We start from the raw sequence: 222,897 nt of genomic DNA, 5'->3' as shown, positions 1-222,897 counted from the left end.
CACATCCGCCTCGCGGTGGACATCGTCCCCGGCGAGTGATCCCTCTATCACGTCCCGCCGGGTTTTGGGCGGCGCTCTATCACGTCCCGTTGCGCTAGGCTCCAAGCATGCCCGAACAGGAGACAACGCCGCGCCTCGCCGGCTATCTGGACAAGCAACAGCCGGACCTCTACGCCACGTTGACGCACTACTCGCAGCAGTTAGTGGATGAAGCCGACCGGGTGGGGATTCCGCGGAAGACCTTGGAACTCATCAACTACCTGTGTTCGCAAATCAACGGATGCGCGTTTTGCCTGGACCTTCATCAACGGCGGGCCTTGAAGTACGGAGAGACGGAGCAGCGGTTGTCCCTGGTTGCCGTCTACAGGGAAGTGGGGCTGTTCGAGGCCGCAGAGGTCCTGGCCATGAAGATTGCCGAGCAGATCACCCGAATGAGCACCTCCAGGCCCAGCGCCGAGCTCTTCGCTGAAGCCCGGGAGCACTATTCGGACGAGCAGATCAGCGTGATTTGCATGGCAGCAATCGGCATCAATGCCTTCAACAGGCTGTCCATACTGAGCGAGCATCCGGTCCGGGTGGCCAAGAAGTAGCTGTCCAGGCGTACCTCCACGACCCTCTTTGGGCTCACTAGGCGCCGCTAGGCCGGGTTTTCCCGGCGTGTTGGGCCTCCGCCGTCTCAAAGTGGGTGGTGGCGGCACACCCTGCCGAGGCTTCGAGGGCTTTTAGATAGAGATTTGCAGACGAAAGCAGCCCCCGTGCAACCAATGAAGGTTGCTCGGGGGCTGCCCTGGTTCCAAATGAGGTCAGGAGCCTACAGAGGCCTTGCCCTCGACCGCTCGGGGGAGCCGCCGGCGTCGTCCGTACTTGAAGTAGAAGACGGCGTAGCAAGCACCAACGAACGGGATGCCGAACAGCAGCGCTGCAACCTGGTTGGGATCGAAGGCGATGCCCACCAGGGACACAACGCACAGCGCAAACGCGAGGATTGGTACCAGCGGGAACAGCGGAGCGCGGTAGGGGAGCGAGGAGAGGTCGCCGCCGTTCCGTACGAAGGTCCGCCGGTAAACGAAGTGCGAGGCCACGATGGACATCCAAACGCCCACGGTTGCGAAGCCCGCAACAGAGACCAACACAAGGTAAACAGTGGCGGGTGCCACGACGCTGCTGATCAACGATGCCAGCCCGCCCAGCATGCTGACGCAGAGTGCGACCATGGGGATACCGCGCTTGGTGAGTTTTCGGAACGCCTTGGGCGCATGGCCCTCGTCGGCGAGGGAGAACAGCATCCGCGCACAGGAGAAGAGGCCGCAGTTGCCGGCGGACAACAACGCTGTGATGATCACGAAGTTCATGATGTCCGCAGCGAACGGGATGCCGAGCATGGAGAACACCGTCACGAACGGGCTTTCGTCAACGCTGACCTTCTCGTAAGGGATGGTTGCTGCGATGACCAGAATCGCCCCGACAAAGAAGATCATGAGCCGGATGACCGTGGTGCGCATGGCCTTGGGGATGTTCTTGCCCGGATCCTCGGTTTCACCCGCAGCCACACCGATCAGTTCCGAACCGGAGAAGGCATAGAACACGGCCAGGCACGTTACAAAAACGCCGGTGAAGCCGTTGGGGAACAAGCCTTGGGAGGTGGTGAAGTTCTCCGTCAATGACGGGTAATCGCCCTGCGCCAGCGGGTGGAAGCCCAGCAAAGCGGCGCCGCCCAGGATGATCAGGCCGACGACGGCGGCAACCTTGATCAGCGCGAACCAGAACTCCGATTCGCCAAAGACACGCGATGAAATCGCATTGAGGGTGAAGAGGACGGCGGCGAAGATGAAGCACCAGATCCAGACGTCGACGTCCGGGAACCAGCGCTGCATGAGCAACCCGGCTGCTGTGAACTCCGATCCCAGGGCCACCGCCCAGCAGAGCCAATACAACCAGGCAGTGGCGAAACCGGTGGCGGGCCCAATGGTCCGCGCTGCATAAATGTGGAACGCGCCTGAGACGGGGAACGCAACGGCGAGCTCCCCGAGGCAGGCCATGACCAGGTAGACCACCACGGCGCCGACGAGGAAAGCGATGACGGCTCCCAGTGGTCCTGCGGTGGCGATGGTGTAACCCGAGCTGACAAACAGGCCCGAACCGATGACGCCGCCCATGGCGATCATCACCAGGTGGCGGGCACCCATGGAACGGCGAAGGCCTTCGGCGGAAGACCCTCGATCCGATGCATCAACGTCTGAAGGCCTTCTGTCCGACGACGCGTCGGTGGCCGATCCCTCGGCATGTGTTGGGGAGCTGAGTCCCATATTCCCTCCGGAAAGTTAGCCGGCAAACTCTAAAAGGTGGTGCAAGGAGGAGGTGATCCAACTAACACGAGAACAAGGTTCATCACAGGACGAAGCCCCATTTCAAGGAGGCTAAGGAAGCCGATTGGACGCGAAGGAGCGCAAAGCCTGAGCTTAAGAGTTTCTAATCAGAGCGTCATCAGAGCGATTACTTCACTTGCTGTCTGTTAGGTTCCTTGCGGGCAGCTTCCGTGCAGGCGCCTGGACCCAGGGTGCACCCCCGCTGCACCCAAGGCGCACGTCCAGGACGTGTTCCTATTCGATGCCCGCGAAAAGCTGGTTCAACTCAGCGGTCAGCTGCTTGCGGACTGCGGGCGAGCCGATTTCCTGGCCATTGATGTGGTTGACGGGCGCGATCAAGCGAATGCTCGAAATCAACCAGACAGCATCAGCATCAAAGAGGTCCTGAGGCACCAGCGGACCGTAGCCGAGCTCCCAGCCCGCTGCCTTGGCCGCCGCAAAAAGGGCGCCTTGGGACGTGCCGGGCAGGATGCCGCTGTCCAGTTGGGGCGTGATCAGGCGCCGGACCGTCTTGACGGAACCTTCGCCGTCGTCCACCGTCTCCAGGTGGGCCAGCAGCACCGTGGAGGTAGGCCCTTCAAGGACGCGGCCGTCGGTGGACGTGAAGATGGCGTCGTCCGCCCCCTGCTTGTGCGCGTAACGCAGCGCGGCCATGTTCACGGCGTAGGACAGCGTCTTGGCGCCCAGCAGCAGCCAAGGCGCCCGTTCGCCGGCCTCGGTGTCGAAACCGCGGTCAAGAAGTACGACGTCGATGCCCGTCTCGCGCTGCCGGCGACTGCCCGCGGGTGAGGGCGAAGCCTGGACCCAGCACGTGGGCGTTGCGGCGCCTTCGACGCCGCGGGTCACCAGGAGCTTGACGACGACTTCGTCTTCCTCGGGCGTTGGAGCAGGGTAGTTCGTGCGGAATTGAGCGAGGGCGGTATCGATGGCGCTGCGCCAGGCATCCTGCCCCGGAATGGCCAGATCGAGTGCCGCTGCGGAACTGCCCAAGCGGTTCAGGTGCGCCTGTACCTTGCGAGGCCTGCCTTGGACGGCGAGCAGGGATTCAAAGACTCCGTCACCGCGTGTGGCACCCAGATCCGTGGCCATGAGCTGCGGCTGGCTGGAATCGGCCACCCTGCCGTTCGGGTAGGCAGGATCAAGGAAAACGAGGACCGTTGGCGCGGGAGAAGTCATGATCCCAGCTTAGTGGCGCCCGGCAACGCGCACGGCGGATAGGCTGTGGTCACCGTTAGTTCATGAACCGTGGGGGTTTGTCGAATGCTTTTCCCTTTTCCGCTGGGCCCTGAATGGACGTGGCTTTTGGGCGTTTGGGTCATTGCGGAAGTCATCATGCGCATTGTCCTCCTGGGCATCATTCCCGGTAATCGCCGCCCCACCACGGCCATGGCCTGGCTGCTGGCCGTCTTCCTGATTCCTTCCGTGGGCTTCGTCCTGTTCCTGCTGTTCGGCAACTTCAAGCTCTCCAAACGCCGGAGGGAACAGCAGGAAGCGGTCAACCACAGGGTCCGGTCCGTCACGTCCGATCTGTCCGACCCCACGAGCGAGTACTCCGGCCCGGAATGGGTCCGTTCGGCCGGCGAGCTTAACCACCGGCTGGGTTCCTTGCCCATGGTTGACGGAAACAAAGTGGAACTCATCCCGGGCTACGAAGAGTCCATCAAGGCCATGACAGAGGCCATCCGCGGGGCCAAGAGCTACATCAACGCCGAGTTCTACATCATGAGCAGCGACTACGTGACTGATGAACTGCTGACCGAACTGGAGAACGCCACGGAACGCGGCGTCACTGTCCGGTTGCTCTTTGACCACATTGGCACGCTCCGCATCAAGGGTTACCGGCGGTTGAAGCGCAGGCTCAAAGCGAGCAAGATCCAGTGGCGGCCCATGCTTCCCCTGCTACCCATCCACGGGCAGTGGCGTCGCCCCGATCTCCGTAACCACCGCAAGATCCTGGTGATCGACGGCTTGCTGGCTTTCACCGGTTCGCAGAACCTGATTGAGCCGTCCTACAACAACCCCAAGCATCGCAAGGTGGGTCGGAAATGGGTGGAGCTCATGGCCCGCCTCGAAGGTCCGATCGTTCCGACCCTCAACGTCGTCTTCGCCACCGACTGGCTCAGCGAGACCGACGAATCCCTTGAAGACCAGTTGCGCCTTCCGGAGCAGTCGAATCCAGGACGCGTCACGGCCCAGGTGGTGCCGAGCGGTCCGGGGTTCTCAACGGAGAACAACCTTCGCCTGTTCAACACGCTGATCTATTCGGCACAGCACCGGATCTCCATTTGCAGCCCGTACTTCGTCCCTGACGATTCACTGCTCTACGCCATCACCACTGCTGCCCAACGGGGAGTTGACGTGGAGTTGTTTGTCTCGGAAAAGGGCGATCAGTTCCTGGTCCACCACGCCCAACGGTCCTACTACGAAGCACTCCTGGGCGCGGGGGTCCGCATCTACCTGTACCGGGCTCCGTACGTCCTCCACGCCAAGCACTTCACGATCGACGACGAAGTGGCGGTGCTCGGTTCCAGCAACATGGACATGCGCTCCTTCTCCTTGAACATGGAGGTCTCGGTGATGCTCCTGGGCGCCGACACCGTGAACCTCATGCGGGCCGTGGAGTCCACGTATCGCGAGGTTTCCCGTGAGCTTACCCTCGAGGATTGGGTGCACAGACCCCCTCTTGCCAAGTATGTGGACAACGTGGCCCGGCTGACGGCCACCCTCCAGTAAAAGGGCCCCGAAACGGCTCAAACGAAGCAGCCAACGGAACGCCCACGGAGGCTCAGGACGGGAATGTCGCTCCAAGGGTCGACAGAACACCGAAGGCCTTCGTGCGGATCTCGTCGTACTCGTCATCCGGCGTCGAGTCCGCAGTAACCGCCCCGCCGACCCCCAGGCTGAGCGTTCGTCCGCCGCCGCCGTCGGGGTTTATCACCAACGTGCGGATGACGACCGCCAGGTCCGTAGCGGCGTTCATCGAAAAGTAGCCGATGGCGCCGGAGTAGACGCCGCGCGGGCCTGCTTCCAAGCGGTCCAGGATGTCCATGGTGCTGATCTTCGGCGCCCCGGTCATGGAACCGGCCGGGAAGGCGGCAGCCACGGCCTCTGCCCGCGGTGCCCCGGGCCGCAGGTGGGCGTCCACGGTGCTGACCATTTGGTGGACGGTGGCGTAACTTTCGATCGCGCACAGCCTGCTCACCGTTACCGAGCCCGGCACCGCGAAGTGGTTGAGGTCGTTGCGGAGCAGGTCCACGATCATGATGTTCTCGGCGCGGTCTTTCAACGAGGTCTCAAGATCGTGCCGCAGCCGGATGTCCTCGGCGTCATCTGCCGAACGACGGCGCGTGCCCTTGATGGGTTCGGCCCGCATCCCGCCGTCGGAGGTGATCCGCAGGAAGCGTTCCGGAGACGTACTGGCAATCGCCAAGCCGCCGAACCGCAGGTAGCTCGCGAACGGGGCGGGGTTCCGGCGACGCAGGGCTTGGTAGCTTTGCCACGGGTCGAGTTCCCCCGCGGGGGCCTCGAGCGTGGTGGTGAGGCAGACCTCGTAGGAGTTTCCCTCGCTGATTTCGTGCTGCGCCTCGGTGATTTTGCGCTTGTAGTCGGTGGCCGAATCCCTGCAGGCGAACTCCGGGGAAGCGGCCGCAACGGCTTGCCCGGTGGTATCGATGGGGACACCCACGGCGCGGCGGCCGGAAACCGGGAGGCCGGAAACCGGGCGGACCGTTGCCGGGTGCACGGCAGGGTGTGCGTCAGCTGCCCCCACGGCGGCGCGGGCAACGCTGAACCATTCGTCGGCGTCGGGCGCTTCCAAAACGAGCAGCCAGACGGCGTGCTCGCGGTGGTCCAGAACCAGCGCCCGCCCGGCGAAGACCAGCGCCGCGTCCGGGGTAGCGGAGCTGACGTCGTTGCCGCCGGTTTCCCGCTTGAGCTCGTAACCGAGGTACCCCAGCCAGCCCAGCGTGAACTGGCCGTCGTATCCCTCGGGAGAGCGCACTGCCCGGCGGCCCCACACCGAGTCCAGCCAGCGGAAGAAGGGGCCGGAGCTGCGCACGGTGGCCGAGCCGGTCGTCACCCACGTAGTCCCTGAGGAGTGGCGGACAGACTGGCCGAAGGTCCCGCCGTCGTCGGCCATGATGCTGAACCGGCTGCGGGCGGCGGCCTGGGTTCCGCCGGTGATGGCGGTGTCGGCGTTGGAAGAATCGAGCCACACGGCATTCGTTGACGATCCGTAAACGTCCTGGAAGAGGGCTTCGGCGTCGGGCGCCGCGTCGATCCGTTCCGCCCGAAGCTGCAGGCCGCGTCGCGCGCTCAGCTCGGGCGAGAGCACGGCGGCCAGCGGTGCAAGGTACGTCATGGCCTGCAGCACGTGCGCGGGGGCGCTGCCGTCGGCGGGATTCTGCACGCGGATGTCCGCCGCTTCCGTCACAGGGTCAACGGCCAGCCACTCTTCTTCCTGCTGCGCCCAGGCGTCCCAGTACGGCTCGTAGCTCCCGCCGTCGCGCGCAAGGGCCCGACGACGGCGGTCCTCACCTGATGCTTCCACCCAGACGACGGCGTCGAGCATGCCGCGGGCGGCTTGGGCTGCCGCGCCGACGCCTTCAACAATAACGATTTCCGCGGGGAGCGTGACCTGGGTACGACCGTCGTAGTGCTTTTCCCAGTCCCAGCTGATCCATTCCGCGGGTTTGCCGTCGCGCAGCGGAGCAAGCACCGTTGCCACATAGCGCTCAATGCCGCTTGCCAGCCCGTTCCAGCCGGGGTAGATGTCTTCCAGATGGAACAGGGAAACTTTGTGGTGCTCCCGAAGGCGGGCGGCCAGTTCAACGGCGAGGGTGGTCTTGCCTGCGCCTGACCTCCCGTCGACAGCAATAATCACGGGGGCAGGGGTCATGACATAGAGGTTACCTGCTGGTGGTCCTCTGACCCGTCCAGCCGACCTGCTCCTTCGCGTTCGGCGATAGCCGCCTTGACGTGCTGCACGATTCCCGGGACCGCTGCCCTGATGAGGATCCACGTGTTGTCGAAGTCCGTATGGCCGCCGTACCAAGGGTCCTCGATGCCTTGGTCGAGGGAGCTGCGGCCGGCCATTGCGGGGTCGAAGCTGCGGAGCATGCGGACCCTGCCCAGTGCTTCCTTGTCCGGAGCGCCTTCCTGGAGCCAGCCGAAGTGGTCGACGTCCAGTGCCAGGATAAGGTCCCTCTCAATGAACCATTCGCGCCGCCATTCCCGTGCGATGTGGTCCTCCGACGCGATGTGCTGGGCCATCAGGACACGGGCCGCGCGGGGATCGATGGGGTGTCCCACCTCGTATCCCGTCGTCCCTGCGGAGTCCACCTCAACGAGGTGGCCGAGCCCTTCCGCTTTGAAGGCTTCGGTGAGCATGAGGGCTGCCATGGGCGAGCGGCAGATGTTCCCGGTGCAGACCGTAATGATGCGGTATGGGCTCGACGTTGAGTACATGGTGCAAGCATGATTCATGTCGCCCCGACTTGGCTAGTGGATTACTCGAATCACGTGTCACTTTCTGTGTCGAATTTGTCATATTCGGTGACTGGAGCTCGAAAATGCTCGGCCCGGCCTAACCCATGTAGGTCGCATTTGTGCGCGTTTTGAGGGCTCTAAACGCGCACAAATGCGACCTAGTTGGGAAATGGCTGGGCGGCTTGTACCTGCTCGAGGGTGGGGTACGCAGCTTGCGTGCCCTTCTTTGTCGCAGCCAGCGCAGCTGCCACCGAGGCAAACGACGCAGCCGCCACCAACGAATCGCCGGCGGCCAGACGCGCAGCCACGGCACCCGTGAAGGCGTCCCCGGCGCCGGTCGTATCCACGGCCGAGACCTGCGTTGGAGCAATGCGGGTCAGCTGCCCGCCCAGGGCCAGCGAATCCAGCACCACAGAACCCTGCGCGCCCAGGGTCACGAGCACCCGCTGCAGGCCCCGGTCCGCAAAGCGGCTCCGCACGGGCTCCCAGGCTTCCACTGCAGCGTCCGGATCCGGGATGCCGGCCTCCGAGCCCAGGAACAGTGCGGCCTCGTGGGCGTTCACCAGCAGGACGTCCGCCAATCCGGCCAACAACTCAGGCACCTCAGCGTAAGGCGACAGGTTCAGCAGTACCGCTGCTCCGGCGTCGTGCCCGGCTTGTGCGGCGGCTACCACGGTGTCGATGCCCACCTCCAGGCAGAGGCAGACGACGGCGGCGTCGCGGAACGCGTCGAAGTCCACGTCCGCGGGGGCGAGGGTGCCGTTGGCGCCAGCGGAGATGATGATGCTGTTCTCGCCGCGCGCGTCCACGGAGATCACCGCCACGCCGGTGGCCGTGTCGCAGCGCCGGACGCGGGAGACATCCACGCCGGCACCCGCGGTGGACTCGAGGAGCATCGTCCCGTTGGCGTCGTCGCCGACGGCACCGATCAGCGTCACATTCCCGCCGAGCTTGCTGGCCGCGACGGCCTGGTTGGCGCTCTTGCCGCCGGGATTCACCGCGAAGCCGTTGCCATGCACGGTCTCTCCCGGCTGGGGGAGGCGCTCGGTGTAGATGGTGAGGTCCGCATTGAGCGAACCCACGACGACGATCCCGGACCTGCTCATGCTGCTACCTCTTCGTGTTCGGCTACTTCGGCGTCGACGGGCTTGGGGATCAGCAGCGATGCGGCGAACGCGGCGAAGGTGATGGCAAAACCAACGACGACGACGGTCAGGTAGGACCCCTTCGCGTCACCCAGCGCTGAGGTAGCCACCAGGACTGCGGGAAGGACCAGGAAGCTGAGTCCGGCGCCGAGGTTGAAGGCCCCGGCGTTCATGCCCGGAAGGAAGCCCGGGTTGCCTTGCGGGGAGAGCACCACGCCCAGTCCGTTCAGCATGATGTTGACCGTACCGGCGTACATGATGCCCAGCAAGGCCGTGCCGACGATCATCATCGGCAGGTTGTTGAGGCCGAACAAGGCGATGATGGCCAAGGCCACGAGGCTGCCGACGAGGCCGATGCGAAGCACCTTTGTGTAGCCCAGGACCGGAGCCAGCCGGCCGCTGATCGGCCCGAAAAGCCAACCGAGCAGGGCGTACGGGGTAAGGATGATGAGCGACATCTCGGTGGGTCCCACGCCGAAACCCGGGTCTGCGGCCTGGACGTACGCCGGGACGATTCCGTTGATCACCGCGAAGATACCGGTCATGGTGAGCGTCGTGGTCAGCAGGGGAGCCCACGTGGAGCGCTGCCGCAGGTGCACGGTTTCCACCATCGGCTGCTTGGCGCGCTTCTCCACGGTCCAGAAGGCGAAGAACGCGACGGCGGCGACCACGGTCAGCACGACGGCGAAGGTAAGGGTTCCGGCGTCGAAGGCGGTGGCGAGTTTGGCGCCCTCGTTCAGCGCGGTCAGCAGGGCACCGACGGCGATGACGATGAAGAACACGCCGAGCCAGTCCATGGTGGTGCCGGCGGCGGGCTTGCTCTCATTGGCCAGGAAGGCAATCAGGAAAGTCGCCACGATGGCCAGGGCTACCATGAGCCAGAAGATGCTGCGGAATCCGAAGTTCTCCGCGAAGTAGCCGCCTACGAACGAGTCAACGCCCGCAACGCCACCGTTGACCGCGGTGATGAGGCCCATGAGTGCGCCGTACTTGCGGTTGTTGCTCACGGCCGAGCGAAGCATGATGAGGCACAGCGGAACGGTCGGGCCGCTGACGCCTTGGATGATGCGGCCAACGAACAGCCAGGTGACATCCGGGGCCAAGGCCGCAATGACCGAGCCCACGGCCATGAGGAGCATCATGCCGAGGAGGATCTTCTTGCGGCCCACGATGTCGCTGAGGCGGGGCAGGAACAAGGAGAAGAGGGCTGCAGCCGTGAAGAACCAGGTCTGCGACAGGCCGATGGTTGCCTGGTCGGTCTGAAGTTCGTTGCCCATGGTCACCAGCGCCGGGCTGAGCATGGACGCGTTGAGCTGGAAGGCCACGCAGGCTGCGAGCAGGGCAACCATGAGGGCTGTGACGTTGTTGCGGGTGGCGGTTGGGGTGGTCATCACTTTGCCTCTCCAGCCAGCACGGCCTCGGCAGTTTCGGCGACCAGCGCATCTGCGGAAGCGCCGCCGTCGTGCGTTGGTTCGCCAATCCGTTCAATCGCATCGATGACCAAATCCCAGAACTTGCCGTGGTCCAGGTCAACGGCAACGGATGTGTGGCAGTCCTCCGGAGCGGGCGCGCGGAAGTCGGCCACCGTCATGCCGAGCGTGAGCTTGCCCTGCAGTTCGATGTCTACGGGAACCTTGCGGGTGGTCATGACGGTGGGGTCGATGACGTAGGCAACGGCGCAGGGATCGTGCACCGGCGGGAAGTCGAAGCCTTGGGCATCCTTGTAGGTCTTCTTGAAGAATTCCATGAGCTCCAGGACGAACGTGGCAGGCTTGGTGCCGATCCTGGCGATCCGCTGGACGACCTCATCGGTAGCCAACGCCTGGTGCGTCAGGTCGAGGCCCACCATGACCACCGGCCATTTCTCGTTGAACACGATGTGTGCCGCTTCGGGGTCGATGATGATGTTGAATTCCGCCACCGCGCTCCAGTTGCCCACGTGGTAGCCGCCGCCCATCAGGACCACTTCCTTGACGCGCTCCACAATGCGCGGTTCCTTGCGGGCGGCCATGGCGATGTTGGTCAAACCAGCGGTGGGGACCAGCGTTACCGTTCCGGGCTCGTGCGCCATGACGGTTTCGATGATGAGGTCGACGGCGTGGCGCGGGTCCAGCTCGATCGCGGACTCGGGCTGTTCCGGGCCGTCCATGCCGGTTTCGCCGTGGATGCTCGGTGCGGTTTCGATGGTGCGGACCAAGGGGCGGTCGCATCCTGCGGCGAACGGGACGCCGGTGATGCCTGCGATCGTGGCAACCGAAAGTGCGTTCCGCGTGACTTTCTCGAGTGTCTGGTTGCCTACCACCGTGGTGACGGCCAGCAGCTCGATGTCCGGGTTGCCGTGAGCCAGCAGCAATGCCACTGCATCGTCATGGCCGGGGTCGCAGTCAAGAATGATCTTTTTGCGGGCTGTTATTTCCACGTCTCTCTCCACGTCATTGGGGCCTGTCCGTTGACCATGCCCCGTGACGGGGCGGCGCAGTGCCGGACAGGGTGCTCGGCATTCACGGGGAATCATGGCACTCATTGAGGGTTTACGTCAAACGCTTAACGTTTCGAGCGTCAAGCGCTTGATGCCATACGGGACAAGAATTGCCCGGATCACGGCTAGGATCGATGCATGGACAGCCACCAACAGACCCGCACGCGCGCGCCCCGCGTGACGGCTGCGATGGTGGCGGCCAAGGCAGGGGTTTCGACGGCGACCGTCTCCCTGGTTGCCAACGGCAAGACCCAAGGGCGGGTCTCCGAGGAGAACATTTCCAGGGTCCGGACTGCGATAGCTGAGCTCGGTTACGTGGTGGACAGCATCGGCAGCTCCTTGGCACGCGGTGTCAGTTCGATCGTCATCCTCGTGACGCCGGACGTGTCCAACCCCTTCTTCGCCAACGTGATTGCCGGCGTCCGCGAATCGTTGGGTGCCCAATACCAGCTGCTGCTCTCCGTGACCGACGCCGGGGAGTCACCCCAGGCTGACGACGTCCGTAAGCTGCTGGCCCTCCGACCCGCCGGACTGCTGGTCGGCGCTCCCAGCGCCGAGTTCCTGGAAGACCTTTCCGCCGGCGGTCCGCTGGTCCTGCTCGACGCCCCCGGGCTGGATTCCTGGGCGCCGTCAGTCAACCTGGATGTTGCCCAAGGCGCCCGTGAACTGGCGCGCCACCTCGCGTCATCCGGGCACACCCGGGCCGCCTATGTAGACGGCATCACGGGGACAGAGACATTCAAACTGCGCCGTGAAGCGTTTCTTGAGGAAGCTTCCCGCTGCGGGCTCACTGTCTCAGCGGACCACATCATCAGTACGTCCATCGACGTCGGTGAGGCCGCCGCTGCTTTCGCCGAAGCCTGGCCCTCCTGGCAGCGCGAGGGAGTTACCGCCGTCGTATGCGGCACCGACACCCACGCCTATGGCGTGCTGCAGGAGGCCCGTGTGGAAGGTATCCGGATCCCGGAGGAAGTGGCCGTGGCCGGCTTCGATGACCTCCCGTATTCCGCCACAAGCAACCCGTCGCTCACCAGCGTGCACCTGCCCGCGACGGACCTGGGGCGGAAAGCGGGCGAGCAGTTGCGGGCGCTGATGGAGGGGCTGGCCCTGACGGAAGCGCACGTGACGTTGGAGAGTTCGCTGGTGGTCAGGGGATCCACTGTTCCCGCGTAGCCGGAGTTAGTGGATCACTGCCAGCAGGACGCCAACCAGGACGAAGAGGCAGCCGAAGACGCGGTTCAGGATCTTCTGCCCGTGGGCGTTATGGGTAAAGCGCTGGAATGACCTCGCGGCGAGGGCAAAGAAGAACCACATGACCATGATGTCGATGACGATCACCGTGGCCGTCAGCACGACGTATTGCTGGAGCAGGGGCTCATTCGGCCGGATGAACTGCGGCATGAAAGCCAGGAAGAACACGATCGCCTTGGGGTTGAGCAGGTTCACCCAGATGCCGCGCTGGAACATGGACAGCGCGGGTTCGTTCTTCTTCTCCTCGACGGATTCCTTGTCCAGGTCCGGCTTGTGAAGGAACTGCCGGATTCCCAAATAGACGAGGTAGGCCGCCCCCGCGTAACGGATGATGTTGAAGATCAGCGGCGAATTGGACACCAGGACGCCAACGCCCAGCGCCACGATCACAATGTGGATGACCAGTGCCACTTGCTGGCCGAGGATGCCCCAAATGGAGCGGCGGAAGCCCGAGTTGAGCGAGTTGCTCATGGTGAAGATCGCCCCGGCGCCGGGAGTGAAACTGATCAGGGTGCCGGCACCAACCAAGGCCAGCCAAAGGGAAAATTGCACCAGATCAGCTTATGGTGCTTTGGCCGGGCGAGTGAGGCAGACTAATGCCGTGACCGGAATCCCGTGGGTCCTGCACGTCGATCTCGACCAGTTCATTGCAGCGGTCGAGGTACTTCGACGGCCCGAACTCGCCGGGAAGCCCCTTATCGTGGGAGGTCGAGGGGATCCGGGCGAGCGGGCTGTGGTGTCCACGGCGTCCTACGAGGCCAGGAAGTTTGGAGTAGGTTCGGGCATGCCGTTGCGCATTGCCGCCCGGAAAGTGCCCGACGCGATCATCCTCCCTGTTGACCAGGAGGCATACCTCGCCGCCTCCGAGGTCGTGATGGCCACCCTCCGGAATCAGCCCGGCGCCACGGTGCAGGTGCTGGGCTGGGATGAGGCCTTCGTCGGGGTGACCACCGATGACCCTGACGGCTACGCCAGGCAGATCCAGCAGGAGGTCCTCAAGAACACCCAATTGCACTGCAGCGTGGGCATCGGCGATACCTTGGTCCGCGCGAAGAATGCCACGGACTTCGGTAAACCGGCTGGCATCTTTCGCTTGACGGAGCAGAATTGGCTCGAGGTCATGGGGGATCGGCCCACGCGGGATTTGTGGGGAATTGGACCCAAGATTTCCAAGAGGCTCGCGGATCATGGCATTAACACAGTTAATGAACTGGCCGCTGTGGACCCGTCCAGCCTCGTGGAAGAATTCGGTCCGAAAATGGGCCCTTGGTACGCACAACTCGGCAGGGGTGAAGGTTCCAGCGAAGTTGACGATACCCCTTGGGTTGCCCGGGCGCACGGCCGGGAAACCACGTTCCAGCAGGACCTGACCGAGCCCGCTCAAATCAGCGAAGCCATCAAGGAACTTGCCGCCAGGGTTTTGGAAGACGTCGCAGCTGAGGGCCGGCCTGTGGTCGGGCTGACGCTCAAGGTCCGCTACAAACCGTTCTTCACCAAGACCTATGCACGGAAAATCCCCGAAACCTTCGACCGCGCCGAGGTCCTCGCCCAGGCCCTGGACCTGACCTCCAAGATGGAACCCGACCGGCCTATCCGCCTGCTGGGGTTGCGCGCCGAAATGGCCATGCCGGACGACGCCCGGAAGGGCCACCCGCCAACCCGCAGCGGCTGGTGAAGCCGGCGACGCTAAAGCACGACGCCGGCCTGCCGCCTACCAGCGCGGGTGTCATTCTCCAATAGCCTGAAGTCTGCCTCCAGAGCCATTAGCCATCAGCTCGGGATTAAACTCGACATATTTCGCGTCATGAACCGAAGGTTTGTGTTTCGAGGTCGTTCTCGCTTTGCCCGCGCGTGGTCGAAAGAATTAATCGTGGAAATTCAGCGAGATCGTTGATAACTTCCTTCATCAGTACTAGTCTCAGAACGGGGTTCCCACCATAACGATGGAGGGAAAATGAAAACTTCAACGTCAAAGCTGAAACCTTTCGCACTGCCTATAGTGGCGTGCTGCCTGAGTGTTTTACTAATGTTTCTGGCGCCAGCAGCGGACGCCTCATGGAATTATCGTTACTTCGATGGCGAAAGCTTTGCGAACAGTCTCTGGCGAAGTGCAACCGGCACTGACTCGGGTGGTCGTGTCTACACGGGCATGGGCGTGGCGGGGTACGGCTTTAGTAACTATCAGTACACGGCAAGCTACGACGGCGCTACGGGTTATTGGATCTCTTCTGCATCTGGCGATACGGGTAGTTGGACAAATAATTGGTCAACATTGCACTACAGCGCCTTTCAAGAGTGCTGGTGCAATTCAAACTACTCTAATCCAGGACAGCCTGCGATGACATGTGAGCAATTCCGTGATTGATGGCAAAGAAGACTTCTAAGGAGAAAACCATGAAAAGATTTTCCAAGGTGCTTTCACTAGCTTGCGTCCCGGTGGCAGGCCTGGCCATAGGCGCGTCACCCGCTATGGCTCAACAGATCACCTCTCTGGATACACCGGTGCTGGTCCCCGCGCTGGCTTTCCCTCAGGGTTTGCAGGACAAGGAAATCGCAAGGTCTATACCGGGGCAGGCTGCCGTCGACCCCGCCAGTCTTCGTCTTCTCGGAGAGGACACAAATGGCAAATATTCCGTTGCACAAGCAGAGGGCGGAACGCAGATATGCATCATCGTTCAACTGCGCGGTGTTGGCTCTGTAGGGGGATCTTCGTGCACAACGAAAGAGCAGTTCGCCCTTTCAGGCGTAAGAGTGGGCGTTCAGGAGAACGGAGGGCGGGCTGTCGTCACGCATCTCCTGCCCGCGGATGTGGATGCAACTCCCATTAAAGCCAACTCGAATTTGACCGGGAAGTTTGTAAGCAATCTCGTGGTTCAACCGAATGCTTCCCCCGGGTCAGGACAAGTTGAACTTGACCGTCTAAAAAGCAGCGCCAAGTTCAATTATTCCGCTTTGCCGTTGGCTTTTAAGTAGCAATTGGATGCAGCATTCGAAGACTTCACTAGCTGTGGTTCCAATTTTGTCATTCGCCGTTGTGCTGGCAGCCGGATATCTCGCCCTGCAATCAGAGGGCATGCTCAACGGGTATCTCTTTGACTTCACCGGCACACCTGCAGTATCTATTGCCAAGCGGTTTCCTTGGGAACTTCACGTAGCTACTATCTTAGTGTGCTTCTCGGCTACCGTCGGCTATCGAAGGCTTGCGGTCAGTGTTCGCCTAAAGGCACTCGTGTTCGTCACCTTGGTGTTGGCCTCGGTTCTCTCGATTCTGCTCTATGAAACAATCCACACAACGAGGACCAATTTATTCGCCATGGCTTTTGTTGATGGAGGCGTTTCGCCCATGACGCTGGGACTGATTGCGGCCGTCGCCTCGGACTCAATCCATAGTCGACGAGGACGAGCCCGCGGCTCGCCATAGGACATCTGTGGCGGCGACCGACTGGTGGCGCCGCCACAGCTGACGCCTACCAGCGCGGGTGGATCGCTTCGCGGAAGTAGCGGTCATAGATGTCCCGGACGCCATCAAAAAGGCTGCCTTCCAGCGAGACGGAGCCCGCCTCAGCGTTCGCGCGGGCCTGCGACGCCGACCGGGCACCCGGAATGACTGAACTGACGCCGTCTTGGGCAATCACCCAGGCGAGGGCCGCCTGTGCGGTGGTGACGCCGTCGGGAACCAACTGGCTGAACTCCTGCGCTGCCCTGACGCCGGTGGCGAAGTCGACGCCGGAGAAGGTTTCACCGACGTCGAATGCTGCGCCGGTGCGGTTGTAGTTCCGGTGGTCGTTCTCCGGGAATGTTGTTTCCGCGGTGTATTTCCCGGACAGGAGGCCGGACGCCAGCGGAACCCGTGCAATGATGCCGACCCCTGCCTCCTTGGCGGCGGGCAATACTTCGTCCAGGGGCTTGAGCCGGAAGGCGTTGAGGACGATCTGCACGGTGGCGGTGTTGCCGCGCTTGATGGCTTCGAGGGCTTCATCGGTACGTTCAACGCTGACGCCGTAATTGCGGATGACGCCTTCGCTGACCAAGGTATCCAGGGCGTCGTACACTTCGGAGTTGCTGTACACGGCTGTCGGTGGGCAGTGCAGTTGGACCAGGTCCAGGGTGTCCTGCTGGAGGTTGCGGCGGGACCGGTCGGTCCATTCGCGGAAGTTGGCCAACGTGTAGTTCTCCGGCACTTGGTCGACGCGTCGGCCCATCTTGGTAGCCACGGTGATACTAAGGTCCGGGTTGCTGCGCAGGAACCGGCCGATGAGTTGCTCGCTGCGGCCATCGCCGTACACGTCCGCGGTGTCGAAGAAGGTGACGCCGGCGTCGACGGATGCCTCAAGCACCGCCAAGGCGTCCTCTTCTGTAACGGATCCCCAGTCGGCCCCAAGTTGCCAGGTGCCCAGCCCCACGGTTGAGACGTTCCGGCCGGTCTTGCCAAGTATGCGCTGTTCCATGGTTTCGACTATATGGTGTTTGTGAGCGCTATCACCAAGTGCCCCGCGAATCCAGATCCGCCACTTTGCCCATGAGGTACCGCCTTTCCTGGAGGCTTCCCGTCTTACCGGCGGCGGCCACGTACGCGGAACGGGCTTCCCGGAACGAACCGGAAAGTTCCAGTAGATGCCCCCGTACCGAGTCCAGCCGGTGCGACTTCCCCAGTGAGGAGCCCAGTCCGTCCAGCACGGCCAGCCCCGCGGCAGGTCCGCTGACGCGTGCAACGGCAACGGCCCGGTTGAGGGTCACCACGGGACTCGGGGCCAACCCCTCAAGCACCGTGTAGAGGGCAAGGATCTGCGGCCAATCGGTTTCCGCGTCGGACGCTGCTTCGGCGTGGACGGCGGCGATTGCGGCCTGGAGTTGGTACGGCCCCGGTGCCCCGCGCCCCGGCCCACCGCGACCGAGGACCGAGGACAGCAAGGCGATGCCCTCCCCGATCTGCCCGCAGTTCCACAAGCTGCGGTCCTGATCCGCCAACGGCACGGGCATTCCGTCCGGCAAAGTCCGCGCCGCGCGCCGGGAATCCGTGAGCAGCATCAGTGAGAGCAGCCCACTTGCCTCCGGCTCGTCCGGAAGGGATTCCAGCAGCAGCCGCGTCAAGCGGATGGCTTCCGTCGTGAGGTCCTCGCGTTGCAGCGAGTCACCCGAGCTTGCCGCGTAGCCTTCGTTGAAGATCAAGTAGAGGACGTGAAGTACGACGCCGAGCCTGGCGTTCCGCTCCGCCGTCGCCGGTTGCTCGAACCTGGCGCCCGCCTTCCGGATCGCCTGCTTCGCGCGGCTGATGCGCTGTCCCATGGTGGCTTCCGGGACGAGGAACGCGGAGGCGATTTCCGCCGTCGTGAGTCCTCCTACTGCCCGGAGCGTCAAGGCGAGTTGCGACGGTGCGGAGAGAGCCGGGTGGCAGCAGAGAAACATGAGCGTGAGGGTGTCATCGGCTTCGGAAACGGGGTCCGGCAGGGAGGTGTTGGGCGGCTCCATGGCCGCTGCCTGCTCTTCCCTGCCCCGGCGGGCGCTCTCGCTGCGCCAAGCATCGATCAACCGGCGGTTGGCCACGGAGAGCAACCAGGCTTTCGGGTTGTCCGGAAGTCCGGAGGGCCACCGCAGGGCAGCCTCGATGAGTGCCTCCTGGGTGGCATCCTCGCAGGCGTCGAACTGGCCGTGCCTGCGGACAAGCGCGCCAAGGACCTGCGGCGCGAGGGTGCGCAGCAGGTCCTCAAGGTGGCTCTTCTCCGGTGGCCCGGCCATAGGCTAGACCTCCGGCGGGCCGTCCGGGATGGCGCGGAGTTCAACCACTTGCGCGTACTTGACGATGCTGGAGCAGATCTCCACGGCCCGCTCCTCGCTGGCGACGTCCACCACCCAGTACCCGATCAGGGACTCCTTTGCCTCGGCGTAGGGGCCGTCCGTGGTGATGACGCCGTCCGGGGTCTGCTTGACCAGCTTGGCGGTGCTTCCGTCTGCCAGTCCGGCGTTGAACACAAGTTCACCGGAATCACGAAGATCCTTGTCGATCTGGATCATGAAACCGATCATTTCCTTGACCCACTCCGGATCAGCGGTCTCCATCATGCCCTCGGCGGAACCGAACATCATGATCATGTACTTCATCTCTGAACTCCTTGGTGAGGGGCTCCCTGTGTGGGGGCCTTCACTCATAGGTCGGAACTGATACCGGATTTTCTACGTGGTTCGGCAAACTTTTTTACGCCCGGGCTATGACTTCGCCGTTGGGGATGAGGAAGTAGCCGTCCTCGGTGGCTCCCCAACGATGCCAGCCCGCTGCAATGCGGGCAAGGTCGGCCTCGTTGGCGAAGCCGTATTCAAGAGCCTGCTCGGCGAAGGCCGAATGCAACACGCGTTCGCTCCAGACCCTGGATTGCCACGCGCGTTGCTGGGCCGTGGCGTAGAGCCAGTTGCTGCTGCTTGGCGAAACCTGTCCGAACCCGGCCTGCTGCGCCCACGAGACCAAGCGGCGTCCGGCGTCGGGCTCGGCGCCGTTGCGGCGGGCGATCTTCTGGTAGAGCTCCATCCATTCGTCCAATTCGGGGACTTCCGGGTACCAGCTCATGCCGTGGAAGTCGGCGTCGCGAACCGCGACGATGGCCCCCGCCTTTGCGACCCGCCGCATTTCGCGCAGCGCTGCCACGGGGTCGGTCAGGTGCTGGAGGACCTGGTGGGCGTGGACGAGGTCGAACGACTCATCCTCGAATTCGAGGTCGTAGATATTGCCGGTGCGGAACTCGACGTTGTCCACGCCGCGGTCCTTCGCCAGCTCGGCGGCCTGGTTGATGACATCGGGTGAGCGGTCCAGCCCGATCACGTGCCCGGGGGCGACCAGCCGCGCGAAGTCGCACGTGATGCTGCCCGGTCCGCAACCGACGTCGAGCACGGCCGTTCCGGGCGTCAGGTGAGGTATGACGAACGCGGCCGAATTCTCGGCGGTCCGTGAGGCGTGGGCCCGGACAACCGACTCGTGGTGTCCGTGGGTGTAGACATCTTCTGGCTGCTGCTCGTTCATAGGGAAACGCTACAGCTTGCCCACTGAACTAGGTCGCAATTGTGCGCGTTTTCAGCGGTCAAAACGCGCACAATTGCGACCTAGTTGGGTTCGGGGTGGGGCGGTTTGGTGGGTTCGGGGTGGGGTGGGTGGGTTGCTTCGTGGCGCGCTGCGATGGTGGCCTCCACCATGTCCGTCATGAAGCGCTGCACCAACTCCAACTCTTCAGGAGTGTAGGCTCCCATCGCTTTGCCCATCCGCAGGGCGAGGGGAAGGAACATGGCGCTGCCATCCTGGTAGGCCTTGGGGGTCATGTGGAGCTGGACCTGCCGGCGGTCGGAGCCCAGGCGCTCGCGGGTCAGGTGGCCGGACGCATGGAGCCGGTCCACCAGCGCCGTGGTGGCAGGCGAGCTCAGCCGCAACTCGCTGCGGAGGACCCCGGGGGTTACTACGCGGCCTGCTGCCGAGTGGCGCATGATCACGGCCAGGGCGTTGAGGTCGGTGCGGTGCATCTCCTTTCGCCCTCCGGCAGCGTCCACGTAGTGGTTGGCCTCGAGGGTGAAATCCTGCAGCACGCGCACGAGGTCCTGCGTCAGCCCGCCCTGAGGCGGCCCGCCGGACGGGGGCGGGTCCGGTTGCGTCCCGGGCCCGGGCGGCCCGCCGGGCATGGCCCCGGGTTGCGGGCGCTCCGTGGCCTCGTCAGCACTCTGGGGGTGTTCGGCCCAAGTCTCAGCCATGCTCACCCTCCTGCTTTCATGATTGCCGCCCTCCGGATACTACTCCCGCTCCGGACCCACGAGGTATTTCCGAATCAGAGGATTGGAATAGTTCCACCATGGAGATACTCTATTGTCTAATAAATAGTAGACCCCGCCCACCCCTCCCTGGAAGAAGGACTCATGACATCGAAGGTGCCTTTCTGGCTCAGATGGTTAGTGCCCGTGGTGCTTGTCATCACGTGGCTCGGCATCGCGGGCATTGGTGGACCGACGTTCGGCCGGATCAGCGAAGTCTCCTCGAACGATCAAGCATCGTTCCTGCCTGCAAGCGCTGAAGCGACAGCTGCAGCGGAGTGGCAAGCCAAGTTCCGCGACTCCGAGGAAATTCCCGGCGTCGTCATCATCGAAAACGATTCAGCCTTCACACCCGCACAGCTCGGCGAAGCAGCCAAGCTGAAGGCCGACATTGAGGCACTCAAGCTGGGCAGCGCCGTCGTGGGCCCTATCCCGTCGGAAGACGGCAAGGCTGTCCAGTTCATCGTCCCCATTGCGTCCTCGGATGAGCTGCGCGAGAAGGTCAAGGAGCTCCGCGACGTGGTCCAGCCCGGCGCGCCCGATGGCATGCAGGCCTTCGTGACCGGACCCGCCGGACTCACGGCGGACCTCGTGAACGCCTTCGGCGGCATCGACGGCATCCTTCTCCTGGTGGCCCTCGGTGCGGTGTTCATCATCCTGCTTCTGGTGTACCGCTCAGTGGTCCTGCCGATCGCCGTGCTGCTGACCTCGGTCTTTGCGCTGTCAGCAGCCATCCTGTTGGTCTTCGGCATGGCAAAGGCCGGCTGGATCCAGCTCAACGGCCAGAGCCAAGGCATCCTCTCCATCCTGGTGATCGGCGCGGCAACCGACTACGCGCTCCTCTACGTTGCCCGGTTCCGTGAGGCGCTGACCCACACCACCAACCGAACGCAAGCAGTTCTCACCGCGTGGAAGGCGTCGTTCGAACCGATCCTGGCCTCCGGCGCAACCGTCATCATCGCTCTGCTCTGCCTCCTCTTCTCCGACCTGAACTCGAACAAGGGCCTTGGGCCTGTGGCGGCGGCCGGTATCGTATGCGCCCTCCTGGCGGCACTGACCCTCCTTCCTGCTTTCATGGCTTTGCTGGGCCGCGCGGCCTTCTGGCCTTTCCGGCCCAAGCTACTGCCCGACGACGAACGCGAACCTGAGCTGGTCACCGGACTTGAGGGGCAAAAGGGTCTGTGGCGCCGTGTGGGTTCGCTGGTTTCCAAACGGCCGCGCATCGTATGGGTCGCCTCCGTCCTGCTCCTTGCGGTCGCTTCGATCGGCATTACGCAGTTGAAAGCCAACGGTGTTCCGCAGACCGACGTCATCCTGGCCAAGTCCGACGCCGTTGACGGCCAGGCAGCACTGGCGAGGCACTTCGACGCCGGCAGCGGCAGCCCCGCCGTCGTGGTGGTTTCCGAAGGCAGCGCCCGGCAGGTGCTGGACAAGGTCAAGGCAACCAGCGGCGTCAGCGACGCCTACCTCCTGGCCGAAGGCAACATTCCCGTTACCGGCGCTCCGGGAGCGCCGGCTGACCCGGCCGTCCGCGACGGGCGGGTACTCATCAACGCGACCCTCAGCTCCGCGGCGGACTCGCTCGAGGCGGAAGAGACCGTCAAGGAACTGCGGACGTCACTGAAGGAAGTGGATTCCGAAGCGCTGGTGGGCGGCATCACGGCTACCGCCCTGGACACCAACACCACCGCCCAGCGGGACCTGGTGGTGATCATTCCGATCGTGCTGGTGGTCATCCTCTTCATCCTGATGCTCCTGCTCAGGTCCGTGGTGGCCCCCGTGCTGCTGGTGTTGTCCGTAGTGCTGTCCTACGGCGCGGCGATGGGCGTCTCCGCATGGGTCTTCAACGGGATCTTCGGATTCGCGGGTGCCGACGCCACGGTGCCGCTGTTCGGCTTCGTGTTCCTGGTGGCGCTCGGCGTGGACTACAACATCTTCCTGATGAGCCGCGTGCGCGAGGAATCGCTCAAGCACGGCACCCGTCCGGGCATCCTCCGCGGCCTCGGCGTCACCGGTGGTGTCATCACTTCGGCAGGCGTGGTCCTGGCAGCCACGTTCGCGGCCCTCGGTGTCATCCCCATCATGTTCCTGGTTCAGCTAGCGTTCATTGTTGCCTTCGGCGTGCTGCTGGATACCGTCCTGGTGCGCTCGCTGCTGGTCCCCGCCCTCGCCTATGACATCGGAGACAAGGTCTGGTGGCCGAGCAAGCTAAGCCGTGGCAGCTCCCGGTCGCGCGTCCAGGCAAGCGAGCAGGACAAAGCGCCTGTGAGCGGATAACCCTTGATTGCTTGGCGGGTACTTGTTGCACTTGATGGGTACCCGCCGAGCCAAGGAGATTTTGTGAGCACGCAACAGCTGATCATCATAGGGTCCGGCCCCGCCGGCTACACCGCAGCAATCTACGCCGCCCGCGCGGGCCTCAAGCCCTTGGTCCTGGCCGGTTCCGTGACGGCAGGCGGGGCCCTCATGAACACCACCGAAGTGGAGAATTTCCCGGGGTTCCCCGAGGGCATCCAAGGCCCGGAGCTGATGGATGGCCTCCAAGCGCAGGCGGAAAAGTTCGGCGCTGAAATAGTGTTCGACGACGTCACCTCCGTGTCACTGCAGGGTCACCTTAAGTCGGTGGTCACCGGGGCAGGGGAGACCCACGAAGCTCCGGCCGTCATCCTTGCCACCGGGTCGGCCTATAAGGAACTCGGTCTCCCGGAAGAGAAGAAACTCAGCGGCCATGGAGTGTCCTGGTGTGCCACGTGCGACGGCTTCTTCTTCCGCGAGCAGGACATCATTGTGGTGGGCGGCGGCGACTCCGCCATGGAGGAAGCAACCTTCCTGACGCGGTTCGGGAAGTCCGTGACCGTGGTGGTGCGAAAAGGCGAGCTGCGTGCCTCCCGCATCATGGCCCAGCGGGCGAAAGACAATCCAAAGATCCGCTTCGCGTGGAATTCGGCAGTGACGGCCATCCATGGCGATTCCAAGGTCACGGGCGTAACCCTCACGGATACGCGGACCGGTGAAACCCGCGAGCAAGCGGCAACCGGGATCTTCGTTGCGATCGGGCACTTGCCCCGCACGGAGCTCGTGGCCGGCCAGGTTGAGCTCGACGCCGAGGGCTACATCAAGGTGGATTCGCCTACCACATGCACCAACCTGTCCGGGGTCTTTGCATGCGGCGACGCCGTGGACCACCGGTACCGCCAAGCGATCACCGCCGCGGGCACCGGCTGCGCGGCCGCGTTGGATGCTGAACGGTACCTCGCAGCGCTGGACGACGTGGACAGCATTGCCACGGCATTGGTGGAGGAACCGACGCACTTCTAGGTGCTGACGAATCAGCGAGGTTTGTAGACATCTGCGCGGTGCTGAATTCGATGGACATAGAGCACGTGGTCCTCGATGTCGAGGGTGAACAACACGCGGTAATCACCTCGGCGGGCGGTGCGCATGCCAAGAAGTTCATTGGTCAGGGGTTTGCTGAGGCGGTGTGGGTTGCCTGCCAGGGCCCCGGTTATGAACTCCACTATGGCGGAGGCGGCCTTTTCGGGAAGCCGATGAAATGTTTTCAGTGCCGGACTTGTGACCTGAATGTTCCACGGCTCGCCCTCCAAGCTGGAATTGCTCACCGGGGAGGCAGTCCGAATTCACGGCGCAGGTCATCGCCGCTTACTGTGTTGCCCTCTGCGATATCGCGGCGAGCCTGTGCAAGATCCTCACGTAGGCCCGGTTGGGACAGCCAGTGGATGGTTTCCTGAAGTGATTCCAGGTCATCCGCAGACATGAGGACGGCCGACGGGTGTCCGTGGCGAGTGATCTGAATGATTTCGTGTGTGGTGTCTGCTTCTTCGACCAAGGCCGAGAGTTTGTCCTTGGCCTCGCTGAGGGGAACCGTCTTCATGACCCAATTCTAGCCAATTATCAGGCTAATAACTAGCCTAATATTTGGCTTGCACCCGCGGTCTCTGTGCTCTTTGCGCGGTACGCGTCTGCCGGGTAGACGCCAAGGACCCGGACCTCGGTGGTGAAGAACTCGAGTTCCTCCAGGGCCCGCCGCAACCTCGCGTCTTCCGGATGGCCTTCGACGTCGGAGATGAACATGGTGGCCGTGAACTCGTTACCCACCATGTAGCTCTCGAGCCGTGTCATGTTGAGGCCGTTGGTCGCAAATCCACCCAGTGCTTTGTACAGCGCGGACGGAACGTTGCGGACGCGGAACACGAATGTGGTGATAGCCGGGCCGGGAAGCTCCGCCTTTGTGGGAAGGGCAGTCTCCCGCGCCAGCACTACGAAGCGGGTGGTGTTGGTGGGATCATCTTCGACTCCCGAGGCCAGCACCTCCAGTCCGTACAGCCCGGCAGCAAGCGGCGGGGCCAGGGATAACTTGCGGGGATCGTTCCAGTCCCGCACCTCGCGGGCCGAACCGGCGGTGTCACCGGCGATAACAGGCTTCAGTCCGGCTTCCCTGATGATCTTCCGGCACTGGCCCAAGGCGTGGATGTGGCTGTGGACTTCCGTTGCCCCTTCGATGGTGGCGCCGGGGATTCCCAACAGGTCAAAACGGATAGGCAGGAAGTACTCGCCCACAATCTGCAGGCTGGATTGTGGAAGGAGGATATGGATGTCCGCCACGCGCCCGGCAATGGAGTTCTCGATCGGGATCATGGCCAGGTCCACGTCGCCGTTGGATACCAACTCAAAAACATCCTCGAAGCTGGCGCAGGGCACGCTCTCGTATCCGGGGTACATTTCCTTGCAAGCGAGATCGGAATTGGCTCCCGGTTCGCCTTGGTACGCAATCTTCTGGGCCATGGTGCTCATGGTTTCACGCGAGGCATAGGGCTGCGCAAAAGCGTCCACCTTATGGCCGGTCCGTAGCGAGAGCTGGTGCTCAGTATGCCAAGTCGAGGCCGAAGTGCTTCTGCAGCTCTTCCAGGCCGAAATCAGTCACCTTAAGCGCCCGGACGAGCCAGCTTCCGCTACCTGCGGGTATGCCCCACAATCAGTCTTGTGACTCTCGCATCCCTCGCTGCTTTCGCCGGGCTTTGCCTGGTGCTGTCCGTAACTCCGGGCCCTGACACCTTCCTGGTGCTGCGCATCGCTTTGAACAGGCCGAGCGCTGGGATCGCTGCCGCTGCCGGCTCGGCGGGCGCGGCGATCGTCTGGGCAGCGCTGGTAGGCGTCGGTCTCGCCGCGATCCTTGAGCAGTCAGCCGAGCTGTTCCGGTGGATCAAGATCGCCGGTGGCCTCTACCTGCTGTACCTCGGCATTTCCTCCTTCATCAAGTCCCGTAAAGCCGCCAAAGCCGGCATATCGGGGGACGGCCAGGACGCACCCCTTCCGTACAGCAGGCTCTCCGCTGTGGGTGCCGGGGCGTTGTCGACGTTGCTCAACCCCAAAGTGGGCCTGTTCTACCTGGCCGTGGTCCCGCAGTTCATCCCCCACGGCGGAGACACCATGGGAACGTCCCTCATCCTGGGCGTCACGGTGGCCGTCATTGCCTTCGCCTACCTTTCCATGGTGGCCGTGGTGGCGTTCAAGGCCATGCGGTGGCTCAAACGCCCCAAGGTGAACACTGTGGTTGAACGGGCCAGCAGTGGAATCATCGCGGGATTGGGCGTGGGCGTAGTGGCATCGGGGGCTAGCAGCTAGCCCTGCATCCCCTTGTAACTGGAACGCGCGGTGCCACAATTGACCCATGACCGCAGCGTGGTCGATTCGTGGAGGATTCCGCAGTGGGCCGGATCCCGGTGCGCTGCGCCGTCCGTTCTTCATCGCCGCCGTCGTCGTATTTGCGTTGGTGATCCTCACCGAAGTGGGCATGTCGCTGGTACTGGGCCAAACCGCCGTCGAACCTGTTTCTGCCGATGAGGCAGGGAGGCTGGGCGTCCCGCTGGATGTCTTCCTGAAAACGCAAAGGGCCGACGCCGATCCGCCCGGTACCGGCATAGGTTTCCTCGCGTTTTTGGACGGCTTGCTGCTGTTCACGGTGGTGATGCTCGGACTGAGCCTGATCATGGACCTGCGCGCCTACGGGCGGATCCAAGGCATCGTGACCCTGGTGGTGACGTTCCTCTGGGTGATCGCAGCTTTCCTCACCGCGATGCTGGCCCTGGCCAAGCTGTTCCTGATGATCGGGCTGTTTGTGGCCACACCGTTCGGAACACTGGCCTACCTGGCGCTCTGGGGAAGCTTCCCCAAGGGGCAGGCCGCAGCCATCCTGGGCCTTCTGTTGCTCCTGAAGATCGTTTTCGCCGTCCTGCTGATCCTGAGCCAGCCGAAGTTCTTCAAGATCACGGGGCTGGTGTTGCTGCTGGCACTCTCCGTGCTGCTGCAGGTGATCCTTGGGGTGATCCACGGCTTCCTGCCAGGGCCGCTGGTGTCCATAGGGGACCAGTTTTGGGCACTCATCACCGTGGTTGTTGCCCTGGTGTGGGCCGTGGTGATGCTGATTGCCTCCATCCCGGCGATCATCAATGCTCTCCGGGTGAGTGGCTCGGTGGGGGACTAGGCCCCGGAAGTCGAGCTCGCCGGGTTCGCGGGAAGCCTGCGCTTTCGCAGGGAGGCTTGGCCCTCGCCCGCACGTTTCCCGCGAAGCCGCGAGCCAGCGTTAGAGACAAGCCCTTGTAGAGTCGAGAGCGTGCGAGCAGTGATTTTTGACGACGTCCGAAGCCAACCCCACGTAAGGGAAGTTGCCGTCCCCGAAGCGCCTGACGGCGGTGTTGTGGTCAAGGTCGTGGCCACGGGAATGTGCCGCAGCGACTGGCACGCCTGGGCGGGACACGACGACATCGCCCTTCCGCACGTTCCGGGCCACGAACTCGCAGGGGTGATCGCCGCCGTCGGGCATGGCGTGACGCGCTGGAAGGCCGGCGACCGCGTCACCGTCCCGTTCGTCTGCGGTTGCGGCACCTGCGAATGGTGCCTCGCCGGGGACGCACAGGTTTGCCCGGACCAGCAGCAACCCGGGTTCACTCATTGGGGATCGTTCGCCGAGTATGTGGCCCTGCACGCTGCGGACAGCAACCTGGTTGCCATTCCTGACGGTGTTGAATTTACGACGGCGGCAAGCCTCGGCTGCCGCTTCGCCACCGCATACCGGGCCCTCGCTGCCCGGGCAAAGGTGAAGAGCGGAGAATGGGTAACGGTCGTTGGTGCCGGGGGTGTAGGCCTGAGCGCTGTGATGATTGCCAAGGCGCTGGGGGCACGGGTGGTGGCGGTGGACCGTAACCCGGAAGCGCTCGCCGTGGCGGCCCGCGTGGGTGCCGACCATACCGTGCTGGCTGACGGGACGGACATTCCCGAAGCCGTCAACCGGCTGACCGGTGGTGGCAGCCACGTGGCAATTGACGCCGTCGGAAGTGAACAGACGTGCGCCGACGCGATCCTTAGCCTTCGCCGGCGGGGACGGCACGTGCAGATCGGCTTGTTGCCTTCCATCAACGGGCACCCGCGCGTCCCGATGGATCGGGTGATCGGCTGGGAGCTTGACCTGTTGGGCAGCCACGGCATGGCAGCGGTGGACTACCCGGGCATGATGGCGCTCATCGAGCAGGGCGCGTTGCAGCCGCAGATGCTCATTGAACGGACAATCGGCCTGGAGGAAGCGGCGGCCCTTTTGCCGACCTTCGACACAGCGACCGTGGCCGGGATGACCATGATCGACCCGGCGCGCTAATTGCCCCCATCTGGCCCAACTGGGTCGCAGCACCGCGCGTTTTGAGCCGTCAAAACGCGCACAAATGCGACCTACTTGGGCTAGTCGGCGGGGCGGTTGCGGTACGCGGCGAGGAAGTGCGAGATCCGGCGGACGGCTTCCTCGATGTCCTCGACTGCAGGAAGGATCACGAACCGGAAGTGGTCCGGGGTGGGCCAGTTGAAGGCCGTGCCGTGGGAGATCAGGATCTTCTGTTCCTGCAGGAGCTGGAGGACGAACTTCTCGTCGGAGTCGATCGGGTAGATCTCCGGGTCCAGCCGGGGAAAGAGATACATGGCGCCGGCGGCGGGAACGCAGGAGACCCCGGGAATGGCCGTCAACAGCTTCCATGCAAGATCGCGTTGTTCCCGCAAGCGGCCACCGGGACGGATCAGGGCCTCAATGCTCTGGTAACCGCCGAGGCAGGTCTGGATGGCATGCTGCGCGGGAACGTTGGAACACAAGCGCAGGGAAGCCAGCAGTTCCAAGGACTCCCGGTAGGCGGCGGTCGCGGCGAGGGGCCCGGTCACCGCTACCCAGCCGGCACGGTAGCCGGGCATCCGGTAGGCCTTGGACAGTCCGCTGAACGTCAGCACGCAAATGTCGTCCGCAATGGAAGCCGTGTGGATGTGCGGGGCGTCGACGTACCGGATCTTCTCGTAGATCTCGTCGGAAAACAGCACAAGATCGTGCTTCCGGGCGAGCGCCGCGAACTGGTCCAGGATGTGCCGGGGGTAGACGGCGCCGGTGGGGTTGTTCGGGTTGATGATCACGATTCCGCGGGTGCGCGGGGTGATTTTGGCTTCGACGTCGGCCATGTTCGGCCACCACTGTTCGTCCTCGTCGCAGAGGTAGTGGACGGCTTTGCCGCCCGTGAGCGTGACGGCGGCGGTCCAGAGCGGGTAGTCAGGCGCCGGTACCAGGATCTCGTCGCCGTTCTCCATGAAGGCCTGGAGGGTCATGGAGATGAGCTCGCTAACCCCGTTGCCGATGAAGATGTCTTCCACGCCGATGTTCATCAATCCGCGCGTTTGGTAGTACTGCGAGATGGCTGTGCGGGCGGAGAAAATGCCCTTGGACTCGCTGTAGCCCTGGGCTCCGCGGATGTGGTGGATCATGTCCACCACCACGGACTCCGGCGCTTCGAGTCCGAACGGGGCGGTGTCTCCGAGGTTCATCTTGAGGATGCGGTGCCCTTCGGCTTCCATGACCTTGGCGGCCTGGAGGATAGGACCACGGAGTTCGTACCGGACGTTCTGGAGTTTGCTGGAGTGCTGCATCGGGCGCATGGTTGATCTTTTCATGTCGCAAGGCCAAGCGAGTAAAAACGCCTCAAGGTTGCAGCCTCTGGACGCAGAACTGCGGATTGGTCTTGCAGATGTTGGGCAGGGGGTCCAGGACGATGATTGACCGTGGCTCGGTCCGCACCAGGACCAGGGCGTTGACGTTGACCTTGGTACCGACGTCGGGATTCACGCCCACCACCACGCAGGGCCGGAAGAGCGGCTCAAACGCGGAACCGAAGCATTGCGAGCCCTGGGTGAAGTCCAGCTGGATTTTCGCAGCCTGGAACGCAGTCTTGGCGTCCTCGATCCGCTTGCCCAGGACGTCCGGCACTGTGGGGCGCGCAGGAATGGCGACCTCGATGTTGACGGTGCTGCCGCGGCCTGCGGTTTCGCCGCCATTCGGGGTCTGCTTGACCACGGTGCCTTCGGTCTCGGCGCTTTCCACCTGGCTGCTGCCGACCTTGAACCCGGCATCCGTGAGGATCTTCACCGCTTCGGCCTCCGGTTTGGCCTTCACGTCCGGGACGTTGGCGTCCTTGAAGATGAAGAACAGGATTGCGCCGACGATCGCCAGGAGCACCACCCCGCCGATGATCACCCACAACCACGGGAACGGTTGCGGCGGCTTGGGTGCCTCGGCCGCCGGCACCTTGAGGGTGACCACATGCGCCTGGTCGGCGTAGTCCTCGGGAGCGTCATCCGCGGAATAGGCGATCAACTTCACGGGGTAGTTCCCTGCCGTTGCACCTGTGGTGTCGAAGTTGACCACGTACTGTTCGGTGGCGCCGGCGGCTATGGTCCGGAGCGGGTTGGGGATGGTGGTGTACGTCTTCGACGGCGGATTGGTCACCTGCCCGGGGAAGGCGCCCAGGACCACGCGCTCGGCTTCGGGCGAGCCGTTGGTGACTGACGCCGTGAGTGATCCTTTGCCGTCCTTGAGAACAACATCGGGGGAGCTCAGCGTCATGGTGATAGTGGTCATGGCATAACTCCTCTGTGGACGGTTGCGAGGGTAGTCAGGGTCATTTCAGCCTCCGGGTTCCAGCAACTGGAGCGCACAGGCGCCGATCAGCCGGCAGGTGATGCCCAGCTCTCCGCCCGAGGTCCCAAAAGTCAGGTCCACGGTCTTCCCGGGCCCGGACTCCTGCTGGGCGCGGGTCCCTTGCAGGAAGAGGGTCACCGTGACGGGCTGTTGGGGAGCCAGCCTGGCCCGCTTGGTGGGTGGCCCGAAGTAGAACAGCCCGCCGCCGAAATCTTTCACCGCCAGCACGCATCCTCCGTTGACCACCAGCTGGGCGTCCGACACCGTGCAGGAACCAGCCGTGACGGTGAAGTCCGCTGCGGTAAGCCGTGCGCCGCCGCCCGCTCCCGAGATGCCTGCCTGCCAGTCCGGGGCGGCATTGTTGTTACCGCCGCCGCAGCTGACACCGAACACCAGCACCAAGACGGCGATCACCCCGCAGGCGATCACCACCAGGATCGGCGTCCGGTTCTCCTCGTTCATCGCGGGCAACCGTTCATCCAACGTCACCCGGTTCCGGCAGCAGTACCAGCTGGTCCGTAACGTGCGCCGGCTTCATGCCTTTGACGATCCGGCCCACCAGATCAAGGTGCCCGGCGGCGTCCGCAGGCACCAGCACCTTGATGTGGAACTCACCTGGGACGGATTCGACGGCGAACCCGGGGACGCCCGTCGCAAGGTGCAGGAACCGGGTGAGCCCATCCACTGTGCCGCGCCGGGACGAGAGGTCCGCCGCGGCGGCGATGAGGTCCCGCTGCCTCGCGACGGGAATGGTGCCGGGACGTGTACTGTCCGCTGTGGCCGTGCCGGGATCGGGCAGCGTCAACCAGTCCAGGTCCACCCAGTGCGAGAGGAATGGAATCAACGACGCCGGTGCGCGCCTTGGGTCCGGAACGGTGTGGATGCGGTCCAGGACTTCCCGGACGGGCCCCTGCATATCCTCGGCCACGGCCATGAGTGCCCGCATGGCAGGGCTCGTGTCCGCGGCTACCTGGAACACCTCCGGGAGGACCTTGAGGAGCCTGGACCCCGACGGTTTCACGGGATCATCCATGGCCATGGACCACCTCAATCCGGTGGTCTCCGGAACAGAACAACCACGTGTCCGGCAACGTCACCACATCCGCCACCACACGGCGTGTGCAGCTCGCCCAGGACACGGCGTTGTCCGTGCTGCGGTATACGCCCTTGGGCCCGGCTGCAAGCACCATGGCCGCTCCGCCGGGGCCAACAGCGCCCGAAACAGACCGCACGGGCTCAAAGCGGGTCCGGTCACGCAGGGGCAGGTTGCAGTTCACATCGGGGACGCTCCACTGCGCCGAGGCCTGTCCCAGCTGCAACCGGAGAACCCCGCCGCTTTGGGTGGCAGCGTAGGCGGCGTTGCCCATGACATGCACGCCCCAGCAGCTGCCGCCGGTCCAACCTGCACTGAACTGCTCCCAGGACTCCATGAACTGCTGGTCGAAGTCAGTCCTGCCCAGTTCATCAATCTTCAGCCGGAGGCAACCCGTCCCTGTGCCCTCAGGAACCGCGCGCCCCACCCACACGTAGCTTGCGCCGCCGTCGTACTGGACCGTCAGGCAGCGGATGTCCTCCCCGGCTGCCTTGACCTGTTTGAAGCTTCCGGCGGTTCCGGCGTCCGGGGAGAGCCACACGCCCGCCGACGCCTCGGCCGCCACCACCACGCCCGTCCTGCCGCGGATATCCACCAGGGCGTCCACGGCGTAGAAGCCGCGGTCCGGCTGGCTGGTGTCCACCACGTTCTGGACCGGGATGGCTCCTTCCGTAACGGGCAGTTCGTACAGGCCGCGCTCGCCGGCCAGGAGCAGCAGGGGCTCGCCTTGGCGGTCCACCCAGCACAGGTCTGCCACCACAAAGCCGAGCTCCGCGGCCTTCCGCCATGACTCGCCAAGGTCCTCGCTGATGTAGATCCGGGAGCCCGTGCCCGTGACGGTGCTGACCGCCACCATGCCGGGGTGGCGTTCGGGTCCGGCCCGGCCGGGTGCGGGGGAGCGGAAAGGTGCAATGGAACGGACGGTTTCGTCGTCCCCGTCGGCGAAGTCGGCGCACGCCTCCCAGCCGTCAGCGGCGTTCGTGGTCCGGAACAACGTCCCGTCCTGGCCCACGAACCACGTATTGTCCTGGCCCTCGGCCTGCACCAGTCCCACCGCATCGGTGTCCGGTACCTTGTCCACTTCCAGCCGGACGCGGTCAACGTACTGGACCCCGGGCTCGGCTTCCTCCATGGCCCGGTAGAGGTTGGAAACGCGCAACGGCTTGCCGAAGCCCGAACCGTAGGATGACGCATCGGAGCCCAAAGGACTGATGCTTTCTGACAAGCGGCCCACGATCCGGTTCTTCACAGCCTGGGCGTCCTCGTCGGGACGGACCACGATCCGTGCATCAACCAGCACCTGCTTGTAGAGCCCCCACCGCACCACCGGTTCGGCGCCAACGGTGGATCGCCTGCGAAGATACGCTTCCACTTCGGAGCGCACCTCTTCCCGCGACTGGGCTTCGAGATCCGCGGCGCGCACCGGACTGTGCCCGGGGCCGCGACCGGCGGGGACAAACGGCACCAGCACAATCTCCACTTCCCCCGGACGCGCGAACGCCCACAGGTCCCTCCGCGTGAAGGCCCGCGCCCGCGCCACCCCGCCGTGGCGGCGTGCCAAAACCTCATAGTCGCGAACGGTCACCGCACGGTCACGCGCTTGGAAATCCTGCGGCGCGCGGCGAAGGGCGTTCTCCAACGACTCCCCGTCGCGGCCTCCCGTGGCAGGCTCCGGATTGGTCACCTTGGCCCCCGGCACCGGCGTCCGAAGCACCGTCAACTGCCCGGCCCCGACGTTGCCCGACGCGCCGCCGCCGCTGCGGTACCAGGCCCGGACCTCTGCTCCCGGACCGGGGACCAGCGACGGGTCCGACCTCCCGGCCGACTCCTCGTCCCACCACGCGAACATCACGACGCCGGCACTGCGGTCGATCCGCACCGGCACCTCCCCGGGGCCCGCGTCGGCGAACGCCTCCACCTCCTGGCAATAACGGAAGGGTTTGCCGTCCACCAGCACCGCCTCGCCGCTGGCAAGCCGCGTCCCCGGTGGAACCTCGACGGCGATTGCCAGGCCGGCGCCGGAAACGATCGGTGCATTGGGGATCACCATGCTCTGGCCCGGCCTGCCTGTTCCCGTACCGATCGGGATGGCGTCGTACATGGTGACGTCGGCTGCGGCGACCAGGACGCTCGCCTGGCCGGACGCCAGAGTGGCTGCCGCCGTCGTCGTGAATAACGGCTGTGATGTCCCCGGCACGCCGGGCGGGCAGCTGACCTGGGTGCCGCGCGGGATCCGGATCTCCTCGTCGGCATTCGCCGCGGACGCGCGGCTGAACTCCAACACCGTCTCAGCGCAGGACGGCGGATAAAGGGCCGTGCCGAGGAGGTTCAGGTAGACGGCGTAGAGCTTGTCCGGGACCCGGTTCACCCGGTACATGAGGGTATCGGTGAGGTACGCGAAGGCCTCCACGATGGTGATCCCGGGGTCGTGCACGGAAAGGTCAGTCCACTCGGGCGCTACCTGCCTGATGCGCTCGCGGGCCCCTGCCACAAGGTCGGAAAAATCGCGGTCGTCGAGGTTGGGGACGGGGATGCTCACGCCACACCTCCGGATTCGACGGGAAGGGCTATGACAATCTGGTCCTCCATGTGCGAGGTGCGGACCCGGTACTTGAGCCGCACCTCAAGGACCTCGGGAGCCTCCGGAGACCGCGAGGCATCCAGGGAAAGGACCGTGATCCTGCGCTCCCACTGCTCAACCGCCCTGGCCACATAGTGGATCGCCAGCCCGGCCGTGGTGTCGTCAGCCGGCGCGAAAGCCAAGCGGAACAGATGGCAGCCGTAGGTGGGACGGTTCACGCGTTCGCCGGGCCGGGTGCTCAAGAGGAGCAGGAGGGCCTGGCGGATGGAGGCGGCGTCGGTCACCGTGGCGAGCCGTCCCGCCGGAGTGATCCTCAAGCCTGGAGGCCCCGCCGCGGCGTCAAAGTCGGGGTGGATGAAAGCCGCTGATTTGTAGCGCGGGGTGCTCATCGTCCGCGGCTTCCCATGATCCGGCTCATGATCCGGCCCCCACCAGCGTCTGGCCCGGCCGGCGGACCGTGTACTTGACCGCGCCCGGAGGGGTCCCGTCCGTGAAACCCTCCACAGTGTCCAGGCACACGGCCTTGCCGCCGATCCTGATGAAAGCCGAATAGCCCCTGATCACCGGCAAGGTCTTCCGGCAGGGCTTGATGTTGATGCTGATATGCGGGCACATGGAGATGTCCCGGCCCTGCGGATCCGTTGCCACCAGGACGGGAGAACCCGTGACCCGCACCCACTCCTGCGACGGCACGTTCTCCACCTTGCCGTCGTGTCCGCACCGGAGGATGGCTTCTTTGACCAGGACCTTCATGCCGCCTCCATGCTCAGGCTTCCTCGAAATCCACAGACTTGGCCCTGATCTTCATGGCCCTGCCCGGAGCTTCCAGAACAAGGTCCGTCGCGGCGGAAATCCGGAGCTCGTCCGGTCCCAAATGCACCGATGAGCCGTGCCCGTCCGTGAAGCTGACCGTGCGCGCACCGCCGTCGAGCATGATCTGTTGGCCGTCCGCGCTGCGGAACGTATAGCGGCTCTCGCGGGGCGTATTCACGTGATGGTCCGGCGGCTGTTGGGCGCCGTAGAGCCCGCCCAGGACGATTGCCTGGGCGGGGTCGCTCGCCGGGAGCAGAACCAGGACGTGGTCGCCGGGGGCAGGGGGCGCCACCATTCCCTTGCCGGGGCCCGCGGCCGCCATGAGGACAGGTGCCCACGGGGTTTCCAGGTCCGGATAGGCAGGCAGCCGGACCCGGACCCTGGCGCGGGCCTCGGGATCGTTGGTGTCCGCGATGGCTCCAAGGGTGAAAACATCCGGCCTGCGTTCGGGGACGGGAGAGGACGGCCTGGTGGTCAGCGTGGTTTCGTAGCCGGTGCCGTCCAGCCTGTGTGCTGCGCTCGCGATCAAGTATGTACCCTCAACGGACGCCGATACCCCGGTGATCCGGACCCGGCCACCCGCCCTGAGCTTCGGGTTGCCCTCCGCGATGAAAACACCCGACACCTGGCCTGCGATCCTGGCATCCAGCTCAGCCTGCGCAAGTCCGGCCGCGAGCGCCGGCGAGTCGAAGAGCTCGTTGTCCCGGATGACGTCGCCACCTGCGCCTACGCTGGCCAGGCCCGGGTCTGCGGTGACGTGGGCTTTGGAGTCGCTGGTGCTGGTTTCTGCTTGGTGGAGGGAAGCATCCTCCGCACGCCAGCCGTGAGTTGTTGCGCCGGCATAGGCGGGCTCCTGGCTGACCTCGATCTCGGCCGAGTGGAGCGTGGAGCCAAGCGTCAGTTCCAAGGGTTCGCCTTCGCCGTCGAGCCCCACGAGCTTCAGGTTGCCGTCATGGGCGACGGGGTAGGCGCCGACCCTGGCGCTTTGTTCAACCAGCAGGCTCAGGTCCGTGCGGGCGCACTGGTAGACGTGGCCCAGCCGCTGATTACCGCCCACCACGCTCAGGCCGGTGCCTTCGCAGAGGGTTTTGGCCAGTGTTGCGAGGTCGGTGTCCTCGTGGAGCCGCGTGTATTGGCGTTTCCTCAGCCGGTGCAAGGCATCATAGGCGCGGATGCGGATTTCCTGGCCAAGGTCGGCCCCGTAGCCGTACTCCACCACGGTCACTTCGCCGGCGAACAGCGCCGTCCGTTGGCCGCCCAGCTCCACCCGGAGCGCGTCCCCGGGTGCGGGGTCAACCCCGCCGCGCGCCGCAGCAGTGCGTCCCGGGCCGGGGCGCCAGGAAATGAGGCATTGGGCCGGCCTCGCCAGGGAACTGAGGACATTGACGGAGACGATCGCTGCCGTTTCCGCCGTGGTGAGGCGTCGCCGGCCCAGGGTGACGATCAGCTCGGGAAGTCCTTGGAGTTGCCTCATGACGCCTCGCCCATGGGTGGGACGGCCAGGGGGCCGTTGAAGTGCGCGGGATCATCCACGTTGTTGTATTCAAGGAGCAGTTTCCAGAGCAGGGGCGTCCCGAATGCTTCAATGGACAAGCGTCCCAACTCGGCCGGCGGCACCTCGGGAAGGAGCCCGCCGTCGGGAGTCAGTGCGTCCCGGTCTGTGCTGCCGTCGCCGGTGACCGGCAAGGTATCCACCGGCGGTGCGGTCAGGTCCACGGGAGGAAGCCTCCGGGCGAGTTCGTAGTTCTCCCCGCCTTCCTCGTCCGCGGCTTGGCCGACGCGGACGAACACCATCCGCATCCAGGAACGGAGGGGCGAACCGTCCGGGGCGAAGCGGTCAAAGCGCTCCGCCACTTCCGTCACGATGCCCGGCACGTTCCACGCGCGGCCCCACACGAACCGGACCGACGGCGGCCGGCGCTGGCGTTCCACTTCGGCGCTGTTTTCCGCGAGCGCCCAGATGGGGCGGGTCATTTGGCGGACGTCCTGGACGTGGAGCGACGCCGGCGCGAGGTCGACGTCGAAGAGGAGATCCAGCCGCAACTCGGTGTGGCCGCCGCCTGTGAAGAGGAGGGGATCGTCGGCCAGGCCGGTGCCGCTCAGCTTGCCGCCCGCGCTTCTTCGGGGCTCAACACCGGCGGAGCGTTGCATCACCACCGTTTCCGGGTTGAGGAGGCAGCCCAAGTGTTCCCCGGTGTCCTCGATCAGGAAAGCGACCCGTTCCATGTCAGAGCGCTCCGTGTTCCTGGTCAATCCGGGTCTGCCGGGCCATGGCACTGGTCAGGGTTGCCCCGTCCACAGGTGCTGACCGGGAAGGACGGCGAACGAGTTCCGGCCACACCCCGGGAAGTGCCGGAGCCGGGGTGTGCGCGTTGGCATGGGCGCGGGTCTGCCGGGGTTGGCTGCGTTGTGGGACCCGCTGTGCGCGCTTTGTTGGTTCGTTGGGACGCAGAGCGGGCCCCGCACCGGGTGTGCTTGTGGGTGCTTGGAGTGTTTCAGGGTGGGAGGGCGCGCGAAGCCTAAGGGTTGGGGTTCGTTGTGGGGCCTGCTGTGCGCGCTTTGTTGGTTCGTTGGGGCGGAGAGTGGGCCCCGCAGGGGGTGTGGGTTCCTGTTGTGGGGCCTGCCGTGCGCTCCTAGTTGGTCTGTTGGGGCGCAGAGTGGGCTCCGCGCCGGGTGTGCTTCTTGGCGCTTGGGGTCTTTCAGGTTGGAAGGGTGTACGAAGCCGCAGGACGGGGGTTCGTTGTGGTGCCTGCTGTGCGCTTTCCGGGTGCTCGTCAGTACGCGGAGCGGGCCCGGCAACGGGTGTGGGTTCCTGTTGTGCGCTTTCCGGGTGCTCGTAAGCACGCAGACTGGGCTCCGCAACGGGTGTGCTTGTTGGTGCTTGGGGTCTTTCAGGTTGGGAGGGCGTACGAAGCTTTAGGGTTGGGGTTCGCCGTGGGGCCTGCTGTGCGCGCCACAGTCGCGGGATAGCACGCTGAGCGGGACCGGCAACGGGTTGTTCGGCGGTGGGCTCAACGTGTGGTGCCCGCAGTGCGCGCCAAAGTCGCGGGGTAGCACGCAGAACGGGCCCCACAACGGGGTTGGGAGCTGCGGGGTTGGGAGCTGCGGAGTTGAGACCCATCCGCTTGGGCGCGGCGGAAGGTGCCAACCCGGCGTTCCGCAGCAACGCAACCCAATGCTCGGGTGCGTCCGCCAGGTCAAAGGCGCGTTCCGCCGTCGTCGTCTCAAGAGTCGTACTTTCAAAACCCGCGACGCCGGAGCCGCCGCCTGGTTCCACCCACGCCGCTGCCCGGCGCAGGCGCCCGGCCAAGGCCCGCCGCCAGGAAGCCCGGGCGCCCGAGGGGACGTCAGGCGACGGGAGCGCGGGCATCGTCGAGCTCCAGGCGGTCGTAGGCGATGCTCAGGGTCTCGATGGCGAGGTCCTTGCCGAGGGCGTCCAGCGGTGCGCCGAACCAGTCGCAGGGCCAGGCTCCCAGCAGGTTCCAGCGCCGCACTTCCGTGGAACCCGCGTCGTTCAGCATGGCGATGGAGACGTTGCGCCGCTCGACCGTCCCGTTCACGGCCTTGAACAGCCACTGGAGCATCTCGGTGGAATCGGTGAGCCCGTATTTCAACGTCACCGGGGTGTATTCCACTTGGCCCGGGATGACGCGCACGGTGCTGTTTTCGCCGCCGGAACGGTACAGGATGCGGCCGATCTTGAGGCCCAGGCCCTCCACTTTGGTGAAGTGGCCCTGCACCACTCCTTGGATGACCAGCTTGAAATTGTAGGCCCGGTACGGGTCCACCACGTTGCCCGGTTGCGCTGCAGGTGTTGGGGTGCTCATGTCAGGCTCCTCCGCTCTCTGTTTCGCTGGTGTTGTCCGCGGATTGCATGAGCTTGAAGATCACGAATTCCGCCGGCTTCACGGGTGCGATGCCGATCAGCGTGACCACTTGCCCGGCGTCGCGGACTTCGGGAGGGTTGGTTTCCTCGTCGCACTTCACAAAGAACGCCTGTTGAGGGGTAGTGCCCAGCAGCGCTCCATCCCGCCAAACGTTCGTGAGGAACGCCCCGATGTCGCGTCGGATGGACTTCCACAGGGTGTGGTCGTTGGGTTCGAACACCACCCAGCGGGTCCCGTCCGCCACGGATTCCTTGATCATGTTGGTCAGGCGCCGGACGTTGATGTACCGGTACTCGCTGGCCTCGGGAGCCTTGGTCCGCGCGCCCCAGACCCGGATTCCTTCGCCGGGGAAGTATCGGATGCAGTTCACGCCGGCAGGGTTCAGGACCTCCTGCTCACCGCGGCTGACGCGCCGCACCAGGTCGATTGCGCCTTGGATCGGCTCGTTGGCGGGCGCCTTATGGACGCCGCGGGTCGCGTCCACGCGCGCCCACACCCCCGCGATATGGCCCGACGGCGGTTGGGTTACCTTCTTGCCGGAGACCGGATCGATCATCACGATCCATGGGTAGTACAACGCCGTATAGCCGCCGGGGGACTGGGGTGCGCCGAGGTCCTGTTGTTCTCCGGCTTCCGTGCTAGCCACACCCGGTCCGTCCCGGCCGTCCGGCTTGTTAGAACCATCCGGCTTCTCAGCACCATCCGGCTCGTCGCCATCCTCCGGTTCATCGGGCCCGGTGTCCGCCGAATCTTCGGCCCGGGCATCCGGGGTCCCGGGAACCCCGGAGGTCGCCGCCCGGGTGAGCGCACCGACGTCGTCCACTTTCTCCACGGTGTCCAGGATCGCCATCCGGTCCTGGCGGAGCGGATGTTCCACGTGGGCCTGCAGCGCTGCGTACGCCTCGGCGGTGGCGTAGCCCGGGGCGGCGACTATGGAGAGGTCGTCCACGGCTTCGAAGAGGGTCAGCCCGGTGGGCGCCGAGGCGGTTCCGGTCAGGCTGCCGCCCGGGCCGATGTTCACTACGTAGCAACGGCTTCCTCCGTTGGAGAAGAAGCCGTACACAGCGTTGGAGAGCGGGGTACCCGCCGTCGCGGTCCCGACGTATTGGTCCACGAATTGCGTCCAGTTATCCAGGACGCGGAGCTCATCGACCAAGGCGTCGTTGTCCGGAGCCAGGCCGACGAATCCGGCGATGCTGGTGTTCACCTGTCCTATTGCGCGTGCCCCGCTGGGGACTTCCTGTACGTAAACGCCTGGCGCCTGGTAATTCGCCATGGTGCGCTCCCTTCCCTACCCGCACATGGGCGGGTTCAGGTCCACCGGATGATGACCGGCAGGCTGCTGGTGCTGGCCGAGACTTCCCGTTCGGTGCCGTGGACCGCAACGGCGAAGTGCTGGAGTTCGTCCGCCGAGGCCAGGACCTCAAAGTGGCCGGTCGCATCACTGACGACCGCCGTGGCGGAGGAATGGGCGTGGATGTAGGCGTCGGGGATGCCTTTGTTGTGGACGTCCACCAGGCGTCCTTGGATTCTGCGGGCGACTCCGGTCTTGGCCACGAGCGGTTCCAGGACCGGCGGGCCGGACGGTTCTTCGAAGCGAAGGGGTACCGGGATGCGCACCAGGAAGCCGAGCCCGTCGCGGATGCTTTCCTGGTACTCGCCGGGCCGGTATTCGTTGCTGGAAACAATCGAGTACTGGCTGTGGCGTTCCACGGACAAAAGCAGTTGCTCCATGTTGTCCAGTTGTTCCGGGCCGTGGCATTCCACCGCGACCCGCAGCTCCAGGTCCAACACGGGACCGTCGCGGCGCGAACGGCCAACCCTGTCGAGGGCGACGGCGTGGACAGTCACGGGAGCTTCGGGAGGGGAATCGGCGCCGTGGGGGGAGTCGTCGTCGAACCTTACGCGTTGGGGAGCGACGGCGTCGGAAAGGACTCCGAGAAGGTCGGACAGCGACGAACGCACATAGCCCACGGCAGAACCCCAGCTGGAAGGTGATCCACAAACGTAACTGGGAATAGGGTACTCCCGCAGTTGCCCGTAGTCACTGGGGAAACAGGGGTAACTCCATTCGTTTGAAGAGTCGCATGGGAGGGGTCCGGGCCGGTGCCGGCAACTGCCAACCGGGACAGGTGCCGGCACCGCGCCGGGAATCAGGCCAGGCCGGGCACGCGGTCGTTGATGGTGAAGGATTTTCTGGTACTCACAGGGGCTCCGGGCTTGGTGACGTAGTCCAGGACGCGGAAGTCTGCCGTCATGGAGTCCTTGGTAATTCGGGTGTTCACGTATCCGCGGTTGTCGTTGTAGAACTTCAAGTGCGGGTTCCATGCCATGGTTGCGTCCGTGGTGGATCCCGAACCGTCTCCCGTGGAGGTGATGGAGCTGCACACGAGTTCGGAACCGACAACCGGCGACTCCGGATCCTTATAGTCCACTTTCAGGTCCGTGGCCCAGTGCCGGTGCACGTCGCCGGTAAGTACGACGGCGTTACGGACCTTCGCGTCAACCCAGCCTTGGGTGATACGCCGGCGGGAGGCGGCGTAACCGTCCCAGCCGTCCATGGAAACGTCGTCGATGTCGGGAGCCTTGTTGCGGTCGCGCTCGGCGAAGAAGACCTGCTGGCCAAGGATGTCCCACCGCTGGGTGGAGTTCCTGAAACCGTCCAGCAGCCATTTTTCCTGTTCGGCTCCCGTGATGGTCCGGTTCTCGTCTAGGCCGTGTTGATCAAGTCGCTTTTGATCCAGATCAGGGTGGTGGCGAGGCTGATGGCGGCTCGGTAGCTGCGGGCGGTCTTGTCTGATCGCATGGCGATGCCGCGCCACTGTTTGAGCTTGTTGAAGGAGCGTTCGACGACGTTGCGGCCGCGGTAGCGGAGCTTCTGCTCGTCGCCGAAGTCGATCGGGCGTCCCGGCTTCTTGCGGCGGTGAGCGATCTGGTCGTCACGCTCCGGGATGGTCGCGGCGATCCCTCGCTGACGCAGCCAGGCACGGTTCGTCTTCGACGGGTAGCCCTTGTCGGCGAGGACTCGATCTGGTCGCGTTCGTGGTCTTCCGACGCCTGGGCGGGGGACACGGATGTGTTCGAGGGTGGTCGCCAGCATCGTGGTGTCGTTGATGTTGCCGCCGGTGAGCACCCATCCCAGCGGCCGCCCCTTGCCATCGGCGACCAGGTGAATCTTGCAGGTCAACCCGCCACGGGACCGGCCAATCGCGTGGTCAGGCGGCTCGAACCACGGATTCTTGTGATTCGGTGGAGCCCCCTGTGTCCCGGGCGAGGGTCGCACCGTGCTGATGCACGCGGGTGATCGTGGAGTCGATCGACACCACCCAATCGAGCCGGCCCGCCGCGTCGGACTGCCGCTGCACCTCGGCGAGCAGCCTGTCCCAGGTGCCGTCGTGCGCCCACCGGGTGAACCGCTTATAGACCGAGTTCCACTTCCCGAACCGCTCCGGCAGATCACGCCACGGCGCACCCGTCCGGTACTTCCACGCCATCCCCTCAACCGCGAGACGATGATCCGTCCACGGCCGCGACCTCCCCGTCACCGTCGGCATCAACGGCTCCAGAACGGTCCACACCTCGTCAGAGACCTCGCGACGCGTCATCCCTCAAGACTCGCCCATCGACCACCGAAACCACTTGATCAACACGGCCTAGGCGTTCGGCCACATTCTTGCGCCAGCCGTCGCCGGCGAGCTGGTCGTCGCGGTACTGCCGTGTGTCCATCATGTGGAAGTTGGCCAGTTGGCCCCATTGGATGGTGCGGTAGATCTTCATGTCGAAGCCGGCCGGGAGCGAGGAAGGGCGCAGCGGCATGTTCTCGTAGTACGCCTGGAAGGCAGCTGCACGGCGTTGCCGGAAGTGTTCAGTGGTGTCGTTGAGCTGGGCAGGGTCGCTGTTTTCCGGGATCTCGTCCGCCCAGTTGTTGTCCACTTCATGGTCGTCCCAGACCACCAGCCACGGTGCGATGGCGTGGGCTGCCTGGAGGTCGGCGTCGGCTTTGTACTGCGCGTGGCGCTGGCGGTAGCCTGCCAGGCTGACAGTTTCCGGGCCTTCATGGTCGCGCGGGTTGCCGCCGCCGATCACATAGCTGTCCTTCTTGTATTCGTACAGGTAGTCGCCCAAGTGGAGTACCAGGTCCGGGTGGTCCTCAGCCAGGCGCTTGTAGGCCGTGAAGTAGCCGTGCTCGTACTGGGCGCAGCTTGCGAAGGCCATGGCCAGGGCTGCGGGAATCTCCCCGGGCGCGGGGCTGGTCATCGTGCGGCCGGTGTCGCTCAGGTGGCGGCCGGTGCGGAACCGGTAGAAGTATTCGCGGCCGGGTTTGAGGCCTTTGAGTTCCACGTGCACCGAGTGGGCGGACTCGATCCGGGCCTGTTCGACGCCGCGGGCTACTACCCGGCGCATGTGCGGGTCCTCTGCCACTTCCCAGGCCACCGCAACGTTGCGGGACGGCATGCCGCCCAGGCCGTCTTCGGCCACGGGGTTGGCGGCCAGCCGGGTCCAGATGACGAAGCCGTCCGGCCACGGCTCCCCGGAAGCTACGCCGAGCGTGAAGGGATCGGTGCGGAGTCCGGCGTCGTCTGCTGTTGAAACGGCGACGGCGGTGTGCGGCAAGGCGGCAATCAAACCGGCCCCGAGGCCGGCGGATATGAGGGATCTGCGGGTGATGTTCTCCATGCCCTCGACGCTAGGAAGCCTTAGTTGACAGGCGCCGAGAGTGGTGTGAACTGCCGGTTAATTGTGTGACAAAAAGCGTTAACTCGCTGCTCTGTCCTAGGCGGGGTGCTGGTCGCACGAACTGCTGCACCGAATCAGGACGTAAGCCCCTATGCGGCAGATGGGCATGGTCGGGAAGCTGGGTGTATGCACGTTGACAGTGTCAGATCAGGACGCCGCACCATCACCGCGCGGGTGCTGGCGGTGGCCGCGACAGTCCTGGTCGGAATTCCCTTGGCGGCGCCCATCTTTCTTGCGGCGATCTTCTTCGTGAGGTCCGGCGGCTTTCATCTTGACTTCCTCATGCCCGGGGAACTCTTCGTGGTGGTCCTTGGCGGAGGTGTGGTCCTGTTTGCCTCCAGCCTGGTTTCGCGGCAACGACGCAACCTCACCGGATGGCTGGTGTTGGCGGTGGGGGTCCTGTTCGTCGTCAGTATGATCCTGGCGATATCCACGGGCCTGGCCTCGGGAGAGACGCCGGCAGAGGGCTGGCCGCTTGCCATTGTGCTTGGATCCTACGGTCTCTACCTAGTGGCGGTGGTCGCCCTCTTCGTGGAGGGTGTGGGGCTTTGCCGCCGCCTGTTCGCTGCGGCTCCCGCCTTCAACTTTCCACATGCGGGAATTGGGGGCGGCTTGGCCGGACCAAAGAGCGACCGCTCATAGGCCCCTCCAAGGTTCCTTGTTTGGGGACGCGATGGGTTCTCATGCCATTGAACGGTTGCGGGTGCGCTGACAGTGCCACTTCATTCGCAGCCCACAACTTCAGGTGCAACACTGGCCCGTCGCGCCGCGAACGGCCATCCTGTCAGTCCGCCAGGGAACAGCATGCAGGCTGTCCCCTGGCGGTGCGGCAGCTTCCTCGAGAGCCGGTAGACCGTGTCAGACCTCCAGCGCGTCGTCGTGGAAGCGACGCAGGGGCTTGCCGGCCGTTTCGCGGATGAAGATTGAGGCGACCCCCAGGGCGATGACAGCAACAACCGTGACGTAGATGGCCGGGGCCAGCGAATTTCCGGTGGTCGCCACCAACCAAGTAGCCAGGTAGGGTGCGGTTCCACCGAAAATCGCGTACGTGACGTTGTAGCTCAGTCCGGAGGCCGTGTAACGCACGTCCGTGGAAAACATCTCGGACAGCAGCACCGAGGTCACCACGTTGGCGGACACCGCGCCCAGGGCGATCAGCGCCTGGCTGGCCACGGCACTGCCCAAGGTCCCAAGCTCGGCCAGCATGTACGCGGGGATGGTCATCACTGTCAGCAGGACCGCGGCCATCTGCATCATGCGACGTCGGCCGATCCGGTCCGATAACCGCCCCATGACAGGAGCGAGTGCCGTGGCGAACAGGAGTGCGACAAGGCTGGAGAGCAGGGCCAGGCTCTGATCCAGTCCCACCACCCGGGTGAGGAACGTGGACATATAGGTGGAGAAGATGTAGAAGGACAGAGCCGTCAGCATGACAAACCCGCCAAGCCTGAGCATCTGGGGCCACTGACTGCCAACAACTGCACCCAGGCTCAATTTCGGGCGGTCGGCTGAGTCTTTGACCATGGCCTCGAACTCGGGTGACTCGTGAAGCTTGGAGCGGATGTAGAACGCGACCAAGCCCATGGGGATGGACAACAGGAACAATGCACGCCATCCCCAGTCGCCCATGGCCTCGGCCGGCAACATGAAGCTGAACAGTGCCCCGAGGCCGGCGGCCAACGCAAAGGAAGCGAAGGTGGCCATGGACATCGCGCTGGAGTAGCGGTTGCGCCGGTGGTCCGGGCTGTGTTCCACGGTGTAAATGGTGGCGCCGGCGTACTCACCGCCGGCAGATAGGCCTTGGATGCAACGCGCGATAGCCAGAAGGACCGCGGCCCAGATCCCGATCGTTTCATAGCTGGGGATGAGGCCGATGGCCGCCGTCGATCCGGACATCAGCAACACCGTAAGGATCAAAGTCTGTTTCCGCCCGAGCCGGTCGCCCAGCCTCCCGAAGATGATCCCGCCTAGCGGACGCATAGCGAAGGCGACGGCGAAGATGGCAAAAGTCTCCAGCAGTCCGGTCAGCGGGTCGCCGGATGCGAAGAAGGTGGCAGCGATGTGGGTGGCCATGTAGCCGTAGATCGCGAAGTCGAACCATTCGACAACGGTGCCGGCGAAGGAGGCCCCCACAACCTTTCGGAGGTGCCCGGCACTCACTTTGTGGAGTTCGGGTACGTGGTCTCGATCAATGCTTGGACGGTCGGCCATGGATTTATTGTCCGCGGTAGAGGGCATGGGTTTTCTCGTTTCAGTTGACCTCAGTGGCGGTGCGCCACTTCAGGTGAGAGTGATCCGTTTCACAACATGTTGCTCGTATAGCAATTTAGACCCGCATAGAGCAACAAACAACCCCCTAGGTGGACATTTTTAGATCCAAGTCTTTTGTGGAATTTCCGGGCTCCAGGTGACCGCGGTCAGAGCGTGATTCTTGCGCAAGGCATTTCGGCCGGCCTCTAGCGCTCTGCAGTTTCGTGCGTTACTGTAGCCAACACAGCAACTTAGTTGCTAGGAAAGAAACATCTATACGAGTGAGGAAAGAGAACCATGACAGTAGAGACACAGACGGCAAGCGACATCGAAGCCCGCCTCGCAGCAGTGCTCCAGGAGGCATTCGAGGCAGGCACCGATATCTACAACGAGCGGGGATTCAAGCGTCGGATCGGCTACGGCAACCGCCCGGCTGTTATCCACATCGATCTGGCGAACGCCTGGACCCGCCCGGGCCACCCGTTCAGCTGCCCGGGCATGGAGGAGATCATCCCGAACGTTCAGCGGATCAACGAAGCTGCACGGGCCAAGGGTGTTCCTGTCTTCTACACCACAAACGTCTACCGCAACCGGGATGCCACCTCGGGGACTAACGACATGGGTCTGTGGTACTCGAAGATCCCTGTGGAGACCCTTCCGGCGGACTCCTACTGGGCCCAGATCGACGACCGCATTGCGCCGGCGGAAGGCGAGGTTGTGATCGAGAAGAATCGCGCGTCTGCATTCCCGGGTACCAACCTCGAGCTGTTCCTGACGTCCAACCGCATCGACACCCTGATCGTCACCGGCGCGACAGCGGCCGGGTGCGTACGCCACACCGTTGAAGACGCGATCGCGAAGGGGTTCCGCCCCATCATTGCCAGGGAAACCATCGGCGACCGCGTTCCGGGCGTCGTGCAATGGAACCTTTACGACATCGACAACAAGTTCGGTGACGTTGAATCGACGGACTCTGTGGTGGATTATCTGAACGGTCTCCCGCAGTTCGAGGACACGGTTCCGAAGACCCTTTCGGACCCCCAGCCCGAAGTGGCTGCCCCCGCGGACCCCGCCTAAGCCGTTTCACCTTTGCTGATACACCTGCGGGCGGAATCCCCGTATTGACCTGAAAGCCGGCACCCCTGCTGGGTGTCGGCTTTCCAGGTTAGTTAAGTGCTGAGGAAACGTGGCGTCCCTTGTGGGCGAGGTCGCTCAAGGAACTTTTGCTGCATCAGCCCGGAAGAGAAGCAGACCAGCCCAGGCGGATGGAAATTTCCGATGCCGCCTGTTGCGCGGCCTGAACAAGAGAGTCCTTGACCCCTTCTTTCTGCACCCTCGAACGAGGGGCAGAGACAGTAATGCAGCCCACCGCCTTGCCGCGGTAGTCCCGAACCGGAGCGGAGACCCCAAACTCCTCTTCGGCGGACAGGCCATCGTTGACGGCATACGCTTGATGGGCAACTTCCTTCAGATGGGTGGCGATGTCCTCCGGCAGGCCGTCATCTTTGGCGCGCAGTATCCTTCCGGAATCAACGAGGTCAGCGGCCAGTGCCGGCGGCAGTTCCGCCAGAAAAACCCTTACCGATGAACTTTCGAATTTGTTGTACCGAGTCCCGATCCAGGCGGTGTGTTTAACCTGGTGCGGACTGGCCACCTGCTCCACCACGATGGCCTCGGCGCCGTTCCACACGGAGATGGCGCTTGTCTCGTTGGTGTTTGCGGTGAGTTGTTCCAAATAGGGGACTGCGGCACGCCTCACGTCCAAGTCCGCCAGAAGCGGTCCGGACAACGCAAGTAGCCCCAGCCCCAGCCGATACCGGCCCGTCTCCTCATCCCGCTGGACGTAGCCTGCATCTGTAAGGCCGCTCAGAATGCGCGAAACCGTGCTCTTGTGGAGGCCTACGCGTTGGGCCACCTCTGTCACACCCAGAACCGGATTCTGAACCGAAAAGGCTTCCAGTACAGCAAGACCATTTAGCAGCGACGCCGCAGCGCCCTGGACTTGGCTGTTGTCCTGTTTCGGCCTGCCTGCCATGCGTATCCCTTCGCCGTGTCAATGCCCCGCGCTTTTGGCCCATCATATGCCGCGTGCGCATCAGACCGCGGCCACGGTGTGCTTCCACCATTGCACGGTCGCTGCCGCCGCCTCAGGGAGCGGCGTCGGTTCCAGGCCAAGAAGGCGTTGGCTCTCCGCCGAGTCCATCACGAACGGCCGCTCGAACTGATAGAGCATCTCCGCCACCTCCCGCATGTCTTTGGACACCAGGCCAGCGCCCCGAACAACCCAACCAGGAATGGCCGTTACTTTCGGCGCCGGCAGTCCCGCTGCCGTGGCGTAGGCGGTTGCGAGCCCGCGCTGGGTCAGTGCCGGATTGGTGGGGGCGTGCAGCACGCTGTTCCACAGATCGGGACGCCGGGCTGCCGCAATCATGGCCGCCGCCAGGTCCGGCACATAAGTGAAGGAGTGCAGCTGGTCGGCACTGCCCACCACTTGGACAGTCTTTCCTTTGAGAACCAGGGGCACCATGCGTTCACCCGCGTGTGCCATCCTGACCCGGGGCCCAAAAAAGTCCCCCGCCACCACGCTCACAGTTTTTGCGGCGTGAGCCTCCCGAGCCTTGAGCAGTTGCGTACGGATGCCGCGTTTGCCTCCGCTCGCCTCGCGGGCCCCGGCCTCTGTCATGTCGCGGTCCGGCTCGCTGTAGGAGTACAGGCTTTCGGGAAAGACGACGACGACGCCCGCGGCTGCCGCTGCATCCATCACCACCTGCTCGGCGTGGGGGAGCTCGGCCTCCCAGGCGGATGCGGAGTACTTGGACCCGTGAATGCAGTGGAAGATCGCCTCTGCGCCCCGGACCGCCTCGGTGAGCCGCGAGGGGTCTGAAACGTCAACTCTCATCCGCTGGATCAACGCATGATCGGGTCCGCTGCCGGAACGCGTCAGGACGCGGACTTCATGGCCTTGGTCTGCCAGTTGCTCTGCGATGGCCGAGCCGACGGGTCCTGCTCCTGTAACGACGTACACGGTGCCTCTTTCCTTGTAATGGTGATTGAGAGAGCACTGCTCTCTCAATCAAAGTTCGGGCAGTGGTCCGCAATTGTCAAGAGCAGTGCTCTCTTTTGCTATCTCCGCTCTTGTTTATGGCAAGCTATCCCCATGCCCGAGAAACCGAAGCAGCCCACCCCGCGGGAGCGAGCCCGTGCCCGGACCATTGCGGACATCGTTCAACTGGGCCGGCAGCACCTCGCGACCCACGGGGCCGCCGCACTGTCCCTCAGGGCGGTTGCCCGGGATTTGGGCGTCGTTTCTTCGGCTGTGTACAGGTACGTCGAAGGCCGGGATGAGCTTTTGACCTTGCTGCTGATCGATGCCTACAACGAACTCGGTGACGAGGTGGATGCGGCAGTCCTTGCCGTCCCGGGTGATGACTTCGCCGCGCAATTCCGGGCGTTGGGCACTGCCGTCCGAGCATGGGCGCTCCGGGAACCTGCCAGCTATGCGCTGCTGTTCGGCAGCCCCGTGCCCGGCTACCAGGCTCCGGGCGAGCGCACCACCGGCCCCGGCACCCGCGTCATCGTCACCCTGGTGGGAATATTCGACGCCGCCTACCGCGCGGGTGCGCTGGACGCGGAGGTGGCTCCCGCCGTCGTCATGCCTCCCAAGCTGGCCGCAGACCTGGCCGGTATCCGCACGGACATGGGGCTGGCTGCGCCCGATGCGTCGCTGGCGAGGGGCGTGCTGGTGTGGACCTCGCTGTTTGGGGCGGTGAGCTTTGAGGTGTTCGGTCAGTACGGGGCAGATACCTTTAGCGCGCGGGACGAACTGTTCGATCATCAGCTTGCAGTACTCCAGGCAGTCGCCGGGCTGTAGGGAGCGGAAGTAGAGTATTCGGATGGCTCGTGGTTTGGCTGACATTGGAGCCGAGGGTGTACTCCTCGCGGGGGCCGGCCGTGCCATCCTGCTTCAGGTTGCGGACCCGCGCATTGGCCACGGCGTGGCGGCGCACAGCAATTTTGTTGACCGGCCGCAGGACCGGCTCGTGGCAACGCTGACCTATGTTTACGCGATTGTCTATGGCACCGACAGCCAGGTTGTGGCAGTGCGCCGCGCTGTCAACCGCGCGCACGCGCCGGTGCGCAAGCCTGCTGATGGTAGTTCCGCCGGTTACAACGCCTTCGACGCGTCGTCCCAATTGTGGGTGGTGGCTACGCTCTACAACACCGCAGTCACTGTCTACCAACATGTACTGGGGTCGATCGATGACCACACGGCTGACCGCATGTACCGGGACTATGCCCGGATCGGGACTGCTCTGCAGTTGCCGCGGGAGATGTGGCCGGCGGATCGTGCCGCTTTCGCCGAATACTGGAACCGGCAGGTTGCCTCCTTGCAGCCCGATGAAGCGGCACGGAAGATAGCCCGCGACTTGCTGTACCCCTCGCGCGGTCCCGTGCTCATGCGTCCCCTGATGCCGTTGGCCCGGCTGTTGACTGTGGGGATGTTGCCGGAACACGTCCGCGAAGGGTTCGGCCTTGAATGGGGTCCGGCCCACGCCCGCCGGTTCCAGCGGACCATGCGGTTGCTGGGGCAGGTCTATCCCAGGCTGCCCCGCCGGATCCGGCACTGGCCAAAGAACTACTGCCTGGGCAAGCTGCAGCCCCCGCCCGCCCGGTTCCGGGGCACGACCCGGAATGCGTAGTTCGACGTCGGTGGAAGCGTCCATCGACCGCCTCGCCCACCGCTACCTGGACAGGGTGGTTTCGCGCGGCGGGGCGGGAGGCGTTTGGCAAGCGCGGCTAACGGAGTTCGTGGTGTTCGGGCTCAAGCAGGCGTGGGCGTGCGTCTTTGGTGCCCTGCTGCTCGCCGTCATCATTGCGGTCCGCCTCTGGTACCCCTCCGGTGCCGCGTTGGCGAGCAACGACTTCCTCACCCTTTCGGCAGTCGCAATCCAAGTGCTGATGGTCGTTTTTCGTCTGGAAACGCTCCGCGAGCTTCGGGTGATCGTGCTTTTCCACGTGGTGGGCACGGTCATGGAACTGTTCAAGACGGATGTGGGCTCCTGGGCTTATGAAGCTGACGGGGTGCTCAGGATCGGCGCCGTGCCGTTGTTCAGCGGCTTCATGTACGCAGCAGTCGGGTCCTACATGGTGCGGGTGTTCTGGTTGTTCGATCTGCGCTTCGACCGCTACCCGCGCCGTTGGATCACTGCGCTCGTGGCCGCGGGCATCTACGTCAATTTCTTCTCGCACCACTTCATCCTGGACTTCCGCTGGGTGCTGCTGGCCGCCGTCGTACTTGTCTACGGCCGGTGCGTGATGCACTTCCGGGTCTTCCGGAAGCGGTTCCGGATGCCCATCCTGCTCGCGTTCCTGCTGGTGGCCCTGTTTATTTGGTTCGCCGAGAACATCGGCACCTGGTCCCGGGCCTGGCTGTACCCGAATCAGCTGGAGGGGTGGCAGGCGGTGTCCATTGACAAGCTGCTCGCGTGGTTCCTGCTCATGATCATCTCCGTGGTGCTGGTGGCGTGGGTGTACAAGCCGGAGCCTCCGGAAGGTTCCCACGGCAGCCCATCGGCAGTTCACGCTGGGCGAAATGAGGCCTGAAGCCCGCGTAATTTCGCGGTTTTTCGCAAGTCGTGGGTCAAAGTTGAGCGTAGTTGGCTCAACTTTGGATTGACATCGTTCCGAGGCTGAGTACAGTTGAGTGCAGAACGCTCAACTAGCCGATTGTTGAGTGGTTCCCCGAACAACACAACCGCTGCCGCGGAGGATGCTGCCGGGCGCGATCATCAACATCGGCCATTGAAAGGAAACAAGATATGTCACGTGCAGTAGGTATCGACCTCGGAACCACCAACTCCGTGGTTTCTGTCCTTGAAGGCGGCGAGCCCACGGTCATCGCCAACGCTGAAGGCGGCCGCACCACGCCGTCCGTCGTCGCGTTCTCCAAGTCCGGCGAGGTCCTGGTCGGCGAGATCGCCAAGCGCCAGGCCGTCAACAACATCGACCGCACCATCGCTTCGGTCAAGCGCCACATGGGCACCGACTGGACCAAGGCGATCGATGACAAGAAGTACACGCCGCAGGAAATCTCCGCGCGTATCCTCATGAAGCTCAAGAACGACGCCGAAAGCTACTTGGGCGAAAAGGTCACCGACGCTGTGATCACCGTTCCGGCATACTTCAACGACGCCGAGCGCCAGTCCACCAAGGAAGCCGGCGAAATCGCAGGCCTCAACGTCCTCCGCATCGTCAACGAGCCCACCGCGGCTGCTTTGGCTTACGGCCTGGACAAGGGCAAGGAAGACGAACTCATCCTGGTCTTCGACCTCGGTGGCGGTACGTTCGACGTTTCCCTTCTCGAGGTTGGCAAGGACGAAGACAACTTCTCCACCATCCAGGTCCGCGCAACCGCAGGTGACAACCGCCTCGGCGGCGACGACTGGGACAACCGCGTTGTCGAGTGGCTCCTGGGCCAGCTCAAGGTCAAGGGCATCGACCTCTCCAAGGACAAGATTGCCCTCCAGCGTCTCCGCGAAGCTGCAGAGCAGGCCAAGAAGGAACTGTCCTCCTCCACCAGCACCAACATCTCGCTCCAGTACCTGTCCGTCACCCCCGACGGTCCGGTCCACCTGGACGAGCAGCTGACCCGTGCCAAGTTCCAGGACCTCACCAAGGACCTGCTGGACCGCACCAAGAAGCCGTTCCACGACGTCATCGCTGAAGCCGGTATCAAGGTTTCCGACATCGACCACATCGTCCTCGTCGGTGGTTCCACCCGTATGCCTGCCGTCTCCGAGCTCGTCAAGGAACTCGCCGGTGGCAAGGAACCCAACAAGGGCGTCAACCCGGACGAGGTCGTGGCCGTAGGTGCCGCACTCCAAGCCGGTGTCCTGAAGGGCGAGCGTAAGGACGTCCTCCTCATCGACGTCACCCCGCTGTCCCTCGGCATCGAAACCAAGGGTGGCGTGATGACCCACCTGATCGAGCGCAACACCGCAATCCCCACCAAGCGTTCGGAGACCTTCACCACCGCGGACGACAACCAGCCGTCCGTAGCCATCCAGGTCTTCCAGGGCGAGCGTGAATTCACCCGCGACAACAAGCCGCTGGGCACGTTCGAGCTGACGGGCATCGCTCCGGCGCCCCGTGGCGTTCCCCAGGTTGAGGTCACCTTCGACATCGACGCCAACGGCATCGTCCACGTCTCCGCGAAGGACAAGGGCACCGGCAAGGAACAGTCCATGACCATCACCGGTGGCACGGCCCTTTCCAAGGAAGACATCGACCGCATGGTCCGTGAAGCCGAGGAGCACGCAGCCGAGGACAAGGCACGCCGCGAAGCCACGGATACCCGTAACTCCGCTGAACAGCTCGCCTACTCGGTGGAGAAGCTGCTCTCCGAAAACGAGGACAAGCTGCCTGAGGAGGTCAAGACCGAGGTGAAGGCCGACGTCGACTCCCTCAAGTCCGCGCTGGAAGGCACCGACGACGCCGCAGTCAAGACGGCGTTCGAGAAGCTCCAGGCATCCCAGACCAAGCTCGGCGAAGCCATCTACTCGCAGGCAGCTGCAGCTGATGCTCCGGGTGCAGGCGCAGAGGGTGCCCCGGCAGGTTCCGGTTCGGCCGATGAAGACATCGTTGATGCCGAAATCATCGACGAAGACGAAGCGAAGAAGTAGCCATGCCCCATCACGGCAACGAAGCAGAGCACTCTGAAGGCAACGAGCAGCGTAAACCTGTCATCCGGGACAACCGCAAGGTTGACCCGGAGACAGGGGCGGCCCGCCACCCTGAAGGCGAAGCGAAGGCAGCGCCCACTGACGGCGACGCCCTCTCCCAGGCCGAGGAAATCCTCAACGGGGTTGAGGTTCCAGCCGAAGAGTCGGTAGCCCCCGGTGCTGCAGCCGAGGCCCAGGCAGCGGAACTCCGCAACGACCTCCTCCGCCTGCAGGCTGAGTACGTCAACTACCGCAAGCGCGTTGAACGCGACCGCGCCGTAGCAGGAGAGATGGCCGTCATCGGCGTCCTCAACTCGCTCCTTCCGGTGCTGGACGACGTCGACGCCGCCCGCCAGCACGGTGACCTCGAAGACGGCCCCTTCGCCGCCATCGCCACCAAGCTGGAGAATGCGCTGAAGACGTACGGACTGGAACGCATCGCGGAAACGGGCGTCGAATTCGACCCCACCATCCACGAAGCCCTCATCCAGCAGCCCGGCGAGGACATCGAAGTGGACACGGTCAGCCAGGTGCTGCGCACCGGATACCGCTCCGGCGAGCGTGTTTTGCGTGCAGCCCAAGTGATTGTGGCTGTACCCGCGTAACAACTCATCGAGATGGCAGTTCGTGACAGTGTTTGAGATGAACATTGGCATGAACTGCCATCTCGTTACCAACGAAAGGAAACGCTCTTGGCCAGCCAGGACTGGGTTGAAAAGGATTTTTACGCGATCCTTGGTATCGCCAAGGACGCCTCCGACGCCGATATCAAAAAGGCTTACCGCAAGCTTGCCCGGCAGTACCATCCGGATACCAACGCCGGGGATGCTGCCGCGGAGAAGCGGTTCAAGGACATCTCCGAGGCTTACTCGGTGCTGTCGAGTCCTGAAGACCGGCAGCAGTATGACGCCATTCGCGCCATGGGTGGCGGGGCACGCTTTGCCCCGGGTGCCGGGCGCGGGGGTGCCGGTGCCAACGGCGGGTTCGAAGACCTCTTCGGTGGCCTGTTCGGCGGCGGCGCACGGCAGTCTCCCGGAGCAGGCGGTATTCCGCCGGAGTTCGCCGACCTGTTCGGTGGCGGTTTCGGTGGGGGTCCTGCCGGATTCCAGCGCGCACCGCAAAAGGGATCGGACCGCACTGCAACGACCTCCATCTCCTTTGCCGGTTCCATCAAGGGCACCACGGTCAGCCTGCGTGAGAGCAACGGCAACGTCATTGACGTCAAGATTCCGGCCGGCATCAAGGACGGCCAGAAGGTCCGACAGCGCGGCAAGGGCAACGCAGGCCCGGCCGGCAACGGTGACCTCATCATCACCGTCAACGTGAAGCCCCACGACTTTTTCCAGCGCGACGGCGACAACATCCGCATCCATGTGCCTGTCACCTTCGCGGAAGCGGCGCTGGGCGCCACCATTGAGGTTCCAACGCTCGACGGCGACACCGTCAAGTTGCGCGTCCCGGCGGGCACACCCTCCGGCCGGACCCTTCGGGTGAAGGGCCGCGGTGTGAAGACGTCCAAGGTGACCGGCGATTTGCTGGTGACCATCGACGTCGCCGTTCCGCAGAACCTGAGCAAGGAAGCGGAAGAGGCTGTGAAGGCGTTTGCTGCAGCCACCACTGATGCGAACCCGCGGCGGGACCTGGCCTCGAAGGCCCGGTTGTAAGGAGGCGGTCATGGCAATGGACGTCAACCAGCCGATCTTTGTCATCTCCGTCGCCGCGGAGCTTGCCGACATGCATCCGCAGACGTTGCGCCAGTACGACCGCCTGGGCATCGTTTCCCCCAGCCGTGCTCCGGGCAAGTCCCGGCGTTACTCCCAAAAGGACGTTGACAAGCTCCGGGAGGTCCAGCGCCTCTCGCAGTCGGGTGTCTCCTTGGAAGGCATCAAGCGCATCATGGAGCTCGAGAACCAGGTGGCTGCGTTGCAGTTCAAGGTTGCCGAACTGACGGAAGAGCTGTCACGCCGGCGCAGCCCCTTGGAAGCCCGGATCTTCGCGGCGGGCGCCGGAGGCGACGTCGTCAGCCTTGCCCGCGGGCAGCGACCCCGCCCGCGTTCGCAGGCTGTTGTGGTGTGGCGGCCGCGTCCGGGGGATAAGCAGCGGTGAGCGCTGATTAGCCAGCTTCGGTGTCAGCACACTCAGCCGCCCACGGTATCCGCGTGCCGGTGCACCACCTTCCACTGTCCGTCTTCGCGCCGATACACCTGGGTAGCCCGCAGCACGTAGCTGCGGGCCTCGCCGTTAACGGACGTTGAGGTGTGTTCCAGGCCGACGGTGTAGGCCATGTCGCCCACGACGTCGTAGCTCTGGAGCTCGAACTCGTAGGACACACAGTCTGAGAAGCTCTCGCCCAAATGCGTGAAAAGGTCGTGCAGGGCGAGCTGTCCCAAGGCATTCCGCCAAGCACCCATCACGCTCACTGGTTCTTTGCGCGACCAGACGGCCCTGCGGGGTTCTGGATCGCCGTTATGCAGGGCCTGTTCGGCGTGCCGAAGATCGGACGTTACCCAGGCCAGGAAATCTTCACGATCGGTCATACCGACAGTATGCGCCTGGGTGGCGCTGATGTGACGGGCTGTGGTGGACCGACTGTGTGCGCCCAGCCGGTTGCCTCAGAGGCCCGTTCGGTTCCAGCTGACAACTACCCGGGCCGCGCCTTCCTCCGTCCGCTCGACGTTCGTCACGATTTCCGCGTCTGTGGCGCCCATGTTCCGGATCTGCCGGCGGTAATCCTCGATGTGGGCCTGCAAGGATTCCTCGGTCCACTCGCCAGGACGCATCCGGGTCGAGATCTCTACCGGTTCAGTCCGTGGGAGCAGCACGTCCGGCGTGTTGGTGCCCACAGGTTCCGTCGCCGCCCGTTTACCCGGTTGGCTGTTGCCGGCAGGGACAGCCGCCCGCCGTGCAAAGATGCCCCCTGCCACACCGGCAACGAGGGCCGTGAGGATCAGCCATGCAGCCCGCCCACGCTTGGGTCGTGTTGCTTGTGCAGTGTTGTTCCGGATTCTTGCAGTTCGTCGTGCCATGGGAAGAAGTGCCTTCCAGTTGGTTGTCCGTACGCGTGCTGGGAACTACCCCTTCAGGGTGCCACAGTCAGCTCCGGTCATGCACTGCGGGAGCTTCAGCCTGGACCTGCCCAGTGGCTAGTACCCCGGATTCGGCAGATAATGAAGGCAAGGTACGGCAAGCAGTGCCCGCGCCCGGCAAGAGGGCTCCAGCGTCAGAAACGGGAGCCGTAGGTGAGGTAGATTCCGATGTCGTTGTCGGATGAAGAACGCAGGAGTTTGGAAGAACTCGAACGGGGCCTGGCCGCGTCGGACCCCGACTTGGACCTGCAGTTGAAGTCAGGCCGCCTGCGGGGGACGGCGGCCAGGACGGTCATGGGCGTGCTGGGTGTCCTTGCCGGATTCGCCTTGATCATCACCGGGATCGCCACGCAGATCCTGATTGTGGGTGTCGCGGGATTCCTCGTAGCGGGTGCGGGGGCTTATGTGCTGTTGAGCAGGCTGGTATTTCGTCGGCGCCTCCGCCGGGACGACGGTGGGGACCGGAACGACCAGACCGGTCCCAAGCGGCTCTGGCCGGACTAGTTCGTGCCCTCTTGTGACGAAGCCGCGTGGTTGGCCGCCGTCTCCGAAGCGGAAACGGGCGTGGGTTCTCCTTGAGGGAGCAGCGTCCGCCAGAGGAAAACGGCACCAGCGGAAAGACCTGCTGCGGCAATGAACGTCAACCACAAACCTCGGCGCGAAGGAGTCCTTCCCGCTGACCCCCTGCGACGATCAGCAAGGGCCTGAGTGGCCCGTTTGACCGCCTTGTCCGCTGCACGGCGGGCTTTCCGCGCCGTCCTGCGGTTGCCGGTGAGCGTCATCATCACTCCCTGCACAACGGACGGCACGTCGGCGTGGTTGATGCGGGAGAGGGCCCAGCCCACCACTGCATCGGACTGCGAGGCCTTCCCGTCAGCAGCGTGCCTGACCCACTCGCCTGCGAGCTCCTGGGCTGCGGAAATGACGGTCTGCGGCTTGTGCATGAGGACTCCTGGGAGAGGGATGTGCTTCGACGGCCAGCCTACGCCGCCAACTCCTTCAGGAACAGGTGACTCTGCGCGCGCAGCTTAGTCGCGGATTACCGAAGCCAACTCGACCGGGTTTTCAAGCCCTTCCCAGGTTCCCGTGAGGGCCAGCTCGGTGTGAAGTTCCGGTGCCGCGGCAGTGTTGACAGCGGCATCGACGGCGACTTCCACTACGCGGTTTACTTTCAGGCGGAGGCTTCCCGCGTCAATGATGGTCACACCGCTTCCCGATACCGGCGCCGAAGCGCTCAAGGCGGGCAGGCCGCCGTCGAGCATTCCCGTTCCTTGCACCGAAACTGTGCTCGGGCGGGGCTGGGACTCGCCGTCCACGAACTGTTCGGCCTCTTTCTGCCCGGTGAGGATGGCAGTGGCCAGCGCTTTGATGTAGACGGGGTCGGCGCAGGCGTCGTAGACCCAGCGCTTCCCAAGGACGGAGTGGTCCATGGTGCCGATCAGCCAGTCGTTCGCACCGGCCAGCTCGTAGCCGCGGTAGCTGAGGGGAACCTGGTAGATGCGGTCGCCGGCTGAGACGACGTGGGTTTCGATTCCGACTTCACCGGCGGGATCGTCAAAGCGGTAGGCGCCCACCAGCTCCGGTTCGCCCTCCTGGATGAACCACGGCTGCTTCGGCAGGTAGTCAGCGATGAGCTCGAGCTTGCTGGGGGACAGGGTTGCCTTGTGAATGATCGCCATGCCACCCAGCCTAGGGCAGCACCGGTCAGGTCTCTAAGTTGTCCCGATGCGCAGGCATTGCGGGGCTCTGATTACAATCGAAGGGACGTCGACCATTGAGGGAATCATGAAGAAACTCACCACTGTCCTGATCGCTGCCGGGCTGCTTGCCTCGGCCTCCGCCTGCTCAGCACCGCAGCTGACCACCGCGCAGACCTGCGACAGGATGGCCGCCGCCGCTTCCGGGCTCACCCAGGAATCGAACAAGACGGCAACCAACCGCGTGGCCAACGCCATCCGTCCCATCCAGGCCGTGGCTTCCGAGGAGATGAAGCCCGTGGTGACCTCCATCCTGGATTTCCTCGACGAGCAGGCCAAGTCCGATCCCGATGAAGCCAAGCTCGGCGAGCTGACCACCGCCTACCAGGAAGCCGGCACCAAGTACGGCGAACTCTGCCGCGGCGCCCAGTAGCCGGCACCCCTTCCGGACGCTCTCTCACATAACGGCCCCTTTTCGCGTTTCCTCTCTCACTCGATGACAGAGGAAACGCCGAATCGGGGCCATAAGTGAGAGAGCGTTTCTTGTGGGTAGGCTTTCCCGATGAACCAGGCAGCAGCACGTTTCCTCGAAGCCTACGACGCCCAGCTCCGCACGGATGCGGAGATACCGGGGGCGCTCACTGTCCATGGACACGGCCCCCTTCTACTCGCTACTTTCGTGGGTGGCCGCGGCTTCATTACGTACCGTGATCTGGGCGGGGCGGATCACCAAGGCATCCAGGCCTTAGTGGCCGAGGCACTCAACTTTTTCAGGAGCCAGCCTCACATCACCAACGTTGAGTGGAAATCCAGGGGACACGATCATGCCCCGGGACTGCATGATGCCCTGCTCGCCAGCGGTTTTGCGGCTGACGAGCCCGAATCGATCATGATCGGGGAGGCACGGACGCTCAGTGCGGAGGTGCCAGTGCCCGACGGCGTGAGGTTGCGTCGCGTAATTGACGAACCTGACGTTCGGGCCATGAGCGCCATGCAGGATGGAGTTTTCGGGGGACCGGTGTCGAAGGAACGAGCCGACGAACTGCTGCACCGCCTTTCCTTGGACGACAGCATCGAGCTGTGGGTCGCTGAAGCCGAGGGCCGGATGGTCAGCGCCGGACGGTTGGAACCCGTTCCCGGTACGGACTTTGCCGGAATGTGGGGCGGAGCCACCCTCCCGGAGTGGCGAGGCCGCGGGATCTACCGGGCCCTCACTGCGCGACGTGCACAGTCGGCCCATGCCCGTGGAAAGACGCTCATCAACAGCGACTCGACGGAGTTTTCACGTCCGATTCTGGAGCGTTCGGGCTTGATCAAAGTCTCGACCACCACTCCGTACCGGTGGGTGCGGGGCTGAGGTGCTCAATAATCGCGATTTGCCAGACGACGGTTGAGCCGGTCGACCTCGTCCAAGACTTCCGTTGCCGCCCAAGCGCGATTTCGCTGCGACTGGGTGATCAGGGAGAGTACTCCGGCGTCTGTCAGCCGGTCAAGGACCCTATAAACAGAGCGCTCGTCGATCCCCGCGGCATACGCGGCACTGTGCGCCTCAAAGACAGGGCGTTCCAAGAGCCAAGTCAGAATCCTTTCGTCGGCCGAACCCTTGCGGGGACGAACGACCTCTGTCCATGCTGCAGGCAGCGCGTCCAGTGCGGTAACGGATTCGCGCGCAGCATCCGCAGCACGAACTGACGACTTGGCTAGATAGAGCACGAAAGGATCGACATCCCCGTCGCGGTAGTTGTTCAATAACGCGAAGTAGGTTTCGACGTCAGCCACCATTGCGGAGGCAACTGGGGTCACAGTGTTCCTGGTTAGTCCCCGTCGACGCGAGACGGCCCCAATCAGGGCCCTGCCGATGCGGCCGTTGCCGTCAGTAAACGGGTGGATGGATTCAAAATGTGCATGCGCAATGGCTGCCTGTGCCATGATCGGGATGTCTTTGCGCTGACAGAAGGCCATGAGGTCGTCCATGAGTTCCCGGACCATCCCGGGTGGGGGAGGAACGTGGACTGCTCCTCGCGGGGAATAATCGCTGCCCCCGATCCAGTTCTGCACCTCGCGGAATGAGCCGGCGTTGTGTCCGTCCAGCGGGTCATCCTTCATCAATGTCCTGTGTGCTTTGAGAAGCGACTCCATCCGGACTTCACCTTCTACCCCGGCGTCGTTGATCATGCTCTGCACAGCCTCGGCGGCGGCTACCATCGACTTGGCCTGATCGGATGCTTTCAGACCGGCTAGTGCCCGCGCGTAGTCGTTGCGATTCGCGTCGACGTGTTCGATCTTCGACGAGGACACTGCCTCACTCCGCAGGAGGAAGTCGCTGATTGCCGCCATGCGGGACCCTGCCGTGACATCCAGCGATGCAATGGCAGCGGCTGCCTCTTCGAGAGCTAGAACGGTCTCCCGGCTCGGCTCGAACCCCAGATTCGCAATGTGCGGAGGAAGCGATACCTCAACTTCGGTAAACATCCTGTCTTCGCGGGGCGGACGCCCGGAAGATTTCCACGGCATGACGCGCCTCCCGTGCGCTGGCCAACCTCCCATCACCCCTCCTAACAGTGATTTAGATGCCTGTTATTCGCATTTTACAGTTTAAATGCGAATAAGCGCTCATTTAGGCACTCTTTTTGATCCACGGCAGAAGCTATGTATAGATGTATACAAGTACACTTCACTCCTACTTTGGCGGCAGCATGGCAGAATCACGGCTTCGGAACACCGGGGCGAACCTCGTCTACACCGAGCTCAAGCGGCAGATCCTCGATCTGGAGTTGAAGCCCGGGACCCGTATCTTCGAGCCCGCGATGGCTGCAGCACTGCAGGTCAGCCGGACCCCACTGAGAGAAGCGATCAGGAGACTCATTTCGGAGAGCCTTCTTGAGCAACAGCCAACTGGCGGCGTCCTGGTTCCGTTGCTTGATGAGAAGGCGGTCTCCGAGCTGTATGACGTCAGGGCTGCCCTTGAGTCATTGATGGCCCGCGAAGCCTGCGCCAAGGCCACCACCGAACACATCGAAAAACTACGGGGAATCCTGGACCGAAACGCAGCCATGGTCGGATTCGCGGATGAGGCCATGAGGCATGGAGTGACCCTCCACGCCACCATTGCAGACATCGCCGGCAACTCCTGGGCACTTCGATTCCACGAGCAGATTGCCAGCCACGTTGAGCGGTACCGGTACTTCACCAACAACTCACCGGAACGTCGGGAGGAGGCCTTGGCGGACCACCGGGCACTGGTGGAAGCCTTGGCGGCCAAGGACCCGGAGCGTGCGGCGAAGATCGCCTTCGATCACGTCATTGGAGCCCGTGACGAGACTCTGCGTGTCATCGCAGACAAGGGACTCGACGCCGAATGATCGGCGAACTGGGGCGGCGCTCGTCAACTGCTCTCCTCCTTCACTCGGCACTGATTCAGGCCATCACTTTCCTGGTGAGGCCGGCTGCAACGTACCGGGCCCTGGAACTCGACGTTCCCGCCTTCGCGCTCGGTGTGCTGGCCGCCAGCTACGCGGTCTTTCCGTTGTTGCTGGCCCTTCCCATCGGAAATCTGGTGGACCGCCTTGGCGAGCGTCGGCTGATGGCCGCGGGCTCCGCCGTCGTGCTTTCCTGCTCGGTGTTCCTGCTGCTGTGGGGGTCGTCCGTGGCCGCGCTGATCGCGGGAACAGCGCTCCTGGGCGCGGGCCAGCTTGCGTGCGTGGTGGGGCAGCAAGCCGTGGTGGCGAACAACGCTGCCTCGTCCCGTCTCGACTCTGCTTTCGGTTACCTGACCTTCGCGGCGTCCTTGGGCCAGGCCTTGGGGCCACTGGCTATCTCGTTGGTCGGTGGTCAATCAGTGCGGCCCGACACCCACTCGATCTTCCTCTTGGCCGCCGGCATGGGACTCGTGCTGTTCGGGACGACGTTCCTGGTCTCATCACGGGTCAGCGGTGGAAAACGGTCCACCCGCAGCGGCGGAGCTCCCCGCGGAAGCGCCTTCTCCCTGTTACGCGTGCCAGGTGTGGCGCGGGCGCTGGCCACCAGTGCAACAGTGCTGGCCGTCGTCGACCTCACCGTGGTCTACCTCCCCGCGCTCGGTGCCGAGCGCGGACTCACCGCCGCCACAGTCGGCCTGATGCTGACGGTCCGGGCAGTCTTTTCCATGGTTTCCAGGCTCGGCTTGGGACGGGTGTCCCGCAGGCTCGGGCGACTGAAACTCCTTGTTCTGAGTCTCGCGGTTTCGACTCTCGCCTTGGCTGTGGCGGCGATCCCCATGCCGGAGTGGTTGCTCTTTGTGGTCATGGCGTTCCTAGGTTTGGGACTGGGAATCGGCCAGCCGCTCACCATGTCCTGGCTCTCCGCGCAAGCTCCGGAAGGGCAACGCGGGAGGGCCCTGGCCCTGCGATTGGCGGGTAACAGGGTGGGTCAGGTTGTCCTGCCAAGTGCCATCGGAGTGGTGGCTGTGGGCTTGGGCGCCTCCGGAGTGTTCCTGGCATCGGCCGTCGCTGTGGGAGGGACGATGCTCCTGCTGCGCGGAGTGCGCCTGGACGACTGACCCGCCCGGACATCTGACTGGCAGTAGTGGTTGCCAAAAGGGCTGGGAACAACCGCTAATGCCAGTCAGTTGGGAGTTATTCCGCAAACAGCGCAGCGAGGTCCTCTGCCGTCAACGAGCCGCCGGCCAAGGCGTCACCTTCCATCACGTCCGCGAAAAGTTGCGACTTCCTGGCCTTCAACGCCATAACCTTTTCCTCGATGGTGTCCTTTGCAACCAGCCGGTAGACCATGACGTTCCTGGCTTGGCCGATCCGGTGCGTGCGGTCCACGGCCTGGGCTTCGGATGCCGGATTCCACCACGGATCCAGAAGGAAGACGTAGTCCGCCTCGGTCAGGTTGAGGCCGAATCCACCGGCCTTCAGCGAAATCAGGAAGACGGGAGCGGTCCCGTTCTTGAACTCGCTCACCACGTCCCCGCGGTTGCGGGTGCTGCCGTCGAGGTAGCAGTATTCAATGCCTTCGGCGTCCATGCGTTCCCGAACCTTGCCCAGGAACCCGGTGAACTGGCTGAAGATCAGCGTCCTGTGGCCCTCGGAGATGATGTCTTCGAGCTGTTCGAACAGGACATCCAGCTTGGACGACCGCACAGCGGACATGGAGGAGTCCACCAGTGAGGCGTCCAGGCTGAGCTGCCGAAGCAACGTCAGCGACTGGAAGATCGTGAAGCGGTTCTTGTTCACATCGTCGATCAAACCGAGGATCTTCTGCCGCTCCCGCTGCAAATGGGTTTGGTAGACCTTTTGGTGGCGCGGGTTGAGCACCACCTCCAGCACCTGCTCCTGCTTTGGCGGAAGGTCCTGGATAACCTGCTCTTTGGTGCGCCGCATCATGAGCGGACGGACCCGACGCCGGAGCTTGCCCAGCTGCGCCGAGTCGCCGTTCTTCTCCACCGGCTTCTGGTAGTTCTCGGCGAACCTCTTGGGACTGGGGAACAACCCCGGCGCAACGATCGACGTCAGGGCCCAAAACTCCATCAGGTTGTTCTCCAACGGGGTGCCCGTGATGGCCAGCTTGAAGCGCGCAGGCAGCTTGCGTGCGCACTGGTAGGCCTTGGACTGGTGGTTCTTCACGAATTGGGCCTCGTCCAGCATGAGCCCGGCCCATTGGAAGTATGCGTAGGCCTCGTAATCGATGCGGAACAGCGCATAGGAGGTAATAACGACGTCGGCACCCGCCAAAGCTTCCGACGGCAACAGGCCACTCTTGGCAAAGGTTTCCGAAACCGTCCGAACCGTCAGGCCGGGCGCGAACCTCTGTGCTTCCAAGGCCCAGTTGCTGACGACGCTCGTCGGCGCGACCACCAGGAACGGGGCCCTGTCCCTGCCTTCGGAAGTAGCCAGCTCCTGCGCCGCGCAGATCAGCGCCAGCGCCTGGACGGTTTTGCCGAGGCCCATGTCATCGGCGAGGACGCCGCCCAGGCTGTGCTTGTAAAGGAAGCTCAGCCAGTTGAACCCTTCCAGCTGATACGGACGCAGCTCAGCGTTAAGGCCGGCCGGCAGCGGCAGTCCGGTGACGCCGTCGTCGAGCAGTCCACCAACGGACTCCCGCCACGCCGCCGCTTGTTCGTCCACGATCCCAAGCTGTGCGAGTTCGTCCCACAGCCCTACCTGGAACCGGCTGATCTGCAGGGTTCCGTCTTTGTTGTCCGGGTTGTCCTGCAACGAACGGGCCTCGTCGATGAGCTCGCGGAGCTGGTGGAGCTCGGGCAGATCGAGGGAAAAGTGTGCGCCGCTGGGCAGCAGCATGCGGGTCTGCCCGGCAGCGAGCGCCGAGAAAACGGCGGCGAAGGATACCGGTTCACCCTCGAGCGTGATGACGATCCCGAGGTCGAACCAGTCTCCGCTCGCGGTCTCCTTGGTGGAGATCGACACGACAGGCGCTTCTTCGGCCTCCCGGTAATCGGCAATGTCACCGGAGGTTTCCACCACGACGTCGGGCAGTTGCCTGAGTGCCGGCAGCACCTCTTCGGTGAACGCCAGGGTGTCCAGGCCACTCAGTTCAGCGGTAGCAGTGAGCCGGGGCGCACCCCAACCCCCTGTTGAGGATTCCGCGAGGGCAGGGACGATCTCCCACGGGTGCCCCAGCGATTCGAGGATGCGTGCCTCCGCGGCGTCGTCCCGGTAGCCGCGATCGTCCGGGTGCCGCCAGAGGGGTTGGGCCGTCACCAAGGTTCCCGACGTGTAGTGCCACTCCCAGTGGAGCCGGACCTTGTGGTCGTTGCCGTAGTTGGCCAGCAGGGACAACGTCGGCACGGCAAGCGTCGGCAGCTCCACTGATTCGTCGGCTGCTTGGACAGGCGTGGACTGACGGAGCTTGGGGTAGAAGGACGTGAGGAAGCGGCCCTCGTCCTCGGCCGGAATCTCCAACGTGGAACCCTCGGTCACGAACTCCAGCAATTCATCGCTGAGGCTCCCCCCAAGCGGTGCAAGGGTGATCAGGTTCTTCTGCTGCGGCGCTCCGGGCAAAGTGTCGGCGCCGGATTGCGTATAGAAGATCCCGTTGGCTGGCTTTCCCACAAAGCCAACAGTGGCCGGATCAACGGCTTCCCCGTCCACGGTGACTGACGGGGAGAGCCGCAGGCCGCCGTCGGGCTTTCCGTCAACGGAACCTTCCGATCCTGTCCTGGCCAGGCTCAAACCCACGACGGCGGCCTCGGACTCGACGCGGACAGGCTCAGTCCCAGCGGTGTGGATCAGCGGGATTCCGGCTTTCCTGGCTTCCTCAAGGAGTGACCAGAGGTTCTTGCCGGCGAAGTCGTTCAAACTGAGCCACATTGCGCCGGAGGGCTGGTGCCGTCCGCTGGGGGAACCGTGGGCTGCCATGAACGTTTGGAGCCACTCCACCTGGGCCTCGTTGAATTCGCGGCGGAAACTGATGTAGCTGAGGTTGTTCCACGATACGTCGCCGCGGATCCATTTGCCCTTCGCACCCATCATCATGGGGCGGGCCTTGAGTTGCCTTACGCTCCTTGCAGGGTCGCGGCGGCCTGTGTAGGAGAAGTGCGCGGCAGGTTCTTCCACTTCGAACTGCAAAGCGAGCTGGATACCGGCGGGATTGGCGGGTACTCCAGGCTTGGTGATCAGCCTGTTGAGGGCAAGTTCCCATGCCGGGCGCTTGGTGGTCTGGATGGGGTTCGCCGTTTGCATTCCGGGGGCCTGGGCAAGGAGCTGGGCTCGAATGGTGGGGTGGTCCTCCGCCGTGAAGAGCAGGGCTGCGACGTGCTTGCAATCCTTCCGGACCGGGCAGCTGCAGATGCCCACGGTGCAGCTCCAGCCGCTCGGTTTTCGCACCAGCTTTGCCGACGTGGAGTAGGGCTGCACTCCGTTGCCCCGGACTTTGCCGAGGAGGAGCCCGGTGGCTGAGTCGAAGGTGATCCCGTTGACCCGGCTTCCCATGGCATAGGCCAGCCCCGCCGCGAGGGAGCGGTCGTTAATGGCAGGTGTTTGTATGGCCAGTTCCCAATTGTCATCGGGGTGGGATGGCATGCAGGCGACTACTTTCGGAAGGAGGTTATCTGCCCAATCTTAGTCAGCCTGCTGCGGCTCCCAAACTTGAGCCGCCGGGTTCGCGGGAACGTCCCCTCGCAGCCGCCGGGTTCGCGGGAACGCTATGGGTTCGCATGGAAGCTTGGGGCGCGGCGGCAGGCTTCCGGCGATCTCGGGAGCCGCGGGTGGGCGATAGGTAAAGCGTGCCGCGGAGCTCGGCGTCGTTCCCGCAGCTTTGGTGCATCCCGCCGGGTTCGCGGGTACGATGCCCAGACGCTGTAAGTTTGCGGGGCATTCGCACCGTTGGCGTCTACTTTCCACATAGCGACGACCAGGCCTACTGCCGACTTGGAGGCCCGGCGATGCTGAAGCGATGCAACCAACATCAAGTGTGACCACTCAGTCGACCCTCCGCACCGCACCTCAACGAGGCTACTTGTGGCGCACGGACGAGCTGCTTCGCCTGGGCTACAACAGCCGAAGCATCAAGTACCTCTTGGATTCAGGCGAGCTGCGTCGAATGCGGTACGGATGCTACATGAGCGCCGGCAAGTGGGACTCCATGGGACCACGAAGTCAGGCCCTTGCGCGGATCATGGCCCATGCTCACGGAACCCTGACGACTTCGACGGGCGGTTTGGTCTACAGCCATCTATCGGCGGCACGACTCCATGGCCTGTTCTTGTGGGGTGTGGACCAAAAAGTCCACGTCCTGCACCCGGTTCGACCGTCCTCGGGTCGATGGGGCAAGGACGTCCGGGGTCATACTGAAGCGCTGGCCGAGACTGAGATCGTGACGGTGAGAGGCCTGCGGGTCACGTCGCTTGAGCGCACAATGTTCGACTGTGCCAGGATGCTCAGCTATCCGAAGGCGTTGGTCATCATGGACCATGGTCTGCGGCTTGGGGCAGATCGGAATGTGCTCGCCTCAATGGGCGCAGCGTCCGCGGGAAAGCGCGGGATCCGTATTTTTCGCAAGGCCCTTGAGAATGCCGATCCTAGGTCCGAATCCGCAGGCGAGACGCTGAGCCGGGAGTTGATGCAGCGGTTACGCGTCAAACCACCGGAACCCCAATTCCGCGTGAAGACCCGGGTAGGAAACCACCGCTTGGACTTCGCATGGGAGGAAGAAAAACTGGCCTTGGAATTCGACGGGAAAACCAAGTACTTCGACTACAAACCAACCGACGAGGTCATCTTTGAAGAAAGGCGACGCGAGAAGGCGCTCATGGAGGACGGCTGGAGGTTCATCCGGATCGAGTGGAAGGACCTGTTCCAAGAGCGGACCTTCAAAGAACGAATCCTTCGAACGCTCAGGTCGCGCAGGTAAGGGGGTGGTCGCGCGGGTTCGTGGGAAACGTGCATGGGCGCAGGGAAGCTTGCAGCGGTTCGGCACGCTTCCCGCGAACAGCAGGGGTGGTCGCTCGGGTTCGTGGGAAACGTGCATAACAGCAGGGGTGGTCGCTCGGGTTCGTGGGAAACGTGCATGGGCGCAGGGAACGTTGCAGCGGTTCGGCACGCTTCCGGCGAACTCGGCGATCGGCGATCGGTGAGGGGATGCGGCAGGGCACTCAGTAGCCTGAACCAGCAGCGCCCTTGATCATCTCTCCGCCGGGGCTCACCAGGTACCAGACGTTGTTCACACCCTGGCCCGCAACATCACCGGGGGCCTTGTCCTGGGCGTAGTAGTACAGGGGCATGCCGTTCAGCGTGACCTGCTTCTTCCCGTCGGGCGTGGCGATGGTTCCCACAGTGCCGGTGACGCCATCAACCTTGGGCGCGTCCGCCGTCGTCGTAAATACGGGCCAGGCGGCAAGGCATGCATCCACGCAGGCGCTCTTGCCGGAGTCCTTGACGTCCTTCGTGAAGAAGTAGAGGCTCATTCCTTTGCCATCCACCACGATCGGGCCGGCGCTGGAGGACGCCACTTTCATCTCCGCGTCTGCCTCTGCTGTGCTGGGAGCGGACACGGATGACGACGCCGGCGGTGCAGAGGACGTGGACGTGCCCGGACTGCCGGCGCATCCTCCCAAGGCCACCGCGAGGACCACAGCACCAAGTCCAAAGCTGAATCTATTCTTCATCACTGGCTCCCTTGACGGGCCGGCCGGAGTGGGCCGGCGCTAACCCTAAGACGCCGCCGGGGGAAGAATGGTTCATGGTGAACCGTGTGCCGGGAAAAGGCGTCGTATGGGGTGGGATCGAAGGAGGTGGCTATGCCGTTGGACGAGGACGTGGTGGCAGCGATCTACCGCGACCACGGCACAGCCCTGAAGCGTTTTGTGCTCAGTTGCACCCCGGATGCGCACCTGGCTGACGACGTTGTGCAGGAAACCATCCTGAAAGTGTGGCAGCACGCCCCGCACATCACGGGAAGCCTGCGAAGCTACCTTTTCAGGACCGCGCGGAACGTGATCATCGACAACTACCGGAAGGCCCAGCGCAGGCCCGCGGAGGCAGAGGAGCACGAACTTCCGGACCACGTCGCCACCGAGCGCGTGGACGAGCTCTTGAACCGTGTGCTCATGGAGGAAGCGCTTTTGCGGCTCAGCCACGAACACCGTGAAGTCTTGGTGGCCCTGCACTACCAGCGGTACACGGTCACCGAGGCGGCGCTGCACCTGAACATCCCCGTGGGCACTGTTAAGTCCCGGGCTTTTTATGCAGTGAAAGCCCTCCGAACGATTCTTGACGAAATGGGGGTGGAAAAATGAACGCCGATTCCGTCCACCAGTTGCTGGGCGCCTACCTGCTGGGTGGCCTTGAGCCGGATGAGGCACGCGCGTTCGAGGACCACCTCGCCGCTTGCGCGGACTGCCGCGGCGAGCTGGAGGAGCTCGAAAGCCTTCCCGCGTTGCTCGACGCCGTCCCCGCCGCTGATGCAGTCGCCCTCACCGTTGCGGGCGGAAGCCAGCCGTTGGCGCCGTTGGAGACTGTCCCGCCGTCGCTCCTGGTTGATCTCTCCACCCGCAGGCGGAAATCACGACGGCGGTGGGCAGCCGTTGTTGGGGCTGTCGCCGCCGCGTGCCTGGCCTTGGGATTCCTGTCGGGTCCTTTGCTGAACCAGCCACCGAAACCTGACGCCACGTATTCCGTTCAGTCGGGCGATGGCCTGCAGCTGACGGTTGGCATGGTCAAGAAGACCTGGGGCACGGAGTTGGCTGTTGAGGGGCGGAGCATGCCGCTGGAAGGGACGCTCTATCTGTGGGTCAAGGGGCGCGACGGCGCTGAGGAACGCACGTGCGGGTGGACGGCGACGCCCAGCGGACGCATCAAGATCACCGGCGCCACTCCTGTCCAGCTGACCGGCATCGCGGGTGTTGAGCTCAGGGACGATTCGGACAAGACGGTGGCGTCAATCTCCGTGCCGTGATGCTGCTTGCAGTTCGGCCACGAGGGCGGGGTCCTCGCATGCCCTCGCGAAGGCCTCGATCCGACGCTCAATTTCGCGGCCCAACACCCATGTCCCGATTTTTTCGGCGATACGCGCCAGCCAGCCGGGCCTGCAGGAGAACGTGTATTTCCACACCGCGCGGGTGCCCCCGGGCTCCGGAGTGAACCGCCACCCGCCTCCGAAGGTGCCGAAGAACCAGGGGCCGGCCACCATGGTCATTCCTACGTTTCGTGGGGGATTGTAGGAAACGTACTCGGTCACCATGGTCAGCTTCATCCGGGAGACGGTGCGCGTGCGGACCCCTTTGCCCGGCTTCGTGGCGCCGTCAACGAACGATTGTGCCGAGATGAACGGGTCCCATGTGAGCCTGAATGCGCCTGTGGTCTGGGAGAGGGCGAAGGTGGTCTCCGGATCCAGGCGGATGAACCGTTCTGCGCGTACCTGCGGCATATCAGCCCGCTTGTCCGGATCCGAGTACCAAGATCACCATGAAGGCCACCCCGAAGACGTTGACCGCCATGATGGAGAGCCCAACGATGCCCGTGATTCTCCCGGCGTTCATGCGGCCTGCCCGGAACACGGCAATCAGTCCGCAGACCACGGCCACAATCGCCAAGGCAACAGCCAACGCGGCGAAGGCCAAAGCTCCGATCCACCACGCATCGTTGCCCTCGTTGAAGCGGCTCATGGCAGAAGCCACCGCAGCGATGCCCAGCGGAACACTGACCACGGCCGCCACCGGCGAGAGCACGGCAGCCACGATGCTGGTAATGCCGGCCCCCAACCCCCGCGTCCCCGGTCGGGGTGGCTGCTGGTGGTATTCGAGTGGTGGTTGGTAGCTCATGGTTCCCCCGGAGTCCGTGGACTAGATCTTGCGGTAGGTGAGGTCGAAGATCATGCGCCCGGCCTCGTGGGCTTTGTTCTCGAAGCTGGTGCGGATCCGGCCGTCGAACCGGGGAGCCCAGCCGCCGACCTCGTCCACGCCCTGGTTGGGGCCGGTGTGCTCGGTGCTGACGGGTGCGCGGCCCTCTTTGACGGGGGCGCCGCCAACAACGGATTCGACGCCGGATTGCCAGACTTGCGTCAACGGGCTCTCCTCGCCGCTGCGCTCGCCTTCGTGCATGTTCTCGAACTCCGTGGAACCTGCAAGGACTTCCCGAACGTGGATGGCGTAGTTGGACCAGTCGGTGGCAATCCGCCAGTAGCCACCCTTCTTGAGGGCCTTGGCCGCGACGGATGCGAAAGCCGGCTGGATGAGCCGGCGCTTGTGGTGCCGGGCCTTGTGCCAGGGATCCGGGAAGAATACCCAGAGTTCGCTGACTGAGCCCGCGGGCAGCATGGACTCCAGGACCTCGGGTGCGTTGGCTTCCACCACGCGCACGTTGGTCAGCCCGCGGCTGTTGATCTTGATGATGGTGTTGGCCAGGCCGGGGGTGTAGACCTCAACGGCAAGGAAGTCCTTTTCCGGGTTCTGCTCGGCAGCATGGACCACTGCATCGCCCAAACCGGAGCCGATCTCCACGATCAGGGGGGCCTTGCGTCCAAACACGGCCTCGGCGTCAAAAACGTAGTCCGGGTGCACGGACGTGTTGGCCACATGACGGGGGACCTGCACAGCCCAGCGTTCGGCATGTTCTTCCCAGGCTGCCTGGCGGCGGCCCTGGAGGCGCGTACCTCGACGCACAAAGCTGACCGGACGGCCGCCGTATGTGCCAAAGGAAGCTTGGCTGCCGGGGGTGATGGGGCGCGGGGTATCTGGGGTCTCACTCATGTCCCTTCCAGAATACTTGGCCGTCCAAAACCGGGTCACAGTCGGTCCCACAGGGGCAGCAGTAAACAGCCCTGACAGAATAGGACGTGTGACCTCCTCCCAGAAGCCTGCCTCCGCAGAGAGCCGAACCAAGAAGCGCACAGAGAAGTCCGAAGAGAAACGCCCCTTGCCCGAGATCGCCGTCGACGCTGAGATCGACGAAGACCCGGCCCCGGCTCCCACCCAGCTCAAAGGCAAGCGGGCGCTGGCTTATCTTGCGGTCTGCCTGATCCTCATCGGCCTCAACTTGAGGACCGTCTTCTCCAGCTTCTCCGCGGTGCTGCCGGAAGTAACGTCCGACGCCGGTCTGCCGGGTTGGTCTGTTGTGGTGCTGACTACTGTGCCGGTGACGTTGCTGGGTGTCTTCGCACCTACGGCACCCGTCCTGGCGAGAAGGTTCGGAGCAGAGAGGGTGTTGCTGGGTGCGATGGCCGTCCTTACTGCAGGGCTCCTGCTGAGGCCGGCCGAGCTCCCCGGCGCAGGCCACCTGCCCGTCTTGCTGGTGGGAACAGCGGCGTGCGGTGCAGCCATCGCGCTTTGCAACGTGCTGCTTCCGGGCGTGGTGAAGAGGGATTTCCCGCACCGTCTCGGCTTGATGGGCGGCCTGTACACCACGGCGATCTGTGCCTCCGCAGCACTTGGAGCGGGGTTCACGTATCCGGTCTTTACGGCAACCGGCCACTGGACATCGGCGCTGTGGTTCTGGGCGGTGCCGGCCGCCGTCGTACTTTTGCTCTTCCTGCCGCCGGCCATCAGGCAGCACCCCGTACGGCACCAGCACCTCAAGGGCGGGGTGAATGTGTGGAGATCCGCGGTGGCGTGGCAGGTGACGGCGTTCATGGTGCTGCAGGCGATGATGTCGTTCAGCGTGTTCGCGTGGCTGGCGCCGATCCTGCGTGACCGCGGTGTGGACGGCGGCACGGCGGGCCTGATCGTCTCGGTGTCGATTGTGCTGCAGATGCTGGGGTCGTTGTTCGCCCCGGCGCTCGCTGCCCGGCTCAAGGACCAGCGGGTCATCAACATGGTGGTGGCGCTCATGACGGGCGGCGGCTTCGCCCTGAGCATCTTTGGGCCCACTGAGTTGATCTGGGTGTGGACGGGGTTGCTCGGGCTCGGCCAAGGGTCACTGACTGCCGTGGCGCTGACCATGATCATGCTCCGTACCCGGGACGCCCACACGGCAGCGCACCTTTCCGGAATGATGCAGGGGGTGGGCTACGGGGTGGGTTCCACAGGGACGCTGATGGTTGGCCAGCTCCACCAGGCAACGGGTGGCTTCGCCGCGGCGGGGGTCCTGTTCCTGGTGGTCGGCTTGCTGGCGGCGTTCTTCGGATTCAGGGCGGGCCGGAACCGCTTCGTCTAACCCAACTGAGTCGCAGCAGTGCGCGTTTTGAACGTTCAAAACGTGCTCTGCTGCGACCCAGTTGGGAGGGGTCAGGCGGTCAGGTCCTTGCCCTTGGTTTCGGGGATCAGGAAGGCGAACAGGATACCCACCAGCAGCAGGATCACGGCGTAAACGTTGAACAGGTACGCCTGGCCGATCGTTCCCAGCCACGTCTGCAGGTAAGGGGCGGTGCCGCCGAACACGGCCACGCAGATCGAGTAGGGAACGCCCACGCCGACGGTCCGGATGTGGGTCGGGAAGAGCTCCGCGTAGACGGCGGGGACGATCGCGGCGCTGCCGGCGATGAAGAACAGCATCACGGACATGGACACGGTCAGCTGCCACGGAGAATCCTTCAGCAGCCAGGTCATGGGGAAGTGGAACAGCGCGGCGCCGGCGGAGGACATGATGAGGACGGGCTTCCGGCCGATCCGGTCAGACAGGCGACCCCAGAACGGCAAGGCTGCAATGAACACCACATTGGCGATCACGCCTGCCCACAACGCAGCACCGCGGTCCATCTTGAGGGCCGTCGCTGCGTAGCTCGGTGCCACGACACCCCAGATGTAGTACACCACCGTGAGGCCCACGGTGAGCCCGATGACCTGCAGGGCCTGCTTGCGGTACTTCACGATCTGCGGCCACATCGGGGCGCGCTTTTCCTTGGGGGACTCGGCCTCGAAAGCCTCGGTTTCCTTCATCTTGGCCCGCATGAACAAGGCATAAACGCCCAGGGCGCCACCGATGAGGAACGGGATACGCCAACCCCACGCGCTCATGTCTTCCTTGCTGAGCACAGCGGTCAGGACGGCGCCGAGCAACGTGCCTGCAAGGATCCCGGCCGTGCCGGAGGTGTAAATGAGGGTGGCCCAGAAGCCGCGCTTTTCCTTGGGCGCCATCTCCGAAAGGTACGTTTGCGACGACGGCAGCTCGCCACCGTGGGCCAGGCCCTGGATGAGGCGGGCCACCAGGAGCATCACGGATGCGAAGGCGCCGACGGACTCGAACGTGGGGGCCACGCCGATCAACATGCTGCCGATGGCGCCGAGGGCCACGGCAACAGTCATTGACGTTTTGCGTCCAATCCGGTCGCCTATCCAGCCGAACACGAACCCGCCGAACGGCCGGGCTACGAATCCGACGGCGAAGATCGCCAGCGTGGACAGCACGGCAGAGGTGGGGTCGGCCGCGCTGAACAACGCGCTCGCGATGAAGGGCGAGAACGTGGCGTAAATAGCCCAGTCGTACCATTCAACGGCGTTGCCGATGCCGGTACCCACAAGGGTGCGGACGTGCGACTTGTGGACCTTGATGTCGGCAGGGGTTCCAACAGTGGTTGTCATCTGGTTCTCCAGGAGTCAGTTGGCGGCGAGCGCGGCGATGCGGGACACGGCCAGTTCGGCGTAAAGCGCGGCACCGTCGGTGAGGACGCCGTCGTCGAACGTTGCGTAAGGGGAGTGGTTGAAGGGCGACGTCGAGGGATCGGCGCCGGGGGCAACGGCACTGAGTCCCACGAAGGTTCCGGGGACCTCGGCCAGCACGCGGGAGAAGTCCTCGGAGCCGCTGAGCGGGGTGGCCATCCGGGTGAGGCGGGAGTCTCCGAACATGCCGGCAATGACTTTCTCGGCGGTGTTCGTTTCGTCCTCGTCGTTGATGGTGAGCGGGTACTCCTCCTGGTAGTCCACGTCCACCTCCAATCCGTGTGCTGCGGCGATGCCTTTGAGCAACCGGGGAACTGCTTCCATCATCTTCTGCCTGGACGCTTCGGAGAAGGTCCGGATGGTGGCTTCGATGCGTGCGGTTTCCGGGATGACGTTCCGTTTGGTCCCTGCGTGCAACACCCCGACGGTGAGGACCACGGGATCGAACATGTTGAACTGGCGGGTGACCATGACCTGCAGGGCCGTGACCATTTCCGCCGCGGCAGTGACGGGGTCCTTGGCGGAATGCGGGGCCGACCCGTGGCCGCCCGCGCCGAGGACCGTGACCACCAGCCCGTCGGAGGAACTGAGCATCACGCCGTCCTTCGTGACGAACTGCCCGTGCGGCTCCAGCGAGGAGAACACGTGCATTCCGTAGGCGGTGTCCGCCCGGCGCCCGGCAGCGTCGAGGACGCCTTCGTTGATCATGTAGCTGGCACCGTCGAATCCTTCTTCGCCCGGCTGGAACATGAGGACCACGTCTCCAGCGATTTGGTGGCGGCGTTCGGCCAGGAGGGTTGCGGCTCCGGCGAGCATGGAGGTGTGGAGGTCGTGGCCGCAGGCGTGCATGGCTCCGTCCACCCGGGAGGTATAGTCCACGCCGGTTGTTTCCTGGACTGGCAATCCATCCATGTCGGCGCGCAGGAGCACCACCGGCTTCCGGGCCGAAGCGTGGGCCGCACCGCCCCGCAGGACTGCGGTGACCGACGTCGTGTCCTTGCCCAGCGTGATCTCGTACGGAAGTCCGTCCAGCGCTTGGAGTACTTTTTCCTGGGTGCGGGGGAGATGCAGTCCGATCTCCGGTTCGCGGTGCAGTTGGTGCCGGAGTCGGACGATGTCTTCGCGGAGTTCCTGGGCGTCGGCGGCGATGGTCATGCGGGGTCTCCTGTGGTTTGTTCGGCTTGCGCTTCTCTTAGATCATTCTGCGGTGATGCACCTCACAAGGCCCGAAAGATCAGGAAATATGCATGGCATGTGTGAAAGGTGCAGGATTCATGCAAGCGGGAGAGAATTGGGGACATGGAACTCAGTGAGGAAGACCTGCGCCTCATCAACGCCCTGCAGATTTCACCCAGGATCAGCTGGTCCGACGCCGGCGACGTCCTGGGCGTCCATGCCACCACCCTGGCCGCCCGTTGGGACCGGCTCAAAGCCCAAGGTGCTGCGTGGACGACCGCCCACTTGATGGGTGACCCCAAGAACATGTGCCTGGCGATGGTGGACGTCGATTGCGACATGGATCTTCGGCCCGACGTCACCGCGGCCCTCGCCCGGTTGCCCGAGGTGATCACCGTGGAGGAGGCGGCCAGCAACCGGGACCTCACCCTGACCGTCATCACGCAGGACCTGGATCACTTCAGTACCGGTTTGCTGCCCCGGCTCAAGGAAGTCCGGGGCCTCACCAAGTACCACACGTCCCTGTGCACCAGGATCCATACAAGTGGCTACGCCTGGCGGCTTAACGTCCTCACCAAGGCTGAACAGCAGGCATTGCGCGCAATGGCCGGTCCCGAGTCGGCTAACCCGCCCGCACCGGACGCCATTGTTGTGCCGCTGCCCGAAAGCCACCTGGCACTCATCCCCTTCCTGGCCCGCGACGGCCGTGCCACAGCCGCGGAAATTGCCCGGGCCCTGGGCCGCCACCCGGCCACTGTCCAGCGCCAACTCACCCGCGTGCTCGGCAGCCGCATGCTCTCCTTCCGCTGCGAGATCGCACAGAAATTCTCCGGCTACCCCGTGACCGTGCAGTGGTTCGCCAACGTCCCGGCCGGCCAGCACGAAGCCGCGGCCACGGAATTGCGGGCCATCCGGAACGTGCGGTTCCTGGCCTCAACCACGGGGCGGACCAACTTCACCATGATCATGTGGCTGCGCACCCTGGCCGAAGTGATGGAGATGGAACTTGCCATCCAGCAGCGGATCCCGGGGATCGAACTGGAGGAGAGCGTCGTCATGCTGAACACCGCCAAGCGGGTGGGCTGGATGCTCAACCCGGACTCCACGTGCACCGGAACCGTGGTGCCACCCTTCGGCGAGCTGCTCCCGGCGAGCGCTTAGGGCTTCCTCGTAGCCCGAAGGACGGTATCCATGATGGTGGCAGGGTTGCCATCCGGGTCTTCGAGGGTCCGCTGGCTCTGTTGCAAAGATTGGCGGCAGTCAGAGGTAGGCTGTCGCTCTGCGCCGATCAGGCGGCTGCTGCGAAATGGTGGTTGAGCATGCCCATGGCCTCCGTCAGCGCCGAGGGCCCAATGCCAAAAGCTCTCTCCACAAGGCGCACCTCGCCCCTGATGCCGGGCTGCAGGCACCAGGGGCGAGCCTGTCCTTTGCGCAGGGCTCGCATGACTTCGAATCCCTTGATCGTGGCATAGGCCGTGGGGATCGATTTGAAACCGCGCACCGGCTTGATCAGTATCTTGAGCTTTCCGTGATCGGCCTCGATCACGTTATTGAGATACTTCACCTGCCGGTGGGCCGTCTCCCGGTCCAGCTTTCCTTCGCGCTTCAATTCGGTGATCGCTGCACCATAGCTCGGCGCTTTGTCGGTATTGAGCGTGGCAGGCTTTTCCCAGTGCTTCAGGCCTCGCAGGGCCTTGCCCAGGAACCGCTTCGCTGCCTTGGCGCTGCGGGTCGGCGACAGGTAGAAATCGATCGTGTCGCCCCGCTTGTCGACTGCCCGGTACAGGTAGGTCCACTTGCCCCGCACCTTGACGTAGGTTTCATCCAGGCGCCAGCTCGGATCAAAGCCACGCCGCCAGAACCAGCGCAGCCGCTTCTCCATCTCCGGGGCGTAGCACTGGACCCAGCGATAGATCGTCGTATGGTCGACCGAAATGCCGCGTTCCGCCAGCATTTCCTCAAGGTCGCGATAGCTGATCGGATAGCGACAATACCAGCGCACCGCCCACAGGATCACATCACCCTGGAAATGGCGCCACTTGAAATCCGTCATCGTTCCGTCCGTCCAATCTCCGCCAAGCATGCTCAAGCTTCACGATTTTTGCAACAGAGCCCTCGCCGCCGCACGGCGCGTCGGCGAACCCGACACCGAGGAGGTGATCGAACCCGACCTCCGAGCCCTCACCGCATAACCCCGAACACGAGGGATCACACGATCACCGATACACCCCGTCCGCGGCCTTGACCATCTGGCACGGATACGGATCTTGCGCCCAGCTCGGTTTAGCGACTGTGACATGAGTCGAGACGACGTGGCACCGCGAAGGCGAGAGTCCCACCTGGTTTGGTGGTTGGCTTCCCTCGTTAGCAGGCGTTCTGCGGCTGCTGCCCCAGCACGTTCAGCTCGCCTAACTAAATCTCGCGTTGAACACGAGATCGCCAGTAGACACTGACCGATCTGTTCATCTATCATAAACGTGATCAGTGTAGATTCATGCTGGCCGAAGATGATGGACGCGACATACTGCAGTTTCAAAGGAGAGAATGAAGATGGGATCGCCAGCCTGGACAACCGTGCCCGTAGATGTATCCGGTCCTGATTCAAGGATCTCGCAGCCGGATGCCGATCTAATGAAAAAAGCGCGGTCGCTATACCCTCTCGTTCGAGAACACGCGCTGGACAGCGATCGGGATCGCCGCGTGTCACAGGTTGTGATCGACAAGATGGAGGAGCTCGACCTATTCCAGGTTTGCACCCCGCGTCGGTACGGCGGATTCCAGGCGAACTTCCGGACCCTCTTCGACCTGACGGCGGAAATCGCGCGGGGAGACGGCGGGACTGCCTGGGCGTTCGGGTTGCTCAACTCCAATGCGTGGGACGTCGGCACCTACTCGCGACAGGCCCAGGATGAGATTTGGGGTGCCAACCCTCGCGCACGGATTACAACAGCGACCCGCCCGGCTGCCGGTCCTACTGCGTCGGCACGTCGGGTCGATGGGGGCTATCTAATCAGTGGCCGCTGGCCATATGCCTCGGGCTCGCTTCACGCGCAGTGGGCGGAGCTAGGGTTCGACGTCGAGATCGACGGTGAAACAGTGTGGATGATGACACTCCTGCCAATCAACGAAGTTACTGTCGAAGACACTTGGTACGTCGCCGGCATGCGCGGCTCGGGAAGCAACACGATCGTTGGCAGAGATCTCTTCGCGCCAGACTATCGAACTCAGACGTTCGTAGACCTGATGGAGGGTAACTACGCATCGGAGTTCGTCGACGAGGTTGAGTATCTCACGCCTCTCGCCCCCAACCACACCCTGATCCTCGTTGCGGCACAGATCGGCCTTGCGCAGGCAGCCCTCGACTTCGCCCTCGAAATCCTCCCCCAACGAGGTGTCACCAAAACGAAGTATCGAAAGGGAAGCGAAGCACCCTCCAACCAGATCGCAGTTGCCGAGGCTGCGAACGCGATCGACGTAGCACGCATGCTGGCTAAACGCGCGTGCTACGACATCGACGCGGCGGCAGTATTCAATGGCGGCGCCATCGATCTACCTACTCGCGCGCGAATTCGGATGGACACCGCATCTATCGCGGTGCAGTGTCGTGAGGCGATCGAGAGATTGTTGACCGCTGTGGGTTCGGCAGCATTCGCCTCAACAAGCCCGCTCCAGCAGATCTGGCGCGACGCAGGAACAGCGAGCCGTCATGCAATGGTCAACGTGGGTGTCTCAAAGGAGTGCTATGGAAGAACTCTCTTGGGCGACGAAGAATTCGTGATCGCAATCTGACATTCGCGTGTCTCTGAGAGGAAATAAGATGCAGAATACAGTTGGCGATCTACCCGGTTTTCGCCCGGGAGAGTGGGTTCTTGATCCCGATCACAGCGAAGTCGGATTCACTGTTCGGCACATGATGGTGTCGAAGGTGCGTGGCTCGTTCGGTGTGAAATCCGCTAGCCTGATAGCAACCGAAGACCCGCTTGTCTTCTCCCTCACGGCAACAGTCGACGCGGCGTCTGTCAACACGAATCTCGAAGCTCGCGACCTTCATCTTCGATCCGCGGAATTCCTCGATGTGGAAAACTTCCCAACCATCCAGTTTGAATCAAAGAGCGCAAGCCTTAGTAGCGACTGCTATATAGTCAATGGTGATCTGACCATCCGTGGCGTCACACGGTCTGTCGCCTTCAAGGTCGAATTCGGTGGATTCGGGCCTGACACGGACGGGCGGTATCGGGCTGGAGCATCCGCGGTGGCGACGATCAATCGAGAGGATTTCGGCCTCACCTGGAACGCAACTATCGAGACGGGTGGGCTGGTTGTAGGCAAGGAAGTGACCATCCTCCTTGAGCTCGAGGGATTCCTTTTGGAAGATTGATGACTACCACGGCTTAGCCTCGATCCACCGATGAACCTCGGTGGCGCGGTTCGTCGCGGGGGGCGCGCGGTGATGTGTTGAGGGCAGGGCTGAGTTCCGGGCATCGCATCCCGGTCGTCCACTGGGTTGTCGATCGTGCCGTGCGCGGCGATGGTCAGGTGGCTACCGATGGCGGTGGCGCGTGGGTGACGGCGAACAGTCGCGCGAACGCTGCTTCCCAGGGCCAGGTGCTCGGGAGGTGCAGTGTGATGCGGCGCGCGGAGCGCGCCAGCCGCGCCGGCACCGTGACGAGGGTGCGGCGGATGGTCGCGGTTGTCGCTTTCGCGAGCCGTCCGGCCCGGTCGGCGATGATCCCGGCGGCGCGGGTGAGGTTGAATGCGATCACGGCGAGCACGAGCCAGGCGCTGTTCGCGGTGAACACTCCGGACGGGAGGTGCGCGAGCGGGCCGGCTTTGAGGTCGGCGTGGACTTGCTCGATGATCGCGTGACCGCGGTGGGTCTTGTCTGCGACCACCGTGCCGATCGCGTTCTTCGCTGTGGTGGTGAAGAACGCGTGATGCCGGAAGACGTCGAACAGCGTCGGCTGCTCCACCCGCGTCGGGCCCAGGTCGGGGATGCGCCGGACCACGAGCCGGCCCTCGATGCGTTCGGCCTTCTTCCTCGACCGGAACGCGGTGAACGGGACCTCGGCGACCTCGGCTTTGGAGATCCACCGCCCGGTGGATTCGTCGCGGATCGCGTTCGGGTACTCGATCATCTCCCACGCATCCTCGGCGATGGTGGCGATCGCGGCTTTCACGGCCGGGTCCATCCGGACGGTGACCGACACGTCCGCGCCGGCGGTGATGGCGGTGCCGATGGTGGCGTGGCCGTAGAACGCGGAGTCCGCCCGCAGCAGCGGCCGCGCCCCGTTCCCGAGGCTCATCCGGCGCAGAGTCGCCAGGGCGTCGCCGACGATCCTCGCGGCACCCTTCGGAGACCCGGTCTTGCCCTGTCGGAGCCGCTGACCGAGGATCACCGGCGCCGACGATGACGTCGACGCTGTCGCGATCAGGGCGTTCAAGCCGCGCACGCCGGAGTACCCGAACCCCGCGCCCTGCTTCTGATACCCGTGCACCTCGATGATCGTGTCATCCAGATCCACCATCACCCGCTCCCCGTCTCGGAGCCGCAGAAGCGGCGTCTGACCGGCGAGGTTCTGAACGACGCGAGAGGAGACGGCGTCGAGCTGGCGGACGTGCCCGAAGGTGAACTCGCGCAGGAACGATCCCAGCGTCGACGGCGCATACGCCCGGTGAAACAGGCGGCCCATCCCGCCGTGGCGCAGCACGTTCATGTCGTCGATCGAGTCCGCCCCGGCGACCATCCCCGCCACCAGCGCCATCACCTTCGAACCGGCGTTGGAGCCCTTGTCCGTCGGCACGGTCAACCGCGCCTGCGCGAGCCGATCCACCCCCGCGTGCTGCGCGAGCCGGAGCATCGGGACCAGACCCGCGGCCGACACCAGATTCGGATCGTCGAAGACCGCGGACACCGCGGCCGGGGCGTGCTTGAATTGCATCTACGAGATGCCTCTCGGATCGGGCGAATAGGACCTTAGACAAGCTCTATTCTTCCTGATCAGAGGGGCATTTCCGTGTCACGGCACCCGCTCAGAACCCCGCCGCACCGGTGGATCGAGGCTTAACCACGTCGGGGCAGACGGACGGCTGATCGCCTTCGGCGTCGAGGGCACCGGCTCCTATGGTGTTGGGCTTGCCCGCTTCCTTCGCCGCCACGGCACCACGGTTCGTGAGGTTCACCGCCCACCGCGCCGCGGGGAGCGTCGCATGTCTGGCAAGAGCGACACTGTCGATGCCGAGCACACCGCCCGCCAAGTGCTTTCGGGCATGACGATGGCGCAGCCGAAGACCGCGGACGGCGAGATCGAAGCGCTGCGGTTGATCAAGATCGCCCGCGATACTGCGGTGAAATCGCGGACCACGGCGATGATCACGCTCAAAGCGACCCTCGTCACCGCGAGCGACGAACTCCGCGCCGAACTCGAGCACCTGACCGATTTCAAGCTCGTCGCCGCATGCGCGCAACTCCCGTCAAACACCTCGCTGACCGACCCGGAAGCAGCGATGCGGCACGTTCTCGGATCGCTGGCACGACGCTGGTTCGACCTCCACGAGGAAGTGAAGATCCACAGCCGGCACCTCAAGAAGCAGACCAGAGCTATCGCGCCACGCCTGGTCGAAGCCGTCGGGATCGGCCTCGACATCGCCGCCGAGATGCTCATCACCGCGGGCGACAACAGCACGCGCATCCACTCCGAGGCCGCGTTCGCGAAGATGTGTGGTGCGTGTCCCATCCCCGCCGGATCGGGCAAGACGAACGGTCGCCATCGCTTGAATCGTGGCGGTAACAGGCAGGCCAACGCCGCGCTTTATCGTGTCGTGATCGTGCGGATGCGATGGCACCAGCCAACGATCGATTACGTCACTCGACGCACTGCGGAGGGACTCTCGAAGCGGGAGATCATTCGATGCCTCAAGCGCTACCTCGCCCGCGAGATCTACCACCTGCTGCCGCCTCCGGACAGCGCGGCCACACGAGGAGAAATCGCGCTCACGTCTGCCGCCTGACAGACTTGCGAAATATAGGAGCATCAACGCGATGGCCGAGGCCGTCAACGGGCTTTATAAGACCGAACTGATCCGCCGCTGCGGCCCGTGGCGCACGGTCGAGCAGGTCGAACTCGCGACGCTCGAGTACGTGTGGTGGTGGAACAACCAGCGCCTCCACGGAGAGCTCGACATGCGCGCCCCTGCCGACGTTGAGGCCGACTACTACGCTGGCCTCGACACACCCTTGGGAACACCCGCCTCCCAAGCCGCCCGATGACGTCTAATGAGTTTCGTTCCGCTCTGTTGTGCGAATCTGGCCCCGTAGAGAGAGCCTTACGTCCATGCCTCGTCAGTACTCACCCCAGTTCCGTGAGCGCGTGCTCGCGCTTGTTCACGACGGCCGCGACGCAGGAGAGCTGGCCGCAGAGTTGCGGATCTCGGCAGCGACGATCTATCGATGGCGCCAGGAGCGCATCGATGCTGGCGATATCCCTGGCGTCGACAGCACGCTGACCGCGGAGCTGACTGATGCGCGCCGTCGAATCCGGGAGCTTGAAGAAGAGCTCTCCGCCACTCGTCTTGCCGCGTCAATATTGAAGGACGAGAGGATCCGCCCAAAAGGCGGTTCCCGGTCGTCGCGGCCCTGACCGGGCAGGGCATCAGCATCGCAACCGCTTGCCGCGTGCTCCGCGTCACCGACCGCGGCCACCGGGCAGGCGCGACAGACCGATGAGCCAGCGCACGATCTGCCACGAGATGCTCGCCGAGACGATCGCGAACATCCACCGCGCCTCCCGCGGCTGCTACGGCGCCCGCCGTGTGCACGCCGAACTCGGGCACGGGCGGAAATCCGCGTCGGCCGGGACCAGGTGGCGCGGGTGATGGCACGCACGGGCTTGCGCGGGCTGGCCGGCACCCGCAAACGGTATGTAAATCGCGAACATCTCGTAACGACCGAGGATCTGGTCAACCGCAACTTCACCGCGACCGCTCCTAACCAGCTGTGGTGCACGGACATCACCGAGCACCCCACCCGCGAAGGGAAGATCTACTGCTGCTGTGTCATCGACGTCTACTCGCGCAAGGTCGTCGGCTGGGCGATCGACATGCGCCAGACGGCTCTGTTGCAAAGATTGGCGGCAGTCAGAGGTAGGCTGTCGCTCTGCGCCGATCAGGCGGCTGCTGCGAAATGGTGGTTGAGCATGCCCATGGCCTCCGTCAGCGCCGAGGGCCCAATGCCAAAAGCTCTCTCCACAAGGCGCACCTCGCCCCTGATGCCGGGCTGCAGGCACCAGGGGCGAGCCTGTCCTTTGCGCAGGGCTCGCATGACTTCGAATCCCTTGATCGTGGCATAGGCCGTGGGGATCGATTTGAAACCGCGCACCGGCTTGATCAGTATCTTGAGCTTTCCGTGATCGGCCTCGATCACGTTATTGAGATACTTCACCTGCCGGTGGGCCGTCTCCCGGTCCAGCTTTCCTTCGCGCTTCAATTCGGTGATCGCTGCACCATAGCTCGGCGCTTTGTCGGTATTGAGCGTGGCAGGCTTTTCCCAGTGCTTCAGGCCTCGCAGGGCCTTGCCCAGGAACCGCTTCGCTGCCTTGGCGCTGCGGGTCGGCGACAGGTAGAAATCGATCGTGTCGCCCCGCTTGTCGACTGCCCGGTACAGGTAGGTCCACTTGCCCCGCACCTTGACGTAGGTTTCATCCAGGCGCCAGCTCGGATCAAAGCCACGCCGCCAGAACCAGCGCAGCCGCTTCTCCATCTCCGGGGCGTAGCACTGGACCCAGCGATAGATCGTCGTATGGTCGACCGAAATGCCGCGTTCCGCCAGCATTTCCTCAAGGTCGCGATAGCTGATCGGATAGCGACAATACCAGCGCACCGCCCACAGGATCACATCACCCTGGAAATGGCGCCACTTGAAATCCGTCATCGTTCCGTCCGTCCAATCTCCGCCAAGCATGCTCAAGCTTCACGATTTTTGCAACAGAGCCCGACTGCGAGCTGCGCGACGAGCACCTCGCCGGCGACCACTACATCGTGGTCGGCGAGGTGAAAGAGCTCAGCCCGGTCGACTGGCATCGTGGCGAGCCGCTCCTCTTCTTCAAGGGCGGGTACCGCAACCTGCAGCGCCGCGACTGGTGGCTCCACCGCAAGCTCGTCATCGACGAGTAGGCTGACGACGCCAAGAAGGCCTCGTGGAAGAGCGCGAACCAGAGCGGATCCGATTCACGGATGCCGCGAGCTACCGCACCGTGCGATCGGGACGAACCGATATCGACCCGCGCGAGATGCGCGACAGCATGGGCCACTACGCCTCCGGCATCACCATCATCACCGGCTACGACGACAGCGGGCCGATCGGCTTCACCTGCCAGTCGTTCTACAGCGTCTCCCTCGAGCCGCCGCTCGTCTCGTTCAGCGTCATGACCACCTCGGGCAGCTATCCACGCCTCCGCGCGACCGGCAGATTCTGCGTCAACGTGCTGGCGCACAACCAGTCCGACCTCTCGAACCAGTTCGCGCGGCGCGCCTCCGACAAGTGGGCAGGGGTCGGGTGGGGGCCCAGCGCCGCCGGCAACCCCGTGCTCGACGACACCCTGCTGTGGGTGGACTGCGAGACCGTCGCGGAGTACGAGGCGGGCGACCACTACATCGTCGTCGGCGCCGTCAACGAGATCAGTCCGCTGGGCTGGCACAGCGGTGACCCGCTCGTCTTCTTCAAGGGCAACTACCGACACCTGCGCTCTCACGAACGACCGGTGCGTGCCTGGTTCGTCGACGAAGAAGGCTACTGACCCGGCAGACGACGAGCGAGGGGTGACGGATGCCGCGGCATCCGTCACCCCTCGTCTCACGGTCTATGCGGCCGCGCGCCGGTGAGACGCGACCGCCCTGCCTCAGGGGCGCTCGTCCACCGCGGACGCGACGCTCTCCTGTGCCACCGGGTCTGAGCCGGCCGCAGCGATCGGCGAGGCCTCCGCGTCCTTCGGCAGCCGGATGAGGGCGATGGCGCCCGCACCCAGGAGGAGCAGGACGGCGAAGAACAGGTACAGCCCCGACGCAGTCCACCCGCCGTCCAGAAGGACGCCCGCCATGATCGGAGCGAGGATGGCTCCCACGCGGCCGATCGCAACGACCCACCCCACTGCGGTCGTGCGCACCGCGGCGGGGTAAGAGGCGGATGCGAGCGCGTACAGGCCCGACGCAATTGCGTTGAGCAGTGCTCCGACGATCGTGGCCACCACGAGCGCGCCGGCGGACCCCCCGAGCGTCACGCTCATGGCGACCAGGGAGAGAGCCGCACAGGCGACGGTAACGGCGGCGAGCCAGCGGAGCCGGAACTTCAGCGCGAGCAGGCCGAACAGCAGCGCGCCCGCCGCGCCGCCGAGGTTCAGCAGCGTCCCGCCCGTGATTCCCTGCTGCGCGGACTGACTGGTCTGCTCGAGAAGCCGCGGGGTCCAGCTCGTGGCGAAGTAGAACCCTGCGTTGAAGACGAAGAAGACGAATCCGAGGAGAGCGGAGCGGATCCCGTTGCGCCCCGTGAAGATCGCTCCCTTGACCGTGTCGTCCTTACGGTGCTCCACCGCGGGCAGCTCGGCGATCGGCGCGATACGCATCCATTGCAGAGTCTTGTTGACGCGGGCGAGCGCGTTCTTCGGGCGTCGCACGAGCAGGTAATCGATCGACTCGGGCATCGCAAAGAGCACGACGAGGAAGAGGACGAACGTGATGCCGGCGCCGACGGTGAAGCTCGCGCGCCAGCCGTAGGCGGCGAGGGCGCCGGCGATGAGCCCGCCGATCACGCCGCCCAGCGGGAGCCCGATCGTGTAGATCGCGAGCATCGTGGTGCGACGTCGTTGCGGCGAGAACTCCGCGACGACCACGGGCAGGCTCGCCGCGAGCCCGCCGATGCCGAGACCGGTGAGCACACGCCAGATGCCGAGTTGCACGAAGCTCGTGGAGAACGACGCGAGCAGCATCGCGATCGCCACGAGAAGGAGGCACCCCAGGGTCTGCATACGGCGCCCGATTCGGTCGGCGAGCGGTGCGAGGAACGCCGATCCGAATGCCATACCGAACAGGGCGGCGCTCAGCAAAATCCCGACCTCGGAGCCGCTGAGCGACCACTCCTGAGCGACGCCGGAGGCGCTGAACGCCATGATGAGAAGGTCGAAGCCCTCGGCCAGCACGATGGCCAGGCAGATGACGACGACCAGGACTTGATACGCGCTCATCGGAGCGCGGTCGATCGATTCCCGTACGGATGTCACGGATTCCTCCTAGGGGTGTGCAAGTCGTGCCTCGACGTCGAGACGACTCCCGTCCGCATCGTCGCGGAACAAGGATTCATCATACGGCTCTGTTGGGCTCTGTTGCAAAGATTGGCGGCAGTCAGAGGTAGGCTGTCGCTCTGCGCCGATCAGGCGGCTGCTGCGAAATGGTGGTTGAGCATGCCCATGGCCTCCGTCAGCGCCGAGGGCCCAATGCCAAAAGCTCTCTCCACAAGGCGCACCTCGCCCCTGATGCCGGGCTGCAGGCACCAGGGGCGAGCCTGTCCTTTGCGCAGGGCTCGCATGACTTCGAATCCCTTGATCGTGGCATAGGCCGTGGGGATCGATTTGAAACCGCGCACCGGCTTGATCAGTATCTTGAGCTTTCCGTGATCGGCCTCGATCACGTTATTGAGATACTTCACCTGCCGGTGGGCCGTCTCCCGGTCCAGCTTTCCTTCGCGCTTCAATTCGGTGATCGCTGCACCATAGCTCGGCGCTTTGTCGGTATTGAGCGTGGCAGGCTTTTCCCAGTGCTTCAGGCCTCGCAGGGCCTTGCCCAGGAACCGCTTCGCTGCCTTGGCGCTGCGGGTCGGCGACAGGTAGAAATCGATCGTGTCGCCCCGCTTGTCGACTGCCCGGTACAGGTAGGTCCACTTGCCCCGCACCTTGACGTAGGTTTCATCCAGGCGCCAGCTCGGATCAAAGCCACGCCGCCAGAACCAGCGCAGCCGCTTCTCCATCTCCGGGGCGTAGCACTGGACCCAGCGATAGATCGTCGTATGGTCGACCGAAATGCCGCGTTCCGCCAGCATTTCCTCAAGGTCGCGATAGCTGATCGGATAGCGACAATACCAGCGCACCGCCCACAGGATCACATCACCCTGGAAATGGCGCCACTTGAAATCCGTCATCGTTCCGTCCGTCCAATCTCCGCCAAGCATGCTCAAGCTTCACGATTTTTGCAACAGAGCCGTCGCGACTGCGAAATTTCGCGAGGGTTTCCGAGAAGGTGATTGCGCTTCGCAGATCTCCAGGCGCGTGGGTGCGGACGTAGTCAGCGCCATTGCCGATCGCGTGAAGTTCCGCCGCAAGGCTCGCTGGACCCAGATCCTTTACAGGAAGGCCAACGGTGGCGCCCAAGAAGGATTTCCGCGACACCGAGACCAATAGCGGAAGCCCCAACGCCGACTTCAGCTTTTGAAGGTTCGACAGCACGTGCAGCGATGTTTCCGGTGCGGGGCTCAAGAAAAATCCCATCCCCGGATCGAGGATGAGCCGGTCGGCAGCGACCCCGCTCCGTCGCAAGGCGGAAACCCGCGCCTCGAAGAACCGCACAATCTCGTCGAGCGCGTCTTCGGGTCGAAGGTGACCGGTGCGGGTGGCGATGCCATCCCGCTGCGCTGAGTGCATAACCACCAGCCTGCAGTCCGCCTCAGCAATATCGGGATAGAGCGCAGGGTCAGGAAATCCTTGGATATCGTTCAGGTAGCCCACGCCGCGCTTGAGCGCATAGCGCTGGGTTTCCGGTTGGAAGCTGTCGATTGAAACACGGTGCATCTGATCGGACAGGGCGTCTAAGAGCGGCGCAATACGTCTGATCTCATCGGCCGGCGATACAGGCCTCGCGTCCGGATGGCTGGCGGCCGGTCCGACATCCACGACGTCTGATCCGACTCGCAGCATTTCGATCGCCGCGGTGACAGCGCCGGCGGGGTCTAGCCGCCGGCTCTCATCGAAGAAGGAGTCCTCGGTGAGATTCAGAATGCCGAACACCGTCACCCTGCTGCGTAACATCGTTGCTGCTCCATAACATCAAACATCGACCCACGGCGTAACGCGCTTGCTGCTTGGATGCCCGAGGCATAGACTGTACAAAAAAACAGTCATAACAAGCCATGAAAACCGCCACTGCGCCGTTACCACCGCTGCGTTCGGTCAAGGTTCTGGACCAGTTGCGTGAGCGCATACGCTACTTGCATTACAGCTTACGAACCGAACAGGCTTATGTCCACTGGGCGGTCCCTGTAGGTGCGGACGTGTTCTAAGCCGGGTGCTTCGTCGACGAGGGCGGCGATCTCCGCGTGTCGCCACCTGGCGGCGGCGGCGCCGATGAGGATGCGCCAGAGCACCGCTGAGGCGTCCCCGGCTGCAGCGTCTTCGCGTAGCGCGGCCGCGCTACGCGCGGTGAGTTCGCGGCGTGGGCCGGGCAGGTAGAGCCGTCCGTGCTCGTCGAGAGGAATCGGCCGCTTGGGGTCGATCCTGCCCGTAGGCTCGGCGTCGTCGACGAGCTGGGCCAGGGCCTCGACGACGGCGCGGACCTGAGCCGCGGTGGTCGTGGGCGTGGTGAGCGCGTGCAGCTCGCCGCGGAGCACGGTCGAGCGGCCGCCGTCGCGGTGCGGCGCGCCTGGTGGGCGCACACAACCTGTATCGGGGTTGCTGAGCGGCGATGTGTCGAGCGTGGGGCACAGGTGGCGCGTGAGACGGGCCAGAGTGGCGATCGTCTCCTGGTCGACGCTCTCGGCCAGGGCGACCCACACGTGCCGACCTTGGGAGGGGCCGGACTCGCAGATCACGTGCGCGATGCCAGCATCTGTGAGGAGGCCCGCGATCACGTCGGCGTCACGCGCCGCCGCTGCAGCCGAGCCGTCCGTCTTGGCGTCGAGGTCGAAGCCGAGCAGCCGGAACCGGCGATCAGTGCCAGCCAGGTAGACCGCCCACGGGCGAGTCGGCTCGTCACCGTCGACGAGCTGGTGGCCGGTGTAGCGATTCACGACCTCGCCGTAGGCGTCGACGGCCGCCACACGCACGCTCGGTCGAGGGCTGAGGGCGCGCGTCAGCGACCACGACGCGCCAGGGGCGTCGCTATATGCATCGTGGGTCGGGCGCGCTATGATGGCACCAATCTCCTAGACCTAGGACATGACACGGCCCCGGCCTTGTCGGCCGGTTTCGGATATTCGCCTCGATCTACCGCGTCGCCAAACTCAGAAGATCAGGCACTCAGCTTCGGCCCCCGTCTCGTAAGAGGCGGGGGCTCGCTCGTTCTATGCGGCTGGAATAGGCAGCTCCTCATTCCGTTGGAAGCGGCCGCGGTCTACGAACGCGGGAACGCCGTCGCGATCAAGAGGCATAGCCAGGAGGATCACTTCAAGTGCGGCCGCCTGGGAGATGCCGAGGGCGTCGGCGGTGTCGACAACGATTTGCTTCGCGGGCTCGACAACCGGCGCGAAGATCACGGGGTTGCCGACAGCCGACCCGCGGCGCCGGCGTGCTCTCTCTGCCATGCGACTAACGCTAGAGCTAGCGTCAACGCTCGGTGGGAAGGTCCACCGCGTGTCGTGCCCGATCGCTGACGGATTGCCTCGATCGCGCAGGCGACCAAGCTCATGGACAGCACTCTTGCGGGGCATGCCGCTGGGCGCTGCTGCTTCAGAGTTCACCGATCGCGTCGCCGAGGCGCATCCACATTTCAGACACGACGTCTTGATTGACCGTGTACCAGACGGTCTGCCCCTGACGAGGCTGCGCTGGGTTGGTCTGCAATGCACCGGAGTCCACAAGCACTCTGAGCGCTTTGGCGACAGCGGGGTAGCCGACGCCGAGGGCTGCGGCGATCTCACCGCGACGAGAGGGGCCGTGCCGACGCACGTAGCCGATGATGTTCGCGCGCAACATGTTTCCGAGGGCAGCGATGGGGTCCTCCACGTAGTCGCTCTCGCTGGTGCGCAGGTAGCGGGGCATGGGTTCATCATGCCTGACGGGTGAGTAACCAAACCAGCTCCGAATATGTTTGCTATTCACATCTCAGGTGAATAGTTATAGGGTAAAGCCATGTTCAGTCATGCGCTAGTCCCCCCGGGAATCCCGGCCTGGGGGAGCGCGCGCGGTGCTGGAATCCGCGTGTCCACCGTTCGGGGGACACGCACGGGTGGAAGTGTCCACGCGTTGAAATGGGATTCCGAGAGCGTCCTAGTCCGCAGGTATTCTGCACCGGACGAAGTGAACCCGGTACAGAAAGTGCCGCAGGCACAGGACGGAGTCACCTGATGACTGAACGGTCTTCCCGCACACTGGTGTTCGGCAGCATCGTGGGTGGTGTCGTGCTCCTGATCGCGGTGATCGCGATCATCGTCTCGTCGGTGTCGCGGGGCGCTGACCCGGGCCCGTCGGGCGCGGGCAGCCCTTCTGGGGGCTCTGTTGCAAAAATCGTGAAGCTTGAGCATGCTTGGCGGAGATTGGACGGACGGAACGATGACGGATTTCAAGTGGCGCCATTTCCAGGGTGATGTGATCCTGTGGGCGGTGCGCTGGTATTGTCGCTATCCGATCAGCTATCGCGACCTTGAGGAAATGCTGGCGGAACGCGGCATTTCGGTCGACCATACGACGATCTATCGCTGGGTCCAGTGCTACGCCCCGGAGATGGAGAAGCGGCTGCGCTGGTTCTGGCGGCGTGGCTTTGATCCGAGCTGGCGCCTGGATGAAACCTACGTCAAGGTGCGGGGCAAGTGGACCTACCTGTACCGGGCAGTCGACAAGCGGGGCGACACGATCGATTTCTACCTGTCGCCGACCCGCAGCGCCAAGGCAGCGAAGCGGTTCCTGGGCAAGGCCCTGCGAGGCCTGAAGCACTGGGAAAAGCCTGCCACGCTCAATACCGACAAAGCGCCGAGCTATGGTGCAGCGATCACCGAATTGAAGCGCGAAGGAAAGCTGGACCGGGAGACGGCCCACCGGCAGGTGAAGTATCTCAATAACGTGATCGAGGCCGATCACGGAAAGCTCAAGATACTGATCAAGCCGGTGCGCGGTTTCAAATCGATCCCCACGGCCTATGCCACGATCAAGGGATTCGAAGTCATGCGAGCCCTGCGCAAAGGACAGGCTCGCCCCTGGTGCCTGCAGCCCGGCATCAGGGGCGAGGTGCGCCTTGTGGAGAGAGCTTTTGGCATTGGGCCCTCGGCGCTGACGGAGGCCATGGGCATGCTCAACCACCATTTCGCAGCAGCCGCCTGATCGGCGCAGAGCGACAGCCTACCTCTGACTGCCGCCAATCTTTGCAACAGAGCCGGTCCGCTCGCGGCTGGTGAGAACCCCAACCGACCACGGCCCGTGTTCCAAGCCCAGTTCCTCCGCGAGTTCTTCGGGTGTGTAGAACATGTCCGTCTCGTGGTGCCGGCTCCATGGCGCCAGCCCGTGCGGGTGGTGCCCGACCACCAGCAGCGTTCCTCCCGGAGCTACTGCGGCGGCAGCCTTCGACGCCGAGTCCCGCCAGGGCAGTAGGGGAGAGTGCAGGAACTGGGCTGAGACAAGGTCGAAGACAGGCTCGGGTGTCCACTCCGCGAGGTCCTGTTGCTGCCAGTTGACGCTCTCTTGAAGTCCGGCTTCCCTGGCATGCCCGGCTGCACGTTCAAGCGCGACAGCCGATACATCCATCGCGGTGACCTTCCATCCGTGCTTCGCGAGCCAGATGGCATCCGCACCCTCGCCGCAGCCGAGGTCCAGCGCAGTTCCCGGCTCCATGCCCGTGATCTCTGCGACCAGTTGGGGATTCGGGTTCCCGCTCCAAATCTTCGGGCGTTCCCGGTACATCCCGTCCCACATGTCCACGGCGTTGTCCGCATCCTCGTGGAGGTCCAGGCGGCCCTGTTGGTCGCCGCCTTGGCGAGCCCCGCCGTCGTGATGATGCGCGTGCTGGCGGGTTCCGCCGTCGTGAGTGTGTTCAGTCATGATTCAAGCGTGCCGTCCGCCGCAGACCCGACGCAACACCTGTTGCTGTTCCAGCAAACCCCGCCCAACTAACTGGCAGCAGCGGTTGTTTTGAGGGCTAAGAACAACCCCTAATGCCAGTCAGATGGGTGCATTCCACCGCTGGGCGCCCGCCCCGGATGCGCCGAGTTCGTCCGACGGGTTCTGCAACGTGCACGATTTCAGGCTCAGGCAACCACAACCGATGCATCCGTCCAGATCGTTCCTGAGGTGCTGCAGGGCGGCGATGCGCTCGTCGAGTTCCTGCCGCCAGCGCAACGAGAGCCTGGTCCAGTCGCGCTTGGTGGGTGTACGGCTGTTGGGCAGGGATTCCAATGCCTCGCGGATGTCCCTCAACGGCAGCCCCACCCGCTGGGACGTCTTGATGAACGCCACGCGGCGCAGCGTCTCGCGGGCGTAACGCCGCTGGTTGCCTGGCGTGCGTTCGGCGCTGATGAGGCCGTTGCGTTCATAGAAATGAAGGGCCGACGGCGACACTCCACTCCGCTCGGAAAGCTCGCCGATGGTCAGGGGCCTGTGTCCGGATACCTTCGACATGACTGAACCTCCACGTGCCCGGCGGGGCGTTGACCTCAACAATAGTTGAAGTTCTAGGGTAGCGTGCATGACCCCTGACACCTCAACGGCCGGTATCCTGCGCCGTCCATACCTCCTGGCCACCGTGGGCACCTGCGCGTTGGTGTTCCTGAGCGCCTTTGAGTCCCTCGCCGTCACCACCGTGATGCCGGTGGTCAGCCGGGACCTGAACGGAGCCGGCCTGTATGCACTGGCCTTCGCCGGTCCGCTGGCTACAGGCGTGATGGGCATGGTGGGTGCCGGGAACTGGTCCGACCGCAAGGGCCCGAAGGCTCCTCTCTACGCATCGGTGGCGATGTTCGTGGTGGGACTCCTGATCGCAGGAACTGCCGGCACCATGGAAATGCTGGTGCTCGGCCGTCTGGTCCAGGGCCTTGGTGGCGGGGCAGTGACTGTGGCGCTGTACGTCCTGGTCGCGCGGATCTACCCACCCGTCCTGCACCCCAAGATCTTCGCGGCCTTCGCCGCTTCCTGGGTGATTCCGTCCCTGATCGGTCCTTTCGCGGCGGGGGTGGTGGCGGAGCTGAGCAGTTGGCACTGGGTCTTCCTGGGAGTTGTTGGGCTGGTCATTCCGGCCTTGGCCATGGTGGTTCCGGCGATGCGCGGGCTGGCTTCTCCGGAACGCGGTACCGAGGCCCCATCCGGCGCGGATGCACCCACCGTCCCATGGGCTTTCGGGCGCATGGCGTGGGCTGCGCTCGCGGCCGTGGCCGTTCTTGGACTGAACCTGTCCGGCGGGGTGCCGGGCGTCGGCGCGGTGATTGCCGCCGTCGCACTTGTCACGGCGCTCGTGGCTGTCCGTCCGCTGGTCCCGCGGGGAACCCTCACAGCGCACCGGGGGTTGCCGAGCGTCATCCTGTCCCGTGGGCTGGCGTCGGCTGCCTTCTTCGGTGCCGAGGTGTACCTGCCCTACATGCTGACGGAGCGCTATGACTTCAGCCCGACCTTTGCGGGCCTGACCCTGACCGGATCAGCGCTGGCGTGGGCCGGGGCGTCCGCTGTGCAAGGACGGCTCGGGTCCCGGCTGGCTGATGCCTTGGCTGTACAGATTGGCGCCATCCTGGTGTTGGGGGCCATCGTTTTGGCGCTTGTCACGTCCGCGCTGGCGCTGCCGGCGGCCATAGCAATTGTTGGCTGGCTCTTCGCGGGCTTCGGCATGGGCCTGATGTACCCGCGGCTCAGCGTCATGACCCTGGCGCTGTCCTCGCCGGATAACCAAGGCTTCAACAGTGCCGCCATGTCCATCTCCGACTCCCTGGGCGGTGCGCTGGCCCTCGCCGCAACGGGCCTCGTCTTTGCCGCCTTCACGAACGTCGGGCCCTTTGCGGCGGTCTTTGCACTGACGGCGGTCATCGGCGTCGTCGGTGTTGTGGTGGCACCGCGCGTCGCGGCCCGGCCGGGTGGTTCCGCCGCACCCAACGCCCGCGGAGCCCGCGACGGCCAAGCCGACTTCTCGCTCACCCAGCCCAAGTAGGTCGCATTTGTGCGCGTTTTCAGGGCTCAGAACGCGCGGTGCTGCGACCCAGTTGGGGGCCCGATGCAAGGAGAAACGTCCACCGCTGCTAGAATGGGATCACTTGATGTGCGGTGACGCCCTGAAGCAGGTGGCCTGACAGGCTGCGCGGCGGGGCATTTTTCATGTGAGAGGCACATCCTGCGTCGATGAACGCGTTCCATTTGGTCCCGGCCAGCGCTCCTGCAGCGAACCGGTAGACCACCTGACTTTTCCTCGGCGAACCCCTGGCCCAACCGGCGTCGGGGGCCGATGTCCGCCACAGGACACCGCCCGAAAGACATGAAGTACATGACTACTTTTGCTGCCCTTGGCACGCCCAAGGCAATTGTCGAATCCCTCGCTGCAACCGGCATCGAAGAGGCATTCCCCATCCAGGTCAAGACCCTGCCGGACACGCTGGCCGGTCGCGACGTCCTGGGCCGCGGCCGCACCGGCTCCGGCAAGACCATCGCATTCGCCATCCCGCTCGTTGCCCGACTGGCCGAGCGCGAGGCAGGCTACTTCCGCAAGCCGGGCCGTCCCATGGGCCTGGTCCTTGCGCCGACCCGCGAGCTCGCAACCCAGATCAACGCCACCGTCGAGCCGATGGCCAAGGCCATGGGCCTGAACACCACCGTGATCTACGGCGGCATCTCCCAGGCGCGCCAGGAGAAGGCGCTGCGTGCCGGCGTCGATATTGTCATCGCCTGCCCGGGCCGCCTCGAGGACCTGATCCGCCAGCGGATCCTCACGCTTGAAGCGGTTGAGGTCACCGTCCTGGACGAGGCAGACCACATGGCCGACCTCGGATTCCTCCCCGTGGTCAAGAAGCTCATGGACATGACCCCCAAGCAGGGTCAGCGCCTCCTCTTCTCGGCGACGCTGGACAACGGTGTTGACAAGCTGGTCAACCGTTACCTGTCCAACCCGCTGACGCACTCCGTAGACGATCCCCAGGCCGCGGTCACCACCATGGAACACCACGTCCTGGTGGTCAACGACCAGACCGTCAAGAAGCAGCTCATTGTGGAACTGGCGTCCGGCGCAGGCCGCCGCGTCCTCTTCATGCGGACCAAGCACCATGCCCGCAAGCTGGCCAAGACCCTCACGGACGCCGGCATTCCCGCGGTGGACCTGCACGGAAACCTGTCGCAGAACGCCCGTGACCGGAACCTCGCCGAGTTCTCCAGCGGTGAGGTGCGCGTCCTCGTGGCCACCGACGTCGCCGCCCGCGGTGTGCACGTGGACGACGTCGAACTGGTCATCCACGTGGATCCGCCCACAGAGCACAAGGCCTACCTGCACCGTTCCGGCCGTACGGCCCGCGCGGGTTCGGACGGTACCGTCGTTACGCTGACGCTCCCCGAGCAGCAGCAGGACGTCAAGAAGCTCATGCGGGCTGCCGGCGTCGACGTCTCGTTTGAGCGCGTCACCGCCAACTCTCCGCTGGTGGCTGAGCTCGTGGGGGATGTAGCGGACAAGGTTGACCCCCGCACCCGCGCTGCACTCCTGGCAGCCAAGCTCCCGCAGCAGGGCGGCGGGACGTCCAACGGCGCCAATGCCCAGCGCAAGCGCGCACGGCGTTCCGGCCAGGCTACGCCCACTGCAGGCGGTCGCGGCGGGCGCGGCGGACGCGGCAAGGTTTCGGCCGAGCCGGTTCGCACGGACCTCAGCCGTGCGGAGCGTCGGGCAGCAATGAACGACGACGTCGCCCGCGGCTCACGCGGTCGCGGCAAGGCAGGTGCCTCGCACCGTAACGACGTTCCCGGCTCGCAGGGTCAAAGCGGCCGCAGTGGTCGCCCCGCAACCGGCCAGCGTGCATCCGGCGGACAGCGGTCGGCCTCGGCTCCGCGAACCGCTTCTGCCACCACGACGCGCAGCAGCGGAAACAAGGCCGTGTGGTCCTCGAACACCGGCGGCACCTCGGGTGGATCCTTCGGCGCGGGTAATTCCGGCCGTGGGGGTTCCGGCTCAGGTCGACCGGCGCGCAGCGGTCCCCGCCGTGCGTCTGCCCCGGCGTCTAACGAGCGCCGCGGCCGCTAAGATCCCTCACGCTGTGAGGCCCGCTCTGCGCTCTATTCCGTGGGTTTAGGGCGCAAAGCAGGCCCCGCAAGTCTGGCCCGCGAGGTTACCAGCCCTGCGAGGTTACCAGCCCCGGGCGCGCCACTCCTCCAAGTGGGGGCGCTCGGCGCCGAGCGTGGTAGGCAAGCCATGTCCGGGATGCACTACGGTGTCATCCGGGTACGCGTCGAAGAGCCGTTCCGTGACGTCATTCAACAGTGACGTGAAGCGTGCGGGATCGTTCTGGGTGTTGCCCACGCCGCCCGGAAACAGCGAGTCTCCACTGAAAATGTGGGCCGGTCCGTCCGGGTCCTGGTACACGAAAGCGATCGAGCCAGGGGTGTGTCCCCGAAGGTGGATTGCACGGACCTCGAAGTCGTCAAACTGCTCAACGTCGCCGTGGCTAAGCCGCACATCCACGGGAACAGGCAACGCGTCGGCGTCGTCCGTTCCTGCGGAAGTGGTAGCACCGTTGGCTGCCACCAGCTCCGCCAAGGCACGCACGTGGTCCCAGTGTTGGTGGGTGGTTGCGATCCTCAGCAGCTTGGTGGGCTTAGGCGTATCCGCGGCGGAGTCGGCCAGGAGTTGCTGGATGGCCGGGAAGTCGTCGGCAGCATCGATCAACAACTGCGCACCTGTTGCCTTGGACGTCAGCAGGTACACGTTGTTGTTCATCTCGCTCACGGAGATGCTGCGAATAGTGACGTCGCGGGTTGAGTGAATTAGCGAATCCATCTGCTCAGCCTACGTCGTTGGGTTTGCGGCCTTGGTGACACGGCTGCCTGTTCCCCTGGTCTTGCCCTTGGGTTTGCCCTTGGTTTAGCCCTCCCGACAGCTCCGCCATGACCTCCACGGTTTCCACAATCGGAACGCGGAGGTCATGGCGGTGCTTGCGGGGTTTCGGCTTGCGGGGCGCTACCTGTCGGCTTCAACTTCCCCGATTCGACGACTCGCTGCGTATTAGACGGTAGGACACGTCTAACGTGCAGCGGGTCGTCGAATTCGGCGAAGAGTGCTGCGGGTCGGACTACTCGGCGCTGGTGGCGGCCTTGTCAGCCGGCTGGTCTGCGGGGAGGGCCTTCAAGCCCGCAGCACAGCCCACGATTCCCGCGATGAAGAGCAGCTTCAACGGACTCGCCGGCTCGACACCCGTGACCATGGCCCAGCCAACGGTCAGTGCTGCACCGATCCCCACCCACACGGCATAGGCCGTGCCCAAGGGGATGCGCTTCACGGCGATGCCCAGGCCGAGCATGCTCAAGGTTGCGGTGACCGCGAATACCAGCGTTGGAATGAGTTCCGTGAAGCCATTGGAGAGCCCCAGGGCTGTTGCCCACACGGCTTCCAGGACGGCGGAGGCGAGGAGGACCAGCCAGGACACTCCGAGCCTTGCCTTGCGTTTGGCGGTGGTGGGGGTACCCATGGCTACGCCACCACCTTCAAGCCGACCACGCACAAACCGATGCCGGCGAGCAGCAGGAGACGGGCCGGCGTCGGGCGTTCGACTTTGGTGACCATGGCGTAAGCCGAGGTCAGCACGACGCCCACGCCAACCCACACAGCGTAGGCCGTGCCCGTGGGAATTGACTGCATGGCAATGGCCAGGCCGCCGGTACTCGCGATCACGGAGACCAGGAAAACGATGCTGGGGACAGGCTTTCGGAAGCCCTTGGAACGGTGGAGTGCGGCGGCCCAAACGGCCTCGAGCGCACCGGACAGAATAAGAATCAGCCACGACATGACATTTCCTTTGGCCAGTCTTGTCGCGCACCGGGTACTGAACCGTCGTCCGGAGGTTCCAGAGCGGAACCTTGATTGAAGGCTAGCAAGTCCCGCGGAGGGTGGCCACTTCCGGTGGCCAAGCTCACCAGTTCGACGCTGGCAGCCTGGCGGGGCTGCTCCCCGGGCCGGCTGCTCCCGGGCGGGGATCAGGCCCGGTCGATGGAAACGACCGCCACGAATCCGCGGCCCGAGATCTCGGGGCTCGCGACGTCGGAACCCACCACGGCGTCGTACCTGGCCAGTTCAACGGGTTCGCCGGGGCTGGCCGGCGGGGCGTCGGCGTCGGGGGTTTCCGCAACGCCCTGCGTCACGGTCGCCTTGCCTTCAAGAAGGATGGCGAGCTGGCCCTCGAACACCGGGTGCGGGCGCTTCTTGGAAATCTCGACGATTGACGTGTACCCCTTGAACGCCCCCGTCCGGGCTATGACGTTGAGGTCGCGGATGTCGCCGGTAGGCAAGGTTGCCGATGACGCCGCGTCCCCTGAGAACCGGAACGGGCGGTACTTCTCCAGCGGATGTTCGGCGCCGTCCACTGTCAGGAGGAGGAGTTCGCCGTCGATCAGGGTAATGACGCGTTCCATGCCGGGGAAAGCGGAAAAGTCCCCGGCTTTGGAAACGTCCGCGATGCTGACCCGCCAGTCCCACGAACCGTCCTGGGCTGAGGCCGCTTTGGGGTGGCTGGCGAGTTCGCGGGTGATCCCGCCGCCGTTGCGCCACGGCTCGGGATGGGTGTCGGCAAAGCGGATGATTTCCATCAGTCCAGCCTAGTAGTTCGGCGTTGCACTGCAGCGCTTGCTAACGTCATAAGAGTTGGTTTTGCACGCAACGTCTGGAGGCACGGCATGTTCGTCAAAGTGTGTGGTTTAAGCACGCCCGAATCCGTGCAAGAGGCCGTCGACTCCGGTGCGGACGCCGTTGGCTTCGTGCTGACCGCCAGTCCCCGCGAGGTCACGCCCGAGCAGGTCCACGTGCTGCTTCCGCTGGTTCCGGAGGGCGTGCATGCGGTCGGCGTCTTCCGCCACGAAACCGCAGCCGACGCCGTGGCCATCGCCCGTAAAGCCGGTCTCACCTGGGTTCAGCTGCACGGTCACCGGACTGCCGACGACGTCAAAACAGTGCACGACGCCGGCATGCGGCTCATCAGGGCAGCCACCATGGGTGCCTCTGTGGAAGAGTTCGGTGATCTGGGCGAGGACCTGTTCTTGATCGATGCCGCCGTTCCGGGCTCGGGCGAGGCTTGGGATTACGAGTCCGTACAGGAGAAAGGCCTCGACGACCGGAAATGGTTGCTCGCCGGAGGGCTCGAACCGGGCAACGTGGCGTTCGCCGCAACGGCTGCCGGTGCTTGGGGCGTTGATGTTTCCTCGGGCGTAGAGGCGTCCCGTGGGGTGAAGGACCTGGCGAAGATCCGCGCGTTCGTGGAAGCCGCCAAAGCCTAAAGGTTCCCCTCCCCGGCGTTCCTCTGTCACGTCCCGTGGGGTTTTTGGTGTTCCTCTGTCACGTCCCGTCGGGTTTCCGCGGATGTTTTCCCAACGCACGTCCGCTGGCTAGGCGAGCACCGCATCCAGCTTGTCGAATGACGTGCCCCAGCCGTCCTTCGTCATCTCCACCCACTCCTCCGACGCGAACGGTCCCTGCGTCAGGTGCATCCGGGTGCGGCTGCCGCCCAGGTCTTCGAACTCAAGATGCATTTCTTCATACTCGTGGTCCGAGTCCGGGGCGGCTTTAGCCTTCGCAACCAGAAGGCCCGGAGCATCCAACTCGGTGATGACGGCCTCGATGGGCGCTTCCTGCCGGCCGTTCTCATCCGTCCAGACCATGACAACCTGCCATATTCCACCAACCTTGGGCTCCACGACGATTTTTTCGCGAGGGGCATCTACGTCCACTGGGCCGAACCACTTAGTGAGTTGGTCCGGCTCCATCCAAGCCCCGAATACTTGCTCGCGAGGGGCGTCAAAGTCTCGGGTCAGGGTCAAAGTGTGCTGTGCCGTGCTCATGGGGCTCCCTTGGTAAGTAAATCGACTGATGGCCAAAGATGCTGTTGTCTGACCGAGTCTAGGCTTACGACCGGCAAAAACCGACGGCGTGCTGATGAACTGCCCCGGAAGAGTGGCAGAGGGATGGCGAAAAGGGGGTGGGATGTGGCAGAGGGATCGCGGAAGTGGGGTGGGATGTGAGAGAAGAACGCCGGAAAGGGGGTGGGATGTGAGAGAGGGTTGCAGGGCGGAAGTCAGGGACGATTCAGGGCATACCCCGGGTTATTTTGTCGGCCGTTCAATGGAGAATGGACCCTATGAAAACGCTGCTCAACATCATTTGGCTGGTCTTCGGTGGCTTTTGGTTGGCTTTGGGCTACTTCGCGGCAGGACTCATCTGCTGCGTGCTCATTGTGACTATCCCTTGGGGCATCGCGTCGTTCCGCATTGGCTTCTACTGCCTGTGGCCCTTCGGCCAGATGGTGGTGGAGAAGCCAGGTGGAAGCGGCGTCTTCGCCCTCCTTGGCAATGTGATCTGGCTGCTGGTGGCCGGCATCTGGATCGCGATCGGTCACGTCGTGACTGCCGTTGCCATGGCCATCACCATCGTCGGCATCCCGTTGGCCATCGCCAACCTCAAGCTGATCCCGGTATCGCTCATGCCACTGGGTAAGCAGATCGTTCCGACCGACAGGCCGTTCGTCAGCACCTACCGCTGAGGGTTACCCAGCGCAATGGGTTAGGAGCCGGAGACCTCTCCGGTCCGCACATCGAACCGGAACTGCCGCTCCACACGGAACTTCCCGCCGTCGGCCTCCGCTACGAAGGTGAGTTCCACCGTGCCCGAGCACAGGTCGGATTCCGTCACTGTGTAGCTCGGGGTGAAGTACAGCGAATGCTCACCGGGCAGCAGGTCGACGGCGGGAAACTCCTGCCAGTGCGGCCCATGAAGCACGACGCCGGAAAGCGGTTGGGTGCCGGCGTTCCGGATGCGCCCGGTGAAAGCCAGGATGTCACCTGCCTTGTAGCCGGGAATGATGGGGCCGTAGTTCAGGTCCTGTGCTTCGCGGGTGCCCAGGATTTGATCCCCGTCCGCGTAGCCTTGGCCGATTTCCTTCCACGTCTGGACGTCCCACTCGCCGTCGCTGTTGGAGGGGATCACGTGGAATTCCCCGGCGTTCTGCCATACTTCGGGCCGTCCCGGGGTGATCGAGCGCAGTTCCATGTCGAAGGACAATGGGCCGGCTTCCCCACGGTGCACGGGTGCCTCCGGAAGGCGGGGGGAGGCCAACTGGCGGGTGAGTTGTTCCGCCGGCACCGAGGCAAAGACGATCTCGCGATACCCTTGCCGTTCATACAGCACGCCGATATTCCCGTCCGGCAACCGCGTCGCCGTGGAGTAGGCAGAACTGCCCGCGCACAGCATGAGCTTCGCAGGCCACGTGGCACCGTTGTCCGGGGAGAGGCTCAACACTGTGTTGCGGCGCAGGTGCGGATCCTGGTTATTGGTGGCAATCAGCCAGCTGCCCGAAGCCGAACCGGACGCCGAGCCCGAAGCCGAACTGGACGCCGAACCGTCGCCAGAGCCCGTCTTCGGGTCCGCGAGTGCGTCAACAATCGGCGCCCCGTCGAAACGTGCCAGGGAGCCGTTGTCACTGGGGTCCGGCAGTTCGGGAACGGGCAGCAGTGAACTCCAGGTCTGGCCGCCGTCGTTGGAGATGGCAGCCAGCCGCGACGGAGTGGCCCTTGAGTGCAGCAGCAGCCGGCCATCGGACAGGCACACTACCTTGTTTTCATTGGGCCCAACTCCGGCCGGGCCGGGCCCGATCAGCCCGCCCAGCGTCCACGTCCCGCCGTGATCGTCGCTGTAGGCGGAGGCGGCCCTGATTTCGCCGTTTATCAGCAGTACGTATTGCTGGACCAGACGTCCCGCATACGGGCCTGTGTGGACTTGAATTCCTTGGCCGGCTGAGGCGAAGAGCCCGGTGGTTCCAGCGTGAACGGGCTTGAGCATCGCGGTGAGCCGCCTGTGCTGCCAGGTGCCGCCGTCGTCGTCGGAGAAGCTGACATCCGCGTGCTGGATGTCGTCCTCGGGTTCCAAGCCGGACGACGCTTCGAAGAAGCCGGCGTGCGTTCCTGCCGCGTGGAACATGAAGATCCGGCCGGTTTCTGCGTCCACCAACAGGCTCGGGTCACCGTAACCGTCCAAGCCCGAACCGGTGCGGACCACGTGTTGCCCGGTCCACGAAGCGCCGTTGTCGAAGCTGCGGCGGAGCAGGAGGTCGATGGTGTTGGGGAGGTCGTCGAGGTTTGGCCTGCCGTCGTAGGCGGCGAGGATGGTGCCCCGCGTGCTGACGGCGAGGGCAGGAATCCGGTATTGACGGTACCCGCCTACGCCTCGAACGGCGAGCACATGCTCCACAGTGGGCCGTGCTTGCGGGATTGACGGAGGGAGGTAGGAGGTCACACCTCCTAGTTTAGGCCCAAACCAGCGCCGACAACTCGGCCGCGAGGTTGCGGCGGGCTGCCTCCAGCCATAACGCCTTCGCGCGGTCTCCGTGGAACAGCGGGTCCAAGGCCAGCAGGTGGCGCACGACGGCGGCCCGCCCCGTCGCGAAGTCGTCGTCACTGATGTGGGCGTAGTCTTCGCGGACGGCCGCGACGTACTTGGCATAGGACTGTTCGTCGCCACCGAGGACGGAGAGGTCCGCATCGCACAACAGTGCTCCGGCATGATCGCCGGGTTCCGGATTGTGCTTGTCCGTGAGCCGCACAAGACGGGCTACTTCCGCGACGTCCTCCGGGGAAAGTCCGGCCTCGGTCAAGCGGTCCTCAGCCAGTTGCGCGGAGGCCTCCTCATCCTGTCCGGCGACTCCTTCGTAAACAGCATCGTGAAACCACGCCGCCAAGGACACTGTCCTGGCAGGGAGCGCCGGCTCGGTGAGGACGTCCAGGGCCTCAAGGACAGCCAGCAGGTGGGTGCGGCCGTGGTATTTCCGGGTGTCCTCGCCCCAGCGTTCCAGCAACTCGAGGCCCAGCTCCTCGTGGCCGGGGTAGATGGTGTTCCAGTGCTTCATCAAGGGAACTGTGAGGGCCTTGTTCCGGTCCCGGGCGGGAATCCTGAGTCCGCTGGCAAGGAGTTTCCGGACCAGGACACGTGCCTCCACCGGAATGGCTCCCGCTTTGACGAGGTCGTCGTAGAGGCGCTCGGGTACGTCGTAGTGGTCGCCGTCGAAAGCCCGTTCGGGAACCCCCGCTGCCGAAGCGAACGCATGCAGCTCATCCAGGGACTTATCGGAGATCAAGTGGGAGAAGACGGTCCCGTGCGCGGGCCACAGGGGCGGATCGACGTATACGGCCATGGGCACAGTGTAGTCCCGGTTCAGCCTTGGCAAAGGCGGCGCGATCCTTCCCAGTTGCCGGTCGTCAGGGCGTGTCTACCGCCGAACCACCGCCCCGGAATCGCGGGCTTCGCTGCCCGTGGTATTCACGGCAACTGGGAAGGAGCCTGGGGTCAGCGCTCGGCCGGCAGGATGTTCTGGTTGCCCCTGAAGACGTTGTCGGGATCGAATTGGGCTTTGACCTTGGAGAGCCGCCTGTAGTTCTGCTCCCCGTAGGCCGCCATGATCCGGTCCTGCCCTTCGTCGCCGATGAAGTTGAGCCACACGCCGCCGGTGGTATGCGGGGCAATGTCTTGCCGGAACTGCTTCACCCAATCCTTCGCTTCCTGCCATCCTTCCCGCGTCTCGGCCAAGCCAAAGGGGTGGCTCACCCACGCTGCGCTGCGATGCTGCAAGGGCGTGTTGGCCGCAGCAGGACCGCCCACCGCGCCACCCCAACGCCCCACCAGCTGCTGCGAATTGGGCCCGGGGAGCCGTTGTGCCGAGTCCACCAGGATGTCCAGGGCTTCGTCGCTGAGGTGATCGTGATAGTCGGCGCTCCAGTAGTTGTAGTGGTCCGGCGGATCATCGATCATGCACTGGAAATCCGCGTAGTTCATGGCGTCAATAAGGTCCACGGAAGGGCCCAGCTCCTTGAATGGCCTTGCGTGCTCTTCGCCCTCCTCGGCGTTCCCCGCGTACAGGTAAGCCATGCCAACGGCCAGCTTGCCCACCATGTCCGGGGGTACAAAATCCTCGGACGGGGCTGTCAGGTAGACCAGGGCTGTGCCCACCTCATCGGGTGCGCTGAGTGCCAGGTCCCGGTAGGCGCGGGAGATCTCCGGTGCGGCTTCCCCGGGGAAGAGGGCCAGCCCGGCCGTCACCGTGGGACCAAGGTCGTGGAGTTGGAACGTGAAGGAAGTTGCCACGCCGAAGTTTCCGCCGCCGCCGTGCAACGCCCAGAACAGCTCGGGGTTTTCCGTGGCGCTCGCGGTCACCAGGTCCCCGGAGGCGGTTACCAAATCCACGGAGAGCAGATTGTCGCAGGAGAACCCGTAGGACCGTTCCAGCCAACCCGAACCTCCGCCCAACGTGAAGCCGGAGACGCCCGTGGTGGACGCCCTGCCACCGGTTACCGCCAGCCCGTGTTGCTGGGTGGCGCGATCGAATTCGCCCCATGTGACACCGCCGCCGACCTTGGCCGTCTTCGCTTCCGGGTCCACGTGGATGGATTTCATGGGCCGGACGTCAACTACCAGGCCGTCGTCGTTCGTGGACATGCCGGCCACTGAATGCCCGCCCGACCTGACGGCGACATCCAGATTGTGTGTCCTGGCGTGGTGGAGGGCTTCGGCCACCTCGCCGGGAGAGGAGCAACGGGCAATGACAGCCGGCCGTCGGTCGATCATTGCGTTGAAGAGTTTTCGGGTTTCGTCATAGTCCGGATCTTCCGGACGAATCCATTCCATGTGGACGCTCCTTCGCGCCTAAGACTCTCTCCCTAGAACAGGGTACGGCGGCGCATCGTGGCGGGCCATGGGTAATGCTTACGGAAGTACGACGGCGGTGCGCACCTCCTGCCACCGGGCGCACCCGGTGTTGTGGGTGCGTCGTGCGGGAAAGGACGCGGCGTGAGCCCAAAAGGGTGCGTGCAGCGGAAACGGGTGCGCCCAGGCAGCCCGGCACCAACGCCGGGTCACATGACGTAGTGCGGCACTCCGAGCCGCAGAGAACCGCAAATGCGACTATATACTTCCCATATGCCGCAAATACGGATCTCCGAAGCAGCCCGTTTCCTGGGAGTCAGCGATGACACCGTCCGGCGTTGGACGGAAAACGGGACCCTCACGGCGCAGAAGGATCCCTCGGGCAGGCTCGCTGTTGACGGGTTGGAGCTCGCCAAACTGGCAAGGGACCAATCACACCTTCAAGACGATCCTTCACGTGCAGGGAGCTCGGCCCGCAACCGCTTTGTGGGCCTGGTCACCGGAATCACCACGGACAAGGTCATGGCCCAAGTGGAGCTGCAGTGCGGCCCGTTCCGCGTGGTGTCCCTCATGAGCAGTGAAGCCGTCCGGGAGCTGGGACTCGAGCTCGGCTCCGTCGCCACCGCAGTGGTGAAAGCGACCACCGTGATCATCGAAGCACCTCAGGGAAAGAGCATCATATGAACCCCCGCAGTCTCCTCAGCGCGTTGCTCGGTGCGGGGGTCCTTGCCGTGGCAGTGACAGGCTGTGCTCCGGCAAATCCAGCCGCCTCGGGGGAGGGGCCTTCCGGAACAGTCACCGTCTTTGCTGCGGCGTCCCTCAAATCAACCTTCACCCAGCTGGCCCGCGACTTCGAGGCCAAGAACCCCGGAATCAAGGTCACCCTGAACTTCGCCGGTTCCTCCGACCTCGCCACGCAGATATCCCAAGGAGCGCCTGCGGACGTTTTCGCATCGGCGGACACCCGGAACATGACCAGGCTTGCCGATGCCAACCTCCTGGACGAAGCACCCAGGAACTTCGCAACCAACGTCCTGGAGATCGTGGTTCCGCCGTCCAATCCGGCAAACATCAGTTCGTTCCCGGACTTGGGTAAACCGGGCGTCAAAGTTGTGGTCTGTGCACCACAGGTCCCTTGCGGCGCCGCCACGCAGGTGGTGGAGAAGGCTGCAGACACCGCTCTGACCCCGGTCAGCGAGGAGTCCTCGGTCACCGATGTCCTGGGCAAAGTCATCAGCCAGGAAGCGGATGCCGGACTGGTCTATGTCACGGACGTCAAAACAGCCGGGAGCAAGGTCAAGGGGATCCCGTTCCCGGAGTCGGCACAGGCCGTAACCACGTATCCCATTGCCACAGTAGGTTCGGCCAGGAACAAGGAACTCGCTGAGGCATTCATGGACCTGGTGACCGGTAGCGAAGGCCGGAAGGTACTGAACGATGCCGGCTTCGGCACCCCGTAAGAACGCACCATGGCGCTGAAGACACCCATGAAACGACGCGGCGGACACGGCTACACCGGCGTCCCTGCCTGGGTCTATGCCCTCGCAGTGGTTGGAGCGGCCTTCATTTTGCTGCCGCTCCTGGCGATTGTGGCCAAGGTGAATTGGGCGCAGTTCTTCCCGCTCATCACGTCGGAATCGTCGTTGACGGCGCTGGGGCTGAGCCTGCGGACGTCGGCGGCAAGCACTGTTCTTTGCGTGCTGCTCGGGGTGCCGTTGGCCCTGGTCCTGGCGCGGAGTCCGTTTCCCGGTCAGCGTCTCCTGCGCGCGTTCGTCCTGTTGCCGCTGGTGCTGCCGCCCGTCGTCGGGGGTATCGCCTTGCTTTACACCTTCGGCAGGCAGGGGTTGCTCGGGAAGTCGTTGGAGCTGGCTGGTGTCCAGGTCGCTTTCTCCACCACCGCCGTCGTGCTTGCCCAGACGTTTGTTGCGCTTCCGTTCCTGGTGGTGAGCCTGGAAGGCGCCCTTCGCACGGCCGGGAGTAAGTACGAGGCGGTCGCGGCAACCCTTGGAGCCGGTCCGGGTACCGTCCTTCGGCGGGTGACCGTGCCGCTGGTGCTGCCGGGCCTGGCCTCGGGAGCGGTCCTGTCCTTCGCGCGCAGCCTCGGTGAATTCGGCGCCACCCTCACGTTCGCCGGAAGCCTGCAAGGAGTCACCCGTACCCTGCCCCTTGAGATCTACCTCCAGCGCGAAACCGACGCCGACGCCGCCGTCGCCCTGTCCCTGGTGTTGGTTGCCGTGGCCATCGCCGTGGTCGGGCTGAGCTACGGAGGCCGCAGGGCCGGAATCCGCACCGGAAACCGCGCAGAATCAGGGGCCACGAAATGACCTTTGAGCTGTCCGCACGCCTCGCCGCCCGCAACTTCGACATGTCCCTCACCCTTGCCGAGGGCCAAACCGTCGCCGTCCTGGGCCCCAACGGCGCAGGCAAATCCACGTTGCTCAACATCACGGCAGGCTTGGTTCGCCCGGACTCCGGCACGGCACGGATAGGCGGCAGGCCGCTTTTCACGCTCGACGGCGGCACCCACCAGTGGAGCGCCCCCCACCACCGCGGCATAGCCCTTCTGGCACAGGAAGCGTTGCTCTTTCCCCACCTGAGCGTCCTGGACAACGTAGCCTTCGGCCCGCGAAGCACGGGGAGTTCCCAACGCAAGGCACGCGAAGCGGCCCGCCACTGGCTCTCCGAAGTGGACGCGCTCGAGCTCCCGGACCGGAAGCCGGCGCAGCTCTCAGGAGGCCAGGCCCAAAGGGTGGCGGTTGCCAGGGCGCTTGCCGCCGAGCCCGAGCTGCTGCTCCTGGATGAACCGATGGCCGCCCTGGATATCCACGCAGCTCCCATGCTGCGGCGGGTACTGAAACGCGTCCTGGAGGGCCGCAAAGCCATCATCGTCACCCACGATGTCCTTGACGCCTACATGCTCGCCGACAGGGTGATCGTCGTCGAGGGCGGCCGCATTGCCGAGGAAGGCCCCACGCGCCAGGTCCTTGAACGCCCCCGCAGCCATTTCGCCGCAGGACTCGCCGGGCTCAATATCGTCACCGGGTCCATCACCGAGGAAGGAATCACGACGCCGGATGGTCGGCTTTTCGCAGGACAACACGATCCCGAGTGGTCACCCGGGCCCGGCCAGGCAGGCGTGGCGGCCTTTCCGCCGTCGGCCGTTTCCGTCTTCCTGGGCGATGTGCATGGAAGCCCCCGCAACTCTTTCCCGGTGACCATCACCGACTTGGAGCGGCACGGCGGCCAGGTCCGTGTGCATGCACGGGGCGGGGAAGCGGGCACCCTCTCCGCAGACGTCACCCCGGCGGCATCGGCCGATCTGGGGTTGGCTCCGGGGATGGAGGTCCGGTTCGTGGTGAAGTCGGCCCTGGTGTCCATCTACCCGGCCTGACACCTAGTCCTTGTACATGCGCTCCGCGTAGGAGGGGCCGTAGTAGGACTCCAAGTCTTCGAGGGGCGTATCGGGCTGGACGTAGGCCTTGGAGAGCATGGCCATACTCGGCAGGCCCCCGGAATCCCAGGAGTCCGGCTCCCACAGCCCGCTCCGCATGAACGCTTTGCCGCAATGGGTGAAAACCTCGTCTACGGCGACCACAATGGCGACGCGGGGCCGGTGTCCCTTGACCACCATCCGGTCGAAGAAGTCGCCATCGCTGACCAGCTGCGCCTGACCGTTGATGCGGAGGGTGTCCGTCCGGCCCGGGACGATGGAAAGGACTCCCACGTGCGGGTTCTCCAGGATGTTGCGGAATCCGAAGGCGAGCTTGTTGCCCGGCCGCTCAGGGATGGCGATGGTGCGCTTGTCCAAGACCTCGATGAAGCCCGCGGGATCGCCCTTCGGTGAGGCATCGACGCGACCCCGGGCGTCCGCCGTCGAGATGAGGCAGAAGGGGCTGGCCGCGAGCCATTGCCGGTCGAATTCGCTGAGCTCGCTGCGGACTTTCCGTCGGACCCGATCCAGGGGTTGACCGATCAGTTGTTCCAGTTCGTCTGCGCCGCCGATGGGTTTCATGGACTCAGCCTAGTTTCCCCGGTGCCCGCGTGGGGCTGGCGCACCCTGCTGCGGTCGATTGGGGGACGCACCCTTTTCCTCCATTCGCGCCCGTTGGTACGTGTGCGCCGTGCGCGAACGGGTGCGGGGCTTCGCCGGAACGGATGCGCCGGGCGGGTACGGGCGCGGGAGTGGACCGACTTGGTCCACGTCCAACCGGGACGGCTCTGGACAGCAGTTTCGCCGTGGGCAAACATGGAACACAGTGGACCAAATCGAAAGTTGAGCGTAGTACACTCAACTTTGAAAGCACTGGTACTACTCCAGAAAGGGAGCTCTCTTTGGACGCCAAATTCACCACCAAGAGCCAGGAGGCCCTTTCTGCGGCCGCCATGAATGCCTCGACTGCCGGCAATCCGCAGTTGGAACCGGCTCATCTCCTCAAGGCGCTCATGGATCAGCGGGAGGGCGTTGCCGTGGCACTGCTGCGCGCCACCGGCGCTGACCCGGATGCCGTGAGTGTTCAGGCAAGTTCAGCCATCAAGGCATTGCCGTCCACGTCGGGAAGTTCGGTCCAGCAGGCCCAGCTGTCGCGTCAGGCCATGCAGGCGATCCAGGCTGCCCAGGCTGAGGCGGACAAGCTGGGAGATTCCTTCGTCTCCACAGAGCACCTGCTCCTGGGGCTCTCGGCCGGCAGTGACGCCGTCGGGAAGTTAATGCGCGACGCCGGTGCCTCCCATGAAGCGCTGCTCGCCGCCCTGCCGGGTGTCCGGGGCGATCGCAAGGTCGATTCGCCGGATCCTGAGAACACCTTCCAGGCCTTGGAGAAGTTCGGTACCGACCTCACTGCCGTGGCACGCTCGGGCAAGCTTGACCCCGTGATCGGCCGTGACAGCGAGATCCGGCGCGTGGTTCAGGTCCTGAGCCGCCGTACCAAGAACAACCCTGTTCTGATCGGTGAGCCCGGCGTAGGCAAGACCGCCGTCGTCGAAGGCCTTGCCCAGCGCATGGTGGCAGGCGACGTGCCGGAAAGCCTCCGCGGGAAGACCCTCATTGCACTGGACCTTGCCTCCATGGTGGCCGGCGCCAAGTACCGCGGTGAGTTCGAAGAGCGGTTGAAGGCCGTGCTGGAGGAGATCAAGAACTCCAACGGGCAGATCGTCACGTTCATCGATGAGATCCACACCGTTGTTGGCGCCGGTGCCACAGGCGAGAGCGCCATGGACGCAGGCAACATGCTCAAGCCGATGCTGGCGCGCGGTGAGCTGCGCCTGATTGGTGCAACCACCCTGGACGAGTTCCGCGAGAACATCGAAAAGGACCCCGCACTGGAACGCCGTTTCCAGCAGGTGTATGTGGGTGAGCCCAGCGTGGAGGACACCATCGGCATCCTCCGTGGACTGAAGGAACGCTACGAGGCCCACCACAAGGTAGCCATCGCGGACTCCGCCCTGGTGGCAGCTGCCACGCTGTCGAACCGGTATATCTCGGGCCGGCAGTTGCCGGACAAGGCAATCGACCTCGTGGATGAAGCCGCCTCGCGCCTTCGCATGGAGATCGACTCCGCTCCGGAAGAAATCGACCAGCTGCGTCGTGCCGTGGACCGCCTGACCATGGAAGAGCTGGCCCTGCAGGGTGAAACGGATCCCGCATCGGTTGAGCGTTTGGCTGCCCTTCGGGCTGACATGGCGGACAAGAAGGAGGCACTCAGTGCGCTGAATGCGCGGTGGGAAGCCGAGAAGGCCGGCCTGAACCGGGTTGGTGACCTGAAGGCCAAGATCGACGAGCTGCGTTCGGCTGCCGAGAAGCACCAGCGCGAAGGCGACCTCGAGTCGGCGTCGAGGATTCTCTACGGTGAGCTGCCTGCCTTGGAACGCGAGCTCAACGCTGCTGCCGAAGAAGAATCGGCGAGGGGCGCCAAGCCCGAGCTGATGGTGGCGGAGGAAGTCGGTGCCGACGACATCGCCGAGGTCATCTCCGCATGGACGGGCATCCCCGCGGGACGCATGCTCCAAGGCGAATCACAAAAGCTGCTCCACATGGAGGAGGAGCTCGGCAAGCGCCTGATCGGTCAGTCGAAGGCCGTGCAGGCGGTTTCGGACGCCGTGCGCCGTGCCCGGGCCGGGATCAGCGATCCCAACCGTCCCACGGGTTCGTTCATGTTCCTCGGTCCCACCGGCGTCGGCAAGACCGAACTGGCCAAGGCCTTGGCGGATTTCCTCTTCGATGACGAACGGGCCATGATCCGGATCGACATGTCCGAGTACAGCGAGAAGCACTCCGTCGCCCGTTTGGTCGGTGCCCCTCCGGGATACGTCGGCTACGAGGAAGGCGGCCAGCTTACTGAAGCCGTGCGGCGCCGCCCGTACTCGGTGGTCCTGCTGGACGAGGTTGAGAAGGCCCACCCTGAGGTCTTCGACATCCTCCTGCAGGTGCTCGACGACGGTCGCCTCACCGACGGCCAAGGCCGCACCGTTGGCTTCCGGAACACCATCCTGGTGCTGACCTCCAACGCGGGCAGCCAGTTCATGGTGGACTCGTCCATGGATGCGAAAGCGAAGCGGGACGCCGTCATGGCCGTGGTGCAGGCATCCTTCAAGCCGGAGTTCCTGAACCGCCTGGACGAGATCGTCCTCTTCGACCCGCTGTCGGTCGAAGAGCTCGCCCGGATTGTGGAACTGCACGTCGCCGAACTCACCAAGCGCCTCTACGAGCGGCGGCTCACGCTCGAGGTCACGGACGGCGCCCGCGCCTGGCTCGCAATGTCCGGCTACGATCCCGCCTACGGTGCCCGGCCGCTCCGCCGCCTGGTGCAGCGCGAGATCGGTGACCGCCTCGCCAAGGAAATCCTTGCCGGGGAGATCAGCGACGGCGACACCGTCCTGGTGGACACCGCCGCCGACGTCGACGCCCTCACCATCGAGGGCCTTGAGGAGATGGGAAACTCCGACGGCGGCTGGTCGGCAGGGACGGGGCTTTCGGTCCGTCGGAAGCAGCCGTCGCTGGAAAAGTAGGCCGGCCAGAGACTGGCAGGGCTAAAGAGCTGACGGTGCTGGAAAGCTGACAGGTCTGGAGGTGGAGGGGTGACGCTGTTGGAGGGGTAGCCGTGAGGCTACTTCTCCAACAGGTCCTCCTTAATGGTGCTGCCCGGGCTCACCACAATGAAGCAGTCCACCCGCCGGTCCCCGCGGTCCCAACTGCTGGGACTCGGGTACACATTCTGCTGCAACAGATTGGTGTACTCGTTGGCAGCGTCATTGAGCTTGATGCCCTTGCAGACTTCCCGGCCCTTGTCGCGCAGTGCATTGGTTCCCGGGAAGGAATCATCCGTAGGGTAAGTGAAAGCCGCGCCCAGTTGGGCTGTGTGTTCAGTGTCGCAAGCCACCGCGCGGGCCTTGGATGCGTTGGGGTCGAAGTCCGCAAAGCAGTCCCCGATCTGGAAATCCTTGGCGTCCGTGTCGCGGGGGAGGGGTCCCAGGGTGGCCGACGGCGTGGGCGAAGCGACCGTAGGTTCGGGGCGGGTTCCCAGCAGGTTCAGCAGCACCCAGATGACGACGCCGATGAGGACCAAGGCCCCCGCCACGATTCCCCCGATGACCAGGCGCTGGCGCTTGACCGGATCACCTTGTGGCGGCGGCTGCTCCGCGTAGCCGGGCTGCTGCGGATCGATTGGCTGTGCGGGGTAGCCGGGCTGCGGGTTGTCCGGCTGCGCATCGATTGGCTCTGCCGGGTGGCCGGGCTGCTGCGGATCGTTTGGCCCACCCATTGGCGCCGGCTGTCCCATTGGCGCCGACTGTGGCGGCGGGGGTGGAAGGTCAGGCTTCGGCGGCACATTCGGGGCAGGCGGCACCTGCTCCTTGCCTGGTTCCGCTGCCGACTCGTCACGGGGTGGAGTGTTGTCCTGAGTCATTCGGGTGGTGTGCCTTCCTGATCTGACGCCGCATTGAGGCAGACTCTACCCAATTTTCGTTCCCTTGTGAGGTGCTGCGGCCGGCCTGGGGGTCAGGCACGGCTCTGAGGTGGCACACAGGCACCCCTGAAACCATGTAATCTAGACATACGACAAATTGACCAAACATTCCGGGGCCTCACCGATAGCCAAAGGTGACCACCTCCGGTCCAAGTACAAAAGGGGGTCACGCCATGGGGCGCGGCCGTCAAAAGGCAAAAGCTACCAAGCAGGCTCGGGACATCAAGTACTACTCCCCGAACACCGACTACTCGGCACTTGAGCGTGAGCTCACGCGCCCATCTAGTCGTGCCAAGAGCCACTTCCAGGAGGATCCTCCGGAGCCGGATTACTCGGCTTACGAGGACAAGTACGCGGAAGATGATGACGACGAGGTAGACACCCGCCGTCTCGGCTAGCTGTCGCAACACAACAGGTGCCTTCAGGCACTGAGTTGCGTACCGCCGTCGTACATCAAGGTTGTCGTGCATCCACGGATGCCGAAGATCTCCCAAGAAGGCCCGCAGGGCATGCCGAACATGGGCAGACCCTGCGGGTCCTTCTTGCGTTCACCCAAAACCTTGCGTTCACCCACAACCTTGCGATCACCCACAACGTCGAGCGTCCTTGAACGCATCAAGGCCCGCCCTGCGTCCCCCCGTGGGAGGCGCGCAAGGGCGGGCCCTGAACGTTGCGAGGCTACCGGCCCACAACGTCGCCGGTGCGGTTGTCCGTGGTGCGGCGGCTGAGTCCGAAGCCGAGGCCCAGCATGCCAATGCCCAGGATCAGGTGCAGCCAGTTGTCGGCGTTGTTGAGCGGCACAAAGTTGGCCGTCGAATCCTGGCCGATGAGCAGACCGTAGATCCAGAGCACCAGGTAGATGATGCCGCCACCGACGAGGTAGTTGCGGGCTTGGCCGGGTGTTTTGGCCATCAGCAAGCCGGCTGCGCCGAAGAGCAAGTGGACGATGTTGTGCAGGATTGAGACCTGGAAGATTCCCAGTAGGAGCGCTTCGGAGGTGTGTCCGGCGAACTGCATGGTGTCGTAATTGGAGGTGATTCCGGGGATGAAGCCCAGAATGCCGACCAGAAGGAAAACTGCTCCAACAATTTGTGCTGCTCGCTGGATGGTTGTTCGGGTCCGGGCGGGGTGGTTCGTGGCTGTCATGGTTTCTCCTCAGTGAGTGTGGGTGCGTAGTCCTGAGTTCTTTCCCTGCACCCCAGACGCTACCATAAGGTTCCTTAGTATTAGGGGTCCGTAATGGAGACGTTATCCTCACACGCGGACAGCGGAAGCGGCGCGGCTCCTGCGTTGTGGGGAGCACAACCGGGGATACTGGGTTGAGGGGGGCCACGTTCTCGGAAAGGACAGCCATGCCGGAAGTTGATCGGTACAAGCAGGGGACTCCGTGTTGGGTGGACCTGTCTTCCACCGACATCGAAGTCTCCAAGAAGTTTTACCGGGAACTTTTTGGGTGGGAACTTGAAGCCATGGACGTGGGCCGGGGCCTGACCTACTACATGGCCAGGCTGAAGGGCCGGTACGTCGCCGGAATGATGCAGCAGCTGCCCGATGCGCCTCCGGGCATGCCCTCCTATTGGGCGAACTACCTTGCTGTGGACTCGGTAGACGCGGCAGCCGAGCGTGCGGTGGCCGCGGGAGGAACCGTCGTCGTCGCCCCGGATTCTGTCCCGAACGGCAGCGGAAGGATGTTCTTTGCCGCCGACCCCACGGGCGCGCAAATCGGCTTCTGGGAGGCCGGAACGCACTTGGGCTCAGGCATTATCAATGAGCCCGGAACCATGATCTGGAATGAACTCCAAACCAATGACGTCCCCAAGGCCGTGGCGTTCTACGAAGCGGTCACCGGTTGCACAAGCAGCACAGGCCCGGCAGGAGACCAACGGGAATACACCAGTCTCCTGGTCGAAGGCCGGCCGGTTGCCGGGGCCCTCAAGGTGCCCATCGAAGGACTCCTCCCGTTCTGGATGACCTATTTCAACGTGGAGGACGTGGACCAGGCACTGCAACAGGCCGTCGACCTTGGCGGGCACGTCATCGCTCCGGCGTTCGATGTTCCCGCAATCGGGCGCATGGCTGTGCTCATGGATCCCGCCGGAGCGGCGTTCAGCATCATGTCAGGACTCCCGGCATGACGTCCCGGACCCACTACGCCCACGGGGAGCCGTGCTGGGCGGATCTTCAGACGAGGGATGTTGGGGCGGCCAAGGACTTCTACGGTGCGTTGTTTGGCTGGACCTTCCAGGACCTGCCCACGCCCGATGGCCGCCGCTACGCTCAGGCGTTCCTGGGCCGGGACCTTGTGGCGGTCATAGCTCCGCAGAATCCACGGCAGGAAGCTGCGGGAACATCCGGGCAGTGGAATATCTACTTCGCTGCCACGGACGCGGAGGAGATCGGTGAGGACGCCGTCCATGCCGGCGGCAAGCTCGAATTCGGGCCGGAGCAGGTCGCCGACACCGGTGTCCTTGCGTTCGTGGCTCCGCCCGGAGGCGGCACCACGGGCATCTGGCAGCCGGGCACGCACCGCGGGAGCCACCGCTTCAACGAACACGGCGCCTTCGCGTGGGCGGAACTCCTGACTCCCCGGCCGCAAGCCGCCGTCGCATTCTTCCAAGAGCTTTTCGGTCATGACGTTACGGAATACCCGCAGGACGACGGCGGCAGCTACTCGACGCTGATCGTCAACGGTAACGAGGTGGCAGGGATTGTCCCTGCCGAAGATGGCGATGAGGCCGGCTGGCAGGTCTACTTCGGGGTCTCGGACGTGACAAAGGCCGTGGACACCGTGATCGCCGCCGGAGCGACCGTGCTGGTGGAGCCCGAGGACCAACCCGAAGAGGGCTGCCTAGCCACCATCATGGATCCCCAAGGCGGCGTACTGGGCTTGATCCAGGTCCTCCCTAGTTGGGGGAACGCGGAGCGGCCCGGCAGTTCGAAAACTGCCGGGCCGCCCTGTGTGTGAGGCGATAAGCCGCTTAGGCGTAGGCGTTCACCAAACGGACAGCGCCGCCGTCGACGCCCTTTGCGCCCTGTACGTAATCCGGGCCGGTCTTGTCGATCGAATCCGAGTTCTCTGCAACCGTGCCCATGACCCAGGAGGGGAGTCCGCGCTCGTTGAGGCGGGCGACTGCGGCGTCGGCAGCTTCCGGAGAAACGATCGCAACCATTCCGACGCCGAGGTTCAGCGTGCGCTCGAGGTCGGCCAGCGGGACGTTGCCCAGCTCGGAAACGAGCTTGAAGATCGCGGGAAGTTCCCACATGGCGCGGTCAACCGTGGCAACAAGGCCCTGCGGAAGAACGCGGGCCAGGTTGGCGGCGAGGCCGCCACCGGTGACGTGGCTGAAGCCGTGGACAGCCGCCCCTGCCGTCACCGGAAAGGTGCGGGCCAGGTCCAGGCAGTCGGCTGCGTAGACGCGGGTCGGCTCCAGGAGCTCCTCGCCCAAGGTGCGGCCGAGCTCGGAAACCTGGCGGTCCAGTGCCCAGCCTGCGTGGTTGATGACGCGGCGGACCAGCGAGTAGCCGTTGGAGTGGAGGCCGGAGGAGGCCATGCCGATCACTACGTCCCCGGCGCGGACGCGGTCCGGGCCGAGCAGGGCGTCGGCTTCGACGACGCCGGTTGCGGCGCCTGCGACGTCGTATTCGTGCTCGCCCAGCAGGCCCGGGTGCTCGGCGGTTTCGCCGCCCACCAGTGCCGTGCCGGCAACGGAGCAGGCGGAAGCGATGCCGCGGACGATGTCAGCGATACGCTCGGGGACAACCTTGCCGCATGCGATGTAGTCGGTCATGTAGAGGGGTTCTGCACCCACCACCACGATGTCGTCCACAACCATGCCCACGAGGTCGTAACCGATGGTGTCGTGGATGTCCATGGCCTGCGCGATGGCGACCTTGGTGCCTACGCCGTCGGTGGACGTGGCCAGCAGCGGCTTCTTGTAGGTCAGCAGCTTGGAGACGTCATACAGGCCGGCAAAACCGCCGACGCCGCCAATCACCGAGGCGTTGTGGGTCGCCTTGACGGCGTCCTTCATGAGCTCGACTGCGCGGTCTCCCGCTTCGACGTCGACACCCGCCGAAGCGTAGGTGATGCCGGAGGCGTTCTCAGGGGTTCCGGCAGGGGATGCGGAGGTCATACGGACTCTTTCTTGTCGGCGTCGGTCAAACGATCAGCGTCGGTCAGGAGGTTCTCGAATTCGGCATCCGGTCCCGGGTCGCAGCCGGTGGCACCCGATTTCTCGGCGGGATCCTCGGTGGAGGCCGGATCGGTGGCAGCTTCGGCAGTGGGCTCAGCAGGCGCAAGCCCGCCAAGATCGGTGCGTTCCAGCAGGTTCTTGCCCAGCTTGTCCGCGTGCGGCAGCTCGATGGGGTACCTGCCGGTGAAGCAGGCCGTGCAGAGGCGTTCGCGGGGCTGTTGTGTTGCCCCGATCATGCCGTCCTCGGAAATGTATGCCAATGAGTCCGCGCCGATAGCCTGCGAGATCTCATCGATGGTGGCTCCGTTGGCGATCAATTCTGCGCGGGAGGCGAAGTCGATGCCGTAGAAGCAAGGCCACTGGACGGGCGGGGAGGAAATCTTGACGTGGACTTCCTTGGCGCCGGCCTCGCGCAGCATCCGGACGATGGCACGCTGCGTGTTGCCACGGACGATCGAGTCGTCGACCACCACGACGCGCTTGCCGCGAATCACCGATTCCAAGGCGTTGAGCTTGAGGCGGATGCCCAGTTGGCGCAGGGTCTGCGAAGGCTGGATGAACGTGCGGCCCACGTAGGCGTTCTTCACGAAGCCGTGCGCGAACGGGATGCCGGACTGTTCGGCGTAGCCAACCGCTGCCGGGGTGCCGGACTCGGGGACGGGAATGACGATGTCCGCCTCGTGCGTGTTCTCGCGGGCCAGCTGGCGGCCCATTTCAACACGGGACTCGTACACCGAGCGGCCTGCGATGGCGGCGTCGGGGCGGGCCAGATAGACGTACTCGAAGACACAGCCGGCCGGGGTGGCCTCCGCGAAGCGCTGGGAACGAACGCCGTCCTCGTCGATCGCGATGAACTCACCGGGCTCGATCTCACGGATGAAGCTCGCACCAACAGTGGCCAGGCCGGACTGTTCCGAGGCCACAACCCAGCCCCGGTCCAAACGGCCAAGGCAGAGGGGACGGATTCCGTACGTGTCACGCGCAGCGTAGAGGGTGCCTTCATCCATGAAGACGAAGCAGAAGCCGCCCTTGATCTTGGGGAGCAGCTCCAAAGCGGTCTGCTCCAGGGTCTTGCCCTCTTCGCCTTCCAGCAAAGCCGTCACCAAGGCGGTGTCCGAGGTGTTGCCCTGCTTCATTTCACCGGTCAGTTGGCCGTCGTTGCGCTGCAGGATCATTTCCCGGAGCTCAGCGGTGTTGGTCAGGTTGCCGTTGTGAGCCAAGGCCACCGTGCCCGTTGCGGTTGCGCCCAGGGTGGGCTGCGCGTTGGCCCAGTGACTGGCACCCGTGGTGGAGTACCGGCAGTGTCCCACTGCGAGGTGCCCGGTGAGGGTATTGAGGGTTGTCTCGTCGAAGACCTGGGACACAAGGCCCATGTCCTTGTAGACATTGATGCGCTTGCCGTCACTGGTAGCAATACCAGCCGACTCTTGTCCGCGGTGCTGCAGCGCATACAGCCCGTAATAGGTAAGTTTTGCTACCTCTTCGCCAGGAGCCCACACCCCGAAGACGCCGCAAGCGTCCTGGGGGCCCTTTTCGCCGGGAAGAAGATCATGAGAAAGTTTTCCGTCGCCACGTGCCACTGGTCGATTGTCTCATGTTGCGGCCGTGGTAAGTTCCCGCTCCGGTTTTGTGACCACGCGGCCGGGCCTGTTTCCTTGCGCGATCAGGCGATTTGTCCGCCAAATGCGGCGCGTGTCACAGTGGCTCCCCATGAAAAGGTGCCCTGGCTGCGTCCCTTAGCGGTCGCCGTCGTGCTCTGGTCCTTCGTCCGGAACCGAGTCCGGAACGGCTTCCACCACAGCCCGCTCTGAGCGCTTGACGCTGAGGCGGTCGAGGATGAGCGCGAGGATGGAGAAGAGGATCACGCCGCCGCCGGCGCAGGCCACGAGGAAGAATCCGAAGACCGTGGGGGCGTCGAATTCGGGATCGGCGGGGCGGCTGAAAGCGATGATGGCGGCGACGATTGCACCGAGGATTGCTCCGAGGACCATGAAGGGGACGAACTTTGGTGCCCGGCGGACCGTGACGTCGCGGCGGGCGGGTGATTCGTTGCTGGGGGTGGGGTTGGTGTCCTCGGAAGCCATGCCTTCCAGCCTACCGTTCCTCGCCGAAGTGACAGTTAATGCCCATGTTTGCGGGAAACATGGGCATTAACTGTCAACTCGGCGCCGGGTCAGCTGCCGCGATACGTGGAGAATGCGAACGGGCTCAGGAGCAGCGGCACGTGGTAGTGCTCGCCGGCGTCGGAGACCGTGAAGTTCAGGTCCACTTCCGGGAAGAACGTCTCAATGCCCAGGCCGTCGTAGTAGGCGCCCGTGGCGAAATTGAGGCGGTACGCCCCGCCCGGAATGCGTTCCGGTCCGAGGTCCTTGATGCGGCCATCAGCATCGGTTTGGCCCTTGCCGACCAGCGTCCAGTTCTCACCTTCGCGGACGTAGAGTACGACGGCGACACCCGCCGCCGGGCGGCCGGAACCGGTGTCGAGGATGTGCGTTGTTACCTGTGAAACGCTCATGCGTTGGCTCCTTCGCTGACGAGTCCGGAGAGGCGCAGCAGTGCGATCTCGCGGAGTTGCTCAGCCACAATTGTGTCTTCTTGTTCAGGGGTGTGGGTGAGGCGCTCCTGCAGTGAGGACAGGATTTCCTTGGCGCTGCGTCCCGCCGCGCGGATCAGGAAGACCCTGCCGAACTTTTCCTCGTAGGCGCGGTTCCCTTCCGCCAGCGCGGCTGCTGTGCCGTCGTCGTTGGGGTCCACGCCGGCTTGCTCGGACCGGGACATGGCCGCTTCGGTTGTTTGCGCCTTGGGCCGCTCGCCGATCCTGGGGTGGTGGGCAAGGGCGGATTCGACCTCTTGGGGGCTGAACGGATCCGCGGCCTGGTTCGCCGTGCGGAGCAGTTCGTCGACCCTCGCGAAGGGGCGGGCGTCGACGATTGTTTCCACCCAGCGGCTGATATCCAGGCAGGGGGTCAGGGCCTTGATGGCCTCGTCGCGTCCAACACTGTTGAATACTGCAAGCTCCATGCTTGTGTCATCCTCGTGTTAATGCTGGCATCCATGGTGTGGGCTATGCGGAACTCCGGCTTGTTGGGCAGGAGGAAGCTGTGCTGCTTCAAGCTTCCGCATCATGGAACTGTTATTTCAGCATACGTAATAAGTGAAGCTGAGTTCTTGGCCCGGTGTCAAGACGCTGCCTCTTGGTGGTGCCGCGTCCTCACCGTGAGATAGAGGCGGTGAGCCATGATGACCAGCGACAGCCACGCGATGCCCAGCGCCCACGCGGCCAGCACGTCGGTAAGCCAATGATGGCCCAAATAGACGCGGCTCAATCCCATGGTCAGCGAGAAGACGGATGCGATCACGATCGTCAGTATGCGTGCCCTCTTGCTCTTCAAGCGCAGGATGACCAGGTATGCCACGATTCCGGCGATCACGATCGAGTTCAATGAGTGCCCGCTGGGGAATGACGGCGAGTGTTCAAACGGAGGAATGGCGTCGCTGAGGTCCGGGCGGGTCCTGCCGAAGAGGGGCTTCCCGGCGACTGTCAGGAGCAAGGAGCCAAGTCCGGCGGCCAACATCAGGATGACCGGCGTCCACGACTTCCGCTTGGTGGCCAAGAAGATCATGATGCCAACGGCGATCAACGGCATTCCCACCGTTCCGCCGACGTTTGTGTAGGCCGTGGTGGCTGCATCCAAGGCGGGGGACCGGAAGGACTTCGCCGCGTCGAGGACAGGATGGTCCAGGCCGGCCACGCCGTCCGCTTCGGTCACTGATTCGTAGACCTCGCCGAAAGTGACAACCAGGGCAACGGAGATGAGGAGTCCGATGACCAGGGTGATGACCAGTGCGGCATACGGGCCGAGGAACGTCGTGATGCGCTGGGCCGTGGCAGCCATGAGTTGACCGACCGGGCTTTTCCACCGCGTCAGGTCCTGCCCGGCCACATAACGGTCTTGCCGGACTTCTCCGCGCACGCCGTGGTCCTGCGACTCTCGTCCCTCAGTGGTCATCTTCGTCCTCTTCGGCTCGGCGGGGGTGGACTTGATAATAGTGAGTAACCTTATCATTTGTGGCCGGTGCGGGACCGCGCGCCGCGCTTCAGGGCGCCTGCTGCTCGCTCCACGCAACCGGCTGCGGCAGAATGGCCATCAACTGCGTTGAAGGAGTTGCTCCATGCCCCAGATCCTGACTTCCAGATTCCTGTTCGGCCCCGGTCCGAGCAACTGCTACCCGGAAGCGATGGCCGCTCTTTCCTGGCCCGTGCTGGGGCATCTGGACCCTGTCTTCATCGAGCGCCTCGACCGGGTCTGCGAGGGTCTCCGTACGGTCTGGGGAACCTCGAACGCCCGGACCCTGCCGTTGAGCGCCACGGGTTCGGGCGGCATGGAGGCGGCGTTCGTGAATACCGTGTCCGACGGCGACGTGGCAGTGATTGCGGTGAACGGACTCTTCGGTGCCCGCATGTGCGAGGTGGCCCGGCGTTGCGGTGCCACCGTGGTCAGGGTGGACCATGAGTGGGGCCAGCCTGTGGATGCTGACCGGGTGTTGTCCGCCCACCCCCACCCGAAAGTCATCGCGGCTGTGCATGCGGAGACTTCCGTGGGGGTTCAGTCCGACATCGCCGCCCTCGGGGCAGGCAAAGGAGACGCGCTCCTGATTACCGACGCTGTCACGTCCATCGGCGGCCTTGAGCTTTTGGCAGACGACTGGGGCATCGACGTCGGATATGCCGGGACCCAGAAATGCCTCGGCGTGCCGCCGGGCCTCTCCCCGTTCACGGTCTCGGACCGCGCCTTCGAACGTCGCGTCAAGGACCCGCGCTCCTGGTACCTGGAAATCGGGTTGCTCGGCGGTTACGTAGGAGCCGCATCCGGATCGAGGACATACCATCACACGGCGCCGGTGACCATGATCGCCGGTCTCGAAGCGGCGCTGGACCGCATCCTCGCCGAGGGGCTCGACGTCGTGCAGGCCCGCCACCGCGCTGCCGGGACCGCGCTCCAGGAAGGTTTGCAGGAGATGGGCCTCGAGCTCTTCGCCGCCGAAGGAGCCCGGCTGCCGAGCCTCACCACTGTCAAAGTGCCCGACGGCGTCAACTCGGCTGCCGTCCGCGCTTACCTTTTGGAGCACTTCAGCATGGAAATCGGCGCGGGTGTTGGTGAATACACGGACACCGTCTGGCGGATCGGCATGATGGGCCCCAACGCCAACAGCGCATCAGTAACGTTGGTGCTCGGCGCACTGAAAGAGGCGATGGCGAAGGCGTCAGTGTAGGGATCTGATAGAGCATCCCCCAACTACCGTTGCTCTATCACATCCCGACGGGTTTTTCCGGTTCCTCTATCACCTCACGGGGTGAGCTGACCGGCGTCGTACGCCAAAACCGCGGAGGCGGGTGTTCCGCCGTCGGCCGGCTGAATCGACACGATCCTCAAGGTTCCGGCACCCGGCAATGCGGTCGACTGGCCCTCCCGGAACGCCTGCTTGCGCTCCTGTTCGCCGGTCCGGATCCAAAACTGGATGGCGGGTTTCCCATCCGCGACACCGATCTTCACGACGCCCACCTTCACGCCATCGAATGTGGGTTGCGTCCCTTGCTTGACTGTTACGAGCTGTTCCACGGCCATCCCTACTTGGTGTCCACGGAGTACACGGAATCAAAGTTTTCCTTGTACTCGTCCTCGGTCAGTTCCAGTGTCCCGGCTTTCTTGTCGTCGTCCCCGCTCATGTACCCTCCGGAAGGTCCCCAAGGGTTGGCCAGGACGATCACTTTCTCGCCGTCGTCGTTCGTTTTTACGTCCACCACAACGTATGCGTGGTTGGGAACGACGTCGGTGCGGTTGACTTCCTCGGACTCCCAGAACCAGTCGAAGTCGTCATCCTTGACGTCCTCGGTTCCCACCGAGACCGCCTGACCGGAAGCGAGCTTTTCCTCGATGGAGCCAAGGTCGAGTTCCCCGTCCTTGTCCGCGGAACGGCCGGTCATGAGCTCCATGGCGTCGTTACTGAAACCGCCGTCGATGTCATCGTAGGAGCCGCCCAGGTGCTCGGCGGCCGCGCGTTCGTAAATGGACAACCAGTTGGGTTGGCCGTCAGCGCCGCGGACGCCGCCCTCGGTGGACTTGGCCTCCACCGTGACTTCCACCGGTTCGCCATCCTCGTACAGTGTGACCACCCAGTGGGTTGGCGGGTCGCCGACCGGCCGCATGTGCGATTCGAGGAACTCGTCCAGTTTGCCTTGCTGTTCCAAGGTTTGCGCCACGGACCCGATGCCGGCCAGCAGCCAGCAGTCGCCGATTTGTCCTTGGTTGATGTCGCCGGGATCCCCGGCGTCCGGGTCCTTGCGCACGTCGCCGGGGACATCGACGTCGGGCCTGTCCGGATCGAGGGGACCGGGGTCGCCGGGCGGGTTGGAGTCGCCCCTGCTGGAGTCGCCGGATCCGGTGGAAGCGGCGCTGGACTTGTCCTGCTGGTCCGCGTTCCGTTCCAGTTCCTTGGACTGTGCTTGGAGGGTGGTGGCCGTCCGGTGGAGCATCGGCCGGTGTTCGGTATCCCACGCCTGACGGAACTGGATCGCATCACGGCCGTCCCACGGAGCTGAGGCGATGAGTTGCCCGAGTTCCTTGGACAGCGCGTTCATTGTGTCCGAGTGCCGGGCCATGGTCTTGGCCAGTGCCCTTAACTGCTGGATATCGGCACCGTAGAATCCCGGCATCGCGTCCCCCTCGTGAATGTCTTCAAAGATGTGTGGCCGACGTCAAGCAGCGGTTGGCCACGGTCACGGTATCCCGGCCCCGTGGGGTGGGTCGATGGCTAGAAGTTCCCTTGGCCCGCCGGTTTAGTCGATCAGGATTTCAGTGGGGCTGCAGCTGGCTGAGTTCACAGGAACCGTGATGCGCAGGTAGGCCGGCCCCTTGGCCTCGATGCTTACGGTGGCACCTGCTGCGTCCGTGCTGCGCGCGACCAGCCAGCCTCCAGGGACGTCGTCCGTGCCCCCGAACGCCGGGAACCCGTACTTCCCCAGGACGGGGTCGCCCGCTGCGAAGACATCCTCGAAGTTTCGCGACGCCTCCACAATGTCCGCGCTGCTCTTCATGCTCGCCGGTTGGAGGATGCACCGGCCGTCGTTTGATTTAGCCAGGGTGGCGGCTTTGTCCGTACTCCACGTGATGCCGGGCAGCTTCTGTTCCAAGGCAGCGGCCAGATCGGTGCGAAGGGAATCGTATTTGGCGTAGCTCTCTGCCACGGAGGCGGGCTTTTGGGTGGGGGTCGCTGTTGGTGTTGCCGTTGGCGTGCCGCTTGTTGGGCCGTTCGGGGTTTGGGTGCACGCGGACAGCGCGAGGACACAGGCCACGGTCCACGTGCTCAGCCTGGCGGTGGTCTTTGGCATTCTTCCCCCAGTTTCGGTTTTGCTTACGCGCGCGTGGAAGCACGACGGCGGCAGTCACCGCATGGTTTCACACTTGCCGTGCGTCCGGCCATGGGGAGAAGGCCCCCTGCGCGGGAAGTGATAGAGCGTCGGGGGAAAGGGGGTGGGAGGTGATAGAGGGGCGGGGGAAAAGGGTGGGAGGTGATAGAGGGGCGGGGGAAAAGGGTGGGAGGTGATAGAGGGGCGGGGGAAAGGGGGTGGGATGTGATAGAGGGTCAGGTGTCGCGGGTGAGGATCCAGGTGTTGGTGCCGTCCTGGCGTTCGAATGTCACGGTTGTCACCAGGGCTTCGATCAAGGCAAGGCCACGCCCGGACTCGGCATCGGAACCGGGCATGGAGGCCTGCATGTCCCCGGCAAACGGCTCGCGGGCGTTCCGTGCACTGACCCGGGCAACCAATCGTGCCGGCCATACGCTGATCTCGACGTCGATCTCCACCGGTTTCTCTGCCACCGGAACCGCATGCTGGACCACGTTGGCGGCGGCCTCGATCACGGCGGTGGCAAAAGTCATCCGGTCCATGTCCGGGACGAAGTTCGCGTCCTCCCACAAGGAATCCAGTTCGCCGTGGATGGCCTCGATGGCTTCCTCGTTGGACGGGCCGTGAAAGCCGCGGCGGGCGATGACGTCAGTCATTGCCGAACGCTGCCTCGGCGGTGGGATAGGCAGTGAGGACACGGTCCATGTTGGTCAGTTCCAGGACCATCTTCACCTGCGGCTGGACGCCTGCGATCCGGAGGTCTCCACCGGCCTGCCGGGTGGCCTTGAGGCAGCCGATCAGTGCGCCAAGCCCGGACGAGTCCATGAAGTCAGTGCCGGCCAGGTTGACCACCACGCGGCTGGAACCGCCGGCAACAACCGCGTTCACCATCTCGCGGAGCTTCGGGGCGGCCACCATGTTCAGACGGCCAACGCTTTTGACCTCCGCGTAGGTGTCCTTGACTTCGTAGCTAAACTGCATCTGCCTTCCTTTCTTCGGAACTTTCAGGCACAAAACCCTTGTACAAAACTGCTTTGACCAGAACGCTCAGGACCACCAGGTCGAACGCCACCCAGGCGACATTCACCAACGTTCCAAGCGGCTCGGCCAGACCGGTCAACAACCGTGCAACGCCCACCACCAAGGCAATGGCCAGCAGCACGGCCACAATGATCTGCGGACGGATGAGGCTCCAACTTGGCCCGCCACTCTGGCGTGCCTTGGGGGTGACCGCGAACCCGAGAGGACGGCCGAACCAAACGTTCCGCGCCGCCGTCGTACATGCCTTGATCCACGTGGGGAACAACGCGAGGCTGTACTGCTGGCCGCGCCACGTGGGGATCCCGTGCCCTGCCACCACGAAAAGCAGCTGGTTGACCACCATGAACGGGATGAAGCGGATGAAGAAGTCGAAGCTGAGGCTGGTGACCGGGAGGACGCCGAGCGTGAGGTAAATGATGGGCGCTGCGAAGTACACGACGGCGGCGAATCCGCTGAGGTAGCTCCACATCGTTGAGAAGTACATCAAGCGCTGGCCCCACGTGAGTTTCCGCTGCACCAACGGATTCTCGCGGAGGAGGACCTGGATGGTTCCCTGGGCCCAGCGGAGGCGTTGGGTGAGCATGGTCTTGATGTCCTCGGGAGCCAGTCCGTTGGCGAGGATCTCATGGTGGTAGACGCTCTTCCACCCGAGTCCGTGCAGGCGCATCGCCGTGGCCATGTCCTCGGTGACGGAGATCGTGGCCAGCGGCATGACCGGCTGGGCTTCGTCGCTGCGTTCCACGGAGATGGCGTCCAGGACCGCATGGACGGACTCCAGGGCACCGAGCGGCGACCAGTCGCGGCCGGACATACGGTCGACGGCGTCACTCGCCACGGTGGTCACGCCGCCTTCGCCGACGTGGGCCAGTTCCATGGCCGCGATTTCCTCAAGGTCGGCCTGCAACGCAGAGAAATCGGCTGCGACGAGGGTCCGCACGGCGTCGTCAACCTTGCGGCGGACCCGGTACGTGATCTCGCTGAGGGACACCCGGGCCTCGAGATCCTGCTGGGCGGCGGTGGTTGCGGCCTCCACCTCGTTGAGCATCTGTTCCACCAAGGGGTTCGCGGCCTCCGGGGAGCGGCGGGCCTTTTTGATCGCTTGCCTGGAAGCCGCCAAAGCGCGCTTGATGCTTTGTTCCGTGGCCTTGACGTAGCCCACCAGGCCCAGCTGCATGAGGGCTTCCCGGCGGAGGATGGCGTTGGAACCGCAGAAGAACGCTGCGTTCCAGCCATCCTTGCCCTGCTGGATGGGTCCGTAGAAGAGGGGTGCCTGGCTGCCCAGAGGATCGTCGGCGGGGACATTGACGAAGTACTGCGGAGTCTGGACCAGGGCAACGCGATCGTCGTTGAAGTAGCCCAGCGTCTTGTCCAGGATGTCCGGCTCGGGGATCTGGTCGGCGTCGAGGATCAACAGGTACTCGCCCGAGGTGAGCATCAGCGCGTTGTTCAGGTTCCCCGCCTTGGCGTGCCGCGGCATGTCGGGCGTCCAGTCCGCGGTCCGCGTTACGTAACCGATGCCGTTGGCTTCGGCGAGTTCACGCATCTCAGGCCGGTTGCCGTCGTCGAGGATCCAGGTGCTGTGCGGCCAGCGGATCTCCTTGGCCGCCAGGGCGGTGGTCATCACCAGGTCCAGAGGCTCGTTGTACGTGGTGATGAAAACGTCCACCGTGGCATCCGCGGGCGGCGCCTTGCGGATCTTCAGGTTCCACACCGTCAAGCCGAACAGCATCACATCAATGAGGCTGTACGTCTCCGCAACCACCAGCGGAACGGCAATCCACCACGCCTCCCAGTTCAGCGAAGCCAGCCACCGCCAGGCAACGTAGTTCACGCCAAGAATGACGGTGAGGACAACGATCAAACGGGTCCAGAAACGAGTCACAATCCCCCCTGTGTGGCTTTACAGTCCGGCCGGCAGCGGTGCAGGTTTTCGTCGAACAACGACGGCGGTCACGTCATCTTCCGCTGTGGCGGCCGGGGCCAGGTTCAGCAGCGCAGCGCACACGTCCTCCGACGTCGACTCGGCCCGTACCGCCTTCTCCACGTTGCGGACGAAGTCTTCGAGCGAATCATGGGCGTCCAGCACGCCGTCGCTGACGATCACCAGCGAGTCACCCGGCTCGAGCGTGAGCTCGGCCGCAGGCCAGGTTTGACCCTCAAGGATTCCAACGGGCGGCCCTGCCGAGACGAGCCGGTGTGCGGATCCCTCAGCCGGAACGTACAGGCCAAGCCCGTGTCCGGCGTCGATATAACTGAGCCTGCCCGAGGCGCTGTCCAGGCGTGCGTGGAACATGGTCACGAACGAACCCGACTGGTCCAGATCCGACGCGATGGTGGCGCTCGCGGAGGAGAATGCGGCGTCGATGGCTGGCGTTTCCGCAACGGAACGCATCACGGCACGCACCGTCGCGGCGATGAGGGCGGCTCCCATTCCCTTGCCCATGGCGTCCGCGAACGTGAGGTGGACGCCGTCGGGGGTTTGGTACCAGTCGTAGAAGTCCCCGCCAACGCTGCGCGACGGCCGGAAGGCACCGGCGACGTCGAAGTCCTCCAGACGGACCTTCTCTTGCGGCAGCAGGCTCTGCTGCACGACGGCGGCGCGCGCCAGTTCGTCGGTTTGGCGCGGGTCTTCCGCGGGCTGGGCGGGGGTGCGGGCCCGGCGGAAGAGGGCACGGATGCGGGCCTGGAGTTCCTTGGGGCTAAAAGGCTTGATGAGGTAGTCGTCCGCGCCGGTGTCCAGGCCCGTGAGCCGGTCCAATTCATCAGCGCGTGCCGTGAGCATCAGGATGTAGGCGTCGGAGAATTCCCGGAGGCGGCGGCAGACTTCCATGCCGTCGAAGTCGGGGAGGTTGATGTCCAGGGTGACCAGTTCGGCGTTGGTGTTCTTGACTGCTTCGACGCCGGTGGACCCATCTGCGGCTTCCGTGACGATGAAATCCAGCTGCTCAAGGACAACAACGAGGAGGCCGCGGATATCCTCATCATCTTCAATGACGACGGCATGACGCTGGGGCGCAGGTGAGACCATGGCTCCATTAACTAATGCTGCTGACTTTTTGTCACGTTTGGTCAAGCAACATGAACGCCCGCTCACTTTCGTGTGAGCGGGCGTTACAAGAATTGTGTAGTTAGGTGAAAGAGCGTCCGCCGAAAACCGGCGGGATGTGGGAGAGGAACCGCCGAAAACCGGTGGGATGTGAGAGAGGGTTAGACGCCCAGCTCTTCGCGGAGGGCCTGGACGTGGCCCTGTGCGCTCACCTGGTACTGGGCCAGCTTCACCTTGGCGTCGCCGTCGAGGACAACGGTGGAGCGGACGATTCCTTCAACGATCTCGCCGTTGACCAGCTTCTCGCCCCAGGCGCCGTAGGCCAGGGCAACGGAGTGGTCTTCGTCTGAGAGCAGCGGGAAGGTCAGCTCGAAGTCGCCGGAGAAAGACGACAGTGCTTCCTGGGCGTCGGGGGAGATGCCGATGACGTCGTAGCCCTTGCCCTGAAGGCTGGCCAGGTTGTCGCGGAAGTCGCAGGCCTCGGTGGTGCAGCCGGGGGTGGCGGCTTTCGGGTAGAAGTAAACGATGACGTTGCGTCCGCGGTAGTCGGACAGCGAGACCTTGTTGCCGTCGGCGTCGAGAAGCGCAAAATCCGGTGCCTGCGTTCCGACGAGGAGTTTCTGGGCCATAGCGATCCTTTACATTCAACCGGCGGTTGCCGGCAATTTCACACTGACGCGTAGCCAGCAATGGTCATTCAGGGCGGACTGTCAGGACAGTTGTGCCTCTGGACAGAACAGCGTCGCTAGATGCTGTATTCCGCAGGTCCGCGCACGGTGGCATATGGGCCAGGCACGAACTGGTAGCCGCCACCACGGACGGTGGCAACCGTATAACGGGCGGAGCCGAGCTTCCGCCGCACCCTTCCAACATAAACGTCGATCGAGCGAAAAGCCGCGCCGGGGAGGTCAAATGACTCCAGGAAGCGTTGCAATTCTTCACGTCCGATTGCCCGCGAGCAGTTCACCACCAGGTAGCGCAGCAGCTTGTATTCCATGCCAGTAAAGGCAACGGGCTTGCCGTCAAGGAGCACTACTTCAGCAGCGAGGTCGATTGCAAGCTGGCTGCGCCGGGCTGCCAACGTTACGGGCTCGACGGCGGTGCTGCCGCCCTCGGAGGGGTGGTCGCCGCCGTCGGATTCTGCCGTGGCGCGGGCGGCGGCGAGAGCCTCGGCCAGCGCCATCGAACCCGACTGTGGAGGGTGGTTACCGGCGTCGGCGGCTTCCTGCGGAGTGCCGCCCCAGGAAGTGTCGCCGACGCCGGAGTGTTCTGCCCCGATGGCGGGCCAGATGCGGACTTCCGCCTCCGGAGCAAGTTTCATGGCCCGGGCCAGCACAAGGCGCGCTGCCCGGTCCCAAATTTCAGGGTCTACGGGATCGCCCTCGGCCGGGTTGACCCAAAGGGCAAGGCCCCGTGCACTCAGACCCGTAGCGTTCTGGCCTTGCTGCCGCGCAGTTCCCGGACGGGCGGAGGCTGGACGTCCCGTGATGGGTCGTCCGGCTCCCTGGCGTCCGGGGTACCGTGCCGGCGGCGGGCCGTAGGCCTGTACTGCCATGGCGATATGTCCTAAACGTTGCCGCGGCGGATCAGCTTTCCGCCCGGGTTCTGGAAGTCGATCTCCGAGCCGCGCAGGAAGGTCTTGCGGACCACGCCGGAGAGCGGGCGGCCGTCGTACGGAGTGATCGGGTTCTTGTGCTTGAGCTTCTTCACGTCCACCACGAACGCGTCATCGTGGGCGAAGATGCTGAAGTCGGCGTCGTAGCCGAGGGCGAGCTGGCCCTTGTTGTGCAGGCGGGCCAGGGCAGCAGGCTTCTCGGACATCCAGGCCACAACCTGTTCCAGGGAGATGCCACGGTGCCGTGCTTCGGTCCAGATCAGGGACAGGCCCAGCTGGAGGGAGGAGACGCCGCCCCAGGCAACGGCGAAGTCGCCGTTTTCCAGGTCCTTGAGGTCAAGGGTGGAGGGGGAGTGGTCCGAGACGATGCAGTCGATGGTGCCGTCCTGCAGGCCCTTCCAGAGGAGCTCGCGGTTGGAGGCTTCACGGATGGGCGGGCAGCACTTGTACGCGGTGGCGCCGTCCGGGATTTCCTCGGCCATGAGGGTCAGGTAGTGCGGGCACGTCTCAACGGTGAGGTTGACGCCGTCGCGCTTTGCCGACGCGATCATGGGCAGCGCGTCGGACGAGGAGAGGTGCAGGATGTGGGCGCGTGCGCCGGTCCAGCGTGCGCGCTCGATGACCTCGGCGATGGCCTTGTTCTCGGCACCGCGGGGGCGGGAGGCGAGGAAGGTTTCGTAGTGGTCGCCGCCGGGGTGCGGGGCGCGGTCGATCGCGTGGGAGTCCTCGGCATGGACGATCATGAGGGAGTCGAAGGACTTAAGTTCCTTCATGTCCTCTTCCATCTCATCCGCGTCCAGGTGCGGGAATTCGTCCACGCCGGAGTGGAGGAGGAAGCACTTGAAGCCGAAAACGCCTTCGTCGTGGAGCGGGCGGAGGTCCGACTTGTTGCCGGGGATGGCGCCGCCCCAGAATCCGACGTCAACGAACGCCTGGTCCTTGGCCACCACGCGCTTCTGCTCCAGGCCGTCCACGCTGGTGGTGGGCGGGATGCTGTTGAGCGGCATGTCGATGATGGTGGTGACGCCGCCGGCTGCGGCTGCACGGGTGGCGGAGGCGAAGCCTTCCCACTCGGTGCGGCCGGGCTCGTTGACGTGGACGTGGGTGTCCACCAGGCCGGGGATGAGGGTCTCGTCGTCTGCGAGGTGGATGACCTCGGCGCCCGTCAGGCCGTTGCCCAGCGGTTCGATGGCGACGATCACGCCGTCACGGATGCCCACTTCGCGGGGTGCAATGCCGGCGGTGGTGAGGATGCGCCGGCCCCGGATGACGAGGTCGTAAGCGCCGATTGCTTCAGACATTGAGGTACTCCTTATTGTCGGGGTTGCCGGTCCGTTCCGCCACGTACACGCCTATGTGCTTCCCTAATTGTTCAAGCAACGGACCTGCTTCAGCGATACATTTTTGGACGTTGTTTTCCATGTGTGTCAGGGCGTGGACCGTGTGGAATCCGGCATTGGTGAGTTGCTCCGCACTCAGGGTAGTCCGGCCGCAGACTGCGATCACCGGTATTCCGGCTTTCGCGGCCGCGCGGGAGACGCCCATGGGGGTCTTGCCCAGGAGGCTTTGTTCGTCCAGGCTGCCTTCGCCGGTGATCACCAGGTCGGCGCCCTTCAGTTTGTTTTCCAGCTCAGTGAACTCAAGTACGACGTCGATGCCCGGCCGGCGCTCAGCCTTCAGTGCCGCGATGGCAATGTAGCCAACGCCGCCTGCTGCTCCGGCGCCTTCTGCTTTGGCTGCGTACTTGGCGTGTTGCCCGGTTGTGGCTGCGAGGACGTCGACGAAGTGGCTGAGTGCCGCGTCGAGCGAGGTGACGTCGTCCGGCGTCGCGCCCTTCTGCGGACCGAAGATGGCTGGTGCTCCGCTGGCCCCCAAAAGGGGATTGTCGACGTCGGACGCCAACACGAACTCCGTTGCCTCAACGCGGACGTCGAAGTTGGAGAAGTCGATGCTGTTCAGCTGTGCCAAGGCGGCACCGCCGCCGGGAAGCTCGTTGCCGTTCTCATCCAGGAACACTGCGCCGAGGCCCTGCAGGACTCCAGCGCCGGCGTCGGTGTTGGCGCTGCCGCCCACACCCAGGATGATCTTGCGGCAGCCGAGGTCCAGCGCGGCGCGGATGAGTTCGCCCGTGCCGATGCTGGTTGCGGTTTTCGCTGTCTCAGATGTTGGGCCGTCCGGGAGGAGGGCGAGACCGGAAGCTGCCGCCATTTCGATGACAGCTTCCTGGTCCCGCACCGCGAAGTCGGCCTTCACTGGTTCGCCGAGCGGGCCGGTGACCGTGGTGGTCCGGCGGGTGAAGCCGGAGCCGATGGCGGCGTCGATGGTTCCTTCGCCACCGTCGGCCACCGGAATGCGTGTTGCTTCAAAGCCGTTGTGCCCGTATCCCGCCAGCAGTCCTGTTGCCAGGTGCTCGGCGACGTCAGGCGCGGACAGCGAGCCCTTGAATTTGTCCGGGGCGATGACAACACGCATTCCGGTGCCTCCCTTCTTTTACTGTTACTTACGCTTTGGTCAGGATCGCGGTGGGTGCGTCCGCCGCGGTCTCTGCCAGCTCTTCGAACTCGTTCACGCCGTTGATCTCAACGCCCATGGAGATGTTGGTGATCTTTTCCAGGATCACTTCAACAACCACGGGAACCTTGAACTCGCCCATCAGAGCCTTGGCCTTGTCGAAAGCGGCAGGCAGGTCGTTCGGGTCCTCAACGCGGATGGCCTTGACGCCCAAGCCCTCGGCAACCTTGATGTGGTCCACGCCGTAGCCGTTGGTCTCCGGGGAGTTGATGTTCTCGAAGGCCAGGGAAACGTTCTGTTCCATGTTGAAGCCGCGCTGGCTCTGACGGATCAGGCCCAGGTAGCTGTTGTTCACCACAACGTGGATGTACGGCAGGTTGAACTGCGCGCCTACGGCCAGTTCCTCGATCATGAACTGGAAGTCGTAGTCACCGGACAGGGCAACAACTGTGGCGTCCGGGGTTCCACGAACAACGCCCAGGGCTGCCGGAGCGGTCCAACCCAGCGGGCCGGCCTGGCCTGCGTTGATCCACTTGCGGGCACCGAACACGTGCAGCATCTGTGCGCCGGCGATCTGCGACAGGCCAATGGTGGACACGTAGGTGGTGTCGCGGCCGAAGGCCTTGTTCATCTCCTGGTACACGCGCTGCGGCTTGATGGGCACGTTGTCGAAGTTGGTCTTGCGGTGCAGGGAGCCCTTGCGCTCCTGGCACTCGGCAACCCAACCCGAGTAGTCCGGCAGGGTCTTGGCTGCCTGGCGTTCGCGTGCCAGCTCGATCAAGCCATCCAGCGCCGCACCGGCGTCGGACGCGATGCCCAAGTCCGGGGAGAAAACGCGACCGATCTGCGTCGGCTCGATGTCGATGTGCACGAACTTGCGGCCAGCCGTGTAGGTGTCCAGGCCGCCAGTGTGGCGGTTGGCCCAACGGTTGCCGATGCCGATCACGAAGTCGCTCTGCAGGAAGGTCTCGTTGCCGTAGCGGTGCGAGGTCTGCAGGCCAACCATGCCGGCCATCAGCTGGTGGTCGTCCGGGATGGCGCCCCAGCCCATCAGCGTGGGGATAACCGGAACGTTCAGGATCTCGGCCAGCTCAACCAGCTGGGCGGAAGCGCCGGCGTTGATGATGCCGCCACCGGCAACGATCAGCGGGTGCTGGGATGCGGTCAGCAGGTCCAGTGCCTTTTCCAGCTGCTTGCGGGAAGCCTTGGGCTTCTCGATGGGCAGGGGCTCGTAGGCGTCGATGTCGAACTCGATCTCGGCCATCTGAACGTCGATGGGCAGGTCCAACAGAACCGGGCCCGGACGACCCGAACGCATCAGCTGGAAGGCCTTCTGGAAGGCGCCCGGAACCTGGCCCGGCTCCAGGATGGTCATGGCGAACTTGGTCAACGGCTTGGCGATGGACTCGATGTCCACAGCCTGGAAGTCTTCCTTGTGCAGCTTGGCAACCGGAGCCTGGCCGGTGATGCAGAGCATGGGGATGGAATCAGCCTGGGCTGCGTACAGGCCGGTGATCATGTCCGTGCCAGCGGGGCCCGACGTGCCGATGCAGATGCCGATGTTGCCATCAGCTGCGCGGCTGTAGCCGTCAGCCATGTGGCTGGCGCCTTCAACGTGGCGGGCCAGCGTATGGCGGATGCCGCCGTGAGCGCGCATTGCTGAGTAGAAGGGGTTGATCGCTGCGCCGGGCAGACCGAAAGCTTCGGTTGCGCCTTCCTTTTCCAGGATGGCTACGGCCGCGTCAACGGTGCGCATCTTTGCCATGGTGTACTCCTTGTTTTTTGCCCTGACGGGCGAAGTCTGTGGTGTTTTTGGGTGTGGTGAGGGAGCCGCCGTCGTTTAAGTACGACGGCGGGTTCCCTGCTGTGTTGCTTATTGGCGCCTTAGCGCCGGGCTGCTACTTGCGGCCGCTGAGCTGGAGGACCTGCTTGAAGAGGCCCGAGTGGTCGAGGCCGCCGTCGCCCTGGTTGACGGTTGCGGCGACGAGCTGGGCGACGACTGCGCCGAGCGGGACAGCGACGTTGGCTTCGCGGGCTGCGGAGGTGACGATGCCGAGGTCCTTGTGGTGGAGGGCCAGGCGGAAGCCGGGGTCGAAGTTGCGGTCGAGCATCTTCTGACCCTTCTGGTCGAGGACCTTGGAGCCGGCCAAGCCGCCGCCCAGGACCTTCAGTGCTGCGTCGGTGTCTACCCCGTAGGCCTCGAGGAAGGCGATGGCCTCGCCGAGGACCTGGATGTTGACGGCTACGATCAGCTGGTTTGCTGCCTTGACGGTCTGACCGGAGCCGGACGGGCCGACGTGGACGATGGTCTTGCCCACTGCGTTGAGGACATCCTGTGCTGCCTCGAAGTCAGCTGCCTCGCCGCCGACCATGATGGAGAGGACGGCGTCGATGGCGCCCTGTTCGCCACCTGATACGGGAGCGTCGAGCGGGCGGATGCCGGCTGCTACTGCGTCGTCCGAGAGGCGCTTGGCGACGTCCGGGCGGATGCTGGATGCGTCGATCCAGAGGGTGCCCTTCTTCGCGTTGGCGAAGACGCCGTCCTTGCCGCTGACTACGCCCTCAACATCGGGGGAGTCCGGGACCATGGTGATGACGACGTCGGCGTCCTTGACTGCGTCCGCGATGCTGGTGGCACCCTGCCCGCCCTCGGAGACGAGCTTGTCGATCTTGTCCTGGCTGCGGTTGAAACCGGTGACCGTGTGGCCGGCCTTGACGAGGTTGATGGCCATGGGAAGGCCCATGATTCCGAGTCCGATGACTGCAACGTTGCTCATTGTGGTTCTCTTTCTGAAAGTCTTTTTAGCTCAGGTGTGCTGGATGCTTAGTTGGCGTTGGCGCGCTGGCGGATGGCCCAGCTGAAGGCCGTTTCCTGCGGTTCCTTGTACTCGAGGCCGATGTAGCCGTCGTAGCCGAGTTCGCGGCTGCGGGCGATCCATTCGCCGAGGGGGAGTGTGCCGGTTCCGGGAGCGCCGCGGCCGGGGTTGTCGGCGATTTGGATGTGGCCGAAGTCCTTGGCGTGGTTCTCGATGACGGATTCGACGTCGTCGCCGTTGACTGCCAGATGGTAGAAGTCGGCGAGGAGCTTGATGTTCTGTGCGCCGGATTCTGCCTTGACGCGGGCGATGACCTTGAGTGCGTCTTCGGCGGTAAGGAGCGGGTACTTGGGTGCGCCGCTGACCGGTTCGAGGAGGACGGTGCCGCCGATGCGGGCGACGCCTTCGGCTGCTGCGGCGAGGTTCTTTGCTGCGAGTTCGTCCTGCTCTTCAGGGGTGAACTCGTCCTGGCGGTTGCCGTAGAGGGCGTTGAAGGCCTTGCAGCCGAGGCGCTCACCGATGCCGACTACGACGTCGATGTTGTCCTTGAAGTCGGAGCAACGTCCCTTCCAGGAAACCAGGCCGCGGTCTCCGCCGGGCATGTTGCCGGCGTTGAAGTTCAGGCCCGTGAGCTGAACGCCGGCATCCTTGATGGCTGTTTCAAACTCTGTTGTCTCTTTGTCGGTGGGAACCGAAGTGGCGAAGGGCCACCAGAACTCGACGGCGTCAAAACCGGCTGCCTTCGCGGCGGCGGGGCGCTCGAGCAAGGGCAGCTCCGTCAGGAGGATGGAGCAGTTCACTGTGTACGTCATCGTAGGTCCTTCCGAGGAGGGGCTTTGATCCATCTTCCGGGGTTGCTTGGCTTGGCCTGCTGGTTCTTGGCTTCGTTTCCGCTTTGTGGAATTTAGATTCTGCTTTATGAAAAGTTTAGGTAAGGTGGGGGTGGGAGTCAAGGGGGTGGGTTGGGGAGGTGGGGTTTGGGATACTAAAGTGCCTGCGGGTATGCCTTAGCTGCGCATAAAGTGGCGCGCGGAACGTCCCTTTCCCCGGCCAAGAACCGTCGCGTTTCAATGGGACAGCGGCCTCCACTACGGATAACGACGTTGAAGACCCGCGGTCAAGCCACTCCAGTTGGTCGAATCCGATGCGCAGAGTCGGAATCGATTAGTTCTTTCGGGACATATACATGCTGAAGTGGTTAGCAGCCAGTCCACCTGCCACGGCTGGACCGGGATGCCATTGGCGCGTTGAAATGGACGAGGGCATCGACGTCGCGGAACCGCTCGCGCAACGTGCTCCGCGACGCCGACGGAGTGCCAACTGGCTTGAAATGACTAGGTCCATCCCCGGGCACCTGGAATACCCGCGCCGGGTGCAGAAGCTGAAAAGGTGGAACGGTAAACCATTCATGCTGCCGAGATATCCCTGAAGCGGCAACCCAACTAAGACGTCTCGACGAAGACTGCGGCGGGAGGGCCCAGCTTCGAACCACAGACGAGTCGAGAGCCTCTGCATGGGGCTAAACGTTATGGAGGAAGAACAGGGTGTAAGTCCTACCACTGCTGCATGCCCCTGGAAACCCTATCGCGGGCTCTTCCCACCTAAACACAAGCTTTGGGCGGAGCATAGTCTGTTCGAAGCTTCGATCAATCGCTGGCTTCGCCAACTTCGGTGGACTCAGCGGGACTTTGTTTTCCTGTCCTTAACGGGAACGGCGTATCCGATTGTGGATCGCGCTGAATCGGGCAGGTAGGTTCGAGAAGACCATAGACTTGGGACGACGGCAACGGCCGCCCCACGTATTGATGAGCGAGCCATATGCTTGTCACCGACTTCGGCGCAGACCTCACCAGAGTAGGTTCAGGTCGCTACGGAAGTCACCTTCATAACTGTTAGAACAGACGCTGACTCTATGCTAACGAACAGTCTCTCGACATCGAGGAAACCTAGACTGCCGCCGTTGGTGTTAGCAGTTTACTTTTTGGGAGACGCTTCCCGAGGTGTGGTGCGGGACGGAACAGAGCTTACTTGTACCTGACTGGCTCTCTTGGAAGACGTGAACCTACCCGTCAAAGCGCTGCGATTGCCAGCCGCGGTGAGCCGGTACACACCTTTGCTTAGTTCCTGCACTGCAGTCTTGTCCGTGGACTTCATCGTGGTTCCTCCAATCAATAACACTGTACATCCAGTGGCTGACATTTACCTGACAACCTTCGGCGACGGAACCCTAAGGGGGATGGGTATCAAAGAGCGCTAAGTCTGTCTGACCAGTCTCCTGCAATTATGCCTAGCGCTGAGAGCCAGGCATCAAGCAGAGAAGCCTCCGGTGGTTCAGACAGAGCCGCAGTGATTGCAGCGTAGGTGAATGCAGGACCGCCGTCTCGCTCTACTGTGATTGGAAGCGCAATCACGTGTTTCCAACGGCGAACGCTGTCAGATAGCTCGTTCAAATCCTCCGCCATGACCTCGTTGCTTCCCAGGCACTTGCCGACAATCCAAGGACTATCGTGGCCTGTTGGAACCTTGCGCAGCGAACCCGGATCCTTGTAGATCCGATCTGGAGCGGACCAACGAACCGCTGAACTGTCCCCGTCGCAAAGCCAAAGCACAAGATTCGCGGGAGCCCCGACGGCGTTTATGAGATCCTCAAGATGACTCTCAAGGATAGCTGAGTGTTGGATCTGAAGTGCTTCGAAATCGGCAAGGCAACTCTCCCATAGGTTCCGCGAACGCTGGCGGGGCGGCAGATAGTCGGTTGCTTCGAGATGCGGGAGTTCCTTCAGCGCTTGGGCTGCATCGGCGTAGTCTTGGGTAATAACTGGCTGCACTCCGATTGCGACCCACTGCTGCTCCAAGGCTTCTTGGACCTTCTCAAACTGGGTCTTATTAAGTCCAAGGCCTTGCCGTGCCAGGAAAACGACCACCCGGTCCTTTGTGGCAGTACTTAGACCGTGAAGCCACGAGCGAATGTCTGCGTCCCGGTATGACGTTCCCGCGAGAATCAAGGGCCCTCGTTGAAGTGCGTTGTCCAAAGCAGTCGCCTGCCACGGATGCTGTTCCACGACCAGCGCACTGAACTCGGATAACGTTAGGACAATATCCTTCGCTTCCCGGGTGATGGGATCCAAGGCACCGTGAAGATGATGGACCTCAAAGTCGGAAGGTTTACCCCGCGGCATCCCCTTCGTGCGCGTAAATAGCGATACCGTTTTGCCGACTTCGTCAGCAACCTCTTCGATTGCCCGCTCAATCAGTAAGTCAAAGTTCAGCGTGAAAAGTTCAACGGCACCCGGGGGGTGCTGAAGTGCAAGCGCCGCGGCGGCGAGATGCAATGCCCCTGGCTCTGGCTCATCCACCGAGCCGCCGTAAAGCGCATCGATGAGTGTGTCATCCCACTTTGCAGATGAGGACTTCGCTGCCTCGGCAGCGAGGGCAGGATCCTGAGCCGCCAAAAACGCCGTGGCTGTTTGGTCATCATCGATGGCGCCGCTAAGGATGAGAAGACGTTTCGAGAGTGAATTCCAGTCTGGCAGTCCGACTCCAGCAGAAGCGCCAGCGCCTAGCAGGATCGAAAAATGATCCTTAGTATCGAGGTCCCTAAGGACGCTCATCACTTGATTGTCGATGTCCGCTCCGCTCACTGGCCCAGTATTCCAGAACGTAGAGAGCTGGTAGGCACACCGCGACCGTGGACTACAGGCGGAGAAGCGAACCGAAACCGTGATTGCATAACTTTTTATGCGCATGAGAACAAAAAATATTCGTTGAAGTCAATATTTACTCGTGATAGTGTGCATCATATTGATGAATCCTCCCTCGTATGTTAGAGAGTGAACGTGGAGAACTTTCCTACCGTCCTAGCGATTTGCCGTACGGCCATGCGGTCGCCGAGTCAGACATTGACACGAAACATTGGCAAGCTCCGAGATGCCCTGACGGAACAGGGGAACGCGGATCAGGCGGATGCACTTTCGCGCGTGCTCACAGCTAAGAAAGCAACAGATTCGCTGGCGCCCACGCGGGTTGTACTAGCGTCCGCTGACACTGAACGCATGTCACGGTCCGTTCAACCCCCAGTCGACAAGGAGTCAGGCGCGCCGCTGGCGACGACGCTGTTTCCAGGAGAATTCGAGCGGGGAATGGAACCGATTCTCGACGCCCCGCTTAGCAAGGCGATTGAGGCGCTGGTCGCTGAATGGCAGAGCGCATCTATGCTCATCGACGCGGGTATCCGCCCTCCCTTGAACCTGCTACTCTACGGGGCCCCAGGCACCGGAAAAACGGCGCTCGCCAAGGTCATAGCTGACCGCATGGGCGTCCCGCTGGTGACGGCACGCTTGGATGGCTTGATTTCGTCATTTTTGGGAACGACCGCCAGAAATATTGCAAACCTATTCGAGTTCGCAAATCGATATGAGTGCATCCTGCTTTTGGATGAGTTTGATGCGGTAGCGAAGATCCGCGATGACCCACATGAACTGGGTGAAATAAAGCGAGTTGTTAACACCTTGCTTCAATGCCTGGATGATCGTCGGGATCGAGGCTTCACAATCGCCATCACCAACCACGAACATCTACTTGATGCGGCAATATGGCGGCGCTTCGATGCACGTGTAGCAATCCCTCGACCCGGAATAGATTCCAGACGCCAGATGATATCCCGATTCCTTAACGGTGTGGCTGCGGAGGAAGTTGATATCGACTTTCTGGCTTGGCTCACTGAAAACAAGACTGGCGCAGAGATCGAAACTCTCTGTAACTCCGTCAAGAGACATCTCGTTATGAATGCGGTTGGTAGAGACTCACTTCTCGAAGCTTTGAAAGTCAACTCTCTACTTAGTGCCGACCCTGCGGATTCTCCCCGACAGGCATTGTTCGTTGATGGCGCGGAGGGACTTGCTCGACAGTTGAGCACTGACTTGGAGATAAAGTTCACTCAGGAGTCCCTCGCTCGGCTCTTTAACACTACTCAATCGACGATCAGTCGTTGGACACGGAAGTAGGTGAATTGTGGCTCATAACCCAATTCAGATAGTCCTGAACAGTGGCAACTTTGTGGACGACCAGCAGATAAATCCCGGTGGTTCTAAGACTGATTTCTACGCCGAACGTGATGAGCAGTTTGCCGTCCACAAAGCTGATCTAATCAGCCAGTTCGCTGCGACGAAGGCATCCATTGCCTCGTCAGGGCGTTCTGCCGGCTTCGCACGGGTTGAACTCAGGACTGCAGCCCTTGCCAAATCTCACAGGCCAACGCAAATACTTCTCAAGGCGGATGCCACGCCCATTCAAGGGGTGTCCGATTTTGGTGAGCTTTTGGTCGAGCTCACGCCGGCCGCCGTAGATACCGTGATCAACAACGTTTCTAAGGCTGAACCGGAAACACGTCGAAAACTAGACCGGAATGGAAAGTTAAAACCCAATCCGAGCCGTCTCCGGAGTGAAGTCGGCGCCGTGGCGAAGGTAACCCCCTATGGTCCCAGCGATCGACGAGACTTTTCGCTAGACGCAGCTGCCAGTTGGTTGAGCGACCCTCGTTCAGGCGGATACCTTCTGATCCAGATGTTCATCCCTGTGACGCAAAAGGACCATGCCAGCGACGATCGACAGGCCCGGGAGATGGTCGTATTCCAGCGCCGCCTGCTCGAAGTCCACCCTTCCTTGTTGCTAACTGAAGCTAGCGATTGGTGGAGTGAAAGAGGTTTCCTCCGTTTAGGCATGGATTCCCAGGGAGCATCACGTTCCTCGGAGGTCTTAAGGGATGTTATAGCGGTTCTCGACAGCGAACCCTACGTACGTAAGGTCTGGCTCCCTCCGATCATTGAACAAACGCGTGTTGTTACGTCGCCAAGTGAGTCGAATGGCGCGCCCTACTTCGTACCACCGCGTACCGACGCAAATTATCCGATTATTGGCATTGTGGATACTGGCGTGTCGGATATAGATGCTTTGGCGCCCTGGGTAGTTGGACGTGTAGTTGCCGGTGATCCAGAGTCGAGGGACACGAGTCACGGGACATTTATTGGAGGTTTGGTTGCAGACGCTGGATTTTTAAACACCCAACCAGAGGTGGCTGAGAGCGCATGCAGAATTTTCGATTTGGGCCTACACATCACGGATGAACAATCATGGGCTGAAGCCTATCCTAATGGGTTTATGGATTTTCTGGAGCAGCTCGACTTTGAGGTAGAGGAGGCGAGTAAGTCAGGCGTTCGGGTCTTCAACATGTCTTTGGTTTTAAATGAACTTGTTCGGAATGATACATACAGTCCATTTGCTGCTCGACTCGACGATATTGCGGATAAACATGATGTCGTGTTCGTCGTGTCAGCTGGAAACCTCTCTGAACCTTTGTTTCGATCGCCGTGGCCGCTTAAGGCGGACCAAGCCCTGGAAATGTTGGCCAACTACCCTTACCCAGGTGCCGATCGTCTTCATCAGCCAGCGGACAGCATTAGATCAATTGTTGTTGGAGCATTAGATCCTCGCCGGGATACCTCCGTCCAGCTCGTCCCGAGTATTTACACTCGACGTGGCCCGGGTCTAGCGATGGGGAGCAAACCCGATCTCTGTCATCTGGGTGGCGCTGCAGACAGCACTAACCAATTGCAATCTTTTGATGCCACAGGACTCGTGGTTTCTGGCTGCGGCACCAGCTACGCAGCACCTTTCGTCGCGAAAACGCTCGGACATATAGAACACAAAATTTCTGGCGCAGTTAAGCGTGAGACGTTGACGGCATTGGCCGTGCATGGTGCCGTTGCCCCCTTGCATATGGAGCATGCAAAGCTTGCGCACGTGGCTAGGGATTTTGTGGGGTTTGGCATACCGCAGACTTCCGATCAGATCCTCCTGACTGATGACCATTCAATAACTCTTGTATTCGAATCGCAGCTCAAGACCAAGAAGGCTCTAACCTTCGATTTCCAATGGCCGCAAGCGCTTGTCCGGCAGGGCGGGAAGTGCGCCGGAGCAGCCACGCTTACGTTGGTCTACAGGCCGCCTCTCGACATGAAATACGGAAGTGAGACCGTGCGCGTAAATCTAGAGGCCTATCTGAGGCAAGAGAAGCTCGATATCGATACTGGGGAGCTCTCATATGAAGGCTTCTTCAAATCGAGGGGATCATCCGGTCTTGAACGCGAGAGGGTAAGGGAAGGCCAGAAATGGGGATCCGTGAAAAAATGGTCACGGAAAACCCAAAAGGCCGGTGTTGGAACCTCGTCGCAATTCCGGCTGGTCATTGAGCCGCTGTCTAGGAGTGGGTTTGCCATACCGGAAGAAGGGATTCCTTTCGCTGCCATTCTCTCGATTACCGACCCATGGGGCGAAGCCCCCGTATTCAATCAGATGCGAAGGTCTCTCCAAGCCAGAGACGTAACTATTGCTGACATCAGAACCGCGGCACAGATTAGGCCGAGAGTGGGGGAGTAGACGATAGATTGGCACACCTCGGAGACTATTCATTCCTGATTTCACTTCCTGCACCCGAGATCCGGCAGAAGTGTTCCTTGGTGCGCACTGCGTTTTGATGAATCCAAATGTGCAGCGGCTTTGCACATGGAAAGCGCTGGGCAAGTCTGGCCTTCAGCGAGTTGTGCCCGCCCAGTTGAACGTGGGCGTGGTTCGCTCTGAATTACGTGGAAACAGCGATGTTCTTACAACTACTGCCTATGAAGCTGGACAGCTGCTGGGCCTTGCATGCAGCAGATACTCAAATCGCGACCCAGAGCGATGAATCGTGGGATGGCCGTGTGCCGACAGATGTCGTGTGTCATCTTCCTCCATGGGTTCAGGGCCCCGGTCGCCAGTCGGAGTGTTTAGTTAGTTTTTAGGAGCATTCGGGAGTGTCTTCCGCCGGAGACCGGTGTACCTCCAGGTTGGCAACGGCTTCGTCGGCAGCTGGGTGTTCTAAATCAGGATTTGCTGAGGTCCGCCGCAGCCTGATCAACCGTTAGGGGCACATTGTCACGGACCCTGACTAGCCGAGCAATAGTGGTTTAGGGATGGTTGTAGGACGCACGTATGATCCCTGAATGGATTTGATTGTCTGTGGTGAAGCGCTCTGGATATCTTGCGGCACATGGGTCGCAATGTGGAATGGTTCGATTGAGGCGTTGGTAGGTGCCGCGGTTGCTGCCTTCGCCATCGTCAAGACGATCAGAACTCAACGAAATCTGTTTCAGATACAGCTGTCGCAGAACTATACGGCGACTCAGCTTGCAGATCATCGGCGGAAAGTTGAGCTGAACAAGCAACTGGAGGCACAACGCGAGGACGTCGCTTTGCAGCTTGCGGTCCAAGCGGCTGAGGCTTCCCGGCAGCGAGAACGTGAGGCCATAACAGCTCTCGTTTCCGTCGGTAACGCATTCGTGAAGCAATTCGAACATGGACGTGAGGCCATCGAAGAGCTAGTCCTGCAGGCTGACGCCGCAGTTGTACGGTGGCGCATGGAATTGAACCACCGCGACCTGGCTGAAGAAATCTGGTCTTGGCCTCATTTTCTTGGAACCCTTGCTCTGCGTTTAGCCGATATGTTGAAACCCGATGCTTGTGAAGATCCTGAAGGTTTCCTTGCAGCCTTCGATCGCCTGAACGATGCAGCGGCCGAGTTGTTGCACGTAGCGTTGTCGTGGCCTTCAGCGGCACCTGAATATCGCAATGAACTGGTGGCAGCACTGGTCGCGGCGCGCCAGGGTTACGAAACCGCTTCACCAGAACCGGCAATAGCCTAGGCGGGAGGAAAAAGCTCATCGAGTAGGGAAGTTGTTGACAGGGCACCAAGGGCAGGCAGAGTTCAACAAACCCGAAAGGATGAGAGCAAGCCGGCCCAACGCTTCCAGCTATGCTGAGGAATGCCGCGGGCACGGCAGTGGCGTGGCGGCAAGGACCATCGTCACTGCCCGCGAAAGGACAATCGAATGGCTCGGCCGACAGTTCAAGACGTCGCCAGGACTGCGGGTGTATCCGTGGGGACGGTGTCGCGCGTCTTGAACGGGAGCCCGGCTGTTAGCGAGGCGGCCAAGGAAAAGGTCAACGCCGCCATTAAGGAGCTCAGCTACCGCCCTCTAGCCTCGGCGCGAGACCTAAGAAGAGACCGAACCATGCGCGTCCTCGCCCTAGCCAAGAACCTCGACTCCCTCGTGATCAGCGAAGTCTTCCGCGGAGTAGGCGATGCCGCCGCGGACTCCGGCTACGTCAGCCTCATCGCAGCAACCGATGGAGACCTCGATCGCGAGCAGCAGCTAGTGGACATGCTGAGGAATGGCTCCGTGGACGGCTTGGTGATCTTCTCGCCAACAATGCCGGACGACGACGTGAACACTGTCGCGGAGCAAATGAGCGTTGTCCAGGTGTGTGAAATCGTCGACGCCGAGGCGGCATTCGGGGTGTCCATCGATGACCGCCAGGCAGCCTACGACATCACCAAACACCTGATCGACACCGGCGCCAAGAAGCTGGCCATGCTCGCCCATAGGGGAGCCCGCTCTGGCCGGCTGCGCGAGGAAGGCTTCCGCCAAGCACTCCAGGAAGCAGGCTTGGAAGAAGGTCAGATCCTGCTCGGCGAAGGAAACTTCGGGTTCCATGCCGGCCGAAATCTCACGAAGAAGCTCCTGGAAGCAAAAGAGCTTCCGGACGCAGTCTTCTGCGGAACCGACGTAGTCGCCGCCGGCTGCGTCCGTGAGCTCACCGACGCTGGCCTAAAGGTTCCGGACGACATTGCCGTAGCCGGTTTCGACGACTCGGCCCAAGCAGAAATGTGCGTCCCAGAGCTAACCACGGTCCGCCAACCCGCCTACGAAATGGGCCGAGTCGCCTTCGCTGAACTCCTGGAGCGGATGACCGTCGAGGGCTCACATCGCAAGGGAAGAACCTTCCTTCCACACGAACTCGTCATCCGGGACTCCACGAAATAAAAGGGTTGACAGCCCCGAGCAACCACTGTCACACTACTTTGGAATCGATTCCACGGCCGCAAGGCCGATTCTTTTGGAAATATTTGGAATCGATTCCACGGATCAATAAGAACCACCGGCAAAGAAGCCACCCTCAGCACGCGGGACAGTCAAAACGCGCACTGAACGCCACCCACCCACAGCCACCAAAGGAGCCACTTGTGGACTTGAACCGACCTGCTTTCCCGCTCCAGAGCCAGAACAACGCCGCAACACCTCGAAACCGAAAAGCAATGGCAGCGACCGCAATAGCCGCAGCCCTCCTCCTCAGCGCGTGCGGCGGGGGAGCAGCACCCCAAGGTGCGGAACAAGCGGCAGCTGCCGATCCGGCGTCGGGCGCTAATGCCAGCGGCGCCGTCAACATCTGCGGCGTCAAGGATGCGAGCGGTATCTACAAGGGCACAGCGGAGGCGTTCACCAAGGCGAACGGCAAGGTCACGGCCAAGTACACCGAGATCGGCGCCACCACGGATGAGGCCCGCACGCAGATTGTGCAGCGGCTCGAAGGTAAATCCACCGAGTGCGACCTCTTCCTCACTGACGTCATCTGGACTTCAGAGTTCGCCTCCCAGGGCTGGCTGCTGGACCAGACCAAGCTGGTAGAGGCCAACAAGGACCGTCTCATTCCCTCCACTGTCGAAACCACCAAGTACCAGGACAAGTACTGGGCCTCGCCGTTCTTCACCAACGCCGGGTTGATCTACTACCAGAAGGACAAGGTTGCCAAGCCCGAGTCCTGGCAGCAGCTCTACGCGGAAGCCGCCAAGGCCCCGGGCAACGGCTACGTCTACCAGGGCAAGCAGTACGAAGGCCTCACGGTGAACTTCCTCGAAATGCTTTACAGCGCGGGCGGCGAAGTCCTCAACGACCAGGGCGACGTCAAGATCGACTCCCAGGAAACCCGCGACGTCCTCAACTTCATGAGCGACGGCCTTAAGAACGGCTCAGCCGACCGTGCCGTCCTCACCTACAACGAAGACCCGGCCCGCCTCGCCTACGAGTCCGGCGACTTCGGATACCAGCGCAACTGGCCGCACGTGTACCGGTTGCTGAACGCGACACCGCTGGCGTCCAGCTTCGGCGTCGCGCCGCTGCCGGCATGGGAAGGCGGCAAGGCCTCCGGTGTGCTCGGCGGCTGGAACCTGGCGATCTCGGCCCACTCCACCAACCAGTCCGGGGCTGTCGCGTTCATCGACTTCGCCACCACCCCGGACTGGCAGAAGCACGTGGCCATGGACTACTCGCAGGCCCCGGTCAACGAGGCTGCCTACTCTGACCCGGCGGTCCTGCAGAAGATGCCGTTTGCCACGGAACTCCTCGCCTCGGTGAAGGGTGCCAAGCCGCGCCCGATCTCTCCGGTCTACCCGCAGATCTCGCAGGCCATCTACAAGAACGTCTACGCCGTACTCTCCGGCACCGCCTCCACCGAGGACGCCGTGAAGAAGATGGCCGACGAAATCACCACCGCCAAGGCGAGCTTCTAGTCATGGCCACCAAGACCCTCCAACCGGAAAGCCCGCCAAGCGCCCCAAGCGCACCAAGAACAAACGCCCGCGACCGTGCCGAACGCCGCCTCGCCTTCCGGATGACCGCACCGTCGCTTATCCTGATGGCCCTCGTGGCGGCGGTCCCGATCGGCTACGCAATCTGGCTCTCGCTGAACCAGTACAGCGTTCGCACCGCGGGCCTCTCACGGTTCGTCGGCCTGGATAACTACGTCGCCGCCCTGACCAGCCAAGAGTGGTGGGCCGCGTTTGGGCAGACCTTCACCTTCGCAGCCTTCTCGGTCACCTTGGAGCTGATCCTCGGGACGGCCGTGGCGCTACTGCTCAACCTGGCGTTCAAGGGCCGCGCCCTTCTGCGCACGGTGGTCCTCCTGCCGTACGCGATCGTCACCGTAGTCAGCGCCATCACGTGGCAGACGATGTTCCAGCCCGACCTCGGCCTGGTCACCAACGTCCTCTCCTCCTTGGGACTGCCGGGCGGCGACGTCGTCTGGCTGGGCGAGCACGGCTACGCAATGGCCGTGATCGTCATGGCCGACGTATGGAAGACCACACCGTTCGCGGCGCTCATCATCCTGGCCGGCCTGCAGGTCATCTCCGCCGAAACGTACGAGGCCGCGGAACTCGACGGTGCCAGCAAGTGGCAGACCTTCGTCCACATCACCTTGCCGCTGTTGCGTCCGGCAATCGTCCTCGCCGCGATCTTCCGCACCATGGACGCCCTCCGCGTCTTCGACCTGCCGTTCGTCCTCACCCGCGGCGCCAACGGCACCGAGTCCATGTCCATGCTCGCCTACGGCGAACTCCGCGAAAACCGGCTGGTGGGCGAAGGCTCGGCGCTGTCCATCCTGACCTTCCTCACCGTCATGGTGGTCTCGGTCATCTACATCCGCTTCGGCGGCGGCAACATTCGCGACGTCGCTAAGGAGGAGCAATGAGCACGCTGACAGCCGAACGCACGACGGCGGCACCCGCCACCGGGCGCAAGGCACCGAAGCGTCGGCTCAGGGGTGAAGCGAAACTCCATCCTTTGGTGTGGGTGTTCGTGGTGGCGGTCATGGGCTTCTCGCTCATCCCGTTCTACTGGCTGGTCAACACGTCCCTAAAGAAGGGTGCGAGCCTGTCCCAAGGCGAGCTCTTCCCGAGCCAGCCGACCCTGGAGAACTACCTGGTGGTCTTCCAGAACCCCGAGTTCCTCCTGGCCTTGCGCAACTCGGTGATCATCGCCGTCGTCACTACAACGGTGGCGCTGGTGTTCGCGTCCTTCGCCGCGTATGCGCTGGCGCGGCTCAAGATGCGCCGTAAGGGAATGATCCTGACGCTCATCCTCTCGGTGACCACGTTCCCGGCCATCGCGATCGCGGCTCCCATGTTCTCCATCTGGCGCGAAGTCGGCTTGTACGACACTCTCCTGGGCCTCATCATCCCGAAGCTGACGTTCGCGTTGCCGCTGGCGATCTACACGCTGACATCGTTCTTCAAGGAGATCCCGCGCGAGCTGGAGGAATCCGCGTACATGGATGGTGCCACGCCGTTTGTCGCGTTCCGCAAGGTCATCCTGCCGCTCGCTGTCCCCGGCCTGGCAACCACCGCGATCCTGGTCTTCATCTCGGTCTGGAACGAATTTCTCCTCGCCGTCACGCTGACAACGTCGCCGGAATCCCGCCCGGTCCCTGTGGCGATCGCGTTCTTCAGCGGCACCAGCGAGTTCGACCAGCCGCTCGGCACCATCAGCGCCGCGTCGGTGATCATCACCGTCCCGCTCGTGATCCTCGTACTGCTGTGCCAGAAGCGCATCGTCTCAGGCATGACGGCCGGCGCCGTCAAAGGCTAACCCCAAACCGCACAAAGAACCCCAGAAAGAACAGGAACAACGTGAGCATTCAGCAGCAGGCCCCATCCGCAACCCTCAAAGTGGGAGTTGTGGGCATCGGTTGGGCCGGCCAGCAGCACCTCAAGGCGTACAACAACATTGAGGGCGTCGAAATCGTGGCCGTCGCCGGGATGGAAGCCGACCTCCTCGCCCAGCTGAAGGACGAATACAACATCCCCCATGCCCTCACCCGGTGGGAGGACATGATCGAGCTCGAAGACCTCGACGCCGTCAGCATCGCCGTGCCCACCTTCCTGCACGCGCCGATCGCCATCGCTTCGCTCGAGCGGGGACTGCATGTGCTGAGCGAGAAGCCAATCGCGCGCAACGCCGTCGAAGGTCAAGCGATGGTGGACGCCGCCCGCAAGGCGGGACGTGTCCTGGACGTTGCGTTCAACCACCGCCGCCGCGGCGACATCCAGGCGCTCAAGCAAGTGATCGACGACGGGACGCTGGGCCGCCCGTACTACGCCAAAGCGTCGTGGCTTCGCCGCCAAGGCATTCCCATGCTCGGCAGTTGGTTCACCAACCCGGCGCTCGCCGGAGGCGGACCGCTGGCTGACATCGGCGTGCACGTGCTGGACTACGCGCTGCACCTGTTGGGCGAGCCGAAGGTCCTGGCGGTTTCCGCCTCGACGCATTCGGAGCTAGGTCCACGTGGCCTCGGCGGCAACGCGCGGTATACGGCGTCGAACTCCAGCCACAAGTTCGAGGTGGAGGACTTCGCCTCCGCGTTCATCCGCCTCGAAGGCGGCGGCACGCTGATTCTTGAAGCGGGTTGGGCCGCGTACCGCGACGAACGGGACCTGATGGACTTCACGGTTTACGGGACCGACGGCGGAGCGGACTTGCGCTCGGTGGGCGCCTCCGAGAACCCCGTCGCAGATGTGCACATCTTCACCGAGAAGGATGGCGAGAACGCCGACTTCGAAGTGGTGGCCGAACCCGGGCGAGCCCACCAGGCCGTCGTCGAAGATTTTGTTGCTGCCGTGCGTGGCGGCGAGACGGTGTGGGGAAGCCACGACGGCTCCCTCGCCCTCAGCCGTGCGCTGGTGCTCGATGCCTGCTACAAGTCCGCCCTGGAACAACGCGAAGTGAGCCTCTGATATGTACGACAAGAAACTGAAGGTAGTTGTCTGGAATGAAGGCGTCCACGAGGCGCGCAACGAGCCCGCCACCATCGGCGAAATGTATCCGGAAGGAATCCACGGCGCCATCGCGGCGGGACTCCGCGGCTTCTACCCCGACTCGGAAATCTCAACGGCAACCCTCGCCGATCCCGAACACGGACTCTCCGAAGAGGTGCTGGAGCAGACCGACGTGCTGCTGTGGTGGGGGCACATTGCCCACGACCAGGTTGCTGACGAGGTAGTTGAACGAGTGCAACGCCATGTGCTCGGTGGCATGGGCCTGATCGTGCTTCACTCCGGGCACTTCTCGAAGATCTTCACGCGTTTGTTGGGAACCACATGCTCTTTGAAGTGGCGCAACGAGGGCGAACGGGAGCTGGTGTGGACAGTCAAGCCTTCGCACCCGATCGCGGCCGGCATTGAAAGCCCTCTCCTGATTCCGCAGCAGGAAATGTACGGGGAGCTCTTCGATATTCCGGAACCCGACGACCTGATTTTCATCAGTTCCTTTGAAGGGGGAGAAGTGTTTCGCTCCGGAGTGACATTCTCGCGGGGCAAGGGACGCATCTTCTACTTCAGCCCGGGCGATCAGGAATACCCGGTGTACCACCAGCCGCAGATCCAGAAAGTGATCGCCAACGGTGTTTCCTGGGCGGCTCAGCCTGGTGTCTTCCGCGAGGCACCCGACGTTTCCAACCCGGCCCGGGGCTGGTTCGAGGCCTAGGCCTTTCCGTACTCACTTCAAAGGAGCAGCAACATGAGCACCTCCCTTCCCGCCGGGCGTCCCTTGGTGACTGGCCGTCCCTTGGGCGTGGCCGCCATCGGGTACGCCTTCATGGGCAAGGCCCACTCCAATGCGTGGCGGAACGTGGCCAGTTTCTTTGAGGTCCCGGCCTTCGAACAGAAAGTGCTGGTTGGCCGGGACGCGGTCCAGGTTGCTTTTGCGGCGGGTAAGTACGGGTGGTCGGAGTCGGCCACCGACTGGCGTTCGGTGATTGAGCGCGACGACATCGACATCGTGGACATCTGCGCACCGGGTTGGATGCACGCCGAGATCGCTATCGCCGCGCTGGAAGCGGGTAAGCACGTGCTCGTGGAGAAGCCGCTGGCCAACACTGTGGATGAGGCCGAGCTGATGGCTTCCGCAGCAGCTTCAGCCCAGGCCCGGGGTGTCCAGTCGATGGTCGGGTTCAACTATCGGCGGGTTCCGGCGCTGGCGTTGGCCCGGGAGTTGATTGCCGAAGGGCGTCTTGGAACTGTGCGGCACGTCCGTGCCGCTTACCTGCAGGACTGGCTGTCCGACGTCGAGTCCCCCATGAGTTGGCGGCTCCGGAAAGAGACGGCCGGCTCCGGCGCCTTGGGGGATATCGCCTCCCACGCGATCGACCAGGTCCAGTTCCTGACCGGTCAGGCCGTGACCGAGGTGACCGGGCGGCTGAGGACTTTCGTTCCCGAGCGCCCGGGCCCCGACGGCATGGAGAAGGTGACAGTAGACGACGCCGCATGGGTCACTTTGGGCCTTGCCGGCGGCCTCAGCGCGTCGGTGGAAGCGTCACGGGTGGCTACCGGACAGAAGAACTCGCTCAAGATTGAAATCTATGGGTCTTTGGGTTCTTTGACCTTCGATCTGGAGAACCTGAACGAGCTCGGCTTCCTGGACGCCACGCTTCCGGTTCGCGAGCAAGGTTTCCGCCGGATCCTGGTGAACGAACTGGAGCATCCGTACTTGGAAGCGTGGTGGCCACAAGGGCACATCATTGGCTGGGAGCACACCTTCACCCACCAGATCCGGGACTTCCTTTGCGCGATCCGGGATGGTGAGGCGCCGTCGCCGTCGTTCGACGACGGGCTGCAGGTTCAGCGGGTGCTGGCTGCGGTGGAGGAATCGGCTGCGAGGAGGAGCATGGTGACGGGAGTTCCGTCTGGCTGCGCATCACCATCACTCTCGATCTGACTGAGCCGAAAGGGTCATTCAGTGTCCCTTCTGGGATGCCGTGCTGGTCAGGGGGCCCGGCCGGGTCCGTTGTCGGGGTGGTTTGGGTTCTGCATCCACGGTGTGGGTGGAATGGCTGCTGGTGGGCCGGCCGGTGCCTGGGCGTAGGCTGCGGGTTGGCGTTGCTTGCGCATGTTCATGATCAGCAGTACGGCCATGCCGACTACGGCCAGAACGAGCACTGCGACGATGGCGATCAGCCACAGGGGGATCCCGGGCGCATCTTGTGTGGTGCTGGTGGGCGCATCGGCGGCCGCTGCCGGCGTCGCGGACGCGGTTGTGGCCTCGGCTAGTTTGACGCCGTTGGAGGTCAGGAAGTCGCGGAGGGTTTGGGTGTCGGTGATGTAGTTCGCTTGCCCTGATCCGCGGGCAACGTAGGCGGAGTTGATGCCGATGACTTCCCCGTCCTCGTTCACCGAGGGGCCGCCTGACATGCCGGGTGTAATGTCGGTGTCGATTTCCGTGCGCGGAACACCCTGGGTTGAGTAGCTGCGTGAGCTGACAGCCCCGGATCGGTAGGACGGCTTTTGCCGTTCAACGTCCGAGGTTGAACCGACGAGGTCGGGGAATCCGACGGACGTGACTTTTTCACGAACTTTCGGTGCCTCAGCACCCAGCGCCAGCGCGGGGGTATCTTTCATGTCGGCAATCCGCAACAGCGCATTGTCGCCTTTCTCGAAGCCTTGCTTGGCGATGAGCTGGGCCGTGATGGCCGTTTTCCCGCTGAGCAGACCACCGTCGATGCCCGAGGGCTGGTCGACCTTGATGAGAGGGTCCGCCAGTGACAAGGGCCAGTCGACGTTTTCGGGTTTCACCCCGGTGAGGCCTTGCTCGTCAATGACTTTGGCGTAAATGCTGGTGTAGAGGGCGTCATCGGCGTCGACGCAATGCCCGGCCGTGGCCACGTGCCCGGTCGTGCTGACAAACCAGCCGGTGCAGAGAGTGACCAGCGTGGTCTTGTAAGTCTCCGTGGTTCCGTCTTTGAAGGGAACCTGCACTGTTGCCGACCACGCTGTATCGACCCACACAATGGATTTGTCGATCGTGTCGGAGTTGACCTCCGCCGTGGCCGGTGCGGCTGCCAGCAGCGGGATCGACAGTGCGGCGGCGAGGGCCAGCGGAGCGGTGTGCTTTTTCTGTGCTTTCCAGGAGGTGCGGGGTGTTTTCATTGAGGGCTTCCTGATGTTCGAATGCTCTGAAATTGTGTGCACCCCAGCCCGTATGTGGAGTGTAGATGAGACTTCCCGGAGGAACCATGCCTCGGAGGTACTCGATTTTGCCCGGGTCCACTACTTGCCCGGGAGGGCCGCTTACCTGCTGGATCGGAGTTGCTACCACGTCTTCTATATGCGGGCGTTCGCCGCGGCCTGCGCCTGCGCGTTAGCGATATGGACGATGGCGGAATGGGCAGCCTTCTATTCGAAAGCGCAAAGCCAGACCGGAGTTACGGACGTACTCTTTCAGAAGGTTGGTACAACGATGAGGATGGTTTTCCTGTCCTGGTTGCGATCAACCTCGACACGGAAAACGAGATATTCGAACTCGACAGCTGGAAAGTCGACTTCTCCCCTCGCGGCCGGATGCCAGAGTCCGCAGCTGAGATCGTTTTCGATCCCACTGAGCTGCAGCAGAGCGGGTATCCCGGGCCGGAGCACATAAACGTCCGTCAGCATGACTCCTAAATCCTGGAGCTCGTGATGCATGGCATCTGAGGGGGTTCTTGGTGGTAGGTTCGCCTCATGATTTCCGAGGACGCCGCATGGGTCACTTTGGGCCGTACCGGCGGCCTCAGCGCGTCGGTGGAAGCGTCACGGGTTGCTGCCGGACAGAAGAAGTCGTTCAAGATTGAAATCTATGGGTCTTTGGGTTCTTTGACCTTCGATCTGGAGAACCTGAACGAGCTCGGCTTCCTGGACGCCACGCTTCCGGTGCGCGAGCAAGGTTTCCGCCGGATCCTAGTGAACGAACCTGAACATCCGTACCTCGAAGGGTGGTGGCCCCAAGGGCACATCATTCGTTGGGAGCACACCTTCACCCACCAGATCCGGGACTTCCTTTGCGACCATTCTGACGTTTTCGCCGCCTCACCGGGCGGTGTTTCCGGGCTGGCAACCGAGCGGCTCCAGATAAGACATCACCAATGACCAGTCAGGCCCATGAGGGCTCCGCAACACCTCAAGACCCCACTACCCGAGACGAGAGCTGCGTCACGTTTCGGGGCGTGCAAACACTAAGACACTGTTAGGGGCAGCAACAAAGCAGTCCCAACTGTTTAAGTGGGGGGTCCAAATGAACAAGAAATCCAGCATTCGCAGTGCCGTTGCGACGACGGCGACACTGCTGTTGGCTACCTCGGGTGTTGCTATCGGCAGCGCCCCTGCACAGGCGGCCTACGACTGCCAGTACACAATGTGTTTGTGGCATGACACGAATTACTGGGGTTACAAGGTTAGCTACAGCGGGTCCGTTAGTTACGTCGGCGCTGCCATGAACGATCAAGCGAGTTCCGTGGACAGCCGGTCCTCCAGGGTCTCCACCCTGTACGCCGACGCGACTGGTCTGGAACATGGCTGCAGCTAGCCCCCGGCGAAGACGTCGGGTATCTCACCAATTATGGTGTGCCGAACAACTGGCCCTACACCTACTCGGATATCATCTCGAGCCTGTCGATGTAGATAAGGCACTGCCGTCCATTGGTGCCCGAACTCTCGGATACACGCAGTCCGAGAATCCGGGCACCAAGTCTTCTTCAATCTGGAAGAGAAAACATGCAGCGACGTCAACTCCTGGCCCTGACCATCGTTTTTACAGCTTCTCTGCAGGGATGTGGTATTAGCTCATCGGAATCGGATATAAACCTCAAGCCGACAAAAGCCACGGCCCTATTGCGTTCAGATATCGAATCTATTGTGTATCCACTTGACAAATATTCAGTTTCTACGGACGAGTTGAACATCATCGAACGAGCTGGAAGCATCAAGATTCAAGAGTGCATGTCTGAAAATGGTTATCCGATTGACCTCATTGGCACTTTCAAAGACAGAATCTCCTCTGCGGAACGTCCCTACGGCATCTGGCTGATGGACACTGCCCAGCAGTTTGCTTATGGGCGCCCGGAACAGGATCTCGGCGCCCCGCAGTTGGAAAGCAAGACACCTGAGTTCAACCACCAGTGGGATTCGTGCCTGAGGGAAGCCATCCCCTCAAGCGACTATGGCGCCGATCGGAACGCCCTGACCATCCAACTGGCTGGAAAAGCGAATTCCGCCGCAAGGAAGGATCCGCAGACTGTGAAACTTATTGAAAAATGGAAATCCTGCCTTCAGTCGCACGGCGGATCGTTCGACGGCACTGATCCTTGGAGCCCAGTCGAGGCAATGGGTGATAAGGAAACAGCTATTCGCATCGCAGTCTCGGACGTGCAGTGCAAGGAGGATATGAACTTCGTTCAGCAGATGGCTGACATCGAATCCTCCTACCAAGCGACCCTGATTAAGGAAAACGAAGCTGGATTGCTGGCCCAGCGTCAAACAATCGAAGAAACACTCAAAGGGGCCACTGAGGTTGTCACTACTTTCTCCGGACGATAGGACCATCGTGTCGGACCGCCCCGGAGTCACCAAGCACGACGCTGCTCCGCCGGTCGACTCGCTGCGACGAATCTTGCACCCCGCAAGGGTCTGGACGTTCTTGGTGATTGTGGTCATGCTGCTCGCTGGCGCGTTTTGGGCTGGCACGTTGGTCAAAGCCCCGAGTGAAGCCGCCCTGAACAATGCCCAGCAATCTGTTCCTGTCACATTCCCCGTATCTATGAAAGTGGTGGACAAGCAACTGGCGCTAAAGGGTGTAGTTGTCCAAGGTCAGGCCACGGCAGTGAACCCGCTGGCGTCTCCAGCCGCTGGGTCTCCAGCCGCTGGCCGGCCAGTCGTCACCAAGCCAGGACCAGGAGCAGGCACGGAAGTGACGCCCGGTTCCTTCCTCGGCGCCATCGGTGGACGGCCGATTTTCCTACTACCGGACTATGTACCATTTTATCGTGACCTCGAAATCGGCGATGCCGGAGATGATGTCGCACAACTGCAGAAAGCTCTTCGGGAAATGGGCTTCAACGCCGTCACCGCAACAGGGAAGTTCGACTCAGTTTCGCGTGATGCCGTAAAGCAGATCTACAAGGGTGATGGCCTTGAGCCCCCTGACAAGCCCGGATTTCGCTGGCAGGACTTTTGGCAGATTCCCGGTAATAAAGGCGTGGTGACGAGTTCCGCTGTTCAGGCATCGTTGATCAACGACACCACGCCGCTCGTAGTGATTCAAACGGCACCGAATGTGATCGTGGCGCGGGCCTCAGTTGTTGACGCGGATGCCCTTATTGTCGGTGACAAAGTTCGCATTTCAATTGGTGGCCAGTCCATAGAGAGCGACGTCCTGTCCGTTGGGGCTTTCACCGAAAAGGTGGGACCCGCCGGGGAAGGTCCTGGAAAGGATGTCACCATATCAGTGCCACGAGAAGGATCGGTCTGGCTGACTCCGGAGAAAGTCGTCAGTGTTCAACGCACAGCAGTTCCCGAACCGAAGCTCGCCGTTCCGCTGGTCGCAATCCAACACGACGCAGTCGGTTCCTTCATCGAGATCGAATTACTTGGAACTGCGACTCAAGAAGCCCCAAGATTCCAAAGGATTGAGGTGTACTACTGATGTGAGACACAGTTTGAAAGGATTGTGCTCATGTCTGCTCGACCTACCTATTCCGATGAGTTCAAGGCCGATGCCGTCGCTTTGGCGGCGTCTTCGGGGCGTCCGTTGCCTGCCGTTGCTGCTGATCTCGGGATCTCGTTGACTGCTCTGAAGCGGTGGATTCGGTTGGCCCGTGAGGCTGATCAGGAAAGCGGTGGCAAGCCCGATGACCCGGTAGATCCGGTGAAATTCAAAGCCATGGAGGCCCGGCTGCGGGAGCTCGAGCGGGAGAATGATTTCCTGAAAAAAGTTTCGGCGTTCTTCGCCAAAGAACAGCGGTAGAAGATCTCTACCGCGTTGTTCAGGAGGAGAACGCCGACTTTCCAGTGGCATGGATGTGCCGGCAGTTGGGGCTTCCACGGGCCTCGTACTACCGGTGGCGGGACGCTGAGGAGACACCGACCGCGGCCCGTCACCGGGACCTGACGGACCAGGTGAGGACCGTCTTCGATTCCTCTGACGGGATCTTCGGTCACCGCATGGTGCATACCAAACTTGTTGCCGCCGGCATCGAGGTGTCGGTGGGCACCGTGGCGGGGATCATGGCTGAGAACGGATGGGCGGCAAAGCGGATGCGCGCCTTCAAGCGCACCACCATAGCCTCGGATCCGGACAAGGTCTTCGCGGACCTCATCGGCCGGGACTTCACGGCAGATGCCCCGGGCACCCGTTTGGTGGGCGATATTACCTACTTGCGGACCGGTGAGGGCTGGCTGTATCTGGCCACCGTCATTGACCTGTGCACCAGGATGGTCGTCGGTTGGGCCATGGCGGACCACATGCGCGCCTCGTTGGTTACCGGGGCCCTGAGGATGGCCAGAGACCGCGGCCACCTGACCCCGAACGCCATCTTTCACAGCGATCGCGGCACGCAGTACACGTCCCGCGAAATGGGCGCCTGGTGCGCCGGAAACAAGATACGCCAATCGATGGGCGCTACCGGGGTGTGTTGGGACAATGCCGTAGCCGAATCGCTGTTCTCATCGCTGAAAAACGAGTTCTACCATCACCACAGCTTCGAGACCCGCCAAGACGCCAGACGGGCCACGATGCGCTATATCGAAGTGTTCTACAACCGCTGGAGGCCTCACACCAACAACAAGGGTCTCCCGCCAGCGACGGCAATGGCCAACTTCACAACCAACAGCCAGCCCCTGCCCGCTGCTGCCTGACCGAAAAGAAACTACCCGGCTGTCTCACATCCTTGACACACCTCAGATCGACATCAGAGTATCGACCCAAGCGGCAGGTTGGGCTGCTGTTGATTCAAGTAGCCCGCTGACCGTTGGTCAACGGGTCCGAGTACCATGACACACATCGGCCCCATGATTGTCATGAAAGCAGCGGGTCTACAGCGCGTCTTCGAGGGAGAAGTTCTGACTGTAGCGCTGCAAGAAGCCAGCTTCACAGTCCGCGCCGGTGAGTTTGTTGCGATCGTAGGGCCTTCCGGATCAGGAAAAAGCACGCTTCTCAACGTTCTGGGGCTTTTGGACAGGCCCACCAAGGGCAGTTATGAGGTTGCCGGACATACGGCTGAGTTGTTGACCGAACATCAACGAAATGACTTGCGGTCAAAAACGATCGGATTCGTCTTCCAAAATTCCTATGTCCTGCCCCATGAGCCTGCAGGGCTGAACGCCGCGCTCGCGTTGCGAATCCAAGGCGTACCTATGTCTCAGCGTACCGCTATGATCTCAAAGGTGATGCTGCAGTTCGGGCTGTCCGACAGGGTGCACGTTCAAGGTCGTTTTCTATCGGGTGGCGAACGCCAGCGGCTGGCAATCGCCCGCGCAATGGCGACCGACCCTCGAATCTTGCTAGCGGATGAACCGACCGGCAACTTGGACTCGGCAAACACCTCGATCGTAATCAGCGACCTCCGCGACATGGCTCGTCGCGGTGTAGCTGTAGTAGTTATTACCCACGACGAGAAGGTTGCCGCCGCTGCTGATCGCCGTCTTTCTCTAATAGACGGCGTGCTCAGTGACGCAACCGTAGACGACGATGTGCTCGCAGATGATGCCTTGGTCCATCACCTCGAAGCAGAAAGCGATTCAACAAGGTCCGGCTCCTGCTTGCTACGCCTGTTCGAGTCCCTTAGCGACGGTCTCAATTCCCTCTCCGCCAAGCCCTTCAGAACGGCCTTGTTACTCATGGCCTTCCTCCTTGGTGCCGGGGGCCTAGTTACGGCTACTGGGCTTACACAAACTACGTCTGCCCAAGTAGCGGAAAGGCTCGATCTCGCTGCGTTGGACGAAATACGGTTCTCTGACAGTCGGCTCCCGGCTGGCATGCTGCCAACTATCGCTGACCGCGAAGCCACTTATGATGCCGTTGACGCTCTAGAGGGAGTTGAGCGCGTGGGACTAACATCTCTAATCGCTCCCGCGGACGCTCCAATTTCACGCTCAAGTTCCTCAACCACCTTCTTCAACGGCCCTATAGAGGTCGCCGACGCCAACAGGCTGGAGATCCTTGACGCAAGGCTGACCCCTATTACGGCGGTGGCTAATTTGTCGGCCTACCCGGATATGCCAGCAGCCGTGATTGGGGCGAAGGCTGCTGCAGTAATAGGGATTGAGAGGGCTGCGCCAGGTGTCGTTATTTGGGTTAGAGGAAGCCCGGTCCCCGTTTTGGCAGTCATTGAGAGCAGTGAACGGGACCCCGCAGCCGAAGACAAAGTCTTTTTGAATCCGACAGCCGCCTCAAGTATCAAGAACTTGCAACCTACATACGTTGCCAGAACCAAACCGGGCTATCCAGCGCCCTTGAGCGACGCTCTTCCCTTGGTCTTGAGTCCGGATAACCCTGGCTCAATCAACGTCCAGACAATAGCCGATCTGAGAAATTTGAAGACGGGCGTTAGCAGTGAACTCGGGCTGATGGTGGGCCTCATATCAGTGGTTCTCCTGGTCTTGGCTTCACTGACCGCGGCGACGGCCATGTACTTGTCCGTTCAAGCCCGCTCCGGAGAAGTAGCTCTTCGGCGTGCTCTCGGCGCCAGCAAATGGTCGATTGCACGCATGTTTATTTTCGAAGGAATCGCTGTGGGCTTTGCAGGAGGGCTGGCCGGGAGTGTGCTAGGCATTGGCGCAGTTATTGCCATATCAGCCGTCAGTGGGTGGTCGCCCGTTATAACTCCCTTCATGCCCGTCATCGGTATGGGCGTTGGGGCGCTGACCGGAGCTGTTTCAGCGACGTACCCTGCCCTTGTGGCGGCTCACTCTGATCCAGCAATAGCTTTGCGAAGCTAGCGCTTTCCTACGATCATCTAAGCAACCCGCCACTTCCGGCCACCACCGCGAACACGTCCGTCTTTTCTGGTCTTCTACTCCCAGTGGAGACATCGAAAAGTTGCGCTCCAAGGCGAACGAGACCCATCCACATTAAGACAATTCATTGGATGAAAACCTCACAACCACGTAAAGTCCCCTGGATGGGGAAGACAAAACCGGGCCGCACCGCTCTGGCGATTGCCGCCGTCGTACTTGCTGCTCTGGCGGGTTGCGCCGAAGCGCCGGCCACAACCACGCCAAGCAGCGGCAGTCCTACGCCAACGGCAGCCTGCCCGACCACCGGGACGGAGCCCCAGCAAGCCAATTGCATCGCCTACGACGGCGACACCGCCATGGCCCAGAACGAGATGTATCGGCAGCGGCGGAAGCTCACCCCTGAGATGCTGACGCAGCTTAACCAGCACGTCGAGCCCGCAAGAAAGGCGCTCGCGGCAGTACCCCGGCCGGTCACCGGCGACGACGTCGAAGCGGCGCTGACCAGTATCGACCTGACGGACATACGAACCGACGACGGCGGAAAGGGCGTCAGGTTTGGTGCGGCGGTCCGCAGCGGCGGCTGCATCTACGGTTTCATGCCGAACGACGGAGAACCGGAGTTGGCGACCGGTGGCCCCATCATGGACGGTGGTTGCCTGGAGATGATCGGCCACTAGACCGGGCCAAAACCCACCACCTAGACCACCCGCTTCCACCACCTAGATCGGCCCGTCCACCACCTAATTTGCTCCGGATCACCACCTAATTTGGTTCCGCCCGATCGTGGAGCCCGTCCACGCCCATAGTGTCCTTTTCAGGAACGAGCCCGTCCGGGTCGCTCCAGCGGAACATGGACAACTATTGGGGGTTGGAATTGGCGCTGAGTCAGCAACAAGCCATCGCGGCGGCTGTAGATCAATGGGTTACAGGAATTCCGGGACGGATCCCGGGCCACACCGTATTCGTGGAAAACGCGGGGCATTCTTCCTATGCGAAGGAGATCGCAGAGGACGGCTCGGTGGTCCTGGTGATTGATGGCGACGCCGACGATCCGGACCTGGTCACCGTCAAGGGCCGTTATGACGAGTCAGGCGAAGAACTCCTGGTGGACGGATCCCTGAGCATCGAAATTCAGGACTACCTGGCCGTCCCGTTCATCAGCCTTGTGGGTCCTACAGTCATTCGCTTCGCAGGCCAGGATGACTGGCAGTCGTTCTTCGACGACGCCGATGAAGCCCGCAGCTCCGGCCACTTTGTCCGCCAACTCACCGAAGTCAACGCGGTACTGTCTGAGCGTGCCCTGCTTGCCGGGCACGGAAACGCAGACTCGACGCTGGCCAGGATCCACATCACCGCCAACGGGACCATCCTCAACGGGCCCAGTGGAACCGTGATCGGCTGGGTCGGCGATGAACTGCAGGACATCCGGGCCAGAGCGATGCCGCTCAAGCCCGAGTCCTCGATAGCCTCCCTGACCCACGCCCCTGAGGTCGTGGCGGCCCTCAACAACAGACCATGGGTTCCGCGCTACTTGGCCGCGCTGGATGCGTGGAAGTTCATCGGTCCAGAGCAACGCGCTGGCACCCGCCTGGTGGGCTTCGGGTTGAGTCTGTACGGTGCCCCCGACAGCCACGGCCTTCCGCTGCCCAATGCTCCTTTCATCCTGGAACGGGAGGGGGAATACAAGCTTCTTGATACCACCGCCGGGAGGGTCTTCACCATCGGCCGGGACGCTGCCGTCCTCATTGAAGCCATCTCCAACCTGAGGGGCGTGGAGGCTGCCGCAGGCGTCGCCGCAGTCTCCATGGGCATACCCCCGGAGCTCGCGAAATCATCGGCGGAAGCCGTCGTGGAGCAGCTGGGCCACCTCGGAATCGATCTCCTGGGCGGCCACTGATGACCCGAACAAGCCTTCCCCTCTGGGTGCCCTTGGTGGAGCAGCGGGACTTCAATCCTGACACCCATACGGCAGTAGCCGCCGACGGCGTTCACGTCACCTTTAGGGACGGCCAACGCCGGCTTTGCGCGAAAAGCGGGCTCTGGAACGCCAACCTGGGATTTGGAAACCGGGCGATCGCCAAAGCAGTGGCCGCAGCACTGGAGAGTGCGTCCTACCTGCCGCTGTTCCGCAGCGCACACACCCACGCCATTGAGGCCGCCGAAGCACTGCTGCAGCTTCCGGCACACCCCTTTGGGAAAGTCATTTTCTCAACCTCCGGAAGTGCCGCCAACGATGCCGTCATGAAGCTGGCCAGGCAGTACTGCATATTGATCGGTGAACCCGAGCGGAAACTGATTGTCGGCTTGAGAGGCAGCTACCACGGTCTGACGTATGGCAGCCAGGGCCTCAGCGGGGACGATCTTGGGCAGCCCCTCTATGGCGTGGACACCCGCAACATCCGCCACATCAGGTTTGATGACGGCGGAGCCGAGCTGGAGAACCTGATGCGTCGGGAGGGCCACCGTGTGGCAGCCGTTGTAGTAGAACCTGTGCTTGGCTCCGGAGCCGAGGCCGTACCCGCAGACTTCATCACGGCCCTCCTTGCACACAGGGAGGAACGGGGCTTCCTGCTGGTGGCCGACGAGGTAGCGACGGGTTTCGGCCGGATACACTCCTGGTTCGTTACGGACGAATGGCCGGAAGCGCCGGATGTCATCGTCACATCAAAAGGCCTCACCAACGGGACCAGTGCCTGTGCTGCACTCCTGGTGGGCACCAAAGTCACGGAGACGTTTGACCACACCGGAACGGTCTTCGTCCACGGTGAAACCCAAGCCGGCACACCTGCCGCCTGCGCAGCGATTCTTGCCACGATTGGGGAAATGGCATGGGTGGGCCATGAAAGGCTCACCCGCAACGTCAGCGTGGGGCTCTATGAACTGATTCGAGACCTCCAGGGCATCGACGGAGTTGGCGAATCAACCGGCCGTGGATGCATGCGGGGCCTCAAGCTGTACTCGGACACCGGGGTGCCGCTCCACACACGTGCGACGCTCGCCGTCGTAAATCGCATCCATGGCGCTGGCGCCATTGTGCAGCCTGGCCCCGGACGCATCCAGCTCCTTCCGGCCCTGACCTATACGGAGGAGGACTTCCAGGAGCTCCACGCTGCTATCGCGCAAGGAATCCTTGAAGCTCGCAGGGACGGGGTCTTCGCATGATCGCAGATAGAACGTGGAAGACACGTTGCGTCATCCTGGGGTCCGGAATGAGCCCTAAATACGTGGGTTCATTGACCCGCGGACGTGTCGGATTGGTGGTCGACGCAGCGCTCGCCGCGCATCAAAGCACGTTGTTGGAAGGTGACCTCCGGGGAGTGGCTGTCCTGGCACTGGATGCAGTTCCCGTCAATGTAGTGACGCTGCGTGAGGTGGTGGGGTTCATCCAGGAACACCGGCTGGACACAGTGGTGGCGCTGGGCGGCGGATCAATTATGGACGCGGCCAAGCTCGCAGCCATGTTCTCCGCCGACCCAAGCCTGGCCATTTTCGTGGAACGCCACGTCAAGCGCTCCGGACTCTTGGTGCTGCCGCCCGTTCCCTACACAAGCAAACGACCTAAAACCGTTCTCCTCCCGTCCACAGTGGGAACCGGCGCGGAAGCCAGCGCGGTTGCGTGCCTGGACACCGTCGTCGGGCGCCGCCTGCTGGCGTCACCCCAGCTGGCCGGAGACGTAGCAGTGCTCGACGCCGGCCACCTCGCCACCCTGCCGCGGAGCCTGGTACTGGAAGGACTATTGGAAGCCTTCCTGCGTGTGGCCGGAACCATGGCGGGGAGCACGGCCAGCATGTTCGACGACGACGGTCACCACCTCCTGGCGCGGATCGTTCGCTTAGGGGAACAACTGAGGAAAGAGGACTCGCCCGAGGATCGCCTGCTTGCTGCCCGGCTGAGTATGGAAACCCACACCGGCTGGTCGTTGACGGGACGCAACCCATACGGCGCCAAGCATTGGTACGTGGCCAACGAACTGGCCTACCTGACCGGCGCCCGGAAGATGGCTGCAACCGCGCCACTGATTGCGCCCATCTGGGAGGAAATCGAGCGGGGCAATTTCCCGTGGGGTGACGCCGACCGGCTTCGCAGGCTTTGGTCGGCGGCAAACAGCGAAGAAGCCTTCGACGTGCGTCCCTCCAAAGGTATTGCCGAACTCATTCACCAGTGGGACATCCCGAGGTTGAGCGGCTGCAGCGAAGGAACCATCAAGGATGCCTCCACTGCCGCCGTCCGTAACTGGGGCGGAGTGCTCCCCATGCTTCGCGGCATTGGCGCGGTCCAAATCCAACACGTCCTGCGCGCAGCTCTCACCTGAGCCGCGCCCCACTGCTTACCGCTCGGCACCTGCGGTAAGGCACTACCCACCGGCAAGGGAAAGGAGGTGACTACATGATCAGCACTGCACACAGGCCCTTGGATCTTGGGATTCAGGAGCTGGAAACCATCGCTGTACCGGATGACTGGAGCGAAAGGATCCACGGCATCACCGTTGGCCTGGCCATCATCACCATCACCGTCGGCATCACCTGAGATCCCGTCAACTCAGCTGGCACCCCGTCCAACAAGCACAGAAGGAGGTGAACATGCAGAAGCAACTCAATCTTTCCATCCAAGAGCTTGAGGCCTTGGACACCCCTGACTTCAACAACTGGTTTATCGGCGTATCCCAGGGAGTGGCCCTGGGACTCATCGCCGTCGGCATCACCTAGCCAATGGCGACTTCATTAGCCGCAAGCAACAGAAAGGAGGCAGGCATGACACTTCAACTCCAGGTCGAAGAACTCGAGAACCTCGACACCCCGGATGAAACCCCCTGGTACATGCGCGTTGGTGACGTGATCATCATCGCCGGCGTCGTCGTCGCAATCGCGACGACCTAGCCACCCCCAAGCCGCGCACGCGGGTGGTTTCCTTCCTCGACTGCCCGCGTGCGCTCCCACCACCTGCCCAAGGACACTCTGATGAACCCCGCTCCTGACAAAACCGCAGACGCCATCCTTCGCATCCTTGGACATATGGACCCGCCTGAGGACCTTTACAGCGTCTCCGGCTCGCGCCTCTATGACCAGATCACCGAGAACGACCTCACGGAACTGCCTGAAATCCAAGCCGCCGCACGCAGGACCACGGGCCCCATTCTGGAACTGGCGGCCGGATCAGGGCGCATCACGCGTGCCCTGTTGCCGCTGGGACGTCCGGTCACCGCCGTCGACTCCTCTCCGGAGATGCTGGAGATGCTCCGCGCGAAAATCCGTACCATGGCCTTCAACCCGCGGCAGGCGGAGGTGGAACTGCTGAACGGTGACATGTCCCGGTTGGAGTTCGACGGCGGTTACGGTTGCGTCGTGCTCGGTGCCAGTTCCGTGACTCTCCTGGACAGGGAAGAACGCAGACAATTATTCCGGGCGGTCCGCACCGCGATGAGTCCCGGTGGCCGTTTCCTGCTCACAGTCCTCAACGCGGACAGTCACCAAGGCGCGGCACACTACGACGGCGAACCAACAGTTTCGGCCCTGGGGGAGGACGCCTTCCTGATCACCGCAGAAAGCAGGGACGCCGTCAACGGCTCCCGCCGCGTGACCATGATTCATGTTCGCTTCAACGAAGGCGGGACCTATCGGTCATCCGCGTACGCAAGCGACGTCGCCTTTGTCAGCAACGCGTTGATCGAGGAAGAAATCCTGGGTGAGGGCCTGAAGGTCCTTGAACGCAGGCCCGTCCGCATCGCCAACCCGAATCCCGCGTTGAAAGACATCGAGCTTTGGGTGTGTGGACTGTGAACCTGGACCCCATACTGACCCTCGACCCCGCGCTGGGGCTGGTCTCCGAGTCCACGGTGTACCCGCCCAACGACGTCGGACTCTGGCGGACCGTGGCGATGCTCGCCAACGGCGAGATCACCGAACAAGGGTTCGCCTCCGCCGTCGGGGCTTTCGATGTCAGCCGACGGCGGTCGCTGATGAGGGGCGCCGGCGAGGCCGTGGAGCGTTACGCGTTGGTGCCTGCGTCAGCCGATGCCGATCATCTGCACGTGCAGAACGACGTTGGGCGGCGGATCGACTTTATTACCGGAGGGCTGGGCCGCGCTTCAGCGCTTGCCTGTGATCTTCCTTGGTACCGCGCTACGAATCTGCTCACCGGGGGAGAGTCCCGGGTTCCGGGTCCGGTTGTTGATTATTGCCCCGGCGCTTCCACGGTCTCCGAATGGGACCGGTTGTTTGACCCCTCGCCCAACGGTGCTGCTTCGGGGCCTTCCCAGTCCTTCGCCCAGGCATCCGGCCTGGCGGAGGTCATTGAGCGGGATGCGTTCCTGACTTCCTGGTACTCCGGGGCGCCCCTCCAGAAGATAGATATTCGCAGCCTGCCGGAATCACCCATGGCCAGGAACTTCGCGGAGCTGACGGAAGCAGCGTTGGCCCAGGGCGTGGTGTTCACCCTGGCCCTTGTCCCGACCGCGGCACCCCTGGTGGTTGCTGCCTGCTTCGTCATCGGCGTCAACGAATCAGCTCCCTTCGGGGCAGTCGGACTCAAAGCGGCCGCCGGTCCAGGTTCAGCGCTGCTGGGAGCCATGCAGGAGGGATTGCAGATACGGGAGCTGTTCCTGTCGAGACGCCCTTCATCTGACGCCGGCGGTTCGGTCACCGATGACGCCTCGCGTGCGGACTTTTGGAATGCCGCTTCAGCAGTTGCACGGCTGGAGGAATGGGTCGGTTCCTTTCCGCTGACTCCGATTCCTGAAGGGTTCGACGTGTCCGAGGTTAGCGACCTGGCGACGTACTTTGCCGGCCGGAACATCAGCCCTCAATGGGTGGACTTGTCCCATAGGCTGCCTGCCGCCATCAGGAACCACGGTTGGCATACGGGCAAAGTGGTGTGTCCCGGTGCCGTGCAACTGTCCATGGACGAAACCAAAAGTTTGGCCCCACAGCGGCCAGGTTTCGTCCGCTCGCAAACCATGCCTCATCCGCTGATATGAGGGACGCAAGGAATCGCACCACGGCCGCGCCACAGTGGCCGGTCCGGCTGGTGTCCCATGCTTCCATTGAGCCACCCGTAGACAACGCCGGCCCATGGATTGTGGCCCTCGACGGAGTGCCGAGGGCACGGATCTCGCAGGACGTGGCGTCTGTGCTCAAGGAACTGGACGGTGAAAAGGACGCCGGTCAGATAGCACTGACGTTGGGTGCTCCCTGGACTGCGTCTGATGTGGGAAGCGTGGTGGAGCGAGTTGCGCCGACCGGAATTTTCGACGCCGGATCACGGAGAAACGCACCGCGAAGAGTCCAGTTCCGTGCCCCTCTGACAGTTCAACTGACGCTGTTCGATCCAAGCAGCGTGCTCCTTGCCCTCCATCCCGTTGTGACGTTCCTGCTCCGCAGGGGGTCGTTGGCGCTGCTGGCCATCTCCCTTCTGGGCGGACTCCTCGTGGTGAGCTCTACCGGGACGGACATTGTGAGGCTTTTTTCGTCACCGCTTCCCCTGGCAACGTACCTTGGCGTGGCGGCAGCAATGTTTGCCTCGACCCTGCTCCATGAGCTCGGCCACGGCTTGGCGCTGTCCTACTTTGGGGGCAAACCCCGACGCATCGGCATCATGCTCTTCTACCTGTCTCCGGCGTTCTTCTGCGATGTCACCGATGGCTGGCGGCTCGCCTCCAGGAAACAACGCGTGATGGTGGCCCTGGCCGGTCCTTTGGTTCACGTTGGATTGGGTAGCTTGGCGCTGTGTGGCCAGGCCTTCATGGCAACTTCTCCGCTCAAGGATGGCCTGCTCCTCTACGGAGTGCTTTGTTATACGGTCGCCGTTCTAAACCTCTTCCCGTTCATCAAACTGGACGGATACGTGGCCCTGATGTCGGCACTGGACATACCCCATCTGCGTCGTATGTCTCTGGCTGCTGCCGAGGAAATCGTGGGCCGCTTCGCTCTTGGCACCACCGTGAAAGTGCCGCGCCCCGGCTTCCTCGCGCTCTTCGGACTAGCCAGTTTCGCCGCTGGAATCTTCTTTGTGGTGGTCGGTTTCCAACGCCTTGTTCCGGTCTTCCTGCAGTTCGGAATGGCGGGTCATGCAGCGGTGGCCTTGCTCATCGGACTCCTGGCAATACTGGCGGTCAAGGGCATCGTCCGGTTCTTCCGAACTGCCGCCGCGAATGGCAGCACCCTTTGGCGTCGGACCTTGGCCTTGCTCCTTGGCGTTGGTTTGACGTCGGCCGTGCTCGCCACCGTCCCCGTTTCATCTGTTCAAGCAGCGGGGTATTCGTTGGAAGCAGGGCAGTTGAGCATCGTTTTTCCCAAGGACTCAAAGTTACCGTCGATCGAAGCCGGGGACAGGGTCAGCCTGCAGGCGCAAGGAACAGTAGTCCACACAGAACTGGGCCTGGCCACTGTAGGTTCGCTGCCGCCGTCGGAAGCCAACGCCCCACTGGAGAGCATTGCGCCGGTGACCCTGCCGGGCATAACCGTTCCAGTCATTGCCTACGACGCCGAGATCCGGGCTGCGCATGCTGACCTGCCCGCCCATGGTCGCGCCGAGGTGACCAGCAACGTCAGAACCACCTTGGGGGAGTACCTCTGGAATGCAGTGACGTCATCTCCCCTGTGGCCGGGGAACGCGGGGAAGGAAAACAGATGACAATTCATGCGAGTTTTCACGGATTCACCAAATGGCGTGGAACGCAGCTTGCTGTCGAGGACCTCACCTTCGATGTTCCCGCCGGCTGTGTCGTGGGGCTGATCGGCCCCAATGGCGCCGGAAAGAGCACTGCGCTCGCAGGACTCACGGGCCTTCTGGATCCGACATCCGGCAATGCCAAGGTGTTCGGTACCGACTATCGCTCGCTGGACAGGCCGGCCCGCAGAATCGGCGTCAATTTGGACGGAATGGACGTGGAAGACGGACTGACCGGCCGGCGCCACCTCCGTATCTGCCAGATGGCCGCCGGGGTTGGCAAGGAGGACGTGGAACGCGTCCTTGCCCAAGTGGACCTGACGGCGCAGGCCAACAGGAAGGTCAAGGACTACTCACTGGGCATGAAGCAGCGGCTGGGGATCGCTTCGGCATTGATTGGCAACCCGGAACTCTTGGTATTGGACGAACCGGCAAACGGATTGGACCCCGAAGGTATCCACTGGCTGCGAGGGTTCCTCAGGGACTTTGCTTCCACTGGTGGGAGCGTCCTTGTCTCAAGCCATCAGCTGCTGGAACTGGAGCAAGTTGCCGACGAGGTAGTGGTCCTGAAACGGCGGATGTTGTTTCAGGGATCCCTCGACGAGGCAAAACGTGTGGGGAACGGAAGCCTTGAGGCTGCCTACTTCAGGATCCTGGAGGGTGCGCCGTGATGGGCATGCTGCGTTCGGAGCTGTTGAGGTTTTTCAGTGGCTATTCTTTTGTGGGCGTACTAGGTTTCAGCATCCTTATTCCGTGGTTCGTCAGCAACTTCCTCGGCTGGCCGAGCACCGCTGGTGGCCTGACCGTCGTTGAGAACGCCCGGATCTTCTGGGCTTTGGCGGCAACCATGGCGATAGTGAGTGTCTTCGCGGGTAGCTACGTAGTGTCACGGGAGGCCTATTACGGAACACTCAAGCGCAGTGTGGTGATGTGCGGCCTGACCCGGCTGGTGCTGATCAAGTACGCTGCTGCCGTTGCTGTGGCACTGATCGTTGCGTTGGCGGGGACTGGACTGTGGGCAGCGAGCCTGATGCTGTGGTCCATACCCGAAGCCCGGGCAGGAGTGCTGGTTCCCGATGCCTGGCGGTTTCTTCCGGGCGTCCTGCTTGCCTCGGTACTCGGTGGGGTATGGGGTTGTTCGCTTGGCTGGATCATCCGTCACTACTACGCCACCACGGTAGCGGCGATGTTGGTCCCGTTAGCCGTGGAATTACCCCTGCTGGCAAATTCCACCGAGGTGGCCCGCTGGCTTCCTTCCGGTGCCTTGGCCGGGATCAGCTCGGTGCCGTTCGAGGGCTTATTGCCGCCCATTCAAGCGTCCTTGGTCTTCCTGGCGTGGATTGCCCTTTCGGGCGTTGGCGCGGTGTTGGTACTCGGCCGGAAGGAGCTCTGAGTGTTTCCTCTGGGATCCGTCTTGTCCGCTGAGCTCAGCAGACCCTGGCTGTGGCGGGGCGCGGGTATCGCTGCCCTCATTGCGGTGGGCCTGATTGCCATACCCATCGTTTCCAGCCTGGCACATGAGGTACGTGTCGGTCAGCTGGGTGCTGCCCTTCTGGGACCGGCGCTGTCGGTGATGCTCACGGTCGGGGCGGTGCTGGGATCCTTCGCCTTTACGGCTGATTTCCGTCACGGTTCCTTGCACCGGAGGGTCCTCCTGTTCAGCCGAGCACCGATTTTTGCATCCCGGGCAGCTTCCACATTTCTTGCATCGATGCTCGCGGGCGGCACAGTAGGAACAGTGCTGGTGCTCATCATGCTCCTGCTCGGCGGACACCCAACCAGCTTCTTTGCGGCCGGGGCGTTTGCGGGCGTCGCTGCTGTGGGTTCCATGTGGGGCTTTGCCGTCGGATCCCTTGTCCGTGATCATCTGGTGGCATTCTTCGTGGTCCCGTTGACTCTTGCCCTCCCCGAGTTCCTTGCTGGTGCGGGAATAACCACCGGATTCTTCTTCCCGGTGCTGACATCGGAGTGGTCCACCAGCGTTGCAGAAGGACGCATCAACTCCATGCCGCTCCTGGGGTCGCTGTGCTGGCTGGTGCTGTTGCTCGGCTCCGCCGGGGCCGTTTTCTCCCACCGCGACCTTCGCTAGACCCCATCTGCCGCTGGACCTAAGCCGCGAAAGGAACGAACCATGAATCACACATCACTCGTATGGCTCATGCTGGCCCTACTCTTGGGCGCTTATGCCGTGTACGCCCTTTTCTCCAATCAAAGCGGCTCGGTGTGGCCGTTACTGACGGGGGTCATCTGCTCTCTGGGCGCTCTTGGAGCACTATGGCGTTCACGGGAGGAAGCCAGAGCGGACCGTGAATAGGCCTGCCCTGGCTTCCCGGGTTTCAACCTGTAGGACTACTTGGACTTCGGGCCCTTCCCGTGGCCATTCGACGGCTGGTCACCGGACGAAACCACCATGGCCGATCCACCACCCCGCCGCTCCGGCTCCGCCACGGCAACGAGCTTGCCGTCTTCACGGAACTCGATGGCCGTGGCAGCACCAATCTCGGCTGCGGATGTGAAGGCGTCTCCGGCCGGGACCAGTTCGTGGCCAAGGGCGGTGAGCTGGGATCCGTAACTCTGTATGAATGCCGGTTCGGCTGTCACCGTTGCCGTGTTTCGTTGGGCTGCCCGGGGAGCTGCCAGGGCTTCCGAAATGTCCATGCCCAAATCGACCCGGTTCAATATCGTCTGAAGCACGGTGGTGATGATCGTTGAACCACCCGGCGAACCGAGGGCCAGGAACGGCTTGCCCTCAGCCAGGATGATGGTGGGCGACATCGATGACCGTGGCCGCTTGCCTGGTTCAATGCGGTTCGGGTCCTCGGGGTCGTAGACCGTGCTGAAGTCCGTCAACTCGTTGTTCAGCAGGAATCCCCGGCCCGGAACAACAATGCCCGATCCTCCTGTTTGCTCGATTGTCAGCGTGTACTCCACCACGTTGCCCCACTTGTCAGCGACCGTCAGGTTGGTGGTGGAGATGTTCTCGGTGTCCGTCTCATCAGCGAGCGGCGCAGCGGAAGCCGGGCACGCGCCGTCGTAATTCTCTACGTCCCCGGGTTTTACAGGCTTTGTTGCCGCCGCCGTCGGGTTGATCAGGCAAGAGCGTTCCTTGCCGAAGGCCGGGTCCAGCAGGGCGTCCGTTGGAACATCAACGAACGCTGGATCACCCACGTAGGCACCACGGTCGGCGAACGCCAAGGCGCTCGCCTCAAAGTAATGGTGCAGCGCATCCGTGGGCTGCATCTCGCTGAGATTGAACGGCTCAAGAATGTTCAGCGCCTCGCCGACTGTGGTGCCACCGCTGCTTGACGGTGCCATGCCGTAGACGTCGTAACCCCGGTACTTCATGTGCGTCGGGTCCTGGTTCAGGACTTTGTAGTCGGCCAGGTCCTGGGTAGTCATGAAACCAACAGGCACAGGCAGGGTGGGTTCCCCTACCTTGGGCGGCGCCTGGACCGTGGCAGCGATTTCCTCAGCCAGCGGGCCGTTATAGAACGCGCTTGTCCCCTCCTTGGCAAGCAGGCGGTATGTTGCCGCCAGCTCGGGGTTCTTGAAGATACTTCCGACGGCGGGAGACTCACCGCCGGGGAGGAAGAGTTGCTGTGTGGAGGTGAAGTTGCTGAACCGTGCCTTGTTGTCCTCGGTCTGCTGACGGAAAGTCTCATCCACCACGAAGCCACGGTTGGCGACCTTGATGGCCGGTTTCAGGGCCTCGTCCAGGCCCAAGGTTCCCCACCGTTCCAAAGCGCGTTCCCATGTAGCCGCAGTACCTGGGACGCCAACAGAGACGCCGCTGGTGACCAGATCCGGCGTGAATTTGTAGGGCTCGCCGGTAGCAGGATTGATGAACGCATCATGGGGCATTGCCGCAGGTGCCGTTTCGCGGCCGTCTATGGTTCCGACTTCACCGGTCTTGGCGTCGTAGTAGACGAAGTAGCCGCCACCGCCGATGCCGGCGCTGTAGGGCTCAGTTACGCCGAGGGTGGCAGCAGCAGCGACCGCTGCGTCGGCCGCGTTGCCGCCCCGCTTCAATACTTCGATGGCCGCTGCGGATGCCTCCGGATCCACCGTGCTGACGGCGCCGCCGTAGCCCGTGGCCGTGGGGTTCTTTTCGGTCTGCCGGGGGTCCGCGAAAGCCGGACTGGCCACTGCTGCGCTGCTTACACTAAGTGCCAACGCGGCAATGGCCGCGGCAAACTGACGTCTCTTAAGTCTCATGGTGTCTCCCAGAAATTACCCAGAGTTTGTTGAGGGTTGGCGGTCCGGCCACCCTACTCCGGGGCTTCGGGAGGGACAACGGTTGACTCCCGGCTGGTCAGGGGCTAAGTGAGGGGCCCTTTCCAGAACCCGGAAAGCCCGCTGGCCAAGCTTTTTCCTTGTTCAAAGCCTGCCACCGCTGCGGCCGGACGGAGGGAGAAATCCATGGCGTTGGCACCGAACAGATGTTCCGACTCAACGGCGGGGAGAATCGTCTCCACTTGGTTGCCGCCGGCTCGCAGAACCTCGATGTGGGAGGCGAGGTCCTGCTTCCACGCTTCAGGAGTCCGGGTTCGACCACCGAAAGGCGACAGGACCAGCACTCTCCTGAAACCAGCCGCAAGGTCCGCATTTTCAGCGTTGGAGCGGTAGCCGCCGTCGATATAGTCTGCGCTGCCGATCCTGTATGCGAAGCCGCTGGCGCAACTGGCTGCGACGGCGTCAACCAGGTCCACCCCGCTGTTGTTGCCGAAGCCGACAGGTTCGCCGGTGCCTGCATCAACGGCTGTGATGAGGATTTGCTGTTGCGGCCATTCCTGCCGGGGAAGTCTGGCCGCTACCGTTGCGCGCCATCGTTCCTGTGTGGAAGGGGCCAACGCGGCTTGCAGTTCGAGCGCCGCAGCGCCCATCCGGCGTCGCATGTCTGCAGGATCCGCGGAAGAGGCGATGATCCGGGCAGTCCGTTCCATGTGGTCAGATACGTCCCTGCCCTTGGCGGGCGCGGGACGGAGATTGGCGGGCGCGGGACGGGGATCGGCAGGCGCCGACGTCCGGCTGGTGGGAGCTTGAACGGTTGCGGCATACAACTCAGCGATAGGAGCGCCACTGATTTGGGCGGCAGCGGTTGAGCCGGCCGATGTGCCGATGGTGAGGTCGGCGTTGGTGACATCGAGGCCCGCGTCCGCCAGACCGGCGATGACGCCGATCAACCAGGCATTGCCGGTGGAACCTCCGCCACCGAGCACCAAGGCCCGGGCACGCGTGATGTCTTGGGAAAGCGTTGTGTTCATGGGAGAGTCCTTCACGAAAGAGGATTGGCGCTCCCGGTGGCGACTACTTGCGTCGCGGAATCGTGGGCTGCGGGGGAGCGCCCATTGCGGATACTGCGTACATGGGTCTCACCTCCTGCTTGGTTCTCACGATCATGGGAATGCTAGCACTGCCGGGCTGGGAGCGGGGAGTGGGCGTGGGACGCGAACATCACATCGAGCCGACAGTGCACAAATATATTCCGCGCGGGGAAGTATTTTGTATACACAAAAGACTTCCCCTCGCGGTAGTCTTCTGTCTATGGTGTCGACCTATCTCACAACCGCAGAAGTCGCTGAACGTCTTCACGTGAGCCAGCGGCAGGTGCGCAATATGGTGAGCCAAGGTCATCTGAAGACGCTGCGGGGTGGTGGATTACTACTCATCAGCAGTGATTCGTTGAACCGGGCTCTTCATAGACCGCGGGGGACCGGTCGAGCATGGAGCTCCAAGACAGCCTGGGCGGCAATAGCGCTCCTGAGCGGTGAGGCGGCGCCATGGTTGAATCCCCACGAGCGCTACCGCTTGCGAACATCGTTGCAGGGCCGCAGCGTCGAGGATGTCATGGTTGCGGCCCGGAAACGGGCAACGGTCAGAACGTTTCGGGCGACGACGGAAGCTGTTGGGAAGTTGCAGGAACACGTGCTGCCTACAGGCGGAGCGGCAATGCGGGCAGCCGGTATGGGGGCTGTGTTCGGTCTCGCCGGTGGCGACGGTTTTTTGGACGGTTACGTTCCGGTGGGTACGGCAGACGAAATGACCGCGGCGTTCCACATGGAGGAATCAGAGGACGGCAATGTCACGCTACGGGAGATCGACTTTGAAGAGGGACTCCGCAACGGAGTTCCTGTAGCTGCCATTGCCCTGGATTTGGCTGAGTCAATGGCAACACGGGAGCAGTCAGCCGGTAGGAGAGTCCTGCGGAAACTCTTGGAAGACTACGCAATCCGTGGCTGGCCGCCTTCACGCAGATGTACCTCAACAGGGTTTCCTGCGGACAGTACCAAACTAACCGCTGCCAACCTCGCCCGCTAAACCACCAGCCGCAGCGGCCGCTGCCCTGCCTGCACTGTGATTTCCTGCCCCCATGAGGCGATCAGGCGGTCATCTTCCATGCCGTCGCCGAACACCACCAGTTGGTCCGATGCGACGGTGATGCGGAGGACTTCGCCGGCTTGCAGGAGGCCTTCAGTGAGGGAAGCTCCCGTAACGGGCGACGGCCAGGCTTCGCGGACAAACCACGCAAGCGTCGGGTCAGTCGGTGCGGGCAGGGCCCTGCCGCCGCGTTCCAGTGCGATTGAGGCGCACCAGCCGGTGGCTCCGGTGCCGGTGGAGACGATCAATCCCGATGAGGACTGCCGCTCGGTTTGACCACCGGAACTTGTAAAACTTGGCGCCGTCAACTGGTACCTGGCGGACTGGTGGGAGGTGTGCCCCACGAAAATCTCGTTGAGCGCCGAAAGCTGCTGCCCGTCGTCGAGCGTTGCCGTCACGGTGGTGAGGTCCAGGCAGCGCAGGCGGTTCGGGTCGCCGGCGCGGATCATGGCCGCTGCCGCCGCGGGCGTGTGCCGCACCAGGACGCCGGGATTGGCTCCAGGCTCCGGATCCACGCCGATGACCGGTTGCCCGGAAAGGTACTTGGCGGCATTGGCCACCAGACCGTCCTGGCCCACGGCCACGATGATGTCCTCTGCTGTCAGGAGGAAACGGCTGAGGTCGGCCCGCTCCACTTCGGCTTGCCGCCATTCGGCCGGGACCGCTCCCCGCACGGTGGCGAGGGCTGCGGTGAGGTGGTCGTGGCGCTGCTGAACTTCTTCGAGGCTTCGGCCACGGGTCCGGAGGAAGAACTCAGCCTGTCCGCGGGTCGAGTGGCGGTCCAGGAGTTCCTGGAGTTCGGTACGCCTGTGGACGATGACGATGCGTGGAGTTGCCATGGTCTGATCCTTACTTGGCGGCCGGTGCCGGCGCTTGTCCGTTCTGATCCTTGAACAGTCCGGCCAGGGCTCCGCTGAGGAGGTCCGGGGTGATGGTCAAGTTGCCGATGTTTGGCAGCGAACCGGCTGCGTCCCGCAGGGCGAGGGCAAGCAGCGTGGACTGTTCCATGCCCCGGTAGACCTCCATGGTGGCAGCTTCACGTGCGGCAGCTGCTTCACCCACCAGCCGGATCTGGTTGGCTTCGGCCGCAGCGCCGATGCCCTTGCGCTCGGCCGAACCCTGGGCCTCGATGAGGCCGGCTGCGGCCTTTTCCTCCGCTGCCCGACGGGCGTTAACGCCCTCCTGCGCCACGAGGTTCTCGCGCCGAACGGCCAGTTCGATTTGGCTGGCCATCTCGTTTTCGGAGATGGTGCGTTCACGTTCGACGGCGACCGCGCGCCTTTCGTAGACAGCCCGGTCCGCTTCGGCTTGCAGCTGCTCGCGGACCGGCGTCTGCAAGGCACGTTCGACGTCGGACTCGGGCCGGACTGCCAGGACCTGCACCCCGAGGATTTCGATGCCGGTGGATTGCAGCCGGGCGTCTGCGCGGAGGGCTTCGGTGAGCACTATCCGCAGCTGGCTGACGCCGCGTTCCAAGGCTTCGGCCAAGGTGGTGGCGGCAATCTGGTCGATCGCGTGGCTCTGGCAGAGCTGCCCGATGATGGTGGAGACCTGCTCGCGTCCCGTTGCCGGCGCGGACCCCGGTGTTTGCAGGCCAAAGTCGAGCCGAGTCGACACCGCCACAGGATCCACGAACCGGTAGGTGACGTTGGCCTGCACTGTGACGTCCTGGTGGTCCCGGGTGATGGCGTGGAAGAGGGTGGGGAGTTCCTGGTCGTCCACCGGCACTTCGCTGAGCACGGAATTCACGGGCCGGAACCAGAACGCCTGGCCCACTCCTTGGTGCTTCACCGCGCCCTTTTGCAGGTGCACGACGTAGCCGGTGGGGCTGCCGAGGAAGTGGCTGATCCAGGGGTATCGCTTGATGGTTGCCATGATGCTCCTTGATTTGAAGAGTTATCGTCTATCTGACGATAACCACACTCTAGGGCGCTGGAACTATTAATGTCAACATGACGATAAATGCCGTAGGATTGCCGCATGACACAAGCTGTTCCAGCACCCGCGAGCTTCCCCGTCGCGGTGGACATCGTTGCCCTTACCGTCCGCGGCGGTGAGCTCTGCGTCCTCCTCATCACCCGCCTCATCGAGCCCTTCCGCGGGCGGCTCGCCCTCCCCGGTGGTTTCGTCCTGCCCGGCGAGGACCTCGTGGAAGCAGCGATCCGCGAACTGGGCGAGGAAACCGGCGTCGAACGTTTGCCAGGCTATTTGGAGCAGTTGGCGAGCTACGGCCCCAAGGGTCGTGACCCCCGTGGCGACGTCCTCACCGTGGCGCACCTTCTGCTGGCGCCCGACTTTCCCGTCCTGTCCGCCGGCAGCGACGCCGAGCAAGCGGCGTGGTATCCGGTGGAACGCGTGGCCAATGGCGAGGTGGATTTGGCCTTCGACCACGCGCAGATCCTGGAAGATGCCGTGGAGCGGGCCAGGGCCAAGTTGGAGTACTCGCCTTTGGGCGCCGCGTTCTGCGGCGAAGAGTTCACCATCGCCCAATTGCGCGCTGTCTACGAGGCCGTTTGGGGGACCCGCCTGGACCCGCGAAACTTCCATCGCAAGGCCACCGGCACGCCCGGCTTCCTTGAGGACACAGGGCGCATGACCGCGGGCGATGCGGGCAGGCCGGCGGCACTCTTCAGGCTCGCGGAGGAGGCGCGTTCGACGGCGGGGCACCCCACCCGGGCGGTGCTGAACCCGCCGTTGATGCGCCCGAGGGTGTAGGCGGGGAAACGCATTGACAGGGTGATCCGCCTCGAAAAATGTTCGGCATCAAATCACTTCGCCAAAACACAAAGCGTGCTTATTATGAAGCTGTGCACGTGCTTCCCGTAGTGGTTGCTCTGTTTGAACCATAGCCATTATGGGTAGGTACGGAATAAGGAGAACATTCTCCGTTGGTGCCCGTTGGTATGGGGTGGGACTTCATTTGGGGTCCCGGCGGATGCCTTCCTAACTGGACAGAAATTTGTTTGAAGGGATGCGTAGCTACATGAACACACTATTGATCATCGCCGGAGTCATTGCGATCATCCTGCTGCTGGTGGGTGGATTCAACCAGGCCCTTAGTTTCCTGCTGTGGGTAGGAATTATCCTTCTTGTTCTTGCCCTCATTGGATGGGTTTTGGGACGGGGGCGGTCGCGCGTATGACCTCGGACCCAGTGGAATCTGGGGGCCTTAGCCACATCCATGACGGAGTAACAACCCCTGGCCATCCGATCCCGCGGGATCTCGGAACACCCCTCGCCAGCGCGCAAGTGCCGGCGGACGGTGGGGCCGGGGGAGATCCGGACGACGCTGCCGACGCCGGAGCGAACAAGTCTGCGACTCCGCCGGGACCGGCTGAGGAAAAAGATGCAAAGACTGCGGACGACCGCAGCTTAACTACTGAACCTAATCCGACGGATTGATCGGGGCTTCGAAGCCGTGGGTGGATAATCGCCCACGGCTTCGCCCATAATCCGCCCGGTTCCGGGTTTATCCATTCTTTTGATTGAGGTGGAAAATGCGTATCGGATCAATTCTCGGGCTGATCGTAGTGGTGTGGTTGGTCATCGGTGCAATAGCTGCGGGGCAGCGGGGATATTACAACGCGCCACCGGCGCAGTGCTCACAGTTCGCCACGATCGCCCTCAACATTGTTGCCGGACCGCTGAATTACACGGGGCTTGATCCGCAAGGTGGATGCGAGGTGCCGCAGCCGTCGTGAGCTGCTTGTGGAAGCATGCTTTCAAGGTGCTCCTGACATTCGCGTTGCTGGTCGGAGTCGTTTCCAGTTGCTCGGAAAGCCCCTCGACGCAGGCCCTTGAGGGGCCAATGAAAGACGCCTCCGCTGCTGCCAGGACAACGGCCATGGCCGTGGAGTTGCGACTCAAGGGCCACACGACGGCGGCGGCCGGCTCAACTGCGGCTGACGACATGCTGAAGCAAGTCGACTCGGCTACCAAGGACGTCCAAGGCACGTCTGCCAGTAACGGAGATGACCAGGACCTCCGGGATGACGTTCTTGCCGCTTTCGCAACAATTTCCCGTGCGTTGATCCACGCCCGTGATGCCCTGGCGGCGCCGCAAGGCGGCCCGGAAGAGGGCAGGATCGGAAGCGACCCATCCCACTTGATGCCCGTGCTCGATGAATTGCACAGGGCCTCGGACCAGCTCGACGCCCTCATGACCAAGGCCGGCATACAGTGAAACGGCTCCTCGGTGTTGCACTCGGCATCCTGACAGCGATCGGGGGCTTCGTCGACATCGGGGATTTGGTCACCAATGCCGTGGTGGGCTCGCGCTTTGGGCTCTCGCTGGCGTGGGTGGTGCTTGTGGGAGTAGTAGGAATCTGCCTCTTTGCCAACATGTCCGGCCGGGTCGCTGCGGTGTCGGGAAGGGCCACATTCGAAGTGATCCGGGAACGGATGGGAGCCCGCGCCGGGCTGGCGAACCTCGGTGCTTCCTTCCTCATCAACCTCATGACGGTCACTGCCGAAATAGGCGGCATTGCCCTGGCCCTGCAATTGGCAAGCGGCGTTGCCTATCTCTTGTGGGTTCCCGTGGCTTTGCTGGCTGTGTGGCTGGTGATCTGGTGGGTGAAGTTCAAGATCATGGAGAACGTGACGGGCCTGGTGGGCCTCTCACTGGTGGTCTTCGCAGTGGCTTTATTCCTCCTCAAGCCGGACTGGGGTGCCTTGGCATCGCAGATCTTTACCCCCTCTGTTTCCCACGAAGAGAAGGCCGGAACGTACTGGTACTACGCCATTGCCCTCTTCGGTGCGGCCATGACCCCGTATGAGGTTTTCTTCTTCTCTTCGGGTGCCGTGGAAGAAAAGTGGAAGGTGAAAGACCTGGCGCAATCGCGGCTTAATGTCCTGCTGGGCTTCCCGCTTGGCGGTTTCCTTTCGCTCGCAATCGCCGGGTGCGCCGCCGTCGTTCTTCTCCCCGCCGGCATCAGCGTAACGACGCTGTCGCAGGTGGCTGTGCCGGTAGCGCAAGCGGGCGGGCAAATCGCTTTGGCCGTCCTGATTGTGGGCATCGTGGCGGCAACGTTCGGAGCGGCATTGGAGACGACACTTTCCAGCGGCTACACCTTGGCGCAGTACTTCGGCTGGTCGTGGGGGAAGTTCCGGCGTCCGGCGCAAGCAGCCCGGTTCCACATGTCCATGATCGTGGTGCTGCTGGCGGGAGTGGCGGTGCTGATGACAGGGGTCGATCCGATCCTGGTGACGGAATACTCGGTGGTCTTCTCGGCCATTGCCCTCCCGCTGACGTACCTGCCCATCCTGATCGTGGCAAATGACCCCCAGTACATGGGCGAACACGTCAATAAGCGGCCGGTGAATATTGCCGGAATGGTCTATCTGGTCATCATCCTGGTGGCGTCGATTGCGGCGATTCCCCTCATGATTGCCACGGGAGCGGGGGCGTAATGGCAAAGAACCGAGGGCTGGATACGAGCCGTTTGAAGCCGCCGCCCGTTCCCGCCGGGCTGGTCCTTGACGCCCGGCTGCACCTGCTGGACCGCCAGGTTCTGGACGTCGACGACGTACCCGTCACCACTGTGGACGACATTGAGTTGAGCGGCCCCGAACCGGACCAGCCGATCCCGCCGGGTACCGACCCGCCGCATATCACTGCGCTGCTGACAGGGCCGGTGCTGGGTACGCGGATCTTTGGCGGCAGGCCGCCGTCGAGCCGGCTGATCCGTATCCCGTGGGATGTTGTGTCAGGCGTGGGGACCGTCATCTCCGTGGGGGTCCGCTCGGATTCCCTGGACGCATCGTGGGTGGAGCGCTGGCTGCGGAACCACGTCATTGGCCGCATTCCGGGAGGCCGCCATGATCCTGACTGACATGCTGGGAATTGACGTGCTGGACAGCAGCGGAAAACGGCTCGGCGAGGTGTCGGACGTCCGTTTCGCGCTGGATGCTGCTCCCGGCCCGCTGCTGAGCAAGGCGCGCTTGGTGGGCATTATTGTCAGTCCCCGCACGGCGTCGTCGTTCCTGGGATTCGAGCGGCAGAACCTCACCCAGCCTTGGCCCATAGCCCAACTGCTCCGGTGGCGGCACCGCGGTTCGTTCCTGGTGCTGTGGGAGGACATTGCGCTGATGGGGCCGAAGTCAGTGCGGCTGCGGTCCGACTTCACCCCGTACGAATCCGGCCTGACACGGTAGCCGATGACGCAAAGAAGTAATAAGTTTACTGACTAAGACCTTCCGGCATGGACAAACAGCTAAGTATGCTTATAAATTCGAAGTGTTCCATTAACCGTTGGAAAGGACAGGTCTCATGGACAGTCAGAACGCCACACCTGAAGAAGAAGTAGGCGGCTACGGCACCCCGACGGCAGAGCAGGAAGCTGGCGGAGGACAGGCCCAGCCCCGTGTAGAAGAAGACCTGAGCGACGCCGGTTTGAGCCAGGACAGCCCCGACGGCGAGACCTACGCAACCGGCGCCCCGAACCTCAGCCACTTGGATCCGGAAGATTCGGACAGCTCCGGCGAACCGGGCGCAGGCCGTTTCGGCGGGACAGATGAGCAGTCCCTCCAGGAACAGAACCTGCAACCCGACGCAGAGGACCTGCCGGACGGCAGCGGCACCGACCTTCCCCAGGAGCAGGCGCCGAACGACGACGACCAAGAAGACTTCAACGCAGGCTAAGCCCCGGACGCACAAGGCACGCGACCACGAGGCACGCGACCGCAAGGCACCCCGCATTCGACGGAAAAGAAGGAGCAAAATCCATGGCTACCGTCAACAAATCAATTGAAGTAGATGTCCCTGTTTCCGTGGCCTACAACCAGTGGACCCAGTTTGAGAGCTTCCCGGAGTTCATGAACGGTGTGGAAGCCGTGCGGCAGATCGATGACACGGCACTGCACTTCTCCACCAATGTGGGAGGCGTGAAGCGCGACTACAACGCCCAGATCATTGACCAGGTTCCGGACTCCCTGGTGAGCTGGGCCAGCGTGGACGGCCCCCGCAACGGCGGCTCGGTGACCTTCGAACCGCTCGACGCCGGCAGGACCCGCGTCAACGTGGAAATCGTGTGGGAACCGGACACGCTCGCCGAAAAGGCAGGGTCAGCCGTTGGAGCCGACAGTCTGCGCGTTGGCGCGGACCTGGACAAATTCAAGAAGTTCATCGAAGCCCAAGGGCACGAAACCGGTGGTTGGCGTGGCACCATCTCCGGCGGGGATGTAGATGAAGCCGGAGGACCGCTGGTCTGATGCAGCGCGGTGAAGGCCGGCCGGCGATCCGGCCGGCCTTCACCGTTGCGGGCAACATCTACGGCAGCAGGAGGTATTTGGACCATGGCCAAGTCCACTGTGGAAGTGGAGCGGAAGTACGACGTCGAACCGTCAACGCCGCTGCCCGACCTGACAGCCATCGACGGCGTCTCCAGGGTAGGCGAACCGGTGACGCACCGGCTTGAGGCCGTCTATTTCGACACCAAAGACCTCGCCCTCGCCTCCTACGGGATAACGCTCCGCCGTCGTACCGGAGGACCCGACGCCGGATGGCACCTTAAGCTGCCCAAGGGACCCGGGCGGCGCACGGAAATACATGCTGCGTTGGGCCGGCCGGAGATCGTCCCGGATGACATCCTGGCCAGGGTCCTTGCCTACACCCGTGGCCATGCCGTGGCACCCGTGGCCACTTTGAACACCAGCCGCACCAGCATCGGCCTGTACGCGGAAGACGGCAGGGCGATTGCCGAGTTCGTCGATGACCACGTCGAGGCCGAGGTGTCTTTCAACGATTCCACCGCCCGCACGTGGCGTGAGTGGGAACTGGAGCTGAACCACAATCCGGGCGACGACGCCGCGGCAGCACTTTTTGAAGCTGCCGCCGGGATACTTACGAATACCGGCGCGCGCCCCAGCCAACGCACGTCCAAACTCGCAACAGCGCTGGCCGGATACCTGCCCCGTACCAAGGGGAGTGGCCGCGAGGTCCCCGAGCGTAAGGGACCGGCCGTTGTGCCCGTCCTCAACTACCTTGACCAGCAAGTGGCCAGGATGCTCCGGCGGGATGCCCAGGTCAGGATGAACGCCGATGATTCCGTCCACCAGCTGCGGTCCGTCACCCGGCGGATCCGGTCAATCCTCCACAGCTACCGCAAGTTCTTCAAAGCCGGCCCGGTGGACGAGTTGGAAGCGGGCTTGAAATCGCTCGCCCGGACCCTGGGCCGGTACAGGGACGCCGAGGTGCTCCATCGGCGGCTGCGGGAATCGCTGGATGAATTGCCGGGAAGGCTTGTGCTGGGCCCCTTGGCGGCAGAGCTGGATGAACGCATGAAGGTTCGCAAGGACACTGCCCTGACGGCCATTCGATCCCGGCTGGACAGTCCTGGATACTTCCGGCTGCTGGACCAATTGGAGGCCTTCGTCGAGGAGCCTCCGGTCGCGCCCGAGGTCATGCCCGGTGCAGGCAAGGCAACGGCCAAGCGCGTCAATAAGGCTGCCAAACGCCTCGCCGAACGCCACGACGCTGCCGTTGCCGCCGCCGTCGGGCCTTCCCGTGACAAGGCCTTCCACGAAGTCCGGAAGGCAGCCAAGAAGTTGCGCTTTGCGGCTGCGGCGGCAGAAAGCATCCACGGCAAGCAGGCATCGAAGATCGCTGACATGGCCCACCGGATTCAGACCATCTTGGGTGAACACCAGGACAGTGCCGTAGCCCGGGCTGAACTGTTGAAGCTCGGCTCCGCTCCCGGCATGGGCAACGCCGCATTTACCTACGGAGTTCTCCACGCCAGGGAACGGACGGCAGCGGACGCGGTCCAGCAGGAGTATCTCCGGCTGGGAAAGAAAGTCCGCAAACTCAGGATCACTTAGGAAATAGCCCTCAAGAAAAGGTTCTTGAGGGCTATTTACCTACTTTTTGAGGAACGCCAGAAGGGCTTCGTTGATTTCTGCTCCGTGCGTCCACAGGAAACCGTGCGGCGCCCCCTCGATTTCCACGTATTCGGCACTGGGAAGTGCATCCTTGAATCGGCGGCCGGTGACATCGATGGGCAGGATATTGTCCGCAGTGCCGTGAACGATCAAAGCGGGGACATCGATTGTGGGGATATCCGCGCGGAAATCAGTGAGCCACGTGGGCTGTGCGGCAACTGATGCGAATGCACCCGAATTTGCTGCCAGGTTCCAGCTCGCATCGACCAATTCCTGGCTGAGGCGGTCGGTGCCCAGGAAGGTGTCGCTGTTGTAGAAGTTCTTGAAGAAATCCGTGAAGAAGGCGTAGCGATCAGCCTCGACGGCCTGGGCGAGGCCATCGAAGACATCCTGCGGGACGCCATCCGGATTGTCGTCGGTCTTCAAGAGGAACGGTTCCAGGGAGCCGAGGAACACAGCCTTGGCCACGCGGCCTGAACCGTAGGTGCTGATGTAGCGGGCAACCTCGCCGGTTCCCATGGAGAACCCCACCAGCACGGCGTCGTTGAGGTCGAGGGTTTCCAGGACCGCTTTGAGGTCAGCTGCGAAGGTGTCGTAGTCGTAGCCGACCGTGGGCTTGCTGGACTTCCCGAAGCCGCGGCGGTCATAGGTGATCACCCTGTAGCCGGCGTCAAGGAGGGCCGCTGTCTGCTTCTCCCACGAGGATCCGTCCAAGGGATAGCCGTGGATCAGCACCACAGGCTGCCCCGCCCCGTGGTCCTCGTAGTAGAGCTCAATCTCAGTGCTGTTTTCGTTTCCGACGGTGATGTAAGCCAAAACTTCGGTCCCTTCATAGCGGTTCTGGGGTGGAACGCTTCCAGCCTACTGAATACCCCCTAGTTGCCCCCAGCAACCAGACGTAAACTGGCCTTCGGTTTACCCCCGGACGCTGGAGATCCCATGCTGTGGAAGGTCCTTGTTCGTTTCCTCCGGCCGCACCAGCGGCTGCTGGTCGCCGTCGTCGTTTTCCAGCTGGCGCAGTCCATCGCCTCGCTGTACCTGCCCACGCTCAACGCCGACATCATCGACCAAGGCGTCGCCACAGGCGACACCGGATACATCCTGACCATGGGCGCGGTCATGCTGCTGATTACCCTGCTGCAGATCGCCTGCGCCGTGATTGCGGTGTACTTCGGCGCGAAGGCGGCAATGAGCCTGGGCCGCGACCTCCGGGATGCGATCTTCGGCAGGGTGGGGGAGTTCTCGGAGCAAGAGGTCAGCCGCTTTGGCGCGGCGTCCCTCATCACCCGCTCCACCAACGACGTCCAGCAGGTCCAGCAGTTGGTCCTCATGTCCTGCACCCTGATGGTCGCGGCGCCGATGCTGAGTATCGGCGGGGTGATCATGGCGGTTCGGCAAGATGCGCAACTGTCGTGGTTGATCGCCGTGGCGGTGCCGGTGCTGCTGGTTTGCGTAGGGCTGATCGTGACCCGGATGGTTCCGCTGTTCCGCAAAATGCAGGTCCGGATCGACGCCGTGAACAGGGTGCTCCGTGAGCAACTGACCGGTATCCGCGTGGTGCGGGCCTTCGTGCGGGAGGACATGGAATCGCTGCGGTTCGGCAAAGCGAACGACGACGTCACGGACGTTGCGCTGCGGGCCGGCCGGCTGATGGCGCTCATGTTCCCTGTGGTCATGCTGGTCATGAACATTTCCAGTGTGGCGGTGATCTGGTTCGGGTCGTTCCGGATCGAGGACGGCTCCATGCAGGTGGGCACTCTGATTGCGTTCCTGAGCTACCTTATGCAAATCCTCATGTCCGTCATGATGGCCACGTTCATGGCCGTGATGATCCCGCGTGCTTCCGTCTCAGCCGACCGCATCGGCGAGGTGCTGGGGACCGACTCAAGCGTCCAGCCGCCGTCGAACCCTGTGTCCCTCACCGGCCGCCGCAGGGGCGAGCTGGAAATGCGCGACGTCGGATTCGCCTACCCGGGTGCCGAACAGCCCGTCCTCAGCGGGGTGTCCTTCACCGCCCGGGCCGGCCAGACCACGGCGATCATCGGCAGCACCGGGGCAGGCAAGACCACCCTCGTGAACCTCATGCCGCGACTCTTCGACGCCACCTCGGGATCCGTCCGGATGGACGGCGTGGACGTCCGGGAACTGCAACCCGACCACCTGTGGGGGCACATCGGGTTGGTGCCGCAAAAGCCCTACCTGTTCTCCGGAACCGTCCGCAGCAACCTGCTTTACGGCAAACCGGACGCCACCGACGACGAACTGTGGCAGGCCCTCGCCGTCGCCCAAGCCCGCGACTTTGTTGAGGAAATGGACGGCGGGCTGGACGCGCCGATCTCCCAGGGCGGGACCAACGTATCCGGCGGTCAGCGGCAACGGCTCGCCATCGCCCGGGCACTGGTCAAACAGCCAGAACTCTACATCTTTGACGATTCGTTCTCGTCCCTGGATACGGCAACGGACGCCAGGCTGCGCCGCGCCCTCAAACAGCACACCCAGGGCGCCACGCTGGTGATCATCGCCCAGCGCGTGTCCAGCATCGCGGATGCTGACCGGATACTAGTGCTCGACGACGGCAGGATCGTTGGGCAGGGAACGCACGATGAGTTGTTGGAGACTTCCGAAACGTACCGGGAAATCGTGGCCTCCCAACTCGCAGCGGAGGAGGCGGCATGAGTACAGCTGTCCGCGGTCCGCAGCGTCCCCCGATGGGGCCGGGCAGGGGCGGGCCGTTCGCCGGCATGAACGTCCCGGCCGAGAAGGCGTCCAACTTCGGCGCCTCCGCCAAGCGCCTGCTGGGAACCCTGCATCCCGAACGGGTCTGGCTTGCCCTGGTCCTGATGTTCGCCGTTGTCAGCGTGGCCCTGAACGTCATTGGCCCACGGCTGCTTGGCGAAGGCACCAACCTGATCTTTGCCGGCGTCGTCTCCAAGGAACTGCCCGCCGGCGTTTCCAAAGAAGCCGTGATCGCAGGGCTACGCGCCGCCGGCGAGAACACTAAGGCCGACATGCTCAGCGCCATGCCCCTGACACCCGGCGTCGGCATCGACTTCGGCGCGCTGTCCTCGGTACTGCTCTGGACGCTCGTGCTGTATGTCCTGGCCGCGGCGTTCGGTTGGATCCAGGCGTACATCCTCAACGGCGTCGTCCAAAGGACCGTCTACCGGCTGCGCGAACGGATCGAAGCGAAAATCCACAGGCTGCCGCTGAAGTACTTCGACAAAATCCAGCGCGGCGAGCTCCTCAGCCGGGTGACCAACGACGTCGACAACATCTCCCAAAGCCTCCAACAATCCATCAGCCAAGTAGTCTCCTCCCTGCTGACCGTGCTGGGGGTGCTGGTGATGATGTTCATCCTTTCCCCGCTGCTGGCGCTGATTGCCCTCATCACTATTCCCCTGACCCTCGGGATTACTGTGTTGATCGCCAAGCGTTCCCAAAAGCTCTTCGTGGCCCAGTGGAAGAACACCGGCGAACTCAACGGCCACATTGAGGAGACCTACACCGGACACGCTTTGGTGAAGGTGTTCGGCCGGCAGGACGAGGTACAGCAGAAGTTCCGGGACAAGAATTCCGAGCTCTTCCAGGCAAGTTTCGGTGCCCAGTTCGTCAGCGGTCTGATCATGCCCGCCATGACGTTCATTGGAAACCTCGTCTACGTGGCCATTGCCGTGGTGGGTGGCCTGCAGGTGGCCTCCGGCGGAATGCAGCTCGGCGACGTCCAGGCATTCATCCAATACTCGCGGCAATTCACCATGCCGCTCGCGCAGCTCGGGTCCATGGCGAACATGCTGCAATCCGGTGTGGCCTCAGCCGAACGCGTTTTCGAATTGCTCGATGAAGAGGAAGAATCGCCCGAGCCTCTTGGTTCTGCTTCCGGTCCGGGACGGGGCCGGCTCGTGTTCGAGAACGTCTCCTTCAGCTACTCGCCGGACAAGCCTCTCATCACCGGGCTCAACCTGGTGGCCGAGCCGGGGCAAAGCATCGCCATTGTTGGGCCTACAGGTGCGGGCAAGACAACATTGGTGAACCTCATGATGCGCTTCTACGAGCTCGACGGCGGCAGGATTACCCTGGACGGCGTGGACATCTCCACCATGTCCCGGCAGGAACTGCGCTCGCGGATGGGCATGGTGCTGCAGGATACGTGGCTGTTCGGCGGGACAATCCGGGACAACATTGCCTATGGCCGGCCCGATGCTTCGGAAGCATCGATCGTGGAGGCTGCGCAGGCCACCTATGTTGACCGCTTTGTGCGCTCGCTGCCCGAGGGGTACAACACCCTGTTGGACGATGAGGGCAGCAACGTCTCGGCAGGGGAGAAGCAGTTGCTCACCATCGCCCGGGCCTTCCTGTCACGCCCTTCAGTGCTGATCCTGGATGAGGCAACAAGTTCCGTGGACACCCGTACCGAGGTGTTGGTCCAGAAGGCCATGAATGCCCTGCGCTCGGACCGCACCAGCTTTGTCATCGCGCACAGGCTCTCCACGATCCGGGACGCCGACCTCATCCTGGTCATGGAGTCCGGGCAGATCGTGGAGCAGGGGACCCACTCGGAGCTTCTTTCCGCCGGTGGCGCATACTCCCGCCTCTACGAAGCCCAGTTCGCGGCGCCGGCAGCGGAGGTGTGAGGCGCAGATTCCTGGCTAGGGCAGCCGGGCCGGCCGCAGCACGGAAGCTTCCCCGGCGCGGGCCGGGTTCAGGGGGACAGGGCTGACCAGGGTGGCGGGCCCACGGTGGAGGAACCCGCCGGAGATCACTTGGCACCTTACTCCGCCCCTTCCGCGCATGGCTTTGTGGGCGCCGGGAGCCAACATCTGGTCCATCCACGCGCAGGGGTGGGCGGGGCGGCCGGCTCTCAAACGGACGGAATCCTTGCCCGACTCGAGGACAAATTCGTGGCCCAGCAGGGGTGCCAGCTCGGCGCCGCGGATCACCACATTCCGCCGGGTCAGCAGGGGATCAAACGGGCCGGAATCGAGTTCCGCAGCAATAGCCTCGAGCGCCTCGACCGCGAACACAGTCTTTGCCAAAGAAACGGTCTCCAACAACGCCCTTGCCTGCAACAAGCTCCGCAGTCGGTGCATCGGTGGTCGGAACATCTGCGGCGCCCTCCCGTGCCCTGCCAAAGTAGGCATGCGCGGGCGACACCAAAAGGTGAAGCACGTCGACGTCGTACCTGTACTCAGCGGTCATCCCTTAACGCTAGCCGCCGCGCAGACCCTTCCGGCCGCTGCACCGATAAAGTGTCACGGTGAACTTTGCTGCGGCCCCTGACGGAACCGAACTGGCGTGGACGGAGTCCGGCGGCGGGGAGCCATTGCTGTTGATCGCCGGTCAGGCGACGGCCATGGACGGTTGGGGCCCGACGGCGGACCTGCTGTCCCGCTCTTACCGCGTGATCCGCTTCGATCACCGTGGGGTTGGCCGCAGCGGGCAAGGGCAAGCTGATCGCTATTCCACCCGTTTGCTCGCCGCCGATGCGGTTGCTGTACTGGACGCCGCCGGGGTGGAGACTGCGCACGTATATGGGCACTCCATGGGTGGCCGGATAGGGCAGTGGCTCGCCATCGACTTCCCTGAGCGGGTGAGGACGTTGATCCTGGCTGCGAGCAGTGGAGGACGATCAACGGATCCGGGGATGCGGGCGGACGCGGCGGCCATGGCGGCCCTGGTGAGTGGCGACCTGGCACGGCTGGCCCCTTTGTTCTTCGACGCGGAGTGGGCTGCGGACCACCCCGAAGCTGTACAAACGTTCTTCACGTCCAGGGCCTCGGCCTGGGCAAAGTCGCGTCACTTCAGGGCCAGCCGTGAGCATGACGCGTGGTCGGAGCTGGGTTCCATCCTGGCTCCGACGTTGATTCTCCACGGGACGGAGGACCCGTTGACGCCGCTGCCGAACGCCGTTGCGCTCCGGCGACACGTCCGGGCTTCAGTGCTGGTCCGCGTCCCGGGGGCAGGGCACGGCCTCCACCTGGACCACCCCGAAACCGTTGACTGGATCCAGGAGTTCACAACAAGGAAGAGCCGATAGCAGGAAGGCGTTTCGTTTATTTCGTTTAGCGACTAAGCTTGCTTGGGTACCTGCCCAACCTAGGAGGACGCGCGATGACCGTTGAGCCGGCAACTCCGGCGTATCCGCACGGAAGCGATGCTGAGCTGGCCCGTGACGCATTGAAGGTCCTGCGGAGGGCCGTGGGCTCGCACACTGACCCGCGCCAGCCGGTTGAGATGACAGTGGCTGACGGTGGGCACCTGGAGATGCCCGGACCTGCAGCCGAACTGATGATTCGAATTCTGGGAAAGATGGCGGCCGGGCAAGGAGTCACCGTCATCCCGATGAATGCCGAACTGACGACTCAGCAAGCTGCGGATCTGCTCAACGTATCGCGTCCCTATTTGGTCCGGTTACTGGAATCAGGTCAGATCGAGTTCCGTAAGGTAGGCACACACCGCCGCGTGATGGCGGAGTCACTCTACGATTACAAACGCCGGGCTTTGGTGGCCCAGAAGGACGCTGCGGACGAGTTATCGGCGCTGGGACAGGAAATGGGGCTCATTTAGGTGGTCTTCACGGTCGTCTACGATGCCAATGTCCTTTACCCAAGCGCATTACGGGACCTCTTGGTGCGAGTAGCGCAGAGTGGCTTGGTGCAGGCCCGCTGGACGGAAGTCATCCTGGACGAGACTTTTCGAAACCTTAAAGCCAATAGACCTGACCTTGACGGTTCCAAGCTGGACCGCACGCGAAAACTGATGTGTGATGCCGTTCCGGACTGCCTTGTAACCAACTACGAACCACTGGAACAGATGTTTGCAGCGTCTCCGGATGCAGGCGATGCCCATGTGATGGCTGCGGCAATGAAGGCGCAAGCCCAGGTCATCGTCACGAAGAATTTGAAGCACTTCCCAGTCGGGCTCCTGGAACCCTGGGGCATTGAGGCCAAGCACCCGGACGATTTCCTCATGGATCAGTTCTATTTGGACGCTGTGGAACTACACGTCGCGGTGCGGAATATGTCCGAAGCTTTCCGGAACCCTCCGTTGGACGTCAATGATGTTTTGAGACGGCTTGAGATCGAGGGCCTACCGCAGATTCCGGCGGCGTTGAGACGCTGATCAAGCATTGAGGTGCGCAACCAGGGCATCCACAATGGGCAGCTGACCCTTGACCAGCTTGGTGCGTGCTGTTGCCTCGTCGATCCATTGGGCGTCGTCGATCTCGGGGAACTCCTTGATGGAACCGGAGCCTTTGGGCCATTCCATGGGGAAGGTGTTGCTCACCACTTCCTCCGGCTGGAAAGCCGGGGCCTCCGCAGCGAAGGCTGTGATGAGTTTGCCGGAGGGTTGCCGGAAGATACCCAGCAGGTGGTACTCCGCGTCCGGCGGGGGTGACCCGATCTCCTCCGTGAACTCGCGCCGGGCAGCAACCAACGGGTCTTCGTCGTCTGCGAATTCACCCTTCGGGATGGACCAGGCGTGCTGGTCCTTGCGGGCCCAGAAAGGGCCGCCCATGTGGGCAATCCAGAGTTCCAAGCCATTCTCCGCGGACCGCCTGTAAAGCAGGATCCCTGCGCTTCGGATACTGATGCGTCCTCCCTGGACAAGCTGTGCCTCGAAGTCCAAGGCTACTCCACGGCTTGGTCACCGGCCGGGCGCAAAACCGGCGACGTCGTAGGGAAACTTGCAGGGTGTTTGGCACGTTTCCAGCGAACTCGCGGAGCAACAAAAAAGCGGACGACGCCGGTGGGTACCGGAGTCGTCCGCTTTCTGGTGTGTCTGGACTGCTTAGCGGTTAAGGCTGACCGTGAAGGTCTTGGGTCCGCTGAGGGTCACGGAGATACCGCAGTTCTCCGCAGCGGCGCGGGGGGTGAGATCCCGGATTGCGGCTTCGATGGTGTGGTCGATTGCCGAGTTATCCCAGATTTTAAGCGAGATGGAGTCAGTATGTGTCGTCATTGTCAGTACTTTCACTCAGGCTTTTAACAGCCCCAAGCCTCTTCGCCCGGGGCCGCATCCTCGTCGGTGAGGATCGCTGATTCAGCTTGTTGGGAACGCGTTCCCTCATTCATGGTTCATGGTGGCTGCCCTGAATGACAAGCAAATCCGCCCAAGTGTGACCGATTACACGTTGCTCTTTACTCTGTGTAACCGGTGCTCCCGCTCCGTTCCCGCCAGCGCTCCACCTCGGCCCGCGTTGCTTCTTCAACGGCGTCGTAGGCATACAGGGCGTCCGCTCCCAACAACAGGAAGGCGGGCGTCTCTTCGGCTTCAACGGCGTCGATGATTACCTGCGCAGCCTTGTCCGGGTCGCCTGGCTGGGTACCGTGAACGGTGTCGTTTTCCTTGCGGCGCTTTCCGGCGGTATCAGCATAGTCATCGATGGCCTCCGCGGACTGCGTCAGGGAACGCCCGGCAAAGTCCGTGCGGAATCCGCCCGGCTCCACCGCTGTGACCGAGATTCCCAGCGGCGCCAGCTCCTTCTGCATTGACCCCGAGATGCCTTCCAGCGCGGCCTTGGATGCGGCGTAGTAACCGGAACCGGGAGGGCAAATCCGGGCGCCGATGGAGGAGATGTTCACAATGGCCCCGGACCGCCGTGCACGCATGCCGGGAAGCACCGCTTTGATCATGGATACGGGGCCGAACACGTTGGTGTCGAAAAGGGCCCTGACATCCTCCCCATCGCCCTCTTCGACGGCCGCACGGTAACCGTATCCGGCGTTATTGACCAGCACATCAACGCCGCCGAACCGGTCCTCCGCCTTCTTCACGGCATTGGCAACCTGGGTGGCGTCGGTGACATCGAGCCCCACGGCGAGGGCCGTCGTCGGGAATCCAGTGGTGAGGTCCTGCAGGGTTGCGGTGTCACGTGCGGTGACCACCGCGTTGTGGCCCTTCTCGAGCACGGCTTTCGCCAAGGCCCGGCCGAGGCCTGTTGAGCAACCGGTAATAAGCCAGGTAGTCATGAGGTTCCTTTGAAGTCGTGACGAAGAGATGCCGCCCCGGGCGATGGCCGGGGCGGCATTCCACGTGCTGCTAGTGCTGTCCGAGTGCTCCGCCGAGGGGCGGCACGGCACCCGGGCCTTTCCTGCCTTCGGGGCCTGTGGCGTCCTCGCTGGTGTCGCCGTCCAGTACGCCTGCCCCTGATTCGTCGTCGTCCGTGCGTTCGGCTTCGCTGCGCGTATCGCTCTCAGCCGTGCCGTCGGAATCGCCGTCGAGGTCGTCCGCCAGTCCGTTGGTTTGGTCGAACGGATGGGTGATTGGGTTCAGAGTGTCTTCGCTTGCGGTGGTGCGTTCCGTATCCTTCTCGGTCACAGTGTCCTCCTGGCTCGCTCGGAATTTGTCAGCATACTTACGATATCCGGATTCCCGGATGCGGACCAGAGGCAATGCCGGATCGCCTTCAGGGTGAATGCCAACAAAAGTGAACATCAAGAATCGAAAACTCCCAGTAATTTCCAGTCAAAGCCTTGACCAGGATGTGGAGCGCTGTAAACATAGACGGCGGAAAGCGTTTTCACTTCACATCTACGTAGCAGTTGATGTCGCTATGAGCGCTGAGAACGGCATCATGTGCGACCCGGCTGCGTGCGCATCCTCGGATCACGCCACTCATGGAAAGGGATAACCCGGCATAAAAGTGAAACGTTCCAAACACGGGCGGCGGACCCTCCGCTGTCCAGCATCAAAGGAGATGTTCTTTGGCTTACCCCTCGAAATGTTCCTCCCGCAAACCACTCGTTCCCCTCACGGCCATGGCCACCCTCGCCGCGGCAGCCCTGGCCTTCACTGGTGTGCCCCTCGCGCAAGCGGCAACCACCCAAACAGCGCCAGGCAACGCACCCGCCGTCGTCAGCGCGAAGAAGGACCAAACGCCCAAGCGGCAGGTGGAAAACCTGGACCGTGCGCCGGTGGCGGTCCTGACTGACCAAGGCGTGAGTGTCAGTTGGCGCATGCTGGGCCTGGACAAAGACAGCATCGGGTTCCAAGTGCTGCGCGACGGCGTCAACATCACGCCCGAACCCATCCGCAATTCAACCTTCTTCGTGGATCCTGCGGGAACGGCCACCTCAAGCTACGTCATTAAGACGGTGGGCAATGGCCAAGGCCAGGACAAACTGACCGAGGCTGTCACGCCGCTGGCCCAAAACTACCTCGCCATCAAGCTGGACAAGCCGGCGGACGGCGTCACCCCCGACGGCAAGGCTTACACCTACTCGGCCAACGACGCCACCGTGGCGGACCTCGACGGTGACGGCAAGTATGAGGTCATCCAGACATGGTCGCCCTCCAACGCGAAGGACAATTCGCAGTCCGGCTACACGGGCAACGTCTATGTGGACGCCTACAAGCTGGACAGCACCAAGCTGTGGCGGATCGACCTCGGCCGCAACATTCGCGCCGGGGCGCACTACACGCAGGTCCTGGCGTACGACTTCGACGGCGACGGCAAGGCCGAGGTTTCGCTCAAGACGGCGGATGGCACCACGGATGCTTCAGGCACAGTGATCGGCGACGCCAACGCCGACTACCGCAACAGCGCCGGCTACGTGCTGGCCGGCCCGGAGTTCCTCACGGTGTTCAAGGGCGGGACGGGAACCATCCTGGACACTGTCGCTTATGAGCCTGAGCGCGGCTTGGTGGCCAGCTGGGGCGATAACTACGGCAACCGCGTGGATCGTTTCCTGGCAGCCGTCGCGTACCTGGACGGCGAGCACCCGTCCATGATGTTCAGCCGCGGCTACTACACCCGTACGGTGCTGGTGACTTATGACCTGGTTGACGGCAAGCTCGTGAAGCGCTGGACCTTCGATTCCAACGTGGCGGGCGACCAATACAAGGGCCAGGGCAATCACAACCTATCCGTGGCTGACGTTGACCAGGACGGCAAGGACGAGTTCGTCTTCGGTTCCATGACCATCGACGACAATGGCCAGCCCCTCTACAACACCAAGCTCGGCCACGGCGACGCGATCCACACGGGCGATCTGGATCCCTCGCGGCCCGGCCTGGAAACCTTCGCCGTCCACGAGAGCATGAGCCAGAGCGGCAACCGTGGCGCCACGTTCCGGGACGCTGCCACCGGCGAGGTGCTGTGGAGCATCCCGGCCACCAAGGACACCGGGCGTGGAGCTGCGGGCGACATCGATCCCCGCTATGAAGGGGCCGAAGGATGGGCCGTAGGCGGGACGGCGGCGTGGGATTCTCCGCGGGGCCAGTTGATGTCCGCCAAGGGCGAGCTGATCGCGGAGAATATCCCCGCCGCGAACTTCCTTGCCTGGTGGGATGGCGACCTGCTGCGTGAAATCGTGGACCACGACTACGACGCCACCGTGTCCCGCGGCGTCCCCACTATCTCCAAGTGGAACTGGGAAACCGAGACCAGCGATCGCTTGCTGACCGCCGATGGCGCCCGCAGCAACAACACCACCAAGGGCAACCCGTCCATCCAGGCGGACATCCTGGGTGATTGGCGCGAGGAAATCGCCTGGCCGTCCACGGACAGCACGGAGCTGCGGATCTACACCACCACGGCTCCCACCGAGGTTCGCCTGCGGACCCTGATGCACGACACCGTGTACCGAACGGCGGTCGCCCGCGAGAACGTGGCGTACAACCAGCCGCCGCACCCGAGCTTCTTTGTGGGTGAGGGCATGCAGCCTCCGGCAGCACCCGCCGTCGTCTATACCGGCAAGAAGTAAGCGCCAACAACAAAGCCGCCCGCCCCCGAAAGGAGGCGGGCGGCTTTGTTGTGTGCGGCGACCGGTGGTTTCGTGGCACCGGACGTACGACGCCGGAGCCTCCAGCGGCGGGTGGAGAACCGCCGCGTCGGGCTACTGCTGCGAGGCTGCCGCCGGCAGGTGCCCGCCGATGAGGGCCAGGTTCTGGATGGCGGCCAGGCCAAACTGGGCGGTGTCATTGGTGGACACCGTGGGCGCCTCATCAACGGGTTGGAGGACATACGGGGGCTTGATCGTCTTCAGGGTGAACGCCTCGGCATGGTTCAGGTTTTCGCCGCCGACGCTGAAGCTGGACCAGGCCGATGCGGCCAGCTCAGGCGAACCAAGCCGGGCTGCTGCGTAGGCCGTGAGGCGGCTGTGGGCCTGCGTCAGGTAGATGCCGTCCAACGCATGGCCCACCTCGGCGGCCTGCTCTTCGGGTGAAGCCAGGAACAGCCGGCAATACTGCAGCCAGGCCTCCTCGAACCCATCGTCCGGCACCAGGCTGATGAGCTCGCTGCAGATCTCCACCAAACCGAACACCGCACTCAGGTGGGAGACCCTGATGACCTCGCGTCCGGCGTCGAACCTTCCTGCATCCAGGTCATACAGTGCCTCACCCGTGAGGAAGCCGTACTTGAGGGCACCGATGTCAGCCATGGTGCCCAACAGGCGGTCGCGTGAGCGGGGGTTGCCGGTGCGTTCCCAATCGGTGAGCCAGGTGGCCGCGAGCGAGCCCCAGTCGGTACCCAGCCCAACGCCCAGCGAACCGCGGTCCGGGCGGTAGGTATCGGCATCGGGGCGAACCTTGCGGACCGGGTCCAGGCCAAGGAAGTTCTGGTCGCTGTCCACGAGTTCGGTGAGGAGATCCCCCGTCCGTTCGTCGGCCGTCAGGTAGTAGTAGAACCGGCGATAGGCAGGGTTGCTGATCCGCAATTGCTTGGCGCTGCAGCCCCAATGCTGGACGTTGTGCCGCGAACCAAGTCCGCGCCAGGGGCCAAGATGGTAAACGTCCACCTCGCCGGTGTGCCGGGTCATGGCCTCGGCGAAACGGAACACATCGGCGCGGCCGGAGCGGAGGTACATGTACCAAAGCCACAAGTCGGGGGAGAGCTCTGAGTTGTCCCACGCATAGCCGCCGACGTCGTAGCGCCAGACGTGCCGGTCCGAATCGTAGGTGTGCATGACGTCGCCGTAATTCCAGAAACCGTACCACCGGCGCTGCTCCTGCTGGCCGCGGTAGAAGTCGAAGAGGAAGTCCAGCTTGTCTTCGAGTTCCGCGCGGAGAGGCGTGCTGCGATCCACCGGCGTCCAGTCGCCGAAGACGCCCGCGCTGTGGAGGTACTGGGCCGAGGGTTGCAGGACCGGTGGCCGGGAGGCGTACGCAGCATCGGCTGCCAGTGATTCGACCGGGGGAGTGGAGTCGTAGGCGAAGAGCGTGAGCTCGTGCGTCCTTGCTATCCCTTGTGCATTGCCGAAGCCGGGCTCGTAGTCCTCGTACGTGATTTCCAGGCCTTCGAGTTGCTCTTCGAAGGTGTCCTGGCCCAGGCCGTCGTGGTAGAAGCGCAGGTCCATGGGTTGGGCTTCGGGGGAATAGAGCCACGCCGTGACGCTGGGTTCGGCCGTAGCGGCGCCGCGGATGTCCAACTGCCCGGGGTGCGATTGCCAGAAGTCCCGCACCCCTATCCCGAAACCGCCGCCGACGTCGCTCAGCGAGCAGAAACCGGCGGACCGGGTGCCGCCCGAGATCCCCACCCAGCCATGCCCGGCGGCGGTCCGTTTGCGGAGCTCGAAGCCGTCGGCGGACAACTGCGTGAGGGTGAAGTCGTTCCACGCGGGAATCAGGTGCAGGCGCTCGGAGACCTCCGGATTCCACTGCTCCAGCGGCGGCGTGGGTTCCCCGCCGAGCTGGGCTTTCCGCACTTCGGCGCCCGGATCGCGGCGAAGGCCCGTCAGTCCGCGGACGGCCTCCACCAGGAACCCGCCGTCCGCCCCGGCAAGCCGTACGTGCCGATCGTGCAGTTCGCTGGCCAAGGGGACCGTGAACCGCACGCCCAGGCCGGCCAGGAAGTCTTTTTCAACATTTCCGTCCCACACGAACGAGTGCACCATGCGCACGCTCCGGGCGCCGGCGAGGAAGTAGAAACGAACAGTGAAGGGGAGCCATTCCCGCCGTGGCGACTGTGGACTATCCGAACGATGCCGGCCGTCCAGCCGCACCACAGCCCGCACGGGCCCGCTCTGTTCCACCGTCGCCGACTCGAGGTGGCCCGTGAATCCTTCCCTGCTCGTGCTGCCGGCGCCCTCGGCAATCCCGTCCTGCAGCATGCTTACCAGTTGTGCGTCCCGGGCCACCACCGAGCCGTCCCGCGTCAGGCTTCGGAACAGCCGGTCGCCGGTGCGCGCCAGAAGCATGTCCATTGTTCCTGTGGAGACTGTGATGGTTTCCGCCGTTTCGGTGACCACCACCTGCGGTTCACGTACGACGGCGGCTGCCGGACCGGCGTCGTGCGCTTGCGTTCCGTCCGCCTCGCCGGAAGGAAGCTGCACTGAGTAGCTGGTGGAGGGGTTGTCCGTGGCGCCGATGGCGAGTCCGGCCCACTTGAGGGAGCCGTCGGGCCAGGTAGCCAAGGGCCAGGCCTGGGAGGGGGTGGCGGTGCCGTCCGCGTCGACGACGGACAGGGCATCGGCGTCGTGGACTGTTCCGCGCTGGAAGGGCATTCCCCAAGTGGAGCCACCGCTGAGCGTGGCGGGGGGTGCGCCGTCGATCCACGTGACCGGGGCGTGCTGTGTCATGGAATTTCACCTCAAGGGTCTTGGAAAGCGCTTTCTTTGTGACGTTTCAAAAACCGTACTCCGATGTGATGGGGGTCGCAAGGGCGGGGTGCCGCTACTAACCGCAGGGGCGTATGGTTGAAGTCTCCGCCGCCTCTTTCGAATGGACCAGCGTCATGGCGCGACTGATCATTATGGGACCTCCCGGTTCGGGCAAGGGAACACAGGCTGAACACATCGCCAAGCACTTCTCCGTGCCCGCGATTTCAACGGGCGATCTCTTCAGGGCCCATGTCCGCGACGGGACCAGCCTTGGTGCGGAGGCCGGACGCTACATGGACCGTGGCGAGTTCGTGCCGGACCACGTCACCACGGCGATGCTGAGTCAGCGCCTGGAAGATGACGACGCCGGTGCGGGTTTCCTGCTGGACGGGTACCCGAGGACCGTGGCCCAGGTGGGATCGCTTGACGCGCTGCTCGGTACGCGGCACCAGGTGCTGGAAGCCGTCCTGGCCCTCACGGTTTCCGACGACGAATTGCTGGAACGGATGCTCCTGCGGGCCAAGGAGCAGGGCCGCAGCGACGATACCGGTCCCGTCATCAAGCGGCGGCTGGAGCTGTACCGGGAGCAGACCCGGCCCGTCATCAGTGCCTATGAACAGCGCGGGATTCTCCTGACCGTGGAGGGTTCAGGGCAGAGGGAGATGATCACGGCAGCAGCCATCGCCGCAGTGGAGTCGGTGATCCGGCACTAGGGGCGTACTAGGCGATATCCGCGGTGACAGGCGCCAGTTCGCCGAGGGTCCGCAGGTAGGTGGCGAATCCCTGGGGTGCCCGGGCTGTTGTCCGGGACGACGTGACCACCCTGTTGGCGTCCGTCGATCTGATCACGAATCCCTGCCGTGACAACCGCGTGGCCAGAATCCGGTCCTCGTGTGCCTGCAACTTCGGAAACCCGCCCACGGCCAGGTACGCGGACGCGCGGACGCCGAAGTTGGCTCCGTAAATGTGCGGGTGGTCCTCCCGGAAAGGATGCAGCTCAAGCCAGCGGCGAAGGATCCCCGGGTCTGCGGTGCGGGAATCCGGTTCGACTGAGCCCAGGACGACGTCCACCCCGGCGTTGGCCAACTCCACCTGCCGGATCAGCCAGTTTGTTGGCACCCTGGAGTCCGCATCAGTGTTGGCCAGCCAGACCGTGTCCGGATTGGTGCCGCGCTCCGCCTCGAGGTCGGCCAGCGCGGCCATCACGCCGGCTGCGCGGCTGGCTCCCGTGCTTCGGGCCCGGGTCTCAATCATGCGGACCCTGGCGTCGGCGGTGGCATGGGCCCTGACGATATCGCGGGAACCGTCGGTGCAACTGTCCAGAACTACCGTGATGCTGACGGACACCTGTGGTCCTTGCGCGGTTCCTGCCTCGGCGGCCGAGTCCTCGGCCCTCCGGGCATCGGCCGCTTGGACCTCGCGACGTAGATTCCCGGCACTCAGGGCGTCGGCCGCATGGCGGATGGCACTCAGGGCGGGGCCGAGTTCCTCTTCTTCGTTATGCGCGGGCACGACTACCGCAACGTGCCGGATTGCCCGCCCTGTCACGCCGCACCGCCCGGGGCGACGAGCACTTCCAGGAGGAAGTCCTTCTCCCGGTACAGTCCCCGGCTTGGCCAGTCGAGCACGCGGCGGGCGGTTCTGTGGACGGTTTCTCCGTCCAATGTCCAGCCGGAGATCGGGTGGCGCCAGTGGCACAGGATCAGCGTGCCGCCGGGCCGCATGGAGTCCTTGACGCGGTGCAGCATCCCATCGAGTTCATCCGGGCTGAGGTAGTACCCCATCTCTGACACCACTACCAGGTCAAAGGTTCCGGAGGGCCATTCCGACGGCACGGTCAGGTGCCCGGTGCCCGCATGGCCTATGCCGGACAAGCGTCGGGCGGCTTGGGCAAGGGCCGTACTGCTCGCATCCACGGCCAGGAACCGCTCGCATCGCGGGGCAAGTTCGGCGCTGAGGACCCCGATCGAGCAGCCGATTTCCAGTCCGGATTCGTACCTCTCTTCCGGCAGCGCCGCGAGTGTAAGGGCCCGCTTGCGGCGTTCATACCAACCCAAGGCGTAGTCCCACGGGTCCTCTTCGCGGGCATGAACGGCGTCGAAGATTGACTCGGCGTCGCGGGCTGTGTTCGATCCTCCGGCTGGAGGGGTCCACGCGAAGGTCTCCCAGCTCCGCGAGAAGTGTTCCAGGAACGTAGGGGACAGCAGGGTTTCGTCGCCGGGTTCCTGGGAGAGTGGCTGCGTTTGGGATGCGTGGGAGTGCATGGCCTGCGCTTTGGCCCGGCGTTCGTCAGGGCCCAGCGGCAACCGCACCCACGATTCCCATGTGCCGTCTTCCGGCCCGGCCCAGAGCCAGTACCAAATGGGGTACTCGAGCAGCCCGTAGCCTTCTGCTTCCGCGATCCGGGCCGCGGTGCTTCCGAGGGCATCGTGGTCGGTATGTCCGTCCGAGCGGTAGGGGGCAACCAGGACCACCCTGTCGGCCGGGGCGCCGGACCCGGCCACTTCCCGGCGGATGGCGGCGGCAACGCTATCAACGTGTGCGGCCACGCGACCATCCGGAACCTCCACGAACCGCCACTTGGCGCTGGGAGCCAGCCCGGACACAGCCTCTCCGAACTCAGTGAGCCTGACGGCGGCAAGCTGTTCCGGCGTCGTGGTTGTGGATTCCGGATGTGATGCCTCGCCTGCTGTGCACAGCAGCAGGCGGACGGTGGCACCCAGCGCGTGGAGCCTGGCCAGGAGGCCGCCGGCGCCCAGCGATTCGTCGTCGGGATGGGCTGCCAGGACGACGAACGTCATGCTGGCGAGCTCCTCGGCACCCAAGGGCAGTTCCGGGAGCTCACGAACGCCGCTGGCATCCCAGTCAGCCTCGGAGGTGCCCGCGTCGTTGTGGGTGAAGGTCACCATTCGCGGTCCCCTTGCAGGGCGCGGGCGCCGAGCTGCGCGTCGTCCCGCATGGCGTGGTGCTGGCGGACGTAGAGGGACAGGTCCGCCATGCGTTTTCCGTACGCCTCATTGAAGGCCAGCGGGCCCGGGCCCAGGTTTTGGTTCACCAGGGTTTGGATGCGTTCGACGGCGGCGGCAACGGTTCCGCGGACCCGGAGCGCCCCGCTCCACGTGCTGGAAAAGGCGTCGGGTTCGAAGGCGTCGATGCGTTCGGCTGCACGCGCGAGCGATGCGGTGGCGGAGTTGATGGTGCGGTCGATGTCGCCGAGGTGGGCCAGCGCGACTTGGTCAGCCGCCCGCCCCTTGTCCGCGGACCTGGCCAAGGATTCGGCAAAGTCGCGTGCCAAAGCAATGGCACCGCCGAGCCAGCACGCCGCCACGCCCATGCCGCCCCACGCGAATCCCGGCCGCTGATGGTACCAACCCGGACCCTCGATGATGGTGGCCGGAACCCTGTTGAAATGTACTGGGCCGCTGGGGATTTCCCGTAGTCCGCGGCTGGTCCACGCCGGCTCCCCGCAAGTGACGCCGGGGTCCCTAAGATCGACGGCGAAGGCCGCACGACCCTTTTCTCCGGGCAGGTGCGCTGTGATGACTGCCCCGTCCAGTTGCGCGGCGAGGGAGCACCAGGGTTTATCGCCTTCCAGGACGTAGCCGCCGTCGCTATCTTTCTTGGCCTCCAGTTTTTGCCCCGGGCCCTCGGCAGCGAAAACACCCCATGCGCCGGCTGGTTGGTCGTGCCCGGCCTGGGCGAGGATATGCAGGGCATCGAGGTGGGGTTCCAGGATCCGCCCCGCCGCGACATCCACTGCCGTGACCGAGGCCAGGAGCTCCCACAGTTTGCCGGTGCTGCCCTGACCCGGGTGCGGGGCAGTCCGTCCGATGTCCTTCGCGATGTCCAGCAGGGCAGGGACATCGCCTATGTGGGTGTGCACGGCGTCGAGCGTGGGCTGCAGGGCTTGGAGCTGCACCGGTTCCGAGCTGATCAGCACTGGTTGGAATTCGGTGGTTTCGCCCATAGATGCCTCCAAGCTGCCGATTGGCCGTTTTCCGGTTCCCACCAACCTACCCTAAGGAGCCTTACTTTTGGGTCCGAGCCTTTAGCCCCGGTCCGTCGGGTCCTGAACCTGGCGGGTTGCGAACGCAATCGTACGACGGCGGGTGCTCAACGACTTCCGGGGAGGCAAAAGTTCCCGCTTGTCGCTGCATGAAGCCGCCGATTCACTAATTTTGTCAACTCTGTCACAAAACCTTGTCACAAGGCGTGACAGTTTTCCTACGCTGGGGTCGTCAACTCCCCGAGCCAAGGAACATCCCATGCATCCAACCCTCAAGTCCAAAACGTCACTCAACGACGCCCACAGCCCGCCAGGACAGAAAAGGCTCCGATTTCCAGCCAGCCTGGGCGCTGATCTCCCGGCCTCGCTGGTCGTCTTCCTGGTGGCACTCCCGCTGTCCCTCGGCATCGCCGCAGCGTCTGGCGCGCCGATCATGGCCGGCCTCATCGCCGCGGCTGTCGGCGGAATTGTGGCCGGCAGCCTTGGCGGCTCCGTCCTCCAGGTAAGCGGGCCGGCAGCAGGCCTGACGGTGGTGGTCGCCGGGCTCATCGCCGAGTTCGGGTGGCAGGTGACGTGCGCAATCACCGCTGCTGCCGGCGTCGTGCAGTTGCTCCTGGGGCTGAGCCGCGTGGGGCGCGCTGCGCTGGCGGTCTCCCCGGTGGTGGTCAAAGCCATGCTCGCGGGGATTGGAATCACCATCATCCTGCAGCAACTCCACGTGCTCCTGGGCGGGCAGGCGGGGGACTCCGCAGTCGACAACCTGGCAGGCCTGCCGGCCGCCATCACGCGGGTCGAGCTGCACTCCGCGTTGCTCGGGCTGGCGGTCGTGGCGGTCCTGATCGCGTGGAAGTACCTCCCCGCAGCGGTGCGGAAAGTGCCTGGACCCCTGGCGGCCGTCGTTGCTGTGACTGCGGTGTCCGTGGCGGTGGCGCCCGGCGTGGAGCGGGTCAGTTTCAGCGGCTCCCTGTTCGACGCCGTGGCGTTGCCGGTACTGCCGGACGGCAATTGGTTGTCCGTCGGCATGGCGGTCATGACCGTGGCGTTGATCGCGAGCATCGAGTCGTTGCTGTCCGCGGTGGCCGTTGACAAGATGCACACCGGACCCCGCGCCAACCTCAACCGTGAACTGGTGGGGCAAGGCTCAGCCAACATGGTGTCCGGCATGCTGGGTGGCCTCCCGGTCACCGGCGTGATCGTCCGCAGTGCCACGAACGTGGAAGCCGGCGGCAAGAGCCGTGCCTCCGCGATCCTGCACGGGGTGTGGGTGCTCCTCTTCTCGGCCCTGTTTGCGGGCATCATCCAGCTCATTCCCCTGTCCGTGCTCGCGGGCTTGCTGCTGGTGATCGGTGCCAAGCTCGTGAAGATCGCCGACATCAAGACCAGCCTCCGCACGGGCGACCTCCTGGTGTACTCCGTGACGTTGGTATGTGTTGTGGCGTTGAACCTCCTGGAGGGCGTCATCATCGGCCTCGCGCTGGCCGCCGTGTGCGTCCTGTGGAGGGTTCTCCGTGCACAGATCCACGTCCACCAGCCCGTGCTCGACGGCCAGCCGTGGCGGCTCACCATTGCAGGGTCTTGCAGCTTTTTTGCCCTTCCGCGGCTCAACCGGGTGCTCCACTCCGTGCCCGCCGGCCAGGACGCACTGGTGGAACTCAACGCCGACTACCTGGACCATGCCTTCCGCGAAGCGCTCACCGCATGGCAGGCGCAGCAGCGCAGCACCGGGGCCACCGTCACCATCGAAGAACACGGAACCACGGCTTTCACCGATGCCGCCCACAGCGCACCGCAGCGCCAGGACCTGCGTGAGTTTCCGCTCCCGCCGCGATCGTCCTGGCAGCCTGCTGCGCCGGCCGATCAAACAGCGGACGACGACGGACACGATCACCCGCCACTGCGGTCAATCCTCCTGGGCATCGACAAATACCATCGCCGCTACGCCGACAAAGTCCGGCCACTGGTCCAGGACCTCACCGAGGAACAGAACCCTGACACCCTGTTCATTGCCTGCGTCGATTCGCGCGTCAATCCCAACCTCATCACCAGCAGTGGACCCGGCGACCTCCTGACCCTCCGGAACATCGGCAACGTGGTCTGCCGCGATGATGACGAGGCTTCGATTGATTCAGTCATGGCCTTCGCCGTCAAAGGGTTGGCCGTGGACTCGATCGTGGTGTGCGGGCACTCGAATTGCGGGGCGATGAAGGCTGTCCTGGCGGATGCCGAGGGCCCCGCGCCTGCGTTGGGTTCGGGCTTTAATGCGTGGCTGGACCATGCCCGGCCGGCCTACCGTTCACTGGTTGATGGCCATCCTATTGCCTTGGCGGCAGCTGCTGAGGGGTTCAACCGCGTGGATCAGCTCAGCATGGTGAACGTGGCCGTGCAGTTGCGCAAACTTCACGACCATCCCGTGACCGGACCCGCGTTGGCCTCCGGGCAGGTGCAGGCCACGGGGCTGTTCTATGACATCTGCACCGCCCGCGTCATTCTGGTGACGGCGGAAGGCATTGAGCAGCTGGATCCGAGTATGGCTGTCAACTAGTCCGTCTCCACCGATACCTGTGCCGCCACGACCCACTTTGAGCCAGGGGTGCCTCCAACACGCCGCATTTCCGGCGGCTTCGGGGCCTCCCGCTGGCCAAAGTGGGTCGTGGCGGAACACGGATTCCATGTTTCACCACCGACGCATTGGGGAATACTGGGAAGTAGACCACGATTCCTGCTGTTACGGACGATCGTGAGAGGCGGTGGTGCCATGGGCGACCACAACAACAGGCGGAGACTGGAACGTGCTGCCGAACTCCGGGCGGGCCGAGGTTCCGTGGGCGATGCCCGGGAACGGGCTGAACTGGACGCGGATAACGCGCTGAGGGAGAAACGCCGCAAGGTCAACGAGGCTGCACGCGCCGACTATCTTGTCCGCGAAGCGATGTCCCAAGGGAAGTTCGACAACCTTAAGTACGCCGGAAAACCGATTCCCGGCCTCGGCAAGGGCTACGACCCCGACTGGTGGGTGAAGGGTCTCATCCAACGCGAACAGATCAGCGGCCTTGGTCCTCCCGCGATTCTGCTGCGCACCGAAGACGCGGAACTGGAGGCCAAGCTGGACCAGTTCCTCATGGAGAAACAAGTCCGGGAGACGCTGGAGGACTTCAACAAGCGCGTCATCGAAGCCCGCCGCCAATTGCAGGGCGGGCCGCCCGTGATTACCAAGCTGCGGGACGTTGAGTTGGAAGTGGAACGGTGGCGGGAACGGCGTGCTGCTTCCGCCCCGCAGCAACCTGAACCCGAACCGCCGTCGAAACGTTCCTGGTGGCAGCGGCTCTGGAACGGCGGGGACTAAACGTAGCTGTCTTCCCGGGACTCCACACCGGGTGCCGGCTCGGGCTTGCGCTTGAGCAAGGAGGCGAGGTGAGCCTGCTGCTGCCGGAAGTGGCCGTGGGCGGTGAGGCCAAACTCGTAGGCAGTCTCAGCGTGCTGGGTGAGGTCCACGCCGGTGACTTCGTGTTCGTGGGTGACGCGGAAGCCGATGGTCTTGTGGATCGCCCGCCCGATGACCAGCGTGCCTAGGCCCGAGAGGATGATGGTCACCAGTACCGCCACACCCTGGGCGACGAGTTGTTGGAAGCCGCCACCGTAGAAGAGGCCTCCGGCAGACCCATCGAGGGGAAGCGCGATGAACCCGAGGGACAGCGTTCCAATAACGCCGGCACCGAAGTGCACGCCCACCACGTCCAGTGAATCGTCAAAGCCGAGTTTGTACTTGAGGTCCACGAACACCGCACAGGCCGCGCCGGCCACCAGGCCCAAACCGACGGCGGCGAGCGGGCTGATGTTGGCGCACGACGGCGTGATGGCCACCAGGCCTGCAACCACGCCTGAGGCGGCGCCCAGGGAAGTGGGGTGTCCGTGCCGGACTTTTTCGACCACCAGCCAGCTGAGCATCGCGGCAGCCGGCGTGACCAGGGTGTTGACCCAGATGAGGCCCGCCTGTTCGGCGGTGGTCGCGGCACCGCCGTTGAAACCGAACCAGCCGAACCACAGAATGGCGGCCCCGATCATGATGAACGGAACGTTGTGCGGCCGGTGGTTGGGGTCCTTTGCGAAGCCGTGACGCTTTCCCACGATCAAAGCGAGGACAAAAGCTGCGGTTCCGGAACTGACCTCGACCACCGCACCACCGGCGAAGTCGATCACTTGTCCGAAGATGCTGGTCAGGGCGCCGTCTGCGCTCATGAGGCCACCGCCCCACACCATGTACGCCAAGGGGCAGTAGACAACTGTCACCCAGATCGGCACGAACACGGCCCATGCGCCGAACTTGGCCCGGTCGGCGATGGCTCCGCTGATGAGTGCGACCGTGATGATCGCGAACGTTGCAGCGAAGCCGGCCTTGATGAGGTCCGGGGATCCGATGAGGTCCTGGAGGCCGAAGTGCGCGAATGGGTTTCCGAACAGGCCCAGGAAACCGTCGCCGGTGGTCATGGAGTAACCCCAAAGGACCCACACCACGCCCACGATGCCAGCGGAGATGAAGCTCATCATGATCATGTTGAGGGCAGCCTTGGCGCGCGTCATTCCGCCGTAGAACAGGCCGAGGCCCGGGGTCATGAAAAGCACCATTGCCGACGCCAGCATCAGCCAGACGTGTTGCGCAGAGATCTCCATCTGCGTTCCCTTCTGATCAAACCTGTCCGAAAACCGGGCCTCGGAAGTCGGGCCCTTGCTAACCCCCGATCAATATTCGGTGAGCTATGTTTCCGGTTCAGAAGAGCTAAGTTGCGGCTAAGTTACAGAAATCCCGCCTTCGTGAAGATCGCGTGACCGGCATGTTTCGGAGATGTTAACGGCGGATCTCCCTGCCCCCGGCCGGGTACCCGCCACGCCTGCCGGCGATCATGATGGCCAGCGCGATGGCCGTGGGCAGGGCCGCGGCCAGCGGAATCCACTGCGCCCCCGCGGTGGTGAGGGCAACGGCCCCGTATCCCGCACCCACGGCGATGCCCAGTTGGATGGTCACTACCGTGATCCCATTGGCTGCGTCTTTGTGTTCCCCGCCGGCCCGCAGGATCGCCGCCTGGTTGTAGATGCCCTGCGCGCCGAACGCTGCGCCCCACACCGCCATCAAAACGAAAACCCCCGCGGCCGTGGTGCCCAGGAACGGCATGAGCGCGAACACCAGAAGGAGAAGCCCGACGGCGGTCATCACCGAGCGCCGTGGGTAGGAGTCTGCGGTCAGGCCGGCAATCCAAATGCCCACCAGCCCCGAGACACCCACTACGGAGAGGGATATGCCGGTGAACGCTTCGGGCAGTCCCGAGGAAAGGAGGAACGGGGCAATGTAAGTGAAGATCGCGAAATGGGCCAGCAACAACAACGGCCAGGCGATGGCCACGGCAATGACGCCCGGCAACTTGAGGGCAGCCCGCAAAGAGGGTGCTTTGTGGCTTCCCGGATCCTTCACTGCAGGCAGTACCCAAGACGCCAGGAAGGCCAAAAGGACTCCAACGCCGGCAAGGACTACGAACGAAGCCCGCCACGTCAGGACGGTGCCCATCAGCGTTCCAATCGGCGCTCCGACGGCCAAGGCGATGCTGTTGCCGCTGAACACCACGGCCATGGCTTTCCCCATGGAGTGTGCAGGAACAATCCGCGCAATGTACGGGGCCATGGTGGACCACAGCATGCCGTGGGCGATGCCGCCCAGAAGCCGTGCACCCACCGCGACGGCGAGGGTCGGGCTCAGTGCCAACAGCACGTTGCTGAGTGCGAACGCGAGCACGGTCCCGAGCAACAGGGTTTTTCGGGGAACGCGGCCGGCCAGGAGACGCGACAAGGGAAGAGCCGTGAAGACGATGATCGCGGCGTATGCTGCCGTGAGCGAGCCAACGGCCGACTCTTCCACACCAAGGTCCCGGCTGATCTGCGGCAGCAAACCCGATGGCAGCAGCTCGGTTGTGACGGCCGTGAACCCGGCGGCTGCGAGGACCAGGAGGGCGGACCAAGGTATTTTGCCGGGGCGCGTTGCGGACGCGGGGTGCGTGCCGGACGCAGGGCGCGCTCCGGACACAGCGAGCTGCGGCGTGCCGCGAGCCGCCGTCGTTTCCTGTGACAGTGGCTCTTGGGTGTCCTTGATGTCCTCGGTCGTCTGGCTTTCAACTGCGGACGGGTCTTGCTTCAATATGGCTCCTCAACAATGGATCGCACCCGGGGCGTTAGCGCGAACAATGTCAAAGCTACGCAATACTGACGCGCTGAGGGAGTGTCTGTCAGACACCCCCTCAGCGGCCCGCACTCCTGCGCAACACGCTTGGAAACAACCAGCGCCCTCCCGCAGACTGGGCCTGTGAAGCCATTCCTCTTGCTAGCAACCCGCGCCGAAGACCACGCAGCCGACGACGAGTACCAGGCCTACCTGCGCTACTGCGGCCTCGATGAGCGGGAGCTGGTCCGCGTCAGGCTGGAAGCAGGGCCCCTGCCGCCCATCGACCTCGATGACTACTCCGGGGTGATTGTTGGTGGCAGCCCGTACACCTCCAGCGACCCTGTGGAGGAAAAGAGCGCGGCTCAGATCCGTGTGGAGGGTGAGCTCTCACGTTTGCTGGACCGCATCGTCGCCGACGACTTCCCGTTTTTTGGCGCGTGCTACGGGGTGGGAACGTTGGGTGTCCACCAGGGCGCCACCATCGACCGCCAATTCGGGGAACCTGTTGGGCCAACCCGGATCACGTTGACGGAGGACGGTGAACAGGACCCCTTGTTGAAGGGCCTCCCGCGAACCTTCGAGGCGTTCGTTGGCCACAAGGAAGCCTGCAGCCAACTTCCCGGTCACGCCGTCTTGCTGGCCAGCTCCCCGGCTTGCCCGGTGCACATGTTCCGCATCAAAGAGAACCTGTACGCCACGCAATTCCACCCGGAGCTTGACGTGGACGGCCTCACCACACGCATCACGATCTACAAGGATGCCGGATACTTCCCGCCGCACCAGGCCGACGAACTCATCCGGACAGCACGCCAGCACCCCGTCACCGAGCCCATGCAGATCCTTAGGAACTTCGCGGAACGCTTCGCCCGCTGACATGCCCGACGGCGGGAGGCCGCCGTCGTGCGCCGGCTTGCTTGACCCTAGCGCCCGGTGGGTCGCGGTACGGCCGGCGCGGTGGCGACCGGCGGGGGTGGGGGAGCCGGCGGGTTGAAGGCGCCGCTTGGGTAGAGCGCGGTGGCTTCCATCATGTAATTGGCCCATTGGGGTCCGGCGATCATGTAGCCGTCCAAGGACTTGTAGAACTTGCCGTTGATGGTGACGTTCTGCCCTGCCCGCTGCTGCCCCGCGGTGGTGTCTCCGAAGAAGGAAGCCGTGGCCAGTCGCGTGGTGTACCCGGCGATCCAAGTGGCCCCGTTGTTGTTGGAGGTGCCGGTCTTGGCCGCAACAGGGACCTGGTTCTGGACCTTGGGATTGATGTAGACGCCGGAACCGATCTTGAGGACATCCTGCAACACTGCAGTCACGCCCCGCGCTACCGAGGGTTTCACGGCATCCCGGCATTCGGTCTTCTGGGCATCGTAGTTCCGGCCCTGGACATCGGTGATCTCGGTGATGGCGATCGGCTTGCAGTAACGGCCGTCATTGGCGAAGGTGGCGTAGGCATTCGCCAGGACCAGTGGAGCAACACCGATGGAGCCCAGCAGATTTCCGATCTGGTGCATGTTGACGGGTGCGTTGTCCAAGCCGCTGTGCAGTCCGACAGTATCCACCATGCGCTGGATGCCGCAGAAATCGAGCTGGGCTGCCGTGGCGAACGTTGCGGTGTTGATGGAGTTGTAGAGGCCGTAGTTGATGGGCATGGGACGGTAGTAGCCGGCATCGTTGTTTTGGAGGTCGTCATCGGCGCCGAGGTTCTGGGCTTTCTGGGCGCTGCTGTACCCGCCAAGGACTTTGCCGCAGCTGGAACGCCAGGGGAAGCCCACCGGGTAAACCCTGCGTGAGGCATCAACGACGGCCGTGGGATTCTTCCCCTCGTTCAACCACTCGGCGTAGATGAACGGCTTCATGGTGGATCCGGGTTGGAAGCCGCCCGCGCCGTTGAGGTCGTAGCCGTTCTCATCCTTGGCGTCGACGTTGAAGTTCAGTTGGGTGTCGAACTTGCCGGGCTCCGGAACGAACACCGTGTTTTGGGCCATCGCCAAAATCCTGCCTGTTCCCGGTTCAACCGTGGTCAAGGCGGCACCCCACTTGTCCGGATTGTCTCCGGCCGAAGCGTCCACCTGTGCCTGCGCTGCTGTCTGCAGGCGGGTGTCAAGGGTGGTGGTGATGGTGAGCCCGCCCCTGTACAGGAGGCGCTCGCGGTCGGCGAAGGTGGCCCCATAGGCTTCATTGTTGAGGATGAGGTGGGAGACGTAATCGCAGAAGTACGTGGCGATCGCGGCTCCGGCGCAGCCTTGAAGGGATGGCGTGATCTTCAATTCCACAGGCGTGGCCACTGCGGCGTCATGCTCCGCCTGGCTGATCATGCTCTGCTCCAGCATCCGGTCCAGGACCAGGTTTCGCCGGGCAATGGCAGCGTTCGGGTCCACAGTGGGGTCGTAGATGCTGGGGCCGTTCACCAACCCGGCCAACATCGCAGCCTGGGGAAGGTTCAAGTCCTTGGCTGAGGTGCTGAAGAAGTACCGTGATGCTGCCTCAATGCCGTACGCGTTCCGGTTGAAGAACACGATGTTCAGGTAGCCCTCAAGGATCTGGTCCTTGGTAAACCTCTTCTCCAACTCCAAGGCAAGCTTCACCTCCCGGAGCTTGTCGCCCATTGATTTCTGTCCGCTGAGGACCACGTCCTCGGGCCGCCCGTCAGACAGACGGGACTCGTTGAGGACGTTAGTGACGTATTGCTGGGTCAGCGTCGACGCCCCTTGCCGTGTGCCCTTGGTCAGGTTGGAAGTCAACGCCCGCATGATGCCCTGAGCATCGACGCCGGCGTGCTGGTAATAGCGGCTGTCTTCAATGGCCACAATCGCCTGCCGGATGAACGGCGACATCTGGTCCAAGGGGACCTTGACGCGGTTCTCTGCGTAGAATGTGGCGATCGGCGTTCCGTCGGAGGCTACTACCTTGCTGGACAACGACGGCGATTCAACGTCCAGTTGGCTGGGAAGGCTTTGATAGAACCCAATGGATCCACCCACGGTGCTGCTGGTGAATGCCACCACGGGAACTATGAGCCCTGAGATGAGCACGCCGCAGAGGAAACTAACAAAGAAGAAGCCGAAAAGCCTGAACAGGAACCTGCCCAAACCGATGCTCTGACCCTTGTTCCGCGCCATTTTCCTGCCGTTCCGTCCGGAGTCCAGGCTGAAAAGTAGCTACAGAATACGTCGGCTCCTGCAATGGTTCCATGGCCGGGGCAGTCAATTTATGTCCCAATCAGGACTCAATCCAGGGGCAGCGTCACACTGACGGAGGTTCCGCGTCCAACTTCGGAGGAGATGTCCAGGATGCCGCCTGCATCGTGTACCGCCAAGGACATGAGCAACAGCCCGAAGCCGTGCCGGCGTCCACTCGGCGCAGCGTGGATTTCAAAGCCCTTGCCGTTGTCACGGACGGTGAGTTGGATGCCGTGGTAGACCGCGTTGAGCTTGACGGTCAGTTCGCTGGCACCGGCGTAATTGAGGGTGTTGCTGAAGGTCTCCTGGGCCACGTGATACAGCAGTCCCGCAGATGCCGAGGAAATCTCAATGCCGTGATGGGGGATCTCCCAACTCACCTGTACACCGGAGCGGCGCAAAGGCTCGGCCAGCCGGTCGATGCACCCCGCAACGCCCAGCGCGTGGAAGTCCACCGGGTGCTGGTCCTGGATGATGCCTTTGACGGTCATCACCTCTGCTTGAGCTTCTGCCTGATCCATCATTCCCCCACGTCCTTGTGTCCTTGCTGGAAATTCGTAGCCGAAGCCTCCGTGGATGCTTCGCCTGCAACCAGAGTCACGCCGGATCATCAAGGATCGGGTTCGTTTGGCTCAATTTCCCATCAAGTTTCAGTGGGCCGGGATTATTCTGCTGGATCATTCCATGTCTGCCTTGGCGGATGCGCGGGATGGCGCAGTCAGCCCTGTGCTGAATGCCGAATGATTCAGCAGAAATGCGCTCGCTAGCTGTGGCCGTCCGCTTCGAGTGCAGCTTGCTCGATGCTGAATCTGTGTGCGGCCCATTCCTCGGAGTTACGCCCGGAAATGTTGGGGTCGTTGGGCCCTTGACCCGCAGAACCATCGATGAGTTCCCGGATGATGTCAGCGTGGCCCGCATGCCGGGCAGTTTCCACGCACATGTGGACCAGGATTTGGTGGAGAGTCACCTTCTTCTTGTCCTCGGACCACCAAGGCACAACGCCGGGCGCATCGAGGGGTAGTGACTCGATGGTTTCGTCGCTGCGCTTGGCGGAGAAGTGGTGCAGGTCGATGATGTCCTGCAGGCTTTCATTAGCCGGGACCCACATGTCGGCATCGGGTTCGGCGGTGTCCGCATACCACGGGAGATCCCTTCCGTTGGGGCGTCCGAAGGTCTCCCCGAAGTACCCCAGTTCTACGCTGGCCACGTGTTTAACCAGCCCCAGGAGGTTGGTGCCGGTGGGAGTCATGGGCCTTCGGGCATCGTATTCGCTCAAGCCCTCTACCTTTCCGAGCAGGTCGGCCCGACGGGTGCGCAGGTAATGAAGCAACGTTGCTTTGTCATCCATGCGAGCACTCTACCGATTCTAAAGGTCCGCGGCTCCGCCCCCGAACCCCGAGCGTGGGTGTGCCGTGTGTCGGTGTGCCGTGTTCGCCGCAAGCCTGCGCTTTCGCCCGCAACGGTGCTCCTGTTTCGCCGCTTTCCCGCGGTTTCGCGGCTTTCCGGCGAGCCGGGGCCTCGACGGCCCTAACCGCGGCGTGCCACAGTAAACCATGGCCACGGAGGAGGACGTAAGAGGAATATGCCTGGGCCTGCCCGGAGTCACCGAGCGCTCCAGCTGGGGTCAGCCGGCATGGTTCGCGAAGACGCTGATGGCCCGGATCTGGGAAGAAGGAGTGGTGACGGTAAAGACGGGGGAACGTGAAGCGCTCGCCGCCATGGACCCGGACAAGTTCTACTGGACGCCGCATCACGACCGTTCCCCCAACCTGATCCTCATCCGCCTGGACAAGATCGACGTCGATGAAGTGACCGAGCTCCTCCAGGAGTCCTACCGGATCGCCGGCGCAACCAAGAACTAGGGGTGTCGTCCCGGTTGCCCGCGAATCCGCCGGAAGACAACGAAATCGTTGGAACGGCACCCGTGTTTCGCAGCTTTGGCGTGGTTTCGACTCCTTCCCCCAACGTGAGCCGGTCAGAGCGGGGGTTAGGCTAGCGGGCATGGGGGACAACAACACACCTGGGGAACACCACTCACCGCACCCTGCACGCAAATTCCGGGCCGCCGTCGTGCCTTTGCTGGGACTGATCACTGTGGCTGTGGGGGTCGCGGTGGCGTGGACCAGCCTGAACGCGGAGGTGGGTTGGTTCGCCTACGCGCCCCTCAGCAATGAGGTGTTCGTGGGAAACAACGGGTCATTCCTGAGCAACGAAACACAGCTCGGCGTGGCCATCTCAGTAGTCGGCCTGCTGGCGCTTTCCTTCTGGGCGGGGCTGGCCATCGGCCGGCGGCGCTGAAACGGCCCGAAAACGACGAAATCGCCGGAACGTTCCCTGCGAAAGGACAGCGTTCCGGCGATCTCGAGCCAACCAAAGCTACGTGAGCTTCACCTGGCGGTTCATGTCCTTGTACAGCAGGTACCGGAACTCGCCCGGTCCGCCGGCGTAGCAAGCCTGCGGGCAGAACGCGCGCAGCCACATGAAGTCGCCGGCCTCAACCTCAACCCAGTCGTTGTTGAGCAGGTACATGGCCTTGCCCTCGAGGACGTACAGGCCGTGCTCCATAACGTGGGTCTCCGGGAAGGGGATCACGCCGCCGGGCTGGAAAGTGACGATGTTGACCTGCATGTCGTGCGCGAGGTCGCTGGAGTCCGTGAAACGAGTGGTCTTCCAGACGTCGTTGGTGTCGGGCATGGACGTCGGCTCAACGTCCTTCTCATTGGTCACGAACGACTTGGCTTCGTAGCCCTCGAGCCGTTCGTACGCCTTGCGGATCCAGTGGTAGGAAACGATGTCGTTGGAAACGTTCTCCACGCCCCACTCCGCACCTGCAGCGAGGTACGCGTAGCCGCCCTCTTCGAGGTGGTGCAGTTCGCCGTCGAGCGTCAGGTTGAGCTGGCCCTTGGTCACGAAAATGACGCCCTCAACACCGGCTTCGAACTCGGCCTTGGGAGCACCGCCGCCGGGTGCGATCTCCACGATCAGCTGCGAGAACGTGGTGGCGAACCCGGAAATCGGCCGGGCGATGATCCAGGACCGCGTGTTGGTGAAGCCGGGCAGGTTGCTGGTGACGATGTCCGTGAGGACGCCCTTGGGGATCACGGTGTACGCCTCGGTGACGATTGCCCGTTCCGTGGTCAGGTGGGTCTGCGGCGGCAAACCACCGGTCGGGTAGTAGTAGTTGCCCATCAGGGTGCTCCTAATCAGTGCGAAGTTGGTTGTGCGAGCCGCGGGTGCGCCAGTGCGGTCAGCTGTGAAAGTTCGACGCCGGCAAGCGCCTTGACCTCGTCGGTCCCCACTGCGCCGCACTGGACGCCGCGGAGGACGAACCCGGCCAGGGCACGGGCGGTGGCGGGCTCGTCCATGACGCCGCCTTCGGTCCGCTCGACATAGTTGCGCAACCGCAGTGCCGCTGCGGGGAGGCCTTCGCGGTAGAAAGCGTACGACGCCGAGAAACGGCTGGGCAGCTGGGCGGCATGGAGATCCCACCCTTGGTAGTAGCCGTTTTCCAGGGAACGGCGTACCAGCCGGCCGTGGAGTTTCCAGGCGTCTTCCACGGCATCGCCCACGGGGATGATGTTGGTGGAACCGTCGGAGAGGCGGATGCCCGTACCGGCCACTGCGAGCTGCATGACTTCCTTGGCGAAGTCGGCCACCGGGTGCTCCATGGACTGGTATTCGGCGGAGATCCCCAAGGAGGCGCTGTAGTCGTATGTGCCGTAGTGGAGGGCGCTGATGCGGCCGGGCACCACGTGCGGGAGCTGTGCCACGGGCGAGGTTCCGTCGGCACCGAGGATGAGCTGCGGGGTTTCCACCTGCACTTCGAAGCGGAGCCGGCCTGCGGGGAGTCCGTGGACTTCCTCGAGGCGGGACACTGCGTAATCCATGGCCTGGACCTGGGCCACAGTGGTGACCTTCGGCAGGGTGAGGATCAGGCCCTCGGGAAGCTCGCCGGCCGAGGCAAGCGTGGACACGAACAGGTCCAACGTCTTCAAACCACGGGCACGCGTCGCAGCTTCGAAGCACTTGAAACGGATGCCGATGAACGGCGGTGCCGTGCCGGCCGCGACTGCTGCGGAAACAGCCTTGGCGGCAGCAACGACGTCGGCGTCTTCTGTTTCGTCGCCGCGGTCACCGTAGCCGTCCTCGAAGTCCAGGCGCAGGTCCTCGATGGGCTCAGAAGCGAGCTTGGCCGAAACCCGGGCGGCAACAGCAGCCGCGAGTTCCGGTTCCTGGCCCAGCAACCGGCCGAGCTTTTCGAGACCGCCGTGTGCTTCCGCCGTCGCGAGTGCCTGGGCACCCCAATCGGCAGCGAAGGTGGACGTGAAGCGGTCGGCGGGGACGTAGACCGTGTGGATGGGCTGGCGCGAGCCGTCGTCGCCGGGGTAGTTGCGGTCAAGCAACTGGTCCGTGGCGGCGAGCCGGGACTCGATATGTTCCAGGTCCGATGCGGAGAATGAACCCATCTCAGCCCACCAGCTCATACGCGGGCGTGGTGAGGAAGTCCGTGTACTCGTCGGAGAGGCAGATTTCCTCGATCAGCTTGGAGGCCGGCTCGTAGTACTTGGTGAAGTTCTCGTCACCGAACTCGATGCGAAGGCGTTCGGTCTCTTCGCCGAGGATGCGGGTGACCAGTTCGCGGGTCACGGTGTTGCCGGTGTCCGCGAGGATGGACTTGTTGCGCAGCTGCTGCCACACCTGCGAACGGGAGATTTCCGCCGTCGCAGCGTCTTCCATGAGGTTGTGGATGGCCACGGCGCCACTGCCGGAAATCCAGACGCCGGTGTAGGCGACGGCGACGTACAGGTTCAGGCGCAGCCCGGCCTCTGTGACGGTACCGCCGGCTGAAGCGACGTCGATCAGCTGTTCGGCGGTGACGTTCACCTCGGGGCGCTGCTTGTCGATCTGGTTCTTCTTGCCGCCGTTTTCCGGATCGCCGAGCACGGAGTCGAACACCTCGCGGCACGTGGAGACCAGGTCCGGGTGGGCAACCCAGGATCCGTCGAAGCCGTCGTTTGCTTCGCGGGTCTTGTCGGCGCGGACCTTCTCGAAGGCCGCGGCGGTGACGTCGGGCTGCTTGCGGTTGGGGATCACTGCGGCCATGCCGCCCATGGCGAAGGCGCCGCGCTTGTGGCAGGTCTTGACCAGGAGCTCGGTGTAGGCGCGCATGAACGGGGCGGTCATGGCGACGGTGGCGCGGTCCGGGAGGACGAACTCTTCGCCGGCATCACGGAAGTACTTGATGATGCTGAAGAGGTAGTCCCAGCGGCCGGCGTTCAAACCGGAGGCGTGGTGGCGCAGTTCGTAGAGGATCTCGTCCATCTCGAAGGCGGCAGGGATGGTTTCGATCAGCACCGTGGCACGGATGCTGCCCTGCGGGATGTCGAGGTAGTCCTGGGCAAAGACGAAGACGTCGTTCCAGAGGCGTGCCTCCAGGTGGCTCTCCATCTTGGGCAGGTAGTAGTACGGGCCGTGGCCGTTCTGGAGCAGCTGCTTGGCGATGTGGAAGAAATGCAGGCCGAAGTCCACCAAGCCACCCACAGTGGGTTCGCCGTCGATCAGCAGGTGGCTCTCCTCCATGTGCCAGCCGCGGGGACGTGCCACGACCACCGCAAGGGGAGCGTCCGTGCGCAGGCGGTATTCCTTGCCCTCGGGGGAGGTGAAGCTCAGGGTGCCCCGGGCTGCGTCACGGAGGTTGAGGATGGCGTCGATGACGTTGGGCCATGTGGGAGTGCTGGCGTCCTCGAGGTCGGCGAGCCAGACCTTGGCGCCGGAGTTCAGGGCGTTGATGGCCATCTTGGCCGGGGTGGCCGGGCCGGTCATTTCAACACGGCGGTCCTGCAAAGCCGCAGGAGCCTCGGCGACCTTCCAGTCGCCGTCGCGAATCTCCCGGGTCTCCGGGAGGAAGTCCAGGCGGCTGGTCTCGGCAACCTGCTGACGCTTGGCCTTACGGGCCTGGAGGAGTTCGTTGCGGGTACCTGCGAAGCGCTTGTGCAGTTCCTCGATGAAGCCCAGTGCCTCGGGAGTGAGGATTTCCTCGGCGCGATCGATCGGCCGGGGATCGGTGACTGTGATAGCCATGTGAGCGGATTCCTTTGTCTAGTGCGCTGGTGCTAGCTGGCGGCGTTTTCCTGGGCGGCTGCGGCGACCGCAGCAGCAACCTCGGCGGCAACATGGGGATCGAAGACGCTGGGGATAATGTAGCTCGCGTTGAGCTCGTCGTCAGCCACGCGGTTGGCGATGGCTTCGGCTGCAGCTACCAGCATGTTCGGCGTGATGTCCGATGCTCCGGCGTCGAGCAGGCCGCGGAAGAAGCCGGGGAACGCCAGGACGTTGTTGATCTGGTTGGGGAAGTCGCTGCGGCCCGTTGCCACGACTGCTGCGTGCTTGGACGCGATGCCCGGATCTATTTCCGGGGTGGGGTTGGCCATGGCGAACACGATTGCGTTCTCTGCCATGGAAGCCACCTGCTCCTCGCCGATCACGTGCGGTGCGCTGACGCCGATGAACACGTCGGCACCCTTGAGGGCTTCGTGGAGGGTGCCGGAGAAGCCCTCTTCGTTGGTGTTCGCGGCGATCCAGCTGCGGTGCTCGTCGTCGTACTTTTCGCCAGAGTGGATGGCGCCGGAGCGGCCGGCGGCGACGATGTGCTGTGCGCCCTGTGCCTTGAGGAGCTGGATGATGGCGGAGCCGGCTGCGCCGACGCCGGAGACCACGATCTTGACCTCGGACAGCTTCTTGTCCACGACGCGCAGGGCGTTGACCAGGGCGGCGAGTGTAACGATTGCCGTGCCGTGCTGGTCATCGTGGAAGACCGGGATGTCCAGTTCGTCGCGGAGGCGCTTTTCGATCTCGAAGCAACGCGGTGCGGCGATGTCTTCGAGGTTGATGCCGCCGTAAACCGGTGCCATGGCCTTGGCGATCTTGATGATCTCTTCCGTGTCCTGGGTGTCCAGGCAGACCGGCCAGGCGTCCACGTTGGCGAACTGCTTGAAGAGGGCGGCCTTGCCTTCCATGACCGGAAGGGCGGCGGCGGGGCCGATGTTACCCAGGCCCAGCACGGCCGAGCCGTCGGTGAGGACGGCAATGGTGTTGCGCTTGACCGTGAGGTTGCGGGCAGCGGCAGGGTCCTCGGCGATCGCGAGGCAGACACGTGCGACGCCGGGAGTGTAGGCGCGGGAGAGGTCGTCGCGGTTGCGCAGGGCTACTTTGGGGACGACTTCGAGCTTGCCGCCGAGGTGCATCAGGAAGGTGCGGTCGGAAACATGCTGGACGGAAACGCCGTCGAGGGCGTTCAGGGCATCCTTGACGCGGGCTGCGTGGGCATCGTCCGTGGTGTTGCAGGTGACGTCGACGACGATCGTCTCGTGGTGGGATTCCGTGACGTCCAGCGCGGTGATTGCGGCACCGGCGGCGCCAACTGCGGCAGCCAGTTCGCTCGTCGCGGTGAAGCTCGACGGCGCGGAGACGCGCAGGGTGATCGAGTTACCGGGGCTCGGGTTCGCCATTGAAATTCCTCCTGTTGGGCCCGTTCGAGGGCCGCCGTTCAAAATCGAATGTTTTCGTATTATGGATATTATTATCTGCAAAGTGGAAATACAACCCCTTCGCGGGTCATCTTTGGTCTCGTCGCCAAGGTGTCCGCTGTGCTGTATCTTGGGTGTTCTAAGCAATTCTTTTCACGATGCGGATAAGAGTTGTCGGAATCTGAGTCATTGGAGACAAGGGAATGGCTGAAAAAGCCTCCGGAGGCGTGCAGTCCGTCGAGCGCGTCTTTGAACTGTTGGAACTGATCACCGATGCAGGCGGGGATGTCACGCTCAGCGAGCTGTCGTCGTCCACGGACCTGCCCCTGCCCACCATCCATCGCCTCCTGCGCACCTTGGTGGCCCTTGGCTACATCCGCCAACTGCCCAACCGGCGCTACGCCCTTGGGCCGCGGCTCATCCGGCTCGGCGAGGGTGCCAGCAAGCAGCTCGGCGCCGTGGCGCGTCCCCAGCTCAAGAACCTCGTTGAACGTCTCGGCGAGACCTCCAACATGGCGGTCCTCGACTCGGACATGGTGATCTACGTGGCCCAGGTTCCGTCCATGCACTCCATGCGCATGTTCACCGAGGTCGGCCGCCGCGCCCACACGCACGACACCGGCGTGGGCAAGGCCATCCTGGCGCAACTGGACGACGAGCAGGTCCGCGGCATCGTGGCCCGCACCGGCATGCCTACCCCTACGGCCAAGAGCATCGGAGACATCGACTCCCTGCTGGCAGACCTCAAGCTCATCCGTGAACGCGGCTACTCCATTGACGAGGAGGAGCAGGAACTCGGCGTCCGCTGCTTTGCCATGGCCGTCCCGAACGCTCCCACACCCACGGCGATCTCCGTTTCCGGTCCCATCACCCGTGTGGACCAAAGCTTCGCCGACCGCGCGGTACCCATGCTCCGTGAAGCAGCCCTGGCGATCTCCGCGGAGCTCAACCAAAACTAACCACCGAGTTGGCATTTGATGGCAATGTTTCCTGGAAACATTGCCATCTTTTGTTGTCTCGACGCCCCGGACGTGTGCCGCCATCCCGCCCGGGTGTGTGCCGCCGTCGTACATTCCACGCGACGCGACAAAAGACGACAGCCTCCACACGGGACGCTGCCGTCTTCTGCCGGTGCCGGGAGCTAGTGCTCCGAGGCGCTGTTGGTCTTGATGGGGACTTCATTGCCGTCGGCGTCGATCAGCTTGCCGTTCTCGAAACGGTCGCCTTCGTTGAGGCACTTGATGTCCTCATTGGTGATGATCCGCTCCGTCCCGGCCACGAACACCGACTGGTTGTCCGTGTTGCCGGCCTTGAAGTGGTTGAACAGGATGTTCAGGATGATGGCCATGACTGCCGCCGAGCTGATGCCCGAGTGGAAGATCGTCGAGAACCAGGTGGGGAACTGGTCGTAGAACTTCGGCGCAGCGATGGGGATCATGCCGAAGCCGATCGAAGCCGCAACGATGATCAGGTTCATGTTGTTCTTGTACTCGACCTTGGCGAGGGTGCGGATACCGCTGGCGGCAACCGTTCCAAAGAGTACGACGCCGGCGCCGCCCAGGACGGGCGTCGGAACCGCTGCGACAACACGGCCAAGGATCGGCAGGAGGCCCAGGATCACCAGGATGAGGCCGCCGGCGCTGACGACGAAGCGGCTCTTGATGCCCGTGATGGCCACCAGGCCGACGTTCTGGGCGAAGGCGCTCTGGGTGAAGGAGTTGAACAGCGGAGAGATGGCACTGGAGAGCATGTCGGCGCGCAGGCCGTTGCCGATCCGGCGGGAATCGACCTTGGTGTCAACGATCTCGCCCACAGCGATGATGTCCGCGGAGGTTTCGGTCAGGGTCACCAGGATGACGATCAGCATTGAGATGATCGCAGCGATTTCAAACGTGGGAGCACCGAAAGCGAACGGGGTGGGGAAGGCGACGATGTCGCCCTGGCCAACCTTGGAGAAGTCTGCCATGCCGGAAACGGTGGCGATGATAGTGCCGATGACCATGGCCAGCAGGATGGACAGGCGGGAGATAGCGGCGTTGCCCACCTTGCTGAGGAGCAACACGACGCCCATGGTTGCAGCCGCGAGGCCGATGTTTGCCATGCTGCCGTAGTTGTCTGCCTTGGCGTTGCCGCCCATGGCCCAGTTCGCGGCCACCGGCATGAGAGTCAAACCGATGGTGGTGATCACCGTGCCGGTAACTACCGGCGGGAAGAACTTGATGATCTTTGAAAACAGGGGAGTGATGGCAAGGCCTATCAGCGAGGCCACGATGACCGACCCGAAGACTGCCTGGATCCCGCCGCCGCCTTGGACAATCGCCACCATGGTGGAGACGCCGGCGAAAGAGACGCCCTGGACCAAGGGAAGCTGCGAACCGAACCACGGAATGCCGACGGTCTGAAGGATGGTGGCAAGGCCGCCCACAAAGAGGCAGGCAGCGATCAGGAGGCCGATGTCCTGGGAGGACATGCCGGCTGCGGCACCAATGATCAACGGCGGGGCGATGATGCCGCCGTACATGGTGAGTACGTGCTGGAAGCCGTACGCGAACGTGCTTCCGATGGGCAGCCGCTGGTCCTCGGGACGCTGCGACTTATGCGCGGTGGGATTCGCGGAGCGGGATTTCTTCTTGATGTTCATGGCAGACTCTCTGGGTTCATGGCAGACGTCTTCGTCTGGCTAACTGTGTCTGGCTAACAAAATCTGGGGTTTCCTGGGGTCGGGTTTGTGTACAGGTGCTGCCGGTATGGAGGGGTGCCTCAAGGGCAGGACCTGTACACAAACTCCGGATTGGTTCGGCATTGTTGCCGGGGTCGGCTTGGTTGCCGTGGTCGGCTTCGTGCCGTGCCCGGTTTGGGCCGGTGGGTTTAGCAGAAGCCGGCGATGCCCATCCAAGCGAGCGGTGCGGCGGTGGTGTTGTCGCGCTGGACGGTTGCTTCGATGAGGCCGTACGGGCGGTCGGCGGCGAAGAAGACCTCGTTGGGGTTGTCCTGTCCGAACGGGCTCAGATCAACCAGGAAGTGGTGCTTGTTCGGCATGGAGAACTTGATCTCGTCAACCTCGCTGTGTGCTTCGAG

The 222,897-nt window shown here is 63.4% G+C and carries 220 protein-coding genes, 9 pseudogenes and 1 riboswitch (2 of these 230 only partly in view); of the genes and pseudogenes, 112 read left to right on the top strand and 117 right to left on the bottom strand.

Features of this window, described 5'->3' with window-relative positions; all coding sequences use genetic code 11:
* Both QN084_RS08025 and QN084_RS08020 read left to right on the top strand, forming a co-directional pair.
* A protein-coding gene (locus QN084_RS08025; RefSeq protein WP_069696792.1) for a PLP-dependent cysteine synthase family protein crosses the window boundary here: on the top strand, window positions 1-39 show its 3' portion. 1,023 nt of this gene lie to the left of the window's left edge; the window shows 39 of its 1,062 coding nt (coding positions 1,024-1,062); its start codon lies off the left edge, out of view; the stop codon is at window positions 37-39.
* 68 nt (window positions 40-107) lie between these two features.
* Entirely contained in the window at window positions 108-590 is a 483-nt protein-coding gene (locus QN084_RS08020; RefSeq protein WP_069696791.1) for a carboxymuconolactone decarboxylase family protein, read from the top strand.
* A 213-nt stretch (window positions 591-803) separates the two neighbouring features.
* Here QN084_RS08020 and QN084_RS08015 read toward each other — a convergent pair whose 3' ends face one another.
* Window positions 804-2,306, bottom strand: coding sequence for an amino acid permease (locus QN084_RS08015; RefSeq protein WP_031217070.1), 1,503 nt, complete (start codon window positions 2,304-2,306; stop codon window positions 804-806).
* A 294-nt stretch (window positions 2,307-2,600) separates the two neighbouring features.
* A complete protein-coding gene (locus QN084_RS08010) occupies window positions 2,601-3,542 on the bottom strand; it encodes an aminodeoxychorismate lyase (RefSeq protein ID WP_069696790.1) in 942 nt (313 codons plus the stop codon).
* An 84-nt stretch (window positions 3,543-3,626) separates the two neighbouring features.
* Between QN084_RS08010 and cls the strand changes: the two genes are divergently transcribed.
* The gene (cls, locus tag QN084_RS08005) at window positions 3,627-5,099 is read left to right on the top strand and encodes a cardiolipin synthase (RefSeq protein ID WP_069696789.1); all 1,473 of its coding nucleotides are present in this window, start codon (window positions 3,627-3,629) and stop codon (window positions 5,097-5,099) included.
* A 52-nt stretch (window positions 5,100-5,151) separates the two neighbouring features.
* On the opposite strand, the gene pabB is transcribed toward cls, so the two are convergent.
* The 5 genes from pabB to uriH form a co-directional block, all read right to left on the bottom strand.
* The gene (gene pabB, locus QN084_RS08000) at window positions 5,152-7,263 is read right to left on the bottom strand and encodes an aminodeoxychorismate synthase component I (protein ID WP_069696788.1); all 2,112 of its coding nucleotides are present in this window, start codon (window positions 7,261-7,263) and stop codon (window positions 5,152-5,154) included.
* Entirely contained in the window at window positions 7,260-7,832 is a 573-nt protein-coding gene (locus tag QN084_RS07995; protein WP_069696787.1) for a low molecular weight protein-tyrosine-phosphatase, read from the bottom strand. The genes pabB and QN084_RS07995 overlap by 4 nt, the downstream gene beginning before the upstream one ends.
* Before the next feature lie 179 nt (window positions 7,833-8,011).
* The gene (locus QN084_RS07990; RefSeq protein WP_069696786.1) at window positions 8,012-8,959 is read right to left on the bottom strand and encodes a ribokinase; all 948 of its coding nucleotides are present in this window, start codon (window positions 8,957-8,959) and stop codon (window positions 8,012-8,014) included.
* Window positions 8,956-10,389: a uridine transporter UriT gene (uriT, locus tag QN084_RS07985; protein WP_062098199.1), complete on the bottom strand. Its 1,434-nt coding sequence runs from the start codon at window positions 10,387-10,389 to the stop codon at window positions 8,956-8,958. The genes QN084_RS07990 and uriT overlap by 4 nt, the downstream gene beginning before the upstream one ends.
* On the bottom strand, window positions 10,389-11,417 hold the full coding sequence (uriH, locus tag QN084_RS07980) for a uridine-preferring nucleoside hydrolase UriH (protein WP_021474086.1): 1,029 nt from the start codon (window positions 11,415-11,417) through the stop codon (window positions 10,389-10,391). Before uriH ends, uriT begins: the two co-directional genes overlap by 1 nt.
* A gap of 198 nt (window positions 11,418-11,615) precedes the next feature.
* Between uriH and QN084_RS07975 the strand changes: the two genes are divergently transcribed.
* Window positions 11,616-12,650, top strand: coding sequence for a LacI family DNA-binding transcriptional regulator (locus QN084_RS07975; RefSeq protein ID WP_069696785.1), 1,035 nt, complete (start codon window positions 11,616-11,618; stop codon window positions 12,648-12,650).
* A gap of 6 nt (window positions 12,651-12,656) precedes the next feature.
* On the opposite strand, the gene QN084_RS07970 is transcribed toward QN084_RS07975, so the two are convergent.
* Window positions 12,657-13,280, bottom strand: a complete 624-nt coding sequence (locus QN084_RS07970; RefSeq protein ID WP_069696784.1) for a LysE family transporter — start codon at window positions 13,278-13,280, stop codon at window positions 12,657-12,659.
* 49 nt (window positions 13,281-13,329) lie between these two features.
* Here QN084_RS07970 and QN084_RS07965 point away from each other — a divergent pair, with 49 nt between their 5' ends.
* From QN084_RS07965 to QN084_RS07950, 4 genes are all read left to right on the top strand, one after another.
* Window positions 13,330-14,403: a DNA polymerase IV gene (locus tag QN084_RS07965; protein WP_069696783.1), complete on the top strand. Its 1,074-nt coding sequence runs from the start codon at window positions 13,330-13,332 to the stop codon at window positions 14,401-14,403.
* Between the two features lie 279 nt (window positions 14,404-14,682).
* Window positions 14,683-15,093 (top strand): hypothetical protein, encoded by a 411-nt coding sequence (locus QN084_RS07960; protein WP_139126925.1) that lies wholly within the window; start codon window positions 14,683-14,685, stop codon window positions 15,091-15,093.
* 29 nt (window positions 15,094-15,122) lie between these two features.
* Window positions 15,123-15,701: a hypothetical protein gene (locus QN084_RS07955; RefSeq protein ID WP_021474090.1), complete on the top strand. Its 579-nt coding sequence runs from the start codon at window positions 15,123-15,125 to the stop codon at window positions 15,699-15,701.
* Between the two features lie 7 nt (window positions 15,702-15,708).
* Complete coding sequence (locus QN084_RS07950; protein ID WP_128397104.1) at window positions 15,709-16,149, top strand: hypothetical protein; 441 nt, start codon at window positions 15,709-15,711, stop codon at window positions 16,147-16,149.
* A 46-nt stretch (window positions 16,150-16,195) separates the two neighbouring features.
* Here the strand turns inward: QN084_RS07950 and QN084_RS07945 are convergent, their stop codons facing one another.
* The 5 genes from QN084_RS07945 to QN084_RS07925 all read right to left on the bottom strand — a co-directional run bounded on the left by QN084_RS07945 (window position 16,196) and on the right by QN084_RS07925 (window position 20,384).
* Window positions 16,196-17,176, bottom strand: a complete 981-nt coding sequence (locus tag QN084_RS07945; protein ID WP_062098194.1) for an aldo/keto reductase — start codon at window positions 17,174-17,176, stop codon at window positions 16,196-16,198.
* A 31-nt stretch (window positions 17,177-17,207) separates the two neighbouring features.
* The gene (locus QN084_RS07940) at window positions 17,208-18,464 is read right to left on the bottom strand and encodes an RNA polymerase sigma factor (protein WP_021474092.1); all 1,257 of its coding nucleotides are present in this window, start codon (window positions 18,462-18,464) and stop codon (window positions 17,208-17,210) included.
* A 3-nt stretch (window positions 18,465-18,467) separates the two neighbouring features.
* Entirely contained in the window at window positions 18,468-18,827 is a 360-nt protein-coding gene (locus QN084_RS07935; RefSeq protein WP_021474093.1) for a YciI family protein, read from the bottom strand.
* A 94-nt stretch (window positions 18,828-18,921) separates the two neighbouring features.
* Window positions 18,922-19,737 carry a class I SAM-dependent methyltransferase gene (locus QN084_RS07930; protein WP_021474094.1) on the bottom strand — a complete coding sequence of 272 codons (816 nt, stop codon included), beginning with the start codon at window positions 19,735-19,737 and terminating at the stop codon, window positions 18,922-18,924.
* An 80-nt stretch (window positions 19,738-19,817) separates the two neighbouring features.
* Window positions 19,818-20,384 carry a MarR family winged helix-turn-helix transcriptional regulator gene (locus QN084_RS07925; RefSeq protein ID WP_069696817.1) on the bottom strand — a complete coding sequence of 189 codons (567 nt, stop codon included), beginning with the start codon at window positions 20,382-20,384 and terminating at the stop codon, window positions 19,818-19,820.
* 231 nt (window positions 20,385-20,615) lie between these two features.
* Between QN084_RS07925 and QN084_RS07920 the strand changes: the two genes are divergently transcribed.
* Window positions 20,616-22,787 (top strand): MMPL family transporter, encoded by a 2,172-nt coding sequence (locus QN084_RS07920; protein WP_069696782.1) that lies wholly within the window; start codon window positions 20,616-20,618, stop codon window positions 22,785-22,787.
* Window positions 22,788-22,850: 63 nt separating this feature from the next.
* Window positions 22,851-23,828, top strand: a complete 978-nt coding sequence (gene trxB, locus QN084_RS07915; RefSeq protein WP_021472909.1) for a thioredoxin-disulfide reductase — start codon at window positions 22,851-22,853, stop codon at window positions 23,826-23,828.
* Window positions 23,829-23,839: 11 nt separating this feature from the next.
* Here trxB and QN084_RS07910 read toward each other — a convergent pair whose 3' ends face one another.
* Genes QN084_RS07910 through QN084_RS07900 form a run of 3 tightly spaced genes read right to left on the bottom strand, consistent with a single transcriptional unit; the run spans window position 23,840 to window position 25,313 of the window.
* Window positions 23,840-24,130, bottom strand: a complete 291-nt coding sequence (locus QN084_RS07910) for a type II toxin-antitoxin system RelE family toxin (protein WP_021472908.1) — start codon at window positions 24,128-24,130, stop codon at window positions 23,840-23,842.
* Window positions 24,127-24,402: a type II toxin-antitoxin system Phd/YefM family antitoxin gene (locus QN084_RS07905; protein WP_021472907.1), complete on the bottom strand. Its 276-nt coding sequence runs from the start codon at window positions 24,400-24,402 to the stop codon at window positions 24,127-24,129. The genes QN084_RS07910 and QN084_RS07905 overlap by 4 nt, the downstream gene beginning before the upstream one ends.
* Window positions 24,403-24,434: 32 nt before the next feature.
* Window positions 24,435-25,313, bottom strand: coding sequence for a prephenate dehydratase (locus QN084_RS07900; protein ID WP_043427191.1), 879 nt, complete (start codon window positions 25,311-25,313; stop codon window positions 24,435-24,437).
* A gap of 198 nt (window positions 25,314-25,511) precedes the next feature.
* Here QN084_RS07900 and QN084_RS07895 point away from each other — a divergent pair, with 198 nt between their 5' ends.
* The 3 genes from QN084_RS07895 to QN084_RS07885 all read left to right on the top strand — a co-directional run bounded on the left by QN084_RS07895 (window position 25,512) and on the right by QN084_RS07885 (window position 28,179).
* On the top strand, window positions 25,512-26,153 hold the full coding sequence (locus QN084_RS07895; RefSeq protein WP_021472905.1) for a LysE family translocator: 642 nt from the start codon (window positions 25,512-25,514) through the stop codon (window positions 26,151-26,153).
* Window positions 26,154-26,199: 46 nt separating this feature from the next.
* Complete coding sequence (locus QN084_RS07890) at window positions 26,200-27,012, top strand: hypothetical protein (RefSeq protein WP_021472904.1); 813 nt, start codon at window positions 26,200-26,202, stop codon at window positions 27,010-27,012.
* Window positions 27,013-27,141: 129 nt separating this feature from the next.
* Window positions 27,142-28,179 (top strand): zinc-dependent alcohol dehydrogenase family protein, encoded by a 1,038-nt coding sequence (locus tag QN084_RS07885; protein WP_031216691.1) that lies wholly within the window; start codon window positions 27,142-27,144, stop codon window positions 28,177-28,179.
* An 80-nt stretch (window positions 28,180-28,259) separates the two neighbouring features.
* On the opposite strand, the gene QN084_RS07880 is transcribed toward QN084_RS07885, so the two are convergent.
* From QN084_RS07880 to QN084_RS07810, 15 genes and pseudogenes are all read right to left on the bottom strand, one after another.
* Window positions 28,260-29,486, bottom strand: coding sequence for a pyridoxal phosphate-dependent aminotransferase (locus QN084_RS07880; protein ID WP_021472900.1), 1,227 nt, complete (start codon window positions 29,484-29,486; stop codon window positions 28,260-28,262).
* 43 nt (window positions 29,487-29,529) lie between these two features.
* Window positions 29,530-30,465, bottom strand: coding sequence for a PASTA domain-containing protein (locus QN084_RS07875; protein WP_062098183.1), 936 nt, complete (start codon window positions 30,463-30,465; stop codon window positions 29,530-29,532).
* Window positions 30,466-30,510: 45 nt separating this feature from the next.
* Window positions 30,511-30,987, bottom strand: a complete 477-nt coding sequence (locus tag QN084_RS07870) for a hypothetical protein (protein WP_139126924.1) — start codon at window positions 30,985-30,987, stop codon at window positions 30,511-30,513.
* 13 nt (window positions 30,988-31,000) lie between these two features.
* Entirely contained in the window at window positions 31,001-31,558 is a 558-nt protein-coding gene (locus QN084_RS07865; protein WP_069696816.1) for a phage tail protein, read from the bottom strand.
* Window positions 31,551-34,157, bottom strand: a complete 2,607-nt coding sequence (locus QN084_RS07860) for a putative baseplate assembly protein (protein WP_069696780.1) — start codon at window positions 34,155-34,157, stop codon at window positions 31,551-31,553. The genes QN084_RS07865 and QN084_RS07860 overlap by 8 nt, the downstream gene beginning before the upstream one ends.
* A complete protein-coding gene (locus QN084_RS07855; protein ID WP_021472895.1) occupies window positions 34,154-34,588 on the bottom strand; it encodes a GPW/gp25 family protein in 435 nt (144 codons plus the stop codon). Before QN084_RS07855 ends, QN084_RS07860 begins: the two co-directional genes overlap by 4 nt.
* A 25-nt stretch (window positions 34,589-34,613) precedes the next feature.
* Window positions 34,614-34,952, bottom strand: a complete 339-nt coding sequence (locus QN084_RS07850; protein WP_021472894.1) for a hypothetical protein — start codon at window positions 34,950-34,952, stop codon at window positions 34,614-34,616.
* A gap of 13 nt (window positions 34,953-34,965) precedes the next feature.
* Complete coding sequence (locus QN084_RS07845; RefSeq protein ID WP_069696779.1) at window positions 34,966-36,486, bottom strand: phage baseplate assembly protein V; 1,521 nt, start codon at window positions 36,484-36,486, stop codon at window positions 34,966-34,968.
* Window positions 36,483-37,238 carry a CIS tube protein gene (locus tag QN084_RS07840; protein ID WP_069696778.1) on the bottom strand — a complete coding sequence of 252 codons (756 nt, stop codon included), beginning with the start codon at window positions 37,236-37,238 and terminating at the stop codon, window positions 36,483-36,485. The genes QN084_RS07845 and QN084_RS07840 overlap by 4 nt, the downstream gene beginning before the upstream one ends.
* A gap of 1,121 nt (window positions 37,239-38,359) precedes the next feature.
* Window positions 38,360-38,839 (bottom strand): phage tail protein, encoded by a 480-nt coding sequence (locus QN084_RS07835; RefSeq protein WP_021472891.1) that lies wholly within the window; start codon window positions 38,837-38,839, stop codon window positions 38,360-38,362.
* A gap of 1 nt (window position 38,840) precedes the next feature.
* The gene (locus tag QN084_RS07830) at window positions 38,841-40,175 is read right to left on the bottom strand and encodes a phage tail sheath family protein (RefSeq protein ID WP_069696777.1); all 1,335 of its coding nucleotides are present in this window, start codon (window positions 40,173-40,175) and stop codon (window positions 38,841-38,843) included.
* A gap of 35 nt (window positions 40,176-40,210) precedes the next feature.
* Window positions 40,211-40,864: a hypothetical protein gene (locus tag QN084_RS07825; protein ID WP_231941999.1), complete on the bottom strand. Its 654-nt coding sequence runs from the start codon at window positions 40,862-40,864 to the stop codon at window positions 40,211-40,213.
* A 188-nt stretch (window positions 40,865-41,052) separates the two neighbouring features.
* Window positions 41,053-41,613 (bottom strand): annotated as a pseudogene (locus tag QN084_RS07820) (alkaline phosphatase D family protein); the annotation flags it as partial.
* Window positions 41,610-42,504, bottom strand: a protein-coding gene (locus QN084_RS07815; protein WP_206599970.1) for an IS5 family transposase whose coding sequence is annotated in 2 segments (ribosomal slippage) — window positions 41,610-42,158 and window positions 42,160-42,504 — 894 coding nt in all. Because the reading frame shifts where the segments join, the coding sequence is not laid out codon by codon here. The gene QN084_RS07815 and the pseudogene QN084_RS07820, both read right to left, overlap by 4 nt.
* Before the next feature lie 49 nt (window positions 42,505-42,553).
* Window positions 42,554-43,576, bottom strand: a pseudogene (locus tag QN084_RS07810) (alkaline phosphatase D family protein); the annotation flags it as partial.
* 186 nt (window positions 43,577-43,762) lie between these two features.
* Here QN084_RS07810 and QN084_RS07805 point away from each other — a divergent pair.
* The gene (locus tag QN084_RS07805) at window positions 43,763-44,278 is read left to right on the top strand and encodes a hypothetical protein (RefSeq protein ID WP_069696776.1); all 516 of its coding nucleotides are present in this window, start codon (window positions 43,763-43,765) and stop codon (window positions 44,276-44,278) included.
* 216 nt (window positions 44,279-44,494) lie between these two features.
* On the opposite strand, the gene QN084_RS07800 is transcribed toward QN084_RS07805, so the two are convergent.
* Window positions 44,495-45,847, bottom strand: a complete 1,353-nt coding sequence (locus tag QN084_RS07800) for an MFS transporter (protein WP_069696775.1) — start codon at window positions 45,845-45,847, stop codon at window positions 44,495-44,497.
* A 336-nt stretch (window positions 45,848-46,183) separates the two neighbouring features.
* Between QN084_RS07800 and QN084_RS07795 the strand changes: the two genes are divergently transcribed.
* Window positions 46,184-46,963 (top strand): N-carbamoylsarcosine amidohydrolase, encoded by a 780-nt coding sequence (locus QN084_RS07795; RefSeq protein ID WP_021472885.1) that lies wholly within the window; start codon window positions 46,184-46,186, stop codon window positions 46,961-46,963.
* A 154-nt stretch (window positions 46,964-47,117) separates the two neighbouring features.
* Here the strand turns inward: QN084_RS07795 and QN084_RS07790 are convergent, their stop codons facing one another.
* From QN084_RS07790 to QN084_RS07780, 3 genes and pseudogenes are all read right to left on the bottom strand, one after another.
* Window positions 47,118-47,621 carry an IclR family transcriptional regulator gene (locus QN084_RS07790; protein ID WP_285751766.1) on the bottom strand — a complete coding sequence of 168 codons (504 nt, stop codon included), beginning with the start codon at window positions 47,619-47,621 and terminating at the stop codon, window positions 47,118-47,120.
* A 141-nt stretch (window positions 47,622-47,762) separates the two neighbouring features.
* Window positions 47,763-47,921: pseudogene (locus QN084_RS07785) on the bottom strand (helix-turn-helix domain-containing protein); the annotation flags it as partial.
* 60 nt (window positions 47,922-47,981) lie between these two features.
* Complete coding sequence (locus tag QN084_RS07780; protein WP_069696773.1) at window positions 47,982-48,911, bottom strand: NAD-dependent epimerase/dehydratase family protein; 930 nt, start codon at window positions 48,909-48,911, stop codon at window positions 47,982-47,984.
* A gap of 132 nt (window positions 48,912-49,043) precedes the next feature.
* On the opposite strand from QN084_RS07780, the gene QN084_RS07775 reads away from it, so the two are divergent.
* The 7 genes from QN084_RS07775 (at window position 49,044) to QN084_RS07745 (ending at window position 55,713) form a co-directional block, all read left to right on the top strand.
* A complete protein-coding gene (locus QN084_RS07775) occupies window positions 49,044-49,757 on the top strand; it encodes a TetR/AcrR family transcriptional regulator (RefSeq protein ID WP_069696772.1) in 714 nt (237 codons plus the stop codon).
* Between the two features lie 22 nt (window positions 49,758-49,779).
* Window positions 49,780-50,586, top strand: a complete 807-nt coding sequence (locus QN084_RS07770; RefSeq protein WP_069696771.1) for an oxygenase MpaB family protein — start codon at window positions 49,780-49,782, stop codon at window positions 50,584-50,586.
* Complete coding sequence (locus QN084_RS07765) at window positions 50,579-51,490, top strand: DUF817 domain-containing protein (RefSeq protein WP_069696770.1); 912 nt, start codon at window positions 50,579-50,581, stop codon at window positions 51,488-51,490. The genes QN084_RS07770 and QN084_RS07765 overlap by 8 nt, the downstream gene beginning before the upstream one ends.
* Window positions 51,491-51,705: 215 nt before the next feature.
* Window positions 51,706-53,568 (top strand): molecular chaperone DnaK, encoded by a 1,863-nt coding sequence (gene dnaK, locus QN084_RS07760; protein ID WP_021472879.1) that lies wholly within the window; start codon window positions 51,706-51,708, stop codon window positions 53,566-53,568.
* Between the two features lie 2 nt (window positions 53,569-53,570).
* A complete protein-coding gene (locus tag QN084_RS07755) occupies window positions 53,571-54,212 on the top strand; it encodes a nucleotide exchange factor GrpE (protein ID WP_021472878.1) in 642 nt (213 codons plus the stop codon).
* An 87-nt stretch (window positions 54,213-54,299) separates the two neighbouring features.
* Window positions 54,300-55,271 carry a DnaJ C-terminal domain-containing protein gene (locus QN084_RS07750; RefSeq protein ID WP_021472877.1) on the top strand — a complete coding sequence of 324 codons (972 nt, stop codon included), beginning with the start codon at window positions 54,300-54,302 and terminating at the stop codon, window positions 55,269-55,271.
* A gap of 10 nt (window positions 55,272-55,281) precedes the next feature.
* Window positions 55,282-55,713 (top strand): heat shock protein transcriptional repressor HspR, encoded by a 432-nt coding sequence (locus QN084_RS07745; RefSeq protein WP_021472876.1) that lies wholly within the window; start codon window positions 55,282-55,284, stop codon window positions 55,711-55,713.
* A 32-nt stretch (window positions 55,714-55,745) separates the two neighbouring features.
* On the opposite strand, the gene QN084_RS07740 is transcribed toward QN084_RS07745, so the two are convergent.
* Entirely contained in the window at window positions 55,746-56,144 is a 399-nt protein-coding gene (locus QN084_RS07740) for a YybH family protein (RefSeq protein ID WP_021472846.1), read from the bottom strand.
* Between the two features lie 75 nt (window positions 56,145-56,219).
* Window positions 56,220-56,633 (bottom strand): hypothetical protein, encoded by a 414-nt coding sequence (locus QN084_RS07735; protein ID WP_079941286.1) that lies wholly within the window; start codon window positions 56,631-56,633, stop codon window positions 56,220-56,222.
* A 228-nt stretch (window positions 56,634-56,861) separates the two neighbouring features.
* Here QN084_RS07735 and QN084_RS07730 point away from each other — a divergent pair, with 228 nt between their 5' ends.
* The gene (locus tag QN084_RS07730) at window positions 56,862-57,197 is read left to right on the top strand and encodes a DUF3040 domain-containing protein (RefSeq protein ID WP_021472844.1); all 336 of its coding nucleotides are present in this window, start codon (window positions 56,862-56,864) and stop codon (window positions 57,195-57,197) included.
* On the opposite strand, the gene QN084_RS07725 is transcribed toward QN084_RS07730, so the two are convergent.
* Window positions 57,194-57,637: a hypothetical protein gene (locus QN084_RS07725; protein ID WP_021472843.1), complete on the bottom strand. Its 444-nt coding sequence runs from the start codon at window positions 57,635-57,637 to the stop codon at window positions 57,194-57,196. The genes QN084_RS07730 and QN084_RS07725 overlap by 4 nt on opposite strands.
* Window positions 57,638-57,721: 84 nt before the next feature.
* The gene (locus QN084_RS07720) at window positions 57,722-58,372 is read right to left on the bottom strand and encodes a CG0192-related protein (RefSeq protein WP_021472842.1); all 651 of its coding nucleotides are present in this window, start codon (window positions 58,370-58,372) and stop codon (window positions 57,722-57,724) included.
* Window positions 58,373-58,478: 106 nt separating this feature from the next.
* On the opposite strand from QN084_RS07720, the gene QN084_RS07715 reads away from it, so the two are divergent.
* Window positions 58,479-58,823 (top strand): hypothetical protein, encoded by a 345-nt coding sequence (locus tag QN084_RS07715; protein ID WP_021472841.1) that lies wholly within the window; start codon window positions 58,479-58,481, stop codon window positions 58,821-58,823.
* Window positions 58,824-58,952: 129 nt separating this feature from the next.
* A complete protein-coding gene (locus QN084_RS07710) occupies window positions 58,953-59,747 on the top strand; it encodes a GNAT family N-acetyltransferase (protein WP_069696769.1) in 795 nt (264 codons plus the stop codon).
* 5 nt (window positions 59,748-59,752) lie between these two features.
* Here QN084_RS07710 and QN084_RS07705 read toward each other — a convergent pair whose 3' ends face one another.
* Complete coding sequence (locus QN084_RS07705; RefSeq protein WP_069696815.1) at window positions 59,753-60,904, bottom strand: Fic family protein; 1,152 nt, start codon at window positions 60,902-60,904, stop codon at window positions 59,753-59,755.
* A 182-nt stretch (window positions 60,905-61,086) separates the two neighbouring features.
* Between QN084_RS07705 and QN084_RS07700 the strand changes: the two genes are divergently transcribed.
* Window positions 61,087-61,752 carry a GntR family transcriptional regulator gene (locus tag QN084_RS07700; RefSeq protein WP_069696768.1) on the top strand — a complete coding sequence of 222 codons (666 nt, stop codon included), beginning with the start codon at window positions 61,087-61,089 and terminating at the stop codon, window positions 61,750-61,752.
* Window positions 61,749-62,927, top strand: a complete 1,179-nt coding sequence (locus tag QN084_RS07695; protein WP_069696767.1) for an MFS transporter — start codon at window positions 61,749-61,751, stop codon at window positions 62,925-62,927. Before QN084_RS07700 ends, QN084_RS07695 begins: the two co-directional genes overlap by 4 nt.
* A 76-nt stretch (window positions 62,928-63,003) precedes the next feature.
* Here QN084_RS07695 and QN084_RS07690 read toward each other — a convergent pair whose 3' ends face one another.
* Complete coding sequence (locus QN084_RS07690) at window positions 63,004-66,414, bottom strand: DEAD/DEAH box helicase (protein WP_069696766.1); 3,411 nt, start codon at window positions 66,412-66,414, stop codon at window positions 63,004-63,006.
* Between the two features lie 373 nt (window positions 66,415-66,787).
* Here QN084_RS07690 and QN084_RS07685 point away from each other — a divergent pair, with 373 nt between their 5' ends.
* Window positions 66,788-67,744, top strand: coding sequence for a type IV toxin-antitoxin system AbiEi family antitoxin domain-containing protein (locus QN084_RS07685; RefSeq protein WP_069696765.1), 957 nt, complete (start codon window positions 66,788-66,790; stop codon window positions 67,742-67,744).
* 241 nt (window positions 67,745-67,985) lie between these two features.
* On the opposite strand, the gene QN084_RS07680 is transcribed toward QN084_RS07685, so the two are convergent.
* On the bottom strand, window positions 67,986-68,498 hold the full coding sequence (locus QN084_RS07680) for a COG4315 family predicted lipoprotein (protein WP_031216668.1): 513 nt from the start codon (window positions 68,496-68,498) through the stop codon (window positions 67,986-67,988).
* Between the two features lie 132 nt (window positions 68,499-68,630).
* Between QN084_RS07680 and QN084_RS07675 the strand changes: the two genes are divergently transcribed.
* On the top strand, window positions 68,631-69,128 hold the full coding sequence (locus QN084_RS07675) for a sigma-70 family RNA polymerase sigma factor (RefSeq protein WP_021472833.1): 498 nt from the start codon (window positions 68,631-68,633) through the stop codon (window positions 69,126-69,128).
* On the top strand, window positions 69,125-69,787 hold the full coding sequence (locus QN084_RS07670; RefSeq protein ID WP_021472832.1) for an anti-sigma factor family protein: 663 nt from the start codon (window positions 69,125-69,127) through the stop codon (window positions 69,785-69,787). Before QN084_RS07675 ends, QN084_RS07670 begins: the two co-directional genes overlap by 4 nt.
* On the opposite strand, the gene QN084_RS07665 is transcribed toward QN084_RS07670, so the two are convergent.
* From QN084_RS07665 to trmB, 3 genes are read right to left on the bottom strand one after another with little or no spacing between them, the layout of a single operon-like run.
* Window positions 69,770-70,258 carry an SRPBCC family protein gene (locus tag QN084_RS07665; RefSeq protein ID WP_069696764.1) on the bottom strand — a complete coding sequence of 163 codons (489 nt, stop codon included), beginning with the start codon at window positions 70,256-70,258 and terminating at the stop codon, window positions 69,770-69,772. The genes QN084_RS07670 and QN084_RS07665 overlap by 18 nt on opposite strands.
* Window position 70,259: 1 nt before the next feature.
* Complete coding sequence (locus QN084_RS07660; RefSeq protein WP_031216667.1) at window positions 70,260-70,652, bottom strand: hypothetical protein; 393 nt, start codon at window positions 70,650-70,652, stop codon at window positions 70,260-70,262.
* Window positions 70,653-70,673: 21 nt separating this feature from the next.
* A complete protein-coding gene (trmB, locus tag QN084_RS07655) occupies window positions 70,674-71,579 on the bottom strand; it encodes a tRNA (guanosine(46)-N7)-methyltransferase TrmB (protein WP_069696763.1) in 906 nt (301 codons plus the stop codon).
* 166 nt (window positions 71,580-71,745) lie between these two features.
* On the opposite strand from trmB, the gene QN084_RS07650 reads away from it, so the two are divergent.
* Window positions 71,746-72,981, top strand: a complete 1,236-nt coding sequence (locus QN084_RS07650) for an MFS transporter (protein ID WP_069696814.1) — start codon at window positions 71,746-71,748, stop codon at window positions 72,979-72,981.
* A gap of 71 nt (window positions 72,982-73,052) precedes the next feature.
* Here QN084_RS07650 and QN084_RS07645 read toward each other — a convergent pair whose 3' ends face one another.
* On the bottom strand, window positions 73,053-74,345 hold the full coding sequence (locus tag QN084_RS07645) for an MFS transporter (protein WP_021472827.1): 1,293 nt from the start codon (window positions 74,343-74,345) through the stop codon (window positions 73,053-73,055).
* A gap of 15 nt (window positions 74,346-74,360) precedes the next feature.
* Window positions 74,361-75,578: a M20 metallopeptidase family protein gene (locus QN084_RS07640; protein WP_021472826.1), complete on the bottom strand. Its 1,218-nt coding sequence runs from the start codon at window positions 75,576-75,578 to the stop codon at window positions 74,361-74,363.
* A 144-nt stretch (window positions 75,579-75,722) separates the two neighbouring features.
* Between QN084_RS07640 and QN084_RS07635 the strand changes: the two genes are divergently transcribed.
* The gene (locus QN084_RS07635) at window positions 75,723-76,760 is read left to right on the top strand and encodes an Lrp/AsnC family transcriptional regulator (RefSeq protein ID WP_021472825.1); all 1,038 of its coding nucleotides are present in this window, start codon (window positions 75,723-75,725) and stop codon (window positions 76,758-76,760) included.
* Between the two features lie 127 nt (window positions 76,761-76,887).
* Here the strand turns inward: QN084_RS07635 and QN084_RS07630 are convergent, their stop codons facing one another.
* Window positions 76,888-77,652, bottom strand: a complete 765-nt coding sequence (locus QN084_RS07630) for an IS6-like element IS6100 family transposase (RefSeq protein WP_001389365.1) — start codon at window positions 77,650-77,652, stop codon at window positions 76,888-76,890.
* 647 nt (window positions 77,653-78,299) lie between these two features.
* On the opposite strand from QN084_RS07630, the gene QN084_RS07625 reads away from it, so the two are divergent.
* The gene (locus QN084_RS07625) at window positions 78,300-79,388 is read left to right on the top strand and encodes an acyl-CoA dehydrogenase family protein (protein ID WP_285751475.1); all 1,089 of its coding nucleotides are present in this window, start codon (window positions 78,300-78,302) and stop codon (window positions 79,386-79,388) included.
* 28 nt (window positions 79,389-79,416) lie between these two features.
* A complete protein-coding gene (locus QN084_RS07620) occupies window positions 79,417-79,977 on the top strand; it encodes a YceI family protein (protein ID WP_069694882.1) in 561 nt (186 codons plus the stop codon).
* Between the two features lie 154 nt (window positions 79,978-80,131).
* Here QN084_RS07620 and QN084_RS07615 read toward each other — a convergent pair whose 3' ends face one another.
* Window positions 80,132-81,538, bottom strand: coding sequence for an IS1380 family transposase (locus QN084_RS07615; protein ID WP_069694881.1), 1,407 nt, complete (start codon window positions 81,536-81,538; stop codon window positions 80,132-80,134).
* 55 nt (window positions 81,539-81,593) lie between these two features.
* Here QN084_RS07615 and QN084_RS07610 point away from each other — a divergent pair, with 55 nt between their 5' ends.
* The 4 genes and pseudogenes from QN084_RS07610 to QN084_RS24160 form a co-directional block, all read left to right on the top strand.
* Window positions 81,594-82,607: a transposase gene (locus tag QN084_RS07610; protein ID WP_318255052.1), complete on the top strand. Its 1,014-nt coding sequence runs from the start codon at window positions 81,594-81,596 to the stop codon at window positions 82,605-82,607.
* Window positions 82,608-82,632: 25 nt separating this feature from the next.
* Window positions 82,633-82,866 (top strand): annotated as a pseudogene (locus tag QN084_RS07605) (IS3 family transposase); the annotation flags it as partial.
* Between the two features lie 64 nt (window positions 82,867-82,930).
* Window positions 82,931-83,236 carry a transposase gene (locus tag QN084_RS07600; RefSeq protein ID WP_069694883.1) on the top strand — a complete coding sequence of 102 codons (306 nt, stop codon included), beginning with the start codon at window positions 82,931-82,933 and terminating at the stop codon, window positions 83,234-83,236.
* A 234-nt stretch (window positions 83,237-83,470) separates the two neighbouring features.
* Window positions 83,471-83,662 (top strand): annotated as a pseudogene (locus QN084_RS24160) (IS3-like element ISAar24 family transposase); the annotation flags it as partial.
* Between the two features lie 98 nt (window positions 83,663-83,760).
* Here the strand turns inward: QN084_RS24160 and QN084_RS07590 are convergent.
* Entirely contained in the window at window positions 83,761-84,525 is a 765-nt protein-coding gene (locus QN084_RS07590; RefSeq protein ID WP_001389365.1) for an IS6-like element IS6100 family transposase, read from the bottom strand.
* Window positions 84,526-84,644: 119 nt separating this feature from the next.
* On the opposite strand from QN084_RS07590, the gene QN084_RS07585 reads away from it, so the two are divergent.
* Both QN084_RS07585 and QN084_RS07580 read left to right on the top strand, forming a co-directional pair.
* Window positions 84,645-84,767, top strand: a complete 123-nt coding sequence (locus tag QN084_RS07585) for a hypothetical protein (RefSeq protein WP_264398796.1) — start codon at window positions 84,645-84,647, stop codon at window positions 84,765-84,767.
* Window positions 84,768-84,790: 23 nt separating this feature from the next.
* Complete coding sequence (locus QN084_RS07580) at window positions 84,791-85,390, top strand: flavin reductase family protein (protein ID WP_264398798.1); 600 nt, start codon at window positions 84,791-84,793, stop codon at window positions 85,388-85,390.
* Between the two features lie 102 nt (window positions 85,391-85,492).
* On the opposite strand, the gene QN084_RS07575 is transcribed toward QN084_RS07580, so the two are convergent.
* From QN084_RS07575 to QN084_RS07545, 6 genes are all read right to left on the bottom strand, one after another.
* Window positions 85,493-86,866, bottom strand: coding sequence for an MFS transporter (locus QN084_RS07575; protein WP_206599974.1), 1,374 nt, complete (start codon window positions 86,864-86,866; stop codon window positions 85,493-85,495).
* A 149-nt stretch (window positions 86,867-87,015) separates the two neighbouring features.
* Window positions 87,016-87,780: an IS6-like element IS6100 family transposase gene (locus QN084_RS07570; protein ID WP_001389365.1), complete on the bottom strand. Its 765-nt coding sequence runs from the start codon at window positions 87,778-87,780 to the stop codon at window positions 87,016-87,018.
* Complete coding sequence (gene sul1 / locus QN084_RS07565) at window positions 87,746-88,663, bottom strand: sulfonamide-resistant dihydropteroate synthase Sul1 (protein WP_264450154.1); 918 nt, start codon at window positions 88,661-88,663, stop codon at window positions 87,746-87,748. The genes QN084_RS07570 and sul1 overlap by 35 nt, the downstream gene beginning before the upstream one ends.
* Window positions 88,664-88,854: 191 nt before the next feature.
* The gene (locus tag QN084_RS07555; RefSeq protein ID WP_193786414.1) at window positions 88,855-89,670 is read right to left on the bottom strand and encodes a hypothetical protein; all 816 of its coding nucleotides are present in this window, start codon (window positions 89,668-89,670) and stop codon (window positions 88,855-88,857) included.
* Between the two features lie 243 nt (window positions 89,671-89,913).
* Window positions 89,914-90,153: a hypothetical protein gene (locus tag QN084_RS07550; protein WP_139128027.1), complete on the bottom strand. Its 240-nt coding sequence runs from the start codon at window positions 90,151-90,153 to the stop codon at window positions 89,914-89,916.
* 145 nt (window positions 90,154-90,298) lie between these two features.
* On the bottom strand, window positions 90,299-90,670 hold the full coding sequence (locus tag QN084_RS07545; protein WP_173024409.1) for an ArsR/SmtB family transcription factor: 372 nt from the start codon (window positions 90,668-90,670) through the stop codon (window positions 90,299-90,301).
* Window positions 90,671-91,120: 450 nt separating this feature from the next.
* On the opposite strand from QN084_RS07545, the gene QN084_RS07540 reads away from it, so the two are divergent.
* Window positions 91,121-91,885, top strand: coding sequence for an IS6-like element IS6100 family transposase (locus QN084_RS07540; RefSeq protein WP_001389365.1), 765 nt, complete (start codon window positions 91,121-91,123; stop codon window positions 91,883-91,885).
* An 18-nt stretch (window positions 91,886-91,903) separates the two neighbouring features.
* On the opposite strand, the gene QN084_RS07535 is transcribed toward QN084_RS07540, so the two are convergent.
* Together QN084_RS07535 and soxR are read right to left on the bottom strand one after the other, a co-directional pair.
* On the bottom strand, window positions 91,904-92,599 hold the full coding sequence (locus QN084_RS07535) for an SAM-dependent methyltransferase (protein WP_285751460.1): 696 nt from the start codon (window positions 92,597-92,599) through the stop codon (window positions 91,904-91,906).
* A gap of 120 nt (window positions 92,600-92,719) precedes the next feature.
* On the bottom strand, window positions 92,720-93,244 hold the full coding sequence (soxR, locus tag QN084_RS07530; RefSeq protein ID WP_083261840.1) for a redox-sensitive transcriptional activator SoxR: 525 nt from the start codon (window positions 93,242-93,244) through the stop codon (window positions 92,720-92,722).
* On the opposite strand from soxR, the gene QN084_RS07525 reads away from it, so the two are divergent.
* Together QN084_RS07525 and QN084_RS07520 are read left to right on the top strand one after the other, a co-directional pair.
* Window positions 93,243-94,688: an MFS transporter gene (locus QN084_RS07525; protein WP_139126922.1), complete on the top strand. Its 1,446-nt coding sequence runs from the start codon at window positions 93,243-93,245 to the stop codon at window positions 94,686-94,688. The two genes, soxR and QN084_RS07525, sit on opposite strands and share 2 nt — an antisense overlap.
* A 330-nt stretch (window positions 94,689-95,018) precedes the next feature.
* Window positions 95,019-96,752 carry a DEAD/DEAH box helicase gene (locus tag QN084_RS07520; RefSeq protein ID WP_170828533.1) on the top strand — a complete coding sequence of 578 codons (1,734 nt, stop codon included), beginning with the start codon at window positions 95,019-95,021 and terminating at the stop codon, window positions 96,750-96,752.
* Window positions 96,753-96,854: 102 nt separating this feature from the next.
* Here QN084_RS07520 and QN084_RS07515 read toward each other — a convergent pair whose 3' ends face one another.
* The 4 genes from QN084_RS07515 to QN084_RS07500 all read right to left on the bottom strand — a co-directional run bounded on the left by QN084_RS07515 (window position 96,855) and on the right by QN084_RS07500 (window position 99,307).
* The gene (locus QN084_RS07515) at window positions 96,855-97,505 is read right to left on the bottom strand and encodes an MBL fold metallo-hydrolase (RefSeq protein WP_021472819.1); all 651 of its coding nucleotides are present in this window, start codon (window positions 97,503-97,505) and stop codon (window positions 96,855-96,857) included.
* Between the two features lie 292 nt (window positions 97,506-97,797).
* Complete coding sequence (locus tag QN084_RS07510) at window positions 97,798-98,193, bottom strand: DMT family transporter (RefSeq protein WP_069696760.1); 396 nt, start codon at window positions 98,191-98,193, stop codon at window positions 97,798-97,800.
* Window positions 98,194-98,195: 2 nt separating this feature from the next.
* Window positions 98,196-98,510, bottom strand: coding sequence for a DMT family transporter (locus QN084_RS07505; RefSeq protein WP_021472817.1), 315 nt, complete (start codon window positions 98,508-98,510; stop codon window positions 98,196-98,198).
* Between the two features lie 9 nt (window positions 98,511-98,519).
* Window positions 98,520-98,585, bottom strand: a riboswitch (guanidine-III (ykkC-III) riboswitch).
* Window positions 98,586-98,698: 113 nt separating this feature from the next.
* Complete coding sequence (locus QN084_RS07500; protein ID WP_021472816.1) at window positions 98,699-99,307, bottom strand: HutD/Ves family protein; 609 nt, start codon at window positions 99,305-99,307, stop codon at window positions 98,699-98,701.
* An 87-nt stretch (window positions 99,308-99,394) separates the two neighbouring features.
* Here QN084_RS07500 and QN084_RS07495 point away from each other — a divergent pair, with 87 nt between their 5' ends.
* Window positions 99,395-99,991: a phosphoribosylanthranilate isomerase gene (locus QN084_RS07495; RefSeq protein WP_021472815.1), complete on the top strand. Its 597-nt coding sequence runs from the start codon at window positions 99,395-99,397 to the stop codon at window positions 99,989-99,991.
* A gap of 108 nt (window positions 99,992-100,099) precedes the next feature.
* Here QN084_RS07495 and QN084_RS07490 read toward each other — a convergent pair whose 3' ends face one another.
* On the bottom strand, window positions 100,100-100,552 hold the full coding sequence (locus QN084_RS07490; protein WP_069696759.1) for an SRPBCC family protein: 453 nt from the start codon (window positions 100,550-100,552) through the stop codon (window positions 100,100-100,102).
* Between the two features lie 296 nt (window positions 100,553-100,848).
* On the opposite strand from QN084_RS07490, the gene QN084_RS07485 reads away from it, so the two are divergent.
* A complete protein-coding gene (locus QN084_RS07485) occupies window positions 100,849-101,250 on the top strand; it encodes a YccF domain-containing protein (protein ID WP_021472813.1) in 402 nt (133 codons plus the stop codon).
* 20 nt (window positions 101,251-101,270) lie between these two features.
* On the opposite strand, the gene QN084_RS07480 is transcribed toward QN084_RS07485, so the two are convergent.
* The 3 genes from QN084_RS07480 to QN084_RS07470 all read right to left on the bottom strand — a co-directional run bounded on the left by QN084_RS07480 (window position 101,271) and on the right by QN084_RS07470 (window position 105,380).
* A complete protein-coding gene (locus QN084_RS07480) occupies window positions 101,271-102,998 on the bottom strand; it encodes a sialidase family protein (protein WP_069696758.1) in 1,728 nt (575 codons plus the stop codon).
* Between the two features lie 10 nt (window positions 102,999-103,008).
* Window positions 103,009-103,893 (bottom strand): DUF4031 domain-containing protein, encoded by an 885-nt coding sequence (locus tag QN084_RS07475; protein ID WP_031216661.1) that lies wholly within the window; start codon window positions 103,891-103,893, stop codon window positions 103,009-103,011.
* A gap of 152 nt (window positions 103,894-104,045) precedes the next feature.
* Window positions 104,046-105,380, bottom strand: coding sequence for an FAD-binding oxidoreductase (locus QN084_RS07470; RefSeq protein WP_021472810.1), 1,335 nt, complete (start codon window positions 105,378-105,380; stop codon window positions 104,046-104,048).
* Between the two features lie 291 nt (window positions 105,381-105,671).
* Between QN084_RS07470 and QN084_RS07465 the strand changes: the two genes are divergently transcribed.
* The 4 genes from QN084_RS07465 to QN084_RS07450 are packed head-to-tail and all read left to right on the top strand — an operon-like array spanning window position 105,672 to window position 108,789.
* Entirely contained in the window at window positions 105,672-106,082 is a 411-nt protein-coding gene (locus tag QN084_RS07465; protein ID WP_062098091.1) for a TOBE domain-containing protein, read from the top strand.
* On the top strand, window positions 106,079-106,858 hold the full coding sequence (modA, locus tag QN084_RS07460) for a molybdate ABC transporter substrate-binding protein (RefSeq protein ID WP_069696757.1): 780 nt from the start codon (window positions 106,079-106,081) through the stop codon (window positions 106,856-106,858). Before QN084_RS07465 ends, modA begins: the two co-directional genes overlap by 4 nt.
* Window positions 106,859-106,885: 27 nt before the next feature.
* A complete protein-coding gene (locus tag QN084_RS07455; protein ID WP_021472807.1) occupies window positions 106,886-107,722 on the top strand; it encodes an ABC transporter permease in 837 nt (278 codons plus the stop codon).
* Window positions 107,719-108,789 (top strand): sulfate/molybdate ABC transporter ATP-binding protein, encoded by a 1,071-nt coding sequence (locus QN084_RS07450; RefSeq protein WP_069696756.1) that lies wholly within the window; start codon window positions 107,719-107,721, stop codon window positions 108,787-108,789. Before QN084_RS07455 ends, QN084_RS07450 begins: the two co-directional genes overlap by 4 nt.
* 3 nt (window positions 108,790-108,792) lie before the next feature.
* Here QN084_RS07450 and QN084_RS07445 read toward each other — a convergent pair whose 3' ends face one another.
* Entirely contained in the window at window positions 108,793-109,410 is a 618-nt protein-coding gene (locus tag QN084_RS07445; RefSeq protein ID WP_069696755.1) for a pyridoxamine 5'-phosphate oxidase family protein, read from the bottom strand.
* 320 nt (window positions 109,411-109,730) lie between these two features.
* Between QN084_RS07445 and clpB the strand changes: the two genes are divergently transcribed.
* The gene (gene clpB, locus QN084_RS07440) at window positions 109,731-112,403 is read left to right on the top strand and encodes an ATP-dependent chaperone ClpB (protein ID WP_069696754.1); all 2,673 of its coding nucleotides are present in this window, start codon (window positions 109,731-109,733) and stop codon (window positions 112,401-112,403) included.
* Window positions 112,404-112,501: 98 nt separating this feature from the next.
* Here the strand turns inward: clpB and QN084_RS07435 are convergent, their stop codons facing one another.
* On the bottom strand, window positions 112,502-113,155 hold the full coding sequence (locus QN084_RS07435; protein ID WP_228145638.1) for a septum formation family protein: 654 nt from the start codon (window positions 113,153-113,155) through the stop codon (window positions 112,502-112,504).
* Between the two features lie 377 nt (window positions 113,156-113,532).
* On the opposite strand from QN084_RS07435, the gene QN084_RS07430 reads away from it, so the two are divergent.
* Window positions 113,533-113,757, top strand: a complete 225-nt coding sequence (locus tag QN084_RS07430; RefSeq protein WP_021472802.1) for a DUF3073 domain-containing protein — start codon at window positions 113,533-113,535, stop codon at window positions 113,755-113,757.
* 23 nt (window positions 113,758-113,780) lie between these two features.
* On the opposite strand, the gene QN084_RS07425 is transcribed toward QN084_RS07430, so the two are convergent.
* Both QN084_RS07425 and QN084_RS07420 read right to left on the bottom strand, forming a co-directional pair.
* On the bottom strand, window positions 113,781-113,975 hold the full coding sequence (locus tag QN084_RS07425; protein WP_139126921.1) for a hypothetical protein: 195 nt from the start codon (window positions 113,973-113,975) through the stop codon (window positions 113,781-113,783).
* A 62-nt stretch (window positions 113,976-114,037) separates the two neighbouring features.
* Complete coding sequence (locus tag QN084_RS07420) at window positions 114,038-114,505, bottom strand: DUF4383 domain-containing protein (protein ID WP_069696753.1); 468 nt, start codon at window positions 114,503-114,505, stop codon at window positions 114,038-114,040.
* A 206-nt stretch (window positions 114,506-114,711) separates the two neighbouring features.
* Between QN084_RS07420 and QN084_RS07415 the strand changes: the two genes are divergently transcribed.
* Both QN084_RS07415 and QN084_RS07410 read left to right on the top strand, forming a co-directional pair.
* Window positions 114,712-115,494, top strand: coding sequence for a VOC family protein (locus tag QN084_RS07415; protein ID WP_069696752.1), 783 nt, complete (start codon window positions 114,712-114,714; stop codon window positions 115,492-115,494).
* Complete coding sequence (locus QN084_RS07410) at window positions 115,491-116,324, top strand: VOC family protein (RefSeq protein WP_168529827.1); 834 nt, start codon at window positions 115,491-115,493, stop codon at window positions 116,322-116,324. Before QN084_RS07415 ends, QN084_RS07410 begins: the two co-directional genes overlap by 4 nt.
* A gap of 13 nt (window positions 116,325-116,337) precedes the next feature.
* On the opposite strand, the gene purM is transcribed toward QN084_RS07410, so the two are convergent.
* From purM to QN084_RS07380, 6 genes are all read right to left on the bottom strand, one after another.
* Complete coding sequence (purM, locus tag QN084_RS07405; protein ID WP_069696751.1) at window positions 116,338-117,492, bottom strand: phosphoribosylformylglycinamidine cyclo-ligase; 1,155 nt, start codon at window positions 117,490-117,492, stop codon at window positions 116,338-116,340.
* Complete coding sequence (purF, locus tag QN084_RS07400; protein WP_031216658.1) at window positions 117,489-119,132, bottom strand: amidophosphoribosyltransferase; 1,644 nt, start codon at window positions 119,130-119,132, stop codon at window positions 117,489-117,491. The genes purM and purF overlap by 4 nt, the downstream gene beginning before the upstream one ends.
* Window positions 119,133-119,288: 156 nt before the next feature.
* Window positions 119,289-119,636 carry a hypothetical protein gene (locus QN084_RS07395; protein WP_069696750.1) on the bottom strand — a complete coding sequence of 116 codons (348 nt, stop codon included), beginning with the start codon at window positions 119,634-119,636 and terminating at the stop codon, window positions 119,289-119,291.
* Window positions 119,637-119,725: 89 nt separating this feature from the next.
* Window positions 119,726-120,067 (bottom strand): hydroxyisourate hydrolase, encoded by a 342-nt coding sequence (gene uraH / locus QN084_RS07390; protein WP_062098071.1) that lies wholly within the window; start codon window positions 120,065-120,067, stop codon window positions 119,726-119,728.
* Complete coding sequence (gene uraD, locus QN084_RS07385) at window positions 120,064-120,573, bottom strand: 2-oxo-4-hydroxy-4-carboxy-5-ureidoimidazoline decarboxylase (RefSeq protein ID WP_069696749.1); 510 nt, start codon at window positions 120,571-120,573, stop codon at window positions 120,064-120,066. The genes uraH and uraD overlap by 4 nt, the downstream gene beginning before the upstream one ends.
* A 158-nt stretch (window positions 120,574-120,731) precedes the next feature.
* Entirely contained in the window at window positions 120,732-121,562 is an 831-nt protein-coding gene (locus tag QN084_RS07380; protein ID WP_021472792.1) for a phosphatase PAP2 family protein, read from the bottom strand.
* Window positions 121,563-121,725: 163 nt separating this feature from the next.
* Here QN084_RS07380 and QN084_RS07375 point away from each other — a divergent pair, with 163 nt between their 5' ends.
* Window positions 121,726-122,826 (top strand): pyridoxal-phosphate-dependent aminotransferase family protein, encoded by a 1,101-nt coding sequence (locus QN084_RS07375; RefSeq protein ID WP_069696748.1) that lies wholly within the window; start codon window positions 121,726-121,728, stop codon window positions 122,824-122,826.
* Between the two features lie 74 nt (window positions 122,827-122,900).
* Here QN084_RS07375 and QN084_RS07370 read toward each other — a convergent pair whose 3' ends face one another.
* The 15 genes from QN084_RS07370 to QN084_RS07300 form a co-directional block, all read right to left on the bottom strand.
* On the bottom strand, window positions 122,901-123,173 hold the full coding sequence (locus QN084_RS07370) for a hypothetical protein (protein WP_128397094.1): 273 nt from the start codon (window positions 123,171-123,173) through the stop codon (window positions 122,901-122,903).
* A gap of 8 nt (window positions 123,174-123,181) precedes the next feature.
* The gene (locus tag QN084_RS07365) at window positions 123,182-124,267 is read right to left on the bottom strand and encodes a C2 family cysteine protease (RefSeq protein WP_062098061.1); all 1,086 of its coding nucleotides are present in this window, start codon (window positions 124,265-124,267) and stop codon (window positions 123,182-123,184) included.
* 123 nt (window positions 124,268-124,390) lie between these two features.
* Window positions 124,391-124,942 (bottom strand): hypothetical protein, encoded by a 552-nt coding sequence (locus QN084_RS07360; protein ID WP_069696747.1) that lies wholly within the window; start codon window positions 124,940-124,942, stop codon window positions 124,391-124,393.
* Window positions 124,943-125,196: 254 nt separating this feature from the next.
* Complete coding sequence (locus tag QN084_RS07355; RefSeq protein ID WP_069696746.1) at window positions 125,197-125,616, bottom strand: ATP-binding protein; 420 nt, start codon at window positions 125,614-125,616, stop codon at window positions 125,197-125,199.
* Window positions 125,609-125,941 carry an STAS domain-containing protein gene (locus tag QN084_RS07350; protein ID WP_069696745.1) on the bottom strand — a complete coding sequence of 111 codons (333 nt, stop codon included), beginning with the start codon at window positions 125,939-125,941 and terminating at the stop codon, window positions 125,609-125,611. Before QN084_RS07350 ends, QN084_RS07355 begins: the two co-directional genes overlap by 8 nt.
* Window positions 125,931-127,883, bottom strand: a complete 1,953-nt coding sequence (locus QN084_RS07345; RefSeq protein ID WP_069696744.1) for a glycosyltransferase family 2 protein — start codon at window positions 127,881-127,883, stop codon at window positions 125,931-125,933. The genes QN084_RS07350 and QN084_RS07345 overlap by 11 nt, the downstream gene beginning before the upstream one ends.
* An 18-nt stretch (window positions 127,884-127,901) precedes the next feature.
* Complete coding sequence (locus QN084_RS07340) at window positions 127,902-129,029, bottom strand: PP2C family protein-serine/threonine phosphatase (RefSeq protein ID WP_069696743.1); 1,128 nt, start codon at window positions 129,027-129,029, stop codon at window positions 127,902-127,904.
* 179 nt (window positions 129,030-129,208) lie between these two features.
* Window positions 129,209-129,676: a thioredoxin-dependent thiol peroxidase gene (gene bcp / locus QN084_RS07335; protein WP_069696742.1), complete on the bottom strand. Its 468-nt coding sequence runs from the start codon at window positions 129,674-129,676 to the stop codon at window positions 129,209-129,211.
* Between the two features lie 116 nt (window positions 129,677-129,792).
* The gene (locus tag QN084_RS07330; protein WP_069696741.1) at window positions 129,793-130,602 is read right to left on the bottom strand and encodes a winged helix-turn-helix domain-containing protein; all 810 of its coding nucleotides are present in this window, start codon (window positions 130,600-130,602) and stop codon (window positions 129,793-129,795) included.
* Window positions 130,603-130,613: 11 nt separating this feature from the next.
* Window positions 130,614-131,963 (bottom strand): allantoinase AllB, encoded by a 1,350-nt coding sequence (gene allB, locus QN084_RS07325; RefSeq protein WP_069696740.1) that lies wholly within the window; start codon window positions 131,961-131,963, stop codon window positions 130,614-130,616.
* Window positions 131,956-133,134: a glycerate kinase gene (locus tag QN084_RS07320; RefSeq protein ID WP_069696739.1), complete on the bottom strand. Its 1,179-nt coding sequence runs from the start codon at window positions 133,132-133,134 to the stop codon at window positions 131,956-131,958. Before QN084_RS07320 ends, allB begins: the two co-directional genes overlap by 8 nt.
* 28 nt (window positions 133,135-133,162) lie before the next feature.
* Window positions 133,163-134,938 carry a glyoxylate carboligase gene (gcl, locus tag QN084_RS07315; protein ID WP_069696738.1) on the bottom strand — a complete coding sequence of 592 codons (1,776 nt, stop codon included), beginning with the start codon at window positions 134,936-134,938 and terminating at the stop codon, window positions 133,163-133,165.
* A 133-nt stretch (window positions 134,939-135,071) separates the two neighbouring features.
* Entirely contained in the window at window positions 135,072-135,950 is an 879-nt protein-coding gene (locus QN084_RS07310) for a 2-hydroxy-3-oxopropionate reductase (protein ID WP_069696737.1), read from the bottom strand.
* Between the two features lie 47 nt (window positions 135,951-135,997).
* Entirely contained in the window at window positions 135,998-136,801 is an 804-nt protein-coding gene (locus QN084_RS07305) for a hydroxypyruvate isomerase family protein (RefSeq protein ID WP_069696736.1), read from the bottom strand.
* Window positions 136,802-138,232: 1,431 nt separating this feature from the next.
* On the bottom strand, window positions 138,233-139,630 hold the full coding sequence (locus QN084_RS07300; protein WP_168529829.1) for an SIR2 family protein: 1,398 nt from the start codon (window positions 139,628-139,630) through the stop codon (window positions 138,233-138,235).
* 411 nt (window positions 139,631-140,041) lie between these two features.
* On the opposite strand from QN084_RS07300, the gene QN084_RS07295 reads away from it, so the two are divergent.
* From QN084_RS07295 to QN084_RS07250, 10 genes are all read left to right on the top strand, one after another.
* Complete coding sequence (locus QN084_RS07295; protein WP_168529831.1) at window positions 140,042-140,992, top strand: AAA family ATPase; 951 nt, start codon at window positions 140,042-140,044, stop codon at window positions 140,990-140,992.
* Window positions 140,993-140,999: 7 nt separating this feature from the next.
* Window positions 141,000-143,423, top strand: a complete 2,424-nt coding sequence (locus tag QN084_RS07290; RefSeq protein ID WP_069696735.1) for a S8 family peptidase — start codon at window positions 141,000-141,002, stop codon at window positions 143,421-143,423.
* Window positions 143,424-144,025: 602 nt separating this feature from the next.
* A complete protein-coding gene (locus QN084_RS07285; protein WP_139126920.1) occupies window positions 144,026-144,724 on the top strand; it encodes a hypothetical protein in 699 nt (232 codons plus the stop codon).
* A gap of 186 nt (window positions 144,725-144,910) precedes the next feature.
* On the top strand, window positions 144,911-145,906 hold the full coding sequence (locus QN084_RS07280) for a LacI family DNA-binding transcriptional regulator (protein WP_069696733.1): 996 nt from the start codon (window positions 144,911-144,913) through the stop codon (window positions 145,904-145,906).
* A 200-nt stretch (window positions 145,907-146,106) separates the two neighbouring features.
* Entirely contained in the window at window positions 146,107-147,429 is a 1,323-nt protein-coding gene (locus QN084_RS07275; protein ID WP_069696732.1) for an ABC transporter substrate-binding protein, read from the top strand.
* 2 nt (window positions 147,430-147,431) lie between these two features.
* Window positions 147,432-148,388, top strand: coding sequence for a carbohydrate ABC transporter permease (locus tag QN084_RS07270; protein WP_069696731.1), 957 nt, complete (start codon window positions 147,432-147,434; stop codon window positions 148,386-148,388).
* The gene (locus tag QN084_RS07265) at window positions 148,385-149,284 is read left to right on the top strand and encodes a carbohydrate ABC transporter permease (RefSeq protein WP_069696730.1); all 900 of its coding nucleotides are present in this window, start codon (window positions 148,385-148,387) and stop codon (window positions 149,282-149,284) included. Before QN084_RS07270 ends, QN084_RS07265 begins: the two co-directional genes overlap by 4 nt.
* 41 nt (window positions 149,285-149,325) lie before the next feature.
* Window positions 149,326-150,429 (top strand): Gfo/Idh/MocA family protein, encoded by a 1,104-nt coding sequence (locus QN084_RS07260; RefSeq protein WP_062098012.1) that lies wholly within the window; start codon window positions 149,326-149,328, stop codon window positions 150,427-150,429.
* A 1-nt stretch (window position 150,430) separates the two neighbouring features.
* Window positions 150,431-151,177, top strand: a complete 747-nt coding sequence (locus QN084_RS07255) for a ThuA domain-containing protein (protein WP_069696729.1) — start codon at window positions 150,431-150,433, stop codon at window positions 151,175-151,177.
* Between the two features lie 33 nt (window positions 151,178-151,210).
* Window positions 151,211-152,407, top strand: a complete 1,197-nt coding sequence (locus QN084_RS07250; RefSeq protein WP_069696728.1) for a Gfo/Idh/MocA family protein — start codon at window positions 151,211-151,213, stop codon at window positions 152,405-152,407.
* Window positions 152,408-152,454: 47 nt separating this feature from the next.
* Here the strand turns inward: QN084_RS07250 and QN084_RS07245 are convergent, their stop codons facing one another.
* Entirely contained in the window at window positions 152,455-153,615 is a 1,161-nt protein-coding gene (locus tag QN084_RS07245; RefSeq protein ID WP_062098006.1) for a trypsin-like peptidase domain-containing protein, read from the bottom strand.
* A 219-nt stretch (window positions 153,616-153,834) separates the two neighbouring features.
* Between QN084_RS07245 and QN084_RS24155 the strand changes: the two genes are divergently transcribed.
* The 22 genes and pseudogenes from QN084_RS24155 to QN084_RS07140 all read left to right on the top strand — a co-directional run bounded on the left by QN084_RS24155 (window position 153,835) and on the right by QN084_RS07140 (window position 171,431).
* A complete protein-coding gene (locus QN084_RS24155) occupies window positions 153,835-154,128 on the top strand; it encodes a DUF6984 family protein (RefSeq protein ID WP_374978451.1) in 294 nt (97 codons plus the stop codon).
* Window positions 154,129-154,194: 66 nt separating this feature from the next.
* Window positions 154,195-154,590: pseudogene (locus tag QN084_RS07235) on the top strand (gfo/Idh/MocA family oxidoreductase); the annotation flags it as partial.
* A gap of 145 nt (window positions 154,591-154,735) precedes the next feature.
* Window positions 154,736-155,026, top strand: a complete 291-nt coding sequence (locus QN084_RS24025) for a peptidase inhibitor family I36 protein (RefSeq protein WP_069696725.1) — start codon at window positions 154,736-154,738, stop codon at window positions 155,024-155,026.
* 188 nt (window positions 155,027-155,214) lie between these two features.
* The gene (locus QN084_RS07230; RefSeq protein WP_139126919.1) at window positions 155,215-156,036 is read left to right on the top strand and encodes a hypothetical protein; all 822 of its coding nucleotides are present in this window, start codon (window positions 155,215-155,217) and stop codon (window positions 156,034-156,036) included.
* Window positions 156,037-156,139: 103 nt separating this feature from the next.
* Entirely contained in the window at window positions 156,140-157,141 is a 1,002-nt protein-coding gene (locus tag QN084_RS07225) for a peptidoglycan-binding domain-containing protein (protein WP_352231365.1), read from the top strand.
* A gap of 30 nt (window positions 157,142-157,171) precedes the next feature.
* A complete protein-coding gene (locus QN084_RS07220) occupies window positions 157,172-157,462 on the top strand; it encodes a transposase (RefSeq protein WP_062098648.1) in 291 nt (96 codons plus the stop codon).
* 35 nt (window positions 157,463-157,497) lie between these two features.
* Window positions 157,498-158,352 (top strand): annotated as a pseudogene (locus QN084_RS07215) (IS3 family transposase); the annotation flags it as partial.
* A 135-nt stretch (window positions 158,353-158,487) separates the two neighbouring features.
* Window positions 158,488-160,434, top strand: coding sequence for an ABC transporter ATP-binding protein/permease (locus tag QN084_RS07210; RefSeq protein WP_083261907.1), 1,947 nt, complete (start codon window positions 158,488-158,490; stop codon window positions 160,432-160,434).
* Window positions 160,435-160,616: 182 nt separating this feature from the next.
* Window positions 160,617-161,129 (top strand): hypothetical protein, encoded by a 513-nt coding sequence (locus tag QN084_RS07205; RefSeq protein WP_069696145.1) that lies wholly within the window; start codon window positions 160,617-160,619, stop codon window positions 161,127-161,129.
* Window positions 161,130-161,302: 173 nt separating this feature from the next.
* Window positions 161,303-162,349 carry a daptide biosynthesis RiPP recognition protein gene (mpaB, locus tag QN084_RS07200; protein WP_259362700.1) on the top strand — a complete coding sequence of 349 codons (1,047 nt, stop codon included), beginning with the start codon at window positions 161,303-161,305 and terminating at the stop codon, window positions 162,347-162,349.
* Window positions 162,349-163,614 (top strand): daptide-type RiPP biosynthesis aminotransferase, encoded by a 1,266-nt coding sequence (gene mpaD, locus QN084_RS07195; RefSeq protein ID WP_069696144.1) that lies wholly within the window; start codon window positions 162,349-162,351, stop codon window positions 163,612-163,614. Before mpaB ends, mpaD begins: the two co-directional genes overlap by 1 nt.
* A gap of 47 nt (window positions 163,615-163,661) precedes the next feature.
* Complete coding sequence (gene mpaC, locus QN084_RS07190) at window positions 163,662-164,765, top strand: daptide-type RiPP biosynthesis dehydogenase (RefSeq protein WP_228145601.1); 1,104 nt, start codon at window positions 163,662-163,664, stop codon at window positions 164,763-164,765.
* Window positions 164,766-164,839: 74 nt separating this feature from the next.
* Window positions 164,840-164,980 carry a hypothetical protein gene (locus QN084_RS07185; RefSeq protein WP_021473492.1) on the top strand — a complete coding sequence of 47 codons (141 nt, stop codon included), beginning with the start codon at window positions 164,840-164,842 and terminating at the stop codon, window positions 164,978-164,980.
* Between the two features lie 53 nt (window positions 164,981-165,033).
* Entirely contained in the window at window positions 165,034-165,159 is a 126-nt protein-coding gene (locus QN084_RS07180; RefSeq protein ID WP_021473491.1) for a daptide-type RiPP, read from the top strand.
* 45 nt (window positions 165,160-165,204) lie between these two features.
* Window positions 165,205-165,330 carry a daptide-type RiPP gene (locus tag QN084_RS07175; RefSeq protein ID WP_021473490.1) on the top strand — a complete coding sequence of 42 codons (126 nt, stop codon included), beginning with the start codon at window positions 165,205-165,207 and terminating at the stop codon, window positions 165,328-165,330.
* Window positions 165,331-165,411: 81 nt separating this feature from the next.
* Window positions 165,412-166,230, top strand: a complete 819-nt coding sequence (gene mpaM / locus QN084_RS07170) for a daptide-type RiPP biosynthesis methyltransferase (RefSeq protein ID WP_062098001.1) — start codon at window positions 165,412-165,414, stop codon at window positions 166,228-166,230.
* Entirely contained in the window at window positions 166,227-167,426 is a 1,200-nt protein-coding gene (locus QN084_RS07165) for a YcaO-like family protein (RefSeq protein ID WP_069696143.1), read from the top strand. Before mpaM ends, QN084_RS07165 begins: the two co-directional genes overlap by 4 nt.
* A 50-nt stretch (window positions 167,427-167,476) precedes the next feature.
* Window positions 167,477-169,081 carry a daptide biosynthesis intramembrane metalloprotease gene (mpaP, locus tag QN084_RS07160; RefSeq protein WP_228145600.1) on the top strand — a complete coding sequence of 535 codons (1,605 nt, stop codon included), beginning with the start codon at window positions 167,477-167,479 and terminating at the stop codon, window positions 169,079-169,081.
* On the top strand, window positions 169,078-169,788 hold the full coding sequence (locus QN084_RS07155) for an ABC transporter ATP-binding protein (RefSeq protein WP_069696141.1): 711 nt from the start codon (window positions 169,078-169,080) through the stop codon (window positions 169,786-169,788). Before mpaP ends, QN084_RS07155 begins: the two co-directional genes overlap by 4 nt.
* Before the next feature lie 5 nt (window positions 169,789-169,793).
* Window positions 169,794-170,510: a hypothetical protein gene (locus tag QN084_RS07150; RefSeq protein WP_285751427.1), complete on the top strand. Its 717-nt coding sequence runs from the start codon at window positions 169,794-169,796 to the stop codon at window positions 170,508-170,510.
* On the top strand, window positions 170,511-171,206 hold the full coding sequence (locus tag QN084_RS07145) for a hypothetical protein (protein WP_069696139.1): 696 nt from the start codon (window positions 170,511-170,513) through the stop codon (window positions 171,204-171,206). It abuts the gene before it with no gap.
* Window positions 171,207-171,248: 42 nt separating this feature from the next.
* On the top strand, window positions 171,249-171,431 hold the full coding sequence (locus QN084_RS07140; protein WP_139126873.1) for a hypothetical protein: 183 nt from the start codon (window positions 171,249-171,251) through the stop codon (window positions 171,429-171,431).
* 35 nt (window positions 171,432-171,466) lie between these two features.
* Here the strand turns inward: QN084_RS07140 and ggt are convergent, their stop codons facing one another.
* Both ggt and QN084_RS07130 read right to left on the bottom strand, forming a co-directional pair.
* Window positions 171,467-173,332, bottom strand: a complete 1,866-nt coding sequence (gene ggt, locus QN084_RS07135; protein WP_069696138.1) for a gamma-glutamyltransferase — start codon at window positions 173,330-173,332, stop codon at window positions 171,467-171,469.
* 104 nt (window positions 173,333-173,436) lie between these two features.
* Window positions 173,437-174,381 carry a patatin-like phospholipase family protein gene (locus tag QN084_RS07130; protein WP_021473482.1) on the bottom strand — a complete coding sequence of 315 codons (945 nt, stop codon included), beginning with the start codon at window positions 174,379-174,381 and terminating at the stop codon, window positions 173,437-173,439.
* Here QN084_RS07130 and QN084_RS24020 point away from each other — a divergent pair.
* Both QN084_RS24020 and QN084_RS07125 read left to right on the top strand, forming a co-directional pair.
* A pseudogene (locus tag QN084_RS24020) lies at window positions 174,287-174,757 on the top strand (helix-turn-helix domain-containing protein); the annotation flags it as partial. The gene QN084_RS07130 and the pseudogene QN084_RS24020 overlap by 95 nt on opposite strands.
* A 144-nt stretch (window positions 174,758-174,901) precedes the next feature.
* Window positions 174,902-175,435: a hypothetical protein gene (locus QN084_RS07125; protein ID WP_259362696.1), complete on the top strand. Its 534-nt coding sequence runs from the start codon at window positions 174,902-174,904 to the stop codon at window positions 175,433-175,435.
* Here QN084_RS07125 and QN084_RS07120 read toward each other — a convergent pair.
* Together QN084_RS07120 and QN084_RS07115 are read right to left on the bottom strand one after the other, a co-directional pair.
* A complete protein-coding gene (locus QN084_RS07120; RefSeq protein WP_069696845.1) occupies window positions 175,432-176,334 on the bottom strand; it encodes a diacylglycerol kinase catalytic domain-containing protein in 903 nt (300 codons plus the stop codon). The two genes, QN084_RS07125 and QN084_RS07120, sit on opposite strands and share 4 nt — an antisense overlap.
* Before the next feature lie 10 nt (window positions 176,335-176,344).
* On the bottom strand, window positions 176,345-177,370 hold the full coding sequence (locus QN084_RS07115) for an SPFH domain-containing protein (protein WP_062097980.1): 1,026 nt from the start codon (window positions 177,368-177,370) through the stop codon (window positions 176,345-176,347).
* Between the two features lie 105 nt (window positions 177,371-177,475).
* Between QN084_RS07115 and QN084_RS07110 the strand changes: the two genes are divergently transcribed.
* The 10 genes from QN084_RS07110 to QN084_RS07065 all read left to right on the top strand — a co-directional run bounded on the left by QN084_RS07110 (window position 177,476) and on the right by QN084_RS07065 (window position 184,312).
* Window positions 177,476-178,210, top strand: coding sequence for an NUDIX hydrolase (locus tag QN084_RS07110; RefSeq protein WP_069696135.1), 735 nt, complete (start codon window positions 177,476-177,478; stop codon window positions 178,208-178,210).
* A 268-nt stretch (window positions 178,211-178,478) separates the two neighbouring features.
* A complete protein-coding gene (locus tag QN084_RS07105; protein WP_017200690.1) occupies window positions 178,479-178,637 on the top strand; it encodes a hypothetical protein in 159 nt (52 codons plus the stop codon).
* 355 nt (window positions 178,638-178,992) lie between these two features.
* Entirely contained in the window at window positions 178,993-179,196 is a 204-nt protein-coding gene (locus tag QN084_RS07100; protein ID WP_021473476.1) for a hypothetical protein, read from the top strand.
* Between the two features lie 26 nt (window positions 179,197-179,222).
* Window positions 179,223-179,678, top strand: coding sequence for a hypothetical protein (locus QN084_RS07095; protein WP_139126872.1), 456 nt, complete (start codon window positions 179,223-179,225; stop codon window positions 179,676-179,678).
* Window positions 179,675-180,904, top strand: a complete 1,230-nt coding sequence (locus tag QN084_RS07090; RefSeq protein ID WP_069696133.1) for an Nramp family divalent metal transporter — start codon at window positions 179,675-179,677, stop codon at window positions 180,902-180,904. Before QN084_RS07095 ends, QN084_RS07090 begins: the two co-directional genes overlap by 4 nt.
* Window positions 180,904-181,326, top strand: a complete 423-nt coding sequence (locus tag QN084_RS07085) for a hypothetical protein (protein WP_031216841.1) — start codon at window positions 180,904-180,906, stop codon at window positions 181,324-181,326. Before QN084_RS07090 ends, QN084_RS07085 begins: the two co-directional genes overlap by 1 nt.
* A complete protein-coding gene (locus tag QN084_RS07080; protein ID WP_021473472.1) occupies window positions 181,313-181,648 on the top strand; it encodes a PRC-barrel domain-containing protein in 336 nt (111 codons plus the stop codon). The genes QN084_RS07085 and QN084_RS07080 overlap by 14 nt, the downstream gene beginning before the upstream one ends.
* A 115-nt stretch (window positions 181,649-181,763) precedes the next feature.
* Window positions 181,764-182,135, top strand: a complete 372-nt coding sequence (locus QN084_RS07075) for a hypothetical protein (protein WP_069696132.1) — start codon at window positions 181,764-181,766, stop codon at window positions 182,133-182,135.
* A gap of 83 nt (window positions 182,136-182,218) precedes the next feature.
* Window positions 182,219-182,704, top strand: coding sequence for an SRPBCC family protein (locus QN084_RS07070; protein WP_069696131.1), 486 nt, complete (start codon window positions 182,219-182,221; stop codon window positions 182,702-182,704).
* An 84-nt stretch (window positions 182,705-182,788) separates the two neighbouring features.
* A complete protein-coding gene (locus tag QN084_RS07065; protein WP_069696130.1) occupies window positions 182,789-184,312 on the top strand; it encodes a CYTH and CHAD domain-containing protein in 1,524 nt (507 codons plus the stop codon).
* 39 nt (window positions 184,313-184,351) lie between these two features.
* Here QN084_RS07065 and QN084_RS07060 read toward each other — a convergent pair whose 3' ends face one another.
* Window positions 184,352-185,188: an alpha/beta fold hydrolase gene (locus QN084_RS07060; RefSeq protein WP_069696129.1), complete on the bottom strand. Its 837-nt coding sequence runs from the start codon at window positions 185,186-185,188 to the stop codon at window positions 184,352-184,354.
* Between the two features lie 123 nt (window positions 185,189-185,311).
* On the opposite strand from QN084_RS07060, the gene QN084_RS07055 reads away from it, so the two are divergent.
* Together QN084_RS07055 and QN084_RS07050 are read left to right on the top strand one after the other, a co-directional pair.
* On the top strand, window positions 185,312-187,048 hold the full coding sequence (locus QN084_RS07055; protein ID WP_069696128.1) for an ABC transporter ATP-binding protein: 1,737 nt from the start codon (window positions 185,312-185,314) through the stop codon (window positions 187,046-187,048).
* The gene (locus tag QN084_RS07050; protein WP_069696127.1) at window positions 187,045-189,003 is read left to right on the top strand and encodes an ABC transporter ATP-binding protein; all 1,959 of its coding nucleotides are present in this window, start codon (window positions 187,045-187,047) and stop codon (window positions 189,001-189,003) included. The genes QN084_RS07055 and QN084_RS07050 overlap by 4 nt, the downstream gene beginning before the upstream one ends.
* A gap of 15 nt (window positions 189,004-189,018) precedes the next feature.
* On the opposite strand, the pseudogene QN084_RS07045 reads toward QN084_RS07050, so the two are convergent.
* A pseudogene (locus QN084_RS07045) lies at window positions 189,019-189,568 on the bottom strand (MOSC domain-containing protein).
* 58 nt (window positions 189,569-189,626) lie between these two features.
* Here QN084_RS07045 and QN084_RS07040 point away from each other — a divergent pair.
* From QN084_RS07040 to QN084_RS07030, 3 genes are all read left to right on the top strand, one after another.
* Window positions 189,627-190,406, top strand: a complete 780-nt coding sequence (locus QN084_RS07040; protein ID WP_069696126.1) for an alpha/beta fold hydrolase — start codon at window positions 189,627-189,629, stop codon at window positions 190,404-190,406.
* 74 nt (window positions 190,407-190,480) lie between these two features.
* Window positions 190,481-190,936: an excisionase family DNA-binding protein gene (locus QN084_RS07035; protein ID WP_021473463.1), complete on the top strand. Its 456-nt coding sequence runs from the start codon at window positions 190,481-190,483 to the stop codon at window positions 190,934-190,936.
* A complete protein-coding gene (locus QN084_RS07030; protein WP_062097960.1) occupies window positions 190,937-191,491 on the top strand; it encodes a PIN domain-containing protein in 555 nt (184 codons plus the stop codon).
* On the opposite strand, the gene QN084_RS07025 is transcribed toward QN084_RS07030, so the two are convergent.
* From QN084_RS07025 to QN084_RS07010, 4 genes are all read right to left on the bottom strand, one after another.
* Window positions 191,492-191,962 carry an NUDIX hydrolase gene (locus tag QN084_RS07025; protein WP_031216838.1) on the bottom strand — a complete coding sequence of 157 codons (471 nt, stop codon included), beginning with the start codon at window positions 191,960-191,962 and terminating at the stop codon, window positions 191,492-191,494.
* Window positions 191,963-192,160: 198 nt separating this feature from the next.
* Window positions 192,161-192,331, bottom strand: coding sequence for a hypothetical protein (locus QN084_RS07020; protein WP_021473460.1), 171 nt, complete (start codon window positions 192,329-192,331; stop codon window positions 192,161-192,163).
* 179 nt (window positions 192,332-192,510) lie between these two features.
* The gene (locus QN084_RS07015) at window positions 192,511-193,341 is read right to left on the bottom strand and encodes an oxidoreductase (protein WP_069696125.1); all 831 of its coding nucleotides are present in this window, start codon (window positions 193,339-193,341) and stop codon (window positions 192,511-192,513) included.
* Between the two features lie 70 nt (window positions 193,342-193,411).
* Window positions 193,412-193,690 (bottom strand): hypothetical protein, encoded by a 279-nt coding sequence (locus QN084_RS07010; protein WP_062097958.1) that lies wholly within the window; start codon window positions 193,688-193,690, stop codon window positions 193,412-193,414.
* 440 nt (window positions 193,691-194,130) lie between these two features.
* Here QN084_RS07010 and QN084_RS07005 point away from each other — a divergent pair, with 440 nt between their 5' ends.
* The gene (locus tag QN084_RS07005; RefSeq protein ID WP_259363020.1) at window positions 194,131-196,077 is read left to right on the top strand and encodes a rhamnogalacturonan lyase; all 1,947 of its coding nucleotides are present in this window, start codon (window positions 194,131-194,133) and stop codon (window positions 196,075-196,077) included.
* Between the two features lie 132 nt (window positions 196,078-196,209).
* Here the strand turns inward: QN084_RS07005 and QN084_RS07000 are convergent, their stop codons facing one another.
* Window positions 196,210-198,891: an exo-rhamnogalacturonan lyase family protein gene (locus QN084_RS07000; RefSeq protein ID WP_069696122.1), complete on the bottom strand. Its 2,682-nt coding sequence runs from the start codon at window positions 198,889-198,891 to the stop codon at window positions 196,210-196,212.
* A 155-nt stretch (window positions 198,892-199,046) separates the two neighbouring features.
* Between QN084_RS07000 and QN084_RS06995 the strand changes: the two genes are divergently transcribed.
* Entirely contained in the window at window positions 199,047-199,625 is a 579-nt protein-coding gene (locus QN084_RS06995) for an adenylate kinase (RefSeq protein ID WP_069696148.1), read from the top strand.
* A gap of 7 nt (window positions 199,626-199,632) precedes the next feature.
* Here QN084_RS06995 and QN084_RS06990 read toward each other — a convergent pair whose 3' ends face one another.
* The 3 genes from QN084_RS06990 to QN084_RS06980 are packed head-to-tail and all read right to left on the bottom strand — an operon-like array spanning window position 199,633 to window position 202,879.
* On the bottom strand, window positions 199,633-200,460 hold the full coding sequence (locus tag QN084_RS06990; protein ID WP_021473454.1) for a glycosyltransferase family 2 protein: 828 nt from the start codon (window positions 200,458-200,460) through the stop codon (window positions 199,633-199,635).
* The gene (locus QN084_RS06985) at window positions 200,457-201,821 is read right to left on the bottom strand and encodes a bifunctional PIG-L family deacetylase/class I SAM-dependent methyltransferase (RefSeq protein ID WP_069696121.1); all 1,365 of its coding nucleotides are present in this window, start codon (window positions 201,819-201,821) and stop codon (window positions 200,457-200,459) included. Before QN084_RS06985 ends, QN084_RS06990 begins: the two co-directional genes overlap by 4 nt.
* Window positions 201,815-202,879: an acyl-CoA dehydrogenase family protein gene (locus QN084_RS06980; protein ID WP_069696120.1), complete on the bottom strand. Its 1,065-nt coding sequence runs from the start codon at window positions 202,877-202,879 to the stop codon at window positions 201,815-201,817. The genes QN084_RS06985 and QN084_RS06980 overlap by 7 nt, the downstream gene beginning before the upstream one ends.
* A 298-nt stretch (window positions 202,880-203,177) precedes the next feature.
* Between QN084_RS06980 and QN084_RS06975 the strand changes: the two genes are divergently transcribed.
* Window positions 203,178-205,460 (top strand): SulP family inorganic anion transporter, encoded by a 2,283-nt coding sequence (locus QN084_RS06975; protein WP_069696119.1) that lies wholly within the window; start codon window positions 203,178-203,180, stop codon window positions 205,458-205,460.
* 213 nt (window positions 205,461-205,673) lie between these two features.
* On the top strand, window positions 205,674-206,261 hold the full coding sequence (locus QN084_RS06970; RefSeq protein WP_062097946.1) for a DnaJ family domain-containing protein: 588 nt from the start codon (window positions 205,674-205,676) through the stop codon (window positions 206,259-206,261).
* On the opposite strand, the gene QN084_RS06965 is transcribed toward QN084_RS06970, so the two are convergent.
* Window positions 206,258-207,586 (bottom strand): ammonium transporter, encoded by a 1,329-nt coding sequence (locus tag QN084_RS06965; RefSeq protein ID WP_069696118.1) that lies wholly within the window; start codon window positions 207,584-207,586, stop codon window positions 206,258-206,260. The genes QN084_RS06970 and QN084_RS06965 overlap by 4 nt on opposite strands.
* A 175-nt stretch (window positions 207,587-207,761) precedes the next feature.
* Window positions 207,762-208,988 carry an MFS transporter gene (locus tag QN084_RS06960; protein WP_069696846.1) on the bottom strand — a complete coding sequence of 409 codons (1,227 nt, stop codon included), beginning with the start codon at window positions 208,986-208,988 and terminating at the stop codon, window positions 207,762-207,764.
* A gap of 276 nt (window positions 208,989-209,264) precedes the next feature.
* On the opposite strand from QN084_RS06960, the gene QN084_RS06955 reads away from it, so the two are divergent.
* On the top strand, window positions 209,265-209,996 hold the full coding sequence (locus tag QN084_RS06955; RefSeq protein ID WP_069696117.1) for a glutamine amidotransferase: 732 nt from the start codon (window positions 209,265-209,267) through the stop codon (window positions 209,994-209,996).
* Between the two features lie 47 nt (window positions 209,997-210,043).
* Here the strand turns inward: QN084_RS06955 and QN084_RS06950 are convergent, their stop codons facing one another.
* On the bottom strand, window positions 210,044-212,233 hold the full coding sequence (locus QN084_RS06950) for a transglycosylase domain-containing protein (RefSeq protein ID WP_021473446.1): 2,190 nt from the start codon (window positions 212,231-212,233) through the stop codon (window positions 210,044-210,046).
* Between the two features lie 107 nt (window positions 212,234-212,340).
* Complete coding sequence (locus QN084_RS06945) at window positions 212,341-212,814, bottom strand: sensor histidine kinase (protein WP_043427142.1); 474 nt, start codon at window positions 212,812-212,814, stop codon at window positions 212,341-212,343.
* Window positions 212,815-212,869: 55 nt separating this feature from the next.
* Between QN084_RS06945 and QN084_RS06940 the strand changes: the two genes are divergently transcribed.
* The gene (locus QN084_RS06940; RefSeq protein WP_168529674.1) at window positions 212,870-213,037 is read left to right on the top strand and encodes a hypothetical protein; all 168 of its coding nucleotides are present in this window, start codon (window positions 212,870-212,872) and stop codon (window positions 213,035-213,037) included.
* A gap of 19 nt (window positions 213,038-213,056) precedes the next feature.
* Here the strand turns inward: QN084_RS06940 and QN084_RS06935 are convergent, their stop codons facing one another.
* A complete protein-coding gene (locus QN084_RS06935; RefSeq protein WP_069696116.1) occupies window positions 213,057-213,641 on the bottom strand; it encodes a DinB family protein in 585 nt (194 codons plus the stop codon).
* 205 nt (window positions 213,642-213,846) lie between these two features.
* Between QN084_RS06935 and QN084_RS06930 the strand changes: the two genes are divergently transcribed.
* Together QN084_RS06930 and QN084_RS06925 are read left to right on the top strand one after the other, a co-directional pair.
* Window positions 213,847-214,155 (top strand): MmcQ/YjbR family DNA-binding protein, encoded by a 309-nt coding sequence (locus tag QN084_RS06930; protein ID WP_069696115.1) that lies wholly within the window; start codon window positions 213,847-213,849, stop codon window positions 214,153-214,155.
* Window positions 214,156-214,294: 139 nt separating this feature from the next.
* On the top strand, window positions 214,295-214,591 hold the full coding sequence (locus QN084_RS06925) for a hypothetical protein (protein ID WP_062097936.1): 297 nt from the start codon (window positions 214,295-214,297) through the stop codon (window positions 214,589-214,591).
* Window positions 214,592-214,669: 78 nt separating this feature from the next.
* On the opposite strand, the gene QN084_RS06920 is transcribed toward QN084_RS06925, so the two are convergent.
* The 4 genes from QN084_RS06920 to QN084_RS06905 are packed head-to-tail and all read right to left on the bottom strand — an operon-like array spanning window position 214,670 to window position 219,801.
* Window positions 214,670-215,482, bottom strand: a complete 813-nt coding sequence (locus QN084_RS06920) for a bifunctional allantoicase/(S)-ureidoglycine aminohydrolase (RefSeq protein ID WP_021473441.1) — start codon at window positions 215,480-215,482, stop codon at window positions 214,670-214,672.
* Between the two features lie 14 nt (window positions 215,483-215,496).
* Window positions 215,497-216,759: a DUF6986 family protein gene (locus QN084_RS06915; protein ID WP_069696114.1), complete on the bottom strand. Its 1,263-nt coding sequence runs from the start codon at window positions 216,757-216,759 to the stop codon at window positions 215,497-215,499.
* Window position 216,760: 1 nt separating this feature from the next.
* On the bottom strand, window positions 216,761-218,374 hold the full coding sequence (gene aceB / locus QN084_RS06910; protein ID WP_021473439.1) for a malate synthase A: 1,614 nt from the start codon (window positions 218,372-218,374) through the stop codon (window positions 216,761-216,763).
* A 32-nt stretch (window positions 218,375-218,406) separates the two neighbouring features.
* The gene (locus QN084_RS06905) at window positions 218,407-219,801 is read right to left on the bottom strand and encodes an NAD-dependent malic enzyme (protein ID WP_069696113.1); all 1,395 of its coding nucleotides are present in this window, start codon (window positions 219,799-219,801) and stop codon (window positions 218,407-218,409) included.
* 221 nt (window positions 219,802-220,022) lie between these two features.
* Here QN084_RS06905 and QN084_RS06900 point away from each other — a divergent pair, with 221 nt between their 5' ends.
* Window positions 220,023-220,778: an IclR family transcriptional regulator gene (locus QN084_RS06900; RefSeq protein ID WP_021473437.1), complete on the top strand. Its 756-nt coding sequence runs from the start codon at window positions 220,023-220,025 to the stop codon at window positions 220,776-220,778.
* A 182-nt stretch (window positions 220,779-220,960) separates the two neighbouring features.
* Here the strand turns inward: QN084_RS06900 and QN084_RS06895 are convergent, their stop codons facing one another.
* Both QN084_RS06895 and pucL read right to left on the bottom strand, forming a co-directional pair.
* Window positions 220,961-222,460, bottom strand: coding sequence for a nucleobase:cation symporter-2 family protein (locus tag QN084_RS06895; RefSeq protein WP_021473436.1), 1,500 nt, complete (start codon window positions 222,458-222,460; stop codon window positions 220,961-220,963).
* A 227-nt stretch (window positions 222,461-222,687) separates the two neighbouring features.
* On the bottom strand, window positions 222,688-222,897 hold the 3' end of the coding sequence (pucL, locus tag QN084_RS06890; RefSeq protein ID WP_021473435.1) for a factor-independent urate hydroxylase. Its footprint extends 705 nt past the window's final position; only the last 210 of its 915 coding nucleotides appear in the window; the start codon falls outside the window, past its right edge; it ends in the stop codon at window positions 222,688-222,690.

This window comes from Paenarthrobacter sp. R1, assembly GCF_030264015.1.
GTDB classification, from domain to species: Bacteria; Actinomycetota; Actinomycetes; order Actinomycetales; family Micrococcaceae; genus Arthrobacter; species Arthrobacter ureafaciens.
The sequence above is the reverse complement of the archived record's forward strand: the minus strand, read 5'-3'. Positions and strand labels throughout refer to the sequence as shown.

Excerpts from the sequence above, each read along its gene's own strand:
- QN084_RS08020 (WP_069696791.1), top strand. The coding sequence starts at position 108 with ATGCCCGAACAGGAGACAACGCCGCGCCTCGCCGGCTATCTGGACAAG.
- QN084_RS08015 (WP_031217070.1), bottom strand. The coding sequence starts at position 2,306 with ATGGGACTCAGCTCCCCAACACATGCCGAGGGATCGGCCACCGACGCG.
- QN084_RS08010 (WP_069696790.1), bottom strand. The coding sequence starts at position 3,542 with ATGACTTCTCCCGCGCCAACGGTCCTCGTTTTCCTTGATCCTGCCTAC.
- cls (WP_069696789.1), top strand. The coding sequence starts at position 3,627 with ATGCTTTTCCCTTTTCCGCTGGGCCCTGAATGGACGTGGCTTTTGGGC.
- pabB (WP_069696788.1), bottom strand. The coding sequence starts at position 7,263 with ATGACCCCTGCCCCCGTGATTATTGCTGTCGACGGGAGGTCAGGCGCA.
- QN084_RS07995 (WP_069696787.1), bottom strand. The coding sequence starts at position 7,832 with ATGTACTCAACGTCGAGCCCATACCGCATCATTACGGTCTGCACCGGG.
- QN084_RS07990 (WP_069696786.1), bottom strand. The coding sequence starts at position 8,959 with ATGAGCAGGTCCGGGATCGTCGTCGTGGGTTCGCTCAATGCGGACCTC.
- uriT (WP_062098199.1), bottom strand. The coding sequence starts at position 10,389 with ATGACCACCCCAACCGCCACCCGCAACAACGTCACAGCCCTCATGGTT.
- QN084_RS07975 (WP_069696785.1), top strand. The coding sequence starts at position 11,616 with ATGGACAGCCACCAACAGACCCGCACGCGCGCGCCCCGCGTGACGGCT.
- QN084_RS07960 (WP_139126925.1), top strand. The coding sequence starts at position 14,683 with ATGAAAACTTCAACGTCAAAGCTGAAACCTTTCGCACTGCCTATAGTG.
- QN084_RS07955 (WP_021474090.1), top strand. The coding sequence starts at position 15,123 with ATGAAAAGATTTTCCAAGGTGCTTTCACTAGCTTGCGTCCCGGTGGCA.
- QN084_RS07950 (WP_128397104.1), top strand. The coding sequence starts at position 15,709 with ATGCAGCATTCGAAGACTTCACTAGCTGTGGTTCCAATTTTGTCATTC.
- QN084_RS07945 (WP_062098194.1), bottom strand. The coding sequence starts at position 17,176 with ATGGAACAGCGCATACTTGGCAAGACCGGCCGGAACGTCTCAACCGTG.
- QN084_RS07940 (WP_021474092.1), bottom strand. The coding sequence starts at position 18,464 with ATGGCCGGGCCACCGGAGAAGAGCCACCTTGAGGACCTGCTGCGCACC.
- QN084_RS07935 (WP_021474093.1), bottom strand. The coding sequence starts at position 18,827 with ATGAAGTACATGATCATGATGTTCGGTTCCGCCGAGGGCATGATGGAG.
- QN084_RS07930 (WP_021474094.1), bottom strand. The coding sequence starts at position 19,737 with ATGAACGAGCAGCAGCCAGAAGATGTCTACACCCACGGACACCACGAG.
- QN084_RS07925 (WP_069696817.1), bottom strand. The coding sequence starts at position 20,384 with ATGCCCGGCGGGCCGCCCGGGCCCGGGACGCAACCGGACCCGCCCCCG.
- QN084_RS07920 (WP_069696782.1), top strand. The coding sequence starts at position 20,616 with ATGACATCGAAGGTGCCTTTCTGGCTCAGATGGTTAGTGCCCGTGGTG.
- QN084_RS07905 (WP_021472907.1), bottom strand. The coding sequence starts at position 24,402 with ATGAAGACGGTTCCCCTCAGCGAGGCCAAGGACAAACTCTCGGCCTTG.
- QN084_RS07900 (WP_043427191.1), bottom strand. The coding sequence starts at position 25,313 with ATGGCCCAGAAGATTGCGTACCAAGGCGAACCGGGAGCCAATTCCGAT.
- QN084_RS07890 (WP_021472904.1), top strand. The coding sequence starts at position 26,200 with ATGACCGCAGCGTGGTCGATTCGTGGAGGATTCCGCAGTGGGCCGGAT.
- QN084_RS07880 (WP_021472900.1), bottom strand. The coding sequence starts at position 29,486 with ATGCGCCCGATGCAGCACTCCAGCAAACTCCAGAACGTCCGGTACGAA.
- QN084_RS07875 (WP_062098183.1), bottom strand. The coding sequence starts at position 30,465 with ATGACCACTATCACCATGACGCTGAGCTCCCCCGATGTTGTTCTCAAG.
- QN084_RS07870 (WP_139126924.1), bottom strand. The coding sequence starts at position 30,987 with ATGAACGAGGAGAACCGGACGCCGATCCTGGTGGTGATCGCCTGCGGG.
- QN084_RS07865 (WP_069696816.1), bottom strand. The coding sequence starts at position 31,558 with ATGGATGATCCCGTGAAACCGTCGGGGTCCAGGCTCCTCAAGGTCCTC.
- QN084_RS07855 (WP_021472895.1), bottom strand. The coding sequence starts at position 34,588 with ATGAGCACCCCGCGCTACAAATCAGCGGCTTTCATCCACCCCGACTTT.
- QN084_RS07850 (WP_021472894.1), bottom strand. The coding sequence starts at position 34,952 with ATGAAGGTCCTGGTCAAAGAAGCCATCCTCCGGTGCGGACACGACGGC.
- QN084_RS07845 (WP_069696779.1), bottom strand. The coding sequence starts at position 36,486 with ATGAGGCAACTCCAAGGACTTCCCGAGCTGATCGTCACCCTGGGCCGG.
- QN084_RS07840 (WP_069696778.1), bottom strand. The coding sequence starts at position 37,238 with ATGGAACGGGTCGCTTTCCTGATCGAGGACACCGGGGAACACTTGGGC.
- QN084_RS07835 (WP_021472891.1), bottom strand. The coding sequence starts at position 38,839 with ATGAGCACCCCAACACCTGCAGCGCAACCGGGCAACGTGGTGGACCCG.
- QN084_RS07830 (WP_069696777.1), bottom strand. The coding sequence starts at position 40,175 with ATGGCGAATTACCAGGCGCCAGGCGTTTACGTACAGGAAGTCCCCAGC.
- QN084_RS07805 (WP_069696776.1), top strand. The coding sequence starts at position 43,763 with ATGCACGTTGACAGTGTCAGATCAGGACGCCGCACCATCACCGCGCGG.
- QN084_RS07800 (WP_069696775.1), bottom strand. The coding sequence starts at position 45,847 with ATGGCCGACCGTCCAAGCATTGATCGAGACCACGTACCCGAACTCCAC.
- QN084_RS07795 (WP_021472885.1), top strand. The coding sequence starts at position 46,184 with ATGACAGTAGAGACACAGACGGCAAGCGACATCGAAGCCCGCCTCGCA.
- QN084_RS07775 (WP_069696772.1), top strand. The coding sequence starts at position 49,044 with ATGCCCGAGAAACCGAAGCAGCCCACCCCGCGGGAGCGAGCCCGTGCC.
- QN084_RS07770 (WP_069696771.1), top strand. The coding sequence starts at position 49,780 with ATGGCTCGTGGTTTGGCTGACATTGGAGCCGAGGGTGTACTCCTCGCG.
- QN084_RS07765 (WP_069696770.1), top strand. The coding sequence starts at position 50,579 with ATGCGTAGTTCGACGTCGGTGGAAGCGTCCATCGACCGCCTCGCCCAC.
- dnaK (WP_021472879.1), top strand. The coding sequence starts at position 51,706 with ATGTCACGTGCAGTAGGTATCGACCTCGGAACCACCAACTCCGTGGTT.
- QN084_RS07755 (WP_021472878.1), top strand. The coding sequence starts at position 53,571 with ATGCCCCATCACGGCAACGAAGCAGAGCACTCTGAAGGCAACGAGCAG.
- QN084_RS07745 (WP_021472876.1), top strand. The coding sequence starts at position 55,282 with ATGGCAATGGACGTCAACCAGCCGATCTTTGTCATCTCCGTCGCCGCG.
- QN084_RS07740 (WP_021472846.1), bottom strand. The coding sequence starts at position 56,144 with ATGACCGATCGTGAAGATTTCCTGGCCTGGGTAACGTCCGATCTTCGG.
- QN084_RS07735 (WP_079941286.1), bottom strand. The coding sequence starts at position 56,633 with ATGGCACGACGAACTGCAAGAATCCGGAACAACACTGCACAAGCAACA.
- QN084_RS07730 (WP_021472844.1), top strand. The coding sequence starts at position 56,862 with ATGTCGTTGTCGGATGAAGAACGCAGGAGTTTGGAAGAACTCGAACGG.
- QN084_RS07725 (WP_021472843.1), bottom strand. The coding sequence starts at position 57,637 with ATGCACAAGCCGCAGACCGTCATTTCCGCAGCCCAGGAGCTCGCAGGC.
- QN084_RS07720 (WP_021472842.1), bottom strand. The coding sequence starts at position 58,372 with ATGGCGATCATTCACAAGGCAACCCTGTCCCCCAGCAAGCTCGAGCTC.
- QN084_RS07715 (WP_021472841.1), top strand. The coding sequence starts at position 58,479 with ATGAAGAAACTCACCACTGTCCTGATCGCTGCCGGGCTGCTTGCCTCG.
- QN084_RS07710 (WP_069696769.1), top strand. The coding sequence starts at position 58,953 with ATGAACCAGGCAGCAGCACGTTTCCTCGAAGCCTACGACGCCCAGCTC.
- QN084_RS07705 (WP_069696815.1), bottom strand. The coding sequence starts at position 60,904 with ATGCCGTGGAAATCTTCCGGGCGTCCGCCCCGCGAAGACAGGATGTTT.
- QN084_RS07700 (WP_069696768.1), top strand. The coding sequence starts at position 61,087 with ATGGCAGAATCACGGCTTCGGAACACCGGGGCGAACCTCGTCTACACC.
- QN084_RS07695 (WP_069696767.1), top strand. The coding sequence starts at position 61,749 with ATGATCGGCGAACTGGGGCGGCGCTCGTCAACTGCTCTCCTCCTTCAC.
- QN084_RS07690 (WP_069696766.1), bottom strand. The coding sequence starts at position 66,414 with ATGCCATCCCACCCCGATGACAATTGGGAACTGGCCATACAAACACCT.
- QN084_RS07685 (WP_069696765.1), top strand. The coding sequence starts at position 66,788 with ATGCAACCAACATCAAGTGTGACCACTCAGTCGACCCTCCGCACCGCA.
- QN084_RS07680 (WP_031216668.1), bottom strand. The coding sequence starts at position 68,498 with ATGAAGAATAGATTCAGCTTTGGACTTGGTGCTGTGGTCCTCGCGGTG.
- QN084_RS07675 (WP_021472833.1), top strand. The coding sequence starts at position 68,631 with ATGCCGTTGGACGAGGACGTGGTGGCAGCGATCTACCGCGACCACGGC.
- QN084_RS07670 (WP_021472832.1), top strand. The coding sequence starts at position 69,125 with ATGAACGCCGATTCCGTCCACCAGTTGCTGGGCGCCTACCTGCTGGGT.
- QN084_RS07665 (WP_069696764.1), bottom strand. The coding sequence starts at position 70,258 with ATGCCGCAGGTACGCGCAGAACGGTTCATCCGCCTGGATCCGGAGACC.
- QN084_RS07660 (WP_031216667.1), bottom strand. The coding sequence starts at position 70,652 with ATGAGCTACCAACCACCACTCGAATACCACCAGCAGCCACCCCGACCG.
- trmB (WP_069696763.1), bottom strand. The coding sequence starts at position 71,579 with ATGAGTGAGACCCCAGATACCCCGCGCCCCATCACCCCCGGCAGCCAA.
- QN084_RS07645 (WP_021472827.1), bottom strand. The coding sequence starts at position 74,345 with ATGACAACCACTGTTGGAACCCCTGCCGACATCAAGGTCCACAAGTCG.
- QN084_RS07640 (WP_021472826.1), bottom strand. The coding sequence starts at position 75,578 with ATGACCATCGCCGCCGACGCCCAGGAACTCCGCGAAGACATCGTCCGA.
- QN084_RS07635 (WP_021472825.1), top strand. The coding sequence starts at position 75,723 with ATGGAACTCAGTGAGGAAGACCTGCGCCTCATCAACGCCCTGCAGATT.
- QN084_RS07630 (WP_001389365.1), bottom strand. The coding sequence starts at position 77,652 with ATGACGGATTTCAAGTGGCGCCATTTCCAGGGTGATGTGATCCTGTGG.
- QN084_RS07620 (WP_069694882.1), top strand. The coding sequence starts at position 79,417 with ATGCAGAATACAGTTGGCGATCTACCCGGTTTTCGCCCGGGAGAGTGG.
- QN084_RS07615 (WP_069694881.1), bottom strand. The coding sequence starts at position 81,538 with ATGCAATTCAAGCACGCCCCGGCCGCGGTGTCCGCGGTCTTCGACGAT.
- QN084_RS07600 (WP_069694883.1), top strand. The coding sequence starts at position 82,931 with ATGCCTCGTCAGTACTCACCCCAGTTCCGTGAGCGCGTGCTCGCGCTT.
- QN084_RS07590 (WP_001389365.1), bottom strand. The coding sequence starts at position 84,525 with ATGACGGATTTCAAGTGGCGCCATTTCCAGGGTGATGTGATCCTGTGG.
- QN084_RS07570 (WP_001389365.1), bottom strand. The coding sequence starts at position 87,780 with ATGACGGATTTCAAGTGGCGCCATTTCCAGGGTGATGTGATCCTGTGG.
- sul1 (WP_264450154.1), bottom strand. The coding sequence starts at position 88,663 with ATGTTACGCAGCAGGGTGACGGTGTTCGGCATTCTGAATCTCACCGAG.
- QN084_RS07550 (WP_139128027.1), bottom strand. The coding sequence starts at position 90,153 with ATGGCAGAGAGAGCACGCCGGCGCCGCGGGTCGGCTGTCGGCAACCCC.
- QN084_RS07540 (WP_001389365.1), top strand. The coding sequence starts at position 91,121 with ATGACGGATTTCAAGTGGCGCCATTTCCAGGGTGATGTGATCCTGTGG.
- QN084_RS07535 (WP_285751460.1), bottom strand. The coding sequence starts at position 92,599 with ATGACTGAACACACTCACGACGGCGGAACCCGCCAGCACGCGCATCAT.
- QN084_RS07525 (WP_139126922.1), top strand. The coding sequence starts at position 93,243 with ATGACCCCTGACACCTCAACGGCCGGTATCCTGCGCCGTCCATACCTC.
- soxR (WP_083261840.1), bottom strand. The coding sequence starts at position 93,244 with ATGCACGCTACCCTAGAACTTCAACTATTGTTGAGGTCAACGCCCCGC.
- QN084_RS07520 (WP_170828533.1), top strand. The coding sequence starts at position 95,019 with ATGACTACTTTTGCTGCCCTTGGCACGCCCAAGGCAATTGTCGAATCC.
- QN084_RS07515 (WP_021472819.1), bottom strand. The coding sequence starts at position 97,505 with ATGGATTCGCTAATTCACTCAACCCGCGACGTCACTATTCGCAGCATC.
- QN084_RS07510 (WP_069696760.1), bottom strand. The coding sequence starts at position 98,193 with ATGGGTACCCCCACCACCGCCAAACGCAAGGCAAGGCTCGGAGTGTCC.
- QN084_RS07505 (WP_021472817.1), bottom strand. The coding sequence starts at position 98,510 with ATGTCGTGGCTGATTCTTATTCTGTCCGGTGCGCTCGAGGCCGTTTGG.
- QN084_RS07500 (WP_021472816.1), bottom strand. The coding sequence starts at position 99,307 with ATGGAAATCATCCGCTTTGCCGACACCCATCCCGAGCCGTGGCGCAAC.
- QN084_RS07495 (WP_021472815.1), top strand. The coding sequence starts at position 99,395 with ATGTTCGTCAAAGTGTGTGGTTTAAGCACGCCCGAATCCGTGCAAGAG.
- QN084_RS07490 (WP_069696759.1), bottom strand. The coding sequence starts at position 100,552 with ATGAGCACGGCACAGCACACTTTGACCCTGACCCGAGACTTTGACGCC.
- QN084_RS07485 (WP_021472813.1), top strand. The coding sequence starts at position 100,849 with ATGAAAACGCTGCTCAACATCATTTGGCTGGTCTTCGGTGGCTTTTGG.
- QN084_RS07475 (WP_031216661.1), bottom strand. The coding sequence starts at position 103,893 with ATGGCCGTATACGTCGATCCGCCCCTGTGGCCCGCGCACGGGACCGTC.
- QN084_RS07470 (WP_021472810.1), bottom strand. The coding sequence starts at position 105,380 with ATGGAATGGATTCGTCCGGAAGATCCGGACTATGACGAAACCCGAAAA.
- QN084_RS07465 (WP_062098091.1), top strand. The coding sequence starts at position 105,672 with ATGCCGCAAATACGGATCTCCGAAGCAGCCCGTTTCCTGGGAGTCAGC.
- modA (WP_069696757.1), top strand. The coding sequence starts at position 106,079 with ATGAACCCCCGCAGTCTCCTCAGCGCGTTGCTCGGTGCGGGGGTCCTT.
- QN084_RS07455 (WP_021472807.1), top strand. The coding sequence starts at position 106,886 with ATGAAACGACGCGGCGGACACGGCTACACCGGCGTCCCTGCCTGGGTC.
- QN084_RS07450 (WP_069696756.1), top strand. The coding sequence starts at position 107,719 with ATGACCTTTGAGCTGTCCGCACGCCTCGCCGCCCGCAACTTCGACATG.
- QN084_RS07445 (WP_069696755.1), bottom strand. The coding sequence starts at position 109,410 with ATGAAACCCATCGGCGGCGCAGACGAACTGGAACAACTGATCGGTCAA.
- QN084_RS07435 (WP_228145638.1), bottom strand. The coding sequence starts at position 113,155 with ATGGGTGGGCCAAACGATCCGCAGCAGCCCGGCCACCCGGCAGAGCCA.
- QN084_RS07430 (WP_021472802.1), top strand. The coding sequence starts at position 113,533 with ATGGGGCGCGGCCGTCAAAAGGCAAAAGCTACCAAGCAGGCTCGGGAC.
- QN084_RS07425 (WP_139126921.1), bottom strand. The coding sequence starts at position 113,975 with ATGCGTTCAAGGACGCTCGACGTTGTGGGTGATCGCAAGGTTGTGGGT.
- QN084_RS07420 (WP_069696753.1), bottom strand. The coding sequence starts at position 114,505 with ATGACAGCCACGAACCACCCCGCCCGGACCCGAACAACCATCCAGCGA.
- QN084_RS07415 (WP_069696752.1), top strand. The coding sequence starts at position 114,712 with ATGCCGGAAGTTGATCGGTACAAGCAGGGGACTCCGTGTTGGGTGGAC.
- QN084_RS07410 (WP_168529827.1), top strand. The coding sequence starts at position 115,491 with ATGACGTCCCGGACCCACTACGCCCACGGGGAGCCGTGCTGGGCGGAT.
- purM (WP_069696751.1), bottom strand. The coding sequence starts at position 117,492 with ATGACCTCCGCATCCCCTGCCGGAACCCCTGAGAACGCCTCCGGCATC.
- QN084_RS07395 (WP_069696750.1), bottom strand. The coding sequence starts at position 119,636 with ATGGCTTCCGAGGACACCAACCCCACCCCCAGCAACGAATCACCCGCC.
- uraH (WP_062098071.1), bottom strand. The coding sequence starts at position 120,067 with ATGAGCGTTTCACAGGTAACAACGCACATCCTCGACACCGGTTCCGGC.
- uraD (WP_069696749.1), bottom strand. The coding sequence starts at position 120,573 with ATGGAGCTTGCAGTATTCAACAGTGTTGGACGCGACGAGGCCATCAAG.
- QN084_RS07380 (WP_021472792.1), bottom strand. The coding sequence starts at position 121,562 with ATGACCACTGAGGGACGAGAGTCGCAGGACCACGGCGTGCGCGGAGAA.
- QN084_RS07375 (WP_069696748.1), top strand. The coding sequence starts at position 121,726 with ATGCCCCAGATCCTGACTTCCAGATTCCTGTTCGGCCCCGGTCCGAGC.
- QN084_RS07365 (WP_062098061.1), bottom strand. The coding sequence starts at position 124,267 with ATGCCGGGATTCTACGGTGCCGATATCCAGCAGTTAAGGGCACTGGCC.
- QN084_RS07360 (WP_069696747.1), bottom strand. The coding sequence starts at position 124,942 with ATGCCAAAGACCACCGCCAGGCTGAGCACGTGGACCGTGGCCTGTGTC.
- QN084_RS07355 (WP_069696746.1), bottom strand. The coding sequence starts at position 125,616 with ATGACTGACGTCATCGCCCGCCGCGGCTTTCACGGCCCGTCCAACGAG.
- QN084_RS07350 (WP_069696745.1), bottom strand. The coding sequence starts at position 125,941 with ATGCAGTTTAGCTACGAAGTCAAGGACACCTACGCGGAGGTCAAAAGC.
- QN084_RS07340 (WP_069696743.1), bottom strand. The coding sequence starts at position 129,029 with ATGGTCTCACCTGCGCCCCAGCGTCATGCCGTCGTCATTGAAGATGAT.
- bcp (WP_069696742.1), bottom strand. The coding sequence starts at position 129,676 with ATGGCCCAGAAACTCCTCGTCGGAACGCAGGCACCGGATTTTGCGCTT.
- QN084_RS07330 (WP_069696741.1), bottom strand. The coding sequence starts at position 130,602 with ATGGCAGTACAGGCCTACGGCCCGCCGCCGGCACGGTACCCCGGACGC.
- allB (WP_069696740.1), bottom strand. The coding sequence starts at position 131,963 with ATGTCTGAAGCAATCGGCGCTTACGACCTCGTCATCCGGGGCCGGCGC.
- QN084_RS07320 (WP_069696739.1), bottom strand. The coding sequence starts at position 133,134 with ATGCGTGTTGTCATCGCCCCGGACAAATTCAAGGGCTCGCTGTCCGCG.
- gcl (WP_069696738.1), bottom strand. The coding sequence starts at position 134,938 with ATGGCAAAGATGCGCACCGTTGACGCGGCCGTAGCCATCCTGGAAAAG.
- QN084_RS07310 (WP_069696737.1), bottom strand. The coding sequence starts at position 135,950 with ATGAGCAACGTTGCAGTCATCGGACTCGGAATCATGGGCCTTCCCATG.
- QN084_RS07305 (WP_069696736.1), bottom strand. The coding sequence starts at position 136,801 with ATGACGTACACAGTGAACTGCTCCATCCTCCTGACGGAGCTGCCCTTG.
- QN084_RS07295 (WP_168529831.1), top strand. The coding sequence starts at position 140,042 with ATGTCACGGTCCGTTCAACCCCCAGTCGACAAGGAGTCAGGCGCGCCG.
- QN084_RS07285 (WP_139126920.1), top strand. The coding sequence starts at position 144,026 with ATGGATTTGATTGTCTGTGGTGAAGCGCTCTGGATATCTTGCGGCACA.
- QN084_RS07280 (WP_069696733.1), top strand. The coding sequence starts at position 144,911 with ATGGCTCGGCCGACAGTTCAAGACGTCGCCAGGACTGCGGGTGTATCC.
- QN084_RS07270 (WP_069696731.1), top strand. The coding sequence starts at position 147,432 with ATGGCCACCAAGACCCTCCAACCGGAAAGCCCGCCAAGCGCCCCAAGC.
- QN084_RS07265 (WP_069696730.1), top strand. The coding sequence starts at position 148,385 with ATGAGCACGCTGACAGCCGAACGCACGACGGCGGCACCCGCCACCGGG.
- QN084_RS07255 (WP_069696729.1), top strand. The coding sequence starts at position 150,431 with ATGTACGACAAGAAACTGAAGGTAGTTGTCTGGAATGAAGGCGTCCAC.
- QN084_RS07250 (WP_069696728.1), top strand. The coding sequence starts at position 151,211 with ATGAGCACCTCCCTTCCCGCCGGGCGTCCCTTGGTGACTGGCCGTCCC.
- QN084_RS07245 (WP_062098006.1), bottom strand. The coding sequence starts at position 153,615 with ATGAAAACACCCCGCACCTCCTGGAAAGCACAGAAAAAGCACACCGCT.
- QN084_RS24155 (WP_374978451.1), top strand. The coding sequence starts at position 153,835 with ATGGACGATGGCGGAATGGGCAGCCTTCTATTCGAAAGCGCAAAGCCA.
- QN084_RS24025 (WP_069696725.1), top strand. The coding sequence starts at position 154,736 with ATGAACAAGAAATCCAGCATTCGCAGTGCCGTTGCGACGACGGCGACA.
- QN084_RS07230 (WP_139126919.1), top strand. The coding sequence starts at position 155,215 with ATGCAGCGACGTCAACTCCTGGCCCTGACCATCGTTTTTACAGCTTCT.
- QN084_RS07220 (WP_062098648.1), top strand. The coding sequence starts at position 157,172 with ATGTCTGCTCGACCTACCTATTCCGATGAGTTCAAGGCCGATGCCGTC.
- QN084_RS07210 (WP_083261907.1), top strand. The coding sequence starts at position 158,488 with ATGACACACATCGGCCCCATGATTGTCATGAAAGCAGCGGGTCTACAG.
- QN084_RS07205 (WP_069696145.1), top strand. The coding sequence starts at position 160,617 with ATGGGGAAGACAAAACCGGGCCGCACCGCTCTGGCGATTGCCGCCGTC.
- mpaB (WP_259362700.1), top strand. The coding sequence starts at position 161,303 with ATGGACAACTATTGGGGGTTGGAATTGGCGCTGAGTCAGCAACAAGCC.
- mpaD (WP_069696144.1), top strand. The coding sequence starts at position 162,349 with ATGACCCGAACAAGCCTTCCCCTCTGGGTGCCCTTGGTGGAGCAGCGG.
- mpaC (WP_228145601.1), top strand. The coding sequence starts at position 163,662 with ATGAGCCCTAAATACGTGGGTTCATTGACCCGCGGACGTGTCGGATTG.
- QN084_RS07185 (WP_021473492.1), top strand. The coding sequence starts at position 164,840 with ATGATCAGCACTGCACACAGGCCCTTGGATCTTGGGATTCAGGAGCTG.
- QN084_RS07180 (WP_021473491.1), top strand. The coding sequence starts at position 165,034 with ATGCAGAAGCAACTCAATCTTTCCATCCAAGAGCTTGAGGCCTTGGAC.
- QN084_RS07175 (WP_021473490.1), top strand. The coding sequence starts at position 165,205 with ATGACACTTCAACTCCAGGTCGAAGAACTCGAGAACCTCGACACCCCG.
- mpaM (WP_062098001.1), top strand. The coding sequence starts at position 165,412 with ATGAACCCCGCTCCTGACAAAACCGCAGACGCCATCCTTCGCATCCTT.
- QN084_RS07155 (WP_069696141.1), top strand. The coding sequence starts at position 169,078 with ATGACAATTCATGCGAGTTTTCACGGATTCACCAAATGGCGTGGAACG.
- QN084_RS07150 (WP_285751427.1), top strand. The coding sequence starts at position 169,794 with ATGCTGCGTTCGGAGCTGTTGAGGTTTTTCAGTGGCTATTCTTTTGTG.
- QN084_RS07140 (WP_139126873.1), top strand. The coding sequence starts at position 171,249 with ATGAATCACACATCACTCGTATGGCTCATGCTGGCCCTACTCTTGGGC.
- ggt (WP_069696138.1), bottom strand. The coding sequence starts at position 173,332 with ATGAGACTTAAGAGACGTCAGTTTGCCGCGGCCATTGCCGCGTTGGCA.
- QN084_RS07130 (WP_021473482.1), bottom strand. The coding sequence starts at position 174,381 with ATGAACACAACGCTTTCCCAAGACATCACGCGTGCCCGGGCCTTGGTG.
- QN084_RS07120 (WP_069696845.1), bottom strand. The coding sequence starts at position 176,334 with ATGGCAACTCCACGCATCGTCATCGTCCACAGGCGTACCGAACTCCAG.
- QN084_RS07115 (WP_062097980.1), bottom strand. The coding sequence starts at position 177,370 with ATGGCAACCATCAAGCGATACCCCTGGATCAGCCACTTCCTCGGCAGC.
- QN084_RS07110 (WP_069696135.1), top strand. The coding sequence starts at position 177,476 with ATGACACAAGCTGTTCCAGCACCCGCGAGCTTCCCCGTCGCGGTGGAC.
- QN084_RS07105 (WP_017200690.1), top strand. The coding sequence starts at position 178,479 with ATGAACACACTATTGATCATCGCCGGAGTCATTGCGATCATCCTGCTG.
- QN084_RS07100 (WP_021473476.1), top strand. The coding sequence starts at position 178,993 with ATGCGTATCGGATCAATTCTCGGGCTGATCGTAGTGGTGTGGTTGGTC.
- QN084_RS07085 (WP_031216841.1), top strand. The coding sequence starts at position 180,904 with ATGGCAAAGAACCGAGGGCTGGATACGAGCCGTTTGAAGCCGCCGCCC.
- QN084_RS07080 (WP_021473472.1), top strand. The coding sequence starts at position 181,313 with ATGATCCTGACTGACATGCTGGGAATTGACGTGCTGGACAGCAGCGGA.
- QN084_RS07075 (WP_069696132.1), top strand. The coding sequence starts at position 181,764 with ATGGACAGTCAGAACGCCACACCTGAAGAAGAAGTAGGCGGCTACGGC.
- QN084_RS07070 (WP_069696131.1), top strand. The coding sequence starts at position 182,219 with ATGGCTACCGTCAACAAATCAATTGAAGTAGATGTCCCTGTTTCCGTG.
- QN084_RS07065 (WP_069696130.1), top strand. The coding sequence starts at position 182,789 with ATGGCCAAGTCCACTGTGGAAGTGGAGCGGAAGTACGACGTCGAACCG.
- QN084_RS07055 (WP_069696128.1), top strand. The coding sequence starts at position 185,312 with ATGCTGTGGAAGGTCCTTGTTCGTTTCCTCCGGCCGCACCAGCGGCTG.
- QN084_RS07050 (WP_069696127.1), top strand. The coding sequence starts at position 187,045 with ATGAGTACAGCTGTCCGCGGTCCGCAGCGTCCCCCGATGGGGCCGGGC.
- QN084_RS07035 (WP_021473463.1), top strand. The coding sequence starts at position 190,481 with ATGACCGTTGAGCCGGCAACTCCGGCGTATCCGCACGGAAGCGATGCT.
- QN084_RS07020 (WP_021473460.1), bottom strand. The coding sequence starts at position 192,331 with ATGACGACACATACTGACTCCATCTCGCTTAAAATCTGGGATAACTCG.
- QN084_RS07015 (WP_069696125.1), bottom strand. The coding sequence starts at position 193,341 with ATGACTACCTGGCTTATTACCGGTTGCTCAACAGGCCTCGGCCGGGCC.
- QN084_RS07005 (WP_259363020.1), top strand. The coding sequence starts at position 194,131 with ATGGCCACCCTCGCCGCGGCAGCCCTGGCCTTCACTGGTGTGCCCCTC.
- QN084_RS07000 (WP_069696122.1), bottom strand. The coding sequence starts at position 198,891 with ATGACACAGCACGCCCCGGTCACGTGGATCGACGGCGCACCCCCCGCC.
- QN084_RS06995 (WP_069696148.1), top strand. The coding sequence starts at position 199,047 with ATGGCGCGACTGATCATTATGGGACCTCCCGGTTCGGGCAAGGGAACA.
- QN084_RS06985 (WP_069696121.1), bottom strand. The coding sequence starts at position 201,821 with ATGGTGACCTTCACCCACAACGACGCGGGCACCTCCGAGGCTGACTGG.
- QN084_RS06980 (WP_069696120.1), bottom strand. The coding sequence starts at position 202,879 with ATGGGCGAAACCACCGAATTCCAACCAGTGCTGATCAGCTCGGAACCG.
- QN084_RS06975 (WP_069696119.1), top strand. The coding sequence starts at position 203,178 with ATGCATCCAACCCTCAAGTCCAAAACGTCACTCAACGACGCCCACAGC.
- QN084_RS06970 (WP_062097946.1), top strand. The coding sequence starts at position 205,674 with ATGGGCGACCACAACAACAGGCGGAGACTGGAACGTGCTGCCGAACTC.
- QN084_RS06965 (WP_069696118.1), bottom strand. The coding sequence starts at position 207,586 with ATGGAGATCTCTGCGCAACACGTCTGGCTGATGCTGGCGTCGGCAATG.
- QN084_RS06950 (WP_021473446.1), bottom strand. The coding sequence starts at position 212,233 with ATGGCGCGGAACAAGGGTCAGAGCATCGGTTTGGGCAGGTTCCTGTTC.
- QN084_RS06945 (WP_043427142.1), bottom strand. The coding sequence starts at position 212,814 with ATGGATCAGGCAGAAGCTCAAGCAGAGGTGATGACCGTCAAAGGCATC.
- QN084_RS06940 (WP_168529674.1), top strand. The coding sequence starts at position 212,870 with ATGCTTCGCCTGCAACCAGAGTCACGCCGGATCATCAAGGATCGGGTT.
- QN084_RS06935 (WP_069696116.1), bottom strand. The coding sequence starts at position 213,641 with ATGGATGACAAAGCAACGTTGCTTCATTACCTGCGCACCCGTCGGGCC.
- QN084_RS06930 (WP_069696115.1), top strand. The coding sequence starts at position 213,847 with ATGGCCACGGAGGAGGACGTAAGAGGAATATGCCTGGGCCTGCCCGGA.
- QN084_RS06925 (WP_062097936.1), top strand. The coding sequence starts at position 214,295 with ATGGGGGACAACAACACACCTGGGGAACACCACTCACCGCACCCTGCA.
- QN084_RS06920 (WP_021473441.1), bottom strand. The coding sequence starts at position 215,482 with ATGGGCAACTACTACTACCCGACCGGTGGTTTGCCGCCGCAGACCCAC.
- QN084_RS06915 (WP_069696114.1), bottom strand. The coding sequence starts at position 216,759 with ATGGGTTCATTCTCCGCATCGGACCTGGAACATATCGAGTCCCGGCTC.
- aceB (WP_021473439.1), bottom strand. The coding sequence starts at position 218,374 with ATGGCTATCACAGTCACCGATCCCCGGCCGATCGATCGCGCCGAGGAA.
- QN084_RS06905 (WP_069696113.1), bottom strand. The coding sequence starts at position 219,801 with ATGGCGAACCCGAGCCCCGGTAACTCGATCACCCTGCGCGTCTCCGCG.
- QN084_RS06900 (WP_021473437.1), top strand. The coding sequence starts at position 220,023 with ATGGCTGAAAAAGCCTCCGGAGGCGTGCAGTCCGTCGAGCGCGTCTTT.
- QN084_RS06895 (WP_021473436.1), bottom strand. The coding sequence starts at position 222,460 with ATGAACATCAAGAAGAAATCCCGCTCCGCGAATCCCACCGCGCATAAG.